The 223400-nt window shown below is 61.7% G+C and carries 217 protein-coding genes, 1 tRNA gene, 1 other RNA gene and 1 pseudogene (1 of these 220 only partly in view); 121 read left to right on the plus strand and 99 right to left on the minus strand.

The window, feature by feature from the left end:
* The first annotated feature begins 735 nt into the window (after positions 1 to 735).
* The 3 genes from AC1D13_RS04145 to AC1D13_RS04155 all read left to right on the plus strand — a co-directional run bounded on the left by AC1D13_RS04145 (position 736) and on the right by AC1D13_RS04155 (position 9321).
* A complete protein-coding gene (locus AC1D13_RS04145; protein ID WP_477688995.1) occupies positions 736 to 1668 on the plus strand; it encodes a hypothetical protein in 933 nt (310 codons plus the stop codon).
* Complete coding sequence (locus AC1D13_RS04150; protein ID WP_477688996.1) at positions 1668 to 8345, plus strand: calcium-binding protein; 6678 nt, start codon at positions 1668 to 1670, stop codon at positions 8343 to 8345. Before AC1D13_RS04145 ends, AC1D13_RS04150 begins: the two co-directional genes overlap by 1 nt.
* A gap of 202 nt (positions 8346 to 8547) precedes the next feature.
* Positions 8548 to 9321 carry an AAA family ATPase gene (locus tag AC1D13_RS04155; RefSeq protein WP_477667252.1) on the plus strand — a complete coding sequence of 258 codons (774 nt, stop codon included), beginning with the start codon at positions 8548 to 8550 and terminating at the stop codon, positions 9319 to 9321.
* Between the two features lie 12 nt (positions 9322 to 9333).
* Here the strand turns inward: AC1D13_RS04155 and AC1D13_RS04160 are convergent, their stop codons facing one another.
* The gene (locus AC1D13_RS04160) at positions 9334 to 11409 is read right to left on the minus strand and encodes an oxidoreductase (RefSeq protein WP_477689143.1); all 2076 of its coding nucleotides are present in this window, start codon (positions 11407 to 11409) and stop codon (positions 9334 to 9336) included.
* Positions 11410 to 11976: 567 nt separating this feature from the next.
* On the opposite strand from AC1D13_RS04160, the gene AC1D13_RS04165 reads away from it, so the two are divergent.
* Both AC1D13_RS04165 and xth read left to right on the plus strand, forming a co-directional pair.
* Complete coding sequence (locus tag AC1D13_RS04165; protein WP_457278734.1) at positions 11977 to 12225, plus strand: hypothetical protein; 249 nt, start codon at positions 11977 to 11979, stop codon at positions 12223 to 12225.
* Between the two features lie 32 nt (positions 12226 to 12257).
* Complete coding sequence (gene xth, locus AC1D13_RS04170) at positions 12258 to 13118, plus strand: exodeoxyribonuclease III (RefSeq protein WP_477688997.1); 861 nt, start codon at positions 12258 to 12260, stop codon at positions 13116 to 13118.
* Positions 13119 to 13185: 67 nt separating this feature from the next.
* Here xth and AC1D13_RS04175 read toward each other — a convergent pair whose 3' ends face one another.
* Complete coding sequence (locus AC1D13_RS04175; protein ID WP_477688998.1) at positions 13186 to 14238, minus strand: quinone-dependent dihydroorotate dehydrogenase; 1053 nt, start codon at positions 14236 to 14238, stop codon at positions 13186 to 13188.
* A 132-nt stretch (positions 14239 to 14370) separates the two neighbouring features.
* Between AC1D13_RS04175 and rpiA the strand changes: the two genes are divergently transcribed.
* Positions 14371 to 15042, plus strand: coding sequence for a ribose-5-phosphate isomerase RpiA (gene rpiA, locus AC1D13_RS04180; RefSeq protein ID WP_477688999.1), 672 nt, complete (start codon positions 14371 to 14373; stop codon positions 15040 to 15042).
* Between the two features lie 67 nt (positions 15043 to 15109).
* On the opposite strand, the gene AC1D13_RS04185 is transcribed toward rpiA, so the two are convergent.
* The 3 genes from AC1D13_RS04185 to AC1D13_RS04195 all read right to left on the minus strand — a co-directional run bounded on the left by AC1D13_RS04185 (position 15110) and on the right by AC1D13_RS04195 (position 18500).
* Positions 15110 to 15784 carry a glutaredoxin family protein gene (locus AC1D13_RS04185; RefSeq protein WP_457278731.1) on the minus strand — a complete coding sequence of 225 codons (675 nt, stop codon included), beginning with the start codon at positions 15782 to 15784 and terminating at the stop codon, positions 15110 to 15112.
* Between the two features lie 52 nt (positions 15785 to 15836).
* On the minus strand, positions 15837 to 17906 hold the full coding sequence (locus tag AC1D13_RS04190) for a M3 family metallopeptidase (RefSeq protein WP_457278730.1): 2070 nt from the start codon (positions 17904 to 17906) through the stop codon (positions 15837 to 15839).
* A 117-nt stretch (positions 17907 to 18023) separates the two neighbouring features.
* Positions 18024 to 18500 (minus strand): YhbY family RNA-binding protein, encoded by a 477-nt coding sequence (locus tag AC1D13_RS04195; protein ID WP_457278729.1) that lies wholly within the window; start codon positions 18498 to 18500, stop codon positions 18024 to 18026.
* 42 nt (positions 18501 to 18542) lie between these two features.
* Between AC1D13_RS04195 and AC1D13_RS04200 the strand changes: the two genes are divergently transcribed.
* The 4 genes from AC1D13_RS04200 to glmM all read left to right on the plus strand — a co-directional run bounded on the left by AC1D13_RS04200 (position 18543) and on the right by glmM (position 23851).
* Positions 18543 to 19301 carry an RlmE family RNA methyltransferase gene (locus AC1D13_RS04200; RefSeq protein WP_457278728.1) on the plus strand — a complete coding sequence of 253 codons (759 nt, stop codon included), beginning with the start codon at positions 18543 to 18545 and terminating at the stop codon, positions 19299 to 19301.
* A 130-nt stretch (positions 19302 to 19431) separates the two neighbouring features.
* Positions 19432 to 21354 (plus strand): ATP-dependent zinc metalloprotease FtsH, encoded by a 1923-nt coding sequence (gene ftsH / locus AC1D13_RS04205; RefSeq protein ID WP_457278727.1) that lies wholly within the window; start codon positions 19432 to 19434, stop codon positions 21352 to 21354.
* A gap of 194 nt (positions 21355 to 21548) precedes the next feature.
* The gene (gene folP, locus AC1D13_RS04210) at positions 21549 to 22406 is read left to right on the plus strand and encodes a dihydropteroate synthase (protein ID WP_477689000.1); all 858 of its coding nucleotides are present in this window, start codon (positions 21549 to 21551) and stop codon (positions 22404 to 22406) included.
* A gap of 113 nt (positions 22407 to 22519) precedes the next feature.
* Entirely contained in the window at positions 22520 to 23851 is a 1332-nt protein-coding gene (glmM, locus tag AC1D13_RS04215) for a phosphoglucosamine mutase (RefSeq protein ID WP_477689001.1), read from the plus strand.
* Positions 23852 to 23936: 85 nt separating this feature from the next.
* Here the strand turns inward: glmM and AC1D13_RS04220 are convergent, their stop codons facing one another.
* The 11 genes from AC1D13_RS04220 to AC1D13_RS04270 form a co-directional block, all read right to left on the minus strand.
* Complete coding sequence (locus tag AC1D13_RS04220; RefSeq protein ID WP_477689002.1) at positions 23937 to 24542, minus strand: DUF6151 family protein; 606 nt, start codon at positions 24540 to 24542, stop codon at positions 23937 to 23939.
* Between the two features lie 29 nt (positions 24543 to 24571).
* Positions 24572 to 25081 carry a hypothetical protein gene (locus tag AC1D13_RS04225; protein ID WP_457278723.1) on the minus strand — a complete coding sequence of 170 codons (510 nt, stop codon included), beginning with the start codon at positions 25079 to 25081 and terminating at the stop codon, positions 24572 to 24574.
* Positions 25074 to 25373 (minus strand): DUF705 domain-containing protein, encoded by a 300-nt coding sequence (locus AC1D13_RS04230; protein ID WP_457278722.1) that lies wholly within the window; start codon positions 25371 to 25373, stop codon positions 25074 to 25076. The genes AC1D13_RS04225 and AC1D13_RS04230 overlap by 8 nt, the downstream gene beginning before the upstream one ends.
* Positions 25370 to 25801 carry a hypothetical protein gene (locus AC1D13_RS04235; protein WP_457278721.1) on the minus strand — a complete coding sequence of 144 codons (432 nt, stop codon included), beginning with the start codon at positions 25799 to 25801 and terminating at the stop codon, positions 25370 to 25372. Before AC1D13_RS04235 ends, AC1D13_RS04230 begins: the two co-directional genes overlap by 4 nt.
* A 107-nt stretch (positions 25802 to 25908) precedes the next feature.
* Entirely contained in the window at positions 25909 to 27360 is a 1452-nt protein-coding gene (locus AC1D13_RS04240; RefSeq protein ID WP_457278720.1) for an aldehyde dehydrogenase family protein, read from the minus strand.
* Positions 27361 to 27379: 19 nt separating this feature from the next.
* Positions 27380 to 28390, minus strand: a complete 1011-nt coding sequence (locus AC1D13_RS04245; RefSeq protein WP_477667187.1) for an amidohydrolase family protein — start codon at positions 28388 to 28390, stop codon at positions 27380 to 27382.
* A 30-nt stretch (positions 28391 to 28420) separates the two neighbouring features.
* Complete coding sequence (locus AC1D13_RS04250; protein ID WP_477689003.1) at positions 28421 to 29365, minus strand: YncE family protein; 945 nt, start codon at positions 29363 to 29365, stop codon at positions 28421 to 28423.
* Positions 29366 to 29448: 83 nt separating this feature from the next.
* Complete coding sequence (locus tag AC1D13_RS04255) at positions 29449 to 30366, minus strand: dihydrodipicolinate synthase family protein (protein ID WP_477689004.1); 918 nt, start codon at positions 30364 to 30366, stop codon at positions 29449 to 29451.
* Between the two features lie 5 nt (positions 30367 to 30371).
* Entirely contained in the window at positions 30372 to 31544 is a 1173-nt protein-coding gene (locus tag AC1D13_RS04260) for an L-rhamnonate dehydratase (protein ID WP_457278716.1), read from the minus strand.
* A gap of 73 nt (positions 31545 to 31617) precedes the next feature.
* Positions 31618 to 32661, minus strand: a complete 1044-nt coding sequence (locus AC1D13_RS04265; protein ID WP_457278715.1) for a 4-hydroxythreonine-4-phosphate dehydrogenase PdxA — start codon at positions 32659 to 32661, stop codon at positions 31618 to 31620.
* 31 nt (positions 32662 to 32692) lie between these two features.
* Positions 32693 to 33670: a Bug family tripartite tricarboxylate transporter substrate binding protein gene (locus AC1D13_RS04270; protein ID WP_457278714.1), complete on the minus strand. Its 978-nt coding sequence runs from the start codon at positions 33668 to 33670 to the stop codon at positions 32693 to 32695.
* A gap of 144 nt (positions 33671 to 33814) precedes the next feature.
* Here AC1D13_RS04270 and AC1D13_RS04275 point away from each other — a divergent pair, with 144 nt between their 5' ends.
* Positions 33815 to 34747, plus strand: coding sequence for a LysR family transcriptional regulator (locus AC1D13_RS04275; protein WP_457278713.1), 933 nt, complete (start codon positions 33815 to 33817; stop codon positions 34745 to 34747).
* Between the two features lie 224 nt (positions 34748 to 34971).
* Positions 34972 to 35457, plus strand: a complete 486-nt coding sequence (locus AC1D13_RS04280; protein WP_457278712.1) for a hemerythrin domain-containing protein — start codon at positions 34972 to 34974, stop codon at positions 35455 to 35457.
* Positions 35458 to 35505: 48 nt separating this feature from the next.
* Here AC1D13_RS04280 and AC1D13_RS04285 read toward each other — a convergent pair whose 3' ends face one another.
* The 11 genes from AC1D13_RS04285 to AC1D13_RS04335 all read right to left on the minus strand — a co-directional run bounded on the left by AC1D13_RS04285 (position 35506) and on the right by AC1D13_RS04335 (position 52063).
* A complete protein-coding gene (locus AC1D13_RS04285) occupies positions 35506 to 36954 on the minus strand; it encodes an efflux transporter outer membrane subunit (RefSeq protein WP_457278711.1) in 1449 nt (482 codons plus the stop codon).
* 11 nt (positions 36955 to 36965) lie between these two features.
* On the minus strand, positions 36966 to 40238 hold the full coding sequence (locus AC1D13_RS04290; RefSeq protein WP_457278710.1) for an efflux RND transporter permease subunit: 3273 nt from the start codon (positions 40236 to 40238) through the stop codon (positions 36966 to 36968).
* 670 nt (positions 40239 to 40908) lie between these two features.
* Positions 40909 to 44013, minus strand: coding sequence for an efflux RND transporter permease subunit (locus tag AC1D13_RS04295; protein WP_477689005.1), 3105 nt, complete (start codon positions 44011 to 44013; stop codon positions 40909 to 40911).
* A 78-nt stretch (positions 44014 to 44091) separates the two neighbouring features.
* Complete coding sequence (locus AC1D13_RS04300) at positions 44092 to 45660, minus strand: efflux RND transporter periplasmic adaptor subunit (RefSeq protein ID WP_477689006.1); 1569 nt, start codon at positions 45658 to 45660, stop codon at positions 44092 to 44094.
* Positions 45661 to 45968: 308 nt separating this feature from the next.
* Positions 45969 to 46892, minus strand: coding sequence for a ribokinase (locus AC1D13_RS04305; protein ID WP_477689007.1), 924 nt, complete (start codon positions 46890 to 46892; stop codon positions 45969 to 45971).
* A 185-nt stretch (positions 46893 to 47077) separates the two neighbouring features.
* Entirely contained in the window at positions 47078 to 48376 is a 1299-nt protein-coding gene (locus AC1D13_RS04310) for a TRAP transporter large permease (protein ID WP_457278706.1), read from the minus strand.
* Positions 48373 to 48852 (minus strand): TRAP transporter small permease, encoded by a 480-nt coding sequence (locus AC1D13_RS04315; RefSeq protein ID WP_477648808.1) that lies wholly within the window; start codon positions 48850 to 48852, stop codon positions 48373 to 48375. Before AC1D13_RS04315 ends, AC1D13_RS04310 begins: the two co-directional genes overlap by 4 nt.
* A 27-nt stretch (positions 48853 to 48879) precedes the next feature.
* Positions 48880 to 49896 (minus strand): sialic acid TRAP transporter substrate-binding protein SiaP, encoded by a 1017-nt coding sequence (locus AC1D13_RS04320; RefSeq protein ID WP_477689008.1) that lies wholly within the window; start codon positions 49894 to 49896, stop codon positions 48880 to 48882.
* Positions 49897 to 49967: 71 nt separating this feature from the next.
* The gene (locus AC1D13_RS04325; protein WP_477689009.1) at positions 49968 to 50900 is read right to left on the minus strand and encodes a dihydrodipicolinate synthase family protein; all 933 of its coding nucleotides are present in this window, start codon (positions 50898 to 50900) and stop codon (positions 49968 to 49970) included.
* Entirely contained in the window at positions 50897 to 51613 is a 717-nt protein-coding gene (locus AC1D13_RS04330; protein WP_457278702.1) for a GntR family transcriptional regulator, read from the minus strand. Before AC1D13_RS04330 ends, AC1D13_RS04325 begins: the two co-directional genes overlap by 4 nt.
* Before the next feature lie 3 nt (positions 51614 to 51616).
* The gene (locus AC1D13_RS04335) at positions 51617 to 52063 is read right to left on the minus strand and encodes an RbsD/FucU family protein (RefSeq protein ID WP_477689010.1); all 447 of its coding nucleotides are present in this window, start codon (positions 52061 to 52063) and stop codon (positions 51617 to 51619) included.
* A gap of 155 nt (positions 52064 to 52218) precedes the next feature.
* Between AC1D13_RS04335 and AC1D13_RS04340 the strand changes: the two genes are divergently transcribed.
* From AC1D13_RS04340 to AC1D13_RS04355, 4 genes are all read left to right on the plus strand, one after another.
* Positions 52219 to 53217, plus strand: a complete 999-nt coding sequence (locus AC1D13_RS04340) for an aldo/keto reductase (RefSeq protein WP_457278700.1) — start codon at positions 52219 to 52221, stop codon at positions 53215 to 53217.
* Complete coding sequence (locus AC1D13_RS04345; protein WP_457278699.1) at positions 53214 to 54050, plus strand: amidohydrolase family protein; 837 nt, start codon at positions 53214 to 53216, stop codon at positions 54048 to 54050. Before AC1D13_RS04340 ends, AC1D13_RS04345 begins: the two co-directional genes overlap by 4 nt.
* 71 nt (positions 54051 to 54121) lie before the next feature.
* Complete coding sequence (locus AC1D13_RS04350; protein WP_477689011.1) at positions 54122 to 54634, plus strand: GNAT family N-acetyltransferase; 513 nt, start codon at positions 54122 to 54124, stop codon at positions 54632 to 54634.
* Positions 54635 to 54701: 67 nt separating this feature from the next.
* Positions 54702 to 55037: a hypothetical protein gene (locus AC1D13_RS04355; protein ID WP_477689012.1), complete on the plus strand. Its 336-nt coding sequence runs from the start codon at positions 54702 to 54704 to the stop codon at positions 55035 to 55037.
* Between the two features lie 57 nt (positions 55038 to 55094).
* Here the strand turns inward: AC1D13_RS04355 and AC1D13_RS04360 are convergent, their stop codons facing one another.
* From AC1D13_RS04360 to AC1D13_RS04380, 5 genes are all read right to left on the minus strand, one after another.
* Positions 55095 to 55529 carry a hypothetical protein gene (locus AC1D13_RS04360; protein ID WP_477689013.1) on the minus strand — a complete coding sequence of 145 codons (435 nt, stop codon included), beginning with the start codon at positions 55527 to 55529 and terminating at the stop codon, positions 55095 to 55097.
* 58 nt (positions 55530 to 55587) lie between these two features.
* Positions 55588 to 56844, minus strand: coding sequence for an MFS transporter (locus AC1D13_RS04365; protein ID WP_477689014.1), 1257 nt, complete (start codon positions 56842 to 56844; stop codon positions 55588 to 55590).
* 51 nt (positions 56845 to 56895) lie between these two features.
* On the minus strand, positions 56896 to 57618 hold the full coding sequence (locus tag AC1D13_RS04370) for an aquaporin (protein ID WP_477689015.1): 723 nt from the start codon (positions 57616 to 57618) through the stop codon (positions 56896 to 56898).
* Positions 57609 to 58061, minus strand: coding sequence for an ArsI/CadI family heavy metal resistance metalloenzyme (locus AC1D13_RS04375; protein ID WP_477667202.1), 453 nt, complete (start codon positions 58059 to 58061; stop codon positions 57609 to 57611). Before AC1D13_RS04375 ends, AC1D13_RS04370 begins: the two co-directional genes overlap by 10 nt.
* A 76-nt stretch (positions 58062 to 58137) precedes the next feature.
* Positions 58138 to 58500: an ArsR/SmtB family transcription factor gene (locus tag AC1D13_RS04380; protein WP_477667203.1), complete on the minus strand. Its 363-nt coding sequence runs from the start codon at positions 58498 to 58500 to the stop codon at positions 58138 to 58140.
* A gap of 61 nt (positions 58501 to 58561) precedes the next feature.
* On the opposite strand from AC1D13_RS04380, the gene arsC reads away from it, so the two are divergent.
* From arsC to AC1D13_RS04395, 3 genes are all read left to right on the plus strand, one after another.
* Positions 58562 to 58996: an arsenate reductase (glutaredoxin) gene (gene arsC / locus AC1D13_RS04385; RefSeq protein WP_477667204.1), complete on the plus strand. Its 435-nt coding sequence runs from the start codon at positions 58562 to 58564 to the stop codon at positions 58994 to 58996.
* Positions 58997 to 59333: 337 nt separating this feature from the next.
* On the plus strand, positions 59334 to 59702 hold the full coding sequence (locus tag AC1D13_RS04390) for an RNA recognition motif domain-containing protein (protein ID WP_457278691.1): 369 nt from the start codon (positions 59334 to 59336) through the stop codon (positions 59700 to 59702).
* A gap of 207 nt (positions 59703 to 59909) precedes the next feature.
* Positions 59910 to 60140: a hypothetical protein gene (locus AC1D13_RS04395; protein ID WP_457278690.1), complete on the plus strand. Its 231-nt coding sequence runs from the start codon at positions 59910 to 59912 to the stop codon at positions 60138 to 60140.
* A 93-nt stretch (positions 60141 to 60233) separates the two neighbouring features.
* Here the strand turns inward: AC1D13_RS04395 and AC1D13_RS04400 are convergent, their stop codons facing one another.
* On the minus strand, positions 60234 to 61109 hold the full coding sequence (locus AC1D13_RS04400) for a LysR family transcriptional regulator (RefSeq protein WP_477689016.1): 876 nt from the start codon (positions 61107 to 61109) through the stop codon (positions 60234 to 60236).
* 114 nt (positions 61110 to 61223) lie between these two features.
* Between AC1D13_RS04400 and AC1D13_RS04405 the strand changes: the two genes are divergently transcribed.
* The 10 genes from AC1D13_RS04405 (at position 61224) to AC1D13_RS04450 (ending at position 68603) form a co-directional block, all read left to right on the plus strand.
* Positions 61224 to 61673: a VOC family protein gene (locus AC1D13_RS04405; RefSeq protein WP_457278688.1), complete on the plus strand. Its 450-nt coding sequence runs from the start codon at positions 61224 to 61226 to the stop codon at positions 61671 to 61673.
* A gap of 7 nt (positions 61674 to 61680) precedes the next feature.
* Positions 61681 to 62595: an amino acid ABC transporter substrate-binding protein gene (locus AC1D13_RS04410; RefSeq protein ID WP_477667206.1), complete on the plus strand. Its 915-nt coding sequence runs from the start codon at positions 61681 to 61683 to the stop codon at positions 62593 to 62595.
* Positions 62596 to 62684: 89 nt separating this feature from the next.
* Entirely contained in the window at positions 62685 to 63275 is a 591-nt protein-coding gene (locus AC1D13_RS04415) for a flavin reductase family protein (RefSeq protein WP_457278687.1), read from the plus strand.
* Positions 63276 to 63361: 86 nt separating this feature from the next.
* Entirely contained in the window at positions 63362 to 63502 is a 141-nt protein-coding gene (locus tag AC1D13_RS04420; protein WP_457278686.1) for a hypothetical protein, read from the plus strand.
* A gap of 41 nt (positions 63503 to 63543) precedes the next feature.
* Positions 63544 to 64389, plus strand: coding sequence for a YhjD/YihY/BrkB family envelope integrity protein (locus tag AC1D13_RS04425; protein WP_457278685.1), 846 nt, complete (start codon positions 63544 to 63546; stop codon positions 64387 to 64389).
* A gap of 37 nt (positions 64390 to 64426) precedes the next feature.
* Positions 64427 to 65647: a helix-turn-helix domain-containing protein gene (locus AC1D13_RS04430; RefSeq protein ID WP_477689017.1), complete on the plus strand. Its 1221-nt coding sequence runs from the start codon at positions 64427 to 64429 to the stop codon at positions 65645 to 65647.
* A gap of 44 nt (positions 65648 to 65691) precedes the next feature.
* Positions 65692 to 66378 (plus strand): Vgb family protein, encoded by a 687-nt coding sequence (locus AC1D13_RS04435; RefSeq protein ID WP_477689018.1) that lies wholly within the window; start codon positions 65692 to 65694, stop codon positions 66376 to 66378.
* 152 nt (positions 66379 to 66530) lie between these two features.
* A complete protein-coding gene (gene gstA / locus AC1D13_RS04440; RefSeq protein WP_477689019.1) occupies positions 66531 to 67142 on the plus strand; it encodes a glutathione transferase GstA in 612 nt (203 codons plus the stop codon).
* 59 nt (positions 67143 to 67201) lie between these two features.
* Positions 67202 to 67990: a DUF899 domain-containing protein gene (locus AC1D13_RS04445; RefSeq protein ID WP_457278681.1), complete on the plus strand. Its 789-nt coding sequence runs from the start codon at positions 67202 to 67204 to the stop codon at positions 67988 to 67990.
* Positions 67991 to 68015: 25 nt separating this feature from the next.
* Positions 68016 to 68603, plus strand: a complete 588-nt coding sequence (locus AC1D13_RS04450; protein ID WP_477689020.1) for a hypothetical protein — start codon at positions 68016 to 68018, stop codon at positions 68601 to 68603.
* A 366-nt stretch (positions 68604 to 68969) separates the two neighbouring features.
* Here AC1D13_RS04450 and AC1D13_RS04455 read toward each other — a convergent pair whose 3' ends face one another.
* Together AC1D13_RS04455 and AC1D13_RS04460 are read right to left on the minus strand one after the other, a co-directional pair.
* Positions 68970 to 69278: a plasmid stabilization protein gene (locus AC1D13_RS04455; RefSeq protein ID WP_477689021.1), complete on the minus strand. Its 309-nt coding sequence runs from the start codon at positions 69276 to 69278 to the stop codon at positions 68970 to 68972.
* 223 nt (positions 69279 to 69501) lie between these two features.
* Positions 69502 to 70401: a LysR substrate-binding domain-containing protein gene (locus AC1D13_RS04460; protein ID WP_457278678.1), complete on the minus strand. Its 900-nt coding sequence runs from the start codon at positions 70399 to 70401 to the stop codon at positions 69502 to 69504.
* Between the two features lie 75 nt (positions 70402 to 70476).
* On the opposite strand from AC1D13_RS04460, the gene AC1D13_RS04465 reads away from it, so the two are divergent.
* From AC1D13_RS04465 to AC1D13_RS04545, 17 genes are all read left to right on the plus strand, one after another.
* The gene (locus AC1D13_RS04465) at positions 70477 to 71604 is read left to right on the plus strand and encodes an MFS transporter (protein ID WP_477689022.1); all 1128 of its coding nucleotides are present in this window, start codon (positions 70477 to 70479) and stop codon (positions 71602 to 71604) included.
* 54 nt (positions 71605 to 71658) lie between these two features.
* Positions 71659 to 72165 (plus strand): hypothetical protein, encoded by a 507-nt coding sequence (locus AC1D13_RS04470; RefSeq protein ID WP_477667212.1) that lies wholly within the window; start codon positions 71659 to 71661, stop codon positions 72163 to 72165.
* Positions 72166 to 72534: 369 nt separating this feature from the next.
* Positions 72535 to 72798, plus strand: coding sequence for a hypothetical protein (locus AC1D13_RS04475; protein ID WP_477667213.1), 264 nt, complete (start codon positions 72535 to 72537; stop codon positions 72796 to 72798).
* Between the two features lie 111 nt (positions 72799 to 72909).
* Positions 72910 to 73776 carry a GNAT family N-acetyltransferase gene (locus AC1D13_RS04480; protein ID WP_477689023.1) on the plus strand — a complete coding sequence of 289 codons (867 nt, stop codon included), beginning with the start codon at positions 72910 to 72912 and terminating at the stop codon, positions 73774 to 73776.
* Positions 73776 to 74645, plus strand: a complete 870-nt coding sequence (locus AC1D13_RS04485) for a UDP-2,3-diacylglucosamine diphosphatase (RefSeq protein WP_477689024.1) — start codon at positions 73776 to 73778, stop codon at positions 74643 to 74645. The genes AC1D13_RS04480 and AC1D13_RS04485 overlap by 1 nt, the downstream gene beginning before the upstream one ends.
* Positions 74642 to 75769: a glycosyltransferase family 4 protein gene (locus AC1D13_RS04490; protein ID WP_477689025.1), complete on the plus strand. Its 1128-nt coding sequence runs from the start codon at positions 74642 to 74644 to the stop codon at positions 75767 to 75769. Before AC1D13_RS04485 ends, AC1D13_RS04490 begins: the two co-directional genes overlap by 4 nt.
* Before the next feature lie 50 nt (positions 75770 to 75819).
* Positions 75820 to 77913 carry a polyphosphate kinase 1 gene (gene ppk1, locus AC1D13_RS04495; RefSeq protein ID WP_477689026.1) on the plus strand — a complete coding sequence of 698 codons (2094 nt, stop codon included), beginning with the start codon at positions 75820 to 75822 and terminating at the stop codon, positions 77911 to 77913.
* A 1-nt stretch (position 77914) separates the two neighbouring features.
* Positions 77915 to 78388 (plus strand): SixA phosphatase family protein, encoded by a 474-nt coding sequence (locus AC1D13_RS04500; protein WP_477670896.1) that lies wholly within the window; start codon positions 77915 to 77917, stop codon positions 78386 to 78388.
* Positions 78389 to 78736: 348 nt separating this feature from the next.
* Positions 78737 to 79066 carry a hypothetical protein gene (locus tag AC1D13_RS04505; protein WP_477689027.1) on the plus strand — a complete coding sequence of 110 codons (330 nt, stop codon included), beginning with the start codon at positions 78737 to 78739 and terminating at the stop codon, positions 79064 to 79066.
* 85 nt (positions 79067 to 79151) lie between these two features.
* Positions 79152 to 79598 (plus strand): hypothetical protein, encoded by a 447-nt coding sequence (locus tag AC1D13_RS04510; protein ID WP_477689028.1) that lies wholly within the window; start codon positions 79152 to 79154, stop codon positions 79596 to 79598.
* Positions 79599 to 79705: 107 nt separating this feature from the next.
* The gene (locus tag AC1D13_RS04515; protein WP_477689029.1) at positions 79706 to 80182 is read left to right on the plus strand and encodes a hypothetical protein; all 477 of its coding nucleotides are present in this window, start codon (positions 79706 to 79708) and stop codon (positions 80180 to 80182) included.
* Positions 80183 to 80233: 51 nt separating this feature from the next.
* Positions 80234 to 80626 carry a LytS family sensor histidine kinase gene (locus tag AC1D13_RS04520; protein WP_477689030.1) on the plus strand — a complete coding sequence of 131 codons (393 nt, stop codon included), beginning with the start codon at positions 80234 to 80236 and terminating at the stop codon, positions 80624 to 80626.
* An 88-nt stretch (positions 80627 to 80714) separates the two neighbouring features.
* Positions 80715 to 81257 carry a DUF2867 domain-containing protein gene (locus tag AC1D13_RS04525; RefSeq protein WP_477689031.1) on the plus strand — a complete coding sequence of 181 codons (543 nt, stop codon included), beginning with the start codon at positions 80715 to 80717 and terminating at the stop codon, positions 81255 to 81257.
* 132 nt (positions 81258 to 81389) lie between these two features.
* Positions 81390 to 81806 (plus strand): hypothetical protein, encoded by a 417-nt coding sequence (locus tag AC1D13_RS04530; protein WP_477667222.1) that lies wholly within the window; start codon positions 81390 to 81392, stop codon positions 81804 to 81806.
* Between the two features lie 65 nt (positions 81807 to 81871).
* A complete protein-coding gene (locus AC1D13_RS04535) occupies positions 81872 to 82615 on the plus strand; it encodes an AAA family ATPase (protein WP_477667223.1) in 744 nt (247 codons plus the stop codon).
* A 79-nt stretch (positions 82616 to 82694) separates the two neighbouring features.
* Complete coding sequence (locus tag AC1D13_RS04540; RefSeq protein ID WP_477667224.1) at positions 82695 to 83219, plus strand: SLOG cluster 4 domain-containing protein; 525 nt, start codon at positions 82695 to 82697, stop codon at positions 83217 to 83219.
* 861 nt (positions 83220 to 84080) lie between these two features.
* A complete protein-coding gene (locus AC1D13_RS04545) occupies positions 84081 to 84545 on the plus strand; it encodes a YcxB family protein (RefSeq protein WP_457278663.1) in 465 nt (154 codons plus the stop codon).
* A 59-nt stretch (positions 84546 to 84604) separates the two neighbouring features.
* Here the strand turns inward: AC1D13_RS04545 and AC1D13_RS04550 are convergent, their stop codons facing one another.
* The 5 genes from AC1D13_RS04550 to AC1D13_RS04570 form a co-directional block, all read right to left on the minus strand.
* The gene (locus AC1D13_RS04550) at positions 84605 to 85072 is read right to left on the minus strand and encodes a hypothetical protein (RefSeq protein WP_477689032.1); all 468 of its coding nucleotides are present in this window, start codon (positions 85070 to 85072) and stop codon (positions 84605 to 84607) included.
* A gap of 126 nt (positions 85073 to 85198) precedes the next feature.
* Positions 85199 to 86698 (minus strand): exopolyphosphatase, encoded by a 1500-nt coding sequence (ppx, locus tag AC1D13_RS04555; protein WP_477689033.1) that lies wholly within the window; start codon positions 86696 to 86698, stop codon positions 85199 to 85201.
* A gap of 324 nt (positions 86699 to 87022) precedes the next feature.
* On the minus strand, positions 87023 to 87193 hold the full coding sequence (locus AC1D13_RS04560; protein ID WP_477689034.1) for a hypothetical protein: 171 nt from the start codon (positions 87191 to 87193) through the stop codon (positions 87023 to 87025).
* A 38-nt stretch (positions 87194 to 87231) separates the two neighbouring features.
* Positions 87232 to 88161, minus strand: coding sequence for an ABC transporter substrate-binding protein (locus AC1D13_RS04565; RefSeq protein WP_477689035.1), 930 nt, complete (start codon positions 88159 to 88161; stop codon positions 87232 to 87234).
* 169 nt (positions 88162 to 88330) lie between these two features.
* Complete coding sequence (locus AC1D13_RS04570) at positions 88331 to 88810, minus strand: fasciclin domain-containing protein (protein ID WP_457278659.1); 480 nt, start codon at positions 88808 to 88810, stop codon at positions 88331 to 88333.
* Between the two features lie 228 nt (positions 88811 to 89038).
* Here AC1D13_RS04570 and pstS point away from each other — a divergent pair, with 228 nt between their 5' ends.
* From pstS to phoR, 7 genes are all read left to right on the plus strand, one after another.
* On the plus strand, positions 89039 to 90082 hold the full coding sequence (pstS, locus tag AC1D13_RS04575) for a phosphate ABC transporter substrate-binding protein PstS (protein ID WP_457278658.1): 1044 nt from the start codon (positions 89039 to 89041) through the stop codon (positions 90080 to 90082).
* A 117-nt stretch (positions 90083 to 90199) separates the two neighbouring features.
* Complete coding sequence (pstC, locus tag AC1D13_RS04580) at positions 90200 to 91165, plus strand: phosphate ABC transporter permease subunit PstC (RefSeq protein WP_477667228.1); 966 nt, start codon at positions 90200 to 90202, stop codon at positions 91163 to 91165.
* The gene (pstA, locus tag AC1D13_RS04585; protein ID WP_457278656.1) at positions 91162 to 92022 is read left to right on the plus strand and encodes a phosphate ABC transporter permease PstA; all 861 of its coding nucleotides are present in this window, start codon (positions 91162 to 91164) and stop codon (positions 92020 to 92022) included. The genes pstC and pstA overlap by 4 nt, the downstream gene beginning before the upstream one ends.
* A gap of 47 nt (positions 92023 to 92069) precedes the next feature.
* Positions 92070 to 92849, plus strand: coding sequence for a phosphate ABC transporter ATP-binding protein PstB (gene pstB, locus AC1D13_RS04590; protein ID WP_457278655.1), 780 nt, complete (start codon positions 92070 to 92072; stop codon positions 92847 to 92849).
* Positions 92850 to 92868: 19 nt separating this feature from the next.
* On the plus strand, positions 92869 to 93570 hold the full coding sequence (phoU, locus tag AC1D13_RS04595; protein WP_411879881.1) for a phosphate signaling complex protein PhoU: 702 nt from the start codon (positions 92869 to 92871) through the stop codon (positions 93568 to 93570).
* Positions 93571 to 93742: 172 nt separating this feature from the next.
* Positions 93743 to 94468, plus strand: a complete 726-nt coding sequence (phoB, locus tag AC1D13_RS04600; protein WP_431096707.1) for a phosphate regulon transcriptional regulator PhoB — start codon at positions 93743 to 93745, stop codon at positions 94466 to 94468.
* Positions 94465 to 95820, plus strand: coding sequence for a phosphate regulon sensor histidine kinase PhoR (gene phoR, locus AC1D13_RS04605; protein WP_477689036.1), 1356 nt, complete (start codon positions 94465 to 94467; stop codon positions 95818 to 95820). Before phoB ends, phoR begins: the two co-directional genes overlap by 4 nt.
* On the opposite strand, the gene AC1D13_RS04610 is transcribed toward phoR, so the two are convergent.
* The 5 genes from AC1D13_RS04610 to trxA all read right to left on the minus strand — a co-directional run bounded on the left by AC1D13_RS04610 (position 95808) and on the right by trxA (position 101519).
* Entirely contained in the window at positions 95808 to 97163 is a 1356-nt protein-coding gene (locus tag AC1D13_RS04610; protein ID WP_477689037.1) for an MATE family efflux transporter, read from the minus strand. The genes phoR and AC1D13_RS04610 overlap by 13 nt on opposite strands.
* Positions 97160 to 98911 (minus strand): hypothetical protein, encoded by a 1752-nt coding sequence (locus AC1D13_RS04615; protein WP_477667231.1) that lies wholly within the window; start codon positions 98909 to 98911, stop codon positions 97160 to 97162. The genes AC1D13_RS04610 and AC1D13_RS04615 overlap by 4 nt, the downstream gene beginning before the upstream one ends.
* A gap of 207 nt (positions 98912 to 99118) precedes the next feature.
* The gene (locus AC1D13_RS04620; RefSeq protein WP_457278651.1) at positions 99119 to 99400 is read right to left on the minus strand and encodes a type B 50S ribosomal protein L31; all 282 of its coding nucleotides are present in this window, start codon (positions 99398 to 99400) and stop codon (positions 99119 to 99121) included.
* Positions 99401 to 99679: 279 nt separating this feature from the next.
* Positions 99680 to 100942 (minus strand): transcription termination factor Rho, encoded by a 1263-nt coding sequence (gene rho, locus AC1D13_RS04625; RefSeq protein ID WP_348050341.1) that lies wholly within the window; start codon positions 100940 to 100942, stop codon positions 99680 to 99682.
* A 244-nt stretch (positions 100943 to 101186) separates the two neighbouring features.
* The gene (gene trxA, locus AC1D13_RS04630; protein ID WP_077594529.1) at positions 101187 to 101519 is read right to left on the minus strand and encodes a thioredoxin TrxA; all 333 of its coding nucleotides are present in this window, start codon (positions 101517 to 101519) and stop codon (positions 101187 to 101189) included.
* 179 nt (positions 101520 to 101698) lie between these two features.
* Here trxA and AC1D13_RS04635 point away from each other — a divergent pair, with 179 nt between their 5' ends.
* From AC1D13_RS04635 to AC1D13_RS04670, 8 genes are all read left to right on the plus strand, one after another.
* On the plus strand, positions 101699 to 104269 hold the full coding sequence (locus AC1D13_RS04635; protein WP_477689038.1) for a PD-(D/E)XK nuclease family protein: 2571 nt from the start codon (positions 101699 to 101701) through the stop codon (positions 104267 to 104269).
* A gap of 129 nt (positions 104270 to 104398) precedes the next feature.
* The gene (locus AC1D13_RS04640; protein ID WP_477689039.1) at positions 104399 to 107683 is read left to right on the plus strand and encodes a UvrD-helicase domain-containing protein; all 3285 of its coding nucleotides are present in this window, start codon (positions 104399 to 104401) and stop codon (positions 107681 to 107683) included.
* 58 nt (positions 107684 to 107741) lie between these two features.
* The gene (locus tag AC1D13_RS04645) at positions 107742 to 108374 is read left to right on the plus strand and encodes a hypothetical protein (RefSeq protein WP_477689040.1); all 633 of its coding nucleotides are present in this window, start codon (positions 107742 to 107744) and stop codon (positions 108372 to 108374) included.
* 287 nt (positions 108375 to 108661) lie between these two features.
* Complete coding sequence (locus AC1D13_RS04650; RefSeq protein WP_477689041.1) at positions 108662 to 110032, plus strand: TIGR03862 family flavoprotein; 1371 nt, start codon at positions 108662 to 108664, stop codon at positions 110030 to 110032.
* An 82-nt stretch (positions 110033 to 110114) separates the two neighbouring features.
* Complete coding sequence (locus AC1D13_RS04655) at positions 110115 to 110396, plus strand: hypothetical protein (protein ID WP_477670879.1); 282 nt, start codon at positions 110115 to 110117, stop codon at positions 110394 to 110396.
* Between the two features lie 161 nt (positions 110397 to 110557).
* Entirely contained in the window at positions 110558 to 111274 is a 717-nt protein-coding gene (locus tag AC1D13_RS04660; protein WP_477670878.1) for a Crp/Fnr family transcriptional regulator, read from the plus strand.
* A gap of 427 nt (positions 111275 to 111701) precedes the next feature.
* Complete coding sequence (locus AC1D13_RS04665; protein WP_477670877.1) at positions 111702 to 112394, plus strand: Crp/Fnr family transcriptional regulator; 693 nt, start codon at positions 111702 to 111704, stop codon at positions 112392 to 112394.
* A gap of 240 nt (positions 112395 to 112634) precedes the next feature.
* On the plus strand, positions 112635 to 113126 hold the full coding sequence (locus tag AC1D13_RS04670) for a hypothetical protein (protein ID WP_477689042.1): 492 nt from the start codon (positions 112635 to 112637) through the stop codon (positions 113124 to 113126).
* A gap of 43 nt (positions 113127 to 113169) precedes the next feature.
* Here the strand turns inward: AC1D13_RS04670 and AC1D13_RS04675 are convergent, their stop codons facing one another.
* Positions 113170 to 113430 (minus strand): hypothetical protein, encoded by a 261-nt coding sequence (locus AC1D13_RS04675; RefSeq protein WP_477689043.1) that lies wholly within the window; start codon positions 113428 to 113430, stop codon positions 113170 to 113172.
* Positions 113431 to 113616: 186 nt separating this feature from the next.
* Here AC1D13_RS04675 and AC1D13_RS04680 point away from each other — a divergent pair, with 186 nt between their 5' ends.
* The 4 genes and pseudogenes from AC1D13_RS04680 to AC1D13_RS04695 form a co-directional block, all read left to right on the plus strand.
* Positions 113617 to 114105, plus strand: coding sequence for a low molecular weight protein-tyrosine-phosphatase (locus tag AC1D13_RS04680; RefSeq protein WP_477689044.1), 489 nt, complete (start codon positions 113617 to 113619; stop codon positions 114103 to 114105).
* Positions 114106 to 114260: 155 nt separating this feature from the next.
* Positions 114261 to 115730 carry an AAA family ATPase gene (locus tag AC1D13_RS04685; protein ID WP_477689045.1) on the plus strand — a complete coding sequence of 490 codons (1470 nt, stop codon included), beginning with the start codon at positions 114261 to 114263 and terminating at the stop codon, positions 115728 to 115730.
* On the plus strand, positions 115723 to 116637 hold the full coding sequence (locus AC1D13_RS04690) for a hypothetical protein (protein ID WP_477689046.1): 915 nt from the start codon (positions 115723 to 115725) through the stop codon (positions 116635 to 116637). Before AC1D13_RS04685 ends, AC1D13_RS04690 begins: the two co-directional genes overlap by 8 nt.
* 257 nt (positions 116638 to 116894) lie before the next feature.
* Positions 116895 to 117082: pseudogene (locus AC1D13_RS04695) on the plus strand (IS21 family transposase); the annotation flags it as partial.
* Between the two features lie 59 nt (positions 117083 to 117141).
* Here the strand turns inward: AC1D13_RS04695 and ffs are convergent.
* Positions 117142 to 117238: signal recognition particle sRNA small type (gene ffs / locus AC1D13_RS04700), an RNA gene on the minus strand.
* Positions 117239 to 117428: 190 nt separating this feature from the next.
* On the opposite strand from ffs, the gene dnaX reads away from it, so the two are divergent.
* The 8 genes from dnaX (at position 117429) to AC1D13_RS04740 (ending at position 124299) form a co-directional block, all read left to right on the plus strand.
* The gene (gene dnaX / locus AC1D13_RS04705; protein ID WP_477689047.1) at positions 117429 to 119288 is read left to right on the plus strand and encodes a DNA polymerase III subunit gamma/tau; all 1860 of its coding nucleotides are present in this window, start codon (positions 117429 to 117431) and stop codon (positions 119286 to 119288) included.
* A 94-nt stretch (positions 119289 to 119382) separates the two neighbouring features.
* Positions 119383 to 119715, plus strand: a complete 333-nt coding sequence (locus tag AC1D13_RS04710; RefSeq protein ID WP_457278639.1) for a YbaB/EbfC family nucleoid-associated protein — start codon at positions 119383 to 119385, stop codon at positions 119713 to 119715.
* A 150-nt stretch (positions 119716 to 119865) separates the two neighbouring features.
* Complete coding sequence (gene recR, locus AC1D13_RS04715; protein ID WP_457278638.1) at positions 119866 to 120492, plus strand: recombination mediator RecR; 627 nt, start codon at positions 119866 to 119868, stop codon at positions 120490 to 120492.
* Between the two features lie 71 nt (positions 120493 to 120563).
* Positions 120564 to 120977 (plus strand): MAPEG family protein, encoded by a 414-nt coding sequence (locus AC1D13_RS04720; protein WP_477667240.1) that lies wholly within the window; start codon positions 120564 to 120566, stop codon positions 120975 to 120977.
* A gap of 134 nt (positions 120978 to 121111) precedes the next feature.
* Positions 121112 to 122161, plus strand: coding sequence for an ABC transporter substrate-binding protein (locus AC1D13_RS04725; RefSeq protein ID WP_477667241.1), 1050 nt, complete (start codon positions 121112 to 121114; stop codon positions 122159 to 122161).
* Between the two features lie 183 nt (positions 122162 to 122344).
* Complete coding sequence (locus AC1D13_RS04730; protein WP_477667242.1) at positions 122345 to 123172, plus strand: ABC transporter ATP-binding protein; 828 nt, start codon at positions 122345 to 122347, stop codon at positions 123170 to 123172.
* A 2-nt stretch (positions 123173 to 123174) separates the two neighbouring features.
* On the plus strand, positions 123175 to 124014 hold the full coding sequence (locus AC1D13_RS04735) for an ABC transporter permease (RefSeq protein WP_477689048.1): 840 nt from the start codon (positions 123175 to 123177) through the stop codon (positions 124012 to 124014).
* Between the two features lie 132 nt (positions 124015 to 124146).
* Positions 124147 to 124299 carry a DUF3096 domain-containing protein gene (locus tag AC1D13_RS04740; RefSeq protein WP_348050368.1) on the plus strand — a complete coding sequence of 51 codons (153 nt, stop codon included), beginning with the start codon at positions 124147 to 124149 and terminating at the stop codon, positions 124297 to 124299.
* Positions 124300 to 124344: 45 nt separating this feature from the next.
* Here AC1D13_RS04740 and AC1D13_RS04745 read toward each other — a convergent pair whose 3' ends face one another.
* Complete coding sequence (locus AC1D13_RS04745) at positions 124345 to 125904, minus strand: transglycosylase SLT domain-containing protein (RefSeq protein WP_457278633.1); 1560 nt, start codon at positions 125902 to 125904, stop codon at positions 124345 to 124347.
* A complete protein-coding gene (gene gloB / locus AC1D13_RS04750) occupies positions 125901 to 126671 on the minus strand; it encodes a hydroxyacylglutathione hydrolase (protein WP_477689049.1) in 771 nt (256 codons plus the stop codon). Before gloB ends, AC1D13_RS04745 begins: the two co-directional genes overlap by 4 nt.
* A 12-nt stretch (positions 126672 to 126683) precedes the next feature.
* On the opposite strand from gloB, the gene AC1D13_RS04755 reads away from it, so the two are divergent.
* The 5 genes from AC1D13_RS04755 (at position 126684) to AC1D13_RS04775 (ending at position 134233) form a co-directional block, all read left to right on the plus strand.
* A complete protein-coding gene (locus AC1D13_RS04755) occupies positions 126684 to 127523 on the plus strand; it encodes a class I SAM-dependent methyltransferase (protein WP_477667244.1) in 840 nt (279 codons plus the stop codon).
* A 53-nt stretch (positions 127524 to 127576) separates the two neighbouring features.
* Complete coding sequence (gene rnhA / locus AC1D13_RS04760; RefSeq protein ID WP_457278630.1) at positions 127577 to 128059, plus strand: ribonuclease HI; 483 nt, start codon at positions 127577 to 127579, stop codon at positions 128057 to 128059.
* 273 nt (positions 128060 to 128332) lie between these two features.
* Positions 128333 to 129721, plus strand: a complete 1389-nt coding sequence (locus AC1D13_RS04765) for an efflux RND transporter periplasmic adaptor subunit (RefSeq protein WP_477689050.1) — start codon at positions 128333 to 128335, stop codon at positions 129719 to 129721.
* 33 nt (positions 129722 to 129754) lie between these two features.
* A complete protein-coding gene (locus AC1D13_RS04770; protein ID WP_477689051.1) occupies positions 129755 to 132934 on the plus strand; it encodes an efflux RND transporter permease subunit in 3180 nt (1059 codons plus the stop codon).
* Between the two features lie 57 nt (positions 132935 to 132991).
* Positions 132992 to 134233 (plus strand): hypothetical protein, encoded by a 1242-nt coding sequence (locus AC1D13_RS04775; RefSeq protein ID WP_457278627.1) that lies wholly within the window; start codon positions 132992 to 132994, stop codon positions 134231 to 134233.
* Positions 134234 to 134262: 29 nt separating this feature from the next.
* Here the strand turns inward: AC1D13_RS04775 and moeA are convergent, their stop codons facing one another.
* The 4 genes from moeA to AC1D13_RS04795 all read right to left on the minus strand — a co-directional run bounded on the left by moeA (position 134263) and on the right by AC1D13_RS04795 (position 138570).
* Positions 134263 to 135636, minus strand: coding sequence for a molybdopterin molybdotransferase MoeA (moeA, locus tag AC1D13_RS04780; protein ID WP_477689052.1), 1374 nt, complete (start codon positions 135634 to 135636; stop codon positions 134263 to 134265).
* Positions 135633 to 136259 (minus strand): molybdenum cofactor guanylyltransferase MobA, encoded by a 627-nt coding sequence (gene mobA, locus AC1D13_RS04785; protein WP_477670863.1) that lies wholly within the window; start codon positions 136257 to 136259, stop codon positions 135633 to 135635. The genes moeA and mobA overlap by 4 nt, the downstream gene beginning before the upstream one ends.
* A 25-nt stretch (positions 136260 to 136284) precedes the next feature.
* Entirely contained in the window at positions 136285 to 137415 is a 1131-nt protein-coding gene (gene moaA / locus AC1D13_RS04790; protein WP_457278624.1) for a GTP 3',8-cyclase MoaA, read from the minus strand.
* Between the two features lie 393 nt (positions 137416 to 137808).
* On the minus strand, positions 137809 to 138570 hold the full coding sequence (locus tag AC1D13_RS04795; RefSeq protein WP_457279763.1) for an SDR family oxidoreductase: 762 nt from the start codon (positions 138568 to 138570) through the stop codon (positions 137809 to 137811).
* Between the two features lie 181 nt (positions 138571 to 138751).
* Between AC1D13_RS04795 and AC1D13_RS04800 the strand changes: the two genes are divergently transcribed.
* The 3 genes from AC1D13_RS04800 to AC1D13_RS04810 all read left to right on the plus strand — a co-directional run bounded on the left by AC1D13_RS04800 (position 138752) and on the right by AC1D13_RS04810 (position 141254).
* On the plus strand, positions 138752 to 139468 hold the full coding sequence (locus tag AC1D13_RS04800; RefSeq protein WP_457278623.1) for a hypothetical protein: 717 nt from the start codon (positions 138752 to 138754) through the stop codon (positions 139466 to 139468).
* 62 nt (positions 139469 to 139530) lie between these two features.
* The gene (locus AC1D13_RS04805; RefSeq protein WP_457278622.1) at positions 139531 to 140667 is read left to right on the plus strand and encodes a M48 family metalloprotease; all 1137 of its coding nucleotides are present in this window, start codon (positions 139531 to 139533) and stop codon (positions 140665 to 140667) included.
* Positions 140664 to 141254 carry a hypothetical protein gene (locus AC1D13_RS04810; protein WP_457278621.1) on the plus strand — a complete coding sequence of 197 codons (591 nt, stop codon included), beginning with the start codon at positions 140664 to 140666 and terminating at the stop codon, positions 141252 to 141254. The genes AC1D13_RS04805 and AC1D13_RS04810 overlap by 4 nt, the downstream gene beginning before the upstream one ends.
* Positions 141255 to 141327: 73 nt before the next feature.
* Here AC1D13_RS04810 and AC1D13_RS04815 read toward each other — a convergent pair whose 3' ends face one another.
* Positions 141328 to 142761, minus strand: a complete 1434-nt coding sequence (locus tag AC1D13_RS04815) for an aldehyde dehydrogenase family protein (protein ID WP_477689053.1) — start codon at positions 142759 to 142761, stop codon at positions 141328 to 141330.
* 320 nt (positions 142762 to 143081) lie between these two features.
* On the opposite strand from AC1D13_RS04815, the gene AC1D13_RS04820 reads away from it, so the two are divergent.
* Positions 143082 to 145226, plus strand: a complete 2145-nt coding sequence (locus AC1D13_RS04820; protein ID WP_477689054.1) for an AAA family ATPase — start codon at positions 143082 to 143084, stop codon at positions 145224 to 145226.
* A gap of 83 nt (positions 145227 to 145309) precedes the next feature.
* Here the strand turns inward: AC1D13_RS04820 and AC1D13_RS04825 are convergent, their stop codons facing one another.
* Positions 145310 to 147532 carry a sodium-translocating pyrophosphatase gene (locus AC1D13_RS04825; protein ID WP_457278618.1) on the minus strand — a complete coding sequence of 741 codons (2223 nt, stop codon included), beginning with the start codon at positions 147530 to 147532 and terminating at the stop codon, positions 145310 to 145312.
* A 307-nt stretch (positions 147533 to 147839) separates the two neighbouring features.
* On the opposite strand from AC1D13_RS04825, the gene ppa reads away from it, so the two are divergent.
* Entirely contained in the window at positions 147840 to 148379 is a 540-nt protein-coding gene (gene ppa, locus AC1D13_RS04830; RefSeq protein WP_457278617.1) for an inorganic diphosphatase, read from the plus strand.
* Between the two features lie 193 nt (positions 148380 to 148572).
* Here the strand turns inward: ppa and AC1D13_RS04835 are convergent, their stop codons facing one another.
* From AC1D13_RS04835 to AC1D13_RS04855, 5 genes are all read right to left on the minus strand, one after another.
* Complete coding sequence (locus AC1D13_RS04835) at positions 148573 to 149412, minus strand: alpha/beta hydrolase (protein WP_477689144.1); 840 nt, start codon at positions 149410 to 149412, stop codon at positions 148573 to 148575.
* Positions 149413 to 149760: 348 nt separating this feature from the next.
* Positions 149761 to 151380: a wax ester/triacylglycerol synthase family O-acyltransferase gene (locus tag AC1D13_RS04840; RefSeq protein WP_477689055.1), complete on the minus strand. Its 1620-nt coding sequence runs from the start codon at positions 151378 to 151380 to the stop codon at positions 149761 to 149763.
* Positions 151381 to 151490: 110 nt separating this feature from the next.
* On the minus strand, positions 151491 to 152276 hold the full coding sequence (locus AC1D13_RS04845) for a hypothetical protein (RefSeq protein WP_477689056.1): 786 nt from the start codon (positions 152274 to 152276) through the stop codon (positions 151491 to 151493).
* Between the two features lie 238 nt (positions 152277 to 152514).
* On the minus strand, positions 152515 to 152847 hold the full coding sequence (locus tag AC1D13_RS04850; protein ID WP_457278614.1) for a hypothetical protein: 333 nt from the start codon (positions 152845 to 152847) through the stop codon (positions 152515 to 152517).
* 201 nt (positions 152848 to 153048) lie between these two features.
* Complete coding sequence (locus tag AC1D13_RS04855; protein WP_477689057.1) at positions 153049 to 154290, minus strand: GNAT family N-acetyltransferase; 1242 nt, start codon at positions 154288 to 154290, stop codon at positions 153049 to 153051.
* A gap of 24 nt (positions 154291 to 154314) precedes the next feature.
* Here AC1D13_RS04855 and AC1D13_RS04860 point away from each other — a divergent pair, with 24 nt between their 5' ends.
* Complete coding sequence (locus AC1D13_RS04860; protein WP_477689058.1) at positions 154315 to 156003, plus strand: NAD+ synthase; 1689 nt, start codon at positions 154315 to 154317, stop codon at positions 156001 to 156003.
* A gap of 148 nt (positions 156004 to 156151) precedes the next feature.
* Positions 156152 to 156490 carry a P-II family nitrogen regulator gene (locus AC1D13_RS04865; RefSeq protein ID WP_007869659.1) on the plus strand — a complete coding sequence of 113 codons (339 nt, stop codon included), beginning with the start codon at positions 156152 to 156154 and terminating at the stop codon, positions 156488 to 156490.
* Between the two features lie 143 nt (positions 156491 to 156633).
* On the opposite strand, the gene AC1D13_RS04870 is transcribed toward AC1D13_RS04865, so the two are convergent.
* From AC1D13_RS04870 to AC1D13_RS04895, 6 genes are all read right to left on the minus strand, one after another.
* On the minus strand, positions 156634 to 157266 hold the full coding sequence (locus AC1D13_RS04870) for an LOG family protein (RefSeq protein WP_477667260.1): 633 nt from the start codon (positions 157264 to 157266) through the stop codon (positions 156634 to 156636).
* Complete coding sequence (locus AC1D13_RS04875) at positions 157263 to 157739, minus strand: diacylglycerol kinase (protein ID WP_477689059.1); 477 nt, start codon at positions 157737 to 157739, stop codon at positions 157263 to 157265. Before AC1D13_RS04875 ends, AC1D13_RS04870 begins: the two co-directional genes overlap by 4 nt.
* Before the next feature lie 36 nt (positions 157740 to 157775).
* Positions 157776 to 158333 (minus strand): RDD family protein, encoded by a 558-nt coding sequence (locus AC1D13_RS04880; RefSeq protein WP_457278609.1) that lies wholly within the window; start codon positions 158331 to 158333, stop codon positions 157776 to 157778.
* Positions 158334 to 158406: 73 nt separating this feature from the next.
* Positions 158407 to 159084 (minus strand): DUF3106 domain-containing protein, encoded by a 678-nt coding sequence (locus AC1D13_RS04885; RefSeq protein ID WP_477667261.1) that lies wholly within the window; start codon positions 159082 to 159084, stop codon positions 158407 to 158409.
* A gap of 47 nt (positions 159085 to 159131) precedes the next feature.
* A complete protein-coding gene (locus AC1D13_RS04890) occupies positions 159132 to 159578 on the minus strand; it encodes a DUF3619 family protein (RefSeq protein ID WP_477689060.1) in 447 nt (148 codons plus the stop codon).
* A complete protein-coding gene (locus AC1D13_RS04895) occupies positions 159575 to 160141 on the minus strand; it encodes an RNA polymerase sigma factor (RefSeq protein WP_457279761.1) in 567 nt (188 codons plus the stop codon). Before AC1D13_RS04895 ends, AC1D13_RS04890 begins: the two co-directional genes overlap by 4 nt.
* 327 nt (positions 160142 to 160468) lie before the next feature.
* Between AC1D13_RS04895 and AC1D13_RS04900 the strand changes: the two genes are divergently transcribed.
* From AC1D13_RS04900 to pbpG, 7 genes are all read left to right on the plus strand, one after another.
* Complete coding sequence (locus AC1D13_RS04900) at positions 160469 to 162247, plus strand: acetolactate synthase 3 catalytic subunit (RefSeq protein ID WP_457278606.1); 1779 nt, start codon at positions 160469 to 160471, stop codon at positions 162245 to 162247.
* A 110-nt stretch (positions 162248 to 162357) separates the two neighbouring features.
* Positions 162358 to 162849 carry an acetolactate synthase small subunit gene (gene ilvN / locus AC1D13_RS04905; RefSeq protein ID WP_011483239.1) on the plus strand — a complete coding sequence of 164 codons (492 nt, stop codon included), beginning with the start codon at positions 162358 to 162360 and terminating at the stop codon, positions 162847 to 162849.
* A gap of 127 nt (positions 162850 to 162976) precedes the next feature.
* Positions 162977 to 163993 carry a ketol-acid reductoisomerase gene (gene ilvC / locus AC1D13_RS04910; protein WP_348050421.1) on the plus strand — a complete coding sequence of 339 codons (1017 nt, stop codon included), beginning with the start codon at positions 162977 to 162979 and terminating at the stop codon, positions 163991 to 163993.
* A 243-nt stretch (positions 163994 to 164236) separates the two neighbouring features.
* The gene (gene pssA, locus AC1D13_RS04915) at positions 164237 to 165049 is read left to right on the plus strand and encodes a CDP-diacylglycerol--serine O-phosphatidyltransferase (RefSeq protein WP_457278605.1); all 813 of its coding nucleotides are present in this window, start codon (positions 164237 to 164239) and stop codon (positions 165047 to 165049) included.
* A gap of 174 nt (positions 165050 to 165223) precedes the next feature.
* Positions 165224 to 166918 (plus strand): 2-isopropylmalate synthase, encoded by a 1695-nt coding sequence (leuA, locus tag AC1D13_RS04920; RefSeq protein WP_477689061.1) that lies wholly within the window; start codon positions 165224 to 165226, stop codon positions 166916 to 166918.
* A 51-nt stretch (positions 166919 to 166969) separates the two neighbouring features.
* Positions 166970 to 168508, plus strand: a complete 1539-nt coding sequence (locus AC1D13_RS04925) for a 2-isopropylmalate synthase (protein WP_457278603.1) — start codon at positions 166970 to 166972, stop codon at positions 168506 to 168508.
* A gap of 203 nt (positions 168509 to 168711) precedes the next feature.
* Positions 168712 to 169776, plus strand: a complete 1065-nt coding sequence (gene pbpG / locus AC1D13_RS04930; RefSeq protein WP_457278602.1) for a D-alanyl-D-alanine endopeptidase — start codon at positions 168712 to 168714, stop codon at positions 169774 to 169776.
* Between the two features lie 75 nt (positions 169777 to 169851).
* Here pbpG and AC1D13_RS04935 read toward each other — a convergent pair whose 3' ends face one another.
* The 3 genes from AC1D13_RS04935 to aat form a co-directional block, all read right to left on the minus strand.
* Positions 169852 to 170631 (minus strand): IclR family transcriptional regulator, encoded by a 780-nt coding sequence (locus AC1D13_RS04935; protein ID WP_457278601.1) that lies wholly within the window; start codon positions 170629 to 170631, stop codon positions 169852 to 169854.
* A gap of 74 nt (positions 170632 to 170705) precedes the next feature.
* Positions 170706 to 171485, minus strand: a complete 780-nt coding sequence (locus tag AC1D13_RS04940) for an arginyltransferase (protein WP_457278600.1) — start codon at positions 171483 to 171485, stop codon at positions 170706 to 170708.
* The gene (gene aat, locus AC1D13_RS04945; protein ID WP_457278599.1) at positions 171482 to 172258 is read right to left on the minus strand and encodes a leucyl/phenylalanyl-tRNA--protein transferase; all 777 of its coding nucleotides are present in this window, start codon (positions 172256 to 172258) and stop codon (positions 171482 to 171484) included. The genes AC1D13_RS04940 and aat overlap by 4 nt, the downstream gene beginning before the upstream one ends.
* A gap of 296 nt (positions 172259 to 172554) precedes the next feature.
* Between aat and AC1D13_RS04950 the strand changes: the two genes are divergently transcribed.
* The 3 genes from AC1D13_RS04950 (at position 172555) to thiD (ending at position 174221) form a co-directional block, all read left to right on the plus strand.
* Positions 172555 to 172630 (plus strand) — tRNA-Asn (locus tag AC1D13_RS04950).
* 128 nt (positions 172631 to 172758) lie between these two features.
* On the plus strand, positions 172759 to 173313 hold the full coding sequence (locus AC1D13_RS04955; protein ID WP_477667265.1) for a DUF4124 domain-containing protein: 555 nt from the start codon (positions 172759 to 172761) through the stop codon (positions 173311 to 173313).
* A gap of 62 nt (positions 173314 to 173375) precedes the next feature.
* Entirely contained in the window at positions 173376 to 174221 is an 846-nt protein-coding gene (gene thiD, locus AC1D13_RS04960; RefSeq protein ID WP_477667266.1) for a bifunctional hydroxymethylpyrimidine kinase/phosphomethylpyrimidine kinase, read from the plus strand.
* Here thiD and AC1D13_RS04965 read toward each other — a convergent pair.
* The 9 genes from AC1D13_RS04965 to AC1D13_RS05005 form a co-directional block, all read right to left on the minus strand.
* Entirely contained in the window at positions 174205 to 175503 is a 1299-nt protein-coding gene (locus AC1D13_RS04965; RefSeq protein ID WP_477667267.1) for a purine-cytosine permease family protein, read from the minus strand. The genes thiD and AC1D13_RS04965 overlap by 17 nt on opposite strands.
* A gap of 287 nt (positions 175504 to 175790) precedes the next feature.
* Positions 175791 to 176894, minus strand: a complete 1104-nt coding sequence (locus AC1D13_RS04970; protein ID WP_457278595.1) for an NAD(P)/FAD-dependent oxidoreductase — start codon at positions 176892 to 176894, stop codon at positions 175791 to 175793.
* A 106-nt stretch (positions 176895 to 177000) separates the two neighbouring features.
* The gene (fdxA, locus tag AC1D13_RS04975; RefSeq protein ID WP_457278594.1) at positions 177001 to 177330 is read right to left on the minus strand and encodes a ferredoxin FdxA; all 330 of its coding nucleotides are present in this window, start codon (positions 177328 to 177330) and stop codon (positions 177001 to 177003) included.
* Between the two features lie 92 nt (positions 177331 to 177422).
* Positions 177423 to 178748, minus strand: coding sequence for a sulfate adenylyltransferase subunit 1 (locus AC1D13_RS04980; RefSeq protein WP_457278593.1), 1326 nt, complete (start codon positions 178746 to 178748; stop codon positions 177423 to 177425).
* 114 nt (positions 178749 to 178862) lie between these two features.
* The gene (gene cysD / locus AC1D13_RS04985) at positions 178863 to 179819 is read right to left on the minus strand and encodes a sulfate adenylyltransferase subunit CysD (protein WP_457278592.1); all 957 of its coding nucleotides are present in this window, start codon (positions 179817 to 179819) and stop codon (positions 178863 to 178865) included.
* 7 nt (positions 179820 to 179826) lie between these two features.
* On the minus strand, positions 179827 to 180447 hold the full coding sequence (locus AC1D13_RS04990) for a phosphoadenosine phosphosulfate reductase domain-containing protein (RefSeq protein WP_457278591.1): 621 nt from the start codon (positions 180445 to 180447) through the stop codon (positions 179827 to 179829).
* A 5-nt stretch (positions 180448 to 180452) separates the two neighbouring features.
* Positions 180453 to 180848 carry a DUF934 domain-containing protein gene (locus AC1D13_RS04995; protein ID WP_457278590.1) on the minus strand — a complete coding sequence of 132 codons (396 nt, stop codon included), beginning with the start codon at positions 180846 to 180848 and terminating at the stop codon, positions 180453 to 180455.
* A gap of 20 nt (positions 180849 to 180868) precedes the next feature.
* Positions 180869 to 182680 carry a nitrite/sulfite reductase gene (locus tag AC1D13_RS05000; RefSeq protein WP_457278589.1) on the minus strand — a complete coding sequence of 604 codons (1812 nt, stop codon included), beginning with the start codon at positions 182678 to 182680 and terminating at the stop codon, positions 180869 to 180871.
* 44 nt (positions 182681 to 182724) lie between these two features.
* Entirely contained in the window at positions 182725 to 183516 is a 792-nt protein-coding gene (locus AC1D13_RS05005; RefSeq protein ID WP_457278588.1) for a sulfite exporter TauE/SafE family protein, read from the minus strand.
* A gap of 266 nt (positions 183517 to 183782) precedes the next feature.
* On the opposite strand from AC1D13_RS05005, the gene AC1D13_RS05010 reads away from it, so the two are divergent.
* Together AC1D13_RS05010 and AC1D13_RS05015 are read left to right on the plus strand one after the other, a co-directional pair.
* The gene (locus tag AC1D13_RS05010) at positions 183783 to 184994 is read left to right on the plus strand and encodes an ABC transporter substrate-binding protein (protein ID WP_457279760.1); all 1212 of its coding nucleotides are present in this window, start codon (positions 183783 to 183785) and stop codon (positions 184992 to 184994) included.
* A 66-nt stretch (positions 184995 to 185060) separates the two neighbouring features.
* Positions 185061 to 185927: a response regulator transcription factor gene (locus AC1D13_RS05015; RefSeq protein ID WP_457278587.1), complete on the plus strand. Its 867-nt coding sequence runs from the start codon at positions 185061 to 185063 to the stop codon at positions 185925 to 185927.
* 88 nt (positions 185928 to 186015) lie between these two features.
* On the opposite strand, the gene mnmC is transcribed toward AC1D13_RS05015, so the two are convergent.
* The gene (gene mnmC, locus AC1D13_RS05020) at positions 186016 to 187929 is read right to left on the minus strand and encodes a bifunctional tRNA (5-methylaminomethyl-2-thiouridine)(34)-methyltransferase MnmC2/FAD-dependent 5-carboxymethylaminomethyl-2-thiouridine(34) oxidoreductase MnmC1 (RefSeq protein WP_457278586.1); all 1914 of its coding nucleotides are present in this window, start codon (positions 187927 to 187929) and stop codon (positions 186016 to 186018) included.
* Between the two features lie 150 nt (positions 187930 to 188079).
* A complete protein-coding gene (locus AC1D13_RS05025; RefSeq protein ID WP_457278585.1) occupies positions 188080 to 188352 on the minus strand; it encodes an oxidative damage protection protein in 273 nt (90 codons plus the stop codon).
* A gap of 145 nt (positions 188353 to 188497) precedes the next feature.
* On the opposite strand from AC1D13_RS05025, the gene AC1D13_RS05030 reads away from it, so the two are divergent.
* The 3 genes from AC1D13_RS05030 to AC1D13_RS05040 all read left to right on the plus strand — a co-directional run bounded on the left by AC1D13_RS05030 (position 188498) and on the right by AC1D13_RS05040 (position 190603).
* Positions 188498 to 189538: a sulfate ABC transporter substrate-binding protein gene (locus AC1D13_RS05030; RefSeq protein ID WP_457278584.1), complete on the plus strand. Its 1041-nt coding sequence runs from the start codon at positions 188498 to 188500 to the stop codon at positions 189536 to 189538.
* Positions 189539 to 189680: 142 nt separating this feature from the next.
* Entirely contained in the window at positions 189681 to 190280 is a 600-nt protein-coding gene (ssuE, locus tag AC1D13_RS05035; RefSeq protein ID WP_457278583.1) for an NADPH-dependent FMN reductase, read from the plus strand.
* 107 nt (positions 190281 to 190387) lie between these two features.
* Positions 190388 to 190603 (plus strand): TOBE domain-containing protein, encoded by a 216-nt coding sequence (locus AC1D13_RS05040; RefSeq protein ID WP_457278582.1) that lies wholly within the window; start codon positions 190388 to 190390, stop codon positions 190601 to 190603.
* A 133-nt stretch (positions 190604 to 190736) separates the two neighbouring features.
* Here AC1D13_RS05040 and AC1D13_RS05045 read toward each other — a convergent pair whose 3' ends face one another.
* Genes AC1D13_RS05045 through AC1D13_RS05055 form a run of 3 tightly spaced genes read right to left on the minus strand, consistent with a single transcriptional unit; the run spans position 190737 to position 194029 of the window.
* Entirely contained in the window at positions 190737 to 191780 is a 1044-nt protein-coding gene (locus AC1D13_RS05045; protein ID WP_457278581.1) for a Bug family tripartite tricarboxylate transporter substrate binding protein, read from the minus strand.
* 58 nt (positions 191781 to 191838) lie between these two features.
* On the minus strand, positions 191839 to 193047 hold the full coding sequence (locus AC1D13_RS05050) for a CaiB/BaiF CoA transferase family protein (protein ID WP_477689062.1): 1209 nt from the start codon (positions 193045 to 193047) through the stop codon (positions 191839 to 191841).
* Between the two features lie 22 nt (positions 193048 to 193069).
* Positions 193070 to 194029 carry a hydroxymethylglutaryl-CoA lyase gene (locus AC1D13_RS05055; protein ID WP_477689063.1) on the minus strand — a complete coding sequence of 320 codons (960 nt, stop codon included), beginning with the start codon at positions 194027 to 194029 and terminating at the stop codon, positions 193070 to 193072.
* Between the two features lie 162 nt (positions 194030 to 194191).
* On the opposite strand from AC1D13_RS05055, the gene AC1D13_RS05060 reads away from it, so the two are divergent.
* The 4 genes from AC1D13_RS05060 (at position 194192) to AC1D13_RS05075 (ending at position 196776) form a co-directional block, all read left to right on the plus strand.
* Positions 194192 to 195103 (plus strand): LysR family transcriptional regulator, encoded by a 912-nt coding sequence (locus AC1D13_RS05060; RefSeq protein ID WP_477689064.1) that lies wholly within the window; start codon positions 194192 to 194194, stop codon positions 195101 to 195103.
* Between the two features lie 355 nt (positions 195104 to 195458).
* The gene (locus AC1D13_RS05065) at positions 195459 to 195824 is read left to right on the plus strand and encodes a hypothetical protein (protein WP_457278577.1); all 366 of its coding nucleotides are present in this window, start codon (positions 195459 to 195461) and stop codon (positions 195822 to 195824) included.
* Complete coding sequence (locus tag AC1D13_RS05070; RefSeq protein WP_436154840.1) at positions 195811 to 196059, plus strand: hypothetical protein; 249 nt, start codon at positions 195811 to 195813, stop codon at positions 196057 to 196059. Before AC1D13_RS05065 ends, AC1D13_RS05070 begins: the two co-directional genes overlap by 14 nt.
* Positions 196060 to 196221: 162 nt before the next feature.
* Positions 196222 to 196776 (plus strand): DsbA family protein, encoded by a 555-nt coding sequence (locus AC1D13_RS05075; protein WP_477689065.1) that lies wholly within the window; start codon positions 196222 to 196224, stop codon positions 196774 to 196776.
* Here the strand turns inward: AC1D13_RS05075 and AC1D13_RS05080 are convergent.
* Positions 196773 to 197294: an N-acetyltransferase family protein gene (locus AC1D13_RS05080; RefSeq protein WP_477689066.1), complete on the minus strand. Its 522-nt coding sequence runs from the start codon at positions 197292 to 197294 to the stop codon at positions 196773 to 196775. The genes AC1D13_RS05075 and AC1D13_RS05080 overlap by 4 nt on opposite strands.
* Positions 197295 to 197440: 146 nt before the next feature.
* On the opposite strand from AC1D13_RS05080, the gene AC1D13_RS05085 reads away from it, so the two are divergent.
* The gene (locus AC1D13_RS05085) at positions 197441 to 198001 is read left to right on the plus strand and encodes a helix-turn-helix domain-containing protein (RefSeq protein ID WP_477689067.1); all 561 of its coding nucleotides are present in this window, start codon (positions 197441 to 197443) and stop codon (positions 197999 to 198001) included.
* A gap of 31 nt (positions 198002 to 198032) precedes the next feature.
* On the opposite strand, the gene AC1D13_RS05090 is transcribed toward AC1D13_RS05085, so the two are convergent.
* Positions 198033 to 198563 (minus strand): hypothetical protein, encoded by a 531-nt coding sequence (locus AC1D13_RS05090; protein ID WP_477689145.1) that lies wholly within the window; start codon positions 198561 to 198563, stop codon positions 198033 to 198035.
* Between the two features lie 200 nt (positions 198564 to 198763).
* Here AC1D13_RS05090 and AC1D13_RS05095 point away from each other — a divergent pair, with 200 nt between their 5' ends.
* The 6 genes from AC1D13_RS05095 (at position 198764) to AC1D13_RS05120 (ending at position 201912) form a co-directional block, all read left to right on the plus strand.
* Complete coding sequence (locus tag AC1D13_RS05095; protein WP_477689068.1) at positions 198764 to 199087, plus strand: DUF6172 family protein; 324 nt, start codon at positions 198764 to 198766, stop codon at positions 199085 to 199087.
* Positions 199088 to 199116: 29 nt separating this feature from the next.
* Positions 199117 to 199593 (plus strand): hypothetical protein, encoded by a 477-nt coding sequence (locus tag AC1D13_RS05100; RefSeq protein WP_477689069.1) that lies wholly within the window; start codon positions 199117 to 199119, stop codon positions 199591 to 199593.
* A 53-nt stretch (positions 199594 to 199646) separates the two neighbouring features.
* Positions 199647 to 200129, plus strand: a complete 483-nt coding sequence (locus AC1D13_RS05105; RefSeq protein ID WP_477689070.1) for an ankyrin repeat domain-containing protein — start codon at positions 199647 to 199649, stop codon at positions 200127 to 200129.
* A gap of 48 nt (positions 200130 to 200177) precedes the next feature.
* Positions 200178 to 200909, plus strand: coding sequence for a hypothetical protein (locus AC1D13_RS05110; RefSeq protein ID WP_477689071.1), 732 nt, complete (start codon positions 200178 to 200180; stop codon positions 200907 to 200909).
* Complete coding sequence (locus AC1D13_RS05115; protein ID WP_477689072.1) at positions 200902 to 201297, plus strand: type II toxin-antitoxin system PemK/MazF family toxin; 396 nt, start codon at positions 200902 to 200904, stop codon at positions 201295 to 201297. Before AC1D13_RS05110 ends, AC1D13_RS05115 begins: the two co-directional genes overlap by 8 nt.
* A gap of 69 nt (positions 201298 to 201366) precedes the next feature.
* Entirely contained in the window at positions 201367 to 201912 is a 546-nt protein-coding gene (locus AC1D13_RS05120; RefSeq protein WP_477689073.1) for a CcdC protein domain-containing protein, read from the plus strand.
* A gap of 138 nt (positions 201913 to 202050) precedes the next feature.
* On the opposite strand, the gene AC1D13_RS05125 is transcribed toward AC1D13_RS05120, so the two are convergent.
* The 3 genes from AC1D13_RS05125 to AC1D13_RS05135 form a co-directional block, all read right to left on the minus strand.
* Positions 202051 to 202755: a hypothetical protein gene (locus tag AC1D13_RS05125; RefSeq protein WP_477689074.1), complete on the minus strand. Its 705-nt coding sequence runs from the start codon at positions 202753 to 202755 to the stop codon at positions 202051 to 202053.
* Between the two features lie 109 nt (positions 202756 to 202864).
* Positions 202865 to 204136 carry a DEAD/DEAH box helicase gene (locus tag AC1D13_RS05130; RefSeq protein WP_477689075.1) on the minus strand — a complete coding sequence of 424 codons (1272 nt, stop codon included), beginning with the start codon at positions 204134 to 204136 and terminating at the stop codon, positions 202865 to 202867.
* 229 nt (positions 204137 to 204365) lie between these two features.
* Positions 204366 to 205841 (minus strand): MFS transporter, encoded by a 1476-nt coding sequence (locus AC1D13_RS05135; protein ID WP_477689076.1) that lies wholly within the window; start codon positions 205839 to 205841, stop codon positions 204366 to 204368.
* A gap of 103 nt (positions 205842 to 205944) precedes the next feature.
* Between AC1D13_RS05135 and AC1D13_RS05140 the strand changes: the two genes are divergently transcribed.
* Together AC1D13_RS05140 and AC1D13_RS05145 are read left to right on the plus strand one after the other, a co-directional pair.
* A complete protein-coding gene (locus tag AC1D13_RS05140; protein ID WP_477689146.1) occupies positions 205945 to 206955 on the plus strand; it encodes an ornithine cyclodeaminase family protein in 1011 nt (336 codons plus the stop codon).
* A gap of 94 nt (positions 206956 to 207049) precedes the next feature.
* Positions 207050 to 208138 (plus strand): DSD1 family PLP-dependent enzyme, encoded by a 1089-nt coding sequence (locus tag AC1D13_RS05145; RefSeq protein ID WP_477689147.1) that lies wholly within the window; start codon positions 207050 to 207052, stop codon positions 208136 to 208138.
* Between the two features lie 102 nt (positions 208139 to 208240).
* Here the strand turns inward: AC1D13_RS05145 and AC1D13_RS05150 are convergent, their stop codons facing one another.
* Positions 208241 to 209035 (minus strand): extensin-like domain-containing protein, encoded by a 795-nt coding sequence (locus AC1D13_RS05150; protein WP_477689077.1) that lies wholly within the window; start codon positions 209033 to 209035, stop codon positions 208241 to 208243.
* Positions 209036 to 209235: 200 nt separating this feature from the next.
* On the opposite strand from AC1D13_RS05150, the gene AC1D13_RS05155 reads away from it, so the two are divergent.
* The 5 genes from AC1D13_RS05155 (at position 209236) to AC1D13_RS05175 (ending at position 213554) form a co-directional block, all read left to right on the plus strand.
* On the plus strand, positions 209236 to 210972 hold the full coding sequence (locus AC1D13_RS05155) for an FAD-dependent oxidoreductase (protein ID WP_477689078.1): 1737 nt from the start codon (positions 209236 to 209238) through the stop codon (positions 210970 to 210972).
* A gap of 12 nt (positions 210973 to 210984) precedes the next feature.
* Positions 210985 to 211245, plus strand: a complete 261-nt coding sequence (locus AC1D13_RS05160; RefSeq protein WP_477689079.1) for a UBP-type zinc finger domain-containing protein — start codon at positions 210985 to 210987, stop codon at positions 211243 to 211245.
* Between the two features lie 352 nt (positions 211246 to 211597).
* Positions 211598 to 211987, plus strand: coding sequence for a hypothetical protein (locus AC1D13_RS05165; protein WP_477689080.1), 390 nt, complete (start codon positions 211598 to 211600; stop codon positions 211985 to 211987).
* Between the two features lie 117 nt (positions 211988 to 212104).
* Positions 212105 to 212833 carry a class I SAM-dependent methyltransferase gene (locus tag AC1D13_RS05170; RefSeq protein WP_477689081.1) on the plus strand — a complete coding sequence of 243 codons (729 nt, stop codon included), beginning with the start codon at positions 212105 to 212107 and terminating at the stop codon, positions 212831 to 212833.
* Positions 212834 to 212921: 88 nt separating this feature from the next.
* Positions 212922 to 213554, plus strand: coding sequence for an HAD-IA family hydrolase (locus AC1D13_RS05175; RefSeq protein WP_477689082.1), 633 nt, complete (start codon positions 212922 to 212924; stop codon positions 213552 to 213554).
* 197 nt (positions 213555 to 213751) lie between these two features.
* Here AC1D13_RS05175 and AC1D13_RS05180 read toward each other — a convergent pair whose 3' ends face one another.
* The 10 genes from AC1D13_RS05180 to AC1D13_RS05225 form a co-directional block, all read right to left on the minus strand.
* On the minus strand, positions 213752 to 214018 hold the full coding sequence (locus tag AC1D13_RS05180) for a hypothetical protein (protein WP_477689083.1): 267 nt from the start codon (positions 214016 to 214018) through the stop codon (positions 213752 to 213754).
* A 59-nt stretch (positions 214019 to 214077) separates the two neighbouring features.
* Entirely contained in the window at positions 214078 to 214575 is a 498-nt protein-coding gene (locus AC1D13_RS05185) for a hypothetical protein (protein ID WP_477667294.1), read from the minus strand.
* 112 nt (positions 214576 to 214687) lie between these two features.
* Positions 214688 to 215308: an HAD family hydrolase gene (locus AC1D13_RS05190; protein ID WP_477689084.1), complete on the minus strand. Its 621-nt coding sequence runs from the start codon at positions 215306 to 215308 to the stop codon at positions 214688 to 214690.
* Positions 215309 to 215345: 37 nt separating this feature from the next.
* Positions 215346 to 215768: a VOC family protein gene (locus AC1D13_RS05195; RefSeq protein ID WP_477689085.1), complete on the minus strand. Its 423-nt coding sequence runs from the start codon at positions 215766 to 215768 to the stop codon at positions 215346 to 215348.
* A gap of 74 nt (positions 215769 to 215842) precedes the next feature.
* A complete protein-coding gene (locus AC1D13_RS05200) occupies positions 215843 to 216487 on the minus strand; it encodes a glutathione S-transferase (protein WP_477689086.1) in 645 nt (214 codons plus the stop codon).
* A gap of 71 nt (positions 216488 to 216558) precedes the next feature.
* Positions 216559 to 216900, minus strand: coding sequence for a membrane protein insertion efficiency factor YidD (gene yidD / locus AC1D13_RS05205; RefSeq protein ID WP_457278554.1), 342 nt, complete (start codon positions 216898 to 216900; stop codon positions 216559 to 216561).
* Positions 216901 to 216964: 64 nt separating this feature from the next.
* Positions 216965 to 217471, minus strand: a complete 507-nt coding sequence (locus tag AC1D13_RS05210; protein WP_477689087.1) for a putative immunity protein — start codon at positions 217469 to 217471, stop codon at positions 216965 to 216967.
* Positions 217472 to 217639: 168 nt separating this feature from the next.
* Positions 217640 to 218734, minus strand: coding sequence for an acyltransferase family protein (locus tag AC1D13_RS05215; protein ID WP_477689088.1), 1095 nt, complete (start codon positions 218732 to 218734; stop codon positions 217640 to 217642).
* 28 nt (positions 218735 to 218762) lie between these two features.
* Positions 218763 to 220094, minus strand: coding sequence for an MATE family efflux transporter (locus AC1D13_RS05220; protein WP_477689148.1), 1332 nt, complete (start codon positions 220092 to 220094; stop codon positions 218763 to 218765).
* 188 nt (positions 220095 to 220282) lie between these two features.
* Positions 220283 to 220882, minus strand: a complete 600-nt coding sequence (locus tag AC1D13_RS05225) for a DUF2239 family protein (protein WP_477689089.1) — start codon at positions 220880 to 220882, stop codon at positions 220283 to 220285.
* Between the two features lie 253 nt (positions 220883 to 221135).
* Here AC1D13_RS05225 and AC1D13_RS05230 point away from each other — a divergent pair, with 253 nt between their 5' ends.
* The 3 genes from AC1D13_RS05230 to AC1D13_RS05240 form a co-directional block, all read left to right on the plus strand.
* A complete protein-coding gene (locus AC1D13_RS05230) occupies positions 221136 to 222203 on the plus strand; it encodes a methionine ABC transporter ATP-binding protein (protein WP_477689090.1) in 1068 nt (355 codons plus the stop codon).
* Entirely contained in the window at positions 222193 to 222858 is a 666-nt protein-coding gene (locus AC1D13_RS05235; RefSeq protein ID WP_457278549.1) for a methionine ABC transporter permease, read from the plus strand. Before AC1D13_RS05230 ends, AC1D13_RS05235 begins: the two co-directional genes overlap by 11 nt.
* 171 nt (positions 222859 to 223029) lie before the next feature.
* Positions 223030 to 223400, plus strand: partial view of a MetQ/NlpA family ABC transporter substrate-binding protein gene (locus AC1D13_RS05240; RefSeq protein ID WP_477689091.1) — the start only. Its footprint extends 424 nt past the window's final position; the window shows 371 of its 795 coding nt (coding positions 1-371); its start codon is at positions 223030 to 223032; its stop codon lies off the right edge, out of view.

Consider the following 223400-nt stretch of genomic DNA (forward strand, 5'->3'; position numbering starts at 1 on the left):
TGTTTACCCGGCCACCCTGTTATATGTGACAGGGGTGTCACTTCAAATTGTCATTTGATTCGCGTAGATTGATTTGCTAATCGCTCGCACTTCTGTGGACGGCTTACAAATTCACAACATCTGGTTCAATCTGTTCGCTTAGTGTCGCCGAGCTAAATAAAAATGAGAAGGGAGGTTATGAGTAGAGGGACGACTGATAAGCCGGGTACGCGACCGAAAAAGATCCGCTTGCCCTGATACAGCTTCCAAAATTTGAATGCTGCGGGTGCCCATTGTTCGAGCCTTGGTTGACCGAGTGACGGTCGATGCGGTCCATGACAAAAAAGCCCGGCACGATTTTTCCCGGTGGTACCGGCCCTGAAGACTAAGCAGATCGACATTGACGGAAAGATGATTCAGCTGGTATCCGGCATAAACATGACTGCGGATATCAAGACCGGGCAGTGACGTGGGATTGAATATTGCTGAACTCGATTCAGCGGGCGGGTAGTGAGAGTTTGAGAGGAAGATAGCGAATTTAAATGACTTGCTCTTGCATCGAATACCGGAAAAATTTTCCTGTGAAAAGGGTCTCGGAAAGATCGTAATTCCTGCGTCCTGAAAACGAATCTCACAGCTATTTCTACTCTGTCGGCGCAAATTGATAGCTACAGAAAACCACAGCGAGTCGCCATTTGTTTAAGTAACCTTTAAGTTTGATCCACCGAAAAGTAGTAAAGATATGAGAAAGACGGCATGAGAGACAACACACCCAAGTATTTTTCAAAGTATTTGATCCGACTGTGCACGATAACTTGCCTTCTATTATTTTTTTCCGCGTGCAACACCACTCGATCTAACTTCCCATATGACGCAAAAATAAGCCCAGATGGTTCAACTCTTGCGCTATTAACGTTTGAGACCGGAATTGCCGCACTAAAAATCAAAAAAAGTGGCACATCAGATTGGACAAAGCTCTCTGTCCCTTCCGGCATCAATTCATATGGTTTCATGGATTCGGAAAATAGCCTGTTGATTACCTACCGCCAAGGTGAGCAAAGCATGCTTGCGAAACTGAGTCTTGACGACGGACAGAAACTAACAGAGCTATACCGTTCCGGTGGCGGGCTGTCATTCCCCAAAGAAATTTCTTTTGGAAAATATCTAGTCCAAGCGGTGGCTAGAACAACACCCGATGGTTACCCGATTCATCATTGGCTGATGATTAAATCTGAAGGAATACCAATAAAAGTGGGGGAAGAGTTTGGCCCGCCATACAGCAACGTGAGCTTGGTCAACGAATCTGGTTTTTTTATCGTCACTGACGCCGCTGGAGATAAAAAAATTCGACTGTTTGAATTTCCCAACGGCGAGAAACCCGATGTAAAGAGATACGTTAAGCCAGACACTACGAGCCTGGTTTGCGATCGTGTTGTTGGAACTTGTTTGCAGCTAAATCGCTACCTGGATAAAGACGGTTATTTTTTTAAAGTGATGCGAGTATCCGGTTCGGAAAGCTGCGAGGTCAACGATCTTCCTCGGTGGGTGGGAAACATTTCTATTACTTCTGATGGAAAAAATGCGCTGATAGTTGGCGCACAAAGTAGTCAAGGCAGGCCGATGTTGGTTTTGCTTGGTCTTGGTAGTGGGATTTGCGCAAATCTTAGTAAACATAAGGAGAACTTGTAATGGGATTTTTCTATGGTAATTGGGGTGGCCGTTATTGGTCGGGCGGTAGGGATATCCAACCCGGGGAGCAGCCGGATTGGTCGTATCCGGCAACGGATCCGCTAGATCAAACCTTTAAAGATCACGATAGAGGATATTGGGAAGCTCAGACTGGTGATCCAGCAGATTACTGGAGGAAAATCACTGAAGTTGATGAAAAGCTGATGGCCGATTTGGAAGGTCTTTTACGAACGCCAATGACGGGCGTTGCAGACCCCATCTCCGCTGAGCACGCGTGGATAGCGTTTTACTTTAAAAGAAAATTTATTGATATTCCAAATCGTGATGGCAGCCCTGTTCCCTTGCCGGACGGTGATCCTTTTACAGGCATGCCGTGGCCAGGGCAGGATGTTGGCTCTGACACCAGTCGACGCTTTAACGACGCCCGCAACTTTGTTCTGCGTCGCGATCCTCTTGTTCTAGATTTAGATGGCGATGGTCTGGAGTTGGCAGGCGCCAGCGGCGCTACCCTTTTTGACCACAACGCCGACGGTATCAAAACCGGCACCGGCTGGGCCAGGCCGGATGACGGTTTCCTGGTTCGCGATCTCAATGGCAACGGCACGATAGACACAGGTCGTGAGCTCTTTGGTGTAGACACCATCAAAAGCAACAGCACATTGGCTGCTGACGGCTTCGATGCGTTGCGTGACCTGGATGCCAACGGCGATGGGTTCATCACCAATGCAGATGCCGCATATGTGGAACTCAAGATATGGCAAGACGCCAATCAAGATGGCATTACCCAAAGTGGAGAGGTCAAGACCCTGTCCGAGCTCAACATCACCAGCATTGGTGTCAACGGCAGCAGCACAGGCCCACAAGCGGGGCAGGTGATCAACAACAACACTGTTGCCCTGAGCACGACGTTCACTCAGAACGGTCAGACGCACACCGTCGGTGCGATCGACCTCGAGACCAATAACTTCTTTACCGAGTTCCCACCCGAAGTGGTGGATGAAGCCGGCAACCCTGTTCCTATCACCGAGCAGGCCCAGGCATTGCCGCAGATGGATGGCTCCGGCATGGTGCGAAATATGCGGGCCGCAGCTAGCCTGGACAGCGACTTCGCCAATGCCCTGCAGACCTTTGCAACTACTCCTACCCGTGATGGCCAGCGCAGCCAGCTTGATAACCTTGTCAATCTGTGGGCTAACACCTCTACCTATTCGCATGGCGTGCTTTACGGCCTCAATGCCAACGTGACCTACAACTTGCCGACCGGCGTGACTGAAGCCGAGTACAAGAACCTTATCTATGTGCTCGAGGCGTTCAATGGCAGCCGTTTTTACGGCGATGAAAATGGTGGGCCTCGCCCAGCGGGGTTTGCCATCAGCAGCAACACCGATCCGAATACTGGAAACGTGGTGTACCACTACATCGTCAGTCCGCCGGCCGCACAGGTAGACCTGTTGCAACAAGCCTATAGCGCGCTCAAGGAAAGTGTTTATGCCGCACTGGTAGTGCAGACGAGGCTCAAGCCCTACCTGGACGGCATTGGATTGTCTATTAGTGAGACTGGAATTTCGTTTAACACGACTGGACTAACTACTGCGCTTACAAACCATAGAGCCGCAGATGAACGCAACGCACTTATCGACCTGGTTGAGCTTCACCACTATACGGCCGGAGCACTATCTGCTGTCGGGTTTGGCGGAATATCAATGTTGCGCAACTGGATTGATGTTTTGGCCGTGGACTCACCGTTAAGGGGGGAGCTCGCATCGTTGGATGTGTATTCGGGGCTGGCAACCAGCGGAAGCAGCCGTTCCGATATTTATTTGGGAGATGCCTCTGCAAATACTTTCAGTGCCGGCGCCGACGGTGACTGGCTGGACGGCGGTGCAGGAAGTGATCTATTGCAGGGTGGATCCGGCGACGACGTGCTCGAAGGGGGCGCCGGCAACGACATCCTGGCCGGTGGCGTGTACGACACCTGGAACGGCAACTACAACGGCGCGGGCAGCGATACCTATCTGTTTGGCCTGGGTGATGGGCAGGACACAATTGTTGACCAGGACGCCACCGCCGGAGCCATCGACACGATTGTTTTCAAGTCAGGAATTTCGCCTGACAGCGTGCTGATCTCCCGCTCTGGCGACAGCCTGGTGCTGAAAATTCAGGGAACCAGCGACCAGATAACAGTTAACGGCTATTTCAGCGGGGATGGCGCTGGAGGTTGGGCGATTGAGCAGATTCAGTTTGTCGACGATCCGGCGACGGTCTGGGATATTGCCACCATGAAGGCGTTTGCCTTGCTTGGAACTGCGGACAACGACACGCTTCAGGGTTATGCCACCGACGACACGATCAATGCCGGAGAAGGCAATGACACCGTGACCGGCAACGATGGCAATGACGTATTGAATGGAGAAGCCGGAGCCGACTCGCTCAGCGGCGGCAACGGCAACGACGTACTGGAGGGCGGCGTCGGTGCTGATTCCCTGATCGGCGGCAATGGCAACGACACACTCAATGGTGGCGCCGACGGGGACATCTTGCAGGGCGGTGCGGGTGACGACGTCCTGGATGGAGGCGCCGGCAACGACGTGTTGGGTGGAGGGGTATACGACACCTGGAACGGCAATTACGACGGTGCGGGCAGCGACACCTATATGTTCGGCCTGGGCGATGGTCAGGACACGATCGTCGACAACGACACCACTGTTGGCGTCGTCGACAAGATCGTTTTCAAAGCAGGCATCCTGCCGGTCAGCGTGTTGATCTCGCGCTCGGGCGACAGCCTTATCCTGGCTATCCAGGGCACCAGTGACCAGGTAACGGTCAACGGCTATTTCAATGGAGACGGTGCGGGCGGTTGGGCCATCGAAGAGATTCGCTTCGCCGATGATCTGAACACGGTTTGGACAGTGACAGACGTCAAGACTATGGCCCTTGTAGGCAGTGCCGGCAATGATGCCCTGACCGGCTACGCCACCGATGACGTGATCGTGGGCAATGACGGCAACGACACCATCAGCGCCCGGGCAGGCAATGACACACTGTATGGCGGCAATGGCGCTGACACTCTCAGCGGTGAAGATGGCAACGACCTGATCCTGGGCGATGCCGGTGCGGATTCCCTGATCGGAGGCAACGGTGTTGACACCCTGTTGGGTGGGGCTGACAACGATACGCTGCAAGGTGGCGCCGGCGACGACGTCCTGGAAGGCGGAGCCGGTAACGACCTGCTGGGCGGCGGGGTGTACGACACCTGGAACGGCAACTACAACGGAGCGGGAAGCGACACCTATATGTTCGGCTTGGGCGACGGCCAGGACACGATCGCCGACAACGACACGACGGCCGGTGCCGTCGACAAGATCGTCTTCAAGGCTGGCATCTTGCCAGGCAGCGTGTTGATCTCGCGCTCGGGTGACAGCCTGGTTCTGAAGATCCAGGGTACCAGCGACCAGGTAACAATCAACGGTTATTTCAATGGAGACGGTACTGGCGGCTGGGCCGTGGAAGAAATCCGTTTTGCGGACGACCTGAATACGGTATGGACGGTTTCCGACGTCAGGACAATGGCCCTTGTCGGCAGTGCCGGCAACGATGCACTGATCGGCTACGGCACAGATGACGTGATCGTGGGCAATGATGGCAACGACACCATCAGCGGCCGGGCTGGCAACGACACGTTGTACGGCGGTAATGGCGCCGACACCCTCAGCGGGGAAGATGGCGACGACCTGCTTCTGGGTGACGCCGGCGGTGATTCCCTGAGCGGTGGCAACGGCAACGATACGCTGAGCGGAGGCGCCGATGGCGACACATTGCAGGGCGGGTCGGGTAACGACATCCTGGAAGGCGGGGCCGGCAATGATCTGCTGGGCGGCGGCGTGTACGACACCTGGAATGGTGTCTACACCGGCACAGGCAGCGACACCTACCTGTTTGGGCGCGGGGACGGGCAGGACACGATCGCCGACAACGACACGACCGCAGGTGTCATTGACAAGATCATTTTCAAAGCCGGAGTTCTCCCGGGGGATGTCCTGGTTTCCCGCTCTGGCGATACCCTGGTGCTCAAAATCATCGGCACCGGCGATCAGATATCGGTGAGCGGCTATTTCAATGGGGATGGCGCCGGCGGCTGGGCCATCGAAGAAATTCGCTTCACTGATGACGTCAATGCGGTCTGGTCTGTGGCCAACGTCAAGAACATGGCGGCGCTTGTGGGCGGCGCTGGCAATGACACGCTGATTGGCTATGCCACCGACGACGTGATGGCGGGCAACGATGGCAATGACACCATGAGTGGTCGTGGCGGCAACGACACGCTGTACGGCGGCAATGGCGCGGACACGCTTAACGGAGAAGACGGCAACGACCTGCTTCTGGGTGAGGCAGGCGGCGACTCCCTGAACGGAGGCAACGGCAACGATATCTTGAACGGCGGTGCCGATGTCGACACACTGCAAGGAGGTGCCGGGAACGACACCCTGGATGGCGGGTCGGGTAACGACATTCTGGCCGGCGGGGTGTACGACACCTGGAATGGTGTTTACACCGGAACCGGCAGCGACACCTATCTGTTCGGGCGAGGTGATGGACAGGACACGATCTCCGACAACGACTCCACTGCTGGCGTCATTGACAAGATCATCTTCAAAGCCGGGGTGCTCCCCGGAGATGTCCTGGTTTCCCGTTCCGGCGATATTCTTGTGCTCAAAATCATCGGCACCAGCGACCAGATATCGGTCAATGGCTATTTCAATGGGGACGGCACCGGCGGCTGGGCGGTGGAAGAGATCCGTTTCGCCGATGATGTCAACACGGTCTGGTCGATTGCCAATGTGAAGGTGATGGCTCTGGTCGGTACGGCCGGTAATGACACCCTGACGGGCTACGCCACCGACGACGTGCTCGTGGGCAATGACGGCAATGACACCATCAGCGCCCGGGCCGGAAACGATACGCTGTACGGCGGTAATGGCGCCGACACCCTCAACGGGGAGGACGGCAACGACGTGCTCCTGGGCGAGGCCGGTGGTGATTCCCTGAGCGGCGGTAACGGCAACGACACGCTCAATGGCGGAGCCGATGTGGACACCTTGCAAGGCGGATCAGGCAATGACACCCTGGAGGGTGGTGCCGGCAATGACATCCTGGCCGGAGGGGTGTACGACACCTGGAACGGCAATTACAACGGCGCGGGCAGCGACACCTACCTGTTCGGCTTGGGCGATGGCCAGGACACGATCTACGACAACGACGGCACCGCTGGCGTTGTCGACAAGATCGTCTTCAAGGCTGGAATCCTGCCCGCCAGCGTGCTGGCTTCGCGATCGGGCGACAGCCTGGTCCTGAAGATTCAAGGCACCGCCGACCAGATTACGGTTAACGGCTATTTCAGCGGGGATGGAGCCGGAGGCTGGGCCGTTGAAGAGATCCGCTTCACTGATGATGTCAACACGGTCTGGTCAGTTGCAAATGTGAAGCTGATGGCGCTGACGGGCGGCTCAGGCAATGACACCCTGACCGGCTATGCCTCCGATGATGTGCTCGTGGGGAATGACGGCAATGACACCATCAGCGCCCGGGCCGGCAACGACACGTTGTACGGCGGCAATGGCGTCGACACCCTCAACGGGGAAGACGGCAACGACATGCTGCTGGGCGAGGCCGGCGGCGACTCCCTGAGTGGAGGCAACGGCAACGACACACTCAATGGTGGTGCCGATGGTGACACCTTGCAAGGCGGCGCCGGTAACGACATTCTGGTGGGCGGATCGGGCAACGACATCCTGGCGGGCGGAATCTATGACACCTGGAACGGCGTCTACACCGGCACGGGCAACGACATCTATCGCTTCGGAGTGGGCGGCGGCCAGGACACCATTTATGACAACGATGGGACCGCGGGAAACATTGATCGGATTGAATTTGACGCGGGTATTACACCTACCGGTATCACGGTAACTCGCAGCGGGAACAATCTCGTTTTGAGAATCACGGGGACGACCGACACCCTGACGGTGAGCAACTACCTGGCCAACAACTCGGTGACACCCTGGTCCGTTGAGGAAATCGCGTTCGGCGATGGCACGGTGTGGAGGCCTGCAGACATCGATGCCATTTTGTTGAACGGGGGCATCCTCGGGACAGCTACGACCGGCGCGGACAGTCTGATTGGCAACAATACCTCGGCAGATACGCTCAATGGGTTGGCCGGCAACGATATTCTCCGCGGCCTGGGGGGCAACGACACCTTGACGGGGGGCACTGGAAATGACCAGCTTTTTGGTGGCTCAGGCGCTGATACCTACCTGTTTGCGCGGGGTGACGGCGCTGACGTCCTCACAGACACAGATGCCACTGCGGGTGTGACCGACACCTTGAGGTTTGACGCCAGCGTTGCTGCCGACCAGCTCTGGTTTCAGCAGGTAGGGCTCAATCTGGAGGTCTCTGTCATAGGCACAACGGACAAAGTGGCTGTCACCAACTGGTACCAGGGCGCCGGCAACCATGTGGAAATATTTGAGCTGGCCAACGGGACTCGTTTGCTGGACAGTCAGGTGCAGAACCTGGTTGATGCAATGGCGGCGTTCTCGCCACCGGCGGCAGGTGAGACCACATTGCCGGCTGGCTATCAAACAAACTTGTCACCGGTCATTGCTGCAAACTGGCAGTAGAAGATGCCTGTTTGAATGCAGGGAGTACTGTCGCCCAGCCGCCGTACGCGGTGGATGATGGCGACAGGCTTCTCTTTGTGTTTGGGCAGCAAATATTCTCGCCACAGGCTTGATGCTTGACGGGGAAGTGCCCCAGACCGGGCGGGTCTTCGTCAGCTATTTTCCAGCGTCGCCGCCACCTTAAACTCCGGTCATGTCATCGATCATCTCCAGCCAGTTTGCCAGCCGCGTCACGCTGGTGCGCGACAAGGTGGAGTCTTTCGCGGCCTACCCGTTTCACCTGCCGGCCATCCGCACGCTGGAGCATATTGACCTGCACCCGAAAGTGACGTTCTTTGTGGGTGAAAACGGCTCGGGAAAGTCGACGCTGCTGGAGGCGATTGCAGTTTCGCTGGGGTTTAACGCAGAAGGCGGTACCAAAAATTTCCGTTTCGGTACGCGCGTTTCCCATTCGGTGCTGAACGAATACATTCGCGTTGCCAAAGGCTTCAAGCGGCCGAAGACCGGCTTTTTTCTGCGTGCAGAGAGCTTCTTCAATGTGGCGACGGAGATCGAGAACCTGGACGCAGAACCTTCCATGGGGCCGCCGGTGATCACTTTCTATGGCTCGCGCTCGTTGCATGAGCAGTCTCACGGCGAGTCATTTCTGTCGCTGCTCAACCACCGGTTCGGCCCGGAAGGGATGTACATCCTTGACGAGCCGGAAGCGGCCCTGTCGCCGCAACGCCAGCTGGCGGTGTTGTCGCGCATGCATGACCTGGTGCTGGAGCGGTCGCAGTTTTTGATCGCGACGCATTCGCCCATCCTGATGGCTTACCCGGACGCCTGGATTTATGCGTGCTCAGAGTCCGGCCTGGAGCGCATTCAGTACGTCGAGACTGAGCACTACCGGGTTACGCGCGATTTTTTGCAAAACCCGGAGCGCATGCTTCGCCTGCTGCTGGAGCGCAAGGACGAACCTGACGCATCTGCGTGAGCGGGGCCTGGATCAAACCATCGCCGCCAGCCGCGTCCCCTGGTTAATCGCGCGTTTGGCGTCGAGTTCGCTGGCTTCATCTGCGCCGCCAATCAGGTGCGTCTTGACGCCTGCCGCGCGCAGCGGCTCCAGCAGTTCGCGGAGGGGTTCCTGCCCGGCGCACAGCACGATGTTGTCGACTGACAGCACGGTGCCGTCCAGCCGCTTTTCGCCGAAGGTGATGAAGAGGCTGAGGCCTGAGCCTCCTTCGTTTTCACCAATGCGTTCATAGTTGACGCCTGAAAGCATTTCGACGTTTTTCATTTTCAGCGCGGCACGGTGGATCCAGCCGGTGGTCTTGCCCAGGCCCGCGCCCAGCTTGCCGGGCTTGCGCTGCAGCAGGGTGACATGGCGCGCCGGCGGCGTGACCTGCGGGCGCACGACGCCGCCGCGCACTTCGCCGGGATCGGCCACACCCCATTCGGCGAGCCAGGCGGGCAGGTCGAGTGCGGTGGAGTGACCGGTGGGTGTGACGAGGAATTCGGCGACGTCAAAGCCGATGCCGCCTGCGCCTATGAGCGCGACGCGCTCGCCCACGGGTTGGCGGCCCAGCAGCACATCGATGTAGCTGAGCACCTTGGGATGGTCTTGCCCGGGAATGCGCGGGTTGCGCGGCGTGACGCCGGTGGCCAGCACGACTTCGTCAAACTTTTGCGCAATGAGGTCGGCCGCCGAGACGCGGGTGTTCAGGTGCAGCTTCACGCCGGTGCCGGTGATGCGCTGGCCGAAGTAGCGCAGGGTTTCTTCGAACTCTTCCTTGCCGGGCACGCGCTTGGCCAGGTTGAACTGGCCGCCGATTTTGTCGGCAGCGTCATACAAATCCACGCTGTGGCCGCGCAGGGCCAAAGTGGTGGCGGCGGCCAGACCCGCGGGGCCTGCGCCTATGACGGCAACGCGTTTTTTGGCGGGGGCGATGCGAATGACAAGTTCGGTTTCATGCCCGGCGCGGGGGTTGACCAGGCAGCTTGCCAGCTTGGCCTGAAAGGCGTGGTCCAGGCAGGCCTGGTTGCAGGCGATGCAGGTGTTGATCTCGTCGCGGCGGCCCTGCGCGGCCTTGTTGACAAACTCGGGGTCTGCCAGGAAGGGGCGGGCCATGCTGACCATGTCGGCGCTGCCGTCGGCCAGAACCTGTTCGGCCACTTCGGGCATGTTCAGGCGGTTGCTGGTGATGACAGGAATCGTGAGGCCGGCGGCACGCAGGTCGCCTCGCAGCTTTTTGGTGACCCAGGTGAAGGCGCCGCGTGGTACTGACGTCGCGATTGTCGGCACACGCGCCTCATGCCAGCCGATGCCGCTGTTGATGAGCGTGGCACCGGCGGCTTCAACGGCTTTGGCCAGCAGCACGACTTCTTCCCAGCTGCTGCCGCCGGGAATCAGGTCGATCATCGAGAGGCGGTAGATGATGATGAAGTCGCGGCCGACGGCTTCGCGCGTGCGGCGCACGATCTCCACGGCCACACGCATGCGGTTGCCATAGCTGCCGCCCCACTCGTCGGTGCGCTGGTTGGTGTGGGTAACGAGGAACTGGTTGATAAAGTAGCCTTCGCTGCCCATGATCTCGACGCCGTCGTAGCCGCCATCGCGGGCCAGCATGGCGCAGCGGATGAAGGCGCGAATCTGCCGCTCGACGCCGCCGGAGCTAAGCTCGCGCGGGGTGAATGGCGAGATCGGGCTCTGGATGCGCGAGGGCGCGACGCACAGCGGGTGGTAGCCGTAGCGGCCGGTGTGCAAAATTTGCAGGGCAATCTTGCCGCCTTCGGTGTGCACGGCGTCGGTGACCTGTTTGTGGCGACGCGCAGCGCCTGAGCTGGCGAGCATGCCGGCGAAAGGTTTGGTCCAGCCGGCGATGTTGGGCGCAAAGCCCCCGGTAACCATGAGGCCCACGCCGCCGCGTGCGCGCTCGGCAAAGTAGGCGGCCATGGCGGGGAAGTGTTTGCGGCCGTCTTCCAGGCCGGTGTGCATGCTGCCCATCAGCACGCGGTTCTTCAGCGTGGTGAAGCCCAGGTCCAGCGGCGCGAGCAGGTGGGGGTAGGGGGAAGCGGGGTCCAGGGAAAAAGAAGAAGACGCAAGGGAAGGGGGCGTCGTCGCCGAAGTGGGGGTCGCGGCCAAGGCAGGTCTCCTGTCAAAACTGCCTGCATGGTAGTCGCTGCAGGGCCAACGGCACAGCGCGCCGGGTACTCTAGGGGACAGGCTCTACGCCGCCTTCGGGCTAACCCGGGCCCCCACGGTCGCTCACTTCGTGTAGCTCCCTGCCCCCCAAGGGGGCCGCTGCGCCTGCGGCCCGGCGAAGCCGGTTCCGCGGCCCCTGCTTGCATGAAGAGTTCAGCGGCGTAACCAGTGGGCGTATTTCACCAGTGGGGGCCGCGGGACTGGCTTTGCCAGACCGCAGGCGCCGCCCCCTCGAGGGGGAACAGGCTACACGCAGTGAGCCTGGACGGGGGTGGCTTATAGATCGCCCGGCGAAGCCGGTTCCGCGGCTCATGCTGGCCTGGCCGGCTCGCTTTGCATCGCCTTTTCTGGTGCCCTCAGGGTATCGGGGCAGCGGCCTTGCGGTGTTGTCCGACACCCGCCCGCAGCCTGTGCTGGTACTTTGAAGCTTCGATTTCTGGAGCACTCATGGCAAAAACCAACACCAGCCCGACACGCGCCAAAACCGGCGAAGGCGCGACGGTGCCGCATCCTCCGCACAGCGAGCCGGACGATGAAGCGGATGGCAACGATGCCAGCACCTTGATTGAAAACCCGGTGAAGCCCGGAAAGGCCGGCAAGCTCAAGCAGCACAGCTTTCCTGACGGCGGGGGCAGTGGCGGCGCCGAGGCTTTCCGGCGCGGGCCGGGCCGGGGGAAGCCTTCGCCCGGCGTTTAACCGGTGTTTGGCCAGCGTTTGATCGGGGTCTGATGAAACTCGCGACCTTTAACGTCAACGGCATCAAGACGCGGCTTCCGCAGTTACTTGACTGGCTGGCCAAAGAATCGCCCGACGCGGTCTGCCTGCAGGAGCTCAAGGCGCTGGACAGTGTGTTTCCCCAGGCCGACCTGCGGGAAGCGGGTTACAGCGCTTTATGGAAAGGCCAGCGTTCATGGAACGGTGTGGCGATTCTGGCCAGGGGTGAGGCGCCGGTTGAAATACGGCGTGAGCTGCCCGGCGATACGTCAGATGACCACAGCCGCTATCTGGAGGCGGCGGTGGACGGCATCGTCGTGGCTTGCCTGTACCTGCCCAACGGCAACCCGCAGCCCGGCCCCAAGTTTGACTACAAGCTGGCCTGGTTTGAGCGGCTGCAGAAGCACGCGGCGGGGCTTTATGCGTCCGGGCACCCGGTGGGGCTGGCGGGTGACTTCAACGTGGTGCCGACGGACTTTGATATCTACAACCCCAAGTCCTGGCGCAAGGACGCCTTGTTGCAGCCCGAAAGCCGGGCGGCCTATGAAAAGCTGTTGGGGCAAGGCTGGGTAGACAGCCTGCGGCATTTGCATCCGGACGAACGCGTCTACACCTTCTGGGATTATTTTCGCCAGCATTGGCAGCGCAACGCGGGCTTGCGCATCGACCACATCCTGCTGAACGCTGAACTGGCGCCGCGCCTGAAAGCTGCCGGGGTAGACAGCTGGGTGCGCGGGCAGGAGCACGCCAGCGACCATGCGCCGGTGTGGGTGGAGCTGGGTGTGGCGCGTAAAGCAGCGGGCGCGGTGAAGAAGAAGGTGGCCAAAGTGGCCAGGCCGCGAGCGGCAGCGATGCCGCGCAAAAAAGCTCCGTAAGCCAATGCCGTGCCTTGCGGATTCGTTGCTATTAATTCAATAGCTGCCTGCGCAAGTCCCTATTGGTCTAGCGGCTGTTTTTGATCGCAGTCGCGGCGTCAGTCACCAGTTCAGGGCCCTTGTAGATGAGGCCGGTATAGATCTGCACGACGTCGGCGCCGGCCTTGATCTTGGAGACGGCGTCCGCACCGCTCATGATGCCGCCCACGCCGATGATGGGAAAGCCTTTGCCGAGTGCCGCGCGCAACTGGCCGATGACGCGGTTGCTGGCCTCCAGCACCGGGGCGCCGCTCAGGCCGCCGGCCTCTTCGGCATGGCGCATGCCTTTCACCGCGTCGCGGCTCAGCGTGGTGTTGGTGGCGACGACGCCGTCCATGGCGTGGCGCTTGAGCGTGGCGGCAATCACATCGACCTGGGCTTCATCGAGGTCGGGTGCGATCTTCACAAAAATCGGCACACGCTTGCCGTGCTGTTTGGCCAGGGTCTCGCGGCGTTCGGCAATGCGGCCGAGCAGGGCGTCCAGGGCTTCGTCGCTTTGCAGGGCGCGCAGGTTTTTGGTGTTGGGGCTGGAGATATTGACGGTGACGTAGTCCGCGTGCGGGTAGACACCGTCCAGGCAGGTCAGGTAATCGTCCACCGCGTTTTCAATCGGCGTGGCGGCGTTTTTGCCGATGTTCAGGCCCAGCAGCAGGCTGTTTGGCGCGCCTTGCTTGCGCACGCTGGATCGCTGCACATTGGCCAGAAAAGCGGCCAGCCCTTCATTGTTAAAGCCCAGGCGGTTGATGAGCGCGTTGGCTTCGGTGAGGCGGAACATGCGCGGCTTGGGGTTGCCCGGTTGGCCCAGAGGGGTGACGGTGCCGACTTCGACAAAACCAAAACCCATGGCGGCCAGGCCGTCGATGCAACGGGCGTTTTTATCGAGCCCGGCGGCCAGACCCACGCGGTTGGCGAATTTCAGGCCGGCCAGCTCGACGGGATCGCTCACGCGGTTGCCGCAGTAGGCCAGCGACAGCGGCGTGCCCTGGGTACGCGCGAGCGAAGCCATGGTCAGCTCGTGGGCGGTTTCGGGGTCAAGCCCAAATAAAAAAGGGCGGGCCAGGGCGTAGGGGAGCAGGGACATTGGATAATTCGGCTGTTGGCGATGAGGCGATGAACCACCCGGGCAGGCCGGGCATGAAGCCTGATTGTCGCAAAACCCGTTTCGCCCCGGCCCGACCCCCAAACACTCTTCAACACTTCCATGACTCAAGCCATGACCCAAGACGAACTCAAAACCCTGGTCGGCCAGGCAGCCCTGCACTATGTCGAGGAAGGTAGCATTGTGGGAGTGGGCACCGGCTCGACTGTGAACAAATTCATTGACGCGCTGGGCACCATGAAGGGGCGCATTGCCGGTGCCGTGTCGAGCTCGGTGGCCTCGACGGAACGCCTGCAGGCGCTAGGCATCAAGGTGTTTGATGCGACGGAGGTGGACGAGCTGGCGGTGTACATCGACGGCGCGGACGAAATCGACAACGCGGGTTATATGGTCAAGGGCGGCGGTGCGGCGCTGACGCGTGAAAAGATCGTGGCAGCCCAGTCGCGCAAGTTTGTCTGCATTGCCGACGAGTCCAAGCTGGTGCAGGCTCTGGGCAACTTTCCGCTGCCCGTTGAGGTGATTCCGATGGCGGCCAGGCGCATCGCGCGGCAGTTTGCGGCCATGGGCGGCACGGCCAACCTGCGGCTCAAGGACGGTAAACCGCTGGTCACCGACAACGGCCAGCACATCCTGGACGTGACCGGCCTGAAGCTGACCGATCCGCTGGGTTTTGAGTCGCAGGTCAACCAGTGGCCGGGCGTGGTGACGGTGGGGGTGTTCGCCCACCAGAAGGCGCATGTCTGCCTGCTGGGTGCGCCGGGCGGGGTGAAGACGCTGGTGTTCTAGGCTGCTCTAGCCCCAGAAAGCAAAACGCCGGGCTGGTACCCGGCGTTTTGCATTTTTCAGAGCCCGCTCAGAATTTGATGCCGGCAGGGTTGTTGGCCGTGGCGGCGGGCGGTGCCGCCGGAGCAGCCTGCTGGGATGGTGCGGCAGGAGCGGCTGGGGCGGTGCCCGCTGCTGGAGATTTGCTCACGGCGACCAGGGGTGTAGGCGCGGGGCGCTGGTAGGTGGCTGGTAATATGGACGCAGCAGGGTAGCCCGCTGCATTCAGGTACTGCGTCCACTCTGCGTCCGAATAGCCTTTGAGTTGCTGGGCGGCTATGGTCAGAAAGGGTAGCGATGCATCGCCGCTCACCCGCTGCAGGGCCGCAATATCTTCATTGGTGCTAACGGTTTTCTCGCTGAAGGGAATGCCACGGCTTATCAGCATGGCACGGGCGGAACCGCAGGGAATACATTTTTCGTTGGTGTACAACGTGACCGGGTATTTGCTGACAACCTGTCGCAATTCGAAAGGAAGACCTCCGGATGCTGCTCCACCACTTGACGCTGCGTTGGCAGCGCTAACCTTGCCGCTACTTGCCGCCGGCGGTGGCTGGTCGGAAAAGGTGACCTTGCCGTCGGGTCCCACGATGCGGTAGACCTGCTGCGCGTGTGACGGCAGCGCCATAAAAATTAAGCTTCCCCCAAGCAGCAGCATGGCCAGCAGGGCGTTAGGAGAGAAGGATCTAACAGCGTTTGATTTCATGGTTTCCCCAGTCAGTCTTGAATTTGAATTGAAGTGGCTTGGCTCAGGTGTTTCAAGCCATACCCTGGTGGCGCATCAGCGCGTCCAGCGTTGGCTCCCGGCCCCGGAAGGCCTTGAATGATTCCATGGCCGGACGGCTGCCCCCTGCTTCCAGGATGGCTTGCCGGTATTTTCGGCCTGTTTCTACATTAACGGTACCCGATCCTGTGCCGGCGTCAGTGTTTGTACCCGGATCGGCTGCAGGATGGGCGGACTCTTCAAACGCGGCATAAGCGTCGGCAGACAGGACTTCGGCCCATTTGTAGCTGTAATACCCGGCCGCATAACCACCGGAAAAAATGTGACTGAATGTATGCGCAGTACGGCTGTAGGCCGGGGCCGCAATGACAGCGACTTCGCGGCGCACCTCGTTCAGGAGATCCATCAGGTCGTCGGCTGGGTTGTGAGAGGTGTGCAGCAGCATGTCGAATAGTGAAAACTCGACCTGGCGCAGCGTCTGCATGCCGCTCTGGAAGTTTTTGGCGGCCAGCATCTTGTCGAACAGCTCGCGCGGCAGGGCAGCGCCGGTGTCCACGTGGGCGGTCATGTGCTTGAGCACGTCCCACTCCCAGCAAAAGTTTTCCATGAACTGGCTGGGAAGCTCGACGGCGTCCCATTCGACGCCGCTGATGCCGGAAACGTCCCGTTCGTTGACCTGGGTGAGCATGTGGTGCAGCCCGTGGCCGAATTCGTGGAACAGCGTGGTCACGTCGTCGTGCGTGAGCAGGGCTGGCTTGCCGCCCACGCCCTCGGCGAAATTGCAGACGAGATGCGCCACCGGGGTTTGTAGCTTGCCGTTGTCGGGGCGCAGCCAGCGGGTGCGCACATCATCCATCCAGGCGCCGCCGCGTTTGCCGTTGCGGGCGGGCTGGTCCAGGTAGAACTGGCCCACGAGCTGGCCGTTGCGCTCGATACGGAAAAACTCTACGCCAGGCTTCCACACGGGTGCCGAGTCCTTGCGGATGGCGACTTCAAACAGTGTTTCCACGATCCTGAAGAGGCCTGCCAGCACTTTGGGGGCAGTGAAGTACTGTTTGACTTCCTGTTCACTGAAGGCGTAGCGCGCTTCCTTGAGTTTTTCGCCGATGTAGGCGTAGTCCCAGGCTTGCAGGTCGGCCAGGCCCAACTGGGTGGTGGCAAAGGCGCGCAGGTCGGTAACATCCTTTTCGGCATAGGGTCGGGCGCGCCGGGCAAGGTCACGCAAAAACGTGATGACCTCGTCGGGGGACTTGGCCATCTTGGCGACCACCGAGACCTCGCCGAAATTACGGTAGCCCAGCAGCTTCGCCTCTTCGAGGCGCAGCGCAAGGATTTCCTTCATGATGGCGCTGTTGTCGAATTTGCTGAACTCGGGTGCGGCCTGGTCGCTGGCGCGGGTGGTGTAGGCCTTGTAAAAGGTTTCGCGCAGTTTGCTGCTTTTGGCAAACTGCATGACAGGCAGGTAGCTTGGCATTTTCAGGCTGAGGCGGTAGCCGGTCTTGCCTTCGGACTGGGCCTGGTTGCGTGCTGTTTCAAGCACGTCTGCAGGAATGCCCTCAACCTCGGCTTCTGTCGCGTAATAGGCAAATGCGTCGGTGGCGTCCAGGGCGTTCTCACTGAATTTCTGGTTCAGCTCGGCCTGGCGTTCCTGGATCTCGGCAAAACGGTCGCGGTCGGCGCCCTTCAGTTCCGCACCCGACAGCACAAAGTTGCGAATGGCGTTTTTATGGGCCTGGCGCTGCTCGGTGTTCAGGGTGGCCACGTCGATGGCTTTGTATTTGGCGTAAAGGCGCTCATCGGCGCCCAGGCGGGTCCAGAACTCAGTCACGCGCGGCAGGGCGGCGTTGTAGGCCGCGCGCAGTTCCGGCGTGTCGGCCACGCTGTTGAGGTGGCTCACGGCGCCCCAAGCGCGGCCCAGGTTCTCGGTGGCCACGTCCAGCACGCCGGCGATACCGCTCCATGAGGCCGGAAAATCCGCTGCCGTGACATGCTCAAGGGCGCTTTCAGCCTTGGCCAGCAGCTCGTCGAGGGCTGGCGCCACATGCTCGGGCTGAATCCGGTCAAACAGGGGAAGGTCGGAGAAGTCGAGAAGGGGATTGGTCATGACGTACAGCTGTGGGCGAAAGTCTCGAATCTAAAGGCCTGGGGCTACCGGGCCAGGAAGAATGTGCCTGTCGGGGCGCTATCGGGGCAATTACCCCGTGCCTTGCGGGCGGGGAACTCAGCCCTGTGCACTCTTCTTGACGCTTTTCAATTGGGGTTTTTTGGCGCGTTTGACGGTGCCGCCGGGCGTGAGGCGCTGGTTGCCGAGCACGCGCAGGGTTTTGACTTCGGGGCGCTGGCCGTAGCGGGAGCTGTTTTTCAGTACCTTGACATCACGGGGGCCGGGCATGCGGTCTTCATTGACCTTCTTTTCCTTTTCCGGCATTGGGCGCCACAGGACCAGCAGCTTGCCGATATGCTGGATGGGGGCGGCGTTGAGTTCATCTGCCAGGTTCTGGAAAATCGCTTCTCGGCCGGCGCGGTCGTCTGATTGAACCCGCACCTTGATGAGGCCGTGCGCGTTCAGGGCCGCGTCGGTTTCTTTCTTGACGGCAGCGGTCAGGCCATCGGAGCCGATCATCACCACTGCGTTCAGGTGATGGGCATCGGCGCGGTGATCCTTGCGCTGGGCGGGGGTAAGTTGTATTTGAGCCATGACCCAATTATCGGGGGAGTCGGGAAGAGGACAATAGACCCCATGAAAGTAAATGCCAAGACCGACTTCAAACCCGGCACCCAGACCGACGCGAAGGCCGCTGCCAAAGCCGTATCGAAAGCCAGTGCGAAAGGGAAAAAGGTCAACAAGGCGTGGTTGCACGACCACATCAACGACCCCTACGTCAAATTGGCCCAAAAAGAGGGCTACCGGGCCAGGGCCGCTTACAAATTGAAGGAAATTGACGAAACCTTCGGCCTGATCCGGCCGGGGGACTGTGTGGTCGACCTGGGTAGCACGCCCGGGGCCTGGAGTCAGTACGTGAGGCGCAAGCTGTCACCCACCGGCGCGGCGGCGGGGGAGCTCAACGGCCGCATCATCGGGCTGGACCTGCTGCCCATGGAGCCGATCGAGGGGGTGACTTTTATCCAGGGCGACTTCCGGGAGGCGGAGGTGCTGCAGAAGCTGGAGCAGGCGCTGGCCTCGTCCGAAGGGCAGATCCGGGTCGATCTTGTGATCTCGGACATGGCGCCCAACCTGTCGGGTATTGAATCGGCCGATGCGGCCCGGATTGCCCACCTCATAGAGCTGGCCGTGGAATTTGCCCAGAACCGGATGAAACCGGATGGCACGCTGGTGGTGAAGCTTTTTCACGGCAGTGGATACGATCAGCTCGTGAAGCTTTTCAAGGACACCTTCAAGACGGTCAAGCCCCTCAAACCCAAGGCCTCGCGCCCCGGGTCGTCGGAGATTTTCCTGATTGGCAGAGGACTTAAAAGGCGCGCTGACGCTGCACAATGAGTGCGATACGGTGGCAAAAATCACCTAAACCCGCTTCAAACATGGGGCTGGCAGGGGATTACGCGGTTTTTGCCCTTGAAACGCCTAAAATCAGGCGCATGTGACTTTTGTTCTTATACCGGAGTAGTCCTTGAACAATCAGTGGTTTTCCAAAATTGCAATCTGGCTGGTTATCGCCATGGTGCTGTTTACCGTATTCAAGCAATTTGATCCACGCGGTAGCGCCGGCTCAAACTACCTGGGTTACTCCGAGTTCCTGGAAGAGGTGCGCGGCAAGCGCATCAAGCAGGCCACCATCGCCGAAGGCCAGGGCGGCACCGAGATTTCCGCAACCACGGTGGATGATCGCAAGGTTCGCACCACCGCAACCTACCTTGACCGCGGCCTCGTCGGCGACCTGATCGCCAACGACGTGAAGTTTGACGTCAAGCCCCGCGAAGAAACCTCCCTGCTCACGTCCCTGCTGATCAGCTGGGGCCCCATGCTGCTGCTGATCGGCGTGTGGATTTATTTCATGCGGCAGATGCAGGGCGGCGGCAAGGGCGGGGCTTTCAGCTTCGGTAAATCCAAGGCGCGCCTGCTCGATGAATCCACCAATCCAGTGACTTTTGCCGACGTGGCGGGCTGCGACGAAGCCAAGGAAGAAGTCAAGGAAGTGGTCGACTTCCTGAAAGACCCCGCCAAATTCCAGAAACTGGGTGGCCGTATTCCGCGTGGCTTGCTGCTGGTTGGCCCTCCGGGCACCGGTAAAACCCTGCTGGCCAAGAGCATTGCCGGCGAAGCAAAAGTTCCGTTTTTCTCGATTTCCGGCTCTGACTTCGTTGAAATGTTCGTCGGTGTGGGTGCGTCGCGTGTGCGCGACATGTTCGACAACGCCAAGAAAAACGCGCCTTGCATCATCTTTATCGATGAAATCGACGCAGTCGGCCGCCAGCGCGGCGCGGGCCTGGGCGGCGGCAATGACGAACGCGAGCAGACCCTGAACCAGATGCTGGTCGAGATGGATGGTTTTGAAACCAATGTCGGCGTGATCGTGGTGGCTGCCACCAACCGTCCCGACATCCTGGACGCCGCCTTGCTTCGTCCCGGCCGTTTTGACCGCCAGGTCTATGTGACGCTGCCCGATATCCGCGGCCGCGAGCAGATCCTGAATGTGCACATGCGCAAGGTTCCGCTCGGCCAGGATGTGAGCCCCGGGGTCATCGCCCGCGGCACGCCCGGCATGTCGGGCGCTGACCTGGCCAACCTGTGCAACGAAGCCGCCCTGATGGCTGCACGCCGCAACGCGCGCACCGTCGAGATGCAGGACTTCGAAAAAGCCAAAGACAAGATACTGATGGGCCCCGAGCGCAAGAGCATGGTCATGCCCGAAGAAGAGCGCCGCAACACGGCCTACCATGAGTCCGGTCACGCGCTGCTCGGCAAGATGCTGCCGAAGTGCGATCCGGTTCACAAGGTCACCATTATTCCGCGCGGCCGTGCACTGGGCGTGACCATGAGCCTGCCGGCGCAAGACCGCTACAGCTATGACCGCGAGTACATGCTGAGCCAGATCAGCATGCTGTTTGGCGGCCGTATCGCCGAAGAAGTCTTCATGAACCAGATGACCACGGGCGCCAGCAACGACTTTGAACGTGCCACAGCGCTGGCCCGCGACATGGTCACCCGTTACGGCATGACCGAGGCCCTGGGCCCCATGGTGTACGCGGAAAATGAAGGCGAAGTGTTTTTGGGCCGTTCAGTCACCAAGACCAACAACATGAGCGAGTCGACCCTGCAAAAGGTGGACGGCGAAGTACGCCGCATCATCGACCAGCAGTACGCCCAGGCGCGCAAGCTGATCGAGGACAACCAGGACAAGATGCATGCCATGGCCAAGGCCTTGCTCGAATGGGAAACCATTGACGGCGACCAGCTGGACGACATCATGGCCGGCAAGGAACCCCGGCCGCCCAAGGACTGGACGCCGCGCAATTCGTCGGTAGGCGGCGGTAGCGGTCCCAGCGGCGGTACACCTGCTGTCAGTACCGATCCGGCACCTACGGTAGCCTGATTCCTCCACAAGCATGAAGACGACTGCCAGGCAGTCATCACAACCGGGGCCAGTCCCCGGTTTTTTCATGGTGGAGAACATGGCTCCTGGGCTTGCCACTTTGTATGGCTTCGGCAACGCACCGTTCGTTGCGCGGTATTGCATTGCTTACCGGCCTGTGGTTTAACCCTTCATTCGTTTCGGGACATCCATCCATGATCTGGCAAACCTCCCGCTTTCAGATTGATCTGTCCAAGCCGCGCGTCATGGGTATCGTCAATGTCACGCCCGACTCATTTTCGGATGGGGGCAGGTATTTCACCCTCGGTGGTGGTTTTTCAGGCGTCTTTGCTCATTGTGAGAAATTGATCCGGGATGGCGCCGACATGCTGGACATTGGCGGTGAATCAAGCCGGCCTGGCGCACCGCCCGTACCACTGGAGGAAGAGCTTGAACGGGTGCTGCCTGTGGTTCGCCATGCGGTCAGCCTCGGTGTGCCGCTGTCGGTTGACACGTACAAACCTGAAGTGATGCAGGCTGTGCTCGACCTGGGCGCCGATGTCATCAACGACATCTGGGCCCTGCGCAAACCGGGTGCGGTGCAGGTGGTGGCGCAGCACCCGAATTGCGGTGTCTGTCTGATGCACATGCATCGCGAACCCCAGACCATGCAGGTTGCCCCCATGGAGGGCGATGTGGTACCGCAGGTGATGGCTTTTCTGGAAAGCGCCGCATCTGGCCTGCAGGCCGCTGGCGTTGATAGATCCCGCATCGTGCTGGATGTGGGTGTGGGCTTTGGTAAAACCGTGGCGCAGAATTTCGCGTTGCTCGCGCGGCAGCAGGAGTTCCTCGCCACCGGTTATCCGTTGCTGGCCGCCTGGTCGCGCAAATCGTCTTTGGCCGCCGTAACCAGCGCCTCGCTCGCGACTGTCGCCCAGCTCGACGTGACCGACCGCATGGTACCCAGCGTAGCGGCCGCCTTGCTGGCGGTGGACCGAGGCGCCCGTATCGTGCGTGTGCATGATGTGCGTGAGACTGTGCAGGCCCTGAAGGTATGGATGGCAGCGCGCTAGCAGTTTTGTCGCTATCCGGCAAAGATGGCGGCTTTGGCCGACAAAGGGCTGTACGGGGCACCTAAAATAGGCCCCTGTTTCAAGAACAACAAGCTCCACAGGGACAAAACTCCATGACCAGAAAATACTTCGGCACCGACGGCATTCGCGGAACGGTGGGCCAGCCGCCCATCACGCCCGACTTCGTCTTACGGCTTGCGCACGCGGTCGGCCGGGTCCTTCGCAAGACCGAATCCCGCCCTACGGTGCTGATCGGCAAGGACACCCGCATTTCCGGCTACATGCTGGAAAGCGCGCTGGAGTCCGGCTTCAACTCCGCCGGCGTCGATGTAGTGCTGCTCGGCCCCTTGCCTACGCCGGGTGTGGCCTACCTCACGCGGGCCCAACGCGCCAGCCTGGGGGTCGTCATCAGTGCGAGCCACAACGCCTACCCTGACAACGGCATCAAGTTTTTCAGCGCGCAGGGCACCAAGCTCGATGATGCGTGGGAACTGGCCGTGGAAGCTGCGCTCGACGAGCCACCCGTCTGGGCCGATTCTGCGACTTTGGGCAAAGCCCGCCGTCTTGATGATGCGGCAGGACGTTATACCGAATTTTGCAAAAGCACCTTTGCCAATGACCTGACGCTTCGCGGCCTGAAGATCGTGGTCGACGGTGCCCACGGTGCGGCTTATCACATCGCCCCCATGGTTTTTCATGAACTGGGCGCTGAAGTCATTGCCATCGGCTGCGCACCCGACGGCCTCAACATCAACCACGAAGTCGGTGCGACGCACCCCGAGGCTCTGATCGCCAAGGTCAAGGCCAGCAAGGCGGACTACGGCATTGCGCTGGACGGCGACGCCGACCGGCTGCAGATCGTGGACGCCGAAGGCCGGCTCTTCAACGGCGACGAGGTGCTGTACCTGATGGTCAACGAGCGGCTGGCGCGCGGTGAGAAAGTACCCGGCACCGTGGGCACCCTGATGACCAATATGGCCGTGGAAGTGGCGTTGAAGGCCAAAGGCGTGGAATTTGTACGCGCCAAGGTTGGCGACCGCTACGTGCTCGAGGAGCTTGAAAAGCGTGGCTGGCTGCTGGGCGGCGAGGGTTCGGGCCACCTGCTGGCGCTCGACAAGCACACCACCGGTGACGGCCTCATCAGCGCGTTGCAGGTGTTGCAGGCCTGTGTGCGCAGCAAGAAAACTCTCGCCCAGCTGCTGAGCGATGTAGTGTTGTTCCCGCAGACACTGGTCAATGTGCGCCTCAAGCCCGACCAGGACTGGCAGAGCAGCAAACCCCTGGCCGACATGACCAAAACGGTGGAAGCCGAGTTGGGCAACACGGGCCGCCTGTTGATTCGTGCCAGCGGCACCGAGCCGCTGCTGCGTGTGATGGTCGAAGCGCGCGATGCGGCCCAGGCCAAAAGCTGCGCCGAGCGGGTGGCGGACACGGTGCGGTCCTGAGTGACTTATTCAGGAAAATAGTGGCTGAAACCCTTTAAGGGCGGGCGCAAGCAGCTATTAAATCGATAGCGATCCGTCGAACAGGCTAGGAAGCCTCTACGGCCTCCATCAAGCGAGCCCGCTCATCCGGCGTGAGCACCTTGGGTGATACGCGTGGCATCCCATCATCCGGGTTAAAGAAGGGCGTGATCTTGTAGCCGCCATTGAGCCTCGTGCGTATCAGTGTCGCCATGAACCGGAGGATGGACACGGTGGTGCTGACCGGCATGGCTTCGGGGTTACCTTTGGCGCTCTTCATGCCGACTTTCATGCGCACAAGGCCGAAGGCGGCGTCGAGACTTGTTGACGGATCTTTCAGGCAGTTGTGCAGCAGGCCGACATGCGAGACCTTGAAGTCACGCGAGGTGTTGCCGATCGGTGTGTTGCAACAGCTGGCATACCAGCGCAACATGCCCTTGTCACTGAGCGACATGCAGGTGAGCGCCTCCTGGCCGTGGGTGAAGGTGACGTGTTGGGGCAGCGTGGCGACCACGTCCGATCCGCCCATTTCATCCAGAATCTCGTCGGCTTTGCCCAGAAAGTGGGCGTAGGCCTGGCAGTCCTTGCAGTAGCAGATACCCCGGCATACCGATTCGGTGTGACTGACATGGCCGCGGAGTGTGCCGCATTGGCAGCGCAAGGGGTGATTCATGTGAGAGCCCTGTTTGATGGGTGAGCCATTTAACACTCAGACGCGCGGAACCCCGAGTTCTTGTCTGGCAGGGCAGTCCGGTCAGTGCGCGTACGGTGTTTCCTGATGCCGATGAGTGCAATAGCTCCCGCGGTCTGCGTCGTAACCATGACCAGTGGATAAAGCAGTCCGATACCGAGTGTCGCCACGATAAAACCGGTGCTGGCGTAAAGCGTGGATTCACGTTTGTATTCTGAGCAAAGCGCCAGGACAAGGCCAAGCCCGGCAAGAATGAACGTAAGGCAGGTCAACCAGATAACAGCGTTGGCGTCATTCAGCGCAAAGACGCTGCTTGGCTGGAGTTCGGCAATATAGCTGCGTTCTTGCCGCACCATGCCCAGCCGGTTCAGCGCGTTCAATAGCTTGCCCCCGAAGAGCACACCGCCGGCGCGATGAACGCACCACAACGCAAGAAACAATGAGAAGGCGACGAGGGCCGAGGCAAACGACAGTTTCCCCAAAGACACTCTTTCGCCGGCACCGAGCAATCGCTTAAGCATTCTCAGCCTGCGAAGGGTAGAGATGTTTGCAGAATCGCCACTCATGCACCGGCTGGTCATCAATGTAGGCTGTAGGCTTTGGCAGATAAGCTTCAAAACACTCGCTGATCCCTAGTTCGATGGCTGTGGTTCGGCAGTATTCAGCACCTCCCGAGCTCCAGAGAAACAAGGTTGCGCCTTCGGATTTCAGCCGCCTGACCTGGGCAATTACCGCAGGCATGGGAATACGCTTCGCACCAACGGACCTGACCATGGTGTCGTCGACATCGATAAAAACGACTTGTGGGGTCATGGGTGTTGAACCTTTGTTTGACCCCGGAATATGTGTGACGCCAGCAGCCACAAGGCTACCGGCAGCAAAAGTGCGGCGGCAAGTACCTCCGAAAGAATTGTGACGTTGGCGATCAGAGGATGAAACTCGATGGGGGCCAACGCATAGTGGCCCAGGCCGTCAAAACCTAACGCCGCGTAAACAGCCATCAGCAGCAGGCCCATAGCCACGAATTTTTTGCGCATGAGCAGCAAGCCAACGGCACCCACCGAAGTGATGGCAGCCCACACCCCATAAACCTGCGCACGTGTTAGCCAGGCCGGCAGGTTCGGATATTCGCAGATGAACTCGGCGTTGTGGCTGAAATGGCCGAGACTGGCGAGGAAGTAGGCTGCTGTCAGGGCGAGCAGCAGTTTGGGAAAGTCGTTGAAGCTGCGAAAGAAACGCATCGTTCAGGCCTGTGGTTAGAGGGGTGGACCCGCAGGCATCTGGCCTGTGGGTTACCAGTCTAACCAACCGGGCAGCCGCGCCGCTCGACGGCCTATTGTTCGCTAACTCAAGCCAGCGTATATGCCGTCTTCACCGTCGTGAAAAACTCCTGCGCATACTTGCCCTGCTCACGCGGGCCGTAGCTGGAGCCCTTGCGGCCGCCAAACGGCACGTGGTAGTCCACACCGGCGGTTGGGAGGTTCACCATGACCATGCCGGCCTGGCTGTGGCGCTTGAAGTGGGTCGCGTATTTGAGGCTGGTGGTGGCGATGCCAGCTGACAGGCCGAATGGCGTGTCATTGGCAGCGGCGAGTGCGGCCTCGTAGTCCTTCACCCGGATGATGCTGGCAACGGGACCGAAAATTTCTTCGCGGTTGATGCGCATGCCGGCGGTGCTTTCGCTGAAAAGCGCTGGTGTCATGAAGTAGCCTTCGGCGCCGCTGCCGGTGTGACAACGTACGCGGTCACCGCCAAATGACAAGGTCGCGCCTTCCTGCTGGCCGATGGCGATGTAGCTTAAGTCCTGCTCCAGCTGGGCTTGTGAAGAAACCGGGCCGATGTCGGTTCCGGCAGTCAGGGCGTCGCCCACCTTGATGCGGGCCATGCGTTCCTGAAGCGCCTTGACGAAAGCAGGGTAAATGCCTTCGGTCACGATGAGGCGGCTTGATGCTGTGCAGCGTTGCCCAGTGGAGTAAAAAGCGCTCTGTGCGCTGAGTTCCACGGCCTGGGTCAGGTCGGCGTCGTCCAGGATGACCTGCGGGTTCTTGCCGCCCATTTCGAGCTGCACCTTCTTGAGGTTTTTCGCGCAAACCTCAGCAATGCGGCTGCCCACGCCGACCGAGCCGGTAAAGCTGATGGCATTGACGCCCGGATGGTTGACCAGCGCATCGCCGATGACGCGGCCGGGCCCCATCACCAGGTTGAACACGCCCGCCGGAATACCTGAGCGCGAGATGATTTCGGCCAGGGCCCAGGCACTGCCTGGAACCAGGTCTGCCGGCTTGAGCACCACGCAATTGCCGAAGGCCAGCGCCGGCGCAATCTTCCAGGCCGGGATGGCGATGGGGAAATTCCACGGCGTGATCAGGCCGACGACGCCCACGGGTTCACGCGTGATTTCCACGCCGATGCCCGGGCGAACCGACGGCATGGTTTCACCGCCCAGGCGCAGGCATTCGCCGGCAAAGAATTTGAAGATGTGGCCAGCGCGGGTGGCTTCGCCAATGCCTTCAGGTTTGGTCTTGCCTTCTTCGCGCGAGAGCAGGGTGCCCAGCTCTTCGCGGCGTGCCAGGATTTCAGTGCCGATCTTGTCGAGCGCATCGGAACGGGCCTGGATGCCCGAGGTAGACCAGGCCGGGAAGGCGGCCTGTGCGGCCTGCACGGCGGCATCCAGCCCTGCGGCGTCGGCCTGTGTGTACTCGCCGATCACGTCGGCGAGATTACTGGGGTTCAGGTTCGGGCTGTAGCTGCTGCCGGCCAGCCATTGGCCGGCGATGAGGTTGTCGTGTTTGGTGGACATGAGGTGGCTCCAGAAGAAATCAGGGTTGATCAGGGGCGAGAGGGCGCGCAGGTTGCGGGAATGCCACAGGCGGCGCCACATCAATCGCGTAGAAACGCAAGGCGTTATCGCACATCATCGCATGTTGCTGGTTTGCCGGCAGGTGGTCCAGCATGCCGGCCACACTGCCAACCAGGTCCGGATAGTTTATGCGCAGGCCCGCCACCGGAAAGTTGCTGGCAAACATGCAGCGCTGCCAGCCGAAAATGGCCACCGTCTCGCGCACGATGCGCGCGTTTTCGTGCCAGTCCCAAGGCTGGCCGCGCAGGCCGAACTCGGAAAGCTTGACGTGTACGTTTTCCTGCCGGGCCAGCGTTTCCATCCAGCCGCGCCAGCGTTTGAGGCCTTCTTCGCTGCGGTCCCAGGCAAAGCCGTGGTGGTTCAGGGCGATGGGCACTTTCGGAAACATCGCTGCCACGGTAGCCGCTTCGGGCAAGTGCCAGGCGGGCACGCGCAGGTCCCACCGCAGGCCGAATTTCTCCAGCAATGAAAAGCCGCGCAGCCAGTTTTCGTGTTGCATGGTGCCTGCCTGCCCTTTGACGCTTTGGTCCGCTGCGGCCGATGTGACAGGTTTGCTGCGGATGCCGCGCACCAGCGGAAACTGCGACTGCGCAAGGAGGCATTCCCCGCTATCAGGCCGGTCAAACCAGGCGTGCGCCACGATGGCATTCGGAAACCCGTGCCTGGCGTTGACCTCATGCAGCCATGCAGTTTCTGCAACCTGCTCAAGGCGGCTGCGCTCGGCTTCCACATGCACGGTTGCCACCACGTCGCAAGGCCCTACAGCGGCCCGGTAGTCCGTTGCGAGGAAATCCCGGCAAATCGGCCGGTAGTCGCCAAGGAAGAAGGCGCCAGGATCGTACGCTTCCTGCAACCAGGGGTAGTGGCCTTTCGACAGGTCCCACAGGTGGTGATGTGCGTCGACGACGGGCCCTGTAAACGCCTTCACAGGTGCGGGCAGTGAGGTGGGCGATGTGCCTGTGCTCTTCATGAACCGGGAGTGGATACAGACCTTGCTGAATCAATGCCGCCAGACGTAGGACGAATCAGGCTCACGCAGCGTCCTGATTTCCTGCTCGAACGCAAAGCTGTCCAGATTGAGGCGGCGCACCGTCTCGTCCTGAAACGAGATGTAGACCGCCCGGTCCACCGGGTGAAACGACAAGGCCAGCGGGTTGCTGGGCAAGGCAAAGCAGCGCTGCTCCTGCAGGTCCAGGCCGAATATCGACAGCGAATGCTCGCCCGAGTTGGTGGTGAGCAGCAGGTCCTGGCCTTGCGCGCCCTGGAAGCGGTAGACCCGGTTGGGGTCGCGCCGTGTCTTGCCTGAGGCTACGACTTTCATGCTGGCTGTGTCGACCGCGACGATGGTGTCGTCTCCGCGGTTGGCCACGTACAGCAGCGACTCGTCAGCCGACAGCACATTGCCCTCGGGCACCGGGCCGGGCATCATGGCGACCGGTGTGAAGGTCGGATCGTTCGGCTTGATTTTGGTGACGGTGTTCGACAGCAGGTTCAGTGCATAAGCTGTCTGTGCATCTTGCGTCAGCGCAAACAGGTGCGTCTTGTAGCCGCCCGAAGACACAGCCAGGTCCGGTACATGCACCTTTGCCGGGTCTGAAAAGCGCAGCAACACGTTGTGCGCCTCAGACATCACAAACAGGCGGCCCTGGCCGTCCACTGTCAAGCCATGCGGCCGGTAATACGGCCAGAGGTTCAGCGTGGCCACATGCTCGCGTTTGTCCAGGTCAATCACAAAGACCGAATGCCCACCTGCGTCTCCCAGATGGCTGGCGGTTTCGATGCCATAGTGGCCTACGTATGCAAGCCGGCGCACCGGGTCTATCGTGAACTCGTGCGGAAAGTTGGGCAAGACGATGTGTTCTTCCGCCAGGCCGGTGGCCAGGTCGTAAAAGCTGAAGGTATGGGCGCATTTCTGCACCAGCAAGAGTGTTTCCCGAAGGGGCATGGGTGTCCTGAAGATGGGGGAGCCTGAAAGGAAACAGAGAGAGAAAAAGAGAGAGAACGCGTGAAGGGGCCAGCCAAAGCCGTTTACCTGCCCCAGCGTAGCACCAGCGGGTCCAGCCGCTGCGCGGTGGCGATCAACCCCTTGCGAACCTCAGGGTGCATGGCGGGAAATGGATGGCGCGGCGCTTCACAGGCGATCACGCTTCCTTCCTTCATCAAGGCCTTGGCCGTCAAGATGCCGCCCTGGCGGTTTTCATAGTTGATCAGCGGCAACCAGCGGGTGTATTCGGTAATGGCTTCATCCCGCTTGCCGGCGACCCATGCATCCATGATCCTGCGAATGCCGTCCGGGTAGCCGCCACCTGTCATTGCACCGGTGGCGCCGGCTTCCAGGTCGGGTAGCAGGGTAATGGCTTCTTCGCCGTCCCACGGGCCTTCAATCGCGTCGCCGCCCAGCCGAATCAACTCGCGCAGCTTGGAGGCCGCACCCGGCGTTTCGATCTTGAAGTAGGCCACATTGCGGATCTCTTTGGCCATGCGTGCCAGGAAGGTTGCCGACAGGGTGGTGCCGCTGACAGGTGCGTCCTGGACCATGATGGGAATGTCAATGGCGGCCGACAGCGTGGCGAAGAACTCATAAGTCTTTTCTTCCGCCACGCGGATGGTGGCACCGTGGTACGGCGGCATCACCATGACCATGGCCGCGCCCAGGTCCTGCGCGCGGCGGCTGCGTTCGGCGCACACCCGGGTGCCGAAATGCGTGGTCGTCACAATCACCGGCACGCGGCCCGCTACGTGCTTGAGGATGGCCGCGGTGAGGACTTCCCGCTCGTCATCGGACAGTACAAACTGTTCCGAGAAATTGGCCAGGATGCACAGGCCCGTCGATCCCGCATCGATCATGAAATCAACACAGCGCTTCTGGCTTTCCAGATCGAGCTCGCCCGCATCAGTGAAAGTGGTGGGAACCACCGGGAACACGCCCGTGTATCTTGCTTTCATGCCGATCATTCGACGATGTTGAAGTCTTTGAGGAACTCGGTCTTCATCGTCAGGCCCAGGCCGGGCTTGTTGTCATCGAGCTGCAGGAAGCCGTTCTCCGCCACCGGTTCTCCGTCAAAGATGTAATAGAACAGCTCGTTGCCAACTTCCACGTCGAACATCGGAAAGTACTCGCTCATGGGCGAGGCGAGGGTGCTCATGGTCAGGTGGTAGTTGTGCATCTGCCCGGCGTGCGGAATCACCGGCACGCTGTACGCCTCGCACAACGCGTTGATCTTGTGCGCCGCCGTGATGCCGCCCACACGGTTGGTGTCGTACTGCACGACCGACACGGCTTTCTTGTCCAGCAGCTGTTTGAAGCCATAAAGGCTGAATTCATGCTCGCCGCCCGAGATCGGGATGCTGGTGAGCTGATTGAGCTCGGCATAACCGTCGATGTCGTCAGCAATGACAGGTTCTTCCACCCAGCGCGGCTGAAATTTTTCCAGCTTGGGCAGCATGCGCTTGGCGTACTCCAGGTTCCAGCCCATGTAGCACTCCATCATCAGGTCGTTGTCGTAACCAATGACTTCGCGGATCGCCTCGACGGCTTTCAGGTTTTCAGCTACGCCCTTGGTGCCGTGCGCCGGGCCGTAGCCAAAGCGCGACTTGAACATGGTGAAACCCTGGTCCAGGTATTTCTGCGCTTCGTCCTGCATGGCCTTGATGTCGGTACGGTAGAGCTTGGAGTAGTAGCAGGGAATCTTTTCCTTGGTGCGGCCGCCCAGCAGCTTGAACACCGGCTTGTTGACCGACTTGCCCAGGATGTCCCAGATCGCCAGGTCCACCGCGGAGATGGCAGCCATGGTCACACCCTTGCGGCCCCAGGCGTGGGTGCTGCGGTACATGCGCTGCCACAGGTATTCGTAGTCCCAGGGGTCCTGGCCCAGCACCAGCGGCGTGAGGTACTGGTCGATGATGGCTTTGGCGATGTGCGGCGCCAGCGCGACGTTGCCCAGGCCGACGATGCCGTCGTCGGTTTCGATCTCGACCACCGTCCACGAATGGAAGCGGAAGGTGCTCATGGACTCTGTCTTTGAGTAGACGAGGTCCATGGCGTTGGAGCAGAAATTGCCTTGCGGTGGAACGGTCTTGCCTTTCCACTCGAATACACGTGCGCGGACTGATTTGATCTTCATTTAAAGGTCCTGTGTGAGATGAATCTTTCGAGCCCTCCCCTGGAAGGGGAGGGTTGGGGTGGGGTGAGCCGTATTACTCCCTTTGGGGAGGCGCCGCCAGGCGTCCTCCCATGCGGCAGGCGATGCGAAAAGCGTTGAGCGTGGCGTTGACATCGGCCACGCCCTGGCCGGCGATGTCATACGCTGTGCCATGCGCCGGCGTGGTGATGGGCACCGGCAGGCCACCCTGCACGGTGACGCCCTTGCTGAAGCCCATGAGCTTGATGGCGATCTGGCCCTGGTCGTGGTACATGGTGACGATGGCCTGGTACTGGCCGGCCTGCGCTTTCAGGAAGATGGTGTCGGCCGGGAAGGGGCCGTCTACCGGCACGCCGCCGGCTCGCAGTTCGGCCACCGCCGGTTCGATGATGTCGATTTCTTCGCGGCCGCAGACACCGCCGTCGCCACCATGTGGGTTGAACGCCGCCACCGCTACTTTTGGGCTGTTGTTGCCGCTGGCCTTGAGCGATGCGTAAATCAAGCGGGTCGCGTCGACGATGCGCTCCTTGCTGAGCATGGCCGCTGCGTCTTTCAGCGGAATGTGCGAAGACACACGCGCGGTCCACAAGTCGCCCAGGGTATTGAACTCGCAGAAGTAGCCGGTCACGCCCAGGTATTCGGCAAAGTGGTGCAGCTCGTCTTCATGCTTCAGGCCGCCCAGCTTCATGGCCTGCTTGTTCAGCGGGGCAAAGCAGATGGCGTCGACTTCGCCGCGTTTGGCGCCGTCCATGCAGAGGTTGAGTACCTGCAGCACTGCGGCGCCGCAGGCGGCTTGCGCCTGGCTGCGCTGTACTTGCGCTGGCTGAATCGTGTCTGTGGCCAGGAAGGCGGGCAGGCTGCTGTCGGCACGGTTGCGCACTTCGGCCAAGCTGCTCACGGCTTGCGTTGCCACCGCCTGTTGGGCCGTGGCCTGGCCTTGTTGCCAGAGCCAGGCGTCGCCCACCAGCACGATGTTGGCGCCCGCCGTGATGCCGGGCTGACTCAGCAGCCGGGCAATCAGCTCGGGGCCTATGCCGGCCGCGTCGCCCAGTGTCAGTGCGACGACAGGCACCGGTTCTGTTGTCTGCTGCTTGCTCATGTCATCTTTTCCTTGTTCAGGATCATCAAAATCAGTCCAGCTTGATGTTTTTCTTGGCGATCAGGTCACCATAGCGCTTGTTCTCGTCATTATGAAATTGCGCGAACTGCGCCTGCGTCATGGGCGTCAGGTCCGCGCCGATCGCACCCAGCCGGGCTTGTGTTTCCGGCATCGCCAGGACCTTGGTGACCTCGGCGTAGACACGTTCCTGCACCGCCTTGGGCGTGGCTGCCGGCATGTAGATGCCGTACCAGGCGCTCATCTCGACACCCTTCACGCCGGCTTCGGCCATGGTGGGCACATTGGGAAGCTGCGGGTTGCGTTTCGCGCTGGCCACCGCCAATGGTTTGATGCGTCCGTTCTTGATCTGGCCGATCACCGAGGGCATGGTGTCAAAGCTCAGCTGCACCTGGCCGCCGACGAGGTCGATCAGCGCCGGGCCGCTGCCGCGATAGGGGATGTGCGTGATGAAAACGCCGGCCTGGTCCTTGAAGAGCTCGGCCGCGATGTGTTGCGTGCTGCCCGAGCCGCTGGTGGCGTAGTTGAGCTGGCCGGGTTTTGATTTGGCCAGCTTGATGAGCGACTGCACCGAATCTACCGGCAGGGCGTTGTTGACCACCAGCACATTGGGCACCGCGCCGACAAACACCACGGGCACCAGGTCCTTGTTGTTGTCATAGCCGAGTTTCAGCAGGTGCGGGGCAATCGCATGCGCGGTCGAAACACCCATCAGCAGGGTATGGCCGTCGGTCGCCTTGGCCGTCAGGTCGGCCGCCAGCGTGTTGGAGGCGCCGGGGCGGTTCTCGACCACCACCGGCTGCTTGAGCAGGGGCCCCAGCCGGTCTGCGACCGCGCGGGCCATGGCGTCGGTGCCGCCGCCGGGGGCCGATCCCACCAGGATGCGTACCGGCTTGCTGGGCCAGTCTTGCGCCAGCGCGGGGAAGGCGGCGGCCATCGCGGCAGCCGCCAGCAGCGCCGGGAGGAATGTAAAGGGTTTCAGGCGGGGCATTGTCTTTGTCTCCGGGTCTTTGTGCGGGAAAGCTTGAACGAATGCCTCGATGGTAGGGATGGCAACACTTAACGTAAATTGAAAATACCTGATTATTTGATAACCTATGGTGATCAATTGAATTGACCCCCTGAAAGACCGCCGATGCCCGACACTTCACCTGGCTCCTCCATTCCCCAGCTGCTCAACCGTCTGCGCATGCGCCAGGTCGCACTCATCCTGGCCGTGGGTGAACACGGTACCTTGCGCAAAGCTTCTGCGGAACTGGGCATGACCCAGCCGGCCGCCACCAAGATGATCCAGGAGCTGGAGTCCGCGCTGGGCCAGCGCCTGTTCGAGCGGGTGGGGCGCGGGCAAAAGCTCACGCCGGCCGGCGCCAGCGCATTGCGCTATTTCCGCGGCATGCGCGGTTCCATCGAGTCCATGACCCGTGAGCTGGCCGAGCTGCAGCTGGGCAGCTCCGGTCGGGTGTCGGTCGGCAGCATCATGGCGCCGTCGCCAAACTTGTTGACACACGCGATCATCGCGCTCAAAAAAGCTTACCCGCTGCTGTCGGTCGATGTCATGCTGGACACCAGCGACCGGCTGTTCGAGCTGCTGCGCGAAGGCGTGCTTGACGTTGCCATCGGGCGCATTCGCGACGAGCACCGGGCTGACTACGCCTTCACCCCGCTTGAAAATGAGGCGCTGGCCGTGGTGGCTGGCGTGCACCATCCGCTGGGGCAAAAAAAGGCGGTGAAGTTTGCCAGCCTGCTGGACTACCCATGGATATTGCAGCCCAAAGGCAGCCCGATGCGTGAGGTGCTGGAGCAGGAGTTCCGCATGTTGCAGGCGCCCACGCCCAAGGGCCTGATCGAAACCGCGTCCATCCTCACGACGACCAACCTGATTGCCGAAACCGACATGGTGGGCGTCATGCCGCAGTCGATTGCCGAGAACTACGCCCGGCATGGCCTGCTCAAGATCCTGCCCTGCTTCATCCAGCACAAGATGGAAGCGTTTGGCTCCATCACCCGCAAGGACAGGCCGATGAGCGACGCGGCACGGTTTTTCCTGGCGGCGCTGCACCAGAAATAGCCGCCGGAGGCCGATGGCAATCCGCTGCGGAGAAATTTCCTGAAAATTGCGGGCCTTGGTCCACGGAGTGAGCGCCGGCCGCTATGAGATATGCGTCAATGCCGGCGAAGAACAGAAATTGAAATCGGCGTGTGTGGTCATGGATGAACACTCCATGACCTGGATCAAGCTTTTGCCCCGTGCCATTGCTTACGCTTGGCGTATTGCCAACATTGGAAGCACACATGCCGAATCTTCAATGGTCAGACGCCCTCGTGCTCGGACTCCCCCTGATGGATGACACTCACCGGGAGTTTGTCGAGTTGCTTGCGCTGGCAGAAAACGCGGCGGACGATGCGTTGCCGGGCCACTGGCGAGCGCTGGTGGACCACACCGATGAGCACTTCAGCCGCGAAGACCGGTGGATGCTGGACACGCGGTTTTCATCCTCCAATTGCCACACTGTGCAGCACAAGGTGGTGCTGCAGGTCATGCGAGAAGGCTTGCTCATGGCCCAGGCCGGGGATTTCACGTCTTTGCGCCATATGGCAAGGGAGCTCGCTCTGTGGTTTCCGCAGCATGCGCAGACCATGGATGCCGCGCTGGCCCTGCATCTGCGCGGTATTGGCTACGACCCGCTAACGGGAGTGGTGAGCATGCCGCAAGCTTTGCCCAGGGACACCATACACGGTTGCGGTGGCCTGAGCTGTTCTGATGGCCAGGCGCTTTAACACACCGCATAAACGCGGCACGCTGTTGGGTCCGCTGGGTCATGCAATTTATTGCCCCGTTTGCCAACCCCCGCCCAGCGACTGAATCAGCGCCACCGCCGTGGTCTGGCGGTCGGCCATGGCTTGCACCAGTGCGCGGCGCGCGCTCAGCGCGGTGGCCTGGGCGGTGATGACTTCGGTGTAGCTCACCTGGCCGCTACGGTAGCGGTTGAGCACCTGCTGCTCGACCTGGTCGGCGGCCTGTGACGCCTGGCGGCGCAGTTCCTGCTGGGTCAGCAGCACGCGTGTAGCCGACAGCTGGTCTTCCACGTCCTGGAAGGCGGCCAGCACGGCCTGGCGGTAGCGCGCCACTGCCTGCTGGTGGGATGCCTCGGCGCCTTCCACGCGTGCGCCGGTGGCTCCCGCATTGAAGAGGACTTGCGCGGCCGAGATGCCGATGGACCAGACGCTGCTGGAAGCCTTGAAGAGGTCCGCCACCCGGCTGGCGCCCTGGCCGGCCGATGCGCTCAGCGACAGGCTGGGGTAATAAGCACTCTTGGCGATGCCGATCTGTTCATTGGCAGAGGCCACGCGGCGTTCGGCGGCGGCAATGTCGGGGCGGCGCTGCAGCAGCTCGGACGGTATGCCGACCGGCACGTCAGGCACTGAAGGGTTCCAGGCCACAGGGGCAATCGAAAAATTGCCAGGTGCTTCGCCGACCAGCACCGCGATGGCGTGCTCCAGCTGGGCGCGCTGGCGCACCAGGCCGGCGTCGTCGGCCTGCGCGTTGGCCAGCTGTGTTTGCGCCTGCAGCACATCGGTTTTGGCGGCAATGCCGGCGTTGTAGCGGTTCTGCGTGATGTCCAGCGCGCGCTTGTAGCCGTCAATCGTGTCCTTGAGCAGCGCCTTTTGTGCGTCTGTCTGGCGCAAGGACAAATAATTGGTCGCCAGTTCACCCTGCGCCGACAGTTTGGCCGAAGCCAGGTCGGCGGCGCTTGCCTGTTCGCTGGCTTTCGCGCCGTCCACGGTGCGGCCCAGGCGGCCCCATACATCGGGTTCCCAGCTGCCGCCAATGCTGAGCTGGTAGTTGTTGCCCACGCGGCCACCGACATTGTTGCCCGTCGTGCTGCTGCTACTGCTGCCCGAGCGGCTGGCGCTGCCATCCAGCGAAACCGTCGGGAACAGCGATGCCCGTTGCTCGCGCACCAGGGCGCGCGCCTGCGCGTAGGCGGCAACAGCCACCGCCACGTTCTGGTTGGACACTTCCACACGCGATGCCAGCTGGTCCAGTACCGGGTCCTTGAAGAGTGACCACCACGGGCCGCGCTCCAACGTATCGGCGGGCATTGCCGCGACCCAGCCTTGCGCTTCCTTGTAGGTGCTCACGTCGACCGTGGCCGGGCGCTGGTAGTCGGGGCCGACCGCGCAGCCGCCAACGGCAAGCACCAGCGCAGCGCACAGCAGGCGAAGCTGAAAGCGTGAACGGTATGCGGGGTGAGTGTCGGAAAAGTGTTTCATGGCGTTGTCAGTCATTGCAGTTGGAGCGGGGCGCCGGGCGGCGGCGCATCGGACTCGTCCGGGTGACGGCTGAGTTGGCGCTCGGAAGGACTGCGCCGGCGCAGCTTGTCCATCAGCACATAGACCACCGGTGTGGTGAGCAATGTCAGCAGCTGGCTGGCGATCAGGCCGCCGATGATGGCGATGCCCAGCGGTCGGCGCAGCTCGGCGCCTTCGCCGAAGCCGATGGCCAGCGGCAGCGCGCCCAGAATGGCGGCCAGCGTGGTCATCAGGATGGGGCGAAAGCGCAGCAGGCAGGCTTCGCGCACAGCCTCAATCGCGGAAAGGCCACGAGCCCGCTCGGCTTCCAGGGCGAAGTCGATGATCAGGATGGCGTTCTTCTTGACGATGCCGATCAGCAGGAACAGCCCGATCAGCGCGATGATGGAAAAATCCAGCTTGAACAGCAGCAAGGCCAGCACAGCGCCCACACCGGCCGAGGGCAGGGTGGACAACACCGTGATGGGGTGCACCAGGCTTTCGTACAGGATGCCCAGCACAATGTAGATCACCACCAGCGCCGCGAGGATCAGGAGGGGCTGCTCGTTTTGCGATTGCTGCGCATTGAGCGCCGTGCCGGAAAAACTGCCGCGCACGTTGTTGGGCAGCCGGATGTCGGCTTCCGCCTGGTGCACCGCGGCCTGGCCGTCGCTCAGCGTGCTGCCATCGGCGAGGTTGTAGGAAACCGTAGTGGAAAGCTCGCCGTCTTCGTGGCTGACCGAAGCGGCGGTGGGGTTTTCGCTGAAGGTGGCGATGGCCGACAGGGGCACCATCGTGCTGGCCGAGGCGCTCAGGACCTGGCCCGACGAAGAGTCACGCAGGGATGGATTGGCCACAGAGGTGGCGGTGGCCACCGTGGTTGCAGCCTGGGTGCCGGTGCTGTTGGCTGTGCTGCCTCCAGCCCCCTTGGCCGGTACGTAAATATCTTTCAGCGACTCGGGGCTGCGGGTGTAGCGCGGCGCCACTTCCATGATCACGTGGTACTGGTTGAGCTCGGCGTATATCGTGGCCACCTGGCGCTGGCCGAAGCCGTCATAGAGTGCGTTGTCCACATCGCGTGAGCTGATGCCCAGGCGTGCCGCGCTTTCCTTGTCCACGGTGACCATGGTTTCCACGCCGTTTTCCTGCTGGTCGGTGTCCACGTCGGTCAGGGCGGGCTGCAGTTTCATCTGGTCTGCCAGGCGTGTGGCCCATACGCGCAAGTCGGCCGCGTTGTCGCTTTTGAGCGTGTACTGGTAGGTCGAGTTGGTCTGGCGGCCACCTCCGCGCAGGTCCTGCACGGGGTTCAGGAAAAGGCTGACCCCGGTCACCCGTGCCAGCTGCGGGCGCAGCCTCGCAATCACGGCCTGGCCGGCTACGTCGCGTTGCCCCACCGGCTTGAGGTTGATGAACATGAAGCCTCCGCCCGCACGGGAACCACCGGTAAAGCCCACCACCGTGTCCACGGCCGGGTCGGCGCGGATGATGTCGACCAGCTGCTTGAGCTTGCCCTGCAGCGCCTGGAACGAAATGCTGCGGTCGGCGCGCAGGCCGCCGTTGATCTGCCCGGTGTCCTGTTGCGGAAAGAAGCCCTTGGGCGCTTTGACGAAGAGAAACCCGTTGAGCCCGACCACCGCCAGCAAAATCAGCATCACCAGCAGTTTGCTGTGCAGGGCCCAGTCCAGACTCACTTCGTAGCTGCGGTGCACGCGGTTGAAGGCACGCTCGAACCAGCGCGCCATAAAAGCAAAACGTCCGGTCTTCTTCTCGTGCGCGTCGGGCCTCAGAAGCCAGGCGCACATCATGGGTGTGGTGGTCAGCGAGATGACCAGCGAAATCATCACCGCAGCAGACAGCGTGACTGCGAATTCGCGGAACAGCCGGCCTACCTGCCCGCCCATGAAGAGCAGCGGGATAAAGACGGCCACCAGCGACAGGCTGATCGACAGCACGGTGAAGCCGACCTCGCGCGCACCCAGCAACGCGGCCTTGAAGCGGTCCATGCCGGCCTCGATGTGTCGGCTGGTGTTTTCCAGAACCACGATGGCGTCGTCCACCACGAAGCCGGTGGCCACGGTGAGTGCCATCAGGCTCAGGTTGTTGAGTGAAAAGCCCAGCAGGTACATCACGCCGAAGGTGCCCAGCAAGGAGACGACAGTGGCCACGGCCGGGATGATGGTGGCACGGGCGCTGCGCAGGAATGCACTGACCACCAGCACCACCAGCACGATGGAAATCAGCAGCGTGACTTCGATCTCGTGCAGCGAGGCACGGATGGAGTTGGTGCTATCGGATGCCACCTGCAACTGCACGTCCTGCGGCAGGGCGGCCTGCAGCTCGGGAATCAGGGCGCGCACGCCGTCGACAGTGGCAATCACATTGGCATCGGGCTGGCGCGTGACCAGCACGATCACCGCCGGCTCGCCGTTGAAAAGGCCGAGCGTGTTGATGTTTTCCACGCCGTCCTGTACCTCGGCCACGTCCTGCAGCCGGATGGCGGCGTTGTTGCGCCAGGCTACGACGAGATTGCGGTAGTCGGCGGCCTTGAGCCCGCCGCTGGCGGTGTTGGAGCCTGAGTAAATCTGGAAGCGCTGGCCGTTGCCTTCGATCGCACCCTTGGGCCGGTTGGCGTTCGATGCCTGCAGGGCTGCACGCACGTCTTCCATGGCGACACCATAGCGGTTGAGTGCAAACGGCAGCAGTTCCACGCGCACCGCCGGCAACGAGCCGCCGCCAAGCTCCACGTCGCCGACCCCGGGTACCTGGGCGATTTTTTGCTGCACGAGGTTGGAGACCTCGTCATAGATCTGGCCCGGTGAGCGAGTCTTTGACGTGAGCGCCAGGATGATGACCGGCGCCGAAGCCGGGTTGGCTTTGCGGTAGGTCGGGTTGCTGCGCAGTGTGGCAGGGAGGTCGGCGCGCGAGGCGTTGATGGCGGCCTGCACCTCGCGCGCTGCCGCGTCGATCTTGCGGTTCAGGTCAAACTGCAGGCTGACACGGGTTGAGCCGTTGCTGCTGTTGGACGTCATCTCATTGACGCCCGCGATCACGCCGAGGCGCCGCTCCAGCGGCGTCGCCACACTGCTGGCCATGGTGGAGGGACTGGCCCCCGGCAACGAGGCGCTGACCGAGATCACCGGGAAATCGACTTGCGGCAGCGGTGAGACCGGCAAGACGAAGAATGCGGCGATGCCCGCCAAGGCCAGGCCTATGGTGAGGAGGACTGTGGCTACCGGGCGGCGGACGAACGGTTCGGAGAGGTTCATGGCGTGGCTCCCACGCTGGCCGTGACGAAGGTGACTTTTGTTCGAACGGCGGGAATTTTTGCTGAGGGTAGCTGGCCGGGGGTAGCCCGGCGGCTACTCACTTTTCTTTTGCTTCGCCAAAAGAAAAGTAAGCAAAAGAAAAGGCGACCCTGCTGTCTGCGTCCCTCCGCTTCGCTACGGGCAACCTGCGGTGCTCGGTCCAGGCGGGGTCTCGCTCGAACTCGCCTTCGGCTCAGACAATCGCGATCCCTGATCCGCCTGACCCTGCGCTCCTCGGCGCATACAGAAGGGGCGATCGGGAACGGGGACCGAAGACAAATACCAACAAGGACACGCCATGGCGTGTCCTTGTTTCTTCTGGTGTTCGGATTCCGGCATTCGGCAGTGGGCTGTTCGGTATTTCTGTTTCCACCCCCTTGTGGATGCGCCGAGGAGCGCAGGGCCAGACGGATCAGGGCAAAAACTTGTTTGAGCCGAAGGCGAGTTGTTTTTGACCCCGGCTGGACCGAGTACCGCAGGTTGCCCCGGAGCGAAGCGCAGGGGACGCAGGAACCAGGGTCGCCTTTTCTTTGCTTACTTTCTTTTGGCGAAGCAAAAGAAAGTGAGTTGCCGCCGGCAACCCCGGCCCCGGGACAAAGCACACCCCGAAAGAACGAAAGAGCAACAGGCCTCACGCGGAAACCTCCTTCTCTTTCCCTTTCCCCCGAAACCTCCGCCCCAACCGGTCAAACGCCAAATAAATCACCGGCGTCGTAAACAGCGTGAGCACCTGACTCACAATCAGCCCGCCAAAAATCGCCAACCCCAGAGGCCTCCGCAATTCAGCGCCTTCGCCGAAGCCCAGCATCAAGGGCACGGCAGCAAACAGCGCCGCCAGCGTCGTCATCAGGATGGGCCGAAAGCGCAGCAGCGCGGCCTGGTGGATGGCGTCCTGCGGTGACTTGTCCTGGTTGCGTTCGGCGTCGATCGCGAAGTCAATCATCATGATGGCGTTCTTCTTCACGATGCCGATCAGCAGGATGATGCCGATGATGCCGATCACCCCGAGGCCTGACCCGCTGATCATCAGCGCCAGCAGCGCGCCCACGCCGGCGGAGGGCAGGGTCGAGAGGATCGTCAGCGGGTGGATGTAGCTTTCATACAGCACACCCAGCACGATGTAGACGCAGATCACGGCCGCCAGGATGAGCCAGAGCTGGTTGGACAGCGAGGCCTGGTAGGCGCCCGCCGCGCCCAGAAAGGTCATGGTCACGCTGGCTGGCATGGCGATGTCTTTGGCGGCCTCCCGGATCTCGTCGACCGCCTTGCCCAGCGAGACGCCGGGCGCCGTGTCAAAACCCAGTGTGGTGGCCGGGTACTGGGCCACGCGGGTAACCTGCAGCGGGGCCGCTTGCTCCGTGATGGTGGCAATGGCCGACAGCGGTGTTGGCGTGCCGGAGCCGGTTTTGAGTTGCAGGCTGCCCAGCGATGCGGGCGTGCGCAAGGAGTCGGGCATGGCTTCGAGGATCACGCGGTACTGGTTGGTCTCGGTGAAGATGGTCGAGACAATGCGCTGGCCGAATGCGCTGTAAAGCGCGTCGTCAATGGACGAGGTCGTGACGGCCAGGCGCGACGCGGTATCGCGGTCTACCGTGATGTAGGCCCCTGCGCCGCTGGAGCCTGCATCGGACGACACGTTGCGCAGGCTTTCGAGCTGCCGCATGCGCTGCGTGAGTTTGTTGGCCCATTCCACTACGGTGGCGTTGTTCGAGCCTTCGAGCGATACGCGGAACTGCGTGGGCCCGGTTTCAGCGTCGATGGTCAGGTCTTGCGTGGGTTGAAGGTACAGAGTAACCCCGGCTACCGCGGCGGCTCGCCGCTGCAGCCGGTCCATGGTTTCCTGCTGGCTGCCGGTGCGCTCTTTTTTCAGGTTGATCAGCATGCGGCCGGTATGCAGCATGGTGTTGTTGGCCGCATCCACACCAATGAAGGAGCTCAGCGTCTCGACGTCGGGGTCTTCCAGGATGGCCTTGGCCGTGGCCTGCTGCAGCGCGGCCATGCGGTCGTAGGACACCGACTGTGCGGTTTCCACGCGAGCCTGCAGCTGGCCGGTGTCCTGCGTCGGGAACAGGCCCTTGGGGATCAGTACATACAGCAACACCGTGAGCAGCAGGGTGGCCAGCGCCACCAGCAGCGTGGCGCCCTGGCGTTTGAGCACCCAGGTGAGCCACACGTCGTAGCGTGCGATCACGTCGTCAAAAAAAAGCTGGAGCCGCGCGCCCGCCTGGGCCATGCGGCCTTCGCCCGCCGTTTCCGGCACGTGCTTGAGCCATCTCGCCGACATCATGGGAACGAGGGTGAGCGACACCACGGCCGAGATCAGGATGGTGATGGCCAGCGTCACGGCAAACTCGCGGAACAGCCGGCCGACCACGTCACCCATGAACAGCAGCGGAATCAAAACCGCGATCAGCGACACCGTCAGCGAAATGATGGTGAACCCGATCTGCGTTGCGCCCTTGAGGGCTGCAGCCATCGGCTCTTCACCTTCCTCGATGTAGCGCGAGATGTTTTCGATCATCACGATTGCGTCGTCCACCACAAAGCCGGTGGCGATCGTCAGCGCCATCAGGCTCAGGTTGTTGAGGCTGTAGCCCAGCAGGTACATCAGGCCGCAGGTGCCGACGAGTGAAATCGGCACGGCCAGACTGGCGATCACGGTGGCGCGCAGGCTGTGCAGGAAAGCAAAGATCACCAGCACGACCAGCAGCACGGCCAGCAGCAGTTCAATTTCCACATGCATCACCGAAGCGCGTATGCCGGTCGTGCGATCGCTCAGAACATCGACCCTGAGGGAGGTGGGCAGGCCGGCCTGCAGTTCGGGCAGGCGTGCCTTGATGGCATCCACCGTGGCAATGACGTTGGCGCCGGGCTGGCGCTGCACATTGAGGATGATGGCTGGTTTCAGACCAGACCATGCGCCCAGCTTGATGTTCTCGGCGCTGTCCACCACCTGTGCCACGTCGGACACGCGTACCGCCGCGCCGTTGCGAAAGGCAATGATGAGGTTTTTGTAGTCGGCCGCGGCGACCAGCTGGTCGTTGGAATTGATCGAATAGGACCGTGTGGGGCCGTCGATGCTGCCCTTGGCGCCGTTGGCATTGGCTGCGGAGATCGCAGTGCGCAGTGAATCAAGCCCGAGGCCGTAGGAAGCCAGCGCCCGCGTGTCGGCCTGGATGCGCACTGCGGGACGCTGCCCGCTGCTGAGCGACACCAGCCCCACGCCATTGACCTGGCTGATCTTCAGGGCCAGCCGGGTGTTGACGATGTTCTGCACCTCCGTCAGCGGCATGGTGTCGGACGTGATGGCCAGTGTCAGCACCGGGGCATCGGCCGGGTTGACCTTGGCATAGACGGGCGGGGCGGGCAGGTCAGCCGGCAACAAGGAACCGCCGGCGTTGATGGCGGCCTGCACCTGCTGCTCGGCGACGTCCAGCGCCAGGCCCAGGCCGAACTGCAGCGTGACGATGGAGACACCGGCGGCGCTGGTGGAGCTCATGCGCGAGAGGCCGGCCATCTGGCCGAACTGGCGTTCCAGCGGCGCTGTCACGGTCTGCGCCATCACTTCCGGGCTCGCGCCGGGATACAGCGTCTGCACCTGGATGGTGGGGTAGTCGACCTGCGGCAACGCCGACAGCGGCAAAAATTTGAAACCCACCAGGCCGGCCAGCACGATGGCCACCATCAGCAGCGAAGTGGCTACCGGGCGCAGGATAAAGGGGCGTGAGGGGCTCATTCAATAACCTTCGTGCTTCGCACTGCGATGCTATTTGCCTTGGGAACGGCCCGGCGGCTCATGCGTGAGAGTCCCGTGTCATTGCACCGGCCGTTCGCCCTGGCGGCGGTCCTTCATGCCTTGCCAGCGCGCCAGGGCTTCCGGGTCGCCCTTGTCGATCTGCTCCAGGAAGCGCTTGCGGCGTTCCAGCGCGACCGGGTCGTCCTTGACCTGGTCGAGCATGCGCTGGCGCTGCTCGGCCGTGGGGCCGGCGATGGAAGGCGGCGCAGCGCCGGGCTGCAGTGCTGCTGCCGGCGGCGTGGAAGGTGCCGCTACCGGCGCGCTGCCGGCGGTGTCGGATGCGGGGCGCTGGCGCCCGGCCGCGGAAGCGCCGCCGCCCGGTGCACTGGCGCCGCGGCGTTTGCCGCTCATGCCGGCGCCGGGTGCGTCGCCCGGCAGCACCACACTGGCGCCGTCTTTCAGGCGGTCGGCGCCTTCGGTGATCACGCGCTCGCCGGCCTTTAGCCCGGAGGTGATCACGATTTTTTCGGCTGTGGCCTGGCCGCGCTGCACCGGCCGCAGGGACACCGTACGGTCGGCGGCGTTCAGCACATATACGTAGTCGCCGGTGCTGCCCAGGCGTACGGCGGTGACGGGCACCACCACCGCGTCTTCCAGTGTCTTGACCTGCAGCTGCACGTTCACGAACTGGCTGGGGAACAGCGTGAGCTTGCTGTTGGCAAAGCGCGCTTTGGCCCGGACGGTGCCGGTGGTGGTGTCCACCTGGTTATCGAGCGAGGCAAAAACGCCGGTATCGAGTGTGGCGGTGCGCGTGCGGTCCAGCGCAACGACTTTCATGGCAGTGCTGCCGCCGGCGTTCTGTTGCAGCTCGCCCGCCCGGTCTTGCGGGACGGAGAAGACCACGTCAATTGGGCTGACCTGGGTAATCAGCGCAATGCCGTTGGCGTCGCTGTTGCTCACGACATTGCCGACATCCACCGTGCGCAGGCCTACACGCCCGCTGACGGGTGCCACCACGCGGGTGTAGCCGAGGTTGAGCCGTGCCGTGCCTTCATTGGCCTTGTCGATGACGACTGTGCCTTCCAGCTGCTTGACCAGTGCAGCCTGCGTGTCGACTTCCTGCCGTGCAATCGAGTCCTGCTCGAGCAGGGTCTTGAAGCGCTGCAGGGTGACGCGGGCGCTGTCAAGCTGTGCCTCGTCGCGCTGGCGCTGGCCCACGGCCTGCATCAGAGCCATCTCAAACTGGCGCGGGTCGATGGTGGCCAGCAGTTCACCGGCCTTGACCATCTGGCCTTCCTTGAACAAAACCTTTTCCATCACGCCGGAAACCTGGGGCCTGACCCTGACCGTAGCCTGGGGAGTGACGGTGCCCAGGGCTTCCAGAACAATCGGGATGCTGGCCTTCTCGGCGGTGGCGACACCCACCGTGGTGGCCGGTGCACCGCGCCTGAAGGCTCCGCCGGGACCGCCTGGGCCGCCGCCCGTCGGGGTGTCTGTGGAAGGATGGGTCAGGTGCCAGGCCAGCCAGCCGGTGCCGGCCAGTGCCAGCACGGCGATCACGCTGCCGATGATGGACGCGCGGCGGCTTAGTCTTCTACGGGATGGGGTAGGGGCGCCGCTTTCCGGCGTCTCGGCTTTCGGGTCCATCAGCTGTCCTTGGTGCCCGCTACGCCAGACGGGCCGGCGCAGCATTTTTTTGTGTTTGATGGTGATTCATGCGCCGGCAGCCAAAGCCCTCGGGTCCACCTGACGGCGCACAATAATTATCACTGCAAGCCCTGGGGGCGCAGATAAAGCGCCTGAAAGAGGCGCGTAAATATCCGGTAAAGCGGCGATTGGCCTACACGGTTGCGGGCAACAACAGGAAGTCGAGCTGAATTGGCCGGTCGCTATTGTTTTAATAGCTGCTTGCGCCCGTTTTCATTGGGCTACAGCCATTTTTTTAATAACAACGACTACGCAAGCAACGCCGCGGTTTCTGCGGAGGACGGCATGCCGTCGATGGCGCCGTGCCGCGTAACGGACAACGCGGCAGCCGCGTTGCCCCACTGCATGGCAACAGACAGCGGTTCTCCGCGCGCCAGCGCAGCGGCCAGCGCGCCGGTGAAGGTATCGCCCGCGCCTATGGTGTCGCGCACTGCCATGGGGCGGCCCGGCAGTGAAACGGGCGGCTTGCCAGCCTGGAAGAGCCGGCAGCCGTCAGCGCCCAGCGTGACGAGCACGGCGCGTGTACCGCGGTTGAGCAACCGCAGGGCAGCGTCGTCCACCGAACCGGCAGGCGCTGCACCGGCCAGCAGGTAGAGTTCATGTTCATTGGGCGTGAGCACATCGACCAGCGCCAGAAGCTCGTCTGACAGGGGGCGAGCAGGTGCGGGGTTCAGTATGGTGATGGCGCCTGCCCCGCGGGCCAGGCGAAACGCCTCCAGCGTGGCGTCTGCAGGCACCTCGCACGAAGCCATCACGACGCGGCAAGCGCCCAGCACCTGCTGCGCGGCCTGCGCATGCCGCGCGGCCAGGCCTTTGCCGGCACCGGGATACACCGCAATGCTGTTGTCGCCGTCCTCGTAGACGAGGACTTGCGCAACACCGCTGCGCTCACCGGCTACTTGCTCGACGTGTGTGGTGGCTATGCCTTCGTCCTGCCAAAGCTTCATCCCCATGCGCCCGAAGTCGTCGTTCCCGATGCGTGCGATCAGTGCCACGCGCGCGCCCTGTCGGGCAGCGGCCACTGCCGCATTGCTGCCCTTGCCGCCCGGGCTGATGCTGAAATCGGTGGCCATCAGCGTTTCACCGCGTGCGATGGGCCGCTCCACACGGGAGATCAGGTCGGCGTTCCAGCTGGCAACGCAAACGACCTCGGCATTCAATTCGTCATTCATATTGCAATATCAGAGGTGAAGAGAATCCCAAAAACCGAGAGACGCCGCGGAACCGGCTTTGCCGGGCCGCTAGCGTCGCCCCTCGAGGGGAAGGCGCCGCAGGTGCCTCGGGGGGAGTCATTTTCTCCGGGCCGCTGGCGTCGCCCCCTTGAGGGTGGAGGCGCCGCAGGCGCTTCGGGGGTGGATCATTTTCCGCCATAGCCCATGGTTTGTGGCAGCCAGAGAACGATCTGCGGGAAGCAAGTCATGGCCAGCAACAGCAACAACAGCATGACGAGGAAAGGCCAGCCTTCCTTCATCATTTCGCCGATGGGAATGCCGGTAAGGGCTTTCGTCACGAACAGCAGCATGCCGAAAGGCGGGTGGATCAGGCCGATCATCATGTTGAGCACCACCAGCACGCCGAAGTGCACCAGGTCCACGCCCAGCAGCTTGGCCGCGGGCAGCAGCATGGGCACAAACACCAGTAGCAGCACCGAAACATCGAGGAAGCAGCCCAGCACCAGGAACATGACGTTCACCATCAGCAAAAAGCCGATCTGTGAAAAATGCATGCTGTCGACCCACGCGGCCATGGCCTGCGGCACGCCTTCGGCGGTGAAGGCGTAGTTGAGCATGAAGGAGCCGGCCAGGATCATAGTGATCACCGCGCTGGCGCGTGTGGATTCCATGACCACGACCCAGAAGCTGCGCCACGTCAATGCGCGGAACACCAGCGCCGCCAGGATCAATGCATGCAGCGCGGCCACGGCGGCGGCTTCGGTCGGCGTGAAGATGCCGGAGTAAATGCCGCCCAGCAGCACGATGGGCATGGACAACGGCAGCGCACCACGGAAGATCAGGCCGGCCCATTCCGAGCGTGGCACAGGTTCGTCGCGTGGCATGTTGCGCTTTTTCGCGATGACCGCGACCACGCCCATCATCAGCCCGGCCATCAGGAAGCCCGGCACCACGCCGCCCAGGAAGAGCGCGCCGACCGAAGCGCCCGACACCAGCGCGTAAATCACCATGGGGATCGACGGCGGGATGATGGGGCCCAGCGTGGCGCTGGCCACCACCACCGCGCCGGCAAAGCCGCGCGTGTATTCCGGCTTTTTCAGCATCTGGCGAATCGTGACCAGGCCGGGACCGGCCGCGTCGGCGATTGCACTGCCGCTCATGCCCGAGAAAATCACGCTGACCAAAATGTCCACCTGCGCCAGGCCGCCGCGAAAGCGGCCCACCAGGATGCGGCAGAAGTCAAAAATCCGTTCACTGACCGTGCCCGCGTTCATGATGTTGGCGGCGAACACAAAAAGCGGCACCGCCAGCAGCACGTAGCTGTTGTAAAGGCCGTTGCCGATCTGCTCGGCCACCAGGCCGATGTCCTGTCCCTTGACCACGAGGTAGCCGATGCCCGCCGCGATCATCGAAAAACCGATGGGCATGCGCAGCAGCATGCCGCCCGCCAGTACCCCAACCAATACCCAGATAGCGCTTGTCATATCCGCAGCTCCGCTTCAAGACCCTTGCCCCGGATCGCGTTCCAGATCGCCCAGGCCGAGCGCACCGCCAGAGCAGCAAGCAGCAGCACAAAAGGCATGAAAACCCATTGGAAAGACACGCCCAGCACGGGCGTTCCTTCGCGGGCCATGAAGTGCACATAGTCCCAGCAGCCCGGAATGCCCCAAGCCGCCAGGCCACCCACCAGCAGGTTGCCGGTAATCGCCATGGCCTGTCGGCCACGGTAGGGCATGTTGTTCCAGACCAGGTCGAACACCACGTGCTCGCGCTCGGGTACCACCACGGCGGCCGCCCACAGGATGACCCAGACATAGAGGATCACGGCTGCCTCATCCGTCCAGGCCAGCGGCTTGTTGAAGAAAAACCGCGCCGTGATCTGGATCACGAACACGATGAACAGGGTCAGGAAGAGTCCGCCGCCAATCAGATTGGCGGTTTTTTGGAGCCAGCTTTTCATGGTTGTTTTCAGGGAACTCTGCAGGAATTACTTCGTGCTGTTGATGCGCTCAAGCAGGCCTTTGGGCCACGCCTTGGCGTACTCGGAGTTCTGGTAAGTCGTCTGCACCGTCTTGCGGAAAGCGTCCACATCGGGTGTCGTAACGGTCAGGCCTTCCTTCTTGAAGAATTCGACGAGCTGGCCTTCTTCCTTGATGCGGTTTTCATTGTTGTAGGCGGAAGCAGCCTGTGCAGCGGCCTTGACCTTGGTTTTTTGCGTCGCGTTCATGGCGTTGTAAGCCTTGTTCGAAATCGCAATGAAGATGCCGTCCACCAGGTGGCTGGTCAGCACGATCTGCTTGGTCACTTCATAGAATTTCGCCGCGCGCACGGAGGGCAGGGGGTTGTCCTGGCCGTCGATGGTGCCGGTCTTCAGGCCCAGGTAAACCTCGCCAAAGGCCAGCGGCGTGGGCGTGGCGCCCAGTGCCTCACCCAGGAACAGCCATTCCTTGGAGCCTGGCATGCGCAGCTTCACGCCTTTGAGGTCAGCCGGAACCTTGACGTTGCGAGTTTCGCGCAGGTTGACCTGGCGTGTGCCGAGGTACACGGTGGACAGCGGCGTCACTTCCATTTTTTCGGAGACCAGCTTGAACATCTCGGTGCCGATGGGGCCGTTGAACACCTTTTGCTGGTGGTCCGGGTCGCGCACGATATAACCGGCTGTGAAGATCGAGAACTCGGGAATCAGCTTGGCGATGTCAAAAGCGGAAATCGACGACAGCTCAAGGTTGCCGCGCGCCATGGCGGCTGGCTCTGTGCCCTGCTTGAAGAGCGATGCATTCAGGTTGATCTGCACGTCGAACTCGCCGGGCGCGCTTTTTTCAAGGTTCTCCTTGAAGACCGTCCACATCTTGGCGTGCCAGTCATCCGGCACGGCCGGCGTGGAAACGCGCAGCACGACCTTGTTCTGTGCCTGTGCGGCGGGCAGCAGGGCGCCCATCAGCAGCACGGCGGAAGCGGTGCCCAGCAGGCTGCGGCGGAAAATACCTTTGAGGGAAGCTGTCATGTTGTCTCCTTACTTTGTCGTTAAGTCGCGTGAAATTATTGAAACCGTACCGGGACCAGCCCGGCGTGGCGTCACTCGGATTTTGTATTAATCCCGAAGGCGCTGATGGTTTTTTCCAGTGCCGTGTATTCATCGGGTGTCAAAGCTACCAGCGGTGCGCGCACGCGCAGCCAGGTCTTGTCGCCGCTCAGCATGGCCATGATCCCTTTGAGCGCGGGCATCAGTGAATAGGGTCCCAGCATGCCGATGAGCTCGACAACGCGTTCGCGTTCAGCGGGGGTAGTGGGGGCGTCGGGCTCCGTGACCAGCCGCTTGACCAGGCGCGGCATGAAATTGGCCAGGCCGCTGATGGCGCCGGTGCTGCCGCGGCGGCCCATCTCCGGCAGGTCGGGCTCGAACCCGACATACACCGTCATCTCCTTCATGAACGCATCGGCCAGGCCGACCGAATGTGCGGTGGTGCAGGCGCTGTCCTTGATGCCCACGATGGTGTCCGGGTACTGCTTCTTGAGCGTGCTGATCACATGGTGCGACAGCGGAACGCCCGTGACCTGGGGGATGTGATACAGGTATAGCTTGAAGGGTGTGCCGGCCATGCCGTCGATCACAAAGCGGTAGCTGTCGATGATGCCCTGGTCGGACACGCCCTTGAGGAAAAACGGCGGCAGCATCAGGCAGCCGTGCACCCCCGCCTTGACGGCGTGGCGCGTCAGCTCCAGCGTTTCGGGCAGGGCGGCGCAGCTGGTTGACACCATGATCTGCGCGGCCGGGATGCCGTTCTTGATGAGCTGGTCAATGGCTTCCTTGCGCTCTGCCAGGGAAAAAGACGGTCCTTCGCCAGTGGTGCCGAAAGCGGTCACACCGGGGCAACCGCTGGCGATCAGCGCCTTGCAATGGGCTGCGAATTTTGCGTGGTCAATGTTCAGGTCGGCCGTGAGTGGCGTCAGCAGGGCGGGCCAGATACCGCGAAACGATTTTTCGGCGGCGGGGAAAGAACTCGTCATTCAGGGGTCTCCAAAGACCACGGCATATCGGGCCGTGGCAGTCCTAGCACACGTCGGTGCGCGCTTTCAATGTGGTGGCTCAGGCGTTCGATCACGGCAGGCGCGTCGCGCCGCTTGAGGGCGTCGATAAACCAGAGGTGCTCTTCCATCGCTGGAATCAGCACGTCGGGTGAAAGGGTCGAGCCTTCGAGCTTGATCAGGCGCACACGCAAGCTGTTGATGCGGTAGACCTCGGAGATCAGCTCGTTGCCCAGTGCGTCGATCATCAGGTCGTGCAGGCCCCAATCCACCGCGGTGGCGTCCTTGAGCAGGCTGTCGTCAATGGCTTTTTTCCGCGCACGCTTGACGATGTTCAGGTGCGCCTGCTCGATGGCTGCGAGGTCTGCGTCCGACACGGTGGTGACAAAGCGGGTGGCGGCCTCGCGCTCCAGCAGGCGGCGCAGCTGAAAGGCGTTGTTGATCAGTTTGAGGTCCACGTGGGCGACCTGCAGGCCGCGCTGCGGCACGGTCTTGAGCAGGCCCTCGGCCTCCAGGCGGGGAATCAGCTCACGCACGGCACCCAGCGGCATACCCAGCAGCTGCATCAGTTCGCGCTGCGAAACAAACTGCCCGGGGCGAATGTTGGCATCGACGATCTGCTGCTGAAAGCTCTCATAGGCCTGCGCACGCAGGCTGATGGGCGGGGCGTGAGGCGCTTGCGCCGTACTGCTCATGGGTCAGCCCGCGTCGCTGGATATGACGCCCTTGCGCAGCAGGATGTTGCCGTATTTGCGCTGCTCGCCCGTCTGCAGGATCAGGAAGGCCGCTTCGGTGCGCGCATAAAACTCAAACCGTTCCAGCGTGGCGGCTGGCCGCTCGGCCGCCTGGGCCAGCAGCGCGGAAAATTCGGCGACAGGGGCGGGCACAGCGCCGGCATCACCCACCACCTGCATCGTCCAGGCAACGTCGCGCACGTAGCTGTCCAGCGGCAGAAGTTGCAGCACGGCCTGCAGCGCCTGCGGCGACGTGACACCCGCCAGCTGCACCAGCCGGGCGCCGCCCCGGGCCGCCACGGCAGCGGCTGGAAAGTTGGCGTCCACGATGGCGACGTCATCCCCATGGCCCATGCTGCAGAGTCCATGCAGTGCGTCAGGGATCAACAGTGGCGGAATATTCTTGAGCATGCGTTGGGGGCGAGGTAGTGATAGGCAATAGCCCAGATCCGCCCGGCTTTTCAGGCTGCGGGTTTCTCCGGGTTGGATGACTGACATGTTAGCTATAACATTGCTGAACTTTTATTGGTGTTTACCCGGAACTGCGGTTTTGCCGGCATGTTGAAATGACTTCCACCTTTTCCAGTCTCACATCCCTTCGGCTCGGGCTCGGCGGCGCGCCGCTGGGGAACCTGTTTTCGGCCGTCAGCAACGAAGAGGCGAAGGCATTGGTGGATGCCGCCTGGGCCGGCGGCTGCCGCAGTTTTGACACGGCACCGCACTACGGCCATGGGCTGTCGGAGCGGCGGATGGGCGACGCACTGCGCTCGCGGCCACGGGACAGCTTCACCCTGTCCAGCAAGGTCGGCCGCATCCTGACACCTGACGGGCGTGCCGCGACCGCCCAGCACGGCTATGTCGACATCCTGCCTTTTAACCAGCATTGGGACTTCAGCGCTGGGGGCACGCGCCGCAGCGTGGAAGACAGCCTCCAGCGGCTGGGCATGTCCCGGCTCGACAGCGTCTACATTCACGACCCGGATGCACAGACCCATGGCACCAATGCGAATGCTGTGCTGCGTCAGCTGATTGACGAAACGTTGCCGGCACTGCAGCAACTGAAACGCGAAGGCCTAGTACGCGCCATCGGGCTGGGCACCAATGATGTCGGCGTCGTACTGGACGTATTGCGCGAAGCCGAGCTGGATGTGCTGATGCTGGCCGGCCGCTACAGCCTGCTGGACCACAGTGCGCTGCCCGTTTTGCTGCCGCAGTGCCTGGCGCGCGGCGTGCGCATCGCACTGGGTGGTGCATTTAACTCGGGCATTCTTGCTACCGGGACGCGCGGCGGTGCTGCAACTTTCAACTACGCGCCGGCCGCGCACGAATGGCTGGAGCGGACCGCGAAAATTGAAGGGGTTTGTGAAGCGCACGGTGTTCCACTGCGCGCCGCTGCGCTGCAGTTTCCGCTGGCACACCCGGCCGTGCACAGCCTCATGCTGGGTGCCCGCAAAGCCGGCGAATGGACGGACGCCGTGGCCATGATGGCGCACCCCATCCCGCCGGAGTTCTGGACAGCGCTGCGCACGCAGTGCCTGCTGCCCGCCGAGGTGCTGACGCCATGACATCGTTTCCGGTGATTGACGCGCACTTTCATTGCTGGCAGCTGGCGCGTGATGACTACGGCTGGCTGACACCGGAGCTGGCGCCGATCTACCGCGATGTGGCCGTGAAGGACTGGCAGGCGCAGTCTGCGCCATTGGGTGTGCGGGGCGGCGTGCTGGTGCAGGCCGCAGCCACTGAAGCCGAAACACATTTTTTGCTGACGCAGGCCGATGCGAGCCCCGGTGTGCTGGGTGTGGTCGGCTGGGTGGACATGCTGGCGCCCGACGCACCTGCCCGCATAGCGGCGCTGGCCCGCCACCCCCGGCTCAAGGGACTGCGCCCGATGCTGCAGGACATTGCCGATGCGCAATGGATACTGCAGCCAGCGCTGGCGCCGGCCCTGCATGCGATGGTGGAATGCGGCCTGGTGTTCGATGCGCTGGTCAAGCCTGTGCACCTGCCGCATATCGTGACACTGGCGCGCCGGCACCCGGATTTGCGCATGGTGATAGACCATGCCGCCAAACCTGACATCGCTGCGGGCCAGTGGCAGCCCTGGGCCGACGACATGCTGCGCGTTGCCGGCGAGACACAGGCCTATTGCAAACTGTCGGGCCTGATGACCGAGGCCGGGCCGAAGCCGGCTGCCGGCGCTGTCACGCGCTGGGGCAAGCGCGTGCTCAAAAGTTTTGGTGAGCAGCGTGTGGTGTGGGGCAGTGACTGGCCCGTGCTGGAACTGGCCGGCAGCTACGCGCAGTGGTGGGGCGAGACGCAACAATTGCTTGCGCCGCTCGACGTAGCGAGCCAGGCGGCCGTCATGGGTGGCAACGCCAGAGAGTTGTACTGGCTTTAAATCCCGGTTTGCGCTCTGCTTTGCGCGCCGTCTTTAGAATCATCCGATTGTCTGCACTGAAAGCGCATCGCGTGACCGAATCCTCCAACCCTTCCGAAAGCCCGCTGCAGGTTTGCCGCGCCGACTATGGCAATCCCGTGCATGCAGCCGCTGTCGTGCAATTGCTCGATGCCTATGCGCAAGACCCGGCCGGCGGCGGCAAGCCGCTCAGCGATTTTGCAAAGAAACATCTCGTTAGGGAACTCGCCGCACGCCCGCATGCCTTCAGCGTGCTGGCCTTTAGCGGCGACAAGGCTGTCGGCCTCGTCAATTGCATTGAAGGTTTTTCCACCTTCGCCTGCCGCCCGCTCGTCAACATCCATGACGTGGCCGTGCTGCCCGGCCACCGTGGCCAGCGTATCGGCGAGAGAATGCTTGCGCTGGTGGACGAGATTTCACGCGAACACGGCGCCTGCAAACTGACGCTCGAAGTGCTGCAGGGCAACCGCAGCGCCATCAAGCTTTATGAACGCATCGGCTTTGCCGGCTACCAGCTGGATCCGGCCATGGGCCAGGCGCAGTTTTTCCAGAAGTGGCTGGAGTGAGTGCGTCTCAAAACACGATCACGATCTCTTGGTTCAATAAAATGTCCTCTATCGACCAGAAGCAGACATGAGCATGAACCTTCTAGTTGCGTTTTGCGGATTTCTTCTAGTTCCTGTTCTTATCTACACACTCGGACGCACAAAGCTTGCATCGAAGCGAACTACCGATGTGCTCGTCGGTTGGTGCTTGATCGCAGCCGGACTGCTCTTTCTCGTTGTCGGAATGGTTGTGCTCATGAAGTCCGGACATCTGCTGAATCCGTCCAAGCGTGGACCGGTCACTGTGGCAGTCGATGACACCGACTGGCTCGGGCTGTTCATGGCTCTCGCGATGTGTGTGTTCTGCGCCGGAGTAGCCTTTTGGAGCGGCCTTTCACTACTCCGGGAAAGACAATCGCCTTGATCAACTGACCGGCGGCGATGTCTGCTTTGCGCCAGAGCGGACATTCGCGAATAGGCGTTAGTGCCGGTCTAGCTTCAAAGTACCTCGCCACAAGATTAGCCCGGAATCGCCTTCGGGTTCACCAGGCTTTACCTGTTCCGTGACTTTCCATTGCAGAACATTTCCAATGCGGGTCGCCTTGCCGCGCACGACCTCTCCGTTTCTGCCACTCGTCACGGTGAGGTCGGCACTGTTACCGCGTGCGGTGCCTTCAACAGTATTCTCGCCGCCCTCATTCAGCCTGCCGCAGCCGACGGTAGCCATCTGATGGTCGCCGGTCACCCGTTTCCCGTCTTGCTTCAGCACAAACGTCGCGATGCCGCACTCGGCCTTCGAGCTCTTCTCTGCCGGGGAACGCAGATCAATCGTCCATGTACCGTCGAACGGTGCAGCATGAACTACACCAAACGTCGAGGCCATGATGCCAAAGGCGATGAAATTGAGGGGTTTCATTGAGAACTATTAGGACTTGCTTCTATGCCTGCTTCTGGTCGATAGCGGACATCCTAGTTCAATCTGTGTGCCGGGCTGTCGTGGACGACGGATCACGCAGCAACATCAATGCCGCAAAGGCCACCAGGCCCAGCGCTGCTGAAAACCACAGCGCGCCGCTGCCAAAACGGTCAATCGCCAGGCCAAACAGCCACGGCGCAGTTGCCTGCGCAAAGCGCGCTGGCACCATCAACAATCCCTGGCGCGCCCCGTAATCCCGCACGCCAAACAGCACCAGCGGCAGCGTGCCCTTGGCAATCGTCAGCACGCCATTGCCGGCGCCGTGCAGCACGGTGAACACCGCCCCTGCCGGGATGCCAAAAAACAGGAACACCACTGCGCCCAGCGTGTGCAGGCAGCTGGCCACCCGTGCCGACACCAGCGGGTGGATGTTGCGCAACAGGCCGTATTCGAGCAGGCGGCCGGCCACCTGCGCGGGGCCGACAAGTCCGGCAAATATCAGTGCCGTGGCCAGTGGCACGCCGTGCGCCTGCAACAGCCGCGGCAGGTGTGCGGCCATGGCTGTGCTGATGAACCAGGTGACGGCAAACACCAGCGCCAGCAGGACTGCGGTGCGGGCCGTGTTGGAGGCGAAAGAGGAGCTGGAAGACGTGGGAGAACTGGAGGGGGCGGACGGTGTGGATGCCGCAGAGTGCGCTGGCACTTCGGGTTGATCTGCATCGGGGTGAGGCCCGGCAGCAATGCCTGACGCGGGCGAAGCTGGAAGCCGCCAGTTCAGCGGCAGCCCCACCAGCAAATGCAGCGCAGCCCAGGCCAGGCAGGTCGCGCGCCAGCCCCACTCAAGCTCCAGCCAGGTCGACAAGGGCCAGCCCACGGTGCTGGCAAAGCCGGCAAACAGCGTGATGCCGGTGATGGCGCCGCGCGCGTCTTTCCCGTACAGGTGAACCAGCGCGGCAAAGGCCGCTTCGTACAGGCCCGCAGCCATGGCCACGCCCAGAATCACCCAGCCGGCAAACAGGCCCACCGGCCCTTGTGCCAGGGCCAGCACCAGCAGGCCAGCGGCAAAAATCAGGCTGTTAGCGGCCAGCACCGGCCTTCCGCCGTGCCGGTCAATGGCTTTGCCCGCAGCCGGGCCCAGCAATGCGGAGACCACCAGCGCGGCAGAAAAAGCGGCAAACACGGTGGGCGTGCCGACGCCGAGGTCGCGCGCCATGGGCACCGCCAGAATTGCCGGCAGGTAGTAGCTGGAGGCCCACGCCAGCGTTTGTGCGATGCCCAGCTGGACGACGGTGGCAGAACGGCTTTTCGGTGTCACAGCCACAAGGGTACCAAGTACGGACGCGGTGCCTTGATTCGCCGCCTGCGTTTAGCCTTGGCTCACGGCCTGCTGCCGGCCCAGCGCATGGTGCAGGGCGACGCCCACCAACGCACCGGCAGCCTGGGCAGCCACAAAGCCTGCCGCGCTGGCGGGTGCGATGCCGGCAAAACTGTCTGACAACATGCGTCCCAGCACGGCGGCCGGGTTGGCAAACGAGGTGCTGGCGGTGAACCAGTACGCTGCGCCGATGTAGCAGGCGACCAGCGCCGGCGCCTTGGCCGCAGGGGCGCGCAGCACGACAAAAATCAACCCGCCCGTGGCGACCGCTTCGGCTAGCCACTGACCCCAGCTGCTGCGCAGTTTGGTACTGAACTGCAGCACGCTCATGTCAAACATGGCATGGGCCAGCCAGGCTCCGGCTACAGCGCCCAGTAGCTGGAATGCTATAAAAAGAATAGCTGCTTGCGCCCGTCTCTTATGGGTTGCAGGGCCTTTTGACCACATAACAAGGGTGACCAGCGGGTTGAAGTGCGCGCCACTGACGGGCCCGAGCAGCTCGATCAGCACGTACAGCGCCCACACGGTGGCCAGTGTGTTGGCCAGCAGGGCCACACCCATGTTGCCGCCGCTCAGGCGTTCGGCCATGATGCCCGAGCCGATGACGGCGCAGAGCAGGGCGGCGGTGCCGATGAATTCCGCCAGTGCCTGACGCGCGAGCGAGGGCGCGTCAGGGGGGCGCGGTGCCTCCGCTACGGCAGGGCTTAACAGCACGCCGCTTTTGTGCTGGAAGCTGCGCCAGCGGGCGCGGCGCAGCAGGCCTTGCCGGCGGCGGGCTTGGCTTCGCTGAACACTGGAATGCTGTCCAGCGTATGGAACTGCTCCCAGGCGATGCCTTGCGGGTCAGTCAGCCAGTATTTGTCGCTGCGGGCGTAGCAGCAGGTGGTGGGGCCTTCGTCCAGCAGCGTCATGTCGGCGCGGGTGGCACTGGCTTTCAGGGCCTGCAGCTCTTCGGGCCTGTCGACCTGAATGCCCAGATGGTCCACGCCGGGCGCACTTCCCCGGGTAGAGATGGCAAAGTTGACCGGCGGGTCGCTGAGCATCCACTTGGCATAGTCGGCCTCGGTGCGGGCAGGCTGCTGGTCAAACATGGCCGAGTAAAAGGCGATGTTCTGCTCGAGATCTTTCACGTGGACGTGGACATGGAAGCGTTTCATGGGGCTCTCCTTGGGTGGTTGTGTTGGCTTGGATCTATGCGTGATGGAGGTGGTGGCGTGCAATCGCGTAGGGTGTTCAGCAGTTGCTGCAATCGGCCTTGGTGGCTACTTCACAAGTGCCGCCTTCGCAGCAGTGCTCTGTCAGGTAGCCCAGCAGCGCATTCATTTGCCCGAAGTTGGCGCGGTAGATCAGGTTGCGCCCGCGTGCCTCGCTGTTGACGAGGCCGGCGTGTGAGAGCTCTTTGAGATGGAAAGACAGGGCACTCGGTGCGACGCCCAGTTGTTCGGCCATCGCGCCCGGCGTCAATCCCTCAGGCCCGGCGACGACGAGGGCGCGGAACGCGCGCAGGCGCTGGGCTTGCGCCAGCGCTGCCAGGGCCTTCACGGCAGAACCTTCCTCAAGCGGGGGAAAATCAAGGTTTGGGATTAATGCTTTCATAATTCAAATATAATTGAAATATTGAATCGATGCAACCAATCCCTTTTTCAGGAGTGAACTTATGCCTTCCGCCGTCACGATTTACCACAACCCCCAATGCGGCACGTCGCGCAATGTGCTGGCGCTGATCCGCAATGCCGGCATCGAACCCGAGGTCATCGAATACCTGAAAACACCACCCACACGGGAAAAGTTGCTGGAGCTGGTCGCGCAGATGGCGGTGCCGGTGCGGGAGGTGGTCCGGCAAAAGGAGGCCGTCTACAAGGATCTGGGCCTGGACGACGCCACGCTGGCCGACGAAGCCCTGATCGACGCGATGCTGGCCCATCCCATCCTGATAAACCGGCCCATCGTCGTCACGCCGTTGGGCACGCGCCTGTGCAGGCCTTCGGAAGCCGTGCTGGACATCCTGCCCATGCCGCAGCGGGGTGCGTTCAGCAAGGAAGACGGTGAACAGGTCGTCAATGACAAAGGGGAGCGTGTGGCGGGCCGCTGAGCTTCCCAGCCTCAACGCAATGCAGTCCGGGCCGTTCGACTGCCCGGCCGGTAGCACGGTCTGTCCATGGTCATGCATAGGCGGCAATGTCGTCTTTTCGGTCATTTCCGCTGTTTAACCGGGGGAATGGGCACCTGATTTGACAAATGCTGTGCTTATAGGCCCAAGAATGCTGGTGCCCCCGCGTTTCCTCACGCATAATCGGGAGGTGCGGCTGCCATTGCATTCGCACAGGTTAGGTGATCGGTCAGTTTCGCGCGCTACGGCGGTACTTTTTAGGTTTGTTGTGCTTTCGGGACCCCATCGCTTTTGTTTTATGTATTTTTGAGGAGTCCCCATGGGCAATAAACTTTACGTCGGCAATCTGCCATACACGGTCCGCGACGAAGACCTGCAACAATCTTTCGGCCAATACGGCTCTGTCTCCAGCGCCAAAGTCATGATGGAACGTGACACCGGCCGCTCCAAAGGTTTCGGCTTTGTCGAAATGGGCAACGATGCCGAAGCACAAGCTGCAATTTCCGGCATGAACGGCCAGTCGCTCGGCGGCCGCAGCATCACCGTGAATGAAGCCCGTCCAATGGAAGCACGTCCTCCACGTAGCGGCGGCTTCGGCGGCGGCGGTGGTGGCGGCTACGGTGGTGGCGATCGTTCCGGCGGTGGCGGCTACGGCGGCGGCGGCGGTGGTGGTCGCGGCGGCTACTAAGCCCTGCAAACCCCGTCAACGGCAGAGATGCCGTTGCCAACCCGCTCTCTCGGCGTTACGTTGAGAACAGCATAAAAGGCTTCAGAACTTCGGTTTTGAGGCCTTTTTTCTTTGGGGCTGGGTAATATTTACCTGCGGGCACTTTGCCGGGCGGTCACAACGTTTGCACTTCAGTGTGCAGGGTGTTTCGTGGCCTAATGCCCCTCTATGAAGGTTCACAAGGTGCACGACGCGACCATCCTCATGCTTGGTGACAGTCCTCCACCGGGCGACTTCGATCTATGCATCTATGAGGCAGAAGACGGCGACGGATGGCAAGGCTTTGTTGCCGGGCGCGCCGGGTCAGCCAGTGCCGAATTTCGGCTTGCAAGTGCCTCGGCTACCTATGAAGCCGCACTGGCCAGCTGGATGGAGTCCAACCGGGGTCATGGCCGATGACCATCTGGACGGCATCTGGCACGACGGTGATGAGCCTCCGGCAGCATCTCCCGGCGCCACAAGCGCTGCCGATCTTGATGGCAAAAAACTTTATCAAACAGGCGGCGACAGGGCCTCGCGAAGACATCTTTCCAGGGCCTGCGTGACGCGCCGGCGGGAACTCATGCCTTTGCGCAGGATGCCGATCTCGCGGTAAAAAGTCTTTTCACCCAGGGAGATTGCGCGCACACCCGGTGGCATGGGCAGGTAGGCCTCCACCATCGGCACCAGCGCAACTCCCAGGCCTTCGGCGACAAGGTTCATCAGACCCGTGATCTCGTCAAGCTCGATGGAGTCCTGCACCGCCAGTTTGTTCTCGCGCAGGAACCGGGTCACCAGACGCCCACCGAAAGACGTGCGTTCGTAGCGCAAAAAAGGCTGCGACTGGAGCAATGCGCGCCAGTCCCGCCCTTTGATTTCCTTGCGCACGAGCAACTTGAAGGGTTCGTACATCAAGGTTTGCCAGGTCATTTCCGGCAGGATGCCGAACGGAGGCCGGATCATCACCGCCGCGTCGATCTCAGCACTGTCGAGCTGGTCCATCAGCTTCATGGACACGCCGGGGGCGATATGGACGGGCAGTTTCGGGTTTTCCTTCCTCAGTGCCGCCAGCGCACGGGGAAGCACCGAAGACTGAACAGATGCAATGGCGCCGATCCGCAAGGTGCTGGCAAGCTCGTCATCGGTGCCCGCATCGCCCAGCTTTGAGAACAGCAGAACAATCTCTTCGGCACGCGCGAGCACCCTGGCACCCTCTTCGTTGAGCACTGCGGAACGCCGTGTCCGGTCAAAGAGCGCCAGCCCGAGGGATTCTTCCAGCCGCTGGATCTGGCTGCTCACGGCGGACTGGGTCAGTCCAATCTGGCCGCCGGCGGCAGAAAAGCCTCCGTAACGCACCACCGCGATCAAGGTTTTCAATTCGGTAATCACACGGGTTTCTCGTTAATTCATCGAAATTATTGATTCTCAGATTGAATATATATCGTTTTGCAAAGTGCATCAATCGACCTAAAGTGCGGCTTCCACGACTCAAAGAGGCTTTCGATGACCCCGCAAAACGCAACCACTCCCGCCAAAGCGCTCCCGCCGTTTCATCTGGCATTCCCTGTCCACGACCTCGCCGTCGCACGCCGGTTTTACGGTGAATTACTGGGCTGCCCCGAAGGCCGCAGCTCCAGCGAATGGGTCGACTTCAACTTCTACGGCCACCAGATCGTGGCGCACCTGGCGCCCGACGAATGCGGCCACCGCCAGACCAGCGCCGTTGACGGCCACAATGTTCCCGTTCGCCACTTCGGCGCGATCCTGTCCCTCCCCGAGTGGGATGTCCTGGCGGCCCGATTGAAAGCGGCGGGCACGCAGTTCGTCATCGAACCCTACGTCCGCTTCAAGGGTGAGCCCGGTGAACAGGCCACCATGTTCTTCCTCGACCCGTCCGGAAACGCAATCGAGTTCAAAGCCTTCGCCACGCTCGACAGCCTGTTTGCCAAGTGAAGGAGGCATGATGATGAAATTGGTAGCCTGTTCGGGCATTGCCGCAGCGTTCACCCTGGCGGGAGCTGCGGCCACCGCGCAGCCAATCGACACGCTCAAGAAGATCAAGGAGACGGCAGCCGTCACCATGGGCGTCCGTGAAGCCTCCGGCGCCATGTCCTATACGCTGGGGGCCGGCGAATACACAGGGTTTCATGTGGACATCTGCAAAAGGGTGATCGCGGATATCCAGAAACAGCTGGGCCTGGCGAAGCTGGACGTGCGCTTTCAGTCTGTCACCGCGCAAAACCGGATCCCTCTGGTTCAAAACGGTACGGTAGACCTGGAGTGCGGGACAACGACGAACAACGCCGCACGCCAAAAGGATGTTGCCTTCGCACCGACGCTCTATATTGAAGAAGTCCGGGTCGCCACCAAAACCAGGACCGGAATCACCAGCCTGTCCCAGCTTGCCAACAGGACTGTGTCGGCCACATCTGGCGCCACGGCCGTTCAGCTTATCCGCAAGCACGAACGCGCGGCGGGCGTCGACTTCAAGGAGGTTTATGGCAAGGACAACAGCGAAGGTTTCCTGCTTCTTGAAAATGACCGGGCCGAAGCGTTCGTGGCGGACGGCCAGATCCTGGCCACCATGATTTCCCAGTCAAAACAGCCGAAAAACTATGTGGTGCTGAAAGAAGTCCTGAGCGTCGAGCCGATTGCCATCATGCTGCCCAAAGGGGATGCATCCTTTAAACAGGCGGTGGACGCCAGCATCGCCAGAATGGCGAAAAGCGGGGAGGTGGCGAAGCTCTATGAAAAATGGTTTGTCCAGCCGATACCGCCGAACAACACGCAGGTAGGCATGCCCGCATCGGAGCTGACCAGGGCGGCATGGGCCAACCTGAGCGACAAGCCGCTGGAAGACTACACGAAGAAGTAGTGAGGAAGAGGGCGAGGGGAGCAGCCCGCCCTGAAACGCATCGGCCCCAACATAATCGGCAGCATCGAAACGCACCGGGAAGAAATGACATGACACACTTCAAGGAAGTCGCCCTCGCACACGCCAGCCGCCTGATCAATCACGGCCCAACGGTTTTGGTGACGAGCGCGCACGGCACGGCGCGCAACGTGATGGCCGCCGCCTGGTCGATGCCCGTGGAGTTCACGCCGCCTCGCATTGCCATCGTGATCGACAAGAAAACCTATACGCGTGAACTCATCACCGCCAGCGGCGGCTTCGGCATATGCCTTCCATGCACGGCCCTGGCCGGCTTGACGCATGCGGTCGGCAGTCAGTCCGGCCGCACGGGCGACAAGTTTGCGCAATACGGCTTGAAGGCCCGCACGGGGCCGGTGCTCGGCATGCCCTTGCTGGAGGAGGGCTGCGCGGCATGGCTGGAGTGCCGCCTGATCCGCGAGCCGCATACCGAAGACGCGTACGACACCTGCTTTGCGGAGGTGGTCGCTGCCGCTGCCGATGAGCGTGTGTTCCAGCAGGGGCACTGGCGCTTCGGCGATGACAACCTCGATCTGCAGACGATTCATCATCTGGGGGGCGGGAATTTCGTCAGACCGGCGGGAATGTTTCGTGCCGGTGACGTGGCGACAAAAATACCCTGAGGCCATCGTCAATCAGGAGTTGGTTTCGCCCCACAACCTTCCTCGCACGGCATCCTGGGCCAGGCGAAGGCTTTACCATTGCGGGCATGAAAACAACCTACATCCTCGGCGCCATCCTGGCTTGCAGCATCATCGGCGCATTGGTCGGTGCCCGTTCGGTGAAAACCGGACTTCTGGTGACATCGGGACTTCTCTCTCTCTATGGCTTGTTTCGCCTGCTGGGCTGAGCGAGCCGGCACTTCCTGACCGGCGCGAGCCCATCGATTCCATGGCGACCACAAGCCGAAACCAGGGCAACCTGATCACTCGCCTCTTGCAGCGTGGCCGGGAAGAACGCATCGCCCAGGCGGCGGGCGGCCTCACGTTCACGATGGTGATGTCCATGGTGCCGATGCTGGCGGTGAGCTTCGCGCTGTTCGCGCGCACGCCAGCCTTGCACGCCACCGGTGACGCGATTCGCGAGCACCTGCTGCGCGGCCTGTTGCCGGAGGGCATCGCCAAGACGGTGCTGAAGCACCTGGCGCAGTTTGCGGGCAATGCCAATGGCCTCACGCTGGTGGGCTTTGCGCTGCTGCTGGTGTCGGCCCTGACGCTGCTGCTGAGCATGGAAAACACGCTGAACCGCATATGGCAGGTGAAGAAGTCACGCCCCGTGCTGCGCCGACTGGCTTTGTACGCAGGCATGCTGCTCACGGGGCCGGTGCTCATCGGCGCCAGCCTGTGGGCTGCGTCTTATCTGGTGGCGGCTTCCAGCGGGCTGGTGGGGGCGCGGCCCGCCTGGGTGCCGCATGCCATTAACCTGGGGCCCGCCATTCTGAGCGCCATCGGTTTCACCTGCCTGTTCCGCTTTGTACCGAACACCGTCGTGCGGTGGAGTCATGCGATCGCTGGCGGCCTGCTCGCGGGTATTGCCTTTGAGCTGGGCAAGTACGGCTTCGCGATTTACCTGGCCAACGTGCCCACCTACCGCACGATCTACGGTGCCTTTGCGCCGCTGCTGGCTTTTCTGGTGTGGGTGTATTACTCGTGGCTCGTCACGCTGGCCGCGGCGCTGGTCAGCGCCAGCCTGCCGCGTGCCGGGGCGCAACCGGCGCGTCGGTTGTCACGGGCCTGATCTGGCTTGCGTCGGCCAGGCCGTGTAGCCTCTTGCCATGGATTCTCTGATTGCCGCCTCCGCCCGTGCACTTGCCGCCGGCGATGCGCTCGGTGCCCTCAAACGCGTTGCCCTGCGCGACGACCCGCCGGCGCTGGCTCTGCGCGGCATCGCCATGGCCCAGTTGGGCGAGCACCCGCGTGCCCGCGAACTCCTTCGCCGCGCGGCCCGCGGTTTCGGTGCCCATGAAGAACTGGCGCGTGCACGCTGCGTTGTTGCGGAAGCCGAGGTGGCGATGGCCATGCGCGACTTCGCCGGCTCACCACGCGCACTTGCGGCTGCGGCAGCCACGCTGGAGGCGCACGCCGATACGGCCAACGCGCTGCAGGCGTGGCTCATCACGGCACGGCGGCTGTTGCTGCTAGGCCGGCTTGATGAGGCCGCAGCGGCGCTGGCGAAGCTGGATGCGCGCGGCCTGCCGCCTTCGCTGCGGGCCGTGGCCGAACTCACATCCGCCGAGCTGGCATTGCGATCGCTCCGCGTCGGTGAGGCGCGCATGGCGCTGGCGCGCGCGCACGCGGCGGCAGAGCGGGCGCAGGTTCCCGCGCTGATGGCCGAAGTCACTGAAGCGCGCACTGCACTTGACAGGCCCGCCGCCCGGCGCCTCACCGCCGGGGGCGAGCAGGCGCTGCGCCTCGACGAGGTCTCGGCGCTCCTGGCCTCGGACGCGCTGGTGGTCGACGCCTGCCGCCGCGGGCTGGGCGCGGGAGACCAGTGGCGGCCGCTGGCGCGCCGGCCGGTGTTGTTCTCCCTGGCGCGTTCACTCGCCGAAGCATGGCCTGGTGATGTGAGCCGCGAAGCGCTGATCGAATTCGCCTTTCGCACCAGGCGCCCCGACGAGACGCACAGGGCGCGCCTGCGGGTGGAGATCAGCCGCCTGCGCGCGCTCGTCAAAACACTCGCAAGCATCGAGGCTACCGAGCGGGGGTTCATCCTGAAGCCGCTGGCGGGGCGCGACGTGGCTGTGCTGGCACCGCCCATTGACGGCGAGCAGGCCTCGCTGGTGGCGCTGCTGTCGGACGGCGCGGCCTGGTCCACCTCGGCCCTGGCGCTGGCCGTGGGGGCAAGCCAGCGCACCGTGCAGCGGGCGCTGGCTGATCTGGAAGCCGGCGGGCGGGTGCGTTCCATCGGGCGGGCACGGGCACAGCGCTGGCTGGCGCCGCCGCTGGCGGGATTCACGACGATCTTGTTACTCCCTGCTTCGCTGCCGATTGGATAGAGTTGACTCCATGGCGCTGATTGATGGCGCGACAAGGAGCAACGATGACCCGCAAGACCCTCACCGCAAAACCCGAACCCAAGGCGCGCCCCGCCGAAATCGTGCGCGAGTACAGCTTCCCCGGTGTCAACGACGTCGCCGGCGTCACGCATGACGGCCAGCGTGTCTGGGCCGCCACCGGCGCCAGGATCGTCGCCTTCGACCCCGCCAGCGGTGAGCAGACGCGCACGCTGGAGTGCGCCGGTGACGCCGGTACCGCCTTCGACGGCAAACACCTCTACCAGATTGCTGAGACGCGTATCGACAAGATTGACCCCGCCACCGGCAAGGTGGTGGCGTCCATACCGGCGCCCGGCAGCGGCAGCGACTCGGGCCTGACCTGGGCCGAAGGCAGCCTGTGGGTGGGCCAGTACCGCGACCGCAAGATCCACCAGGTTGACCCGAAGACAGGCGCCATCCAGCGCACGATTGAATCGAACCGCTTCGTCACCGGCGTGACCTGGGTGGACGGCGAGCTCTGGCACGGCACCTGGGAGGGCGACGACAGCGAGATCCGCCGCATCGACCCGAAAAGCGGCGCCGTGATCGAACGGCTGGAAATGCCGAAAGGCACCGGCGTCAGCGGCCTGGAGTCTGACGGCGCGGACCTCTTTTATGCGGGCGGCGGCAAGAGCGGAAAAGTCCGCGCTGTGCGGCGGCCTAAAGCGGCCAGATCGGCCAAAGCCGCATAGAACCCGGCGCAAGGCATAGCCCCTTGCGCTGACAACCCAATTCGGTCATTGAACCGATAACGAGCGCACCTGTTACCAGCAAGGGTCGGGCAGCGCATTGACCCACGCAACACAAACCCAAGCAAACGGCTCACCGAGCCAAGGAGAAAACCATGAAGCTTTACTACAGCCCGTCCGCCTGTTCTTTGTCGCCGCACATCGTGGCCAATGAGTTGGGCCTTGCCATCGAACTCGTGAAGGTCGACGTGGTCGCGAAACGCACCGAGCACGGCGAAGACTTTCTCGCCATCAACCCCAAAGGTCTGGTGCCTGTTCTCCAGCTGGACGACGGCAGCCTGCTGACGGAAGGCCCCGCCGTTGTGCAATACCTTGCCGACCTGAAGCCTGAGGCGAAGCTGGCGCCCGCCAGCGGCAGCATGGCGCGCTATCGCCTGCAGGAGATGCTGGGGTACATCAATTCAGAGCTGCACCAAGGCTACATGCCGCTGTTCAACCCGGCTTGCAGCGATGAGGTTCGCAGCGCACGCATGGCCCATCTGCACAAACACTACCGTCTGCTGGAAGCCGCGCTGGGCCGCACGCCGTTCCTGTTGGGCGACCGTTTCACGGTGACCGATGCCTATTTGTTTGTGGTCACGCGCTGGGCGGAGTTCGTCAAGCTGGACCTGTCGGCCTTCCCGAACCTGCTGGCGTTCCAGGCACGCATCGCGGCCCGGCCTGCCGTGCAGACGGCGATGCGCCGTGAACAACCGGCCGTTGCCTGATCCCGACCACCTGCCTTTCATTCACTGAATCACCCACTCGTTTAACCCAGGAGAACACCATGAATACCACCGTGACCGAAACATCCCCCATGAAGCACTCCGTCGTGTCCAGAGACAAATGGCTGGCCGAGCGCAAGACGCTGCTGGCGCAGGAGAAGGAACTGACACGCCTGCGCGACCGGATCGCCGGCGAGCGCCGTGCGCTCCCCTGGGTCCGCGTCGAAAAAAACTACGTCTTCGACACGCCCGAAGGCAAACGCTCGCTCGCCGACCTGTTTGAAGGGCGCCGCCAGCTGATGGTGCAGCACTTCATGTTCGGGCCGGGCTGGGAGCAGGGCTGCCCGAGCTGCTCTTACATGGCCGACCACACTGAAGGCATGAAGATCCACCTGGCGCACCGCGACGTGAGTTTTGTGGCCGTCTCGCGCGCAACGCTGCCCGAGATCGAGCGTTTTCGCCGCCGCATGGGCTGGGCCTTCAAGTGGGTCTCTTCAAACAGCAGCGACTTCAACTACGACTTCCACGTGAGCTTCAAGCCCGAGGAAAGGGTCAACGGCACGGTCAACTACAACTACGGCATGACCGAATTCCCGGCCGAAGAAGCGCCCGGCATCAGCCTGTTCTACAAGGACGACGCGGGCGAAGTCTTCCACACCTACTCGACCTACGGTCGCGGTGTGGAAGTGATGATGGGCACCTACAACATGCTGGACCTCACGCCCAAGGGCCGGGACGAGCATGACGGGTTTTACAAGATGGACTGGGTGCGCCACCACGACCGCTACGAAACCGCGTCCGCATTCACGCCCGCGCCCGAAGCCGATTCGTGCTGCAGCACGAAGGCCTGAGCAGTCCGCGAACGGTGCGCCCATCATGTCAAGCCTTTGGCCGTGGCTTGTGGTGGCAGGGGTCGGCGCCCTTCATGGGCTGAACCCCGCCACCGGCTGGGCGCTCGCCGCCGCGTGGGGCGTGCGCGCACGCGACCGGTCGCAGGCGCTGTGGGCGCTGCTGCCGATTGCGGCCGGGCACACCGCTTCGGTCGCGCTGGTGGCCGGCGCGGTGGCAGGGGGCCTGACGCTGGATCGCTTCACGCTGCAGGTCCTGGCAGGCGGCCTGCTGGCCGCCTTCGCCGTGGTTCACCTGTCGGGCCGCGCACCCAGGGCGGCGCGCGCACCAGCGGGGCACGCCGGGCTGGCGCTCTGGTCGTTCATGATGTCCACCGCGCACGGCGCCGGCCTGATGCTGGTGCCGGCTCTGATCCCGTTGTGCGCAGGGGAGGCGCGGGCTGCGGAGCTGGCAGGGTCAGGACCGCTGGCGCTGGCCCTCGCGGCGGTAGGCGTTCATACCGCCGCGATGCTTGCCGTCACCGGCTTGGTTGCCACCGGGGTTTGCCGTGGTCTGGATGCCGGTGCCCGTGTGATCAACGCTCGCAAGCGGGTACGGCCTCCGGCGCAGCGCTGATGGTGATGTAGCTGCGCGAAGCGCTGGCCAGGCTCCGCAGGCTGCCATGGCCGAGGTAGTTGCTGCTTCCACTGTCTGGGTGCTGTTTGATTTGCTATCTTTTCTATAGCTGCTTGCGCAGATCCCTATTGGGCTTGAGCGCGATTTGATGCCCGAAACAGGCAAAAAAACGGCAGTTTTTGAGCATTTCGATGTTTTTTCCTCTGCCTAAGCGCCTTTTTGGGTGCCTTGAGGGCCCGTTTTTAGGGGCAATTTAGCCCTTCGAGGCAATATGGATGGGCGCGAGCAGCTATCAAAACAATAGCGATTTCGCCGCGCCGTGCGTAGCCATTTCGACCGCCTGCAGCTGGAACACACCCGGCGGGGCTATTTCCTGGCCGCATTCCGCTTGCGGGTGGCGGCGGCTTTTTTGGCGGAGGCTGACCGCTCTTGCGCCGTGCGGGAAGCTGCGGCTGCGCCGCGAAGGCGCCCACCCTTGCGGGACGGCGCATGGTTTTCTGCCTTGCCGCGGCCCGATCCGGACTTCTTGCCGCCGCCGGTTTCCTTGTTGACGGTGGCCCAGGCGCGGCGCTCGGCTTCTTCCTTGCCGACGCCGCGGTCTTCGTAGCCTTCTTCAATGTGTTCAGCCTGGCGCTTTTGCTTGTCGGTGTAGGCAGATTTGTCGCCTCTGGGCATGTCGGTTCTCCTTGGCTGGATTTTCTTCGCCGTGATCGCTGTGATGGCCGCTGTGATGGCGAGAGCTTGAAAATACTGCGCCGGGGCAGGGCGCTCCGCGCGCGACATTCCCGAAAAAAGGTCGGTGATCTCCTACGTCGCGACGTTGCCGCAGGCGCTTCGCCGCCACGCGCATCGCAACCCCGAGTTCCATGGCGGCAGGGGGCTGCCGCCGCGGCCGATCTCAATCTTCCGCCGAAGGCGTGGCGTTCAGTTCATCCATCAGCCACTGCACAAACTGCTGCGTCTCCGGGGCGGCATTGGGCGCAAGGCCAAAATAGTGGCGACCCAGCGCCATCCGCAATTCCGGCAAAGGGCTCATCAACCGCCCCGCCGCCATGTCATGGGTAATTTGCGATACCGGCGCCAAGGCAAAACCCAGCCCGTCGACGGCGGCCTGAAGCACAAAGTGCAAATGGTCAAATTGCAGGCAACTGGCTGGATTGAGCTCTGGTGCGTTCACCTGCTTTTTCCAGTTTTCCCAATCATGGTTGCGCGATTTGGATAGCAGCAGGACATGGGATGCCAAAGAGTGCGGGCCGGTGACGGGGCGGCTGGCAAACAGTGCAGGCGACCCCACAACAAGAACTTCGTCTTCCAGAAATGGATGAATCTGCATCGCCGGCGGCCACCCCTTGGTGCTCCGCCGGATGGCCAGATCGAATTCATCCACCGCTTTGTCCGGCGGCAAGGTGCTGGTCATCACCTGCGGTTCGATGTCCGGGTGCTTTGCCACGAACGCTGACAACCTGGGAATCAGCCAGCGCACCGCGAACGTGGGCCGGACGTTGATCTTGACGGCGCGCAATGGTGTACCACCCCTGAGTGATTCGGCGGCTGCGCCAATCTGCCCGAGTGCGGGCCCCACCTGCGTATGGAACTGATGGCCGGCTGCCGTCAGAAGAACTTGCCGGGTTTTCCGCTCGAACAGGTCCACGCCAAGATAGGTTTCCAGCGCCTTGATCTGGCGGCTGATGGCACCGTGCGTCACATGTAATTCCAGGGCGGCCCGGCTAAAACTCTGATGGCGCGCCGCCGCAGCGAAAGCGCGGACCGCGTTCAACGGAGGCAGGCGAGGCAACATGTGTGCAATTTTCTCACACGTGCCGCGCACTAATATCGTTTGTCGGGAGAGGCGGCCCTGCGCACCATACAAGCCATGCAACAGATCACGGCTTCTACTTCCGACCGCAACTCGCGCCAAGCCGCCATGGTGCTCGGGCTGTCACTTCCGGGGGACACGGTGCTCTACCTGCTCCTGCCGATGTTCGCTCCTGCGTTTGGCGTCACCTTGCCCGAAGCGGGCATTCTCCTGGCCGCTAACCGCCTGGTGCGCATTGCGGGCTACGGAGCAGTGGCAAGGTTTTACGCCCGCAACGGTGAACGGCTCACCTGCTCACTGGCGGCGCTAGCGGCCGCGGTGTGCGCGCTGGGTTACGCGATGCTGACCGGGTTCGTCGCCCTGTTGTTCTTGCGGCTCTTGTGGGGCCTGGCCTTCGCAGCCCTGAACCTGGCCACCCAGGCATTGGCCACCGCCGAACCGGCGGGCGCTGCGCGTCGGGCAGGGCGATCCCGCGCATTCACGGCACTGGGGCCCATGCTTGCCCTTCCTTTGGGCGGCGTGTGTGCGCTTTGGTTTGGCCCTAAAGTTATTTTTTTCCTGTTCGCGGCTGTTGCGTTGAGTGCCTTGCTGGTCGCACGGCAGCTGCCAACCGCCGCACATGCCGAGCCGGCACCACGAAAAACAGGAATCAGGCTCCCGGGCGGGCTGGACATCTTTTCCTTCACGGAAGGCCTGGTGCTGGACGGCCTGTTCATCATCGGCCTCTCTTATCTGGGCCGTGACCTGTTGCCCGGCAACCCGGTCATCGTGGCGGGGCTTCTGCTGTCGGTCCGTTACCTGGCGGAAATTGTCTTGAGTTCTGCCGGCGGATACATGGCTGAAAAGCATGGCGTCGAAGTTCTTATGGTGACCTTCTCCGTGCTCACTTCTGTTGCCCTGGTGGGCTTTGGTTTCGGCTGGCTGTGGACTTGCGCACTTGCCATCGTGGTTTTACGTGCCTTGCTGTTGCCGCTGCTGCCGCCGCTGGTTGCACTGCGCACGCCGGGACCCGGACGCATACAAGCCCTCGCCACACGCTCGGTCTGGCGCGACATGGGCGCCGGCGCAGGTCCGGTGCTGGCCGGCCTGTTGTTGCCCATCGTGCCCTCCGCATGGATTTACGGCGTTGCTGCACTTCTTCTTTCGGCCACCGCCATGGCCTGCCTGAGGCAGCGCAGCGACTGAGCGCGAATCCGATGCCACTCTCTTCATTCTCTCGTTTCTTTTGGAGATTTTCACTTGGACATTCACCACACACTCATCAATTGCGCCGGGGGCACGGTCGCGTTACCCGTCAGCCCGATGAACCATCGAAGCGATGGCGGACATTTGCTGGTCAATCCGCCCCGGCCGGTGTGGGAAAGAAGTGAATTGACGCCCAATGAACTGGCGCTATGGGGCTGCCTGGTCGCAGCCACCGCAAGAGCCATGCTGGAAACACTGCCCCAACTCGCCGGAGGGTGCCTGAACTACTGGGAGGCAGGTAACAACGCGCTCAACGAACTGGCGCATCCACCCGGACCGAAAACCCCTCAACTTCACCGGAAAATGCATCTCCACATTTTTGGGAGAAGCCCGACAGCGAGTCACCCCGATTGGCAATGGGGCGAACCTCCGCAGTTTCCAAAATTTGCTTCATCCAAAGCCTGGGCAGCTCAGTTCAGCCGTCTGGAGGCGGACGAATGCGAGGCCATAACAAAGAGGCTCGAAGTGCTGTTGGCAACGAGGTACGCGACAGGCTCCTAACTGCGTTGCGCAGGCGGCCGTCCACCCGGTCGATTTACCGCTGTTTGGATCGATTGCCGATGGCAACTACTCGTCGCTTTACAGGGACGACGATTTCTGTTTTAGCCAATCCAGGGATGTCCGATTTGTCATCTCTGGCATGTCCGTTCTCTTTTGCCGTTTGTCCGTGCTCATGCGCCGGCACGGTGGTGAGGTTGCAAGGCCAAGGCAGGGCTGCGCCTTGCCGTGGAGGGATTGCCGAAAAAACGGTCTCCTGAGCCGTCGAGGCGGCCGATGCGTGCCCGCCACACGACGCGAATTTCTTCCCGTGTCACACAACTGCCATTGAACTGACACGAACGCGTCACCCCCGGCTCCCAGAATCACGCCATGACCAGCATGACGGAGCACCCGATGAATGACGGACAGGCGCAGGGCCCCAGCCGCACCTTGAGCAGCGGCATCCAGGATTTCAACAAGCAGTGCCTGCGCATCCTGCGCTGCACCGCACAAGCCCTGGCGAACAGCCCGGGCGGCCTGCGCTTCAAGGCGGGCACCCGGCCCTGGCTTGAGGGTCTTTCGAATGCGCGGCCGATGCTGGCCGCCGGTTTGGGGCGACGTGACAAGGTGGTTTCGCTGACCGCCGGTGATTGAGAGTCAAAGCCCCTTTTTTGGGGCTTTTTTACAGCGCGATTTGAAGTTGCTGAATTGTCGAGTTGATGAGTTGCCGAAGTTGTTGAGACACCAGGAAACAAGGAGTTAGCCATGAAAGAACTGCCCAATCCCACCTTTGCATTGTCGCCAGTCGCAATGCCACGGGGGTCACTTCATCAAAGCGGTCATGCTGTCATTCCCGCCGTTGTTCAAAGGCCTGCCGTGGGGAAAATCACGGTCAGCTGGGCCCGGCACCAGGACGAGGTCCGGCAGGCACAGCGCCTGAGGTACCAGGTTTTTGCGCTCGAGATGGGTGCCAATCTTTCCAAGGTGCTGCCCGGCCACGACGTCGACCTGTTTGACGACTATTGCGAACACCTGCTGGTGCGTGATGCCGACAGCCAGGAAGTCATAGGTACCTATCGCGTGTTGACGCCGACCCAGGCCAGGCGCGTGGGAAGTACCTACAGCGACACCGAATTCGACCTGACCCGCCTGCGCTCCCTGCGTGAACGCATGGTTGAGCTGGGCCGCAGCTGCGTGCATGCCGACCACCGCCACGGCGGCGTCATCCTGGCGCTGTGGGGTGCGCTGGCTGAATTCATGGCGCGCAACCAGCTGGATACGATGATTGGCTGCGCCAGCATTCCGATGCAGCACAACGGCGTTTCCAGCGGGCACGCGGCCGCCAGCATCTGGCGCCAGGTGCGCGAAACGCATCTGGCACCCATTGAATACCGCGTGACGCCGCGTCTGGCGCTGCCGGTGGAGCGACTGGACGACACGCTGGACGTGGAACCGCCCGCGCTGATCAAGGGCTATTTGCGCCTGGGTGCCAAGGTGCTGGGCGCACCCGCCTGGGACCCGGACTTCAATTCGGCCGACCTGCCCATGATGATGCGCATCGCCGACCTGCCGCCGCGCTACCTCAAGCATTTCTCCGGCAAGCCTGTGTCGGGCAGCCCTTCGGAGGCCTGATGCGCAGCATGTTTGACGCCATGGGCGCGCTGGGCAATGGCTTAGTCGCGAACAACGACGATCGTGATGGCGATGACGACGACTCGCTGCGCAAGCGCTATCGCACCATCTTTATTTCCGACATCCACCTGGGCACGCCCGGCTGCCAGGCGGCCGCGCTGCTGGATTTTCTGAAGGCCCACCCGAGCGACAACCTGTACCTCGTGGGTGACATCGTCGATGGCTGGCAGCTGCGCCGCCGCTGGTACTGGCCGCAGTCGCACAACGACGTGGTGCAAAAACTGCTGCGTCGCGCCCGAAAAGGCTGCCGCGTGGTTTATGTGCCGGGCAACCATGATGAGTTTGCGCGTGAATTTATTGGTAACCAGTTCGGCGGCATCGAGGTGATCGATGAAGCCGTGCACACCACCGCCGACGGTCGCCAGTTGTGGATCATCCACGGCGACTACTTCGACGCGGTGGTGCAGTGCGCCAAGTGGCTGGCCTATGTGGGCGACAACCTCTATGAATTCACACTCAAACTCAACCGCCACCTCAACAGCCTGCGCGCCCGCCTGGGCCTGCCGTACTGGTCGCTGTCGGCCTACTTGAAGCAAAAGGTCAAGAGCGCGCTCAATTACGTCACCGACTTTGAAGAGGCCGTGGCCAATGAAGCCCGCCGCCGCGGCCACCAGGGCGTGGTTTGCGGGCACATCCACCGGGCCGAGATGCGCGACATCAACGGCGTGCTGTACTGCAACGACGGCGACTGGGTGGAAAGCCGCACTGCGCTGGTGGAAAACTTCGACGGCTCGCTCGAACTGGTGCACTGGGCACCGGCGCACGAAACACAAGGCCGTGGCCACATGGCTTCCACGGTGACAGCATGAGAGTCGCTCTGGTCACGGATGCTTGGCAACCGCAGGTCAATGGTGTCGTCACGACCCTGGTAGAACTGGTGCGCGAGCTTCAGGAATTGGGCCACCAGGTGGAAGTGATCCAGCCTGGCCTTTTCAAGACGCGGCCTTGCCCGGGTTATGCCGGCATTGACCTGGCGGTGCGCCCAAAGCGTGGTTTGACCGAAAAGCTCGATGCCTTTGCGCCCGAGGCCATTCACATTGCCACCGAAGGCCCGCTGGGCTGGGCTGCGCGCAGCTACTGCCTCAAGCGCGGCCTGAAGTTCACCACCGCGTTTCACACCAAGTTCCCTGAGATCCTTCATGCGGCATTGAAGATTCCGCTGTCATGGGGTTACGCGCTGTTCCGCCATTTTCACAGGCCTTCGTCGGGCGTGATGGTGCCTACCCATGGCGTGTTGCGCATGCTGGAGAAGCGGGGCTTTCAGAACCTGCGCAGCTGGACGCACGGCGTGGACACGGAGCTTTTCGGCTTTGAGCCGCAAGCGCGCTTGTACCCGCCCATGGGGACCGTAGTGCGGCCGGTGTCGCTGTTTGTGGGCCGGGTGTCGTATGAGAAAAACATCGAGGCTTTCCTCAAGCTGGACATTCCGGGGACCAAGGTGGTCTGCGGGGTAGGGCCCCTGGAGGCGACACTCAAGGAGCGTTATCCGCAGGTCCGCTGGATGGGCGTTCTGCCCCGAGATGAGCTGGCCAAGGTTTATGCCGCCGCCGATGTGTTCGCCTTTCCCAGCCGGTCAGAAACTTTTGGTCTGGTGATGCTCGAAGCCATGGCAGTCGGCACACCGGTGGCGGCCTACCCGGTCGATGGCCCGCTGGAAGTGCTTGGAAAGCCCGATGGAAGTTGTCACGGCGGTGTCATGCATGAAGATTTGCAACAGGCCTGTTACAGCGCTTTGGCTGTGCCGCGCCATGAAGCCCGTTTGCGTGCGCTGGACTTCAGCTGGGCCCATGCGGCGCAGCTTTTCGAGTCTTTCCTCGTAACTGCCGGGAAGAACAGCGCTCAGGCCAACCCCGGCAATAACAGGGGCAGTGCTTGCGTACCCCTTCAGGCGGGTGCACCATCAGTCAAAAGTACTGTCACGCCATTGTCATGAAACACGTCAACACTGTGACTTGTTGTTAATGACAAAGACCACTCTTGTTGATGCCCACTTCACCCGCCTCGGTGGCCGCCGCCGCGCCACCCGTCCAGTTCCTGGACCGCGACCACAGCATTCTTGCCTTCAATGAGCGGGTGCTGGACTGGGCGAAGCGCGCGGACGTGCCGCTGCTGGAACGGCTGAGGTTTCTCTGCATTGTCTCGTCCAACCTGGACGAGTTCTTTGAAGTCCGGACCGCGCCCCATCTGACAGCGGCGCAGGCCAATGAACAAAAAGCACTGTATTCGGTGCAGTCTTTCGCCGCACTTTCTGCGGCGGCCCACGACATGGTGGCGCGCCAGTATTCGCTCTACAACGACGACCTGCTGCCGGCCTTTGAGCGGCAGGGCATACGCATCGTTTCGCACGGCGAACGCAACACGGCTCAGCGGCGCTGGGTGAAAGAGTATTTCGAAAGGGAAGTGCGGCCGTTGTTGATCCCGGTCGGGCTGGATCCTTCGCACCCGTTCCCGCAGGTGGCGAACAAGTCGCTCAACTTCATCGTGCGGCTGGGCGGGCACGACGCGTTCGGGCGCGAAAACGACATTGCCATCGTCAAGGTGCCGCGTGTGCTGCCGCGGCTGATTCATATGCCGTCCCACGGCAAGGACAAGAGCCGGCTGTTCGTGTCGCTCTCCAGCGTGATCCGTGCCCACCTGGCCGAGTTGTTTGCCGGCCGCGAAGTGGGGCAGTTTTCGCAGTTCCGCGTCACCCGGCATTCTGACCTGGCCGTGGATGAAGACGACGTCAAGAACCTGCGCACGGCCTTGCGCCAGGGCCTGGAGCAACGCCATTACGGGCAGGCTGTTCGGCTGGAGGTTTCGGCAGGGTGTTCGGAATACCTGGCCAGCTTCCTGCTCAGGCAATTCAACCTGCCGACGCCGTCCCTGTACCGTGTTCACGGCCCCGTCAATCTGGTGCGGCTGACGCAGCTGGTGGACCTGGTCAATGACCCCAAACTGCTCTTCCCCGGCTACAGCGCGTGTTACCCCACCCAGTTGCAGCCCGGCCAGTCGTTCTTTGAGCGGCTCAAGGAAGGCGACGTTTCCATTCACCAGCCTTTTGAAAGTTTTGACGGCGTGCTCGCCTTCCTGCGCGAAGCGGTTAACGACCCGCAGGTGCTGGCGATCAAGCAGACCATTTACCGCACCGGTACCGACTCGGAGCTGATGGTGCTGCTGCGCGAAGCCGTGCGCCGCGGCAAGGAAGTGACAGTGGTGGTGGAGCTCAAGGCGCGCTTCGATGAAGAGGCCAACATCAACTGGGCGGAAATGCTGGAGTCGATAGGTGCGCAGGTGGTGTACGGTGTGGTGGGCCTCAAAACCCACGCCAAGATGTTGCTGGTGACGCGGCGCGAAGGCAAACACCTGGTGCGCTATGCCCACTTGTCTACCGGCAACTACAACCCGCGTACGGCCCGCCTATATACCGACCTGAGCTACCTGACGGCCGACCCCTTGACGACGGCCGACATTGACAATGTGTTTGTGCACCTGGCCAGCCAGAGTCGCCTGCCCAAGCTGCACCATTTGCTGCTGGCGCCGTTCCAGCTGCACCGCAAGCTGATCGAAAAAGTCGATGCGCTGGGCGATGCCGCCCTGCAAGGCAAAGACACGCGCATCGTGGCCAAGATGAACGCGCTGACCGACGAAGACCTGATGCTGGCACTGGTAAGGGCAGGGCAGCGCGGCGTGAAGATAGACCTGATTGTGCGCGGCGCCTGCATGCTGCCGGCGCAGGTGCCCGGTGTGACGGACAACATCCGCGTGCGCTCCATCATCGGCCGCTTCCTCGAGCACTCTCGGGTGTTTTACTTCCGCTGTGCGGAAGAAGAAACCTTGTTGCTTTCCAGCGCCGACTGGATGAACCGGAACATGCTGCGCCGGGTGGAGCTGGCCTGGCCTGTGACCGACCCGGTGCTGCGCCAGCGCATCATCGACGAGTGCCTGGTGGCCTACCTGCATGACGGGCGAGACGCCTGGGATTTGCAGCCCGACGGCACCTACGTGCGCGTGAACCCGCAGGGCGATGCCCCGCGTCACGGTGCGCAGGCTGCCTTGATGGCGCGCTATTCGGCCCCCCATCACCAGGAAAAATGACATGGACCTCATCCTGTGGCGTCATGCAGAGGCAGAAGACTGGCCCGAGGGTGACCCGCAGGGCGGCAGCGATCTTGAGCGTTCGTTGACGTCAAGGGGCGAGAAGCAGGCGGCCCGCATGGCCAACTGGCTGGACCGTCAGTTGCCCGAAGGCGCACGCATTTTCGTCAGCCCGGCACGGCGCTGCGAGCAGACGGCGCTGGCGCTGGGACGCAAATACAAAATCCGCAGTGAGTTGGCGCCCGACGCCACAGTTGAACAGTTGCTGGAACTGGTGCAATGGCCGTCGGCCAGGTCGCCGATTCTGGTGGTGGGCCACCAGCCCAACCTGGGGCAGGCCATCGCGCAGCTGCTCAGCTTGCAGGAAAGCGAATGCCCGGTCAAGAAGGGTGCACTCTGGTGGCTTCGCAGCCGGGACCGCGACGGCCTTAACCAGACTGTTGTGGTCACTGTGCAGTCGCCTGAAGTTCTCTGAAACAGCAGCACACTCAAAGCCTGCCCGCGGACAAAAAAACGGACCCAATACAGGTAAGTTTTGCCGGTGCCAAGGCTATAGTGCAAATACCGAACCCGCTCCCGGGCCTGGTCAAGCAGGCGGGCAGACTGCAATGGAGGATTGCGGGGTTTCATAGAATTTTTATAACTGTATAAATTTACAGAACATTGTCTTGAAATCCAAAATGCAAGCGGCTTACAGGAGTTTCTGATGTCCAGATTAGATTGCAAGCGCCAGGTTATATGGCAGGTTTTGCGGCATACATTACGTTAGGGCGCAATGCATCTGCTCCGTCTAAAACGAGGCACCCATACAGAGCCCCTTGATGTGGCGGCGCTGCAGGTCACGCCCATCGGTCCTGCGACGGTGAACTACTTGGCCGACGAAGATCTTCGTACACCAACCTTCACCGCGGACTCTTTTCTCTTTTCCGTGCCGAACGGTGGGCGTTTCGAAGGAATGGGCTTTCGGTACGTGCTACTGTCGCCTCAGAATTTCATCAACAACCCACAGTGGGGATTCGACGAAATGCTGAATGGATCAGGGCCGGTCAACGCACTGCTTCTATCTCCTGATTTCAGCCCGACCGATGGAGTGCCCATTGAGAACGGCTTCCTCCAGAATGGGGTGGAAGGGTATTTGAGATATGCGCCCTAACAGGTCAATCGACACGGACGTTCTCGGTGCGGGCTTTGCCCGCCTATCGCCCGCCGGTCATTTCCAACGTTAGGCCTCAAGGCGCATGAACCAACACACACTAACATCCGTCGCTGAGTTTCTCGACGACGCAGGTTGGAACTACAGCGTCTTCCTACGCAGCTACACCACGCCCCCGACAGAAGGAGCGTCATCTGAGCAACTCATCCGCTCCGCCCTGGGCAGTACCGCAGTCATCGGTCGCATAGAGGCGGTCACGCCAGTCGAAGTGGTATCAGAGGTCAGGACATCAATCAGCTACGCCGGCGATAGTGGAGCTGGACCCGATCCGAAAGCCATGCAATCGGACCGCTTCTCGGAACTACTCGCCGCTCTCTTACAAGAGACTGAGGCGGCAGCACGTAGCGCCGTTCGAGTAGAGCAGTTCTGGCTCGGCGCCGGGCATCCTGCGTATCCTGTATTCTGGGACTTCGCGTTTCTGTTCACTGGAACCAATGAAGCTGTTGTCCTCGTTGGCTCAAGTTCTGACTGAGGTCATGCTTATGCAGCGGCCTAACCCTTCCTTCAAGCGGACCCGCCTACGGCGGTCCGCTTAAGTCAAACGTTAGGCCGCTCAATCATCTTTTAGGAGAGCTCTACATGCACAACACAACCCTAGTTCTTCCAATCGCCATTCTCCTCTCCGCATGCGCGACGCCACAACCCGGCGTGCCTTCTGCGGCATCAGCCGCGCCCAAGGTGAAGCTCGAAGCGAGCGATGCAACCGATGGCTGCTCCGTATATGTATATCGAAACAAGACCTCGTTTCATCGCTTCAATCCCGAAAAGCCGTTCGTCTATGTGGACGAAGAAAGAGTTGGAAAACTTGGGGTTGGTGACTCCATCTGCCTAAAAATGGCCGCTGGCAAGTACACCGTCTCAATCAAAGCTCCCATAGCGTTCATGCCGACCTACACGGTTGGCAAGGTTGACATCGAGGTGCTCGCTGACACCCCCATCTATGTCCGATACTCGAAAGACTTCAGTGGAGTTGTCGTTTCAGGGGCCACCGCGACCGCAACCGGAAGCAGCACCATGCAGGTCGTCACTGAAACACATTGGCGAGATCGGTTGTGAGTGAGCAGCGGCCTAACCCTTCCTCTCATGTCAAACGTTAGGCATGTTCGTATGAAACGTGTTTCCGTGACTGCGGCCATTGCTCTCGGAACGTTGTGGGTCAACATTCCGGTGATTCCACTTATGTTCACGCCCATTGCGTTGTTCGTCTTCCTGTCGGCGGGCAAGGCCAACCAGCAACCCGTTGCATCCGACCTCCTTCCCTCGCTTGGGCTGTTTGTCCTTGGCTTCGTGCTTGCATGGTCGTGGTGGTCGATCATGGTTCCTCGCTGGCGCCTATGGGCGTGGTCGCATGTTGAAGCGCTGGTCGAGCTAAAGCGGCGCGCCGTCCGAGCGGGGCTCATTTGGCCCGATGGCCACCTGTTTGAGAAGACAGAGTTCCGTACCAAGGCCACTCAGGCAAGACTGCGAGAACTTGAATCTCAAATGCGTCCACATGCCTAACCCTTCGCTCCAGCCGACCTGCTACGACTGGCTTCGCCAGCCTGCGCAGGCGGCTGGGCTCAAACGTTAAGCCTCAGAAAGTCCATCCATGCCAAGCAAATTCACGCCAGTAAAGCAGGTTGCCCTCCCGTCGCAGTCTGCGGTCGCGACTGCGTTCAAGTCGGTGAATCTCGCAGATGCGTTTTCGATTCAACTTCCTGCTGACGCCTCCATGAATCCAGATGTCCTGGCCCGATTCATCTTCTCGGTGCAGCCATCCTGGATCGGAGCGCTCACCAACCTCCGGGATGCAATCGTTGCGGGACTTGGTCTGAAGACCGCCAAACACCTCGCAACCCTCTCCAGTGACGCCGCGACCCCTCGCATCAGCATCTTCAGGGTCTTCGGCACCAGCGAAACAGAGGTCGTCTTGGGCGAGAACGACAATCATCTTGACTTCCGGTTGTCAATTCTCTGTACGCCAGGCTCGCCGCCAAATACCGGTAACCAACTGATCCTGTCAACCGTCGTTCACTGCCACAACCTTTTGGGCCGGACCTACTTGTCGGTCATCGCTCCCTTCCATCGCCAGGTTGTGAAAGCCAGTCTTCGTCGCGCGGCAAACGTTGGGTGGCCCAAGGCCAGTGCGTAGGGGAATGCCATGTGTTGTCCGCTGAGGCCCAACCCTTCCTTCAAGCGGACCCGCCAGCGGCGGCCGGCATAAGTACCTCGCCCACGAAAGACACTAACCCATCATGTCAAACCTTACGCCGCAAGGAATTCCATGCCGTTGCTCAAGCCGCTTGTTGCCTGGCTGGTCATACTTGCCCTGGCCGTTGCCAACGGAGCGCTTCGCGAGATTGTTCTGATTCCTGTTCTTGGCAAGACCACTGGTCTGGTCATGAGCGGGGCGCTACTTTCCCTTTTTGTGATGCTTGTGTCTTTCGCCCTTGTTCGTCTCAGCCACGGCATCACAATCTTGCAAGGTCTTTGCGTTGGCGCTTCCTGGTTGTGTCTCACACTGGTCTTCGAGTTCAGCTTTGGCCGTTACGTTCAGCACAAGGCCTGGTCTGAGCTACTCGAAGCGTATGCATTCAAAGACGGTAATATCTGGCCTGTTGTGCTTCTCGTCATTCTTCTGGCGCCGCCGGCCGCAGTCCTCCTTCAGGCAAGATCTCAGCATGCAAACGGCAGCGCCTGACCCATCCTTGAAGCGAACGCGCCTTCGGCACGCCGCACAAGTCAAACGTTAGGTGTCCAGCTCGCATGACCAAGCGCACCAAGCCCTACCTGCTTCACGCGGCAATTCGTCCAGACGCGGTTGTTGACTACGAGTCCTATCCGTTCAGCATTCCCGCTGTACGCGAGATTGCCAACATCGACTTCCATCCAAACGTGACCTTCTTTGTCGGAGAGAACGGGTCGGGGAAGTCGACCGTCATGGAAGGCATCGCAGTTGCTCTTGGCTTCGGAGCTGAAGGCGGCACAAAGAATGTGCGCTTTCACTCTGCAGGCTCACTATCCGCACTTCACGACTGCTTGCGTCTGGCTCGCGGTGTTCCAAAACCTCGTGATGAGTATTTCCTTCGCGCCGAAAGCTTCTTCAATGTCGCGAGCTATATGGATGAAACTGGTTACCTGGAAGGCTACGGCGGCAAGTCCTTGCACACGCAGTCTCACGGTGAATCCTTCATGGCGGTGCTTTTGAACAAGCTACGCGGCAACGGCATCTACCTCCTGGATGAGCCAGAAGCGGCTCTGTCGCCCAGCCGCCAACTCGCCGCACTCAGTGCCATTCACCAGCTTGTAGAGGATCACTCGCAGTTCATCATTGCAACGCACTCTCCGATACTTCTTTCCTATCCAAACGCGAAGATCATTCAGTTCGACGGGTCGGGAGTCAGTGAGGTCTCGTTCGAAGACACAGAGCACTTTGCTGTCACCCGGGACTTTCTCAACAACTATCCAAGGCGTCTCGAGCAACTGCTTCAAAATGACGTAGACACCTGACCATTCCGTCGAGCTGCGTGCACTGGCAAGCCTGGCACGTGGTTCCTGTTAAACGTGAGATCGTAAACTCGCCCCTGCCATGATCGTTTCTCATCGAAAGCCCCAAGTCTGTTTACTCGGCAGCGCTGAGCCGGGTTCTCGCGCCTACGAGCTTGCCGGGCAAGCTGGTGAAGCGCTCGCTAAACTGGGCATTACCGTTGTAAGCGGGTGCGGCAGTCCCGCAACCCGAGTTGCTGCGGAGCGCGCAATTCAGGCTAACGGCCTGGTGCTCAGCATAGTGCCGCCAGACCAGATGCCCGAGCCGGATTGGCCCGCCACGGTGGTGCTCCCCTGTGGCATGGGAGATGCACGCAATCTCTTGATGGCGCTTGCCGGCGATGCCTGCATCGTCATCGGTGGTCGCGCAGGCACCAAATCCGAGGTTCACCTGGCCTGGCTGCACAAGCGGCCTTTGCTTCCCCTGGTCGGCTGCGGCGGGTGGTCTGATGAACTGCCGTCCAACCCTCCAGACGATCGGGCGAACTCCCGGATCCTGCCGTGGAGCACCATCGCCGAGCTGGAGGCAAATCTCCGCAGTCTTGGGTTGGTCAAAAATGAGGATTGACTTGGGGAACTGGTTCGACAAGCGGGAGGGCAGATTGCAAGGGAGAACTGCGCGGTTTCATGGCGTTTTTATAACTGCATGAATTTGCAGTATTCTTCCTTGAAACCCGGAATGCGAGCGGACTGCAGGAGTTTTGAATGTATAGACCAGATCGCAAGCGCCAGGTTATACCGCAGGTTTTGCGGCATACATTACGTTAGGCCTCTGTGCGCGATTTTCTGAAATTCGTATTCGTTAACTGGCCTTCGCTAGTACTAGGCGCCGGTGCAATCTGGATCACATCACTTGCAGTTCAGAAGTCTGAACCGTCAACAAATAGGCTGCTTGCCAAAGTTGTCGGTCGCCTTGGTCTTTCAGTCTTGATAACACTCTCCTTTTGGGGGCCGCCAGGCATGTTCCTCGGCCTTGTAGGAGGCGGTGTTGCCCCCTTCCTAGTCGGCCTATTGGTTGCTCCAGTCCTGGTTTACTGGGCTCTCTATCCACTTTTCGGCCCTGCACTAGAAAGGTATCTATCTGCAGATGCCCGTGTACCACCACGAAGTTCAAAAGAGGACCCTGACGACCAAGAGACCTAGCAGCCGTCGATTGCGAGAAACCATCGCATCCTTACCTTGCCATTCAAAGAGCTTGAGCAGCTACTAGAGAGCCACCTGATCTGGAAGTAGCGCCCTCCCCCAAGTTCTCAGTCGGCGCCAATCGAGGAAAAGCAATGAAAGTCAGTTCTGTCTTCATGCCGAGGCCTAACCCTTCCATCGAGAGGGGCGTCCAAGAGCTATCGCTCTTGGACGCCCCTCATGTCAAACGTTAGGCGCTCCAGAAATGCATTCCGTCCACACGAATCTTGCGAAGAGGGACATCACCATGGCCGTTTTTGCACGTTTGACGCGTCGAGGTCCTTTGCTGAAGGCTTGGGTGCTCTGGACGGTTGTTGTGGGTGGCGTCATGGTGGTTGCGAAAGGCCTTCCGCAAGAGCCAGTCGAAGTGCTCGTACTTGCGATCTCTGCATCCCTGGGCTCGTTACTCTCAGTTGCTGTCTCTATCGTCTTCACGCTACTGCGCATTCGGAATGGATTAAAGGACGGCGATGGTGTGCTTGGCGAGCACGAATATGCGCTGACGGCAGACGGGCTGACGGAGAGGACTGCGGTCAATGAAACCTTGGCAAGATGGAGCGGAATACGAGGGGCGAACAAAACAAGAGCCTTCGCGTTCATCGAGATGCGAAGCGGGTCGTTTCACATCATCCCTCGTCGCTGTTTCAGGTCTCCGGCCCATGAGGCCGAGTTTTTATCCGAGCTTCAGCGCGGTGCGACAAGTAGTGCCTAGCCGGACACAAGCGCAAAACTCCGCGCTCTTGCGAGCGCGGGAAGATTCCTCGGTATAGCTTAAGAGCCGAGCGTGGGCCGGCCGGTCTTGATGGCGGGAACCTGCTCGAGCGCGGTCAGGAAAGCCGCATCGGAAATGCTGGCTAGCAACTTGATGCCTGCGCGCAGCAGTTCGCTTTTCTTGGCGGGGCGGGTGAGCTTGGCGGCGCGCTGCTTGAGGTCGTCCAACACCACGTATTCGGCTTTCGGAATGGTGAAGCTGTCGCGCACCAATTTTGGCTTTTTGGTCTTTTCCAGCTTTGCGGCTTTGGCGGGCTTGGCAGGCTTAGCGGTGGCCTGCGGTTTGGCCGCAGGCTTTTTGGCGCCGGCCTTTTTCACGATGGCTTTCTTGACCGTGCCTTTGCCGGTCGGGGCCTTGGCGGGGGACGCCTTTTTCGGGGTGGGCTTGGCGGCGGTTTTCACGGGTGCCTTGGGCGCGGTAGGTGCCGGTGCGGCGGGTTTTGCAGTTGCTTTTTTGCTGGTAGCCATGGATTGATCCTTTTTTGGGGTGCGGTCAAATAAACCGTATATACAGTTTATACGGTTTCATCAAAAATGGTCAAGCCACAACCCGGCGATGGCCGTGCTCATGCGAAGCGGGGCGAAAGGAACGGCTCAGGGGCCGGGCACAACCAGCGTCCACGGCGTTTTTTGCCACGCCAGAACTTCTTCCTGCAGCAGATGGGCCGATTGCGGGAAGGCCTGCGCCCAGCCGGGGCGGCAGTTCAGTACAAAAATCTTTCCGGGTTCAGCGCTGCTCTCAAGCTGAAGGCCTTTCAGGTCAGGGTCGCGCCGGGCATGGCAGAGGATGACGGCCAGGCGCAGGCACAGCAGTTGCTGGATGAACACGCGGTCTTCGAAATTGACTTCAAGCTTGCGCAGCTTGCCGCGGTGGCCCAGCACCAGAAGGCTCAGGCGATGCAGTTCGGGCAGGGCAAAACCCGGCGCGTCGGCGTTGTCCAGGATGTAGGCGCCATGCTTGTGATAGTCGCTGTGCGAGATCTGGCTGCCGATCTCGTGCAGCTCTGCGGCCCATTCCAGCTTGCGCTGGAAGCGCTCCGACTCTGCGCGAGGCATGCCGGCACTGGCCATTGCGAACAACTGCCTGGCGACTTTGCTGACGCGCTGGGCCTGTGCGTTGTCGGTATTGAATTTGCTGGCCAGGCGCTGCACGGTGGTGGAGCGCAAATCGGTCAAATCCTGCTCACGGTCCACCAGGTCATAGAGCACACCGTGGCGCAAGGCGCCTTGTGCGGCTTCCATTTGCGCGATGCCCAGCAGGTCGAACACGGCCCTCAGCACGCTCACACCGCCGCCTATGACGGCGCGACGGTCGTCCTTCATGCCGTCGAGCTTGAGCCGGTCGGCGCTTTGCGCCTTGAGCAGCCGGTCCAGCAACCAGTCGAGGCCTTCTTGCGTGACCATACCCGCGGGCCAGCCCGAAGCTGTCAGTACGTCGCTGACGGCGCCAATCGTGCCGGAAGACCCATAGGCGGTGTCCCACGCATCGGCGCGGTAGATGTTGACGGCTTCGTCGAGAACTGCCTTGGCGGCGACCTCCGCTGTCTGGAAAGCACGTGGGGTGAACTGCCCGTCGGGGAAATACTTCATGGACCATGCCACGCTGCCGACACGGTAGGACTCCATGGTGCGCGCGTCCAGCCCCTTGCCGAGGATCATTTCGGTGGAGCGCCCGCCTATGTCCACCACCAGCCGGCGTTCATCGGACTGCGGCAGGAGGTGAGCAACGCCCTGGTAAATGAGGCGGGCTTCTTCACGGCCCGGGATGACGTCGATGGCAAAACCGAGGATCTTGTGGGCGCGCGCCAGGAATTCCTCGCGGTTGCGCGCTTCGCGCAGGGTCTGCGTGGCGACGGCGCGGACCTGGTACTTCTTGAAACCGGCCAGCCGTTCGCCGAAGCGCGCCAGGCAGTCCCAGCCTCGCTGCATGGCTTCCGGGGTCAGGTTGCGGTCGGCATCCAGCCCGTTGCCCTGGCGAACGGTTTCCTTGAGGTATTCGGTGCGGTGAATCTGGCCGGCATCAAAGCGGCCGATTTCCAGTCGAAAGCTGTTGGACCCGAGGTCTACAGCGGCGAGCAGCGTTCCATTTTGCATACCTGAGTTTAAGGGCTTGCCATAGCATTCGCGCGGGACTCGCATCAGCATTTCTGGGCCTGTGAACATTGTGTTTGCAAGATGCGTTGCGAGTCAAAAAAGGCCATGAGCAAGGCGTAAAACGCAGGCGGGGTGAACCCCGTCAAGGCTTTGCAACGCCGCGCAGGGCCTTTTTGATCGCAACCCGGAGGGAATGGGGTCAAAACGGCGCCAATCAAGGCGCGTGACGAATCCCAGACCGGGAGTCTGGGTGAGGAGTGCAACGCGGAGTGGCGCCGTTTTCACCCCATCCGTATTTGCAAACACAGTGTTCACAGGCCCTGCCTAGCCGATCAATCGGCCATCGACCGTCATCATGCTTTGCGTGACGTAGGTGCCGCTTCTGCGCTGGGGGTTGAAGCTGATGCTGAATCCGCCGACGTCGAACTTTGTGCGGCGCTGGAAGGCGGCAAGAACGCTCTGGCGGTTCAAGGGGCCATCGACGTCATTGAGCACTTCGTAGGTGTAGCGTGCTGCAATGAATCCTGCCAGGCTCAGCGGCGTGGGCGGCTCGTCGAAGAGGCGCGAAAGCGTTCACGGTAGCTTCTGACCACCGGAAGGCTGGCGTTGACCAGGGGCACCGGCTGGGTGGCGATGACCGGCGTGTTGCGCGCCGCGCCCATCTGCAGCATGGTTTGCAGGTTCACATCGGCCAATGCCACGACATAGCGCTGGCGAGCCTGCTTTTCCAGGCCCTGGGTGAATTCGGCGAGCTCCGGCGTTCCGCCCACAAAAAGCAGCACGGCGGGTGTACGGGGCGTGAGTTTCTGACCCAGTGCACGCAGGTCGTCTGTTGCCTTGAAGGGCTGCAGCTTCAGTTGCATGTCCAGGGCGATGCGCTCGACGTCCGTGTGATAGGCGGCATGGTCCTGTGCTGTGGCGTAAATCGCACCCAGCTCCTTGAGGCCCATGGTCGAAAGGCTCTTGAGCGCATAGGCAATCTGTTCCTGGCGCGCGGCGAAGATGGGAAAGGTCTTGTCGTCGATTTCGAGGCTGGAGTTTTGCAGCCACGGGGCGGCGTGGGGGATGCCCAGCCCGCCCTGGCGGGACAGCGCCACGATCTGGCTGGCAACCTGGTCGCCGACACTGCCGGAAAGCACCATGCAGAGGGGGTTGTCCTTGACCGAGTCCAGTGCCGTGCGCAGGCTTGCGGGGGTGCCGTCCGTTTCCAGCGCCAGGTGCTGGACCTGCCTGCCGCGGACGCCGCCGCGCAAGTTGATGTCCTGCCAGGCGGCGCGTGAGCCGATCAGGAAGTCCTTGGACACATCCTGCTGCGCCTGGGAAAAATCAACCGGCTGGGCCACGACAACGCTGCGCGATGAGGCGCCCTTGCCGGGCTGAGCCCAGGCCGGGCTTGTAATTGCTGCGGCGACCAGGCCGGCGCGACGCAGCAGCCGGCGGCGACTGACTAAAGGTAAAGGCATTTGAGCTGGCATGGATGTTCCCCGGTGCGAGGTGGCTCGCGGTGCATGGATTGCTATTAAAACAATAGCTGCTTGCGCTGGCTCCATAAGGGATGGAACACGAAATTGCACAAATTCAATAAAAAACGGGTCAAACCTTCCGGCTTGACCCGTTCCAGCACCCGTGGGCTTACTTGGCGGGTGGGATCAGCACGCTGTCCACAATGTGAACGACGCCATTGGTGGCGGAAATGTCGGCGGTCTGGACCATGGCGTCCTCGATGGTGACGAATTCTCCGGCCTTGGAGAGCGCCACATTGGCGCCATTGACGGTTTTGGCGTTGCCGTTTTTGACGTCGGCAGCCATTACCTTGCCGGGAATGAGGTGGTAGGCCAGAACCGCCTTGAGCTTGGCCGGGTCTTTGGCGAGCTCGTCCATGGTTTTGGCTGGCACTTTGGCGAAGGCCGCGTTGGTGGGCGCGAACACGGTGTAGGGGCCGGTGCCCTTGAGTGTGTCGGTCAGCCCGGCTTTGGCTACCAGGCCATTGAGGGTGCTGAGCTGCGATTGGGTGGCAATCGTGTCTGCCACGGACACCGGGGTGGAGGTGGTGGCGCAGCCGGCGAGGGCGGCAACGGCGGTGGCGAGGACCAGAAAGCGGCGGTTCAACATGAAAGATTCTCCTGATTAATCCTGATTAAGACGAGGCCAAGGGTAGGAGAACCCGGTGACAGATTCGTGACGGTAATTTGAAGGTTTTGTGACGCTATAGAGGGACGGCAGCCCGCCGGGAGGCTGTCATATTTGTCACATCCTTGTCACACAAGATTCCTACAGTCGACGCATCTTTCCGATCAATCCCAACCAGTTTCGACCAATCCCAACCCAAGAGGTGTTCTGATGAACCTGACTTTCAAAGCTTCCCTGACTACTGTGATGGGCGTTGCCCTCGCGTCGTTCGCCACGCTGGCTGCAGCCCAGGACGTGACAGGCGCCGGCGCCAGCTTCCCCGCCCCCCTGTATTCCAAGTGGGCCGCTGATTACAACAAGGCTACCAGCGTCAAGATCAATTACCAGTCGGTGGGTTCCGGCGCCGGTTTGCGCCAGATTGAAGCCAAAACCGTCGATTTCGGCGCTTCCGATGCGCCCCTGAAAGACGAAGAACTGGCCAAAAAAGGCCTGATGCAATTCCCCACGGTGATCGGCGGCGTCATTCCTGTGGTCAATATCAAGGGCATCACCCCCGGTCAGCTCAAGCTGAGCGGCCAGGTGCTGGGCGACATCTACCTCGGCAAGATCACCAAGTGGACCGATCCGGCCATCAAGGCCCTGAACCCCACGCTGCCCCTGCCTGACGCCGCCATCGCACCGGTTCGCCGTGCCGACGGCTCCGGCACCAGCTTTATCTTCACCAATTACCTGAGCAAGGTGAATGCCGAGTGGAAGTCCAAAGTGGGCGAGGGCACCGCAGTGAACTGGCCAGTGGGCGCAGGCGGCAAGGGCAATGAAGGTGTGGCGGCATTCGTCGGTCGTCTGCCCAACTCGATCGGCTACGTGGAATACGCTTACGTCAAGCAGAACAAGATGACCTTTGCCCAGCTGAAGAATGCGGCCGGCAATTTCGTGTCGCCGGAAGATGGCGCCTTCAAGGCTGCTGCAGCGGGTGCCGAATGGTCCAAGAGCTTCTACCAGATCCTGACCGAGCAGCCCGGCAAGGATTCGTGGCCCATCACCGGCGCCACTTTCATCCTGATGCAGAAAGTCCAGGACAAGCCTGCCCAGGCCGCCGCTTCGCTCAAGTTCTTTGAGTGGGCTTACAAAAACGGCGACAAAACCGCCGACGACCTGGACTACGTGCCCATGCCAGCCGCTGTGAAGACCATCATCGAAAAAGCCTGGGGCGACATCAAGGACGCATCGGGCAAGACGGTTGCCTACAAGTAAGCACAGCCAGCTGATTTTTCCCAGTCGTTACACACCATAGGGGTTTCTCACGTGTCCTCTACACTTCCGGCTAGCCGGGCCGCTTTTGACCACCCGGCAAAAGCGACCGGACGCGCTATGACCAATCCTCCTCCTGGCAGCACTGTGCGCAGAAGCCCCCTGGCAGACCGGCTTTTCGGCTGGGCTGCGCAGGGCGCGGCCTGGCTGACACTGGCCCTGCTGGCCGGTATCCTGGTTTCCCTCGTCATCGGGGCATGGCCGGCGATCAGCAAATACGGCCTCGGCTTCCTGACGAGCAGCGTCTGGGACCCTGTCAAGGGCGAGTACGGCGGGCTGGTCATGATTTACGGCACCATTGCCACGTCACTGATCGCACTGCTCATCGCGGTGCCGGTGAGCTTCGGCATTGCGCTGTTCCTGACCGAGTTGTCGCCCGCATGGCTCAAAAGGCCGCTGGGCACCGCCATCGAGCTGCTCGCCGCCGTGCCGTCCATCGTCTACGGCATGTGGGGCCTGCTGGTGTTCGGCCCCATCCTGGCCACCTACGTGCAGCAGCCGCTGCAAAGCATGCTGAGCGGCGTGCCTTACCTGGGCGCGCTGGTGTCTGGCCCTCCTGTGGGCATCGGTATTTTGTCGGCCGGCATCATCCTGGCGATCATGATCATTCCTTTCATCGCCTCGGTGATGCGGGACGTGTTCGAGGTCACGCCGGTGCTGCTCAAGGAGTCCGCCTATGGGCTGGGCTCCACCACCTGGGAAGTTGTCTCCAAGGTCGTGCTTCCCTACACCAAAGCCGGTGTGGTGGGCGGCATCATGCTGGGCCTGGGCCGTGCACTGGGCGAAACCATGGCGGTGACCTTCGTCATCGGCAATTTCAACCAGCTCGATTCGCTGAGCCTCTTTCAGGCCGCCAACAGCATCACGTCGGCACTGGCCAACGAGTTCGCTGAAGCCGGCGAGGGCCTGCACCAGGCGGCGCTGATCTACCTGGGCCTGGTGCTGTTCTTCATCACGTTTGTCGTGCTGTCGCTGTCCAAGCTGCTGCTGGCCCAACTGCGAAAGAGTGAAGGGGTGAAAACATGAGTACCGCGGCACACGACGCGCGCCTGGCCAAGTTCGCCAGCCGCAAGCGGGTCAACCGGATCGCGTTGGTCCTCTCCCTGGCGGCCATGTCCTTCGGCCTGTTCTGGCTGGCATGGATTTTGTGGGAAACCATACGCCTGGGCGTGGGCGGGCTTTCGCTGGCCACGCTGACGCAGATGACGCCGGCACCCAATGAAGAGGGCGGTATCGCCAACGCGATTTACGGCTCCTTCCTCATGGTGCTGCTGGCCACGTTTGTGGGCACGCCGATCGGCATCATGGCGGGCATCTACCTGGCCGAGTACAACACCAAGGGCATGCTGGCGTCTGTGACGCGCTTTGTCAACGACATCCTGCTGTCCGCGCCGTCCATCGTGATCGGCTTGTTTGTCTACACGGTCGTCGTGTCGCAGTTCAAGTCCTATTCGGGCTGGGCCGGTGTCCTGGCGCTGGCGCTGATCGTTATTCCCGTGGTGATTCGCACGACGGAAAACATGCTGCAGCTGGTGCCGCCGGGCCTGCGTGAAGCGGCTTACGCCCTGGGTGCGCCGAAGTGGAAGGTGATCACCAGCATCACGCTGCGCGCCGCACGCGCCGGCGTGACGACCGGCATTCTGCTGGCCGTGGCGCGGATTGCCGGTGAAACAGCGCCGTTGCTCTTCACCGCGCTGAACAACCAGTTCTGGACGTCTGACCTGAGCCAGCCCATGGCCAGCCTGCCCGTGACGATCTTCAAGTTTGCGCTGAGCCCTTATGAGAACTGGCAGCAGCTGGCATGGGCAGGCGTGTTCCTGATCACCATGGCCGTGCTTGGCCTGAACATCCTGGCGCGCGTGCTGACACGCGCCAAAAACTGACAGGCTGACGCCTTTCCTTTAGACCACACAACACAACAAGGTCACAGATGGATACCCCTACTGCATCACGCGAACAATCGAAAATTTCGGTCAAGAACCTCGACTTCTATTACGGCAAGTTCCACGCCCTCAAAAGCATCAACCTGGAAATTCCCGAGAAGAAGGTCACTGCTTTCATCGGCCCCTCGGGCTGCGGCAAGTCCACGCTTCTGCGCATTTTCAACCGCATGTATGAGCTCTATCCCGAGCAGCGCGCCGAAGGTGAAATCATGTTCGACGGCGAGAACCTGCTGACGTCCAAAAAAGACGTGGCATTGATCCGCTCCAAGGTCGGCATGGTATTCCAGAAGCCGACGCCGTTCCCGATGTCGATCTACGACAACATCGCCTTCGGCGTGAAGTTGTTCGAAAGCCTGAACGCCTCGGATATGGATGAACGCGTTGAATGGGCCCTGCGCAAGGCCGCGCTGTGGACGGAAGTCAAGGACAAGCTGAACCAGAGCGGCTCCAGCCTCTCGGGCGGCCAGCAGCAACGCCTGTGCATTGCCCGCGGCATCGCCATCAAGCCTGAAGTATTGCTGCTGGACGAGCCCTGTTCCGCGCTGGACCCTATTTCCACCGCCAAGGTGGAAGAACTGATTGCCGAGCTCAAGAACGAATACACGGTGGTCATCGTGACGCACAACATGCAGCAGGCTGCCCGCTGCAGTGATTACACCGCCTATATGTACCTGGGCGACCTGGTTGAGTTTGGCGCAACCGAAGACTTGTTCTTCAAGCCAAAACGTAAAGAAACCGAAGACTACATCACCGGCCGTTTCGGCTGATACGGATTAGGGAGCACACATGCCTGATAAACACCTATCGACCCAGTTTGACAGCGAACTCAATGGCGTGTCCTCGCGCGTCATGGAGCTCGGCGGCCTGGTCGAATCGCAGATTCGCCTGGCTATCTATGCGCTGTCCCAGTTCAGCGCCGAAAGCGCCAACCAGGTGATCGAAACCGAATCGCGCGTCAACGCGATGGAGATCGACATCGACCGCGAGCTGTCGTCCATCATTGCACGGCGCCAGCCCACGGCTCGCGACCTGCGCCTGCTGATTGCGATTTCCAAGACCACGGCCAACCTTGAGCGTGCCGGTGACGAGGCCGAGAAGATTGCCCGCATGGTCAAGTCCATCATCGAAAGCGGTTCGGCCCGGGCCCTGCCTTCGTCCGACCTGCGCATCGCGGCGGAGCTCGCCTCCGGCCTGCTGCGCAAGGCACTGGACGCTTTTGCCCGGCTGGACACCGCGGTCGCGGTTTCCATCCTCAAGGAAGACGACCAGATCGACCAGGAATTCGACGGTTTTGTACGCAAGCTCATCACCTACATGATGGAAGACCCCCGCACGATTTCGCCGAGCCTGGATTTGCTGTTTGTGGCCAAGGCCATCGAGCGCGTGGGCGACCATGCCAAGAACATCGCAGAATTCATCATCTACATCGTCAAGGGCGCCGACGTGCGGCACACTCCTATGGAACAAATCGAATCCGCCGTGAAATGAGCCCCCACGCTCGTCACTTCGTGTACTTCGCTGCCCCCCCCGAGGGGGCCGCTGCGCCTGCGGTCTGGCGAAGCCAGTCCCGCGGCCCCTGCTGGTATGAAGAGCTTGCAACTGTCGGGGGGATTTTCCGCATGGGCGCTTCGGTGTCTTTGCCTTTGAACGAATATTCATCATGAAACACCTGCCACGCATATTGATTGTTGAAGACGAGCCGGCCATTGCCGAGCTGATTGCCGTCAACCTGCGGCATGGCGGCTTTGACCCCGTGGTGGCGGAAGACAGTGTGTCGGCCCAGCGCGAACTCGACGCTGTGTTGCCCGATGCCATCCTGCTCGACTGGATGCTGCCGGGGCAAAGCGGCCTGGCGCTGGCCCGCCACTGGCGCAAGCAGGCGCGTACCAAGAGCATTCCCATACTCATGTTGACGGCACGCGGTGACGAACCCGACAAGGTGGCCGGACTGGATGCCGGCGCCGACGACTACATCACCAAGCCGTTTTCTACCCAGGAACTTCTGGCGCGCATACGCGCCGTGCTGCGCCGCCGCGCGCCCGAATCGGTGAACGACAGCGTGACGGTGGGCGGGCTGGTCCTGGACGCCGCCACGCACCGCATCTCTTACCTGGGCCAGGAGCTCAAGCTGGGCCCGACCGAGTTCAAGCTGCTGCATTACCTGATGAAACACGCCGAACGCGTGCACAGCCGCAGTTCCCTGCTCGACAAGGTGTGGGGCGACCACGTGTTCATTGAAGAGCGCACCGTTGACGTCCACGTCAAGCGCCTGCGTGAGGCCTTGGGCGCAGCGGGCACCATGGTGGAAACCGTGCGCGGCGCCGGTTACCGGCTGACGGCGATGGCCGCCAACAACCCGGTTGCTGCGGCACAATCCAGCGCATGATCAACCGCTGGATTATTTTCGCTGCCTGCATGCTTGCCGGCGGCGGTTTGGGCTTTTGGGCGCGCACCGCAAACGGCTTGACCTTCGGACTGGGCATAGGCTTGGCTGTGGGGGCGATGCTCTGGTTGGTGATCGACAGCGTCTATATCGGCCGCCTGTTGGGCTGGCTGCGTACCGAACAGAACAACGACGCGCCAGCCGTGATGGCAGGCAGCGCCCCCAGCCTTCCCGGTGTATGGGGCGAGGTCGTGGACCGGACCCGCCGGCTGCTCAAGAATCGCGATCAACAGTTGCAGGAAAGCCAGGCGCGCCTCGATGAATTCCTGGCGGCCATGCAAGCCTCGCCGAGCGGCGTGGTGCTGCTCGACGCGCAAGGCCGTATCGAGTGGTGCAACCAGATGGCCAGCCAGCACTTCGGCTTTGACGCCCAGCGCGACGTGCTGCAGCACATCGCCAACCTGGTGCGTGACCCGGCCTTCAAAGCTTATATGGCAGCGGGTGATTTCTCGCACGACGTGGTGATCCCCGGCAACTTCAGCACGCCGGCCCGTCCGGTGAAGCTGTCGGTGCATGTACATTCCTATGGCAAAAACCGCAAGCTGCTGCTGTCGCGGGACATCACCGCCGTGGAGCTGGCAGAAGCCATGCGTCGCGATTTCGTGGCCAATGTGTCGCATGAGATCCGCACGCCGCTGACGGTCTTGTCGGGTTTTATCGAAACCCTGCAGACGCTGCCGCTCAAGGAGCCGGAGCGGGCCCGCTACCTGGCGCTGATGTCGCAGCAGTCGCAGCGCATGCAAACGCTGGTGAATGACCTGCTGACCCTGTCGCGGCTGGAAGGCAGCCCGTTTCCGGGTGCCAATGACTGGATGACCGTCAGTGCGCTGATGGCCCAATCAGAGCAGGAGGCAAGGGCCTTGTCGTTGGTGATTGCGCCGCAGGGCCACCAGCTGGAATTTGACCAGGGGCCAGGCACCGAAATTGCCGGGGTTCAGACCGAGCTTTATAGCGCGATGTCCAATCTGGTGACCAATGCTGTGCGCTACACGCCCGAGGGAGGTCTGGTCCGCGTCAGCTGGACGCTGCTGGCGGACGGGCGTGGTGAGTTCAAGGTCAAGGACAGCGGGCCGGGTATCGCGCCTGAGCACCTGCCGCGCCTGACGGAACGTTTTTATCGCATCGACCGCAGCCGATCGCGTGAAACCGGGGGCACCGGCCTCGGCCTCGCTATCGTCAAACATGTCGCCCAGCGTCACGGTGCCGAACTCAACATTCAAAGTGAACCGGGGCACGGCTCCTGCTTTTCCATCATTTTTCCCGTCGTGCGGGTTCGCCGGACTCAAACCGGTTGAGTCACCTTCAGGCTACGCCTGACCGCATGCCACAACAGGGCCAGAAAACATGCCGCAACGAGGCCAATGGCGAGCGTGCTGGCCGCCCAGAAACTGCTGGCGGACTGCGTCGCGGCCTGGCTTGCAATGCCGTCGTAAGCCAGACGATAACCCCCCAGAAGCCCAAGTCCCCAGAGCAGCACGCCATAAAGGGCCAGCGGCGCAATGGTGATGCGGTAGCAGCGAAGCAAAAAGGCCGTCAGGGCCTGTGTTGCATCGGCGACGTGATAGAACGCAACCCACACCAGCAAAGCGGAGGCCAGCGCGACAATTTCCGGGTTGCCGGAGTACCAGCTTGCCAGCACGGGGCCGGCCATTGAAACCAAGGCCGCGAGTGTCAGCGCCGCAAGCCCTGTGAGCTTCAGCCCCAGCAGCACCACGCGTTTTGCGTAATCCGGGCGTCCTGCGCCTATCCAGAACGAGACACGGGCACTGCACGCGATGGCCATGGACAGCGGCATCATGTAGAGAACCGCAGCCACGCTGGATGCAATCTGGTGGCTTGCGGAGGCCACGGTGCCGAGGCGGGCGATGAAGAGTGCCATCAGCGTGAACGACGTCACTTCCACCAGATAAGCCAGGCCGCCGGGAACGCCGAGCCTGGCGAAGTGACCTATTTGCAGCCAGTCCGGCCGTTCCATGCGTTGCCAGATGCGATAGGGCTGGTACAGCGTCTGTGTGCGCAGCATCAGGATGGCCAGCGCCAGCAGGAGGTAGTTCACAATCAGCGTGGCCCATGCGCAGCCGACAGCGCCCATGGGTTCTACGCCGGCACCGCCGGCCACCAGCCAGATAGACAGGGGGATCTTGACCAGCAGGGCGCCGACCTGCAGCCAGGTGACCAACAGCGGCTTGCCCAGTGCCTGGTTGAAGGTGCTGTAGATGCGAAACAGCAGGGATGGTGCGAACGCAAAGGCCAGCACCGCCAGGTAATGCTGCACCTCGTCGCGCATCAGTTCAGGCACTTGTGCCCAGCGCAGCAGGGGGCCGGGGAAGAGCATGGCTGCCATGCCCGCCACCACGATAAAACCGCACAGGTACATGCTTTGGCGCAGCGAAGCACCTACCGCCTCATGGCGGCGCGCGCCCATCATTTCGGCCCAGATGGGCAGTAGCGCCTGAACAATGCCGATCAGGCCGACGTAAACACTGATGTAAAGCGCCGACCCTACCGACAGCGCGGCCAGGGCCTCGTCGCTGTAGCGGCCTGCAATCACCGTGTCGGCCACACCGAAGGCCATGACGGCCAGTTGCCCGACGAGCACGGTGCCCGCGTGCTGGCTGATGATCTTGAGTTCGCTCAAGGGCTGGTTCTTGAATTCGGGCGGGGAAGCCCCACTCGCTTGAACAGCAGGACGTTTTCAGTCTTGTCCGTGGGGCGGCGCACTGTCGCCTGGAAGGCCCAATCGGGCAAATTAACGACGCGGCTGAGCGTTGGCTGCGCCTCGACATCCACAATCAGGTAGGGGCAGCTTGCCTGCGTTCCGGCTTGCCGGAGCTCGAGCCCGCCGTGGTACTGCAGCGCGGCGGCCTGCGCACTGCCTACGCCGTAAATCTCAACGCAGGCGCTTTTGTCGACGAGATTTGCGATCTGGCGCGACAGGGGCGCAAGGCTGCGGGCGTAGTCGAGCAGCGGTAGCCAGAGTGTCATCAGCAGCAGCCAGCACAGGGTGGCGCCGCCGGCAGGCAGTACCAGCGATTTCCAGATGGCCGCACGCTGCGCGCCGGCGCGCCATTTGACGAGCCAGGCCCAGGCCAAGGTGGCCAGCAGTGCGGCCAGGAATGCCAGCCACGAGAAGCTGGGTTCAAACCCCGGTGCGAGTTTGGCGACGTTGGCTGCGGGTTGACGCGGAACGCCGGTCTGCATGGCAATCCAGACCACCCAGATGATGATGCCGCAGCCGGTGAAAAACAGCAGTGTGAACCAGTCAATCAACGAGGCCACGCTGCGTTTGAGTGTGGGGAGCGCGAAGGCTGCCAGCGCTGCCAGCGGCGGCAGGCTCAGCAGCAGGCTGCGGTCCGAGGCTGTGGTCGTCAGCGTGGCGGCCACGGCCATCGCGGCGAACCACAATGGCAAGGCGACATGGCGGCTGGCCAGTTGCCTGCGCCAGCGGTAAAGTGTCCACATCGCCAGCGGCCAGGCCGGCCAGGTAAACCACAGCAGCAGGCGTCCCAGGCTGCGCCAGTCTTTCAAGGCCGATTGACCGTCCGCACCGGGCAGGTGAATCCTCCAGCGCCACAGGTTCAGCCCATAGGCCAACAGCGCTACCAGCAGCGTGATGCCGGTGATCAGCAGCACCCAGTGCCATGACTGCTGCCTGGCCGCAGGGTCGGACTGGCCGGTGCCCCAGCGCATGTGGGTCCATTCCACCAACGCTCCGCCCATGCCAATCAGAAGTGCCAGTGTGGGCGCGCCGCTCAGGGCCAGCCCTGCAAGCCCGACCAGCAGGCCGAATGCCGGCCCCAGGATCTTGGTGGCCGGGCGGTAGGGGCTTGCCGCCATGGCGTAAAAGGCCAGCGCCGTGAAGCCGAGCTGGGCCAGGGCCGGCGTGGTTTCATGGGAGAGCTGCGCCAGGCCAAGACTGGCGATCAGCGCCAGCAGGGCGGTATCGGCGATAGCCCGGGCATAGTCGACCGGACTGGCCTCGCCGCCGAAAGCAAAGGCGACGGGCTGGGCTTGCGGGCTACGCGCCAGGTAGTAAACGGCGTACCACGTCGCCAGCATAGTCAGCACCAGCAGCGCCACAAATGGAATGCGCACAGCCCATGCCGGATCCAGAAAAGGGAAAACCTTGATGGCGATGGCACCCAGCCAATACGGTGCCAGTGCATCGAACTCCGTGACCTGGCCCAGCAGCTGTGGACGCAGCCAGTTGCCCGCCATGGAGGCGAGTTCACGCATCACGCCAAACGCAGCAATGTCTTCGTTTTTCCAGGGGCCGCGCCCCAGAAAACCCGGCAGCGCATAGGCTGCGCAAAACAGGAGCAATGCGAGTCGCGGCAGGCGGCGCACAGCGGACTGGGCAATGATGGCAGGAGACGGTTTGTTCAAAACGTAGGGGATCGGATAGATAGATCTGAGGGATCGAAAGGGGGCGGCTGCTGTCGGGTCGTTCAGCCTTGGCTACGGGTGATTCTGCGTCAAACCAGGCTGAGGTACATCGCGTGACCTGGCAAATTTTGCCGAAAAAAAAGCAGCCTGAAATTCAGGCTGCTTTTTTGCAGGCTGGCGAAAGTTTTTCGCAGCTTATCCGGCAGCTTACTTCGCAGCTTCGGGCGCGGCCTCTTTGGCTGCGGTCTTGCCGAAACGGTTGCGGAATTTCTCGACGCGGCCACCCATGTTGTCCACGGATTTTTGCGTGCCGGTGTAGAAAGGGTGCGATTCGCTGGACGTATCGAGCTTGTACAGGGGCAGTTCGCGACCGTCGTCCATCTTCACCATTTCTTTGGTGTTCACGCAGGAGCGGGTGACGAACTTGAAGTTGTTGGACAGGTCCAGGAAACAAACTTCGCGGTAATTGGGGTGAATGCCTTCTTTCATGATCTTTCCTTATTCGTTGCGGGAGCCACACCAAGCCAGTCCTGGGCACTTTCCGCTAAGCCACACATTATGGCATGAAATCAAGTACTTAGCGCACTTTTGGCCTTCTGAGAGGCGATTTTGTGTCCAAGACAGAGCTAAGAGGAGGTAAGGAACTGGTCTTAACCCAGCCGGGGCCGCAGAACCGGCTTTGCCAGGCCGCAGGCGCAGCGGCCCCCTCGGGGGGCAGGAAGCTACACGAAGTGAGCGACCGTGGGGGCAACAATTGGCGTGGCGGCTTTAGCCGCCGCGCCGCATCATGTCGAAGAACTCGTGGTTGTTCTTCGTGGCTTTCATGTTCTTGAGCATCAGCTCCATGGACTCGATTTCATCCATGTTGTACATGAATTGACGCAAAATTCGCGATTTTTGGAGGATTTCGGGTGCAAGTAACAGCTCTTCCTTGCGGGTACCGCTGCGGTTGAGGTGAATTGCCGGGAACACGCGCTTTTCGTACAGGCGGCGGTCCAGGTGGATTTCGCAGTTGCCGGTGCCCTTGAATTCTTCAAAGATCACTTCGTCCATGCGGCTGCCGGTGTCGACCAGCGCGGTGCCGATGATGGTCAGGCTGCCGCCTTCCTCAATGTTGCGGGCCGCACCGAAGAAGCGCTTGGGGCGCTGCAGTGCGTTGGCGTCCACACCACCGGTCAGCACTTTGCCCGATGAAGGCAACACGTTGTTGTAGGCGCGGGCCAGGCGGGTGATGGAGTCCAGCAAAATGACCACGTCCTTGCCGAGTTCGACCAGGCGCTTGGCGCGTTCGATCACCATTTCGGCCACATGCACGTGGCGCGCGGCGGGTTCGTCAAAAGTGGAGGAGATCACTTCGCCGCGCACGCTGCGCTGCATTTCGGTCACTTCTTCAGGGCGCTCGTCCACCAGCAGCACCATCATGACCACTTCAGGGTAGTTGGCGGTGATGGCATGGGCGATGTTCTGCATCATCACGGTCTTGCCGGACTTGGGCGGCGCGACCAGCAGGGCGCGCTGGCCCTTGCCGATAGGCGCGACGATGTCGATGATGCGGCTGGTCAGGTTCTCTTCGCCCTTGATGTCGCGTTCGAGCTTGAACTGCTCGCGCGGGAACAACGGCGTCAAGTTCTCGAACATGACCTTGTGCTTGTTGTCTTCGGGCAGGCCGTCGTTGACCTTGTCCAGCTTGTTCAGGGCAAAGTAGCGCTCGCCATCCTTGGGGGTGCGCACTTCGCCTTCAATCATGTCGCCGGTGTGCAGGTTGAAGCGGCGAATCTGGCTGGGGCTGATGTAGATGTCGTCGGTGCTGGCCGTGTAGCTTGAATCCGGAGCACGGAGGAAACCGAAACCGTCGGGCAGCACTTCCAGCACGCCGTCGGCCACGATGGTCTCGCCGGTTTTTGCACGTTTTTTGATGATGGCGAACATCAGCTCCTGCTTGCGCATACGGCCAACGTTTTCGATCTCAAGGGCTTCGGCCTGCTTGAGGACTTCAGACACGTGCAGTGCCTTGAGTTCGTTTAAGTGCATGGAGTTACTCCTTGCGGAGTTCATTGATGGAAATGGGGGAGGTTTGAAAAGAAGCCGCAGAAGATGGCTTACAAACCGGGAACTCGAACCAGGCGGCGAGTGCCGTCTGGTGAATTAAGCACATTATGACAGGAAATTCATGCAGGAAATCAGGGTATTTTTCCTGCGTCCGGCCAGCGGCCGGGAGACCTGCGCCGGCCGGGAAGTGGCGGTGCGCCGTGCTTCCCTTCCAGCGCGAAAAACCTCAGGCCAGTTGCTGGTCGATGAAGGCGGTCAGCTGGGCCTTGCTCATGGCGCCGACCTTGGTGGCGGCAAGCTGGCCATCCTTGAACAGCATCAGGGTGGGGATGCCGCGGATGCCGAATTTGGCAGGGATGTCGCGATTTTCGTCGACGTTCATCTTGGCGATCTGCAGACGGCCGTCGTAACCCGTGGCCACTTCGTCCAGAATCGGCGCGATCATCTTGCACGGACCGCACCATTCAGCCCAGTAGTCCACCAGCACGGGTTTGGAGGCTTGCAGCACGTCGGCTTCGAAGGTGGCATCGGTGGTATGTTTGATCAGTTCGCTCGCCATGGCGGCTCCTTTGTCTGGTTAGGATGGTTACGATACGGTACGGCTAAAGTTGTAGTCATTGTGGCAGAAAGCAAGTGGCCGGGTCGGGCGCGCGGGGGCTATGGCCCCGATAGAGATTATTCAATTTGCGGCTTCCGGCCTCATTTCTTTCTTGCCAACCTCTTTTCCCCAACCTCTGTATGCCACCCGTCCCAACCTCTGATGCCGCATGGTCTGCGCCTGATGCGCTGTGCTGGCATCAGGCCATGGGCCGGCTTGCAGAAGCAATGCAGGCGCGCGGCGTCCATCCCGCAGAAGCCGTGGTGCTGCTGCCCTATGCCCAGCTGATCCAGCAGGCGCGCCGTGCCTGGGCTGCGCAGGCGGGCGAGACGTTTTTTGTTCCTCGCTTTGAAACCACCATGAACTGGGCTAGCGGCCTGGGCGGCACGTTGGGCCTTTATGTGCCCTCGGGCGACGATTTGCGCATGGATGTGGCGGTCGACATGCTGACGGCCGCGTCACTGCTGGGCCGCGCCGGCTTGGGCGCCCAGCAGGATGCGCTGGCCGGCAGGCTGGTTGAAGCGGCCTGGAGCCTGGCCGGTGTGGCCGCAGCCGTCGTGCCGGCCGCGCGCCGCGCCTGGAGCGAGCGGCTGGCGCTGACGCTGGGTGCCGGCCTGGACTCGCCGGTGCTGGCCCTCGAAGCTGCTGTGGGGCGCATCGCGCTGGCCTGGGCGGCGGCGTCCGCCTATCCCACAGACCGCCTTTTCCAGGCGAAACCGCAGCTGTTCGCCGTGCTGGAAGGCTTTCAGGCCGACCCGCTTACCGAAGCCCTCAAGGCGCACTTCGGCGACCGGTCGGTTTCCATCCCGCTGTGCATCTCACTCGAAGGGCCATCGGCACCACCCGCGCTGCACATTGCGCAAGACGCTGAAGACGAAGCCGGCCGTGCCGCCGCCTGCGTGCTGGCGCACTTGGCGCAGGGCCGCAGCCCGGTCGCGCTGATTGCGCAGGACCGGCAGCTCACACGGCGTGTCGGCGCCATGCTGGCTGAGCGCGGCATCGCCATGCGCGATGAAACCGGCTGGAAGCTTTCGACCACACGCGCCGCTGCCGCCCTGATGAGCCTGCTGCGCGCCATGCCTTGGGATGCATCGACGGATGCCGTGCTGGACTGGCTGAAAAACGCACCCGCGTTTGACGCCGTGCTGGTCACCGCCGCCGAGACCGAACTGCGCAAGACCGGCGTGCGCGCCTGGCGCGACCTGCCGGACTTTGCGGAAGAAGCCATCTTGCCGCCCGCGTTTGCCGCAACAGGGCCGTTGGCGCGCGAAGTGAACGCATTGCGCAGCCCTTTCGGCCGGGCCCGCCCGCTGGCGATGTGGCTGCGCGACCTGCGTGCCCTTTTGCAATCGGCCGGGCAGTGGGACGCGCTGGCGCAGGACGAAGCGGGGCAAACGGTGCTGGACGTGCTGCGCCTGCATGAAGGCGCAGAGACCGAATTCGAGGCATCGCCAGTGATGCGGCTGCATGACTTCACGCAGTGGGCCAACCAGGCGCTGGAGGGCGGCAAGTTTTCCCCCGTGCATCCGCCGGCAGAACAGGTGGTCATCTTGCCGCTGCCGCAGCTGCTGGGCCGGCCCATGCAGGCCGTGGTGTTGCCCGGTTGCGATGAAATCCGCTTGCCCGTGTCACCAGAACCTGCCGGCCCCTGGACGCCCGGCCAGCGCGAGCTGCTGGGCCTGCCGCCCCGGGAAGTGCTGGCCGCCGCCCAACGCCAGGCCTGGCACTATGCCCTGCAAATGCCGCATCTCGACGTGCTCTGGCGCACCAGTGAATCGGGCGAGCACCTGATTCCCAGCGGCTTTGTGCAGGAGTTGCTGCTGGACCACGATGAAGACGCGGCGCAGAGCATGGCCATTGACCCGCGCAGCCAGCGCGCCGTGGCCACCCAGCCGACGCCGCATCCTTTTCCGACCGGTGAGGCCTTGCCCGTCACCCGTCTTTCGGCCAGCGCGTATGAAGATCTGCGGCGTTGCCCCTACCGCTTTTTTGCGCTGCGTCAGCTTAGGCTTCAGGAGCCCGAAGAACTCGAAAGCGAGCTGGGCAAGCGCGACTTCGGCAACTGGCTGCACAGCCTGTTGCGGCATTTTCATGAAGCCCTCAAAGCGGCGCCAACCCCCGATTTACCAGCGCGGGTAGCTATGCTAAACATGGCAGCCGAGCGCGCCACGCAAGAGCTGGCGCTCAGCGACAGCGAGTTTTTGCCCTTTGCCGCGGCCTGGCCCGGCGTGCGCGAGGGCTACCTGAAATGGCTGGCCGACCACGAAGCCACGGGCGCAGTATTCGACGAAGCCGAAGTCTGGCGCGAAGTGCCTGTCGGCACGCTCACGCTGCTCGGCCAGCTGGACCGCGTGGACCGTCAGCCCGACGGACACGCCCTGGTGATCGACTACAAGACCGAGCCGCGCACGACCACGGCCGAACGCATCAAGAACGGCCAGGAAGACACGCAACTGGCGTTTTATGCCGCCCTGATGAGCGACGACACGCTGGCCGCGGCCTACGTCAACCTCGGCGAAAAAGAGCCGACCAAAACCTATGAACAACCCGACATCGTCGGCCTGCGCGACGAGCTCATCGACAGCATCCTGACCGACATGGCGCGTATCTCGCGCGGTGCGGTGCTGCCGGCGTTGGGGGAGGGCAAGGCTTGCGATTACTGTTCAGCCAGAGGGTTGTGCCGCAAAGACTTCTGGAATCTAGATGAATAGAGCCCCCACGCTCCCCACCGCGTGTGGTTCGCTGCCCCCCGGGGGGGCCGCTGCGCCTGCGGCCCGGCAAAGCCGGTTCCGCGGCCCCTGCTGGTATGGGATACCTGCGCTCGTTGAGAGGGGCGTGCTATGAAGATTGCTCACTCCGCCGCCTACGAATGCAACGGCGAGCCGCTCTCCGCCGATGCGTTCTACGCCATCGCCTGCGACCCGCGCCGCAGCGTGGCGGTGGAAGCCTGCGCCGGCGCCGGCAAGACCTGGATGCTGGTGTCGCGTATCGTTCGGGCTTTGCTTGACGGGGCCACAGCCGCACCCGGGCAGCAAGTGCTGCCGCATGAGATCCTGGCGATCACCTTCACCAAAAAAGCCGCCGGTGAAATGCGCGAGCGCCTGGACGACTGGCTCAAGGCCTTTGCCCACGCCGACGATGAGACCCTGCAGCGCGAACTGGAAATGCGCGGCGTCAGGGTCGATTTTTCAAGCCAAAAAGGCTTGCAGTCCGCACAGGTCGTGCGCGGGCAGCTATCAAATTTATACCGCTCCATCCTGGCCAGTGGCCGCTCGGTGCAGATCCGCACCTTCCACAGCTGGTTTGCAGCCCTGCTGCGCAGCGCACCGGTGGCGGTGCTGCAGCGCCTGGAACTGCCGGTGAACTATGAGCTGCTGGAAGACGACGCGCCAGCGCGCGCGCTGGTGTGGCGGCGGTTTTACGCGGCCGTCGCGGCTGATGCGTCGCTCAAGGCCGACTTTGAGGCTGTGGTGCTGGCGTATGGCCGCTTCCAGGCCGACAAAGCCTTGCAGGCCGCGCTCGATAAGCGCACCGAGTTCACACTGGCCGACGAAAAAGGGGTGATCGACGCCTCGGTACAAGCCTTCAGCGCTCAGTTCACTGAATTTGGCGGCCTGGATGAACCCGAAGAGCTGCTCAGCACCAACCGTTTTCACCGGCAAACCTTAAGGGACGCCGCCATCGCGCTGGGCCGTGCGAGCGCGCCGACTTTCTCGGCCAAAGGCGTGGAACTGGAGCAGGCGCTGACGGCCGGCGACTTCCCGGCGGCTATCGCGGCCCTGCTGACCGAGAAGGGCACGCCGCGCAAGTTCGGCGAAAAAATCGTCGGCATCGAACAGGTGCGCATTGCCCAGGACCTGGTGTTGCGCGTGGTGGCGGCCAGCCAGCAGCACGATGCCTGGCTGTACCAGCAGCGCATGGCGCGCCTGACGCGCGTGTTGATCGCCCAGTTCACCGCCTTGAAGCGCGACCGCGGCTGGGTCGACATGAATGACGTCGAACGCGCTGCGCTGCTGATGCTGGCCGACCCGGTGTTGTCGGGCTGGGTGCAGGAGCGGCTGGACGCGCGCATCCGCCACCTGATGATTGACGAATTCCAGGACACCAACCCGCTGCAGTGGCAGGCCCTGTATGCCTGGCTCATCGGATACTCGGGTGCGGGTACGGCGCCCAGCGTGTTCCTGGTGGGTGACCCGAAGCAAAGCATTTACCGCTTCCGCCGTGCCGAGCCGCAGGTGTTCCGCGCTGCGCAGGCTTTTGTGGTGCACGGCCTGGGCGGTGACTTGCTCAGCTGCGACCATACGCGGCGCAACGCTGAAGCCGTGATCGACACCGTCAACTCGGCCATGGCCATGGCACGGGAGGCCGACGGCTATGACGGTTTTCGCGAACACACCACGGCTTCAGGCCTCGCCGGCGCCGTGGGCCGGCTTCCGCCCATTGCACGCAACAAGGACGAAGAAGAGGTCTCGCCGCTGGCCGCCGGCTGGCGCGACAGCCTGACCACGCCGCGCGAACTGCCCGAGGAGACCCTGCGCACGCGCGAGGCGCGCCAGGCCGCTGCCTGGATTTCAGAACAGGTAGCCGCCGGACTGCGTCCCCAGGACGTGATGGTTCTCTCGCGCAAACGCGCAGGCCTGCTGCCGCTGCAGGACGAGCTGCGCGCGCTGCACATTCCTGCGCAGGTGGGCGAGAAAACCGAGCTGATTGACTGCTGCGAAGTGCAGGACATGGTGGCGCTGCTCGACGTGCTGGTGTCGCCGCAGCATGACCTTTCCTTGGCACGCGCGCTGCGCTCGCCGCTGTTCGGGCTGGCTGACGATTGCCTGGTGCAGCTGGCGCTGCTGCAGCGCGAGCACCACCAGCCGTGGTACGGCCTGCTACAAAAAGAGGAGCTGCTTGCGCCCGATTTGAAAGGGCTGGGGCCCATTTTGACCAAATGGAAAAGCTGGCTGGACCGTTTGCCGCCGCACGATGCGCTGCAGGGCATTTACGACGACGGCGACGTGCTGGCGCGCTTTGGCGCTGCCGCCCCGGCGGCCCAGCGCAGCGCGGTGCTGGCCAACCTGCGCGCGCTGCTCGGTGTGTCGCTGGCACTCGACGGCGGGCGTTACGCCACGCCTTATGGTTTTGTGCGCGCTCTCAAGGCCGGCGGCACCCAGGCGCCGGCAGCTGTCAGCAGCGAGGCGGTCCGGCTGCTGACCATCCACGGCGCCAAGGGGCTTGAAGCCGAAGCCGTTCTGCTGCTGGACACCGACACCGTCGAGCGCAATGCCGACAGCATGGGCGTGCTGGTCGACTGGCCCGGCGAAGCGACCGAGCCGCGCAAGTTTGTCTTCCTGGTCAGTGAAAGCCGCCCGCCCGCGTGCGCCGCCGAAACGCTGGCCGCCGAGCAGGCGGCCCGCAAGCGCGAAGAGCTCAACGCCTTGTATGTGGCGCTGACGCGTGCCCGCCATACGCTGGTGATTTCCTCCATCGAGCCGCACCGTGGGACGACTGAGAGCTGGTGGCAGCGCCTGCACGCACTGGTGGGCGAGCTGCCTGCGCCGGTCGCGGATGAGTCTGCAGCCGCCCATCTCGATGCGGCCGACGCGGGCGTGTTCTACCTGCCCGAGTTGCCTGAACTGCCCGAGGTCATGACGATTTCCGAGCCTGCTGCGGTGCGCGTTGATGAAGATTCGCTCAAGGCACGCATCGGCAAGGCCATGCACCGCTTGCTGGAATGGGGCGGTGCGCTGTCGGCGGAACAGCTGAAGGCCGCGGCGCGCGAGTTTCGCCTGAGCCCGGCACAAGCCGCCGAGGCCGCCGGCCTGGCCGGGCGCATTCTGGCGGGTGAGGGCGCCTGGGCCTGGAGCCCGCAAGCCGTGGCCTGGCAAGGCAACGAAGTCGGCCTTGTCTACGCCGGGAAAGACTTGCGGCTGGACCGCCTGGTGCAGCGCAAGGACGCCGGCCACGAAGGACACTGGTGGGTGCTCGACTACAAATCCGCCGTGGCGCCGGAGCTGCAGCCCGCGCTGGTGGCGCAGCTGCAGGACTACCGTGCGGCGGTGCAGCTGATTTACCCCGGCGCGCCGGTGAAAGCAGCTTTCCTGACGGGGCGGGGAACTGTTGTCGAGCTGGATTGATCTCACACAGCCCGCGCTCTACCCCATGTTATTCGCCGACCTGAAGAAAGAGACAACCATGTTCAAGCAACTTGCCGCCTCGCTAACCTTCCTGGCCGTCCTGCCACTGGCATGGGCCCAAACCCCGGCACCGACTAACCCCACGGTGCGCCTGCGCGCGACGATTGAAAAAGTCGATGCGACCAGCCTCACCATCAGGGAACGCAGCGGCGAAGTGATCACGCTGGTGCGCCCGGCCGAGATGGACGTGTCCGAGGTGTACCCGCTGTCGCTCGCCGACATCAAGCCCGGCAGCTACGTCGGCACCGCCGGCATGCCGCAGCCCGACGGCAGCCAGCTGGCGCTGGAGGTGCTGGTGTTCCCCGAAGCCGCGCGCGGCGCCGGTGAAGGCCACCGCCCCTGGGACTTGCGGCCCGACAGCACCATGACCAACGCCACCGTGGCCGACCTGGCCGCGGCGCCAACGTCGGTACCCGGCGGCCAGAAGCTCACGCTGCGTTACAAGGACGGCGAGAAAACCGTGATCGTTCCGCCGGATGTGCCGGTGGTGTCCTTCAAGCCCGGCAAGGCCGATGAAAACGCCTTGCTGGTGCCGGGTGCCAAGGTGATGATCACTGCGCAGGAAAAAGCCGGCAAGCCGACCGCGCTGCGTGTCATCGTCGGCCGCGATGGTTTTGCGCCGCCCATGTAGTGCAATGCGCCGCGCGGGCTGGCAAGTGCGGCCTGTGATAATTGGCGCATGCCGCCAATCGGCGCCAAACCTGTACCTGGCCCCTGTTTTCAAGCGATTTAGCCCTGCAGGCCAATAGGATCGGGCGCAAGCAGCTATCAAAAACAGAGCAAACACATTCGCCTGCGAAGCGCTACCTTTGATGCCTTTCAGGAAAGCGGCTGCTGTTTGGCCTTGATTTCTCCCATCTCACCATACCTCGCCTCCGCGAGCAGACGGAACACCTTTTGAACGATTCAGCCTCTCCCGTGAAACCGCCGCCTGCCGGCCCCCTGCGTGTTGCCGTCATAGGCGGCGGACCCGCCGGCCTGATGGCCGCCGAGGTGCTGGCCGCTGCCGGTGCGGCCGTGAAGGTCGAGGTGTATGACGCCATGCCTTCGGTGGGGCGCAAGTTTTTGCTGGCCGGCAAGGGCGGGCTCAACCTCACGCATTCCGAAGCACCCGAGGCCTTTCTGAGCCGCTATGGCGAGCGCGCTCCACAGCTGCAGCCGTTGCTGGCCGCGTTTGGCCCGGCGGAGCTGCGTGCCTGGGCTGAAGCGCTGGGCGTGGAAACCTTTATCGGCAGTTCGGGCCGCGTGTTCCCCAAAGACATGAAAGCCGCGCCGCTGCTGCGCGCGTGGTTGCACCGCCTTCGCCAGGCCGGCGTGCAGTTTTCCATGCGGCACCGCTGGCTGGGATGGGCCGATGACGGCGCGCTGAAGTTTTCAACGCCCACCGGCGAGGTGCTGGCGCAAGCCGACGCCGTGGTGCTGGCTTTGGGCGGCGGCAGCTGGGCGCGGCTGGGCTCTGATGGCGCCTGGGTGCCGCTGCTGGCTGCGCGCGGCGTGGCCGTGGCGCCGCTGCTGCCGTCCAACTGCGGCTTCGACGTGGCGGCGCGGCCCGACAGCCCGGCGCAGCTTGAAGAGGCGGCAGCCGACGCCGGCGAGACCCGCCGCGAATTCCTGCAGGAGCTCATCGGAAAAAGTCCCTTGACCAAGGCCGGCTGGACTGAACACTTCGCCAGCCGTTTTGCCGGCCAGCCTTTCAAGTCCGTCGCCATCAGCTTTACCGATTCACGCGGCCGAGCTTTTAGCCGCAAGGGCGAGTTCATTGCCACCGCCACCGGTGTGGAAGGCAGCCTGGTGTATGCCGCCTCCAGCTTGTTGCGCGACGAGATTGCGAAACACGGCAGCGCCACCTTCCTGCTCGATTTGCTGCCCGCCAAGACCGCCGAGCAGGTGCTGGTGGAAGTGCGCCACCCGCGCGGCTCACGCTCGCTGTCCAGTCACCTCAAGAGCCGCCTGAACCTCGACGGCATCAAGGCCGCGATGTTGTACGAACTGCTGGGCAAGGACGCCATCGCCGATCCGGTGCGCCTGGCCGCCGGCATCAAGGCGCTGCCGGTGCGCGTTACTGCGGCCAGGCCGATGGATGAAGCCATCAGCACCGCGGGCGGCGTGATGTTTGAGGGCCTGAGTGCACAGCTACAGCTGGGTGCTGCGGCTGCAGTGCCCCAGCCCGTGTTCTGCGCCGGTGAAATGCTGGACTGGGAAGCCCCCACGGGCGGCTATCTGCTCACGGCCTGCTTTGCTGGCGGGCGCGTTGCCGGGCAGGGCGTTTTGAGTCATTTTGGCCTTTAGCCCAATAGGGTTGTGCGCAAGCAGCTATTGATTTTGTAGCAAAATTTTTTGAACCATTCGCAGTTGTGCGAGAGGAGCCGCCATGATCGTCCGTTTTAACATCGACTCTTTTGACAAGACCCAGTACGAATACCGCGTGACCTACGAAGGTGAAGACCTGTTCGGCGACGCCGGGTTGGGCGGCATTGAAGAATGCATCATCGCCGCCACCGAAGGCCTGGGCCAGGACGCCGTGGCCGCGGAAGTCGCCTTCCGGGGCATCATCAGCGGCACCTATCCGCTGGCCTCACTGGCGCTCATGTCGGCACAAATCGCCATTCATGCATTGCAGACCACCGAGGCGGTTGAAGAAGTGAGCCGGTAGTACCGAGGCCCACAAAAGCCCTGGAGGTAGACTTTGCCGGGGAACTTTCGTTTGTGCGGTAGCGCACATACCGGGGGGCCGTTAGTGCCTATACTTCGAAGACGGTGCGAGATCTCTGCCAGAGGCCCAACTCGAAGCCAGATCCGCCCCGGAGTGTCTCGATGGCCCATTCTTCCAACCCCAAAGACAACGAGCTGCTTGCCGCATTGCCGGAAGCAGAGTGGCAGCGCTGGCTGCCGCAACTGGAATGGGTCGACATGCCGCTGGGTCAGGTGCTTTATGAGTCGGGCACCACGCTGGACCATGTGTACTTTCCCACCACGGCCATCGTCTCGCTGCTTTATGTGATGGAAAACGGCTCTTCGGCCGAGATTGCCGTGGTCGGCCATGAAGGTGTCGTGGGCATCTCCCTCTTCATGGGCGGGGAATCCACACCCAGCCGCGCCGTCGTGCAAAGCGCCGGCCAGGGTTTTCGCCTCAAGGCACAGGCGATCAAGGACGAGTTCAAGCGCGCGCCGGTGCTGCACCTGCTGCTGCGCTACACCCAGGCGCTGATCACGCAGATGGCGCAAACGGCCGTCTGCAACCGTCACCATTCGCTCGACCAGCAGCTGTGCCGCTGGCTGCTCCTCAGCCTTGACCGGTTGCAGAGCAATGAGCTGGTGATGACGCAGGAGCTGATCGCCAACATGCTGGGCGTGCGCCGCGAAGGCGTGACCGAAGGCGCGACCAAGCTGCAAAACCTTGGCTTGATCCGCTATTCGCGCGGCCGCATCACGGTGCTGGACCGCCCGGGCCTGGAGCAGCGCACCTGCGAGTGTTATGCCGTGGTCAAGAAAGAATACGACCGCTTGCTTCCCGAAAAACTCGCCTCCTAGCATCCCGGTGTGCGGCCTGTTGTGCGCTGTGTGCGCTGGCACACGGTGGCTTTGGCAGCACCTCATGCATACTGGGGCACCGAATTGAACTGACGACAGTAGCGCGGCCTTGTCCATGACCCGGCACTCCCCGGGGGCCATAGAACCTATTCACGATCTAAACGGAGCCGCGTTGGGGTGCAATCGGGATGAGTGGGCCGCGCAGGACCGCCGCATGGGCTAATGCCCATGCAAGGGTCTGGGTGGCTCAATCGCCCGATTTCACCCCAACCCGGAGGGCAAGCGCCTTCTCGGGCGATCTGCGGCGTTGCGGCGCTTGCCCATAGCTGCACTATGGGCAGCGCACCGCGCCTTGCATCCCATCCCGAGAAGGTGCTTGCGCGGCCCCGTTTAGATCGTGAACAGGTTCTTACACCGGAGAGCCATTTTGGCCCCTGTCGAAAACCACCTCATTGAGCTTCTCCCTCGCAAGGACCGCCTGCGCCTGCTCGCCGTCTGCGAGCCCGTCGAGTTGTCGCTGGCCGAGGTGCTGTGTGAACCCGGCAAACCCACACGTTACGTCTATTTCCCGGTCGAAAGCTTCATTTCCCTCGTGGCCCTTGTTGAGGGCAGCCCGGGTGTAGAGGTTGGCATGGTGGGCCGCGAAGGCATGCTGGGCGCGCAACTGGTGCTGGGCGTTGTCACCGCGCCGGTGCATGCGGTGGTGCAGGGCGCGGGGGCATCCTGGCGGATCAGCACCGCCGTGTTCCGGCGCGAGCTGGCGCGTAGCGCTTCGTTGCAACGCGGCCTGAACCGCTACCTTTATGTCTTGATGGCGCAGCAGTCCGCATCAGCCGCCTGCCTTCGTTTTCACCTGACGAGCCAGCGCCTGGCCCGATGGCTGCTGATGAGTCAGGACCGCGCGCATTCCGACAATTTTCATGTGACGCACGAATTTCTGGCCTACATGCTGGGCATGCGCCGCGTCGGCATCACGTCGGCCGCCAGCGCGTTGCAGCGCGGTGGATTGATCGAATACCACCGTGGTGAATTGAAGGTTCTTGACCGCGGCGGCCTGGAAGCCGCGGCATGCAGCTGTTACGCGGCTGACCGGAAAACCTATACCCAATTGCTGCACTGAGGGGCGGCTTTGGGATGGCGGGGGCCTGCCTGTCAGGCAAAAGCATCGGTTTGCCTGTTTCAGCTCAATGGCAGCCCGCGACACGACCTGAAAACCTTTTGCGGTTGATGTGTGCTACCGCACGGACGGATCGCCTTGGGCCGCCTAAAAAGGGGCGTACGGCGATATTGCGAACCTTTGAAGACGCAGCGCCCGACCGCTGTTGCAGCGCAATGCAACTCCTTTAGCGAGGGTTCTGAAATGATCCGGCTTGCTTCCTCACCCCCTCCCAATATCAGGCTGCTGGCGCGCTCGGCGCTGACCATGCTGAGCTCTCCCGAGCTCATGAAGGAGTCCCGATGCGAGCTGCCCGCCACCAGTGCCGCTGCGCTGGATGTTCTGCGCGACTGGGCCAAAGGAGGCGGCGAGGGCGCTGACGACGCCCATCTCGCATCGCTTCCCGAGCGGCAGCTCGAAGCGCTCACACCCGACCACCCGCTGGACATCGCGATCGCCGACTGGGACGCGCTGTTTGGCGCCGTCAAAGCCAGGCTCATGCACAGCGTCGGTGAAAAACTCGCGGCCGCACCCAACTCGCAGGCCGGCGAGGCCGCGGAACTGGTCCAGTCCACCGTGCTGGAGTGTGTGGGCGCCTTGCACCAGCTTCATCTGGCACTGACGCAGGAGCGCGGGCAGCGCGCTCACCCGACAGCTCCAGGCGCGCAGGCCACCCAGCCTATGGCGCCAGGTTAGCGCCGGGTTAACTTCTCTGCCTGCTTTCCGGGATGTGGAGCCCTCAGGCCGGCTTTGACGCAACCGGCACGGGCTGAAAACTTTCCAGGTGGGCAATGATCAGATCGGTCACCTCCATCCCGCTCAACGAACTCAACGCAAAAAAGGCCACAGAGTCGGCATGGCCGGCCCGCGGGTCGTAGTACTGCGAAGGAACCTGCCGCAAATAACGCACGCGCGGCCTGCTGCCCTGCACGTCATACACCAGGGCATCGTCGGCAATTCCTACTTGCAGCCCGTGAAGCGGGCCTCCTATGCAGGTCATCAGCATTGCATGGTTGTCTCCGTCAATGGACTGTATACGGATGGGGTGGCTGTGGCTATGGGCCGTCTGGCCTAGTGGTGGCTTTGTCAGCTGGATGGGCAGCGTCAAACCTAAAATGGTTCTGGTAGCCCAAGGCCGCATGTCCTTTGGGCCTTCCAAGGCGAATCCCGGCCCAACCTTCAACCCATGAAACCCTATTCAATTCTCTTTGTTTGCATGGGCAATATCTGCCGCAGCCCGACGGCCCACGGCGTGTTCCAACAAAAGGTCAAAGATCGCGGCTTGGCTCATCAAATCCAGGTCGACTCCGCCGGCACCCACAACTACCACCCCGGCAACCCACCCGACGAGCGCTCCCAGGCGCATGCATCCAGGCGCGGCTATGACCTCTCAGACTTGAGGGCTCGGCAGATTTCAGATTCGGATTTCGAGCAGCACGATTTGATTTTGGCGATGGACTGGGACAACCTGGCTTTGATCCAGGAGGAATGTCCCGCCGAACATCTCGGCAAAGTGCGCAGGCTGACGGAGTTTTGCTTGAAGCATGACAGCCCGGTTGTGCCTGATCCTTATTACGGCGGCAAGGATGGGTTTGAGCATGTGCTCGACCTGGTGGAGGATGCCTGCGAGGGGCTGCTTCGGTATGTTGAGCAGCGGTTGACACCGGCGCATTGATCGGCAGCGGCTTCCCGCTATGTCCATAGCCGGTCGATTTCGTACTATCAGGGTTGCACCTGAGAATAATCCAGCTAGGGCATTTCAATTTATGCCACACTTCACCCAGCTTGCGACTGACAGTCCAGTTCAAGGCGTCAGCAGGGAGGATTTCAATGGAAGCTAACCGTACAAAGGCGGCTGTATTGACCGCGCAGCGGCCAGTCTCGGCAACGATTAGAAGTGTTCGCCTGCGAGGGCTCTTCGGCCTATACGACTACGACATACCGAGCGCGAACGGGTTGCTGGGGAAGCTCGCAATACTCTATGGAGAGAACGGCCTCGGAAAGACTAATGTTCTCAAGATCATTTTTCACCTGCTGTCTCCAGCCAATAATCGGGGTCACCGTACGGCGGTTGGGAAGATCAAGTTTCAGTCAATTGAAATTGAACTCTCTTCGGACATTTTGGTTACGGCTAAGCGCCCACCAGAAACCGTATCAGGGCCGTTTAGAGCAGAAATTAGGCAAAACGTAGGAGCCGCAAGTACGCTACTTGGTGGATGGGAATGGGCGCCAGAGGGTCAGCCGCGTGAGGTTCCCACAAAATTTCCCTCTCAGGACTCAATCAACAGAATTCTCAGCGATCCCTCTTTAAAGGTTCGAGATAGGAACCGTTTAGTGCAGACCGCGCTCTTCGAGTTTTTCCAACGAGAAGCTAGTCCGCTTGAAGGTGAAGAGGCGTTCCTCAAGGCGCTAGCGCAACATGTCCCACCTCTGTTTTATTTAAGCGCAGACCGAATTTTTAGTGCCGATCAGATTGATGCCTCGCCGGTTTATGACGCAGAGTTAAGGGCAGGTAGCAGCCTACGTACAGAGGTGTTGCTTACGAAAGGAAGGGAGAGAGCTCTCAACGACGCTATTAATAGCGCTTCGAGACAGCTCTCAAGAATGGCCGTGGGACGTAGCCGTCAGAGTTCCACTTCCATGCATGCGATTTATCAAGGACTGATCCGAAGATTGGCGTCGAAGGCGGTCAGCACAGCGACTGTACGGAGTCGGTCGATTGCAAGCCTTAAACAAGATTTAGAAGCATTGGCGGCTGAATACGCAAAGTTTGAGCAGTACGGCCTGACTGCGGAACTCAATTTCGCAGCATTGGTTGTGCAGCTGGAAAAAGTGAGGAAGCACGAACGATCGATGGCTTCTGAGGTGCTTACGCCGTATGTCGAAAGTCTCACGGAACAAGCCAATACGCTGCGACCGGCCTATCTAGTTATCGATGGACTGATCAGTACGATTAATCAATTCTTGTACGATAAAACGGCTAGCTTCAACCTCGGCGAGGGAATTCTTGTTAAGAATCGCGCCGGGGAGCTACTTGAACCGAAAGACTTATCATCTGGCGAGCAGCAACTGTTACTGCTGTTTTGCAACATCGTCATGGTCTATGAGTCGGGTGGTGTCTTTATCGTGGACGAGCCGGAGATCTCGTTAAACATCAAATGGCAGCGGACGCTGGTCGACGGTCTTTTGCGGCTTGACCGGGCTGGCACCCTCCAATTTTTGTTAGCCTCGCATTCGATGGAGTTGATTACCACTCATCGTGACAGCGTTGTTCCGCTGCGAGACAAGACGAATGGCTGAAATCCCTCGGCGGAAGGTCGCCGAATTGGCGACGCGTTGGGATCTCGAGAAGATTCCGCATGTGATTGTGGAGGGCCCTCGAGATGCTAGATTCTTACGATTACTGCAGCGGGAAGACCATTGCGATGGTCCTCTCAGAACGCTGGATGTAATTCCAGTTGATGCCATTGAACTGCCAGCGGCGTTATTAGAGGCGCATGGCTTGTTGACCACAGGTGCGCGGCAGCGAGTCATCGCGTGTATTCGTGAGGTAGAAACTCAACATGTGCAAGACGGGTTTCGAGGCATCATTGACGCCGATATTGACGTTCTCAAGGGCTGCAATTTCAGCACTGACTACATCTGGTATACCGACTACGGATGCATGGATGGATATTGTTGGTCACCACAGGTCCTAAAACGATTAGCTATCCAGGCAAGATGTGACGAAAGCCTTAGGACCGCTGCCCAAGCTACTGCTCTCTTCAAAAGCATAAACGTTGTCTGTGCGGTGCTGGCATCAATTAGATATGCGGCTTTCGCTAACGAAACCTGGAACTTAAAAATCCACCGATCAACCAAGTCGCTGAGCATAAATGGCGGGGTGGTTTCATTAAATCCGGATAGCTATCTCGATCAGTGCGGGTTAGGAAAAGCTCAAACGCAAGAAGCTAAAGATGCTGTGGCCAAGTATTGCGCCGACTTCAAAGTCATCGACCCGAAGCTGACGTTAAACGGTCATGATCTTGTGTGGGTCCTTGAGTTTGCCCTTCGGTCGTTAACTGCTGGACCAAAGGGCAAGGTCACTGAAGAAATCATCAAGGAGGCCCTCGTCGCGCATGGTGTTGCTGCACCCGAATTGTGCAGTGAACGGATGTTTGTTGCGCTTGGAGATTGGGCCACAGCGTTGAACGCCCCATCGGCTTGAGCCTCTGTTCGTTACCTCACTTCTATCCAAATTGCCAATACGAGGTTCCGGCGTTCGAAAAGATCTCCACAAAACACGCGTCTGTTGAATTCCGTCGAAATCTGACCCACTTAGCGCAGTAATTTCCATCCAAAACTGACCCACGTAGGCACTACCCTGCTTGTTTTAAAAGCAGGGGGAATTTAGGAGTGATTGACGTGGCGACATTGAATGTCATCAGGCGTTGGGCACTGCGCGATCAGATGTCCATCCGCTAAATTTCCAGGCGCACAGGCCTGGCTCGCAACACAGTAAAGAAGCATCTGCGGTCGGAAGAGAGCGAGCCCAAGTATCCGTGGCGGCCAGCTCAAGCAAGCTCGATCCCTATGCCGAGAAGCTGGCTACCTGGCTAGTAATCGAGGCAACAAAATCGCGGAAACAGCGGCGCACTTTGAGGCAGATCCACACAGTGGAAAGCCGCTTTACGCGAGAAACCCGCAAGAAACGCGGATTTGAGATGAATAAGGTGACGAGCCTTGACCCCGGCACTGACTCCACAGTTAGGGCTGCTTGGTTCCCCACCTGACCCGGTTGGCCGCTTTACCATGCGGGAAGGCCCGTCACCCTCGATTGTAAGTGACTTGGGAATGACCCCTCCGCAATAGTCCCCATTCGGGCTGCGGGCTATTTAACCCAGCATGAGCCGCGGGACTGGCTTTGCCAGACCGCAGGCGGGCGGCCCCCTTCGGGGGGCAGGGAGTTACGCGAAGCGAACGACCGTGGGGGCCACATGCTTCTTCTAGAATGGGCGGATGTCCTATCTCGTTCTTGCCCGCAAATACCGTCCCAAAAATTTCTCGGAAATGGTGGGGCAGTCGCATGTGGTGCAGGCACTGGGCAATGCCCTTGCAACTCAGCGTTTGCACCATGCCTACCTTTTTACCGGCACGCGGGGCGTGGGCAAGACGACGATTTCGCGGATTCTGGCCAAGTCGCTCAATTGCGTGGGCCCGGACGGGCAGGGCGGCATCACGGCCACGCCGTGTGGTGTGTGCCAGGCCTGTACCGACATCGACAGCGGTCGTTTTGTCGACTACACCGAGCTGGACGCGGCGTCCAACCGCGGCGTGGATGAAATCGCACAACTGCTCGAGCAGGCCGTTTACAAACCTGTCGTCGGCCGCTTCAAGGTCTTCATGATCGACGAGGTGCACATGCTCACGAACACGGCGTTCAACGCCATGCTCAAGACGCTGGAAGAACCCCCCGAATACCTGAAGTTTGTACTGGCCACGACTGACCCGCAAAAAGTACCGGCTACCGTGCTGTCGCGCTGCCTGCAGTTCAACCTGCGGCCCATGGCGCCCGAAACGGTGCTGGAGCATTTGACGCAAGTGCTGGGCGTTGAAAACGTTCCGGCCGAGCAACAGGCGCTGCGCCTGCTGGCCCGCGCGGCGCGCGGCTCCATGCGTGACGCCCTGTCGCTGACGGACCAGGCCATTGCCTTTGGCTCCGGCAAGCTCGAAGAAGCCAGCGTGCGCACCATGCTGGGCAGCGTGGACCGCAGCTATGTCTACCGCCTGCTTGATGCCCTGGCGCGCGGCGACGGCAAAACCGTGGTCGAAACCTCCGAAGCGTTGCGGCTGAACGGCTTGAGCGCGGCTTCCACCCTGGAAGAAATGACGACGGTGCTGCAACGCATGGCGGTGTTGCAGGCCGTACCCGAGATGGGGGCGGGTGACGACGGGGCCGACCCGGACATAGCGGAGACGGCCCGGCTGGCCCAGGCGCTGCCCGCTGATGAAACGCAGCTGCTTTACAGCCTGTGCCTGCATGGCCGCGGTGAATTGGGCCTGGCGCCCGACGAATACGCGGGCCTGACCATGGTGCTGCTGCGCTTGCTAGCCTTCAAACCGTCGGCTTCGGCTACCACCCATGCGGGGGGTGCCGCCGAGCCTGGAAAAAAGCCCCAGCCTGAGGTGGCGCGGGCCCATGCGCCCGTGGCTTTGCCTGAACGGCGCGCGGCGCCGGCGCCTGCCGCTGCACGCGAACCTACCCATGATGAGCCGGTGCCTGCTGCGCCGCGTGTTCCGCAAGAAACACCCACTTCTCAGGATTTTGAGAAAAAACAGCCCGCAGCCCAAGCGGAACGTGCGCAAGCAGCTATCAATTCAGTAGCGGCTCCTGTGGTGATGCCGGAGCGCCCAGTGCCGCAGCAGCGCCCGCAGCCGGGCGCGCCAGCAGCTGCCGTTGCGCCTCTGGTGCCTGTTCCGCACGGCGAAGACTGGAGCCAGACTGTCAACCAGCTGGTGGCCGCCGAAGCCGTGGCGGCGCTGACGCGTGAGCTGGGCCTGCAGTCGGAGCTGCGCAGCCAGGCCGATGGGCTGTGGACGCTTCGGGTAGAACGCGAGTCGCTGAACCAGGCGGCAGCGCGTGAAAAGCTGCAAACCGCACTGCAGGCGCATCTCGGCGATGCGGCCTTGCGGCTCGCGGTGGAAGTGGGGCCTGTCACCGACACCCCGGCCCGCCGCAATGCGGCAGCACAGGCCGAGCGGCAGCGCGCTGCCGAAGAAATGATCCAGAACGACCCGTTTGTGCAGGACATGATTCGCGACTGGGGCGCCAAAATTGTCCCCGGCAGCATCCGGCCGCTGGCCGCGAAGTCGATATGATCAAAGGCAGGTTTTAAAACCAATTTCTGCCCCCAATTTCGACGCAATTTCAGACGCAAAGCACACCTCGATTTCAAGTTTTAAAGGAACTACCATGTTTAACAAAGGACAACTCGCGGGCCTCATGAAGCAGGCGCAGGCGATGCAGGACAACCTCAAGAAAGCCCAGGAAGAACTGGCATTTGTGGAAGTCACCGCTGAGGCCGGCGCCGGCCTGGTGAAGGTCACCATGACCTGCAAGCACGATGTCAAACGCGTCGAAATTGACCCCAGCCTGCTGACCGACGACAAGGACATGCTGGAAGACCTGGTAGCCGCTGCGTTCAACGCCGCCGTGCGCAAGGCCGAGGAAGTGAGCAACGAGAAAATGGGCAAGCTCACGGCCGGGATGCCCGGTCTCCCTGGCGGGATGAAACTCCCGTTTTAGTTGTGAGCCCCCACGGTCGCTCACTGCGAGCCTGCGGCGGCTCCCTGCCCCTTGCACGAGAAAAGGGGCCGCTGCGCCTGCGGCCCGGCAAAGCCGGTTCCGCGGCCCCTGCTTGCGAAAGCGGGTACAACGCTCGGTCGCTGCTGCCACATGGCTGATTCGAATGCTCTCGAAGGCTTGACCCAGGCGCTGCGCAAGCTGCCGGGCGTGGGCGCCAAGTCGGCCGCGCGCATGGCGTTCCATCTCCTGCAGCACGACAAGCCCGGCGCGCTGCAGATTGCCCGTGCGCTGGAGCACGCCGTCAACAGCGTGCGGCATTGCACCCTGTGCAACACGCTGACCGAGCAGGAGGTTTGCACTACCTGCGCCAACCCGCAGCGTGACCGCAGCAAGCTGTGCGTGGTTGAAACACCGGCCGACCAGGCTGCCCTTGAACGCACGCTGGCCTACAAGGGCCTTTATTTTGTGCTCATGGGCAAGCTGAGCCCGCTTGACGGCATAGGCCCCAACGACATCGGCTTGCAAAAACTGTTTGACCGCGTGGTGCCCAAGAACGAGCGCGGCGAGGCGTTGCCGCCTGCATCGCGCGAAGTGCAGGAAGTCATCCTGGCGACCAATTTCACGGCCGAAGGCGAAGCCACTGCGCACGTGATTGCACAAGCGCTGAAAAGCCGCGGCGTCCAGGTGACGCGCCTGGCGCGCGGAGTGCCGGTGGGAAGCGAACTTGAATACGTAGATTTGGGCACCATTGCCCACGCGTTGGTGGACCGCAGGTGAGGGCGGTGTTTTTAGTTTTATCTTGACAGCTTCATGCCCGCAGCGGGCGACCATAACGAAAGGAACCCACCATGACATTCGCACGCTTCACCATCGCCTATTGGTGTGTTCTGATTGCGGCCCTGTTGCCCATTGTGTGTGCCGCCATTGCCAAATACGGCACGATGAGCACCCCGCGGCGCGATGGTGGATATGACAACCACAACCCGCGAGGCTGGCTGGCGCAGCAAACCGATTGGCGTGCCCGGGCCAACGCCGCACAAGCCAACACATTTGAGGCACTGCCCTTTTTCTTTGCCGCAGTGATCATTGCGCACATCCTGCAGGCGGGGCAGACACGGCTGGACATCCTGGCATTGCTCTTTGTCGTGCTGCGCATTGCCTACATCATGATGTACATCGCAGACCTGGCCAAAGCCCGCTCGGCCATCTGGGCGTGTGCACTTTTTATCAATATCGTCATTCTTTTTTCCGGCTTTCGTTGACACATGCGTCGCGAGTGTGAAAGTTACCTCTGGTAACGCGATCACCTTCGGTAAAAACCCGCACGGGATCACCCCGATGCGGGTTTTTTTATGCCTCGATAAGCTTGTGACATCAAAAAAAGAGAGAGGCTTGCATGAATCGCCAACCCCTGATTTCCCGCCGGGCTTTTGCCGGTGGCACCGCACTGGCAGCAGCAACGCTGGCATTGCCGGTGCTTCGCGCGCAGCCCAGGCTCGAGAAAACAAAAATTGCGCTGGCGGTCGGCGGCAAGGCTGCGTTCTATTACCTGCCTCTCACCATTTCCGAGCAACTGGGGTATTTCAAGGCCGAAGGCCTGGACATTGAAATCAGCGACTTCGCCGGTGGCGCACGCGCGCTGCAGGCCGTGGTGGGCGGCTCTGCCGACGTCTGCTCGGGTGCTTTCGAGCACACCATCAACCTTCAGTCCAAAAACCAGATGTTCCAGGCTTTTGTGCTGCAGGGCAGGGCGCCGCAAATCGCTTTTGGCGTCTCGACCAAAAACATGCCCAACTACAAAACGGTCGCGGACCTGAAGGGCAAGAGAATCGGTGTGTCTGCGCCGGGGTCGTCCACCAACATGATGGCCAACCTGGTACTTTCGCGCGCAGGCCTCAAACCCGGCGACGTGAGTTTTATCGGAGTCGGCACTGCGGCGGGCGCACTGACCGCGATGCGTTCGGGGCAGATCGATGCCATGAGCAATACCGACCCGGTCATGACCATGCTCGAGCAAAAGGGCGAGGTAAAGATCATCAGCGATACGCGCACCCTCAAGGGCACGATCGAAGTTTTTGGCGGTTCCATGCCGGCGGCCTGCCTGTACGCCCCGATAGAGTTCGTCCAGAAAAATCCCAACACTTGCCAGGCACTGGCCAATGCGATCGTGCATGGGCTCAAATGGCTGCAGACGGCAGGCCCCGGTGACATCATCAAGACCGTGCCCGAGAGCTACCTGCTGGGTGACCGGGCGCTGTACCTTGCGTCATTCAACAAGGTGCGTGAGTCGATCTCGCTTGACGGCATCATTCCTGATGATGGCGCGCGCACGGCGCTCAAGGCACTGGCAAGCTTTGACCCCAGCATCAAGGCCGACAAGATCGACATCGCCAAGACCTATACCAACGAGTTTGCGCGCAAGGCCAAGGACCGATTCAAAGCTTGAGCCCCCACGCTCCCCACTGCGTGTGGTTCGCTGCCCCCCGAGGGGGCGCTGCGCCTGCGGCCCGGCAAAGCCGGTTCCGCGGCCCCTGCTGGTGAAGACGGATGCCCGCGTTGATCGTTCGGTGCTCTCCAATCCCTCCTCTTTGACCTGCCTCGTGCAAGCACCTTGCTGTAAGCTCCCGCCATGCCAGAACCCGACGACGCCTACGCCCTGGAGTTGATCAACATCAGCTGTACCTTTCACTCGCGCGACGATGCGGGCCAGCGTTATACGGCGGTGAGCGACACTACCTTGCGCATACGGGCCGGTGAATTCGTTTCGGTTGTCGGGCCTACAGGGTGCGGTAAATCCACGTTGCTCAATATTGGTGCCGGTTTGCTGGAGCCGTCTTCCGGCGAGGTTCGGGTGTTTGGCCAGCCGCTGGGCGGCATCAACACCCGCGCCGGCTACATGTTCCAGACCGAAGCTTTGATGCCATGGCGCAGCGCCATCGCCAATGTGATGATGGGATTGCAATACCGGGGCATTCCCGACGATGAAGCCCGCCGCCAGGCGCAGGCCTGGCTGGAACGTGTGGGCCTGGGCGAGTTCGGTGACCGCTATCCGCACCAGCTTTCGGGCGGCATGCGCAAACGCACCGCACTGGCCCAGGTGCTGGCACTGGACCCCGACATCATCCTGATGGACGAGCCGTTCAGTGCGCTGGATATTCAGACACGCCAGCTCATGGAAAACGAAGTGCTGGACCTGTGGGCTGCCAAGAAAAAGGCGGTGCTGTTCATCACGCACGATCTGGACGAAGCCATTGCCATGAGCGACAGGGTGGTGGTGCTGTCGGCTGGCCCCGGCACGCATCCCATCGGCGAATTCGCGATTGACCTGCCGCGCCCGCGTGACGTGGCGGAGGTGCGCAGCCAGCCGCGTTTTGTGGAGCTGCACAAACAGATCTGGGACGTGCTGCGCGATGAAGTGCTTAAAGGCTATGCACAGCAACTCAAGAAGGCAGCCTGATCATGTGGCGCCATCTCAAGCCCTCTGAAAGCAATCTCCGCGCATGGCAAGTCGGTTTGCTGGTATTCATTCTGATCGGCTGGCACCTGGCGTCGCGCGACCAGAAAATTGCTTTTTTCCTGGGCGAGCCGATCAAGGTGGCCGGCAAGATATGGAGCTGGTTCATGCCCTTTGGCTTCGGGCCGAGCGGCCTGTTCCCCGATGGACTGGCAGGCAACGCCGACATCTACCTTCATCTGGGCACCACCCTGCTGGAAACTGTGTTGGCCTTCGGCATAGGCACGGCGCTGGGCCTGGCCTGCGGGCTGTGGCTGGCCTTGGCCCCTACGGCCAGCGCGATCCTGGACCCTTACATCAAAGCCGCCAACTCGATGCCGCGGGTGATTCTGGCGCCGATCTTCTCGCTGTGGCTTGGCCTTGGCATCTGGAGCAAGGTAGCGCTGGCGGTCACGCTGGTATTTTTCATCGTGTTTTTCAATGTTTACCAGGGTGTGAAAGAGGTCAGCCCGGTGGTGCTGGCGAATGCCCGCATGCTGGGCGCCAACCAGCGCCAGCTGTTGCGCACGGTGTACCTGCCAAGCGCGACCAGCTGGGTGTTTTCCAGCCTGCATACCTCTGTGGGCCTGGCGTTTGTCGGAGCCGTCGTGGGTGAATACCTGGGGTCGGCGCGCGGAGTGGGCTACCTGATTTTGCAGGCCGAGGGCACGTTTGACGTGAACACGGTGTTTGCCGGCATCGTGGTGCTGACGGCGTTCGCCCTCGTGCTGGACGGCATTGTTGGCAAGCTGGAGAAGCGGCTCATGAAATGGCAGCCGCGCACCGGTGAGACAGAAAAACTCTGACGTTTTCCCTGTACCGCAACTCTTCCTGTCGTCCTACAGCCTGTGGCCGGGCGGCTCCTTAAAGTCGTGGCTGCCTGCACCGCTTCTGCCATGCGCAGCAGCGGCGAGCCGGCTTCACTCCAAGGACACACCATGAATCTTTCACTCAGCATCGGCCCCATCGTGTCGCTCATCGCGGGGATCCTTATCCTGCTGATACCGCGCCTGCTCAATTACATCGTGGCGATTTACCTGATCGTCATCGGCCTGATCGGGCTGTTCGGCAGCGGTTCGTTCAAGCTGTAGCAGCAGCCCGCAGTTGGTGACTGCTGAAGTGCGTGCTCCGGAGCGTCAACGTTTTTTGGACTTGACGACCGTCTTGGTATTGCTGCGTTTGGTCACTTTCGCGGAACTGCCGCGACTGCGGCTGGAGGCTGAGGCCTGGCTTTTGGAGGCGTGGCTTTTGACCGGAAGAAAAACCACCACCTGATGGCCCAGTTTGAAAGCGCTGGAAGTGCTGACATTGTTCCATTCGGCAACGCTGGCAGCGCTCAGGCCGTAGCGCTTGGCAATGGTCGCGACCGATTCGCCCTTGCGGGCCTTGACGGTGGTGCGGCGCGTCACGACTTCAGGAGCGAACGAGACCTGCGCGGTATCCGCAACGTGGCTGGTAACGTCGTTTTCAACCTTGGCTGAACGCGGCACCAGCAAGGTCGAACCGGCCTTGATGAGCATGCGCGGCGGTATGTTGTTGACGCTGCGCAGATCGGCTTCACTCATGCCGGTACGCCGCGCCGCTTCGGCCGGGTTCATGGTGCTGGGGGCTGACCAGGCGGTCCAGCTGGCGTATTGCCCCTGGGTGTAGGCCTCGAAATTACGTTGGAACACCGTAGCGTTATCCCAGGGAAGCAGGATCTGGGGCGTCCCCGCCGCAATGATGACGGGGCGGTGCGCCGAAGGGTTCAGTGCCTTGAAGTCTTCAATCTTGACGTCGGCAAGGCGTGCGGCCAGGGCCACATCAATGTCGCGTGTGATCAGCACCTGCTGAAAATAAGGGTGGTTTTCGATCAACGGCAGCTCGGTGCGAAATGCCTGGGGATTGGCCACAATGTTCTTGACGGCCTGCAGCTTGGGCACATAGAGCCGGGTTTCTGCCGGCATGTTCAGGTCGGTGTAGCTGGTGCCCAGTCCCGCTCTCTGGTTTTTGGCAATGGCGCGGCCCACACTGCCTTCACCCCAGTTATAGGCCGCCAGCGCCAGATGCCAGTCGCCAAACATGCCATGCAGCTTTTGCAGGTAGTCCAGCGCTGCTCGGGTGGAAGCCAGTACGTCGCGCCGGTCGTCACGGAAAGCATTTTGCTTCAGGTCGAAATATTTACCGGTGGCCGGCATGAACTGCCACATGCCGGCGGCTTTGGCGCTGGAAACGGCTTGCGGGTTAAAAGCGCTTTCGATGAACGGCAGCAGGGCCAGTTCCGTCGGCATCTGGCGGCGCTCGAGTTCTTCAACGATATGAAAAAGGTATTTGCTGGAGCGCTCGGTCATGCGCAGGATATAGTCCGGCCGGCTGGCATACCACTGCTCGCGATCCGTCACCAGCTCATTTTGCAGGTCGGGCATGGCGAAGCCGCGGCGAATACGGTCCCATAGTTCCTTGGGAGGTTCCGTGGAGGCGATCTGGTAAGAGCCGATCTGACCTGGTGTGATGGCTTGAAGCGGGCCGCCCGGCACTTGCGGTTTGGCGGTGGGGCTTGTTCCTGTTGTGAGGACCGGGTCACCCGGCATGCCGGGTGGCTGTGTGGCGCAGCCCGCTAGCAGCGTCGCCACAAGCAGAAACGCCAGCGGAACAATACGGAAATTGATGAGTTTGGGAAGAGGAGCGGCTGCAGTGGTTCGGTCGTGTGGCGTCATTTGAATTGGTTTTTCCACTGCCGGATGGCGGCAAATACGGTGTTGTCGTCTCGGGCCGACGCATCAAAGTGCCGGGCAGCAGCCATGATAGTGGGTTGGCGGGTCCGCAAGAAGGGGTTGATCAGCAATTCCTGGGCCACAGAGGTCGGCAAGGTCGGCTTTTCCTGGGTGCGAAGCGCAACGCATTGCGCCTGATACGCCGCCAGGTCGATGTTTTCCGGCTCGACCGCCATGGCAAAGCGCAGATTGCTGAGTGTGTATTCATGGGTACAACAGACGACGGTGTTGCCGGGCAACGCAGCCAGCTTGTCGAGCGAGGTCAGCATTTGCGCCGGTGTACCCTCAAACAAACGTCCGCAGCCTCCCGAGAACAGCGTGTCGCCGCAAAACAGCAGCGGCCTGCCGTTCACCTCGGGCGTGTAGAAAGCAATGTGGCCTGCGGTATGGCCAGGTACATCAATCACCTGAAAATTAAGACCAAGGGCTTTCGCTGTGTCGCCACCGCTGAGGGGCGTGTATGGCCGCGGAATGTGTTCGGTGGCCGGGCCCCAGACCTGAGCACCTGTTGCCTCGCGAAGGGCATCTACGCCGCCTGTATGGTCTGCATGGTGATGCGTGACTAGAATCGACTCCAGTTGCAACGCATGCTGCTCCAGGGTGCGCTGCACCGGCCCGGCATCTCCCGGGTCCACGACCAGGGCGCGCCTGCCGTCATGCAACAACCAGAGGTAGTTGTCGTCAAAGGCAGGAATGGGAATCAAATACATACAGTGGTCTCAATGAGCTCTGAAATTATAGGTTTGACGGACTGGCTGAAGACCCCTCCCGGTGGCTATCTTCTGGACTGGGAGCGCGCGCATTTTGACCAGGCCGTCGGTGACGTTTTTGGTTACCACGCCCTGCAACTGGGCCTGCCGGAGCTCGACGCCCTGCAAGCCAATCGCATGCCGCACAAATGGCTGGCGCTGGATTCATTGCCGCCGCCATCTGAACCCGGAAAGTCCCCGGCTACAGATACGAGCGGCCGCACGGCCGCAAGTTCCCGGCGCGCGGCGCTCCTGACCGATGCGGGAGCACTTCCATTCCCGGAGAACAGCCTGGACCTGGTGGTATTGCCGCACACGCTCGAACTTAGCAGCGACCCGCATGCCAGCCTGCGCGAGGTGAGCCGGGTACTTGTTCCGGAAGGGCGGGTGGTCATCAGCGGCTTCAACCCGACCAGCTTGTGGGGGCTGCGCCAGCGCCGCGGCCACATCTACCAGCGTTGGGGGTATGACAACCTGTTTCTTCCCAAAACAGGCGAGTTCATCGGCTACTGGCGCCTTCGCGACTGGCTGAGGCTGCTGGACTTTGAGGTAGAGTCGGGGCGCTTCGGCTGCTACCGGCCGGCGCTCACAAGTCAGGCCTGGCTGGACCGGTTCGAGTGGATGGATGCGGCGGGGGAACGCTGGTGGCCAATTTTTGGCGCTGTTTATTTCCTCGCGGCGGTCAAGCGTGTACGGGGAGTCCGCTTGCTTGAGCCCGCCTGGAAGGCGCGAAGGGCGCCGGCGACGGCACCCGCCGCGATAGCCAACAAGGAGCCGCTCACCCGATCATCCCGCTCTCAGCCGCCTGCCTGATTTTCTTTAACCACCGGCTGCTCTTTGGAGCTTCCCGGGAGCATTTGTAACGCATGACCGACACACCAACAGGCACAACGCCACAACCACAACACGTCGTGATCTATACCGACGGCGCATGCAAGGGAAACCCCGGCCCCGGAGGTTGGGGGGCGCTGCTGGCAATGGGCGGCACCGAAAAAGAGCTATTTGGCGGCGAACTTGGCACTACCAACAACCGCATGGAAATGACTGCCGTCATCGAGGCGCTGGCGGCGCTGAAGCGGCCCTGCAGCGTGACGCTTTACCTGGACAGCGAATACGTACGCAAGGGCATTACCGAGTGGATTCACGGCTGGAAAGCCCGGGGCTGGCGTACAGCGGCCAAGGCGCCGGTCAAGAATGTGGATCTCTGGCAGCGCCTGGACGCCCTTGTCGTCTCCAGCGGCCACAAAATCGACTGGCGTTGGGTCAAGGGCCATGCCGGTGACCCCGGCAACGAGCGTGCCGACGCACTGGCCAACAAAGGCGTGGAACGCGCGCTCGGCCGCTTGTAACAAAGACCTGTCAGGGAGTCTGAAGCCGGGGTGGGAACATGTGCGCAAAACACGCACCAAACAGCCTTGGCCCACACAAAAAAACTGCGCCTTCCGGAACGCACCATAAGCGTACATAGCATCCGCACCGTTTTGCTCGCCCGCGCCGTTTGGTAAAGCCGTTGTAAAGCTACCGCGCTCACCCTGCGCAGAGGCCAGAAAAAGGCTGCGCGCGCCATGGTGTCCTGCTACATTGGAAGTTTGTATCTCTTTGTATAACAAGTTTTCCTCCCCATGGCATCAAAAGCAATTTACACAGCGGTCGCGGTAGCGGGCATAGCGGTCGCCTCGGGTGCTGCCTGGTGGCTGCAAAAACCCAAGGCGCAGGGCGGTGCGGCCGAGTCTTCTCCGGTTGCCTCGACGGGCCAGGGCGCCGGCAATGGCACCAACGGCGCCGCCGCTGGAAAACCGGTGACCGTGGAAGCCGCGAAGGTGGAACTCGCCAGACTGTCGGATGACACCTCGGCCGTGGGCAGTTTGCGTTCGCGCCGCGGCGTGGTCTTGCGCCCCGAGGTCAGCGGGCGCATCACCCAGCTCAATTTCACCGATGGCCAGCGTGTGCGCAAAGGCCAGGTTCTGGTGCAGTTCGACGACCAGTTGCCGTTGGCGCAGGTGCAGCAAAGCCAGGCCGAACTGTCGATCGCGCGGGCCAACCAGAAGCGCAACCAGGAACTGGTGGCGCAAAACTTCATCAGCCAGCGCTCGCTCGATGAAAGCGCCGCCAACCTGCAGGTGGCCGAGGCCAAGCTGTCGCTGGCCAAGGCCACGGCCGCGCGGCTGAAGATCGTCGCGCCATTTGACGGCATCGCCGGTATCCGGCTCGTGAACGTGGGCGACTACCTGAAAGACGGCGCGGACATCGTCAACATCGAGGACATCGAGGCCATCTTTGTCGATTTCCGGCTGCCCGAACGCTTCCAGAACAAGGTCAGGCGCGGCCAGACAGCTGTCCTCGACATCGACGCCTTGCCAGGGCGCAAATACAACGCGCAAATCCAGGCCATCGACCCGCTGATCGACGCCAATGGCCGCTCCATTGGCATCCGCGGCTGCATCGACAACCGCCAGCTGCAGCTGCGGCCCGGCATGTTCGCCCGGGTCAACACGGTGTTCGGCGTGCGCGAGAACGCGCGCGTGGTGCCCGAGGAAGCGATTGTCCCGCAGGGCGGCCGGCAGTTCGTCATCAAGCTGCTGGAAGGCCCGAACGAGCAGACCCGCACGACCAAGCGCGTGGAAGTCAAGGTCGGCCTGCGCAGCCCCGGCAAGGTCGAGATCCTCGAAGGCCTGGAGTCCGGCGACGTGGTGGTTGCGACCGGCCAGCAGCGCGTGCAGCGTGACGGCACCGTGGTGGCCGTGGTGGATCTGGCCGCAAATGCTTCTGCCCGCGCGGGCAACGCAAAAGCTGCCGCTGCCGGTACTGCGCCCGCGGCAGCTGCCGCAACGGCCCCTGCGGCTGCGGCCACGCCGGCCAAAGCTGTGGCCGCCGCACCGCAAGCGCCGCCGGCAGGCCCCAACCCTTGTGGCGTGGTGGTGTCGGAGGCCCCAGGAGCCCTGGTGCCGGTGCGTAGCGTGGCCCCAGCCGAACGCCGCCCGGCCGGCCCGCCAGCGCGCGACCCCGCTTGAGCGGCCGCCGCGCCATAGCCCCCACAGGCCCTTATGCAACTCGCTGAAGTTTCCATACGCCGCCCGGTCTTTGCCACCGTGCTGTCCCTCCTCATCGTGCTGGTTGGCGCGGTGAGCTTCAACCGCCTTTCGGTGCGTGAGTATCCCAAGATCGATGAACCCGTTGTGACCGTGAGCGTGCGCTATGCAGGCGCATCCGCGGAGGTCATAGAAACGCAGGTGACCAAGCCGCTGGAAGATTCCATCGCAGGCATTGATGCTGTCGACGTCATCACCTCCATCAGCCGTGCCGACCAGGCGCAGATCAGCGTGCGTTTCAGGCTCGAAAAAGACGCTGACTCGGCTGCCGCTGAAGTACGCGACCGTACGTCGCGGGTGCGCAACCGGCTGCCTCAGGCGATTGAAGAGCCTGTGATCGCCAAGGTTGAGGCCGATGCCTTTCCGGTCATCCAGGTGGCTTTTTCCAGCGATTCACTGACGCCGCTGCAGATCAACGACCTGGTCAACCGCATCGTCAAGCCGCGCCTGCAGACCGTGACCGGCGTGGCCGACGTGCGCGTCTTTGGCGAGCGCAAGTACGCCATGCGCGTCTGGCTGGATACCGACAAGCTTGCCTCCTACAAGCTGACCACGCAGGACGTGGAAGACGCCATCAGCCGCAGCAACCTCGAGCTGCCGGCCGGCCGCATCGAGTCCCAGCAGCGCGAATTCAGCGTGACCTCGCAGACTGACCTCGTCAGGCCCGCGCAGTTCCGCGAGATCGTCATCAAGAATGTGAACGGCTTTTCCGTCAAGGTGCGTGACGTCGCGCGCGTGGAGGAGGGCGCGGCCGACGAGCGCACGGCGGTCAGGCTCAACGGCCGCTCCGCTGTGGCAGTCGGCGTCATCCGCCAGGCAACGGCCAACCCGCTGGACCTGTCCAGGGGTGTGCGGGAGGCCTTCCCCAAGCTGAAGGCCGACCTGCCGTCCGACATGCTGATTGACGTCGCCAACGACAACTCGGTGTTCATCGACCGTTCCGTGAACAACGTGTACCACACCATCGCCGAGGCGATTGTGCTGGTGGCCCTGGTGATCTTTGTGTTCCTGCGCACCCTGCGTGCCTCCATCATCCCCATCGTCACCATCCCGGTGAGCCTGATCGGCACCTTCGGCATGATGGCGCTGGCGGGCTTCACCATCAACACGCTGACCCTGCTGGCGCTGGTTCTGGCTATCGGCCTGGTGGTGGACGATGCCATCGTGATGCTGGAAAACATCTTCCGGCACATTGAGGAGGGCATGGACCCGTTCTCGGCCGGCATCAAGGGCGCGCGTGAGATCGGCTTTGCCGTGGTCACCATGACGGCCACGCTGGTAGCCGTGTATGCGCCGCTGGCGTTTACGCCGGGCCGCACCGGGCGGCTCTTCGTGGAGTTTGCCCTGGCGCTTGCCGGTGCGGTGGTGGTGTCGGGCTTTGTGGCGCTGACGCTGACGCCCATGATGTGCACCCAACTGCTCAAGCACAATCCCAAGCCCAATCGTTTTGACCGGTTCATGGAGCGGGCGTTGACGTCGATTTCCGACCGTTACGGCTCGGTGCTGCGCTGGGTCGTCACCACACGTTACGTACCCGCGGCGGAGGAAGGCGCTGCCGGCCGGCCCTCGCTTGCCCAGCGGCTCAAGGGCATGGCCTTGCAGGCCCGCTGGCTTGTCATCGGCGTGATGGTGCTCAGTGCCCTGGCCATCGCGCTGGTGTTCCCGAGCATGAAGCAGGAGCTTTCGCCCATTGAAGACCGCGGGGTAATTCTGGCCAACGTCAATGCCCCTGACGGCGCCACGCTGGACTACACCAACCGCTATGCCAGGGCGCTGGAAAAAATGGGTGAACCCTTTCCCGAGTTCGACCGTATTTTTGCCAACGTGGGCAACCCGACGGTGGCGCAGGCCAGCGTGGTGTACCGCACAGTCGACTGGGACAAGCGTACGCGCTCCACCATCGACATGGCACGCGAGCTGCAGCCCAAATTCAACGCACTGCCCGGTGTTACCGCCTTTCCGATCACACCGCCGTCCCTCGGGCAGGGCTTTCGCGAACGGCCGCTCAATTTTGTGATCCAGACCTCCGACAGTTACCAGAACCTGAACACCGTGGTGCGCCAGATGCTGGAAGAGATCGCCAAAAACCCCGGCATCGTCTCGCCCGACGTAGACCTGCGGCTGAACAAGCCAGAGCTGCGCATTGAGGTGGAGCGGGACAAGGCGGCCGACCTCGGCGTCAGCATCCAGGTTGTCGCGAAGGCCATCGAGACCCTGCTGGGCGGGCGCAACGTGACGCGCTACAAGCGCGATGCCGAGCAGTACGACGTGATCGTGCAGACCGAAGCCAGCGGCCGCACCACGCCTGAAGACATCGACCGCATTTATGTGCGGGGCCGCAACGACGCGATGATTCCGCTGTCGGCACTGGTGAAGGTGCGTGAAAGCGTGTCACCTCGCGAGTTGAACCATTTCGGCCAGCGTCGCTCGGTGTCCATCACGGCCAGCCTTGCGGGCGACTATTCGCTGGGCGAAGCGCTCAAGTTCATGGACCAGACCGCCGCCAAGGTGCTCAAGACCGGCTACAGCACCGACCTGAACGGCACCTCGCGCGAGTTCAGAAACTCGCAGGGCGCCCTGGCCATTGTGTTTGTATTGGCACTGGTGTTTATTTTCCTGGTGCTGGCCGCACAGTTTGAAAGTTTTATCGATCCGCTGGTCATCATGCTGTCGGTGCCGCTGTCCATGATCGGGGCCTTGCTGGCACTCAAATGGTCGGGCGGCTCTCTCAATGTGTATTCCCAAATTGGTCTGATCACGCTGGTTGGCCTGATCACCAAGCACGGCATCCTGATTGTGGAGTTCACCAACCAGTTGCGCGGGCAGGGCATGGAAATGATCGACGCGCTGGTCAAGGCGTCATCGCAGCGCCTTCGCCCCATCATGATGACGACTGGTGCCATGGTGCTGGGAGCCTTGCCGCTGGCCCTGGCCAAGGGCGCGGGTGCCGAAAGCCGCACGCAGATCGGCTGGGTTATCGTGGGGGGCATGTCGCTGGGCACTTTGCTCACTGTGTTTGTGGTGCCCACCATGTACACGCTGTTTGCCCGCAAGGCGGTCCCAGGGGCCAACAAGGCCATTGCCAGGGAGCAACCCGATGAACACCTTGAACACCCGGAGTACGTGGCGAAATGATCATGAGGAACCGCGTGCCCCAGGCCGGGTCCCTGGCATGCTGATGAGAAAACCGGTTTGACCGCAAACCCAGCGGGCCGAATCCGTACAGTTGCTTCTTTTCTCCTGATTCCGTTCCTGCTTGCGCTGGCCCATACGGCTTCTGCGCAAGCCCAGGAAGCGCCTGGAACGGGCGCATATGGCGTGCAGTTCTTCTGTTCACCGTCCCAGCTGGAGCGGCTCGGCCCCCACATGTTCCGATATCTCCAGCAGCTCGGCATTCCAGCCCGCCTGGTTCAGGAAACTGTCGACAAGCCGCGGGGCACCATGACGTATTCCCTGCTGGGCTCAGGCGCGGCCGTGAGCACCCTGTTTTTGGCGCAACGCCCGGAGCTGGCGATCAAGGACGAGGTAGTGCTGGTGCCGGTGAGAAACAACAAGACACGCAAGCTCAAGACGGTTTCCAAAAAAGAAATCCTGTTGGCCCTTTTGCACCCGGGCCGATTGACCGAATTCAGGGGAAAGGCTTGCGATGTGCAGGCATTGGCCGACCATGTCGGGATTCGCCAGAACACCGTGATCTGGGCAGAGGTGCTGGAATGGGGCTGGCCAGAGGGTGGCCCTGCCAAGTGGAATGCCCGCTATTGGATCAATGGAACGCCCAAGCTTCGTACCCCTTTGCACAAAGCCCTCAATGACATGTTTTTTGAGCAGGGGAAATACGAGATAGGCTGCTACGCCGCGACCAAGGTGGTATTCGCCCAGGGTGCACTGGATTACTTCCGCCGCGTCAAGAAGGACGTGGGCAGGGCGCAAGGCGTGGAGCGGCGATTACTGGCCGATGGTGAGCCGCTGGTTGACCTGGAACCCGGCCGTATGTGGAGTTTTGAAACGGATTTTGATCCGCTGGAGCTTGAACGGCCAGGCAAGGTCTTGCGCATGGTGGGCGGTGTTGCCGCCGGCAACTTTGTCCCGGGCGATTGGGCTTATTTTCTGAACACCGACCAGCGCACCAGCCAGAAAACGGGGTATGAAGGCTCCAATGCCATCTATCTGGGCGGCAACCGGTTTGACGACTATTACAACGACAACGACCACCACTACACCTACGAGGAAAAACTCAGTGAGGTCTATCAGTGGCGTCATGATGTTTTCAGCCGGCAGCGCGATGCCGCAAAAATACAGCACCTGGCCGCGCATGACTACGAACGCCTGAACGCAACGCCGGAAAACGGCGGCTTGCTGATGAGCTTTCGGGTTGTGCCCTATTTTTTCGGCTACGAAGACCTACCCCCGTTAACGGGCACCCGGAACGACTAGGGTCTGCCAGCGCCGTGCATTCAAGGGATTTACAGGGCGCCCTCAAACATGAGGACGTCAACCGGGTCCCCTGCAGCGACATTGCCCTGCGCATGGTGAAGCACCATCAGGCCGTTGGCCTCGGCCATGGAGCGCAAGACGCCCGAGCCCTGGCTGCCGGTGGTCCGGACCTCCAGGGAGCCGTCGGGCGCGGTGGATACCCAGCCGCGCTGGTATTCGGTACGCCCCGGTTTCTTGCGAATGGGCTCCAGGCTGCGTGCCTTGAGCAACGGCGCCGGCGCGGCGCTGGCGCCCATCATCTGGAGCAGGGCGGGGCGCACAAAGGCCAGGAACGTCACCATCACCGCAACGGGATTGCCGGGCAAGCCAAAAAGGATGGCGCCGTTGGGGTTGGGATTTGGGTATGAGTGTGGGGTGCTATCTTTTTCATAGCTGCTTGCGCCTGTAACTATTGGGTTAGAGGTCGATTTCTCTATTGAAATCCGTCCCACGGCCATGGGCCGGCCTGGCCGCATCGCAATGCGCCAGAAAGCCACGTCGCCCAGCTTCTTCATCATGGCCTTGGTGAAGTCTGCTTCGCCCACGCTGACACCGCCGGAGGTGATGACAGCGTCGGCCTCGGTTGCCGCGCGTTTGAATGCGGCCTCCAGAAGCGCCGGCTCGTCACGCACCACGCCCATGTCGATGACCTCGCAGCCCAGCCGGCTGAGCATGCCGAAGACGGTGTAGCGGTTGCTGTCATACACCGCGCCTTCGCGCGGTGCTTCGCCCAGCGACAAAATCTCATCGCCAGTGGAGAAGTAGGCCACCCGCAGCGGCCGCCAGGTGGCCAGTGTTTTAAGGCCCAAAGAGGCTGCAAGCCCAAGGCGGGCGGGCGTAATACGCTCACCTTTTAATAGCGCCGGCCGGCCTTGCATGAGGTCCTCGCCGCGCAGCCGGCGGTTGTCGCCGGGCCGGAGCAAACCCGACGGGATGCTGATGCGCGAGCCCTGGCCATCCTGGTGCAGGGTGACAAACTCCTGCGGCACCACGGTGTCCAGGCCGGAGGGCATGATGGCGCCGGTCATGATCTTGACGCACTGGCCTGGCCCGGCGCTGCCTTGCCAGGCTTTGCCCGCCAGCGCTGTTCCGTCGGCCACCTGCAGCTCGAGCGCCTTGCCTGCAGCCAACTGCCCACCATCGAAGGCATAACCGTCCATAGCAGAGTTGTCGTGCGGCGGCACGTCAAACGGCGAAACCACATCCTGGGCCAGCACCCGCCCGAAAGCCTCCATCAAGGGCAACTCGAGCTGCTCCTGCACCGGCATAACCAGCCGCGACAGGAAGTCCAATACCTGGTCGGCAGACAGGGCCTGGGGGTCGTAGCCTTGCAGCTCCGCGGCAATCTGGTCGAGTGTTTTCACGGCTGGCGGGATTCCAGCTGGTGCAGCTCGGCCAGTGTGTTGGCGTTGAAGAAGCTGCGGCTGTCGTCGCCGGGTTTGTCAAACGGCACGATGGCTGTTTTGTGCTGCGCCGTCCAGGCGTCTATCTTGCGGCCGCCACTGTGGGTGAAGCGCACCAGGCTTTCCAGCATGTGGGTACCCATGAGGCAAAACACCGGTTGGGGCCTGAGCTGCCCATCTTCTTCGGGCGCCGCCGCCACGGCAAAGTCAGCACCGTCCTGCGCAAGTGCTTCGGCAAGCCGTGCCACCAGGTCGTCGGGAAACAGCGGGGTGTCGCAGGGCACAGTCAACAGGTAAGGGGTTTCACAACGCTCCAGGCCCGTCAGGAATCCTGCCAGCGGCCCGGCAAACTCGCCCAGCCCGGTACTGTCGGGCCACACCGGAACGCCGAATGATTCATAAGCGGACAGGTTGCGGTTGGCATTGATCATCACGTCACCGACCTGGGGCGACAGCCGCATCAGCGTGTGCAGGGCGAGAGGAACGCCGTTGAAGTTCTGCAGGCCTTTGTCGACCCCGCCCATGCGCGAACCACGGCCACCGGCGAGGATCACGCCGGTGATGGCTTCGGCGTGGATGGGCATGGTGTTGTGGTCGTGGGTTGTCAAATCAGCCGCCTATGTAGCTCATCTCAACGCGCTTGGCGTTGTTTGAATCGGGTGTGCTGGTGTCAGCGGGCATCGCAGCGCGCAACTCCGAATAGCGGTCATCGCGCCCTTGCCAGATATGGGCCACAGCCGCCGCGATCTGGTCGTCGCCGTAGCCGCCGCGCAGCAGGGCGCGCAAGTCCTGGCCCTGGCTGGCAAACAGGCATAAAAACAGCTTGCCCTCGGTCGATAGCCTTGCCCGGTTGCAGTCGCTGCAAAAAGCCTGGGTCACGCTGCTGATCACGCCAATCTCGCCAGCGCCATCGGCATAACGCCAGCGCTCGGCGGTCTCACCAGCGTAGTTGGGGTCTATGGCTACCAAGGGAAATTCGGCGTTGAGGCGTTCCACCACCTGGGCTGAAGGCAGGACCTCGTCCATGCGCCAGCCGTTGGTGGCGCCCACGTCCATGTATTCGATGAAGCGCAACACCGCCCCGCTGTGGCGGAAATGCCGGGCCATGGGTACGATCTCGGCGTCGTTGGTGCCGCGTTTGACCACCATGTTGACCTTGAGCGGCGCCAGGCCAACCTTTTGCGCCACTTCGATGCCCTTGAGCACGTCGGCTACCGGAAAGTCCACATCGTTCATGCGACGGAAGATGGTGTCGTCCAGCGCATCAAGGCTCACGGTGACGCGCTGCAGTCCAGCATCCTTGAGGGATTGGGCTTTTTTGGCGAGCAGCGAGGCGTTGGTGGTCAGCGTGATGTCCAGCGGCTTGCCCTGCGGCGTTTGCAGCTTCGCCAGCATTTCGATCAGTATCTCCAGGTGCTTGCGCAGCAGCGGCTCGCCGCCCGTCAGCCGGATTTTCTCGACCCCATGAGCCACAAAAATCTTCGCCAGGCGCGTGATTTCCTCAAAACTCAGCAGCGAGGTTTGCGGCAGGAAAGCGTAGTCCTTGTCGAATACCTCGCGCGGCATGCAGTAGCTGCAGCGGAAATTGCAGCGATCCGTCACGCTGATGCGCAAATCCCGCAGCGGCCGGCCCAGCGTGTCGCTCAGCAGGCCCGTCGGGGCAGACAACCGGGCAGGGATATGCGGTACGCGGCTTGCGTAGCGAATATCTGCCAGCGGAATGATTTTGTCGGTCGTCATCGTGAGGAGCCCAAAGGGAGAATTTACCCCATTGGCCCGGCTGGGGCACTAAAACCAGGCCTTATCCCCAAAGAGGGATTGGCTCACCCCCGTCCAGGCTCACTTCGTGTAGCCCGTTCCCCCCTCAAGGGGGCGGCGCCTGGGGCCGGCGAAGCCGAAAAATTGGCACACCCCTATCGGGCTCACTTCGTGTAGCCCTTTTCCCCTTGCAGGGGACGGTGCCTGCGGCCCGGCAAAGCCGGTTCCGCGGCACCCATTGGTGAAATACCTCGCACTGGTTACGCACAGAACTCTTAAACCCAGCATGAGCCGCGGGACTGGCTTTGCCGGGCCGCAGGCGGGCGGCCCCCTCGGGGGGCAGGGAGCTACACGAAGTGAGCGACCGTGGGGGCTCTACACACACCGGGCGCCGTCTACTTCCAGGCATACACCGCTGATGAAGTCCGCTTCGTCGCTGGCCAGGTAAAGCGCGGCATTGGCCACATCCAGCGCGGTCGAAAAACGTCCCAGCGGAATGCTCGCGCGAAACTTCGCCTTGCGTTCTTCATCCAGCGGGCCACCCGCGAATTCGGCCGAGAGGCCTGTGTCGGGGTTGAATACCGGGTTGATGCAATTAACCCGGATGTTATCGGGGCCGAGCTCGGCCGCCAGCGACTTGGAGGTCGTGATGACGGCCCCCTTGGAGCCGTTGTACCAGGTCAGGCCAGGACGGGGGCGTACCCCCGCCGTCGACGCAATGTTGATGAAACTGCCCCCGCCTTGCTCGCGAAATACCGGCGTGGCGTGGATGGTAGCCAGGTAAATGCTCTTGACGTTGATGGCGTAGCACTTGTCGAAATCGTCTTCGCTGACATCAAGTGCTGGCTGGTTGCGGTGCGTCCAGCCGGCGTTGCTGACCATCACGTCGAGCCGGCCGTAGCGCTGCACAGCGGCAGCCACCAGCGCCTTGACCTCGGCGGACTTTGTGACGTCGGCGGCAAAGAACGAAGCTGTGCCGCCGGCCTTGACGATGGCAGCGACGACTTTCTCGCCCAGCGCCACATTGATGTCGTTGACGATGACCCTGGCGCCCTCGGCCGCCAGCCGCCGCGCGATGCCTTCCCCGATACCGCCTCCGGAGCCGGTCACGATGATGGATTTGTCCTTGACCCGCATGATTTTGTCTTTCTCGTAAAGGTTGCTGCCGGCGCACGCTGCCGTACGGTGGCGTGCGGCTTCCATTGCTTATTGTTGCTGATCACGGTGGTGCGGGTTTTCCCTCTGTCTCTCTCGCTTGACGGGATTCGTGAAACATGAAGTTACATCTACAATGCGCTTTATAAAAGGGAGGGATTTCATGAGTTATCAATTTGCCCGCACCGGTGCGGGTGCAGCCTTGTGTGCGCTGGTGCTTTTCGCGGGGACAGCGCACGCGCAACAATCCAGCAAGAACCTGGCACCCGGATTCTCGGAACGCGCAGCGGCCTCGAAGCTGGTTGTCGTGCCCGCAGACCTCGAGCTCTTTTCCATCGGTGCCGGCGGCGTGCAGGAGCCCAGGGCCGACTGGACCATGGCTGCCCAGAAAAACGTCAAGTCCGGTCTGGCTTCGAGCAAGCTCAAGTTGGGTTCTGACGTGATCGGGCTTGAAGAAAAAGACATGGACGAACTCGCGGACATCAACTCCCTGCACGGAGCTGTCGCGCAATCTGTTTTTCTGCACCACATGATTGGTGGTGTACTCAAGCTGCCCACCAAGAACGATGCCCTGAACTGGTCACTCGGAGATGCCGTCAAGCCTCTCAAGGACAAGACGGGGGCTGATTACGCCCTGTTCATCTGGATGCGCGACAGCTATGCCAGCAGCGAGCGCAAGGCCGCGATGATCGCCATGGCTGTGCTGGGCGTTGGGATTGCCGGGGGCGCGCAGATTGGCTATGCCTCGCTGGTCGATTTGAATAACGGGCGGATTGTCTGGTTCAATGATTTGCGCCGGGCCTCAGGTGACCTGAGGGAACCTGAGCCAGCCAAAGAAACCATCGAAGCCCTTCTCAAGGGCTTTCCGGTCGCCAGATGATGGGCATGCCGGCTGGCGGGCGCCGCGCTTTTTTGCGGTCGGCCTGCAAGCACTGCGTGGGCATGGGCGCCCTGTTGCCAGGCCTGTCAGCCTTTGGCCAGGAGAACCCTGCGGCTGCCTCCATCCCGCCTTTGCCCGCAGAGCGCTTTGCCCGCCCCGCGCTGGAAACGGATGAGGGCGGCCTGTGGGGAATGATGGACCGCGAGGAAACGCGCCTGCGGCGCAGTCCATTTACCGTACGTGACCCGCAACTGAGCCAATATCTGCAAGACTTGGTATGCCGTCTTGCGGGAGACCACTGCCCCGATATTCGTGTGCATGTGGTGCGTACGCCGCTCTTCAATGCCAGCATGGCGCCGAACGGCATGATGCAGGTCTGGACCGGCTTGCTGCTGCGCGCGGAGAATGAGGCGCAACTCGCTGCGGTACTGGGCCATGAAATCGGCCACTACATCGAACGGCACACGCTGGAGCGCCTGCGGGACCTGAGAAGCCGGGCCGCCTTTGCCCAGTTCATCGGCATGTTCGGCCTTGTCGGCGCCATTGGCCAGCTTGGTGCGCTGGCCGGCGCTTTCGCTTTTTCCCGGGACCACGAGACGCGGGCTGATCGTCTGGGCATGCGCCTCATGACCCGGGCGGGTTACGACGGCAGGCAGGCTGCGCAAGTGTGGGACAACCTGCTGGGCGAACTCAAGATCACGGGCGGTGAAGACGTTGGCAAACGCAGTCCCATGATGGCGACGCATCCCCCGCTGGAGACGCGCCGTGATGATCTGCTCCGCCTGGCAGGCGACGGCGGCGGTAAAACGGGTGCAGCGGAATATCAGCAGGTTATGTCCCGGCACCGCTTCGGGTGGCTGCAGGATGAAATCCGGCGTGGCCAGTTTGAAGAAAGCCTGGTGCTGTTCAATCGCCTGCTGTCGCGCAATCCCGAAGATGGCCAGGCGCTGTATGCGCGGGGTGAGGTGTATCGGTTGCGGGCAGGCAAGGAAGATCTTCAGGAGTCCCTGAACGACCTGACACGCGTGACCGCTCTTGAACAGGCTCCGGCCGAGGCTTTCAGGGCGCTCGGCCTGGTGCAAAAGCAGCGGACCGACACCGCCTCGGCCGTACAGGCCTTCGAAAAATACCTCACCGTCGCGCCTGAGGCAGCGGATGCGGGTCTTATTAAAAATTACATTGCGGAACTTAAACCATGAAAAAACTCCTGATCCTTCTTGCCTTCGCTTTCCTGTCGGGCTGCATGTCCATCACCAAGGTTGAAGGTGAGCAACTGGTCAATAACCGGCTGGCCGTCAAGGTGACCGACGCCTGGAACAAGGTTTCCCCTCCCGGCACCAAGCAGCCTTTTGACATGTGGACCCAGGAGGGGCTGACGCTTGACCATTTGCGCCTGTGGGCGGCCATCAAGCCAGGCCAGGCACTGCTGGTCAGGCCTGCAGGCAGTGTGCCGGCCGGGCAGAAGGCCGCCCGTGTTCCAACCTATCAGGCAGGTATGCCACTTGACCAACTGGTCAATCTTTTCGAAATCATGTATTCGGCCGACGGTTCCATCGTCAGCATGACCAAGGTTGAGCCCTCGGTATTTGCAGGTGAAAAAGGTGCGCGGTTTGAATTCGCCGTGACGAGAAAGGGTGATGACGTGCAGCTCAACGGTGTCGGCTGGATCAGCCAGCGAAACGGTGAATTATTTGCCGCCACTTTCCTCGCCCCCAAGCTTTCATTCTTCCCGCGGCTTTTGCCAAAAGCTGAAAGCGTTGTGAAGACGGCGCAAATCAAAGGCTGACAGCGCAGAGCCGCCATGGTGGCGGCTTGCAGGTGGGTCGTGAACCTGGCTGGGTGCCGCGGCTCAGCTCAGGTTAACCATGCCGTATGGCCACTGTTTTCAGCGTGGTGAAGCCATGCAAGGCCTCAAAGCCTTTTTCACGGCCGTAGCCCGATGACTTCACGCCGCCGAAAGGTAATTCCACACCACCGCCGGCGCCGTAGTTGTTGATGAACACCTGGCCGCTTTTGACTCGTTTGGCCATGCGGAACTGGCGTGCCCCATCGCGCGTCCAGATGCCGGCGACCAGGCCGAACTGCGTGGCATTGGCAAGTTCCACTGCGTGATCCTCGTTTTTGAAGCTCATCGCGCACAGCACCGGGCCAAACACTTCCTCCTGCGCCAGCCGGTGCATCACCGGCACGTCGCGCAGCAGGGTGGGGGCCTGGTAAAACCCGGTGTCGGGCGCCTCGTCGACGATCTGGCCCTGAGCCACCATGGGAATGTTGGCAACCTGCGCATCGCTTAAAAAGTCCCACACGCGCTGCTGCTGGTTTTGCCGGATCAACGGGCCGACGTCCAGGTCCATGGCGGCGGGGCCGACGCGCAGGTTTTCAAAGGCTTCGCCCAAGCGCAGCAGCAGGGGTTCGTAAATCGCCTGCTCCACCAGCAGACGCGAACCGGCCGAGCAGGTTTGCCCGGCGTTTTGCACGATGGCGTTGATGATGGCCGGGATGGCGGCATCCAGGTCGGCATCGGCAAACACGATTTGCGGACTTTTACCGCCCAGCTCCAGCGTAACGGGGCAATGGCGCTCGGCCGCCACCTGCTGGATCAGCGTGCCCACCGTGGGGCTGCCGGTAAAGCTGATGTGGTCTATGCCCTTGTGGCGGGCCAGCGCGTTGCCGACCTCATGGCCGTAGCCGGTCACGATGTTGATGGCGCCGGCCGGAAAACCCACTTCGGCCGCGAGTTGCGCCACGCGAATCAATGACAGACAGGCATCCTCTGCCGGCTTGACCACGCAGACGTTGCCTGCGGCCAGCGCGCCGCCCACGCTGCGGCCGAAGATCTGCATCGGGTAATTCCACGGAATCACATGGCCGGTGACGCCGTGTGGCTCGCGCCAGGTCATCACGCTGTAGCCGTCCAGGTAGGGAATGGTGTCGCCGTGCAGCTTGTCGCAGGCGCCGGCGTAAAACTCGAAATAGCGCACCAGGGCCGCCGCGTCGGCGCGTGCCTGTTTGGTGGGCTTGCCGCAGTCGCGCTGCTCGATCATGGCCAGTTCTTCGGCATGCTCGGCTACCTTGGCGGAAAGCCGCATCAGCAGCCGCCCGCGCTCGGCGGCGCTGAAGCGGCCCCACACCAGTTCCAGACATTCCCGGGCGCTCTTCACGGCAGTGTCAATGTCGTGCGCGTTGCTGCGCTGGATCTCGTCAAACACCTGCCCGTCGGACGGGTCGATCATCGGGATGGTTTTGCCTGAAGAAGATGCGACGGAGGTGTTGGCGATGTAGTTGAGCTGCATGGCGCTATTGTGCTGAATTTGCCCCTGGCCGGAGGTTACCTCCTCCCACGGGCAGAAATGGGCCATGAGGGCAGGCCGGTCCGCGAGGTAACGCTCCCCAAAACCGTGCGTTTGTCACAGCCTCAGCGTTGTGTCCCGGCCAATTTACAAATCCTTTGCTGCGCCAGGATTGGCATTTATGTAGGATTGAACCTACACATGCACCTTGCCAATTCCTGCAGGGAACGGTGCTCATGTTACGCAGCGGCCCGGCCGTATTGGCGTGACGACAGCGGCAGGCAGCCGGCAACTGCGGGTCCACATTTTTGACGCATACCGCGATGACTGATCCCACCAAAAGCCCAGCCGATGTCCCACCCGGCGACGACGCGCCCACCACCAGCCTGCTGGCCTGGTTCAAAGCCTTTGTGGCCCGTTTGCGCGACTGGTTGTCGATCCAGGCCTTTGGCATGAAGTTCGCCGTTCTGGCCGTGGCATTGATGATTCCGGCAAGTGCTTATTACGCCTGGTCGACCCTGGAGCGGCAGGAAAAAATGGCGCTGGAAGTCAAGGCCATGGCCGCGTCGGGGCCGGGAGTTGAAGCGGCCTGGACTTACAACACCGCATTGCCGGTCGTCTTCGGAAGCGGGTCGGTCCTGAGCTTCCTCGAAGCCCATCCGGTCACGCGCATCACCATCATTTACCGGCCAATTTTGTGGACCGTTTCCGAGCGTTTTGTGCTGATTGAATCGGAGGGCAGGCAGTACGCCTATTACCCCTCGGACTTGGAAACCAAGATACTGGCCGACAAAGCCGTCACAGCGCCCTGGGGCGGCAAGCTCACCTTCGTGCCCCGGGGCGCGCTTGATGATGCGAGCAAGGACATGCTGGCGCGCCTTGAGCAACGTTTCGGTGACGCACGTCCGCAATCCGAACAGGATGCCTGGAAAGGCGGTGCCAGCGCGCTGGTATCAGCGACCTTGACGCTGGGGCTCATCGCCTTCCTCTGGTACCAGACAGGCGGGCAGCGCAAATCCCTCAAGTTCATTTCCCCGGGGCAGATCAGCGGCGACTTGGCGGACCTCGTCGGCATGGACGACATCAAGGCCGAGGTTGCGCAAATCCGCGACCAATATGAGCGCCGCCTCGAGTACGCCGCTTATGGCGTGAACAAGCCTTTCAACGTGATGTTCAGCGGCCCTGCGGGTACCGGCAAAACCAAGCTGGCCAGCTACCTCGCCAAAGAGCTGAACCTGCCGATTCTTTTCCATTCAGCTGCCAACCTTGAAACTGGCTATGTGGCCGGCGGCTCGAACACCTTGTCGCGCATCCTGGCGCTGGCCAAGCGGCGTAAACGCTGCATCGTCTTTCTTGATGAAGCGCAGGACCTTTTCATGCGGCGCGGCGGCAACCGCAAATATGACGACGATACGCAGAACATGTTGCTGGCCATCCTGGACGGTGTGCGGACCAAATCGGATACTGAAATCATCTGGATCGTGGCGTCCAACTTTAATTCGGCCAACCTGCAGATGGACGAGGCCATGCTGCGCCGCTTCCAGATGAAGGTCGACTTCCGCATGCCCAACCAGCAGGAGCGCCTGGCCATCACTGGCCACTACCTGCGCCAGCGTGCCGACAAGGTGCTGCCCGACATGGACCTGCGCCATTTTGTCGAACTGACGGAAGGCTGCAGCCCGGCAGACCTCGAAACCATGGTCAACCAGGCCGGCATCATCGCGGTGCAGGCGGGCCAGATGATAGGCGCGCATACCCTGATGCAGGCCGCCGAGCGTGTGCTGGTGGGCAATGTCAACGACAACACCACCAAAGAGCGCGAGCGTGACCGGCGCATCATCGCCGTGCATGAGTGGGGCCACTTCCTGATGGATTTCCAGCACCGGCGCAAGCTGGCCGGCGACAACTGGAACGCGCTGCTGGCCGACATGACCACCATCAAAATTTCATTGAAGGCCAACCCCCGCAACAATGCCCTCGGCTTTGTACTGCACAAGCAGGACAGCAACCTGCTGCAGACCAAGGGTGACATGGAGCATGAGGTGAGGGTGCTGCTGGGCGGCATGGCGAACGAGGAGATCTTCTTCGGCGAAGACGGAACCACGGGCGGCGCCCACAATGACATCACCCGCGTCACGCGGCTGCTGCACCATGCGGTGGCTGAAATGGGTATGTACCGCAAGACCCGGCTGAATTACGCCGCGCTCCTCAAGGACGGCGGCACGGCACCGCCGGACGAGGAAACCCGCAGCATCATGGAAGCCCAGAGCGAGCGGCTTTACAGTGAAACCAAGGCCACGCTGGCGCAGTACACCGCCTTGACGGAGTATCTGACCGGCTGCCTGATGAATGCCGGAGAGATGACACTGAGCGAAGCACTCCGCGAAATCAGGTACTTTGAAAGCCTGACTGCCGCACCGGATCTGGCGCTGTCTGGGCCGGGTTCCAGCCAGTGGATGCCAGCCTGAGTCAACGAACCTTTGCAGCTTCGTCCTCACCGCCCAAAGAAAAAGCCCTGCAATGCAGGGCTTTTTGCATGGGCCGGAGCGGTCTAGCGTGACGCTGGTGCGGCCGGCGTTGGGGTAGCCGCTGCATTGGGCGCCTGCGTGGGCGCGGGGGCCGGCATGGCGGGTGCAGTCGGTGTGGCGGCCGGTGCACTCATGGCAGCGGGCGCGGCCATGGGTGCTGCCGGGGCCGCCGCGGCTTCACCGCCGTGGAACTTCATCACCAGCGGCACGATCAGCAGCGCCACGATGTTGATGATCTTGATCAGCGGGTTCACGGCCGGGCCGGCTGTGTCCTTGTAGGGGTCGCCCACGGTGTCGCCGGTCACTGCGGCCTTGTGTGCCTCGGAACCCTTGCCGCCGTGATGGCCGTCTTCAATGTACTTCTTGGCGTTGTCCCAGGCGCCGCCGCCGGTGCACATCGAGATGGCAACGAAGAGGCCGGTGACGATGGTTCCCATCAGCAGACCACCCAGTGCCTGGGGACCGAGCGCCAGGCCGACCACGATGGGTACGACCACGGGCAGCAGCGAGGGGATCATCATTTCCTTGATGGCGGCTGTGGTCAGCATGTCCACGGCGGTGTCGTACTCGGGCTTGCCCGTGCCGTCCATGATGCCCTTGATGTCGCGGAACTGGCGGCGCACTTCAACTACCACGGCGCCGGCTGCGCGGCCCACGGCTTCCATCGCCATGGCGCCGAACAGGTAGGGAATCAGGCCACCGATAAAGAGGCCGACGATGACCTTGGGATTGCTCAAGTCGAAGCTGATCACGTTGCCGTAGGCTTCCAGCTTGTGTGTGTAGTCGGCAAACAGCACCAGCGCGGCCAGGCCGGCGGAGCCGATGGCATAGCCCTTGGTCACGGCCTTGGTGGTGTTTCCCACGGCGTCCAGCGGGTCGGTAACGGCCCGCACCTCGGGGGGCATGTCGGCCATCTCGGCGATGCCGCCGGCGTTGTCGGTGATGGGGCCGTAGGCGTCCAGTGCGACCACGATGCCCGCCATGCTCAGCATGGAGGTGGCGGCAATCGCAATGCCGTACAGGCCCGCCAGCGAATACGCCGTCAGGATGGCGATACAGACAAAAATCACCGGCCATGCGGTCGAGCGCATGGAGACGCCCAGGCCGGCAATGATGTTGGTGCCGTGGCCGGTGGTGGAGGCCTGTGCAATGTGCTGCACCGGCTTGTACTGCGTGCCGGTGTAGTACTCGGTAACCCAGCACAGCGCACCGGTCAGGATCAGGCCGACCGCGCAGGCACCGAAGAGGCGTATCTGCGTGCCGCTTGCCGTGACGGCGTTGTCGGGCATCAACCACATCGTGACGAAGTAGAAAGCGATCAGCGACAGTACGCCAGCAATCGCCAGACCCTTGTACAGGGCCGGCATCACGTTCTTCATGCCGGGAGAGGCCTTGACGAAGAAGCAGCCGATGATGGAGGCGATGATGGACACGCCGCCCAGCGCCAGCGGGTAGACCGCGGCAGTGGCGCCCGCGCCTGAGAGCAGCAGGGCGCCCAGCACCATGGTGGCGATCAGCGTGACCGCGTAGGTTTCAAACAGGTCGGCGGCCATGCCGGCGCAGTCACCCACGTTGTCGCCCACGTTGTCGGCAATCACGGCGGGGTTGCGCGGGTCGTCTTCGGGAATACCTGCTTCGACCTTGCCCACCAGGTCGGCACCGACGTCGGCGCCCTTGGTGAAGATGCCGCCGCCCAGCCGGGCGAAGATGGAAATCAGCGACGAGCCGAAAGCAAAACCAATCAGCGGATTGAGCAGGTTGGCCAGCTTGAGGTCGGGTGTGTAGTTGCCATTGCCCACCAGGAACCAGTAAAAGCCGGTCACGCCCAGAAGGCCCAGGCCCACGACCAGCATGCCCGTGATGGCGCCGCCGCGAAAGGCGACGTCAAGCGCGGGGCCAATGCCTTTGGTGGCGGCTTGGGCGGTGCGCACATTGGCGCGAACCGACACGTTCATGCCGATAAAGCCGCAAGCGCCTGACAGCACTGCGCCGACGACGAAGCCGATGGCGGTTTTTCCGTCAAGGAAAAAGCCGATCAGTACGGTGAGGACGACGCCCACCATGGCGATGGTTTTGTATTGCCGTGCCAGGTAGGCGGCGGCGCCGGTCTGGATGGCGGCTGCAATTTCCTGCATGCGGGCATTGCCGGCATCCTGGGAAAGAATCCAGCTGCGAGCCCAGATGCCGTAACCCACGGCGACCAGCCCGCAGACGAGCGCAAGAATAAGCGCTGAGTTGCCTGTCATAGAAATCTCCTACGTTGTTTTTCGCTTGGAGGGGGTTTCAACGCTAGCAAATGGTGTCTTGACCCCCGCTGCGTTGCTTCCTCGTTGCTTGGTCTACGTAGAGACAAGACGATTGGCCAACTCGCGCAATTTACAGTGAAAACATGACAACTTTAAGAACCGTAAGGTGTGAATCAGTAAAATGAGGGTAAATACCGAGCAGTTGGCCTGTGCCACGGCTGCGCAGGTAGCCCATGTGTTTTAAGAATCTTCTTTTCTCCTTTCTTCCCTTCCTTTCTTCTTCCTTCCATAAAGAACTCAAGCGACCATGTCCCTCGATAAAGTTTCCCCCGGCAAAAACGTTCCCGAATCCTTCAACGTCATCATCGAGATCCCGATGAATGCCGACCCGGTGAAATACGAGGTGGACAAGGAGTCCGGCGCGATTTTTGTGGACCGCTTCATGAGCACGTCCATGCACTACCCGACCAATTACGGTTACGTGCCCAAGACCATCAGCGGCGACGGCGACCCGGTCGACGTGCTGGTGATCACCCCGGTGCCCCTGATTCCCGGGGTGGTGGTGACCTGCCGCGCCATCGGCATCCTGAAGATGACCGACGAAGCCGGTGAAGACGGCAAGGTGCTGGCGGTGCCCATCGACAAGAAATGCTCGCTCTACACCCAGTGGCAAAAACCTGAAGACATGAACCCGCTGCGCCTGAAGACGATTGCGCACTTCTTCGAGCACTACAAAGACCTGGAAGAAGGCAAATGGGTCAAGGTGCTGGGCTGGGAAGGCCCGGACGCGGCCAAAAAAGAGATCACGGATGGCATTGCCAACTATGCAAAGGCCGGCAAGGCTTGAGACCCGGGCGCCAAGCCTGAAAATTTAAGCGTTTTAGTGCTGTAACTAGCACACGCCGTGCGCAAGCAGCTATAAAAAGTATAGCGGTGGCGATGAGGGAAACGTAAAAAGGCGCGTGCAGCGTGGTCTGCAGGCGCTTTTTTTATGCTTGGGTGAGACGGTGTGCGCCGCCGCCCGGCGCCACGTTGAAGCCTTACGCTTTTCGCGCAGGGTCCGGGAACACCAGGCCGTGCAGCTTGCCCTTGTCCTCGCGCGAAAACGGCTTCCATTGGCCTTCCGGCTGTGCCAGGCGGTCGGCCACGGCCCACCAGGCGCTGGGGTTCACGCCCATGCCGATATGGCTGGCCAGCACTTCGATGTTTTCGGTCTGCGGATGAGTGGCACTGGCTGCCTGGATGCTGGCCTGCCAGGCGACCACGCCGTCGCTGCGCGAATAAATGCTGGTGGTCGGCACAGGCGGGGCGGCCGGCAGATCGTAGCTTTCGGATTCGCGCTCGACGTTGCGGCCGCTGGTGAGTTCATAGATGCGCCAGGCGTTGGTGGCCTTGTGCGAGCCCGCGAAGGGCGTGCCCAGCGTGATCACGCCGCGCACCATGTGCGGCAGCTCCTTGGCCAGTTCGCGCGCATACACGCCGCCCAGGCTCCAGCCGATCAGGCTGACCTTGCGGCCTGTGGCGTCGAAGGTGCGAGCGAGGCTGTCGCGGGCTTCTTCCAGCACGCCGGCGCGCGGGCCGAAGTTAAAGCCCTGTTCCCAGCCCCAGGGCCTGTAATTGAGCGACTGCAGGTATTGGCGCAGCGGCACCGTGGTGGCGTCATTGGCCGACAGGCCCGGAAACACCATCACCGCATGGCCGTCGCCACGTGGCGCGCGGGCCAGCAAGGGCCAGGCGGGAAGCAATGCGCCGAATTCCCAGAATGCACGCAACTCAAGCGCCAGCAACCACGCGCTGGGCGGAACATCGTGCGGGGACGTTTCTGCTTGATCTTGAGGGGAGGATGAAGACGGATTTCGCCTGGATGACGGGCTTGCCATGGCTTGAAGCATTGATTGTCTTGTTGGAGTTCTGACTAGGGTCTGATAGCGCTGTTTTTGCAAGATGCGTTGCGAGTCAAAAAGGCCATGAGCAAGGCGCAAAACGCAGGCGGGGTGAACCCCGTCAAGGCTTTGCAACGCCGCGCAGGGCCTTTTTGATCGCAACCCGTAGGGAACGGGGTAAAAAAGGCGCCACTCGGCGTTGCGCTCCTAGCTCAGACGCCCGGTCTGAGCGTCGTCGCGCGCCTTGATTGGCGCCTTTTTTACCCCGTTCGCATTTGCAAAAACAGCGCTATTAGACCCTAAGAGTATGGAGGCGCTTACAGGTTTTTACAGAGGGAGGCACCTCTAACTTGAGCGCTTCGCCGTGGTTTTCGTCGCGTTCGTGACAGCGGCTTTGCGGGTTTTTACCGGGGCGGCCTTCACTGCGGTTTTAACTGAGACCTTTTTTGCCCCCTTTTTCGGCGCGGGCGCCGTGGCGGCGGGTGCAACAGGCGCCGTGCTCACCATCAAGGCTTGGGCCTGAGTGAAGGCCTCCTCGATTGCTTTCGCCAAATCCTTCGCATGCGGCAGCGCCTTCTTGTCGGCAACGATGCCGAAATCCACATGGCCGGCGTAAGTCTGGATGGTGATGTTGAGCGCCAGCCCATGCATGACGATGGACAGCGGGTGGAAGGTCAGGAACTTCGCGCCGGCCAGGTACAGCGGCACCGGCGGGCCCGGCACGTTGGAAATCGCCAGGTTGGCTACCATGGGCAGGCGGCTGGCGATGCCGCTTTTGCCGTAGGCGTTCAGCGCCATTTTGGCCGCGCCGCCCACCAGCCACGGCGCCAGCAGCGAAGGGTAGTCGGTCGGCAGCAGGCCCTTCAGGCTTTGCATCGATGTTTTTACCTTGGCGGTCGATGCCATGATGGCGTTCATGCGCTTGAGCGGGTGCGCCAGCTGCGTGCCCAGCTCCACCAGGCTCATGCTCACCTGGTTGCCCAGGTTGCTGGCGTCGGTGGCGCCGGCTTCGCGCAGTGACACCGGCATGGCCGCCACCAGCGATTTTTTCGGCAGGCTGTGGTGCTGCGTGAGGTAGCTGCGCAGCGCTGTTGAGCAGATCCACAACACCACGTCATTGAATGAGCCGCCCACCGCCTTGCCCATGGCCTTGCATTCAGCCAGCGGCAGGGTGGCCGTCACAAAGACACGATCCGTGGTGATGCCGGTATTGAATGGTGTTTGTGGCGCCAGCTTCATCGGCATTTTGGGCTTGATGCCCGTGGCCGAACTGGTGGTGGATTGTTTTGCCAGCGTGCTGCCAAAAGTGCTGGCCGCGGACGGCAGTGCCTTGGCGAGCTTGGCCAATTGGCCCAGCGAACTCGAAAACACCGAACCGATCATCTTGCCCAGCTTCAGGTCGGCCTCGGTTTTGCGGCGGCGGGCAGGGTCGGGCGGTGGCACCTCGCGCGGTACCGGGCTGAAGTCGAGCAGGGCATTGGCCAGCATCACGCCGCCCTTGCCGTCCAGCGCCGCATGGTGAATCTTCGAGAAAAACCCAGCCACCACCTTGCCGCCTTGCGATGCGGGCAGCTGGATGCGGTCAAAAATATAAAACTCCCAGAGCGGGAAATTGCGGTCAATGACCTCGCTGTGCAGTTGCGCGCACAGCTTGTGCACCTCGGCCAGCGTCATGGGCGTCGCCCGTTTTTTGGCGGAGTCCGCGCGGCGGATGTGAAAGTCGATATCCACCTCGTCGGCATCCACCCACAGCGGGTGGCCCAGATCCAGCGGCATGAACACCAGCTTGCGGCTGAATACCGGCGCCAGGTGCATGCGTTTGGCGATGTGCGCTTTGACCGCCTTGTGAAAGCTGCCCTTGAAGCCCTGCGGCAGTTCGCACAGGTTGAGCGAGCCCACATGCATGGGCATCTCGGGGGTTTCAAGGTAAAGAAAGGTCGCGTCCAGGCCGGTGAGGGATTTCATTGTTGTTGTCTCCGTGAGGGAGACATTAACCGAGCAGGACGGGTTGCGGCACTAGGGTTTGCCGTAGCCGCCGCTGTCACGCCAAGCTCAGCGCGCGGCCGTGATTGCGTTCAAGCTTCGCAGTCGCCGAGCATTCCCTGTTCGTCGTCGTTGAGCCCGGCTACCGGCGTCGCCTTGGCCAGCGCCATCCATACGCCCAGCGGCAGCTGCTGGCGCGTGCGCCGCGGCGCGGCCCTGGCAACGGCCAGGCGCGCGTTGTCCAGCACCATCACACCGCATTCCAGCGGCACCTCGCTGGCATCGCCGATCGGCCGGCCCTTGGCGTCGCAACCGAGCACATACCAGCACTCGCCGCCCAGGTCGAGGTAGGCGGCGCGTTTTTCGGGGCGGCGCAGGTCGCCCAGCAGGTCGGAGCGGTGCACCTTGATCTCGTGCACGATCGGTTCGACATATTCCTGCACGGTGGTGTTGCGGATGGAAAACACGTCGGGCCGGGCGATGCACCAGCGAGCCTTGCCGCCTTCTTCTTCGGGCGGCAGCTGGGCACGCAAACCCAGGCCGCGCCAGGTGATGCGGCCGGCACGCACCATTTCGCAGGCCACCTGTTCGACCAGTGCCTCGTGCTTTGAAAGCGCCGAGCGGTTGCGCACGAGCACGGTGGCCAGGTAGGCCACGCCGGCATCGGTCACGCGCAGGGTTTCGTGGCCTGCAGGGCCGGCCACGCGCTGCAGCATGCCGGTGGCCAGCAGTTCGATCTCCAGCAGGTCCTGGCAGGGCCAGCCGGCGGAGCGGTAGACCTCACGCAGGCGCCGGGCATGCGGACGGCCCAGCAGGGGCGCAGGGTCGGCAGTCTGCGTTTCGGGGTTTTCGGGTGTAGCAGTCACGAGAGCATTCATGGGGAAATAGCGGTTTGAGCCGGCGGCAAGGTGGCCGCCGGCGCCTTGAAAACCGTTCGAAAACAGGCGTGAAAGACAGAGCTTAAATCAAGCTGTGGCTTAAGGGAAATGAACCGTTGGCGCAATACTGGCGGACGCAAGCAGCTATCAATACGATAGCGTTACGGCGTTTCCGCGTTCACCGCAGGCGGCGGTGGTTGCCCTGCGAAGCGGGCCGCCGGCCAAGCGGCCCAGGGGGTCAAAGCGGGAGGATCTCGAAGCGCGCGTTGTCCAGGTTGTCGCCCAGCGGCCGCATCGCCGCCAGAATCGCGTCGGTCTCGGCGTGTTGCCAGAGCGCGATGACCTGTTCTTCCGCCTCTGAGGCGTTCTCCAGCGGCAGGCCTTCGTGCAGCGTTTGCGTCAGCATGTAGGCCTGAAGCGAAGGCAGTACATATTCGGGGCCGCCCAAGGCGAATTCAAGTGCCATGCGAAAACGCAGTTCGGCCGCTGCGCGCTCGTCGGCGGTCAGGGTTGGGCATTCGACGAGGTTGACGGTGTACGTACGTTCGTTGGCGCGGTTTTTGTTGCTCATGGAAATTCCTTTGAACGGGCTTTATAGCAAATAACGCTTGCCCGTGTGATGACAGGTATGACGGGGTTGCAGGTATGGGTGGGAGCGCGGCCAGTGCGTGTTTTGCACAGAATATTTATGGAAAAAGTCCATGAAACCCAATATGGGTAAGCGCAAGCAGCTATGAAAAACGTAGCGCCTGCGGCTAATGCAAGCCAGTGCCTAAGCCGAAGTGCGTGGCGCAGCTTGCCTGAAAGGGCTGCGGCGTTCCAGGTCTTCCATGTAGTTGTCGATGCCGGCGCCTTCGCGCGCCAGGAAGCGCTCGACCGCATCGGCAAACGAAGGATGCGCCAGCCAGTGAGCGCTGGTGGTTTTGACGGGCAGCAGGGCGCGGGCCATTTTGTGCTCGCCCTGCGCGCCGCCTTCGAAACGGTGGTAGCCGTGCTCAATGCACCACTGCAGCGGCTGGTAGTAGCAGGCTTCAAAGTGCAGGCAGTCGACGCGGGCGAGGGCGCCCCAGTAACGGCCGTACGCAACCAGGGACTGGTTTTCGGCACTTTCGTCGCCGTGATCCCTTTCAGGACGGGCACTGACGGCGATCAGGCTTGTCGCGACGGGCCGCCGCTGGCCGTCGGCGTTGTGCTCCGCCACAAACAGCAGCCAGTTCTCCGGCATGGTGTCCTGCATGCGCTGGAAGAAGTCGCGGCTCAGGTAAGGCGCGTTGCCGTGCTCGTAATAAGTACGCTCGTAGCAGCGGTAGAAAAAATCCCAGTCGGCGTTGCTGATGCCCTTGCCCAGCGACCAGCGGAAAGTGATGCCCGCCTCGGCGACCTTGCGGCGCTCCTGGCGGATCTTTTTGCGTTTTTCCTGGCTGAGCGACATCAGGAAGTCGTCGAAGTTGCGGTAGCTGGAAGGTGGTCCAGTCCAGTGGAATTGGACTGTGTGGCGGAGCATTAAACCAGCTTCTTCACACGCCACCACGTCTTCATCGGTCGTGAACAGCAGGTGCAGGGATGAAAGGTCTTCTTCGGTGCACCAGGCCACCAGGGCCTTGATCAGCAAGCTGCGTTCTTCGGCCGTGCGGGCCAGCAGGCGGGCGCCGGGTACGGGTGTGAAGGGCACGGCGACCAGTGCCTTGGGATAGTACTCAAGCCCATGCTGCTGGTAGGCATTCGCCCAGGCGTGGTCGAACACGTATTCACCGTAGGAATGCTCCTTGAGGTAAAGCGCGCAGGCGCCTGCAAGCACCTTGCCCTGCCAGAGGGTGACAAAACGCGGTGTCCAGCCGGTTTCGGGCGTGGCGCTGCCGCTTTCGTGCAGCGCGGCCAGGTATTCATGGCGCATGAAGGGGTTTGCGGGCCCGCCCGGGCTTTGCGCCGCCAGCAGGGCGTTCCACTCGGCCGCATTCACCTCCAGCGGTGAATTCAGCACGCGAATGACATAATCGTTTGAGTTCTTTTTCACGTGTTTTCGGGGTTCTACTTCAACATGCCACTCAAAATCTGCGTTGCCCAATTGAACTATTGCGTCGGCGATATGCCGGGTAATGCGCAAAAGATCATCGACGCTGCCCGCACGGCCTATGAGGGCGGTGCCCGGCTGCTGCTGACGCCCGAGCTGGCCATTTGCGGCTATGCGGCAGAAGACCTGTTCTTGCGCCCATCGTTCATCCAGGCCTGTGATGATGCCGTGAATCTGGTGGCCCGCGAGCTGGCCGGGTTAAAAGGCCTGACAGTGGTGGTGGGCACGCCCACCCACGGCGACAACGGCAAGGGCCTGCGCACCAAAAGTGTGGAAGTGCAGCAGCGCCACAATGCGGCCAGGGTGCTGCGCGAGGGCCGCGTCGTCGACACCTATGCCAAGCGCGAACTGCCGAATTACCAGGTGTTTGACGAACGCCGCTATTTCACGCCGGGGCAGGGCACTTGCGTCTTCCAGGCCGGGGAAGGTGATGACGCCGTCAGCGTCGGGCTGCTGATTTGCGAAGACGCCTGGTTTGAAGAGCCGGCACGCCTGGCCAGGGAAGCGGGTGCCGAACTGCTGGCGGTCATCAATGCCTCGCCGTTTCACGTCGGCAAAGGCGGCGAACGTGAGCAGATGATGCAGGTCCGGGCCCAAGCCACCGGGTTGCCGCTGATTTATGCGCACCTGGTGGGGGGGCAGGACGAAATCGTTTTTGAAGGGGCGTCTTTTGCGCTGCAGGCCGATGGCGCCCTGGCCGGAAGGGCTGAAAGTTTCAAGGAAAATCTGTTTGTAATTCAGGCGGGACGAGCGCAAGCAGCTATTAAATTAATAGCAAGCACGGTGCCTGAACGCAGCCACGAGGCGGACTTGTGGGACGCGCTGGTGCTGGGCGTGCGCGACTACCTCGGTAAAAACGGTTTTCCCGGTGCCATCCTGGGGCTGTCGGGCGGCATTGATTCGGCCCTGGTCTTGGCGATCGCGGTGGATGCGCTGGGCGCCGACAAGGTGCGCGCGGTGATGATGCCTTCGCCCTATACGGCAGACATCTCCTGGATTGATGCGCGCGAAATGGCTGAGCGCGTGAAGGTGCGCTACGACGAGATTTCCATCGTGCCGGAGTTCGAAGCCTTCAAGGCGTCGCTGGCTGGTGAGTTCAAGGGTCTGAAGGAAGACACCACCGAGGAAAACATCCAGGCGCGTATCCGCGGCGTGTTTTTGATGGCGCTGTCGAACAAGTTCGGCTCCATCGTGCTGACCACCGGCAACAAAAGCGAAATGGCGACCGGTTATTGCACGCTCTACGGCGACATGGCCGGCGGCTTTGCGGTCATCAAGGACCTGCTGAAGACCACGGTGTTTCGCCTGGCGCGCTGGCGCAACGAAAACGACCCGTACGGCACGGGCAGCAACCCGATTCCCGAGCGCATCATCACGCGGCCGCCCAGCGCCGAGCTGCGGCCCGACCAGACCGACCAGGACAGCCTGCCGCCCTACGAGGTGCTGGACGCCATCCTGGAGCGCTACATGGAGAACGATCAGGGCGTGGACGCCATCGCCGCTGCCGGGTTTGACCGCGCGCTGGTCGTGCGCGTGGCCCAGCTGATCAGGATCAACGAGTACAAACGCCGCCAGGCGCCCGTGGGTATCAGGGTCACCCACAGGAGCTTTGGCAAGGATTGGCGCTATCCTATTACCAGCAAATTTCGGCAATAGGGCCCCCACGCTCCCCACTGCGTGTGGTTCGCTGCCCCCCGAGGGGGCCGCTGCGCCTGCGGCCCGGCAAAGCCGGTTCCGCGGCCCCTGCTGGGTTTGGGAGAGGATGCCCTATGCTGACGATATTTAGAACGAATGGAGATATTCAGTGAAACAAATTACCGCCGTCCTCAAGCCCTTCAAACTCGAAGAAGTCCGTGAGGCCCTCGCAGAATGCGGTGTTACCGGCCTGACCGTCACTGAAGTCAAGGGCTTTGGCCGCCAGAAGGGCCACACCGAGCTGTACCGTGGCGCCGAATATGTCGTCGATTTCCTGCCGAAGGTCAAGGTCGAGGTCGTGGTGAAAACCGAAGACGTGGAACGCTGCGTGGATGCCATCGTGCGTGCTGCGCGCACCGGCAAGATCGGCGACGGCAAGATTTTCATCACCAGCGTCGAGCGGGTGGTGCGCATCCGCACGGGCGAAGAAGACGAAGCGGCGGTCTAGATAGGCCCCCACGCTTAAATAGGCCCCCACGGTCGCTCACTGCGTGTAGCTTCCTGCCCCCCGAGGGGGCCGCTGCGCCTGCGGTCTGGCGAAGCCAGTCCCGCGGCCCCGGCTGGTATGGGGAGGGGACCCCGGGGGTGTTCTCAGATTTGGTCGAGGCGGGTGTTGCCTGGCGTCATGCCGGCTGCCTGTACCAGCGTTTCAAGCAGTGATTCCGCGTCGCTGCTGGTGCGGATCAGGTCCATCAGCCAGTCATTCATGAAGCCGGTTTTCACCGAAGAGGCCAGGAACGCCAGCAGGGCGTCGTAGTAGCCGTTCATGTTGAGCAGGCCGACCGGTTTGTCGTGGTAGCCAAGCTGGCGCCAGGTCCATACCTCAAAAAACTCCTCCAGCGTACCGATGCCGCCAGGCAATGCCAGGAACGCATCGGCATGCTCGGCCATCAGGTATTTGCGCTCATGCATGTTTTCCACGATGTGCAGCTCGGTGCATCCGGTGTGGGCCCATTCTTTCTCTACCAGTGCCTTGGGGATGATTCCCACAACACGCCCGCCGGCCGCCAGCGCAGCGTCGGCCATGATGCCCATCAGGCCGTTGCGGCCGCCGCCGTAGACCAGTTGCCCGCCGCGCTTGCCTATCCAGGTGCCGACGAAGGCGGCAATGGCGGCGAATTCGGGCTGGTTGCCGGGACGGGATCCGCAATAAACGCAGATGGAAAAAGCAGGTTTGGAGGCGGGTTTGGAGATATCGGTCACTTTGTTGATGCTTGCATTCATGCGGCAAATCGCTGGAACAGCGCCAGGGCCCATGTACCGGCGCACAACAGCAGGCTGAGCAGGACGGCGGCGCTGCCCATGTCCTTCGCGCGCTTGGAAAGGTCATGCCATTCGGGGCCGATGCGGTCGATGGCGGTTTCAATGCCCGTGTTGAGAAGTTCCACGATCATGATGAGGATGACCGTGCCGGCCAGGAGCACCGTTTCGACCCAACTGCGGCCCAGCCAGAAAGCGGCGGGGATCAGCACAATCGATGCGATCGCTTCCTGGCGAAAAGCGGTTTCGTGCCAGCCTGCGCGCAGGCCGGCAACGGAATAGCCCGTGGCGTGCCAGACGCGGCTCAGGCCCTTGCGGTGTTTTTGGGGGTTGACGGGCTCATTGGAGCCCAGTCGGGAGGTGGCGCCAGCAGGAGCGACATCAGCATCAGATGGCGGCGCTGGCACAGACATGGGAAACGGAACTTGTTCTGACATGGTGCCATTGTCGCGCAGCTTTATGGCACATTGATGTTAGGGCTGATGGGGCGCAGTACTGGCGATACCGGCCTTGTTTTTGGCCTTGCGCCCGGGTTTTTCGGGTGCGACCCAGGTGATGAGCCGCGTGCCTGCCCAGGCGTCGTGCCAAAACTGTTTTTGCGGATGAAAGCGCGCCAGGATGGCCCAGATGGCGACCCATCCCAGCGTCAGTACAGCGCCTTCCCGTCCTGGCAGCGCCATTGCCCAGCTCACGGCCAGGGGTGGCAGAAACCAGAGCCAGCTCAGCGCATAACGCAGCAGGGCGCGTTTCTGGGTGACGGGTTCACCGTTGACGTCGACTACGCGGATGTTCCAGGTTTTCATGGCCAGGGTCTGGCCTTTGGCCCAGAACCAGACGAAGTAAATACCGAAAATCACAAACACGAACGCCTGCAGGGCATGGCGATTGTCCAGGGCATTTCGGGTCTGGCTCAATGTGCTGAAAAGGTAACCGGCCAGAAAAACCACGCCGAACATCAGCATGCCTTCGTACATCCAGCAGGCCATGCGGCGGGGAATGGACGGAATGGGGAGGGTGTCTGTGACTGTCAAAGATGTCGCGATAAAGGTTGGCCACAGTGAACGGCAGCAGGCATGGGCCAAGCCCAGCCGCTGCGGGTAGCGTTTAGCGTTGGGGCGTAGCGCTTGTTGCGGCACCGCTTGCGGACGGCGCGGCGGGCGTAGCAGCTGAGGCAGGTTGCAAAGCCGTGATTTTAGGGCCAGGTTTGCTGGCTGCCTTGACCGGATGCGGTGTCACGGGCGCCAGCTTTTGCGGCGCCACTGGTTTCACCGCTGTTGCCGCTCCGGTAGGCTTTGGACTGGCCTTGGCGGCCAGCTTCTGCTTTTCTTCGGGGCTGAGGGCCTGGTAGGTCTCCCACTTGGCTTTTTTCTCTTCAGGCGTGAGCTGCTTGGAGAGTTCTTTGGTCTTGCCGAAGTTCAGCCGGGCTTGCGCACGCTGCTGGGGGCTCAAGGTGACCCATTCATTCATGCGGCTGTGCAGGTTAGCCTGCCCTTCCGGTGCGAGTGAGGGGTAATTTTTGGAGATTTCCAGCCATTTGCGCTTTTGCGCCTCGCTGACGGTATCCCAGCTTGAAGCCAGCGGTTTGAGCGCCTGCTGCTGCATGGGCGTGAGTTCGGCCCAGGTCGGTTTGGCCACGACGGGCTTGGCAGGAACGGCAGGCGGCTTCACAGCTGCGCTGGCTGGGGCTACGGGTTTAGGCGCCTGTGCAAGGCCCAGAATGGGCCAGGCCAGCAGGGTAGCCGTCACAAGCCCGAACGACAGCCATTGCAGCCTCAACCGCATTGAGCGGCCATCGACCGATGGGGCGCGTCGGGAGATTGCGCGCGGGATCATTGGGCCGTGGGGACTTGGCGTGTGGTTTTGAGGTACTGGACAAAACCCGGATCGGCAAAAGCAGCGGGCGGGAGTTCGTCCGTAAGCAACGCCACATCGACTTCTGCCAGTTCCTGGGCGCGGTTATCGTTCTGGATCGAATTGATGGCCAGCAGGCCGACAACCAGTGCAACAAGGGGAAGGACCGAACCAATCCGTGCCCACCAGCTCAGGCCGTCATCAGATCCCCATGACAGGGCGGCACTTGTGCCAACGCCGACGACGCTGGTGGCGGTTTGTGTTTTGGCGGCTTTACGTTTTGAAACAGCTTGGGCGCGTGCGGCGCGCAGGCGCTCGGAAATGTCGTAAGGCAGGTCTGCAGCTCCTGCGGACAGGTAGGACGCGGTCTTCAGGCCAAAGCGGTCCTGCAGGATTTCGGCTCTTTTTTGTAGTGAGTTAGTCATAGTTTTATACCTTTGGCACTCAGGGCTTTGCTGAGGGCGTGAACTGCACGGGAACAATGTGTTTTGACACTGCCCTCCGAACAGCCCATGGCGGCTGCTGTTTCAGCGACATCCATTTCCTCCCAGTAACGCATCAGAAAGGCTTCCCGTTGACGGCCCGGCAATTCCTTTACCTGCAGTTCGATCTCATGCAATATTTGCGCCCGCTCAGTAGCATCCTGGGCGCTCTCTGTACCCTCTGAGTTGGTAAGGCTCTCTAAAGTTTCCAGAAGATCGAAATCTCCGTCTTCTCCCTGCGATTCAAAGTCGCTCATGTTGGAGAAAAGCGCGTTCCGGGTCTTGCGGCGGCGGAACCAGTCCAGCGTGGTGTTGGCCAGGATGCGCTGGAACAGCATGGGTAGCTCGGCCGCAGGCTTGTCGCCGTAGTGCTGGGCCAGCTTCATCATGCTGTCCTGAACGATGTCAAGGGCCGCTTCTTCATCCCGCACGTGGTAGATGCTGCGCTTGAAAGCCCGTTTTTCAACGCTTTTCAGGAAATCCGAGAGTTCTTGTTCAGTTGCCAACGGTGTGGGGTTCCGGTTCGTCCAGCGCTGCACAGGGTGGTGGTCTGCGGGTACTCGCAGGGCCGATGCCGATAAGGCATGTGTCCAAGGATACAGCTGGAAAATTATCGCATCCCGGCCGGTCCCGGCTGCGATTTTTCACCGCGTGCAGCCATTGCGCAACGCGAAATGTCATAATACGGCCTGCAATTCAAAAGGCAAACGGGTCATGACTCGGCGGTTTATGTTTCCGCTCATGGTTTTGGCCTCAAGTCTCGACGCTGCTTCACAAGAGTGGGCGAAGAGGCACCCAAGGTATTTCGTTAGAGAAATTCACAAAGGTTCATCATGGAAATCTCCAAAGCGGAAATCGCTTCCGCGGCAGCTGCGTCTGCACAAACAAATTCTCAAGAACTCCGCGGCGCGGAAATCCTCATGAAGTCCCTTCAGGCTGAAGGCGTCAAATACATGTGGGGTTATCCGGGCGGTGCAGTCCTGCATATCTACGACGCCGTCTACAAACAGGACTCGATCCAGCATATCCTGGTGCGTCATGAGCAGGCCGCTGTGCACGCAGCCGACGGCTATGCTCGCGCCACAGGCGAGGTGGGCGTGGCGCTGGTCACTTCCGGCCCGGGCGTGACCAACGCCGTGACCGGCATTGCCACCGCCTACATGGACAGCATCCCGATGGTCATCATCACGGGACAGGTTCCTACCCACGCCATCGGGCTGGATGCCTTCCAGGAATGCGACACCGTCGGTATCACCCGGCCCATCGTGAAGCACAACTTCCTGGTCAAGGATGCGCGGCACATGGCCGAAACCCTGAAAAAGGCGTTTCATATCGCCCGCAGCGGCCGGCCCGGCCCTGTGGTCGTTGATATCCCCAAGGACGTGTCCTTCAACAAGGTGCCTTACAACGGCTATCCGCAAACCGTTGAGATGCGCTCTTACAACCCGGTGCGCAAAGGCCATGGCGGGCAGATCCGCAAGGCCCTGCAATTGCTGCTGGCGGCCAAACGGCCCTATATCTACACCGGCGGCGGCGTGTTGCTCAGCAATGCCTCGCAAGAACTGCGCACGCTGGTCGACATGCTGGGCTACCCCTGCACCAACACCTTGATGGGCTTGGGCGCCTATCCGGCCAGCGACAAAAAATTCCTCGGCATGCTGGGTATGCATGGCACCATAGAAGCCAACAACGCGATGCAGCATTGCGACGTGTTGCTGGCGGTAGGTGCGCGTTTTGATGACCGCGTGATTGGCAACCCCAAGCATTTCGCGCAGAACGAACGCAAGATCATCCACATCGACATCGATCCTTCCAGCATTTCGAAGCGCGTGAAGGTCGACATTCCAATCGTGGGCGACGTGAAGGATGTACTGACCGAACTGATTGCCATGATCAAGGAATCCGGCCTCAAGCCTGACGCGAACGCGCTGGGCGGTTGGTGGGACACGATTGAAGGCTGGCGCAAACGCGACTGCATGAAGTACAGCATGGGCAAAGGCGACGTCATCAAGCCCCAGCATGTAGTCGAAACGCTCTGGAAGCTGACCAAAGACGCGGATACCTACATCACGTCGGACGTGGGGCAGCACCAGATGTGGGCCGCGCAGTACTACAAGTTCGACGAGCCGCGCCGCTGGATCAATTCAGGCGGCCTGGGCACCATGGGCGTCGGTATTCCCTATGCCATGGGCATCAAGCTGGCCAAGCCCGACTCGGAAGTGTTCTGCATCACGGGCGAAGGCTCGGTGCAGATGTGCATCCAGGAGCTTTCCACCTGCCTGCAGTACAACACCCCGATCAAGATTGTCTCGCTCAACAACCGTTACCTGGGCATGGTGCGCCAGTGGCAGGAAATTGACTATGAAGGCCGCTACAGCAGCAGCTACATGGACGCGCTGCCCAATTTCGTGAAGCTGGCCGAAGCCTATGGTCACGTCGGCATGCTGATCGAAAAACCGCAGGACGTGGAGCCGGCGCTTCGCGAAGCCCGCAAGCTCAAGGACCGCACGGTGTTCATGGACTTCCGCACGGACCCGACCGAAAACGTGTTCCCGATGGTACAGGCCGGCAAGGGCATTACCGAAATGCTGCTGGGGTCGGAAGACCTCTAGGCCCCACGCCAACCACACCCATTCATTCACCGTCACCTGACGAATCTATTGTCTGCCGAGCCTGCGCATTACCGTGCGCAGGGGAGGGCAGCGAAAAGAGGAATCTTCTTATGAAACACATCATTGCAGTTTTGCTGGAAAACGAGCCGGGCGCTCTTTCCCGCGTGGTCGGCCTGTTCTCGGCGCGCGGCTACAACATCGAAAGCCTGACCGTCGCCCCGACGGAGGACCCGAGCCTGTCGCGCATGACGATACAGACCACCGGTTCCGACGACGTCATCGAACAAATCACCAAGCACCTGAATCGCCTGATCGAAGTGGTCAAGGTTGTCGACCTGACCGAAGGCTCCTACACCGAGCGTGAACTCATGATGGTCAAGGTGCGCGCGGTCGGCAAGGAGCGCGAAGAGATGAAGCGCATGGCTGATATATTCCGCGGGCGAATCATCGACGTGACGGAGAAAAGCTACACCATCGAGCTGACTGGGGACCAGTCCAAGAACGATGCGTTTCTGGAAGCCATAGACCGCAGCGCGATCCTTGAGACGGTGCGAACCGGCTCCAGCGGCATCGGCCGTGGAGAGCGGATTTTGCGGGTTTGATTTAAGTCGTCCGTGCGCGCGTTTCGACAGGCTCAACGCGAACGGATTTTGAGTGGCGATATGCGTTTACCGTTCGCCCTGAGCCTGTCGAAGGGCATTTTCGCCAATACCTATTCTGGAGAGAAACATGAAAGTTTTTTACGACAAAGATTGTGATTTGAGCCTGATCAAGGGCAAAACAGTCGCCATCATCGGCTACGGTAGCCAGGGCCACGCGCACGCGCAAAACCTGAACGACAGCGGCGTGAAAGTGGTCGTCGGCCTGCGCAAGGGCGGCGCTTCTTGGCCCAAGGTCGAAAAGGCCGGCCTGAAGGTCGCTGAAGTCGCGGACGCGGTCAAGGCCGCTGACGTGGTCATGATCCTGCTGCCCGATGAACAGATCGGCGCGGTTTACAAGAACGACGTGGCTCCCCACATCAAGCAGGGTGCTTCCCTGGTGTTTGCCCACGGCTTCAACGTGCACTACGGCGCCGTGATTCCGCGCGCCGACCTTGACGTCTGGATGGTCGCCCCCAAGGCACCCGGCCACACGGTGCGCAATACCTACGCCCAGGGTGGCGGTGTGCCTCACCTGGTCGCAGTGCACCAGGACAAGTCCGGCAAGGCCCGCGACCTGGCCCTGAGCTATGCCATGGCCAATGGCGGCGGCAAAGCCGGCATCATTGAAACCAACTTCCGCGAAGAAACCGAAACCGACCTGTTCGGCGAACAGGCCGTTCTGTGCGGCGGCACCGTTGAGCTGATCAAGGCCGGCTTCGAAACACTGGTGGAAGCCGGCTACGCCCCCGAAATGGCCTACTTCGAATGCCTGCACGAGCTCAAGTTGATCGTTGACCTGATCTATGAAGGCGGCATCGCCAACATGAACTACTCGATCTCGAACAACGCAGAATATGGCGAATACGTGACAGGCCCGAACATCGTGACCTCGGCCACGAAAGACGCGATGCGCAAGTGCCTGAAAGACATCCAGACGGGTGAATATGCCAAGAGCTTCCTGCTGGAAAACCAGGCCGGCGCGCCAACCCTGCTGAGCCGCCGCCGCCTGAATTCCGAGCACCAGATCGAAATCGTGGGCGAAAAGCTGCGCGCCATGATGCCTTGGATCGCGAAAAACAAGCTGGTCGACCAGACCCGCAACTGATCCAAGCCCGTCAGGGCTTTGTCCTGCAAAAAGCCGCGCAAAGGTCCTGCGCGGCTTTTTTTCTGACCAGGGCAGACTGGATGGGATGAGGTGAAGGTTTCTGCCGGGGCCGATCTTGGTATCCTTGGCGGCTTGAGTCGACGGCTTATTCCTTCAAGGAGGCCCGGCTTCTGGATGGCATCTACAGATGCTATGAATTTGATAGCTGTTTGCGCGCACCAGTTGTGCCTCAGGAGTGTTTTTATGCATGATGGTGAAGATTCGGCGTTCCCTACCGAAGCGGTGGTGATACGCAAGCGACGCAAGGGCATTTACATATTGCCCAATTTATTCACGCTGGCCGCCCTGTTTGGCGGCTTTTACGCCATCGTCATGGCTATGAACGGGCGCTTCGACCAGGCCGCCATCGGTGTGTTTTGCGCCATGATTCTCGACAGCCTGGACGGCCGCGTCGCCCGGATGACCAACACGCAAAGCGCTTTCGGCGAGCAGATGGATTCGCTCTCGGACATGGTGTCTTTCGGCGCCGCACCGGCGTTGATCGCCTACGTCTGGGCCTTGACCAGCCTGGGGCGCTGGGGCTGGATAGGCGCCTTTGTTTACTGCGCCTGCGCGGCGTTGCGTCTGGCTCGCTTCAATGTGAACACGGCCGTGGTTGACAAACGTTTCTTCCAGGGTCTGCCGTCGCCCGCCGCGGCGGCATTGGTGGCCGGCTTTATCTGGCTGATGACCGATGCGGGAGTCAGTGGACTGGAAGTGCGCTGGGTGACCTTCGGCCTCACGCTCTATGCGGGCCTCACTATGGTCACGAATGTGCCGTTCTACAGCTTCAAGGACGTGCAAATGAAGCGCAGCGTGCCTTTCGCGGCCATTGTGTTGATTGCGCTTGGGATCGCCGTTATCAATATCCATCCACCGACCGTGATGTTCGGCCTGTTTGTGCTGTACGGTTTTTCGGGCTACGTGCTGTACGGCTGGCGTAAGGCCAAGGGCCAGCAGACCAGCGTGATCTCGACGTCCACCGACGAACCCGACGAGCGCGGCCTTCACAAATAATTGTGGTACATTGACCGTATGAAACAAATTTCGCTAGCACTACTGCTATCTGCCAACGGGCGGAGACGGTAGCGCACGCGTACACCTGATTCAACGGCCCGTTTGCACCAGCAACGGGCCGTTTTTCTTTGGGTTGCTGGTTTTTTTGTAATCTTTGGGGTTGACGAGATGACCATGTTGAAAACACCTTCCAGCAAATACCAATCCTTCGCGCCAGTTCGACTGGCCGACCGCACTTGGCCCGACGCCGTGCTGACGCAAGCGCCCATCTGGTGCAGCGTGGACCTGCGGGATGGCAACCAGGCGTTGATCGAGCCAATGGATATTTCCCGCAAGCTCAGGATGTTCCACACCCTGGTGAAAATCGGCTTCAAGGAAATCGAGGTGGGCTTTCCATCCGCGTCCCAGATTGAATTCGACTTTCTCCGTCAGCTCATCGACGGTAATTTGATTCCCGATGATGTCACCATCCAGGTGCTGACCCAGGCGCGCGAGCCGTTGATCCGCCGCACTTTCGAGTCGCTCAAGGGCGCCAAAAAAGCCATCGTCCACCTCTACAACGCCACCGCGCCGGTCATGCGCCGCGTGGTGCTGGGCATGAATGAGGACGAGATTGTCCAGCTCGCGACCGACAATGCGCGGCTCTTCCAGCAACTGGCTGCGGCGCAGCCTGAAACGCAATGGACGTTCCAGTACTCACCCGAGATGTGGTCGGGCACCGAGCTGGCGTTTTCCAAGCGCGTTGTCGATGCCGTGACCGAGGTCTGGCAGCCGACGCCCGAGCGCAAATGCATCATCAACCTGCCGTCCACGGTGGAGCATTCCACGCCGAATATTTTTGCCGACATGATGGAGTGGATGCACCGCAACCTGGCTCGGCGCGACGCCATCGTGATCTCGGTTCATCCCCACAACGATCGCGGCACAGGCACCGCGGCCGGCGAGCTGGCCTTGATGGCGGGCGCCGACCGGATTGAAGGCTGTCTCTTCGGCAACGGCGAGCGCACCGGCAATGTGGACCTGGTGAATATCGCGCTCAATCTCTACACCCAAGGCGTGTCGCCCGGACTGGATTTCTCTGAAATCGACGAGATACGCCGCACAGTGGAGCACTGCAACCAGTTGCCCGTGCATCCCCGCCATCCTTATGCAGGCGATCTGGTCTACACCTCTTTCTCGGGCTCCCACCAGGACGCCATCAAGAAAGCCTTTGCCGCACGCAAAGAAGGCGATATATGGGACATGCCCTACCTGCCCATCGATCCCAAGGACCTGGGCCGCAGCTACGAGGCCGTGATCCGCGTCAACAGTCAGTCAGGCAAGGGCGGCATCGCCTACCTGCTGGAAAGCGAGTTCGGCCTCGAGCTCCCGCGCCGATTGCAGATCGAGTTCAGCCAGGTGGTGCAATCGGTGATGGATGCGACCGGCAAGGAGTTGACCGGCAAAGACATCTTTGCGCTGTTTGAGAAGGAATACGGCGTACAGACCGTAGCCGCACCGCAGCGTCTGGTGATTGAGGAAACCGGAAAAGCCGGCGGCGAGTCCTTCCACATCAAGGCCGAGGTTCAGCTTTGCGGCAGACGTCACGCCGTTGAGGGCACAGGCACCGGGCCCATTGATGCCTTCGTGGCCGGACTGGCTGCGGCGACAGGCCACACGGTTCGCGTGCTGGACTACCACGAGCACGCCATCGGGGCGGGGGCGAGCGCGCAGGCCGTGGCCTACCTGGAACTGCGGATCAACGACCAGACGCTGTTCGGCGTCGGTATGGATGGCAACATCATCTCCGCATCGCTCAAGGCCATAGTCTCGGGCCTGCAGCGCAGCAAGGCCAGCCAGCCTGCATGCGTTGCTACCATTACGGGTTAACCGCTCAGATCCCTCAAAACACAGAGCGCCCAACGCATCAGGAATCCCACCATGACTGACAAACTCATTATTTTCGACACCACTCTGCGCGACGGCGAGCAGTCGCCCGGCGCCTCCATGACCAAGGACGAAAAACTGCGGATTGCCCGCCAGCTGGAGCGCCTGAAGGTTGATGTGATCGAGGCCGGGTTTGCCGCCAGTTCCAATGGTGATTTCGAATGCGTGAAGGCTATTGCGGAGGTGGTGAGGGACTCCACCATCTGCTCGCTGGCACGCGCCAACGACAGGGATATTTCACGCGCCGCCGAGGCCCTGAAGCCCGCGGCCTCGGGACGTTTGCACCTGTTTCTGGCGACCAGCGCCCTGCACATGGAGAAAAAGCTGCGCATGACACCCGATCAGGTATTCGAGCAGGCCAAGCTCTCCGTGCGCTTTGCCAAAAACCTGATGGGTGATATCGAGTTCAGTCCTGAGGACGGTTATCGTTCAGATCCGGACTTCCTGTGCCGTGTGCTGGAGGCCGTGATCAAGGAAGGCGCGACCACTATCAACGTGCCGGACACCGTGGGCTACGCCATCCCCGAGCTCTACGGCAATTTCATCAAAAATTTGCGCGAACGCATACCCAACAGCGACAAGGCTGTCTGGTCCGTGCACTGTCATAACGACCTGGGCATGGCCGTGGCCAACTCTCTGGCCGGTGTGAAGATTGGCGGCGCGCGGCAGGTGGAATGCACCATCAACGGACTCGGTGAGCGTGCCGGAAATTGCTCGCTCGAAGAAGTGGTCATGGCTGTGAAGACCCGCAAAGATTACTTTGGCCTCGAACTCGGTATAGACACGCAGCACATCCTGGCCGCCAGCCGCATGGTGAGCCAAACCACGGGCTTCGTGGTGCAACCAAACAAGGCCGTGGTCGGCGCCAATGCGTTTGCGCATGCCTCGGGCATCCACCAGGACGGCGTGCTCAAGGCGCGCGACACCTATGAAATCATGCGCGCCGAAGACGTGGGCTGGAGCGCCAACAAGATCGTGCTGGGCAAGCTGAGTGGACGCAATGCGTTCAAACAGCGCCTGCTGGAGTTGGGCGTGGCCATGGAAAGCGAAGCGGACATCAACAATGCCTTCGCAAAATTCAAGGAGCTCGCAGACCGCAAGAGCGAGATCTTTGACGAAGACATCCTGGCGCTGGCGAGCGATGAAAGCGCTTCCCACGACAACGAGCAGTACGGCTTTGTGTCCCTGTCGCAACACAGCGAAACCGGCGAACGTCCCCAGGCCAGCGTCGTTTTCACTGTGGCCGGCAAGGAAGTCAAAGGCGAATCCGACGGCAACGGCCCTGTTGATGCCTCCCTCAAAGCCATCGAGTCACACGTCAAAAGCGGTGCGGAAATGGTGCTTTACTCCGTGAACGCCATCAGCGGGTCGACGGAAAGCCAGGGAGAAGTCACGGTGCGCTTGCAGAACAGCGGGCGGGTGGTGAATGGTGTGGGCGCCGACCCCGACATTGTGGTGGCATCGGCAAAAGCCTATTTGAGCGCGTTGAACAAGCTCCAAAGCAAAGCTGACCGCGTGGCGGCACAGGGATGATGTAACAATTCGGAAAATAAAATCCTTTGTATTCAATGACTTAGCGTTGAATCTGGGTGCAGATGGGGCTTCAGGCGTTAAAAACGTCACAAAGTGATTGTATTTTTAGGAAAGTCGCGCAAGTTTTTGATATTGCGTGACTTTTTCTATTTGTATACACTCCAGCCATCCCATTCATTGCAATCCACGCAGGCAAGACCATCATGTCTCATCAGATTTTCAATCGCGCATTAAAAATCGTTGGATTCATGGCCCTGATCGCCGCCTTTGCAGTGCCAGCCGCGAATGCGGCAACCGCCAAAAAAACCATTGTCAAAAAGCAGCACGCCTCGTCCAAGGCGTCGGCTTCCCAAAAAGTTATTTCCACACGCAAGAGCGTACGTTTTGTTGCAGGTACAAAACGCAGAAGCATCATCCGCGTGTCCATTCCGGCCAAACCATCCTTCGGTCAGATTGCCGGTTTGCACGGCTCGCAAGATCCCCTTGAACTGAAGTCCAGCGTTGCGCTGGTGATCGACCAGGACACACGTGAAGTGCTGTTCAGCAAGAACGATCATGCTGTGTTGCCGATCGCATCCCTCACCAAATTGATGACCGGCGTCATCGTCAGCGGCGCCAAGCTGCCCATGGATGAGCTCATCACGATCACGCAGGACGACGTTGACACCGAAAAGGGAAGCAGTTCACGCCTGAAGGTCGGCACCACGCTCACGCGTGGTGAACTGCTCCACCTGGCCCTGATGTCCAGCGAGAACCGCGCTGCGCACGCCTTGGGCCGTACCTATCCCGGTGGCATGGGCACGTTTGTCAGCCTGATGAACGCCAAGGCCAAAATGCTGGGCATGACGGACACCAGCTATGTAGAACCCACCGGCCTTTCCAGCCGCAATCAGTCCAGTGCGCAGGATCTGGCGACGCTGGTCAACGCTGCACATGGCGACCCGATGCTGCGCGAGCTCTCCACGTCGACGGGTTATCAAGTCGCTGTCGGCACCCGCACGCTGCAATACAACAATACAAATCGCCTGGTGAAGAATCCCGACTGGGATATCGGCCTGCAAAAAACCGGCTACATCTCTGAGGCCGGCCAGTGCCTGGTCATGCAGACCAAAATCGCGGGCCGCAAACTGATCATGGTGTTTCTGGATTCCGCCGGCAAGCTGAGCCGCTTGGGTGATGCCGAACGTGTACGCCGCTGGGTGGAGTCGAATCCGGTGGCCGAACCCAAGGTGAATGTCAGCACTTCCATCAAGCAGGTGAACGGCTGAGCATTCCCGAGGTGCGCAGCCTGCTATTGTATTGATAGCTGCTTGCGACCGACCTGATTGGGCTGCAGCCTATTTTTACTTGGGTTTGTAGCCCAGTGCGGCTGAAATCTCATTCGCAGTCGCCTGCAGCTTGGGCAGCCAGTGTTCGTCCAGCCGGTCGGCCGGGGCCGAAATCGACAAGCCCGCTACCAGCTGGTTCTGGTCATCGTAAATACCTGCAGCCATGCAGCGCACTCCCAACTCCAGTTCTTCGTTGTCGCGTGCGATGCCGTATTGGCGCGCTTTGGAAAGCTCGCGTTCCAGAATTGGCAGCTGCGTGATGCTGTTGCGTGTCTGCCCCGGCAGGCCGGTGCGCGTCGCGTAGGTCCGCAGGCGCTGCGGGTCGTCAAACGCGAGGAACAGTTTGCCCACAGACGTCAAATGCAGCGGCGCACGACCCCCGATGGCCCGTACCACCTGCATGCCGGAGCGTTCACTGTAGGCTCGCTCCACGTACACGATTTCATCGCCCTGGCGCATGCTCAGGTTGACCGGTTGCTGTGTGAGCTTGTGCAACTCGCGCATGGGCAGCAGCGCAGCGTCGCGGACGTCCAGACGGGCCTTGACGAGGTTGCCCAGCTCCAGCAGTCGCATGCCCAGCCGGTAGCTGCCCGCTGCGGGGCGATCCACAAAACGGCCCGTGGCCAGATCGTTCAGGATGCGATGTGCGGTAGAGGGGTGGAGCCCCGACTTCTCGCTGATTTCCTTGAGCGAAAGCGCTTCCTCGCGGTTCGCCAGGATTTCGAGCAGCGTGAACATCCTTTCAATGACCTGAACGGTCGGCGTGGCGGGAAGGGCTGAGTCGGGCTTTTTCATTTGCAGGCTTTCTGCTGCAAATTTTACCCTGTGAAATCCCGATGCGCTGGATGGGGTGCCTGGTTGGCCTATGCCTATGCCTGGTCGGATGACCTGCCTGTATTTTCCACCGCAGGCTCTGCGGAAAGCACCCACTGCCCGTCGATCAGCACTTCGTTGGGCCTGAATCCGGCCTTGTAATTCATTTTTGGGCTTTCCGCGATCCAGTAGCCCAGGTACACATAGGGTAAATCGAGGCGCCGGGCCTGCTCGATCTGCCACAGCACGCTGTAGTTGCCGTAGCTTGCGCGGCCATCCGGCTCATAAAACGTATAGACCGCGGAAATGCCGTCTTCCAGCACATCAAGGATGGACACCATCTTCAGGGCGCCCGGTTCGCCGTCAGGCAGGCTTTCACGAAACTCAACCAGGCGCGAATTCACGCGGCTTTGCAGGAGAAACTGTGTGTACTGGTCAATGCTGTCATGGTCCATGCCGCCGCCTGCGTGGCGGCCGTTCTGGTAACGCAGGTAGAGCTGGTAGTGCTCCGGCATGAAGCAGAGCTTGAGGATGCGGGCCTGCAGCGTCTGGTGCCGCTTCCAGGCGCGGCGCTGGCTGCTGTTCGGGCTGAAGCTGCCAACAGGCACCCGTAGCGGGACGCAGGCCTGGCACCCATCACAGTAGGGGCGGTAGGTGAACATGCCGCTGCGCCGGAAGCCGTTGGTCACCAGGTCCGAATAAGCGTCGTTGTGGATGAGGTGGCTGGGTGTGGCAACCTGCGAGCGGGCCTGCTTGCCCGGCAGATAGCTGCACGGGTAGGGCGCCGTTGCGTAGAACTGCAAGGTTTGCAGTGGCAGGTCTTTGAGATGTGTCACGGTAGGTCCAGGGTTCCCTTCGTTCCCGTCGTCAGTATCTGATTCCAGTATACGGGCTCAAAGCGCCAGCCGGGTCCCGTTTTACCCACGCTTTGCCCGAGGTGGGCAACAAATTCCGCCCGGCTGATTTCCCCCGCGCCCAGGGACGCCAGGTGATGGGTATTTTGCTGGCAATCAATCATGGTGATGTGATGTTCACGGCAAAAAGCCACCAGTGCCGCCAGCGCGATTTTGGATGCATCGGTCTGGTGCGCAAACATCGATTCGCCAAACACCATGCGGCCCAGATTCACACAATACAGGCCACCCGCCAGCTCGCCGTCGATCCAGGTCTCCACGCTGTGCGCATGGCCTGCCTCATGAAGAGCGGTATAGGCCTGCACCATGTCAGGAACAATCCAGGTACCGGGTTGGCCGGAACGCGGCTTGCTGGCGCAGGCGTCGATGACGCGCTCAAAGGCGCTGTCGAACCTGATTTCGCAGCGAGGCTGTTCCTGAAAACGAACTACCGTTTTGCGCAGCGACCGGTGCAGCTTGAAGTGGCGAGTCTGCAGCACCATGCGAGGGTCAGGGCTCCACCAGAGCACGGGCTGGCCGAGGCTGTACCAGGGGAAAATGCCCTGCGAATACGCATGGACCAGGGTCGGCACATCCAGCGCTGCACCAGCCGCCAGCAAACCGGGTGCCGGGTCATGAGGTCCCCACGCGGTATCCAGCGAGGGAAAGTTTTCGCCGGCGGCAAGCCAGGGCACGGGGCGCGGGAGTTTACCCATGGTTTAAAAATGGACAGTCATAAAGCCATTAAAACAGTGGGCCGTGAAGGACATGCGCAAATGGTAGCCGAGCAGGCTACCGCGACATGGCCAACGCGTTGCCGAGATCAGTGATTCATAGAGATGCTATTGATTTGATAGCTGCTTGCGCATATCAAACAAGGGTCAGGGGCCAATAGGGCTTTGTGCTTTTTGCCCGTGCGGGGCCGGCCGCTCGCCATTCAGCAGAAACGGCATTGGCAGAATGCCGCGAGCTCAAAAAGCCAGAAAATTGACGCTATAATCTAAGGCTGTATTCCTCAATAGCTCAGTTGGTAGAGCGCCGGACTGTTAATCCGTAGGTCCCTGGTTCGAGCCCAGGTTGAGGAGCCAATAAATTCAAGGGCCTGCACGCAAGTGCGGGCCTTTTGTCTTTTCAGGCGTTGCGAATGTAATTTCCAGCCTCGTGTTCTGCCGCGGAGTGATCAATCGCCGGGTAGGTACCTAGTACCATCGTGATCATGAAAATCTTCGGACACGCAAGCCAACGAGCAGGACCGGATCAACTATATCCGCCTGTCCAGTTCAAAGTTGATCACTTCCGGACCATGGACAACATGCAAAGCTCCAACATCAAGCAGCGGATATTCGGCGCCTTCCTGGTGCCTTTGCTATTTGTGTCAGCCAGTCATGCGCAAGTCTATAAGTGGGTAGATGCGAAGGGGCAAACGCATTATTCTTCGCGAAAGGATGATGCCGGCGCGGCCAGGGCAGATGAAGTGAAGCTGCCGCCTCAGCCAGCACCCTCTCCAATAGCCAAACCTTCAGCCGAATACTTGCGTGGGCAAAACAAGCAAACGCCACCACGCCTGGTGCCGGAGAAGGAGGCTGACAGCCCGCCCACGCCAAAACCGCCCAAATCGCTCTCCGGGGGAAAAGAAGATGGCACCGATGCGTCACGCTGTGCGCTGGCTCGGGACGTCCTTAGCGGCGCTGTAAGGCACCGCAATGGGCAACCCACGGACAAATATGATCGTGACGTTGCCCAAAATGATGTCCGGGCATTTTGCCGCTAGTGGCACCGCTGCTTAAATTTGCGCGTGTTCCTGAAGGCCACGGAAAACGAATGACCGCATCCATGACTGAAACCGTTTTCGACCACGAATACCCCCGCGTGCTGAGCATTGCAGGTTCCGACAGCGGCGGCGGGGCCGGCATCCAGGCTGACCTCAAGACCTTTGCCGCGCTGGGTTGCTACGGCATGACGGCCATCACCGCGCTGACGGCCCAGAACACGCGCGGCGTTCGCGCCATCCATGGCGTGCCGCCGCAGATGCTGCGCGACCAGATCGACGCTGTCATCGAAGACATAGGTACGGATGCGGTGAAGATCGGCATGCTGCACGCGCCCGACATCGTACAGACCGTGGCCGAGGCGATCGATCGGCATGCGTTGCAGAATGTGGTGCTGGACCCTGTCATGGTCGCCACCAGCGGCGCGGTGCTGATCGACAACCCGGCCATTGCGGTACTGGTGCGGGAGCTGTTTCCGCGTGCCATGGTGGTCACCCCAAATCTCGACGAAGCTTCGCTGTTGGTGGGCCGCCCGCTGGGCGATGAGCAGGCCATGCAGGCCGCCGCACAGGAGTTGCTGACGCAGGGCGCCCGCGCCGTGCTGCTCAAGGGCGGGCATTTGCCCGGCGATGTGGTCAGCGATTTACTGGCCACGCAAAGTGGCGAACTGCACTGGATGCGCGGGCCTCGCATTCCCAGCCCCAATACCCACGGCACCGGTTGCACGCTGTCGTCTGCGATTGCCGCGCACCTGGCGTTGGGGCACCCACTGCTGCAGGCCGTGCAGCTCGCACGTGCCTATGTGCGCGCGGCGCTGGAGGCCGGTGCGCGGGTGCGTACAGGTGCCGGTGGCGGACCGCTGAACCACGGCCACGCGCCCATCGCGATGCGGCTTAAGCTGCTGCGCTAGGGCTTGGATTTCCGGCGCGAGTGAGGCGTGCCAGCACAAAGGTCAGCACCAGTGTTGGCAAAGCCGCTCCCCAATCCGGCGCGAACTTGGCGCACAGGTGATAGCAGGCAATGCCCAGCACCCAGATCGCGACGGCGCTGGGGTTCACCTTGCGTTCGGCTACCAGCGAAGCGATATCGGCCGTGCCGGCCAGCCGTGCCAGGATCACGCCATACAAAGGTACAAACACCGAACTGAGCATCAGCAAAAAAGGCTCCAGGCTGTGCATGGGCAGCACCAGTGCCAGCGCGGTGCACAGCAGTGCCAGCCCCACGCCCCAGCGCCGCACGCTCCAGGCAGGTTTCAGGCTGTGGCCGGCTACCGAGCCCGAATAGAGATCGCCATACGCGTTGTCGACCTCGTCGATCAGGATCAGCCCCAGCGCGATCAGGCCGCCTTGCGCCAGCAGCAATGCGGCGACCAGGTCGGTGCTGGGTGCGGTGATGGCGACCAGCACGCCCAGCGCATAGCACCAGATATTGGCGACGGCGTAGCCCATCCAGGTGCCGCGCAGCGCGGCTTTGCCATCGCGTCCATGGCGCGCGAAATCGGCCACGAGGGGTAACCACGACACCGGCATTGCGATCACCAGGTCGAGTGCGGACAGCGTGCTCATGCCGTCTTCGCCTGGCCGCATCCACAGCGCGCTCAGGCCCTGGGCATTGGCCTTGGCCAGGAATTGCCAGCTCAGCCACAGCAACGAGGCGATGACCAGTGGCAAGCCGTAGCGGCCTATGAATTTGCGCACCAGCTTGACCATGGAGCCCGACAGCAGCGCCAGCAGCACCGCGCCCCACAGCAAAGTGGCCAGAAGCGGCCAGAAGGCACCTGCAAAGTTGCCGGACTGGCGCGCAATAGCCACTGTTCCGTCGCGCATCACCACAAGCTCAAACGTGGTCCAGCCGATGAGCTGCACAATGTTGAGCAGCACCGGCAGGCGCGCAAAGCTGCTGCCGTAGGTGGCATGCATCAGCCCGGCGCTGGAAAGCCCACTGTCGCAGCCGATCCTGGCCGTCCAGGCCAGCAAGCCGGCGCCAAGTACCGAGCCGCAGACGATTACCGTCAAGGCTGTCTGGGTGCCAACGGCCGGTACCAGGTAGGCGCCGATCTGCATGACCAGCAGGCCCACCCCGAGGCTGAGCCACAGTGCGGCATGGTCGCTCCAGCCGAACAGGCGGTCGCTGGAGGGCAACGGCGCAAGCGCGGTGTTGCCGGCGGCAGCAGAAGTAGAAGTCGTGGTCATCAGCAGTTCCGATCATCGATGCCAGGTCGGCCTGCTTGAAGCCCGCAAGAACAGCGGGCATCCGGAACATGCTTCCCTGCGCGAGGATTACCTCAAATCAGGTTCAAAGGGACTTTCTCAGCCGCCGCAACTCGCACGACGAATTGCAGCAACACCCCCAGCGAAAGCGCCTGTGTAGACGCCAGCCAAATTGTAGGGCGATTCCGGGCGGGCCTATTGCGTAAGCCGTACAGGCAACAAAAAGCCCGCACGCGGCGGGCTTTCAGGTGGAAGCGAGCCAGCTCGGCTCAGTCGTCAAACACCGGAGATTCAACGCCCAGCACCTTGTGCAGTTTCGGGCTGGTCGTGGTGTATTGGAGGTGGATCTTCTTGTCCGGGAAGATCAAGGGAGCCGCGCCAAAGGCTGCCAGCGCGCACTCATGGAAGCCGCTCAGAATCAGCTTCTTCTTGCCGGGATAGGTGTTGATGTCGCCCACGGCAAAGATACCCGGAACATTGGTGGAAAACTTCTCGGTATCCACCTTGAGCTGTTTGCGCTCGATGTCCAGGCCCCAGTTGGCGATCGGCCCCAGCTTGGGTGACAGGCCGAAGAACACCAGCAGCACGTCCAGCGGCACCACGCGCGTGACGCCGTCGGAACCCGTGACCTTGGCACCGGTCAACTTGCCTTCTTTTTCTTCGTAGCCGGTGATCTGGCCCACGATGAACTGCATTTCGTAGGCATCGCAAAGCTCGCGCATTTTGGCCACGCTGGCAGGCGCCGCCTGGAAGCCGTCGCGGCGGTGAATCAGGATCACGCTCTCGGCCTTGTTCGGGCCTTCGGCGACAAAGTTCAGCGTCCAGTCAAGCGCCGAATCACCGCCGCCCACAATCACCAGGTTTTTTCCGGCAAAGTCGGCCGGGCTTTTCACGCGGTAGAACAGCTGGCTGTCGTCGAACTTCTCCAGGCCTTCGACGCGCAGCAGCTTGGGCTGGAAGGCACCCACACCTGCCGCGATAAAAATCGTTTTGGTCAGAAAGCGCGTGCCTTTGGAGGTCTCGACGAAGAAGCGGCCGTCCTGCTGCTTTTCAACCACGCTGACTTCCTGGCCGAAATGAAAGGTCGCACCAAAGGGCTCGATCTGCTTGAGCAGGTTGTCGGTGAGCTCTTTGCCGGTGCAGACGGGCACGGCCGGAATGTCGTAAATCGGCTTGTCGGGGTAAAGCTCAATGCATTGGCCGCCCGGGTAGGCCAGCGAGTCGATCACATGGGCCTTGATCTCAAGCAGCCCCAACTCAAACACCTGGAACAGGCCGACAGGCCCGGCGCCCACAATCACCGCATCGGTTTCGATGGGACCGTCGTGCTGCGCTGCGGTATTGATCACTTCTTGGTTCAGTTGGGGTTCCATGGTTCCTGGGGCGCTTTGCAAAGCGCGTGGCGGCCCGGGGAGGGCGAGATGCCGGTGGCTTCAGGCCGGATAAGCCGAATAGCCGGATGAACCGGCTTAGTAGGGCTTAGCGGACCAATTCGGACAGTTTGCCCGTCTTGTCTTTCCATTCCTCGGCGTCGGGCAGGGCATCCTTGCGCTTGGTGATGCTTTTCCAGCCCGCGGCACGGCTCAATTCCACATTGAGCTGGATGAATGCCACCTGGTCGGCCGGCACGTCTTCCTCGGCGTAGATGGCATTGACCGGGCATTCGGGGATGCAGACGGCGCAGTCGATGCATTCGTCCGGATCGATCACCAGCATGTTGGGGCCTTCCCGGAAGCAATCCACGGGGCAGACATCCACACAGTCGGTGTATTTGCAGCGGATGCACGATTCGGAGACGATGTGAGTCATGTTATTTGGGGCTAATCGGTGGAAACCCTCAATTTTAAGAGGATTCCGTGAGCAGGGTTAAGTCGTTGAAGGGCGCGGGGCTTGGATCCCGGTCAAAGGACCAGCACGGCACCTGAAGTCTTGTTTGAGGCGGTGTCCACCAGGACCAGCGAGCCCAGCATGCGCGAACGGGCATAGGGCAGGGTGGCCAGCGGTTCCTGCAGGCTCAGCTCGATGTGGCCGATGGCATTGGGCGGCAGCTCGCTGGCGTCTTCTTCGGCGAGGGTGTTGACATCGAGCTTGTGAACGATGCGTTTGACCTTGGCCTTGACCCAGCGGTGGCCGTGCAGCGCCCAGTAGATGCGCCCGGCGACCAGCGGCTCATCGTCCATCCAGGCCACGGTGGCCGAGATATCCCGTGAGGGCTCAAAGGTATCCGTGGCCAGCAGCCAGTCGCCGCGCGACACATCGACTTCCCGGTCCAGCACGATGCCTGCACTGTGGCCGGCCAGGATGGCCTTGGGCTGGCGGGCATGGTCCAGCACCTGGGCCACCACGGCCGTCTTGCCGCTGGGGAGTATGGTCACGCTCTGGCCCGGCTGTACGCCGCCCGAGGCAACGCGGCCCCAGAAGACACGCCGGCCCTGGGAGGTATCGGATGAGGACGAAAACTTTTCAACCCATTGCACCGGGAAGGCAAAGGCTTCGGTGGTCTCGGCCGGCGTGACGGGCAGGTGTTCCAGCAACTGCAGCAGCGACAAGCCTTCATAACCGCACCAGCCGGGCTGGGCGTCCACCACGTTAAAGCCCTTGAGGGCAGACACGGGAACGGTCGCTTTCACCGGGATTTTCGCGGCCCGGGCGAATGTTGCCAGCGCTGCTTGAATGTTCCTGAAAGCCAGCGTTGGGTCTTCCACGGCGTCGAGCTTGTTCACGGCGAACACGATGGACGGCACGCGCAGCAGGTTGACCAGCAGCGAATGGCGGCGGGTTTGCTGCAGCAGCTCCAGCGCGGGGTTTTTCCAGTCGAGCTTGGTCGCATCCACCAGCACGACGGCGGCGTCGGCACTGGAGGCGGCCGTCACCATGTTGCGGGTGTATTGCTCATGCCCAGGGGCATCGCCGATGATGAATTTGCGGCTTTCAGTGGCGAAATAGCGGTAGGCCACGTCAATGGTGATGCCCTGCTCGCGCTCGGCCGAAAGGCCGTCCGTCAGCAATGCCAGGTCGGTTTCACCCTGGCGCTGCACGCCGGCCAGGTGGTCCTGCAGCACGGCCTTGCTGTCCACCAGCAGGCGGCCGATCAGAGTGCTTTTGCCGTCGTCGACCGAACCGCAGGTGATGAATTTCAACGCAGGTTTCAGGTCATTTTGGCCTGCAACCGTTTCTGGCTGTGCGCCGTCAGCTATCAAATCAGTAGTGTGGGTACTTGTGGTCATCTCAGTCTCAAAAATGGTGGCAAGGTCTTTATCAGTGGGGGCCGCGGGTCCGGCTGTGCCGGTCCGCAGGCGCCGCCCCCTGGGGGGAGCAGGCGAAGCCTGTCCGGGGGAGAACTAAAAATACCCGTCTTTCTTGCGCTTTTCCATCGAAGCGTCGGAGGTCTTGTCGTCCATGCGCGTTGCGCCGCGCTCGCTCACGTCGGCGGCCAGCGTTTCGATCACGATCTCGGCGGCCGTGGCGGCCGGGCTGTCGACCGGGCAGGTGCAGGTGATGTCGCCGACGGTGCGGAAACGCACGGTCTTTTCAACGATCTGCTCCCCGTCGCGTGCCGGGGTGAGGTCCGTCACCGGTACCAGCAGGCCCTTGCGTTCGACCACCTTGCGCTGGTGCGCGTAGTAGAGCGAAGGCAGTGCGATTTGCTCCCGTTCGATGTACTGCCACACGTCGAGTTCGGTCCAGTTGGAGATCGGGAACACCCGGAAGTGCTCGCCGGGCTGCAGCCGGGTGTTGAACAGCGTCCAGAGCTCAGGGCGCTGGGCCTTGGGTTGCCATTGGCCGAAGCTGTCGCGGTGCGAAAAGATGCGCTCCTTGGCGCGGGCTTTTTCCTCGTCGCGGCGCGCGCCGCCAATCAGGGCGTCAAAGCGGAATTCGTCAATCGCCTCAAGCAGCGTGACCGACTGGTGCACATTGCGCGATTCGCCTGGGTGGGCCAGGCGCACCGTGCCGCGTTTCATCGAGTCTTCGACATTGCGCACGATCAGCTCGGCGCCCAGTTCTTTTGCGCGGAAGTCACGGAAGTCGGTCACTTCGTGGAAGTTGTGGCCGGTGTCGATCATCAGGAGCGGGTAGGGGATGCGGCCCACGCCGAAGGCCTTTTCCGCGCACTTGAGCATCACCAGCGAATCCTTGCCGCCCGAAAACAGCAGGGCCGGGCGCTCAAAGGCGGCGGCTACTTCGCGCAGGATGAAGATGGTTTCCTCTTCCAGCGCATCGAGATGGGAGTTGGACAGCCGCGCGATGGAGATCGCCGGGTCGGCTGGCAGCAGGTGGGATGGTGTGCGGGCGTTCATAGGTCAGTCAGTGCGCAAGGTGCAGGCCGCATTCGCGGTTGTCTTCGCCCTTGGTGGGGTCCACATAGTCAAAATTGTTGGGCAGGCCGTTGATCTCACAGTACTGGTAAAGGTCCTTGGACGACCAGTGCAGGAGCGGCGCGACCTTGATCAGTCCGTCGGGGTTGACGCTGACCGGGTCCATCTGGGCGCGTACCGCGGTGTCGGTGGCGCGCAAGGCCGTGAACCAGACCTGGGGCGCGGTTTCACGCAGGGCGCGGGCAAATGGCTCGAGTTTGACTTCTTCGGTGAAGGCAGCATGGCGTGGATCGTCCAGCGCCGGGGTCAGGCCTTCCACCGCCTCGCGGTGCGCACGGGAGCGGCGCGGCAGGTAAATATGCAGGTCCAGCTTGAGCAGCTTGGTCACTTCGTCGGCGAACTGGTAAGTGGCCTCGGTGTTGTAGCCGTTGTCCATCCAGACCACGGGAACGCGGGGATTGGCGCGCGTCACCATGTGCAGTATCACCGCCTCGAAGGGGCGGAAATTGGTGGTGACGATGGCAGGCCGGCCCAGTCCCACGGCCCAGCCCACCAGGCCCTGTGCGTTGTGGCCGAGTTCTGCGTTGATTTTTGCAAGGTCGAGGCTCATGGTGTTCAGGCGGCAGCCGCCTCCTTGAAGTGGGGTTGCACGTCTACCGCATCGCCCTGGTATTTGCCTGCTTTGTAGCCGGGGTAGCTGCTCAACACACGTTGGGCAACGGCCATGTCCTGGTCAGCACGCAGCACGGCAGTGTCAAAGCCGCTGCGCTCCATCTGGGCGAGCTGGTCCACCAGTACGTCGCCGGTGGCGCGGATTTCACCCTTGAACTCGCGGCGGCGGCGCAGCAGGAAGGCCTGGCTGTAGGCGCGGCCATCGGTGAACTTCGGGAAGTGCAGGTCAATGCGCGCGATGCCGTCGAGTGTGATCTCGAATGGATCGGCATCGTTCGCAAGGACCAGGGTACCGGGTTGTTCGGCGCCGCTTTGTTCGCTGAAAGGCAGTAATTTCATCGTGATTTCCTTTCCAGTGTTCAGTGCGCGACGGTGTTGGGGGCAAAGCGCGCATTCTTGGCGGCGGCCTTGTAGGGTTCGATGCCGACGCGGCGGAAAGTCGCAATGAACGTTTCGCCGTCTTCGCGCAGCTGGCGATAGGTGTCGAGCACTGCTTCAATGACTTCCGGCACTTCGGCGCCGGTGAACGAAGGGCCCACCACCTTGCCAGGCACCGAGGCGCCGCTCAGCGTGGAACCATCGGAGCCGCCCAACGACACCTGGTACCACTCAAGGCCGTCCTTGTCTACGCCCAGGATGCCGATATGGCCGCTGTGGTGGTGGCCGCAGGAGTTGATGCAGCCGCTGATGTGCAGGTCGATCTCGCCCAGGTCGTGCAGCTCGTCCATGTCCTGGTAGCGCTCGGTGATGGCTTCGGCAATCGGGATGGAGCGCGCATTGGCCAGCGAGCAGAAATCACCGCCGGGGCAGGCGATCATGTCGGTCAGCAGGTGGATATTGGGCTTGGCAAAACCGGCCTTGCGGGCGGCGCGCCAGAGTTCGGGCAGCTCGTCGCAACGCACCCAGGGCAGCAGCAGGTTCTGGTCGTGCGTGACGCGCACTTCACCGGCGCTGAACTGGTCGGCCAGATCGGCGGCGATGTCGAGCTGGTCGGCCGTCGCGTCGCCGGGCGCCTGGCCCAGGCGCTTGAACGACAGCGTCACGGCGCGCAGGTCGGGGTTCTGGTGCGGGGCCACATTGCGCTGCAGCCAGCGGCCGAACTCCACGTCGTCTTCGGCGGCGGCGCGCAGGATGTTGGCAATTTTTGTATCGGCGCTCTTGCGGTCGCAATTGAGCGCAGGCGGCACAAAGCAGGCTGTCACGCGGTCGAGTTCTTCCTGCGTGATGGTGTGCGGCGCGCCATCGTGTTCCAGGATCTGCTTGTATTCGGCCTCGACGTCGTCAATGTAGCGCTGGCCTTCGGCTTTCACCAGAATCTTGATGCGGGCTTTGTAGATGTTGTCGCGGCGGCCATAGCGGTTGTACACGCGCACCACGGCTTCCAGGTAATTCATGATCTGGTTCCAGGGCAGGAACTCGCGGATCACCGTGCCGATCACCGGCGTGCGGCCCATGCCGCCGCCCACCAGCACCTTGAAGCCCAGCTCGCCTTCGGCGTTGCGGATCAGATGCAGGCCGACGTCGTGCCAGGCGGTGGCGGCGCGGTCTTCGCGGGCGCCGCTGATGGCGATCTTGAACTTGCGCGGCAGGAAGGCGAACTCGGGGTGCAGCGTGCTCCACTGGCGCAAGATTTCGCCGAAGGGACGCGGGTCGGCAATTTCGTCGACGGCGATGCCCGCGCGCTCGTCGCTGGTGATGTTGCGGATGCAATTGCCGCTGGTCTGGATGCCGTGCATGCTGACACTGGCCAGCAGGTCCATTACCTCGGCGGATTTGTCGAGCGGGATCCAGTTGTACTGAATGTTCTGGCGCGTCGTGAAGTGGGCGTAGCCGGTGGTCAGCTTGGAGCTGACCGACAGGCCGTTTTTCAGGTTCACGGGGCCGAGCTTGTCCTGTTTGGACTGGGCTTCGTTGAACAGCGCGGCGTTGGGCTGGTCGTACTCGCGGGCGATTTTGGCCAGCACGCGCACTTGCGCGCTGGAGAGCTCGCCATAAGGCACCGCCACGCGCAGCATGGGCGCATAGCGCTGTACATACCAGCCGTTTTGCAGGCGCAAGGGGCGAAATTCGTCTTCAGGCAACTGGCCTGCCTGCCAGCGGGTCAGCTGGTCACGGTACTGGTTGGCGCGGGCCTTGACAAACTCGCGGTCAAATTCTGTGTATTGGTACATGGCTGTCGGGATTCAAACGTCGTGGGATTTTTATAAGGAGAGGGTCAGATCGAAATCAGTTTCACGCCGGCATAGGCCAGCAGCACGGACAACAGCGAGCGGATCACGCGGTCTGGCGTTTTGTGCACCAGGTGCGAACCGAGCCAGATGCCGGGCAGGGAGCCTGCCAGCAGCTTGATGAGCAAAGGCCAGTCTACCGAACCGATGGAGGCATGGCCCAGGCCGGCCACCAGCGTCAGGGGCACGGCATGGGCGATGTCGGCCGCCACGATGCGCGGCAGCGGCAGGGTGGGGTAGAGCAGCATCAGCACGATCACGCCGATGGCGCCCGCGCCGACTGACGTCAAAGTGACCAGCGTGCCGATGACCGCACCAAACAGCAGCGGCAGCGACCAGTGGCGCGCACGCGTGGCCTGGCCTATGAGTTCGGGCGCGATGGTGGTCGGGGCGGCCTTGCCGCGCAGCACCTTGTAGGCCGTGGCGCCGGCCGTCAGCAGTAACGCCAGGCCGAGGGTGGTGGTCATGATGGCTTGCGTAGCCGGGTTGGCGGGGCCCATGCGCTGCAACATATACAAGGTCGCCAAGGCAGCCGGAATGCTGCCGGCTGCAGTTTGCCCGACGATTTTCCAGTCGACCACACGGGCGCGGGCCAGGCTGACGGTGCCGCCCATCTTGGTAAAGGCGGCAAACAGCAAGTCGGTACCGATGGCCAGGTGCGGTTTGACGCCGAAAAAGAAGATCAGCAGCGGCGTCATCAGCGAGCCGCCGCCCACCCCTGTCAAACCGACGACGAGGCCGACGGCAAAACCAGCAAATACAAAGGCAAATTCATGCATAGCGGGAGAATGTAAGTGCGCGACTTATAAAAACAAACTACACATTTGTTCTGCCGTTATGCAGATAAGCTTATTCGCCAATAAATATGCGGGTTTCGAACGGTTTTTTCGTGTTGGCGGCATAAGGCTTGCATTCAGGTTGGCCGTTCACCAGCCGACCCGTCACAAAGCGCTGGTACAGTCCCTGCTCTTTCGGATGAGCTGCCCGGTTTTGGGCTTGCCGCACGAACCGAATTGCCCATTTTTGGAGAAAACCCGTGAAATTGATGAAGTCCGCCCTGATGGGCGGTTTGTTTCTGGCCTGCGCCACGGCGGTGACGCTCGCCCAGGGCAGCCCGAAGCCTCCCATCAAGATCGGCGAAATCAACAGCTACTCCGCCATTCCCCAGTTCGCCCAGCCTTACCGGCAAGGCTGGCAGCTTGCGGTCGAGGAAATCAATGTGGCTGGTGGTCTGCTGGGGCGCAAGATCGAAGTCATCTCGCGCGATGACGCCGGCAAACCCGAAGAAGCCCTGCGCCAGGCCGTCGAGCTGACCTCAAAGGAAAGGGTGGATGTGCTGGCGGGAGGGTTTTACTCTAGCGTCGGGCTGGCGCTGGCCGGCCATGCCCAGGCCAGCCGGCGGGTGTTTATCGCCAGCGAATCGCTGGCCGACGCCATTGTCTGGGAGCAAGGCAACCGCTACACCTTCCGCCTGCGGCCTAGTACTTATATGCAGGCGGCCATGCTGGTCGAAGAGGCAGCCAGGTTGCCGGCCAAACGCTGGGCCACGATTGCCCCCAATTACGAATACGGCCAGAGCGCAGTCACTGTATTCAAGGAGTTGCTGAAAGCCAGGCGCCCGGACGTCGAGTTTGTGAGTTACCAGTGGCCGGCCCTGGGCAAGATAGAAGCCGGCCCGACGCTGCAGGCGGCCATGCAGGCAAAACCCGAGGCGATCTTCAACGCGACTTTCGGCGCCGACCTGGCCAGGCTGGTTCGTGAGGGCAACCAGCGCGGCATTTTTTCCCGTATGCCGGTGGTGTCGATGCTTTCGGGGGAACCCGAGTACCTGGATGCGCTGAAAGACGATACGCCGAAAGGCTGGATCGTCACCGGCTATCCGTGGGACCAGATCGACTCCCGCGAGCATGCCAGCTTTGCCGCCAACTACTATCGCCGCTTCAATGAATATCCCAAAGTCGGTTCGGCGGTGGGCTACGCCACCATGCAGGCGATTTTTGCCGCCATCCGCAGGGCCAATTCCACCGACAACGAAAAGCTGGTGGTGGCGCTGCGTGGCCTGAAATTCTCCACGCCTTTCGGCCCCGCCGAATTCCGCGCCATTGACCACCAGTCCACCATGGGCGCCTATGTGGGCAGGCTGGACCTGCGCGGCCACAAGGGCACCATGGTGCAATGGCGCTATGCCGACGGCAAGGCCTATTTGCCAAGCGATGCGTATGTCAAGGCCCGCAGGCCCGCCGCGGCCATGAAGTGACGTTTTGACAACGCAGGCGCTGAATTCCTTGAAGCCTCCCCGGCGATCCCCCCATAATCGGGCGCAATGACGAATACGGGTGGTGAGGCTGTCAAGCGGGTTTTTGTAAAAGTGTTCGGGTTTGATGACGTTGAGCGTCATGCCCTGAACGCGGTGTTTCGCATTTCCGAAACACGACCTATCGCCTACACCCCCTGGACGCCCGACGCGCCCGAAGAGGCCTTGATGGCGCTGATTGACGGCGACAGCTGGGAAGCTGCGCTGGAGCTGGCCAACCCCGCGAATGACGACTTCACTCTGATCTGGATCGGCGACAACCCGCCGGCCAGGGCGCGCCTGGTGATTCCACGCCCGCTGCAGTGGACCGCCGTGATTGACGGCATGGACGAATTGCTGGCCGCTGAACGGCGGCAGGCCGCGCAGGCTCTGCCGCCGGGCAAAACGCGTGGTGAGAAGGACCTGGATCTCGACCTGCTGTCCGAATCCACCGCGCTGCTGGACCTCGATCTCGACTTTGATTCGCAGGCGCCTACCGCGCCGGCGCCGCTGGAAGCCCCGGAGCCCCTGCCGGAGCGCCCTCAAGTGTTGGTGGTGGATGCTGATCGCGACGCGCGTCTTTACCTGCGTGCCAGGCTGGCCATGGCCGGTTTCGTGAAGATAGACGAGGCGACCACCGGCACCGAAGCGCTCAAGCTGATTGACACGCATCTTTACAAGCTGGTGATTCTCGACATGGAGCTCCCCGACATTGAGCCCTGGGAAATGGTCAAGCGGGTGGAGGCATCGCGCCCTGCCATCGCCTATCTGATTTTGACCGGCAACCGTCTCTCCCCGCTGGACACCGTGCGCGGATGGTTCGGCGGCGCGCGCGGCAGCCTGCGCAAACCCCTGCACCCCGGAAAGCTCAAACGCCTGCTGCGCAGCGTGGAGTGAAGGCGCTCATTACGCCCTGAATGCTATCTATTTGATAGCTGCTTGCGCCCGTTCCCCCTTGGTTTCAGCCCTGTTTGGCTTAAAAATCTCAAATATTGACGATCAGCGCGGGCAGGGCATGCTGCGGCATCAGCGCCTCCGCCAGCCGCTGTTCAATCGGCAAAGGTTCGGCGTGCAGCTTCGCCGCCAGCAATTCCCCGCAAAGCGCGGCAAACGTCAGCCCGCGCGAGCCCATGCCGCTGCACACCCACAGGCCCGGGCTTTCTTCCAGCGGGCCCAGTGCGGGCAAGCGGCTGGGCGTGGCACAGCGCACACCCGCCCAGGACTGAACCTTCCCGGGCTCAAACTGTGCGGCCAGTGCACGGGCGGTTTGCGGCAGCAGGGTTTGCAGCCGGCTGAAATTGTGCTGGTCGTCCTGGGGCCGCGTTTCGGCCTGGGTGTTGTCGCGTTCAAAGCTGGAGCCCATGACCCAGGCCAGGCCGCCGGCCTTGCTGGGCAGGGGCACCGCGGGCACCAGGCTGCCATGGCCGTTCACGGGAAAGGGCGGCAGTGCGCTGGCCGCGCCGGGCTCATGCAGGCCCCAGCTCACTTGGCCCCGGATGGCCTGCAGTGCAAGGTCACCAGCCTTGTTCGTTGCGGCGCCGGCAGCCAGTTCGAGGCTGGCATAACCGGCCGCCAGCACCACGAGTTCGGCGCGGGCCAACTCCCGGCCCTGCGCATCCAGAACCTGCCACTGGCCCGAGGCCTGGTTCAGGCGGCTCACCACTGATCGGCCGTGCGATTGCACACCCGGCCCAGCCAGCCAGGCGTCGACCAGGGCGGCCGGCCGGATCCAGCCCGCCCGCGCATGCCACAACGCGGGCGTATCCGGCGGCAGGCCGCATTGCCTGAGCTGGGCAGCGTCGGCTGGCCCTGTCCAGTCCCCAGCGGCGTCGGCCCAGTCCGTTTGCCAGGCCTCGGGCTGTTTGCGCGGGTGCTCCACCGCATGCTCCAGTACGCCGGTGCGGCCCCAGTCGCCGGCCTGCAGCATTGCCTCGGCCTGCTGCAGCGTGGCGCGAATGCCATGGCGCGACAGGCGCGAGAGCGGGTTGTCGTCGGGCGAGACATGCGGCGCCAGCAAGCCGGCGGGCAGGCCGGACGCCCCGGTGGCGGGCTCTTCGGCTGCGTCCAGCACCACGACCTGCCAGCCGCGACGCGCCAGGCTGGCCGCCACAGCCGCGCCGGCCAGGCCGGCGCCAATCACCACGCAGCGCCCGGGCAGCCGGCGAGCGGGCGAGGGCTGCGCTTTTTTAGGTTCCCACGCCGGGTTGAACTCACCCTGCAGGTTGTCGCGTTTGGGCGGAATGCCCGGCACCTTGTTGACCACAAATCCGCATTGCGCCAAGGCGTCGCGCACGCTGCGTGCAATCGTCCAGGTGGCGATTCGCGTGCCGCGCCGGCAGCAGCGGGCCACCGCCTTGAAGGTGTGCACGTCCCAGATGTCCGGATTGCGCTGCGGGCTGAAACCGTCCAGGTAGACCGAATCTGCCTCAAACGATTGTTCGCGCAGCATGGCCTTGGCGTCGCCGATGCACAGCGTCAGCAAGACTTGGCCGCCTTCAAACACCAGCCGGTGAAAGCCCGGCAGCAGGCCCCACAGCTGGCGCTGCAGCTGTTCGGCGAAGGGAAGTAGTTCAGGGTGGGTTCGGGCGCTGCGCAATACGTCTTCGGCGCTGGCCGGAAAGGCTTCCGTCGAGACGAAATGCAGCAGGCCAGGGCGCTGTGGGTCGGCCTTCCAGGCGGCCCAAGTCACGAGGAAATTCAGGCCCAGGCCGAAGCCGGTTTCAAGAACAGTCCATTGTGGCTGGCCAGCCCAGGCTTCGGGCAGGCCGCAGCCCTTGAGGAAGACTTCTTTAGCCTGGTCCAGGCCGCCCAGCTCGCTGCGGTAGCGGTCGCCAAAGCGCGGGCTGTAGGGGCTGCCGCCGGCTGTGCCGTCGTCCAGCCACTCGATCACCTCAGCCATGGCCGACCAATGCAAGTTTCATTGTTAGTGACAGGCGTGTGGTCCCCGGTTTCAGGCCAGCCGGGGCCGCGGAACCGGCTTTGCCGGGCCGCAGGCGCAGCGGCCCCCTCGGGGGGCAGCGCAGTACGCGAAGCGACAAGCGTGGGGGCCTTATTGAGTCGGGGGAACGTAGCCTTGGACGGCATCGGCGCCGTCGCCGAAGAAGTGTTTTTCCATCTGGCGCGCCAGGTACTGGCGGGCGCGGGCATCGGCCAGGTTCAGGCGGTTTTCGTTGACCAGCATGGTTTGCTGCTTCATCCACTCCGCCCAGGCTTCCTTGCTGACTTCTTCCCAAAGGCGCTTGCCCAGCGGGCCGGGATAGGGCGGAAAGTCCAGGCCTTCGGCTTCTTTACCGAGTTTGATGCATTTGACGAGGCGTGCCATGGGGTAGTTCTTTCGTAGGGCTAAGGTGTCTAAGGATGTTTGTGGAATAAAGAACTGATTTTTTATTCGTTCCAGTTTCTAAGGTCTGCTTCCAGAATCCATTTTGTTCGCATTTACACGCAATTTTTTGGAAAAGAGAGCAACCATGACTTCACGCCGCAACTTTATCAATGTTTCCGCCCGCACTGCCGTGGCGGCCGGTTTGGGTTTGACGCTGGCAGGGTCACTGCTGACCGCCCAGGCCCAGCAAGCGCCCGTCACGCTGCTCAACGTCTCGTATGACCCAACCCGTGAGCTTTACGTCGAATACAACGCGGCCTTCAGCAAATACTGGAAAGCCAAGACCGGCCAGGATGTGACGATCAAGCAGTCGCACGGCGGCTCCGGCAAGCAGGCCCGCTCCATCATTGACGGCCTGGACGCCGACGTGGCCACCCTGGCCCTGGCCGGCGACACCGACGCGTTGGTCAAAAACGGCGGCTGGTTGTCGGCCGACTGGCAAAAGAAACTCCCGCACAACTCGTCGCCCTACACCTCGACCATCGTGCTGGCCGTGCGCCAGGGCAACCCCAAAGGCATCAAGGACTGGGACGACCTGATCAAGCCCGGCATCACCGTGATCACGCCCAACCCCAAGACCTCGGGCGGCGCCCGCTGGAACTACCTGGCCGCCTGGGAATTCGCCAAGCGCAAATACGGCAGCGATGCCAAGGCCAAAGAGTTCGTTGCCAAGCTGTACGGCAATGTCTCCGTGCTGGACACCGGAGCGCGCGGCTCCACCATCACCTTTGCCCAGCGTGCCCAGGGCGACGTGCTGATCGCCTGGGAAAACGAAGCCTACCTGCTCGAAAAAGAATTCGGCGCCAAGTTCGACGTGGTCGTGCCGTCGCTGAGCATCCTGGCCGAGCCCGCCGTCGCCGTGGTCGACAAAAACGTCGACAAGAAGGGCACCCGCGCCGTGGCCGAGGAATACCTGAAGTACCTCTACTCTGAAGAAGGCCAGGACATCGCCGGCAAGAACTTCTACCGCCCCGCTGTTTCGCAGAAAGCCATTGCCAAGTACGCCAAGCAGTTTCCCAAGCTGAACCTGTTCACCATCGACCAGGCCTTCGGCGGCTGGGCCAAGGCTGATAAAGAGCATTTCGCAGACGGCGGCTCGTTCGATCAGATCTATACAAGGAAGTAACCCCCCGAAGCGGCCTGCGGCCGCCTCCCCCCGAGGGGGCGCCCGCTGCGGCCCGGCGAAGCCGGTTCCGCGCCGGCACTGGAATGAGATAACTGGCACACGCCGCTTGGCACTTAAGGCAAATCAGGAAGAACTTTAAATAATGTCCGTACAACAATCCGTGCTGCTTATTGCCGGCAGCCCTTCCGAACAGTCCCGCTCCGCCGCACTGCTCGACTCCGTCAGCGACAGGCTGGCCCTGCGGGGTGGCCTGGTGGTCGATCGGCTGAACATCCGTGAGCTGCCGGCTCAGGCTTTGCTGCTGGCTGAGTGGGGTCATCCGGCGATCGTCAAGGCGATTGACCAGATTGCCCGTGCGCGCGCCATCGTGGTGGCCACGCCGGTGTACAAGGCGGCTTACAGCGGCCTGCTCAAGGTGCTGCTGGATTTGCTGCCGCAAACGGCGCTGAAGGAAAAAACCGTGCTGCCGCTGGCCACCGGCGGCAGCCCGCACCACATGCTGGCGCTGGACTACGCCTTGCGCCCGGTGCTGCAGGCGCTGGCGGCCCGCCACATCCTGCCCGGTGTGTATGCCACCGATTCGCAGGTGCCGCAGTCGGCCGACAAGCGCTACGAAGTCGGCCCCGAGATCACCGTGCGTCTGGACGATGCGGTGCTGACCCTGCTGGCCGAAAGCTTCCGCATGGCGGCCACGACAGGCTTTGAGCCGGTGCATTTTTCGCGGGTGCGATGTAGCGTCTGACGCCCGTCCCGGTGCGCGGGGTTTGCAGGCCGCTGTGTAAGGCCTGCGCCATTGAATTCGCTGAATTTCAGCGCAACGAGTTTTAAACCAGTTTCAGGAAAATTTTTATGTCCATCCAAGCCATCAATGTCCGCAACCAGTTCCGCGGAAAAATCAAGGAAATCATCCGCGGTGACGTGGTGTCTGAACTCGACGTTGAAACCCCATGGGGCATCGTCACGTCGGTCATCACCACGCGGTCGGTCGACCAGCTCGAACTGGCTGTCGGCAGTGAAGTGGTGGCACTGGTCAAGTCGACCGAGGTGTCCATTGCCAAGCTGTAGGCCGTCCCGGGCGGGTTGATTGCCAAATTGCTGCCTGGCGCTTTATTGACGGGCGCAAGCAGCTATTAAAACCATAGCAATCCAGGGCCGTCCCGTTGTGATGAACAGCAGGGCGGCCGCCCGTGCGTGTGCCTTACTGCAGTTCGACGCCCGCCTTTTTCACCAGCTGCGCGTACTTCACCAGTTCGCTGCGAAAGTACTGCGCGGCGGCTTCCGGGCTGCCGGGGTTGATGGTGTTGCCCTGCTTGAGCATGGCTTCCTTCACTTCGGGCGTGGCATAGGCGGCAACCACCGCGTCGTGGATGCGTTTGACGTCGGCCGCCGGCAGCTTCGCGGGGCCTATCACCGCGAACCAGCCTTCCATGTTGTAGTTGGGCAGGCCTTGTTCCGCAATGGTCGGAATGTCGGGCGCCGCGGGTGAACGGGCGCTGCCGCCCACACCGATGGCGCGCAAGGCGCCGCTCTTCAGGTGCGCCTGCACGGCAGGGAGCGCCAGCACGCCCATGTCCACCTGCCCGCCGATCATGTCGGCAACCATGGGGCCCACGCCCTTGTAGGGAATGTGTTTGGCCTTGACCTGTGCTTCGTCCAGAAACATCTGCGCAGCCAGGTGCAGGATGGTGCCGTTGCCCGACGACGCATAGTTGTAGGCGTCGGGTTTGGCCTTGAGCAGGGCGACCAGCTCTTTCACGTTGGTGGCCGGCAGTTTGGCGGGGTTCACCACCAGCACCATCGGCGTGGTGCCAATGACGGTGATGGGCGTGATGTCGGCCACCGGGTCGAACGGCAGCGACTTGTAGACGCTGGGGTAGATCACGTGGTTGTTGGACACCACGCTCAGCGTCATGCCGTCGGGGGCAGCCTTCACAAGCGCGGACGTGCCGACAATGCCGCCTGCGCCGGGCTGGTTTTCAATCACCACCGGGTTGCCCAGCGCCTTGCCCAGCGCAACACTGGCCGCTCGCACGATGGTGTCCACGCCCGAACCGGCGCCCACCGGCAGGATGAAGCGCACCACCTTGTCGGTGGTCTGGGCCATCAATCTGCGCGGCGAAGCCAGGAAGGCGCCACCGGCAAAAAGGGCGCCCAGTCCCCAGAGGGCCTGGCGCCGGGTTGCGGGTTTGTTGCTCAAGGCTGAGGTATCGGTACTGCGGATCATCTTCATCTTCGGGGTCATTTTGTCTCCTTCATTGTCGTGAGTCGCGCAAATCGGCTGGCAGGTTCAACTCACTGCCTCAACTGACGGCCGCTTGCCGGTGCAGGTCATCCATTTCACCCGTGCTGTAACCCAGGCCTGCCAGCAACTCGCGGGTGTGTTCGCCCAGCGTGGGCGGGTGCAGGCGAACCCCCAGGCGCTCCCCCTGCATGGTGATGGGGAATAGGGTGGTTTTTACCATCTGGCCGGCCTTGGGGCCATCGGGCAGGCGCACATCGGCCAGGCCGCCGGTGGCCAGCAAATGTTCGTCGTCGAACAGGTCTTCGGGCCTGCGGATGGGGGCAAACGGCAAGCCGGCTTTTTCCATCACGGCTGAAAGCTCGGTAGCGCTGCGCGGGGCCAGCCGCGTCGCCAGATCCTTGAGCAACGCGGGGCGCACCGCCACGCGCTGGTTGTTGGTGGCCAGCGCCGGGTCGGCCTTGAGGTCGGGAAAGCCCAGCACGGTGCAAAAGATCTGCCACTGCGCGTCGCTCACGGCCGCCAGGAAGATCTGTTCACCGTCCCTGACCGTGAACACGTCGTACACCGCCCAGGGGTTGTCGCGCGCGGGCATGGGGGCCGGGTGTTTGCCTGTCATGGCGTACTGCAGCATGTGCTGGCCCATCAGGAAGACATTGTTTTCATACAGTGCCGACTGCACTTCCATGCCCTTGCCGCTAATGCCTCGCTGGATCAGCGCGCCCAGCGCCCCGATGGCACCGAAGAGCCCGCCCATGATGTCGTTCACGCTGGTGCCGGCGCGCAGCGGGTCGCCGGGCCGGCCCGTCATGTAGGCCAGGCCCCCCATCATCTGCACCACCTCGTCAAGCGCGGTGCGGTGGTCATAGGGGCCGGGCAAAAAGCCTTTGTGGCTGATGTAGATGATGCGCGGGTTGACGGCGCTGAGCGCGGTGTAGTCCAGGCCGTACTTGGCCATGGTGCCGGGCTTGAAGTTTTCGGCCACCACGTCGGCGCTGGCGCAGAGCTTGCGCGCCACTTCGGCGCCCACCGGGTCGTGCAGGTCAATGCCGATGCTTTTCTTGTTGCGATTGAAGAGCGGAAAGAAACCCGAGCCGGCACCCAGCAGGCGGCGGGTCCGGTCGCCGTCGATGGGCTCGACCTTGATGACTTCGGCGCCCATGTCCGCCAGCACCATGCCGCAGGTGGGGCCCATGACCATGTGGGTGAACTCCACCACGCGCAGGCCGGCCAGCGGCTGTGGGGTGGCGGCTTCGGGGATAGTTTGCATGCAGGTGTTCCGGGGGAAAAGTTCAAGCTGCAGCGGGGGCAGCAGATGCGCGCATGGTTTTGGGCAGGCCCGCGCGCCACAGCGTGCCGTGCAGCGTTTCGCCTTCAAGCCAGCCCGCCACCCGGGTGCGCAGCGCCATCAATTTGTCAAAGTCAATGCCAGTTTCGATACCCATGCTGGCCAGCATATAGGCAAGGTCTTCAGTGGCCACGTTGCCGCTGGCGCCGGGCGCATGCGGGCAGCCGCCTATGCCGGCCAGGCAAGCGTCAAAGCGCGTCACGCCGGTTTGCAGCGCGGCATACACGTTGGCCATGCCAAGGCCGCGGGTGTCATGAAAGTGGCCGCAGTTGAGTCGCTCACCGGCCACCTCAAAAGCCTGCTCAAACAGCAGGCGAACCATTTCCGGGTCGGCGTAGCCCACGGTGTCTGCCAGGCCCACGCGGTCGGCACCGGCGTCCAGCACGGCGCGCAGCAGCCGCAGCACCTCGGACGGCTCGACCCGGCCCTGCAGCGTGCAACCAAAGGCGGTGCTCATGCCGACTTCAATCACGATGGGCGAGCCCGATGCATCACGCAGGTCGCGGATGCGGGCGATTTCTTCGACCACCTCATCGGGCGTCTTGCGCAGGTTGGCCAGGCTGTGGGCGTGGCTGGCCGAAATCGGCAGCAGCATCAGGTCGGCGCCGGATTCGATGGCGCGTTCGGCACCCTTGAGGTTGGGCACCAGCACCGACGTGACCAGGCCGGGCAGTGTTTTGGCAAAGGCCACCAGCTCGGCGGTGTCGGCCAGCTGCGGCAGCAGGCGCGCCGGCACAAACGAGCCAACCTCGATTTCGCGCTGGCCGGCGTCGTAGGCCGACTGGATCCACTCCAGCTTGTGCGCGGTCGGCATCACGGCGGCAATGCTTTGCAGGCCGTCACGCGGGCCGACTTCACGAATCGTTGCCTGCCGGGGGAGGGCAGGCCTTGAAGGCAGGTTCACTGTGGTCTCCGTTGTCGTCTGTTCATTTTCGGGGTGCAGCTGCAGTTTAGAATTTCCCAAAGGGTTTGATTGGTCAATTTTGGAAGCACTGACGTTCCGCTTGGGAATATCAAATCTGCGCCGCTTTTCCAGGCGAGTTGTACGTGTACCCAGGAGCCGCCCATGAGAGACCTCGACATGACCACGCTGCGGCTGTTCGCGGCAGTGTGTGATGCGCGCAGCATTGCCCGCGCGGCCGAGCAGGCCAACATCGTCGGCTCGGCCATCAGCAAGCGGCTGGCCCAGCTCGAAGACACCGTCGGCACGCCGCTGCTGGTGCGGCGCCGCCGCGGTGTGGAGCCCACACCTGCTGGCGAAAGCCTGCTGGAGCACGCGCGCACCATGCTGGCCAGCGCCGAGCGCATTGAACGCGACATGGCCGCCTATGCCCAGGGCGTGCGCGGCCAGGTGCGCATCCTGGCCACGGCTTCTGTCATGGCCGAGTCCCTGGCCGACGATGTGGCGGCTTTTTTGCAGGAGCCGGCGCACCACGACATCCAGGTCGACATGGAAGAGCGCGTCAGCCCCGATGTGATTCGCGGCATCAAGGAGGGCGTGGCCTCGGTCGGCATCTGCTGGGACGCCGCCGACCTGAGCGGCCTGCAGTCGCGCAGCTACCGCACCGATCACCTGGCCATCGTGACCCACCCGTCGCACCCGCTGGCAGGCGAGAAAACCCTGCACTTTGAGCAGACGCTCGACTTCGAGCATGTCAGCCTTCCCGCGCACAGCGCTGTGCAGGTGCTGCTCTTGCGGGCTGCGGCGCTCAAGGGCAAGGTCGTTGTTCACCGCGTCATCGTGTCCAACTTCGAGGCCGCCTTGCGTGTGGTCCGCGCCAACCTGGCCATCAGCGTGGTGCCGCGCGAGGTGGCTGAGCCTTATGCCGCCACCTATGGCCTGCGTGTGATGCCGCTCGCCGACCCCTGGGCCCAGCGGCGCTTTGCCATCTGCTTTCGGGATGAGGCGGGTTTGTCGGCGGCGGCAAAGCTGCTGGTGGCCCATCTGGCGGCAAAAGGGTTGCCCGATGGAGGGTGAAAAGTACCGTAGACGCTCTGCGCGATATTTCGGGTGCTATCAAATCAGGAGCTACTTGCGCTTACCAGCATTGGTCTGCAGCTACTTTTCATCCATTAAACAGCGTTCAAAAGACGTTTGGTAACACCTGCAGGCACGCCAAATGGCCTCTGGAAGCCCGGGGAAAGCTTCCGGGCCTGCCGTTTAGAGGTAAAATAGGCCTCCAACCCACAGCAGACAAGCGCGAGCAGCTATAAAAAATATAGCGCGCAGGGCTGATCCAGGCTAGCCCGAAAGGGGGCCAGCAATCGCCGCAAGGCGGTTACCTGGTCCGCAAAGTGCTTGATTTAGGGGAAGGAAGCCCCAAATTCACTGCATGAACGCCACCCAACCCCATCCCCACAAAACCGACCTCACGGTCACCCACGTACTGGCCGAGCTGCTGGAACGGCTTGAGCACAGCGCGGTGCCGGTGGGTGCCGAGCAGTACCGCTCCGTGGTGCTGCACCTGGTCAACGAACTGGGCGATGTGGAACCCGGCATGGCGCTGGGCGCGCTGCTCGACACGCACCCGGCTGCGGCAGAGCTGTATGAAAACGTCAATTACCAGTATGCGGGCCTGTGCCGGTCTGCGCTGGACGCCTCGCTCGCTGCCGAGCTGAAGGCCAAAGAGGCCATTGAAAAGGCCATGAAACCCATCAACCCCCAACTGAAGGAAGACCCCAACCATGGCAAGAGCTGACGCCAAAACCGCCGTACTCGCTGACGGCCTGCGCTACAAGTCCAAGGTGTCGGGCTCACCGTTTGCTGCCACCACGTCATTTGGCGCTGCCACGATGTCGTGTTTCATGTGCGGCAAGCACCGCGCCCGCTCCCTGATGGGCACCCGTAAAGTGCTGGGCAAGTCCCAGGCCGTGTGCTCGCCCTCGTGCAAGGCACTCGACGAAGCCCTCGAAAACGCCGCCAACCAGGCCTGAAGCTGAACCACGGGCCGGCAACCGCCGGCCTCTACCTGGCTATTCACGGCTACCCACAACGCCGATGGGGCCGTACGGCTCCTTGATCACTGCGCACACCCGGGCGCATACTGTGCTGAAGACATTTTTCAATGTCTGAACACACAGCTAAAGGTGATTTTCATGGCCGCCTCGTCCCAACCCGACCCGTTTCTCGAACCCGACGATGCCATCGACCATATCCATGGCCCGGCGTCGGCCCCGGTCACTGTCGTGGAATACGGCGACTTCGAATGCCCGTCCTGCTTTCAGGCCTATGGCGCCCTAAAGGTGATGCTGCCGCACTTCGGGCGCCAGCTGCGTTTTGTCTTCCGGCACTTTCCGCTGCGCGAAGTGCACCCCCATGCCGAGCTGGCCGCCGAAGCGGCAGAAGCCGCCGGCGCGCAACACAAGTTCTGGCCCATGTACGAGTTGCTGTTTACCAACCAGCACCACCTCAAAGACAAGCACCTGCTCGACTATGCCGCTCAGGCCGGCCTGGACATGGCCCGCTACCAGAACGAAATGAACGATCACGTCTACCTGCAGCGCGTGCAGGAGCACATGCAAAGCGGCCGCCACCTGGGCGTGCGCTCAACGCCGGCGTTTTATGTCAACGGCGTGTTTTGTGATGTGTCGTTTGGGCTGCAGCATTTGCATGAGGCTATCGACAAGGTGTTGACCAGCCAGCAGACTTAACCGTCAACAGGCTGAAGCGGCGTCACCAACGTCTTCTGCAAAAACGCCAGGTCCAGCCAGCGGCCAAACTTGAAAGCCGCCTGTTTGATCGTGCCGCTGTGCTCAAAGCCCAGGCGCTTGTGAAGTGCAATGCTCACAGCGTTGTCCAGGTCAATCGCGCCCACCAGCAGGTGCATGCCTTGCGCTTCAGCCCTGGCCACAATCGCCTCCAGCAGCTTGCGCCCCAGGCCCAGGCCACGGCTGTCTTTCTCCACATAAACCGAATGCTCGACCGTGTACTTGTACGCCGGAAACGCGCGGAAGGTGCCGTAGCTCGCAAAACCCAGCAGCTTGCCGCTGCCGTCTTCCATCCCGATCACAGGAAAGCCGTTGGCACGCTTGGTAGCAAACCAGGTCACCATGCTTTCAGGTGCGCGTGGTTTGTAGTCATACAGCGCCGTCGAGTTGACGATCGCCTCGTTGAAGATGGCCAGGATCTGGCCGGCATGGCGTTCTTCATTGCATTCGACGAGATGCATGGGAAGTCCTTTCGCAGGGGTGTTCGTGTTGGGGGCCGTGTGGGGTCAATGTGGCGCAAATAGATCGTCTACTATAAGAGATTATTTATCCCCTATGATAGACGAATGTATTTCCCGTATTTGTCGTATTTCCCGGAAGGCACCCCATGACGATTGACGCCCTGATCGCGTCGCGGCTGCTGGCATTGCGCCAGGCCCGGAGCCTGAGCCTGGCGCAACTGGCCGAGGTGTCGGGCGTCAGCAAAGCCATGATCTCAAAGGTGGAGCGCGTCGAAAGCAGCCCGACCGCTGTGATCCTTGGCCGCCTCGCGGCCGGCCTGGGTGTGCCGCTGGCGCAGCTGCTCACCGAAGACAAGGAAGAAGAAACCGGCCGCAGGCTGCGGAAGAAGGCGGGGCAGTCCGTGTGGCGCGACCCGGAAGCCGGCTACCTGCGGCGCCAGGTGGCAGAGCGCGGGCCCGACCACGGCGTCGAGATGGTGGAGGTCGAGTTGCCGCGGTCGGCCAGGGTGGCTTACCCGCGATGGAGCGGCCAGCCCTACCGGCAGCGCCTCTGGCTGGTTGAAGGCGGCTTGCGCGTTGAATACGGCGACGAAATTTTCAAGCTCGAGCCCGGCGACTGCCTGGACTTCGGCGTTGACCGCCCCGTGGCTTTTAAAACCCTGGGGCGCAGCGCCTGCCGCTATTTGCTGGTCGTCTGGCCCGGCTGAATTTGTCGCCCCTTACCCATTAACTGGCCCATTAACCGGCGGCAGCAGACCCCGGCACAGCCGCGACGTCAAGCGCCGCATGGCGCGCACGTATGCGCCGCACCTGCAGCGCCGCCCCAATGATGTAAAGAAGCAAAAGCACGCCCGTGGCGGCTTTGAGCGCGGGCGCATCGGCGTTGGGCAACAGTGGCGCACCCAAGGGCAGGCGCGTTGATGTCTCTGTGATGGCCGGGATCATGTGGAACAAAAAGGTGATCGAATAGCCCAGCGTTTGAACATACGGCGAGGCACGGCCCAGCACCTTGGTGGTGCCCGCCACCCAGGCAATGCCCAGCACCAGCAAGGTGATGATGCCTAGCGCATGCGGCTTGCCGAAGCCGCCGTGCTGGAAGATGCCAAAGCCGGTGAGGCAGGTGAGCACGGTGGTCCAGATATACACCTTGCCCAGTGTGGACGCGGCGATGATTTCCTTGTCGCGAAAGAAGGCAATCACGGCAGCCGCAACGGCCACCAGGCTGATGGCGGTGTGGATCACACCCAAGTACGTCAAACCATAGATCATCGGAATCTCCTTGTGCCCCTGCCAGGTGAGGGACGTGGGGTTGAACAAGCTGACATGGGTACCCATGCAAACGCCATGCCGCGCAGATTGTTGCTGGTGACGCCGCTTTTGCCTATGACTTTTCGGCTTGCCCGGCCACGGCCCGATAATCGGTAGTACACCGTGGCCGCAGCGCGCCACTTTTTAGATCAGAAGTACTCATGAAAAAAACCTACCAGCTCAACATCGAAGGCAAAAATCGCGACCGCCTGCTCGATGCCGCCAAACACGACATCCGCAAATACCTCAAGCGCGAACGCGCCAAAGCCCTGCCCAAGGGCTTGGACTACTGGGACTTTGACTGCAAGTCTGGCGCGAGTGACGCCGCTGCTTCGGAGGTACCGGTGGCAGACCTCATCAAGTCGATTGACGAGATTGTGAAAGACGGTGCACCGCAGTTCTATGTGGAAGTGGTGGCCAAGGGCGGCGTCAAGGTGCCCCGTGCGCGCAATGAGGGTGATGACGACTTCGCTGACGTCGAATAAGCATGCGCAGACTCTTTGCACTCTTGCTGATGGCCGCAGTTGCCACCTCAGCGTATGCAGACCCGAATCTTGTCGGCCAGTGGAAGTCTGACTCCGAGATCAGCATGCGCTTCAATAACGAGCGCGCAAAGCTTGACAGCAAGACGGCCCTGTTTCTTTCGCAGCTCATGGGTCATATGACCCTGACCTTTACGGCAGATGCCATGACTTCCGAGCTGCCGGACCTGGAGACGAAAACGCAGGAGGGCCGAAAGAGGCCACTGACAGGTTTTCGCGAAACCCATCCGTACCGTGTCCTGGGCGTTGCTTCGGATTCGGTTGCAATCAAAACCGTTGCGCCAGTGACCGGCAGGGACACCATCGTTGTCTATAACTTCATAAGCCCAGACATGCTGTGGGTGTACGCAGGCGGCGAAGACAACTCGGAGAGTCTTCATCTTCGTGAATATTATGTGCGGGTGAAGGAAGTGCCCAAGCCCGATGTGCCGAAAAGCGCTCAACCCTAGAGAAGCCGCTCCCGCAAGAGGGCCCATTCAAGATTGATTCCCGAAAGCAGAAAATGTTGACCAGATGGAGCGGTAGTCAAAAGCGCCTGCAGCGATTCGTGTTTTTTCTGTTCGGCCTGTTTTTCGCATCCGTGGTTGCTGCAGCCGACAACTACGATTTAATGATGCGAGCCATTGAGCGCAACAATGTAGTGCAAGTCAAAGCGCTGATTGCCGGCAAGATTGATCCCAACCTGCTCAAGGACAGCCGGGCATCCCCAACGTTTATGACATTCGCCGCCTATCACGGCCGGACGGAAATACTGCAACTTCTTCTGGGTGCAGGCGGCGACGTGAACAACCGGGATGGAGACATGCAGACCCCTCTGATGCAGGCAAGCAGCCGTGGCCACATTCGTGCCGTGAAACTTCTTGTCAAAGCGGGTGCGAGTCTCAATGAAGTTTCGAAGTGGGGCGACACCGCTTTGGCCCAGGCGCGTCAAGCCGGTCATGGCAAGATATCAAAACTATTGATCGATGCAGGAGCGACCCCTTGACCTCTAACCGCTTATTGCCGGCGTGGGGCTGTGCATTGAATCCTTCCCATGCCTAGTCGCATAGTTCAGCGCCCTGCGACCGAGGCTGAGAAAACCTTCCTGCGGGAGACGCTTGCGAAGGCACCCACAGCGGCACGTCGCTGGAAGGAGGGTATCGAGAATGCGCTGGTGATGTGGGCCTCGAGCTTGCTAGCCGCCGTCGTCATCTGGTTGGGCTTCGCCTGGCTTGCACGCAAACTGTTCGATGCTGATTTCGGCATGCACAGCCCTGCCGCAATCTGGATTTGGGGAATCGCAATATTGCTCACCGCCGTCTTTGCGGTTGTCTCCAGCGTTCGATGGATTTCCGGTTGGAAGGACTATCGTCCGGAGTTGCAGGCCGATATCGATGCAGCGCTGGTTGCCGAGGAGCACTATGTCTTCATCGAAGCCAAGCGGTTCCAGGAGCAGGAACACGGTGGATTCATCTATTTCCTGCGTACCGTAGACAACAAGGTTTTCACGCTCTTTGACCACGAGAGCCAGGACCTGGCGCTTCAGGGGGACGCACCTCTGAAAAGCCGCTTTGTGCCCAGGTCCTCACTGGTCATGGTCAAGGCGCCCAGGGCAGACTGGGTCATCAGCAAGAATTTCTCCGGCGAGGTGCTGGAAGCTGGCGAGACGATAGACCTTGACCTGGATCCAAAGGACTGGCCGGAGTCCGAAAGCTATTGCAATATTCCCTGGGCTGAACTGGAGGCCAGGGCGGGAGGGAGTGGAAGCTCGGCTGTCCATGGATAGAAGCCCAGAAGCCCCACAAGGCCCTTTCCCCGAAACCATCAGGCAGGGCGATGTGTTCTGGATAGAAGCTGATCCCTCACGTGGCTCCATCCCCGGCTCCCCGCATCCCCATGTCGTTGTGCAAGACGACCTGTTCAACCGCTCCCGCATCAGCACCGTTGTTGTCTGTGCGCTGACCTCCAACCTGAACCGCGCGACCGAGCCAGGTAATGTCTTGCTGGAGCCCGGTGAGGGGAGTCTGGAGAAGCAAAGCGTGGTGGTTGTGTCTCAGGTGTCTTCCGTGTACAAAACACATCTGGGTGCGCATATCGGGACGCTGTCGGGTGAGAGGGTTCAGCAGATACTGGCGGGTATGCGGTTTCTCCAAACCTCGTTTCTCCATCGATAGTTCCGAAAGCACCGTGTCAGGCAATTTCTGCCGCCTGTGCCCATTGTTCGCTACCTGAAGACCCACACCATGCAAGCGCCGAGCCCTTCCACCATCACATTGCTTGTGCTTCTTCCTCTGATCGCGTGGCGCGTCTATGCGCGCTTTCGCCGCATGGTCGGGCGGCAACGCCTGTCGAGGATCCGCCCCTGGATCACTCTGGCCATCTTTCCCGTCCTGCTTGTTTTGCTTGGCTTCGCCGCGCATGAACACCCCGAACGGCTTGGGTGGCTGGCCGGTGGCCTGGGCCTAGGCGCATTGCTCGGTGTTTTCGGATTGAGCAAGACGCGCTTTGAACCAACACCCCAGGGCCTGTTCTACACGCCCAACGCTCACCTGGGCATCGCGCTTTCGTTACTGTTCGTCGGGCGCATCGCCTATCGCTTGTTTGAGATCTACACCGCAGAACCGACAGTGCAACACGGAATGGGCGACTTCGCACGCAGTTCGCTTACGCTCGCTGTTTTTGGGCTGCTGGCGGGTTACTACATCAGCTACGCGATTGGTCTTGTGCGCTGGCGATTCCGTGTTCTGCGGGCTAAGAGGGAGCGTGAGGCGCTGAGACCAGATGCTTAGTGTTCCATGAGGGTGTCAGAACCTAAAGGCCTCTTCAAATCGCGCTGCGAAACCTAACTAACGTGGCGGCCCAGTATTACTATCGAGCGGCTAGCAGTTCCAAACGGCCTCGTAATATTTCTTAAAACGCGTGCTTGGTTATCGTGTCTGAATCCCGACTGGCGGGGGTACTGAAGTGGATGACGGAAAAACAACTATTGGAGTTGAAGAAATGGGCTGAGCCGAAGACGCGCCGCTTATAACTGCCGTCCCGAGGGACGGTTTGCTTGTCCCGATTTTGAAAATTAGCGCTGCGGTAATTAATACAAGCGAGACTGCAAACCACTTTGCAGCACGGTACGCTAACTCACCTTTTTTAACTCGTTCCCATTCGGTTTTTAGCACCTCCCGCGCTTGAGTTGCGGTGCAATCAATCCCCTCCAAAACCGCATTCACGTCTTGCGAACTACCGTTAAAGTATTGACTTACCAAAGTGGTGCTCGATGTCATGAGCCGCTCTAGCTCTATATGGGGCTGCTTTTTTTGATTTAACCGAAGCCTGATTCGGTATGAGCATTCGGCTGCCTGGTGCCGCAGTTTTGTTGTCGTGGATTCGTCGATAGGAAGTGGATTCTTCTCTTCCTTGCTCCAGCTAAATCGAATTTCTTGAACAGCGCGAGTGCAAGTTCTACTGGCTGACAAGAAATTTGCCAAGTCTTCGCGTAGCCCATCAATCCAAGCTTGTCGAAATTCCGATATCTTGTTTTCTTTGTTAACGATTAAGGTTAGCCCGGCTATCGCCCCCGCCAGTAGTGCGGCAATAAGCGTCACCATGGGCACTAACGCTGTGACATCAATTTCCATATTCTTCTCAGTTGTAGCAATCTCGGAGCCGATTCAGATCACCGGCGATATACAAGCTCGCATAGTAAGAGGTTTGTACAAGTCGTCTCTCCTCCAAACAGACTAGACCTCACTCACCCTTGGCAGAGCCAGCCGCAGCCCGCAACTTGTCCTTCTTGCTAGGCCGCTTCCCCTTGATCCCACCGGTCCCCGCAGGATCGGCTGGATTCATCACCGCAACTTCCACCCGCTCAAACCCCACGACTTGCTCACGCGCCACCTTGATGCCCAGGCGCTTTTCGATCAGCTTGAAATGCGCCTCAGTCGCTGCACTCACAAAACTCACGGCAATACCCGATTCACCGGCGCGGCCGGTGCGGCCTATGCGGTGGGTGTAGTCGGTCACTGAGCGCGGCAAGTCGTAGTTCACCACTACCGGCATTTGCGCAATGTCGATGCCGCGTGCGGCGACATCTGTGGCGACCACCACCTGCACGGCCTTGATCTTGAAGTCCTGCAGCACCTGGGTGCGTTTGCCCTGGCTGAGTTCGCCGTGGAAGGGTTCGGCTTCGATGTCTACTTTGCGCAGCTTGTCGGCCACGATTTCGGCGGCGTGTTTGGTGGCAACGAAGACCAGCACGCGTTCCCACTTTTCGGTCTGCACCAGGTGGCGCAGCAGTTGGGTGCGGCGGGGGGCGTCGACTTCGATGGCGCGCTGGGTGATGTCGGGCACGGCCTGCACCACGGCCTCCACCTCAATGCGCCGCGGGTTGCGCAGCAGGCTGGCTGCCAGCGCTTCTATGGCGGGCGGGAAGGTGGCTGAGAAAAATAGCGTTTGGCGTTTGGCTGGCAGCAGCGCCAGGATGCGGTTGAGTTCTTCGCCAAAGCCCAGGTCCAGCAGGCGGTCCGCTTCGTCGAGCACCAGGGTGCCGGTGTTGCCCAGTGTCAATGCGTTGTGGTCAATCAGGTCCAGCAGGCGGCCCGGCGTGGCGACCACGATGTCGGCGCCGCCGCGCAGGTTCATCATCTGCGGGTTGATCGACACGCCGCCAAACACGATGGCGACCTTGATCCGCTTCGGCAGGTATTTGGCAAAACTGACGATGGCCTCACCGACCTGCGCGGCGAGTTCGCGTGTGGGTACAAGAATCAGCGCGCGCACGGGCCGGTGCTGACCGGTGTTAGTGGCTTGTGAATTGACCAGCTGTTGCAGCAGCGGCAGCGAAAAAGCCGCCGTCTTGCCGGAGCCCGTCTGGGCAGAGCCGAGCACGTCGCGCCCTTCAAGAATGGCCGGAATGGCGGCGGACTGGATGGGGGTGGGCGCGGTGTAGCCTTTTTCCTCCAGGGCGCGCAGCAGCAGCGGCAAAAGCGAGGGCGTAAAACCGAGTGAGCTAAAGGGCATGGGGAAAGTGTGAAGGAGAGAAGAGGGGGAGGGCCGCGCGCAGGGCGCGTGCGGTGAGGCGGTGCGCTGCCGTCTGAAGCCCCAAGTTTAAGCCTCGGGCCTTCTTCAAGGCTGTATTTGGGTGGTGGGTGTTAGCCGCATTGCCTTCCGCACCTGCCTGGCCCAAGAGGCTGCTATGAAAAATATAGCTGCTCGGGCAAGTTCCTATTGGGCTACAGCCACTATTTGCTCAAGAATTTGGCCCTGGTTGCTGCACAGGCGCCAGAAACAGCAGCGCACAGGCCGATGCCCCCAGCGCGCACAGCACGCAGCCCAGCACCACCCAACGAAACGCGGCCACCAGCACCTCAGGTGAAGCGGCCTGCAGCGGCCCGCCCAGGCTGGCGGCAAACACCACGCCCAGCACCGCCACTGCCAGCAGGCCGGCCACGCGCGCCACGGCGTTGTTGATGCCGGAGGCGATGCCTGCGTGGGTAGAAGGCACGGCGTTCATCACCGTGGTGGTGAGGGGCGCCACGGCAATCGTCATGCCCAGGCCCATCACCACCATGGCCGGAAAGAAACCCGCCCAGTAAGACCAGCCCACGCCGGGCAGGGCCAGCAGTGCAAAGCCCGCAGCCGCCACGGCCGGGCCGGCCATCAGCATGCGCCGTGCGCCGAAGCGCTCTGTGAATTTAGCGGTGGCAGGTGACAAAAAGCCCAGCAGCAACGACAGCGGCAGCAGCGTGGCGCCCGCAGCGGTGGTGGAATATTTAAAAGCGCCAATCAGCACAAAGGGCAAAAAGAACAGCGCACCGCTGAGCGCAAAGTACAAGAGCAGCGTCAGCAAATTCGTGCCGACAAAGTCGCGCGACTTGAAAAGGCCCAGCGGCATCATGGGTGCACGCGTGCGCGCCTGCGCGTAGACAAACGCCACCAGCAGAACCACGCCCGCTGCAAACGGGCCCAGCACGCTGAGGGCCTGCCAGCCGCGCTCGGGCGCCAGCGTGAGGCCGTAAGTCAGCGCGCCCAGGCCGCCGGCCACCAGCAGCACGCCCAGCCAGTCGAGCTGCTGCGGTGCCTCGGGGTCGCGGCTGTCGGGCACGGCGTACAGCGCCAGCCACACGGTGGCCACCGCCATGGGCACGTTCAAAAAGAAGATGGACCGCCACGACACGGCATCGACCAGCCAGCCGCCCAGCACCGGCCCTGCCGCACCGGTAATCGCGGCCCAGGCGGCCCAGGTGCCAATCGCCTTGCCGCGCGCTTCGCCCTCAAACACATTGCCGATGATGGCCAGGCTGGCCGGCACCAGCAGCGCCGCGCCCACGCCCTGCACGGCGCGCGCGGCAATCAACGCCAGCGGGCCAGGCGCAAAACCGCAGGCCACTGAGGCAGCCGTAAAAATGGCGATGCCCAGGATGAAGATCTTGCGGCGGCCAAACCTGTCGCCCAGCGAGCCGCCCACCAGCACCAGAGAGCCCAGCGCCAGCAGGTAAGCGTTGATGACCCACTGCATCGCGGCCAGCCCGCTGGCCGAGTCACCGGCCAGGTCACGCTGGATGGCGGGCAGGGCGATGTTGACGACCGAGCCGTCGATAAACGCCATGGAAGAGCCCAGCACCGTGGCCGCCAGCGCCAGCTTGGGGTGCGCCGTTTTGCCGCAGTCGCCACCCTGGGCGCGGATGATGCCTTCGTCACAAGGGGCGTGCGGGTTGGCGGGCATGGGGTCTCCTGCAATAACTGATGGGGAGGTGAATCGTTGATTTGACAAATTGTCTGACAATAGATAATATTTCCAGATGACGACACACCTCGCGCAGCCACCCATGCCCCATCCTGCCAGTTCCCTGCCGTCAAAGGCAAGCAGGCCGGCTGATGCCCAACTCCTGCTGCTGGACAAACACGCGGTCGAATCCCTGCTGCTGCCCGCCGATGTCCTTGCGGCCACGCGCGAAGCCTTTGTGCTCCACAGCCAGGAGGAGGGCCGCGTGTTCTCCCTGGTGCGTGAAAGGCTGGCCACCGGTGGCGTGTTCGGCATCAAGTCGGGTGACGTGGGTGCGCAGTCGCTGCTGGGCTTTAAGGCGGCCGGTTTCTGGCCTGGCAACCTCGCGCGGGGTGCCGACGCCCACCAGGCCACCATCATGCTGATTGACCCCGCCACCGGCCGGCCGACCTGCCTGATCGATGGCAACGCCGTCACCACCGAGCGCACCGGCGCCGCGGGTGGCCTGGGCCTGGAACTGGCGCGGCCAGACAGCCGCACGGTGTGCGTCTTCGGCACCGGCGTGCAGGCGCAGGCGCAACTGCGCTTTGCCCTTCGCCAGCTGCCCGGGCTGCGCCAGGTGTTTTACGCCACGGCCAGTGGTGGCCCGAAGGCCGCGTTTGAAGCGATGTTTGCGGGTGGCCCATGCGACATCTCGCATGCGGCAGACGTGAATGCCGCCGTGGCCCAAAGCGATGTGGTGATCACGGCCACCACCGGCAAGGGCCCGCTGTTCGAGCTGGCTGCTCTTCAGCCCGGCACCCACATCAATGCCGTGGGCAGCGACACCAAAGGCAAACGCGAGCTGCCCGAAGGTTTGCTCGCCACGGCGCGCGTGTTTGTGGACGATGCCGCCCAGTCGCGCAGCATCGGCGAACTGCAATGGGCGCCCGAAACCGCCTGCACTGAAATCGGCGATGTGCTGTCGGGCAAGGCTTCCTTTGTGCGCGGCCCCGGCGATATCACCTTGTTCGACATGACCGGCATCGCCTTGCAAGACCTCACGGTCGCCCGCCTGCTGGAGCAGCGCGCGCGCCTTGCCGGCAAGGGCCAAAGCATTGCCTGGCCCTGGTGAATTGTTTGACGCCTTTACCGTTCTGGAGATTCCCTTGACCACCAACCAGCCCAACCCCCTGGCCACACTCGACACGCCCGCCGCGTTGATTGATATGCCGCGCATGCAGCGCAACATCGCGCGCATGCAGCAGCGCATGGACGCGCTAAGCGTGCGTTTCCGGCCCCACGTCAAAACCAGCAAGTGCACACCCGTCGCGCGTGCGCAGGTGGCCGCGGGTGCGCAGGGCATTACCGTCTCCACACTCAAGGAAGCCGCGCAGTTTTATGCCGACGGTTTCACCGACATCCTCTATGCCGTCGGCATGGTCGTTACCAAGCTGCCGCAGGTGCTGGCCCTGCGGCGCCAGGGCTGCGATTTGAAAATCATCACCGACAGCGTGGCGTCGGCCGCCGCCATTGCCGCGTTCGGCCGTGAGCACAGTGAAAAGTTTGAAGTCTGGATAGAAATCGACAGCGACGGCCACCGCTCCGGCATCAAGCCCGGCGAGGCCGCTTTGCTGGACGTTGCCCGCACGTTGCACGAAGGCGGCATGCAGCTGGGCGGCGTGATGACGCATGCAGGTTCGAGCTACGACCTCAACACCCCCGAAGCGCTGGTGGCCATGGCCGAGCAGGAGCGCGCCGCCTGTGTGGAAGCTGCCGAACGCGTACGCGCCGCGGGCTTTCCGTGCGCGGTTGTCAGCGTGGGCTCCACGCCGACGGCGCTGTCAGCTGCGCAGCTCCAGGGCGTCACGGAAGTGCGCGCCGGTGTGTATGTGTTTTTTGACCTGGTGATGCACAACATCGGCGTGTGCGGGGCAGACGACATCGCGCTCAGCGTGCTGACCACCGTGATCGGCCACCAGCCCGAAAAAGGCTGGGCAATTGTGGACGCCGGCTGGATGGCCATGAGCCGCGACCGCGGCACGCAAAAGCAGCAGCATGACTTTGGCTACGGCCAGGTTTGCAGCACGGATGGCACGGTGCTGCCGGGATATGTCCTCAGCGGTGCCAACCAGGAGCACGGCATCCTGTCTCGCGAAGGCGCGCCGGACACGGACATTGCCGCGCGCTTTCCCATTGGCACACAGCTGCGCATCTTGCCCAACCACGCCTGCGCTACTGGCGCGCAGTATCCGGAATACCATGCGCTAGCTGAAAGCGGTGAGCTGGCAACCTGGAGCCGTTTGCACGGCTGGTGAGTCACGGTTTGCGTGCGGCCAAGTGCTATTAAAAACATAGCTGCTTGCGCCCGACCTTATTGGTCTGCAGGCCTTTTTTTCTTGAAAGTTCTTTGAGGCAAATCACTTGCACATGGTGTAGCCGCCGGTCTCCAGGTGGAAATGGTCCTTGTGCGCGGCGTTGTAGTCAGGGCCCAGCACGCCCTTGAAGTATTTGCAGGCCCCTTTGTGGGCGTCGCGCAGCAGCAGTGCCTCGGGCCCGGGCGGTGTGGTGTCGTCTTCGTCGGGCCAGTGTTTCAGCACCGTGACGCGCTTGCCGCTGGCCAGTGTGAAGGCGGAAATGTCCAGCGCATTGGCAGTGGCATGGCGGCTGCGGGAACGGGCCGGTGCATTGGGCGGCGCGCCTTCGCCGCTGTTGATGTTGCGGCAGGCATAACTGCCCAGGTGGTCAATGCCCGCCACGCGCTGGCCAAAATGCAGCTGCGCCGCCGGCTGCAGCGCATTTCTTTCCCACATGAAGAACGACAGCGCCATGGGGCAACTGAGCGGCAGGGCCGCGCCTATGCGCACGGGCGCCGAGCGCAGCCGCACCGCATTGCTGAAACCGCAGCCGTCGCCCGTGCTGCGGTCGGGCAATTCGTCGTACTGCATGCCGGTGCTTGCCAGCGCGGCCAGGCAGCGCGCCGGGTCGTTGCGGGCGCGTGACAGTTTGTAAAAGGTCAGCATGTTGGGCGGTGCCGTCACTTCCAGTGGCGCCCACGGATTGATGTGCGTGGGAATCTGCAGGGCGCCGCTGTAAACGCCATACGCCGCCGTGACAAGGCCACTCCACAGGGCCAGCCATACCCAGCGGCCCCAGCGCAGCTGCCTGGCTGGCGCTGCGTCGGGCGGAAGGCCGGAGTCTGGGGGAAGGGGCATGGTGTTCGTTGATAAGCGAGGGGTGCAGCCATGAGCGTACAGGCCTGCTAGCCCAAGATGGCCGGATTTGTTCTCTTGCGCCGAAATTCCGACTGCTGCAGGAGGATTCGACATCCAATTCGTCGTTTAATGGCATCGTCTGACTGATGCCAAAACCCGCGCGCACAAGCCGCAGGCAACAGGCTTAACGGAGTATTTTGATGGCCGACAACGCAACCCACACCCCAGCCCAATCCCCGCTGGCTGCCGACACCAGCCGGCACCACCAGATGTTTCCGGTGCTCAGCGCCGCTGAAATTGCACGCATCCAGCGCTTCGGCAAGGTGTTGCAGTTCAAGAAAGGCGAGAGGCTGTTTGCCGCCGGTGAGCCCGGCCCCGGCATGTTTGTGATGCTCAAGGGTTCGGTCACCATCACCCAGCGCGACGGCCTCGGCCATGTGGTGCCCATCGTCAACCAGGGGCCGGGCCAGTTTCTGGCCGAGGTTGGCCAGCTGTCTGGCCAGAACGCGCTGGTCGACGGCCATGCCGAGGAAGATGTCGAAGCCCTGCTGGTGCCACCCGGCCAGCTGCGCGCGCTCATCATTGCCGAAGCCGACCTGGGCGAGCGGCTGGTGCGCGCGCTCATTCTGCGGCGTGTGGCCTTGATCGAAGCCGGCGCCAGCGGCCCGGTGCTGATCGGCCAGCCCAACTCTGCCGGTGTGGTGCGTCTGCAAAGCTTTTTGAACCGCAATGGCGAACCCAACCATGTGGTGGACATCGCCCAGGACGCGGGCGCCGCCGCGCTGATGGAGCAATACGGCGTGGCTGCTGGTGACGTGCTGGCGGTGTGCCCGGATGGCTCGGTGCTGGTGAACCCCGACGAGAACCAGCTCGCGCGCTGCATCGGCATGGTCGACACGGAAGAACACGACGAGCTGTTTGACGTGATCGTGGTCGGCGCCGGGCCCGCCGGGCTGGCCACGGCGGTGTACGCCGCCTCGGAAGGCCTGCATGTGCTGGTGCTCGACTGCCGTGCTTACGGCGGGCAGGCCGGCGCCAGTGCGCGCATTGAAAACTACCTGGGTTTTCCTACCGGCATTTCGGGCCAGGCGCTGGCCGGCCGTGCGTATGTGCAGGCGCAAAAGTTTGGTGTGGAAATGCTGATCCCCGCGCAGGCCCAGTCGCTGGACTGCGCCCACAAGGCCATCAAGGGCGAGTTGCAGGTGAAGCTGACTGACGGCCGCAAGCTGCGCGCCAAGACCGTGGTGGTGGCGAGCGGTGCCCGCTACCGCCGGCCCGAAGTCCCGCGCCTGGAAGAATTTGAAGGCCGCGGTGTCTGGTATTGGGCTTCTGCGCTGGAAGCAAAAATGTGCAGCCAGACCGATGTGGTGCTGGTGGGCGGCGGCAATTCGGCCGGCCAGGCGGCGGTGTTTTTGTCGCAGCATGCGGCCAAGGTCAACATGCTGGTGCGCGGCCCCAGCCTGGCCGCCAGCATGTCGCGCTACCTCATAGACCGCATTGAAGCCGCGCCCAACATCGAGCTGCTGCCGCACACCGAGGTGGTGAAGCTGCACGGCGATGATGATGGCGACGGCAATGGCGGAACAGGCCTTTCCGGTGTGACCTGGCGCAACCGCAAGAGCGGCACCGAACACGCGGCGGATGTGCGCAACGTGTTCCTGTTTGTCGGTGCCGATCCGGAAACCAGCTGGCTGACAAGTTGCGGCGCAGCCATTGATGCACACGGCTTTGTCCGCACCGGGGAGGCCGTCACCTGCAAGCATTCCGACTACAAACCCGCGCCGCTGGAAACGAATATTCCGGGCCTTTTTGCCATTGGCGATGTGCGCAGCGGCTCTGTCAAACGCGTGGGCGGCGCAATAGGCGAGGGCGCTGCAGTGGTAGCCATGATCCACCAGCACCTGGCGGCGATGGAGCGCACGGCGGTTGCTGCCTGACTGGAGCTTTGTATGCGTATCAAACCCTGCACCCACGTTCCTGCCGAGATGCATTCACCCAATTCAAGTGGCTGCGAAGAGTGCCTGGCGATGGGCGACACCTGGATGCATTTGAGAATGTGCGTGCACTGCGGCCATATCGGCTGCTGTGACGACTCAAAAAACAAACACGCCAGTAAACACCATGCGGCGACCGGGCACGCGGTGATCCAGTCCTTCGAGCCCGGCGAGAGCTGGATGTGGTGTTATGAGCACCAACTGCAGGTGGGCTAGGGCGCAGCTATTTCGTGTAACTAAAGTCGTAAACAAGAGTTCTAATGAGCGCTGCGACAGATAGTCGCATCCGCGGAAAATGGCTGCTACCGTCTTCCAGAGAAGATGATTTTTTAGCTGATCGACCTAATTGCATTGACGTGAACGGGTGGAAATCTGGCATTGGTCAGTCATGATGGCGCCGGGTTTGTCGCTATATTTAATGGAGCAGGAAAGTCATATGGAGCGGGCAATGGAAGCAGGTTTTGTGGGTGGAGTTGCCACGTTATATCGCACCCATATGCGGTATAAATTGCGTTATGCGTCATGATCAAACATATGGGTCAGATGAATCACCTTGGAGGCATCTGCTATGAAACGCCTAATGGCTATCGCTGCAACATTGTTGCTTTTCGCGTCCCATGTGCTTGCGCAGGAAGTCCGCCTTGAACCAACGCAAAACCCGGACGCGCCTTACCGGTTGTTCGGCACCAAAAATGTATTCACTCTCTTGAAGCTGGACACGCGCGACGGGAGAATCTGGCAAGTGCAATGGGGAGATAAGGATCACAGATTCATTGAGCCGCTGAATCCTGACCCACTTGCCTCTGTCGGAAAGGCCGGGCGTTTCACTCTGTACCCTACGAGCAATATCTACACCTTCATTCTTCTCGATCAGGAAGCGGGCAATACTTGGCATGTTCAGTGGGGTAAAGCGGCCGATCGATTCACACTGCCCATCAAAGACATAGGCAAGGAATGACAACGCAATTCCTCAAGCATCGGCTCGCACACTGCGCGATGACGCATAACCCGTCATTGCAGCGGACTGCCTCCGGCAGCCGCTGAACTCCAACGTTAAACGCTGTCAACTGACCGCATGACCACCATCGCCGAACACTACGCAAACCACCTCAGCCCAATCTACGTTTGGATGGCTGGCGGTTCTGAGGCAGCGCTGCAGGCTGGTACCGCCGAGATTGAAGCGTTGAACCTACCGCTCACCCACGGGGCCGTCGTTCTCGATCTTGGTGCAGGCTTTGGCATGCATTCCATCCCACTCGCGCAAAGAGGCGCGCGAGTAACGTCAATCGACACTTCGGCTGAACTTCTGCGTTCGCTTGCGGAACTTGGTGGCAACCTGCCTATTCAGGCGGTCAACGATGACTTGCTGGCATTTCAAAGCCACATTACAGAAGCGCCGTCCGCGATCCTGTGCATGGGAGACACGATCACCCATTTGCCTGAACTCAGTGCCGTCGAGAGCCTCATTGAAAGGGCTTCCGTCGAACTGTCGCCCGGTGGCATGTTCGTAGTCTCGTTCCGAGACTACTCGCTTCCTCTCATCGGAGACCAGCGCTTCATCCACGTAAGGAGCGACGACACTCGCATCCTTACCTGCTTCCTTGAGTATGAGCCCGAGACTGTCATAGTCCACGACATTCTTCACCAGCGCACACCGGAAGGTTGGCAAGCTCGGGTCAGTAACTACCGAAAGCTCCGGTTGTCACCTGAGCACTTAGTCGCTAGCCTCCAGTCAAACGGGTTCAACGTCCGTCGCGAGGCTGGAATGAGAGGCATGGTTCGCCTTGTCGCACAAAGCGTCTAACCCTTCCTTCAAGCGGGCGTGCCTACGGCGCACCGCTTAAGTCAAACGTTGAGCGTCTCCCCGTTCTGCAGCATCTGCGAGTTCTCCAATGGCCATAGAAAACATTCTCTTCGATGCCGACGGCGTTCTCCAGTACCCGACGAGAGGCTGGCACGCTGCCCTCAAGTCCCTGCTTGAACTCGAAAATGAGATGCAAGCTGAAGCACTTGTGAACGACATACTGGAAGCCGAAACCGAGGTTCTCGAATCAACAACGGGCTTCGTGGAACGACTTGAAGAGAAACTAGCCAAGTGGAAACGCGCTGCCATGGTTTCGGAAACACTGAATGCACTTCACGCTATCGAAGTGCACGCCGATGTCATGCAAACAGTTCAAGCTCTGCGCCGCGCCGGCTTTGGGTGCCACGTGGCAAGCAACCAGCAATCCCTTCGCGCGAAGCACATGTCTGAAACTCTGGACTACCAGTCCTTGTTCGACGGTGAGTTCTACTCGTGCTTCCTGGGTGCAGCCAAGCCGAAGCCTGAATTCTTTGAGAAAACGATTGCAAAACTTGGCTGCCATGCAAGCAACGTGTTGTTTCTGGACGATCGAGCCGAAAATGTTGAAGCTGCGAAACGCGCGGGCCTGAATGCTGTGGTTTTCTTCGGAATAGACGGCGCACTTTCGCTTCAGCGTCAATTAGCTGGCTTCGGCGTGTTCGTAGATCATGGATCCCAGTGATCCAGACGTCCAACCCTTCAATCGAGAGGATATGCTCCGGCAAGCCGGGTCACGCCTCTCATCGCAAACGTTGAGGCCGTAAAAAAACCTCTCTGTCTGCCAATTTCCGCCAGCCGCAGCGTGACCAGTCCTAACCGGCTGCTGGTGTCTTTGCTTCGCGTGCACCAAGCCGCGCGCAGATCGGTATGTTTACGACTTTAATTGCTCGGAATAGCAGCGGGCGGTGGCGCCGCCTTGGTGGTCTTGGTGAACTCCGTCGTGGCCACCATCACCGGGCTGGATTTCGGGCTGCGCTGCCAATGCTCGTCGGCTGCTTTTTCCACCGCGTCCTTGTCGTAGACGCCTTTTGAGAGGTCGGCCCAGACGTGCACGTAGGTCCGGCACCAGGCGTCGTGTGCCTCGTTGACCTTTTCTTCGGAAAGCTCCGGGGTGGGGCCTGGAGCTGGCTCGGGTTCTGTGACCATGCAGCCATCCTAGCGGCCTACGGCCGGCGAGTCCACTGCCGACGAGCGGCCCTAACTGCCTATTTTTTGACGATTTTCTCAGTGACAGGAAGCTGGGTGTCGGCGTCTTCAATCCATACCGAAGAGGACTCTTTCTTGAGCTCACCTTTCACCACGTACTTTCCATTGGGCTGCGGCGTGAAATCCACCACGCCTTCAACCGAAAAGAAGGTTCCCGCCATCTGGCTCGCGATGGCTTGTATGGGTGCTGCCGTGGTGTGGCTGGCGCGCAGGGAGACTTTCATTGGTTTTGCCGGAACTTGCCTTTCGACGATTGACGTGGTCAATGCGAAGCCCCGTCCGTGGCTGGCGCTGGCGCTTGCCCCGAAGCTGTTTGCAATGCGGTTGCCATCCACGCCATCAAGCACGAAAAGCTGCGCCTTGCTGCCGTCTTCTGCAAAGCCGCTGTCAGCGACGGTTGCGACGGGGCCGGTATAGCCTTCCGGGACAGGCTTGTAATTAGCGCATCCGGAAAGTACGACAAGGAGAAGGGCAGGTGCGATGAGTTTAAGTTTCATGCTATGAATTTTAATGGTGCGCGGACTACGCTTGATTCTAGTTGCCGTGATTCGCGTCGCGGTGCAAACGGAGCGGATTAAAAGCCGCTCGTTGTTTGCCTTGGAAAAATACCTATTTCACACAACCTATGGTTTGAAGCGCAGCCCTGACATCCGCCGGCCCCCGCACATGGACCGCCTGCAGCCCGGCGGCCCTTGCGCCTTCGACGTTGTCGGGATGGTCGTCAAAGAACAGGATGGCGTTCAGGGGGACGCCCATCGCGTCAGCGACGTATTCAAAGGCCCGGCGCTCGGGCTTGCGATAACCTATTTCAGACGACACAAAAATTCGCTCGAATGACTGCGCCAGGCGGGGGTAGAGCGCTGTCCACGCCACCTGGTGCGCGGCGTTCGTGTTGGAAAAAACGTAGCACGGAAGATGGGCACGGGCTTCCTGCACCAGGCTGAAAGTCTCGGTGATTTCGCCGCCGAAAATGGCGTTCCATCCTTCGGCGATGCGCACCGGATCATCCTGCAACTCCAGGTTCGCGGCCAGGTGCGCGAAGTATTGCGCTGCCGTGATTTCACCGCGTTCATGCTGCTGATAAGGCAGATCGGCGCTGAAGGTGGCTTTCAGTTCTTCAAGGGACAAGCGGGAAATCGGCTGCCAGTGCTCAAGCACGCGGTTGAAATCGACATCGATCAGCACGCCGCCGAGATCAAACAGCAGGGCCTGGATTTTGTGTGTAGTCATGGGATGGATGATTTGTATTTTTGGTATGCGCTACGCTTCAATCGCCGGCTGACCACTGGGGGTTCCATACCGCCTCCCACAGATGCCGGTCTGGATCCTGAAAGTAGCCAGCGTAGCCGCCCCAGGCGGTGTCATGTGCTTCCTGGGTGATTACGGCGCCCGCTTTTTTGGCTTGCGCCATGACGGCATCAACTTCTGCCTTTGAAGAGACGTTATGGCCCAGTGTGAATTCGGTTACGCTGGCATTCTCCAGCGGAACACCCGAATCATGGGAAATGCTTTTGCGCGGCCAGAGGGCGAGCTTCAGGCCCGCCTGCAAGTCGAAGAATGCCACGGCGCCATGTTCGAGCTCGGCACCAATAATGCCTTCTGTCTGAAGGCCAAGGCCATCGCGGTAGAAGCGAAGCGATCTTTCCAGATCATCAACGCCGACAGTGATGACCGTAATCCGTGGCTTCATGGGAACTCCTTATATTGGGTTGATGTGTCTCAAACATGCGCCCCTGATATCAAGGCTTGCCAGGCGTATGAAGTCTATTCCTGGCGATAAATACTGTCCCCGTGCGGTGCTGCCATGAACTCAGGCAGTTGCTCAGCCCGGGCAGAGAATTCACACAGGGCCGGGTAGTCGGCGGCGTTCACTACCTCCGGAATCATGGCTTGCGTGAAGTGCCAGGTAATGCCCACGGTCACACCGTCTTGACCCATGGTGCCGCTGGTCGCAGTCAGCGGTTTGCGCTGGAGTTCTGATTCCAGCTCGCCATAGGCCGCCAGCAACTGGCCCGTCACGCGTGATACCCAGGGCTGGTGCAACTTTTCAGCGGGGCGCAGGTTGCGTTCATAGATGATTTGCACGCTTTTTTCACAGGCGGCCATGGCCAGGCCAATCACGCGCAGCGCCTGCTGGCGTTCGGCGATGGCCGCCGGCATCAGGCTTTTGGGTGGCGCCTGCTGGGCGGCCAGCGCCTCGGCGTAGTCGATGATCAAGGTGGAGTCCATCAGCACCGTGCCGTCGTCACACACAAGAGAGGGCGCTTTGACAACCGGGTTGATCTGCCGGAATTTTTCGAAGGTGCTGAACACCGAGATCGACTGGTGTTCAAAGCGCAGGCCGAGGAGTTGCAGGGAAATGGCTACGCGGCGAACGTAGGGCGAGTCGAGCATTCCGATAAGTTGCATGGGGGCTCCGGCAGAACTGGTGGTAATGGGAGCCGCTATGTTAAAGCCATGGAGCCGGCGTCGCTGATGCGTCAAAAATCGCAGCTACCGCAGTCCAGGTCAATGCAGTCGGTCGGACTGCAAGAGTCGCCGCATGAATTCTCGTCCTTCTTTTTTTTCGGGTCTTGTTCCGGGGCTGCCGCTGCGGCGATCGCAGCGGCCAGCAGGACTGCATAGGCATTGCGGCACCGTTGCAGTTGGCGGGGCAGCGCGCGAAACAAGGCAATCACGCCATACCGCAGCACGATCTTGCGGGCAAACTCGGAGCACGAGGAATGCCCCGTATGTGCGCGATGGGCGCAGCAATAGCCTTTGTGGGGCGAGACATACCGCTGGTAACCACTGATGGAACCGGCTGCGATGTAGCGAAGCATGACGTCCTCCCGGGGCGGCATTGTCGTGGACCATGCCAAACTTTTTTTGTATGAGCGGCCCATCTCAGGGAGACAGGTTGCGAGCCGATTCTATGAAATGCGGATCCTGCGCGCAATGCGCCGTGAAGGTGTGGGCGAGGCTCTTGAATTTTTCAACCTGCCAGGCGAACTCCCCTTCAAAAGCCGATGGGTCAGTGACTGCATAGCCGCCATAACCATAGACAGCCGCATATGCCGCGTAGCCTGCAGCTTGCAGGGCACGGCCGGCAAGGGCATTGGCCACGGCATAGGTGGCCGAAACCGCTGCGTGGGCCGAGCCATCAATGGAGTTGGAGCCCCTGTGGCTATTGGCAACCGCTGCAATTTCCTGTGCCGCCTGCGCCAGGGCGGGGCGGTCTGATTTTCCTTCGACGAAAGACCGAAGGACCGCCAGGCAACGGATGGCTTCCGGGTTTTCGAGCAGGTGTTCTGCGCGTTGTGCGCAGGCCAGCCCAAAGGCAAGGCGAAGCGGTTCATGCTGCGGTTCGCTAACGTTGATCGCAGCTGCCAGACGTGAAAGTTCCTCGTTCATGAAACATCTCCCGGGAGAAGCTATCGTAGCGCCTCCCGCAGGCCTGGCGGTGAAAGGCTATGGAAAGTCGCAGCCGGTGGCCGACAACGCCACTGAAGAAGGGCGTGCGCGTAAACGCCGGGTGGACGTGGTGATCACACTCAAGGGCAAGCAGCCCGGGTCACGTGGTTATGGCGACCTGGTTGCGGCCGCTTGCTGGACTGGGGGCCCGAACTTGCGCGGCAGCAACCATGCGGCCAGGTACCGCTGGCGTTTCGCAATTTCCAGCACGAGCAGCGGCAACGCGATGCCCGCAGCCAGGCTTGCCGCTCCAACCAGATAGTCGTTGTGGCTGAAGCGGGAAAGCAGCAGGAAGGCCCGCCCCTGCGCGACGGGATGAAACACCAGGATGAGCAGGCTGCCGGAGCCTATGTAGGTCAATGGGCGCTGCAGCCGCGGATACCGCGCCAGCAGTGCAGAGATGCAAAGCACCATGTAAATGCCCAGCGCAGCCTGCAGTGTCGCAATGAGCGGCTCGCCGTAGATGCGCAGGTTCAGGTCCATGGTCTCGTTGAAGTGGTAATGCAACGCCGCAAAGGCAATGGCCGCGGCAAGCAGCCTGATGGCGTTGAAATTCACGGCCATGACCTGTTCGCGCAGCAGAAACCCGAACAGCAGGCAGGCTGAGCTGATGAAGGTCAAATCGAGGCTCCAGGGCAGCCCTGGCAAGCGGGCGAGGCCCATGAAATGCAGGCTGGCCGTGTCGATTTGCCAGAAGCTCCCAATCCAGCGGATGCCCGCGGCCAGCAGCATCGAGGCGGCCAGAAAAACCCAGCGTGCGCGGTGTTCAACGGCCCTGGTGGCGCGCAGGATGGCCATGGCCACCACCGACGCGACAAAGAGGTGCGGCAAAAACCAGAGCGGCGCCCACGCAATGGTGGGTGCGGTGGCATACAACACGCCGAAAAAATAATCAGAGGCGCTTGTGTCGGCGGTGGGAACCATGTCGGAATCAAGCGCCATCAGGATGCCCACCAGCCCCAGCACCACAAAGTAGGGCTTGAGAAGCGCATCGGCCCGCGACAGCGCAAACTTGCGCAAGGAATCGGAATCTTTCAGGAACAGGCCGGAGAGGAAAAAGAACAGCGGCAGGTGAAACGCGTAAATCACCCGGAAAAGCTCGCCCTTGTTTTCCAGTACCAGGCTGTTGTGCCCGAGCACCACCAGGATGATTCCGATGCCCCTGGCGATGTCGACGGTGGCGTTGCGGTGTGTGTGTGTCATGGTGTGGATCAATCAGGAAATGACGGGCTCAGACCAGGCGCCTGATCGACTTCTTCTTCCAGACCAGCCGGTAATAAGCCGTTTGCAGACCCAGCATGGCGATGAAGGTGACCGGGTAGGCCACCCAGATGCCGTTGATGCCGATGCGGTGGCTCATGAGCCAGGCGACGGGCACCTCCACCAGCGCGATGCAGGAGATGGCGATTCCCGTGGGCACCAGCACCGACCCGCTGGCGCGCATGATGCCCGAGAGCACCGAGGCCATGCCGAAAATGACGCTGCTCCACAGCATGATGTGCAGCAGCGTCTGCGCCACCTCAATCACCGGTTCGCTGGTGATGAAAAAGCCCATCAGGTGGCGCGAGAACAAATAGCCCAGCAGCACGAGTGAGCCGGTCAGCACCAGGTTCATCAGCAAACCGGTGCGCACGATGGTGCCCAGCTTGTCGGTGCGGCCCGCGCCGATCGCCTGCGCACCCAGGATCGAAGCGGTGATGGCAATCGAAATCGCCGGGAACTGCACATACGCCACCACCTGGTTGACGGCGCCGTAGGCCGCTGTGGCGTTGGATCCATAGCTGTTGACCAGCGAGAGCAGGGCGACTTCAGCCAGCGCAATGACAATCATCTGCACGCCGGTGGGCACGCCGATCTTGAGCACGGTCTTGAGGATGCTGCCGTTGATGCGCATGTGGCGTACAAATTCCGCATCAGGTGCCAAGGGACTGTGGATGCGCCGCAGCCTGAAGGCCAGCCAGGCCGTGGCCGTCACCATCGACAGCACCGAAGCCACTGCACCGCTGGCCACCCCCAGCTGCGGCAGGCCGAACCATCCGCGGATCAGCGCCGGTGTAACGGCGAGGCCCACCAGGGTCGAGATGCCCAGCGTGTAGAGCGGATTGACCGTATCGCCCACGCCGCGCAGCATGGCGGTGGCCAGCAGGTAGACGAAGAGGCCGGGCCCTGCAATCATCATGATGCGGGCATAGAGCGTGGCGTCCGGCAGGATGTCGGCCGGTGTGCCCAGTGCCCTGAGCAAGGGCCCGGTAAAGATACCGCCGAACAGCGCGACGAGCAAACCAAAAATCAGGCCGACGCTGAGGGTGGTGCCCGCAATCGCCTTGACCTTGCCGGTGTCGCGCGCTCCCCAGGCCTGGCCAATCAGCACGGAGGCGCCAGCGCCCAGGCCGATGGTGAAGGCAATGAAGAAAAACAGGATGGGGAAGAAACTGGACACCGCCGCCAGTGCGCCGACGCCGATCATCTGGCCGACATACACGTTGTTCAGCGTGCCCGACAGCGACTGCAGGATGTTGCTGAGCAGCATGGGGCCGAGGAAGGCGGCAAAGGTCTTCCACATCGGCACCCCGTCGCTCAATGCGGGGCGGCCGTGCGAAGCGGGTTTCGCCGCCGCGGGCTGTGTTGCCAGCGGCGGGACCGGATCTGCTACGGAAATCGGTGGCGCCGCGATTTCGCCCGCCGTGCGCACGTCGCCCTCACGCACTTCGGTTTCAAGCCGGTGATCAAGGGCGGAAAGATCCGGCGGCTTCATGCGGCGCTCCAACTGGCTGCGGCCAGTGCCGCCAGGTAGGTTCGCACGTCCTCAGGCCAGGGCTCGACCAGGGTAGCAAAACGCAGTCGGTCGCCGGCAAACAGGGCGCGGGTGGCTTCTTCGAAGCCGGGCAGGTCGCCTGCGATTTCCGCCATGAAGCGGTAAGCGGCTTCGCGGGAGACCCGTACCGCGTCGCGTGCCTCGTTGGCCTTGCTCGCCTCTTCCACCAGCTTGCGCAGCGCAACCGAAGCACCGCCGGATTGGCGGCTCAGCCATTCCCAGTGCCGCGGCAGCAAGGTGACTTCACGCGCAACCACCCCCAGCCGGGGGCGCCCCACAGGACGCGTTACCGGTGCTTCGTGTTCGGCGGCGGGAGGGTCGAGCGGCGTGTCGTCGGGCGCGTCCACGGCGTCGGGCCGCAGGTCAAGGTCCAGGCGTTCCCCGTTGGCATCGTTGAATATGCGAAGCAGGATGTCGGCTGGCTGGGGCGTAGCGCGCAACTGCACGAGCAGCTCGCGGCGCGGGCCTGAGGCAATGCGCTGGAAACCGGCGAAGGCCGTCAGGCTGCGGGACGTGGCGATCATGGTAGAGGTCATAAAGTCATTTACGGTTAATTTTGTCCGGGTCAAATGAGGAGTTTATATCATCCGGGTATAAATGATCAAGTTTTGGCTGAAAAATGCGTAAATGCCTGTAAATCGGGTTCTATAGCTAATTAATGATCTAACTAGTCTATTTAATATTCTTTTGAGTTTGGGGAAAGCTCGGCTAAATTCGCGTCCTGTTCAAAAAAGAGCCTCACACGTTTTCACAAGAACCGTGAGGGGCGACAAGGTTTAGCGAATTTTCATGATCGAGCTCAAAGGTATTTTTCAAACCTACAAGGGCCCCAGCGGCCCGGTCGAAGCACTGCGGGGCGTCGACCTTCACATCAACCAGGGCGAGGTCTACGGCATCATCGGCCGCAGCGGTGCGGGCAAAAGCTCGCTGGTGCGCGTGGTCAACCTGCTGAACCGGCCGACGGCCGGCCAGGTCTTGGTGGGCGGCCGGGAACTGACTTCGCTGAACGGCGAAGCACTGCGTGTAGCCCGGCGCGACATCGGCATCATCTTTCAGCACTTCAACTTGCTGTCGTCGCGCACCGTGTACGGCAACGTGGCCTTACCGCTGGAGATTGCGGGTTTGTCGGCAGCGGACATCAAGGCGCGTGTTGAGCCCTTGCTGGACCTGGTCGGCCTGAGCGCCCTGGCAGACCGCTACCCGGCACAGATCAGCGGCGGGCAAAAGCAGCGTGTGGGCATTGCGCGCGCGCTGGCCAACCGGCCCAAGGTGTTGCTGTCGGATGAAGCTACTTCGGCGCTGGACCCGGAAACCACGCGCTCCATCCTCGGCCTGCTGCGCCAGATCAACAAGGAATTCGGCCTCACCATCGTGTTGATCACGCACCAGATGCAGGTGATCAAGCAGGTGGCCGACCGCGTGGCGGTGATCGACGCCGGCCGCATTGTCGAAAGCGGCCCGGTGATCGATGTTTTCACGCGCCCCCAACACGAAACCACGCGCAGCCTGATCGCCGAGATCGTGCCGCAGGATTTGCCCGACAGCGTGCTGGCGCGCATACGCACATTGATGAGCGCCGAGCACCCCGAAGAAGGGCAGCTGCTCCGGCTGGCCTTTGCGGGCGACGAATCGGATCGTCCGCTGTTGTCGGACGTGATTCGCCGCTTCGGCATAGATCTCTCCATCGTGCACGGGCAGGTCGATGAGATTCAGGGCAAGCCCTTCGGCTCGCTGGCAGTGTTTGCGCGCGGCGCACGCGAGCAGCTCAACGCGGCGGTGGCGCATTTGCGCGGCGCCGGTGTGCATGTAGACCAGGTCGGCGCGGATTTACCAGGAGGCCTGGCTCATGTTCAGTAACTTCTCACAAGCCCTGCTCGAGCTCTTTGTCAGCTCGTTGTGGGAGACCATCGTCATGGTCGGCATCTCGGGTGCGGTCGGCGCGCTTATCGGTATTCCGCTCGGGGTGTTTTTGCGCCTGACGGACGAGGGCGGCGTGCTGCAGAACGCTGGTGTGAACCGCGTCGTCGGCGGCCTTGTCAATGCGGTGCGTTCCACGCCCTTCATCATTTTGCTGGTGGCCATCATTCCGCTGACGCGTTTCATCACCGGTTCTTCCATCGGCACGGCAGCGGCCGTGGTGCCGCTCACCATCGCGGCCGCGCCGTTCATTGCGCGGCTGGTGGAAACCTCGCTGCGCGAAGTCGACCACGGGCTGATCGAAGCCGCGCTGGCCATGGGCGCGACCACACGGCAGATCGTCTTCAAGGTGCTACTGCCCGAGGCGCTGCCCGGCATCGTCGCGGGCCTGACCATCACCTTCGTGAGCCTCACGGGTTATTCGGCCATGGCCGGCGCCATTGGCGGCGGCGGGCTGGGCGACCTGGGCATACGTTACGGCTACCAGCGCTTTTTGCCCGAGGTGATGCTGGCCGTGGTGCTCGTGCTCATCCTGTTTGTACAGGCGGTGCAAAGCCTGGGCGATTGGGCTGTGCGCAGGTTGAGCCACAGATGACCCCTTCCATCCACGACAGCCATGCGCGGCGATGTTGATTGCTACGGTTTTGATAGCTGCTAACGCACGACCCCATTGGGCTGGAGCCCGATTTACTTCTTAAAAATGGCCCTGAAATTGACCTTCAGGGCAAAAAAACAAATTCATTCATCTTCAAAAAAAGGAAACACCATGAAAAAACGCATCTTCATCCAGTCCGCCGTCGCACTCGCGCTGGCCGCCTCGTTCACCGGCGCCGTGCTGGCGCAAGACAAGCCGCTGAAGATCGGCGTCACCGCCGGTCCGCACGCGCAGATTTTTGAGCAGGTCAAAAAGATCGCTGAAAAAGACGGCCTGAAGATCCAGATCGTCGAGTTCAGCGACTACATCCAGCCCAACGCCGCGCTGGCCGCCGGCGACCTGGATGGCAACAGCTACCAGCACAAGCCTTTCCTCGACCAGCAGGTCAAGGACCGCGGCTACAAGATCGTCAACGTCGGCTACACCGTCAACTTCCCGATCGGCCTCTATTCAAAAAAGGTCAAAAGCCTGACCGAGTTGAA

It is taken from the genome of Polaromonas sp. P1_E12 (assembly GCF_056405975.1).

What these genes read in the sequence shown, in the direction of transcription:
- AC1D13_RS04845 (WP_477689056.1), bottom strand. Translation starts at nt 152,276, where the DNA reads ATGAATGCTCTCGTGACTGCTACACCCGAAAACCCCGAAACGCAGACT.
- AC1D13_RS04150 (WP_477688996.1), top strand. Translation starts at nt 1,668, where the DNA reads ATGGGATTTTTCTATGGTAATTGGGGTGGCCGTTATTGGTCGGGCGGT.
- AC1D13_RS04200 (WP_457278728.1), top strand. Translation starts at nt 18,543, where the DNA reads ATGAAAGTAAATGCCAAGACCGACTTCAAACCCGGCACCCAGACCGAC.
- AC1D13_RS04820 (WP_477689054.1), top strand. Translation starts at nt 143,082, where the DNA reads ATGACTGATCCCACCAAAAGCCCAGCCGATGTCCCACCCGGCGACGAC.
- phoU (WP_411879881.1), top strand. Translation starts at nt 92,869, where the DNA reads ATGCCTGATAAACACCTATCGACCCAGTTTGACAGCGAACTCAATGGC.
- AC1D13_RS04535 (WP_477667223.1), top strand. Translation starts at nt 81,872, where the DNA reads ATGACCAAGCGCACCAAGCCCTACCTGCTTCACGCGGCAATTCGTCCA.
- AC1D13_RS05070 (WP_436154840.1), top strand. Translation starts at nt 195,811, where the DNA reads ATGGCAAGAGCTGACGCCAAAACCGCCGTACTCGCTGACGGCCTGCGC.
- AC1D13_RS05140 (WP_477689146.1), top strand. Translation starts at nt 205,945, where the DNA reads ATGCCCCATCCTGCCAGTTCCCTGCCGTCAAAGGCAAGCAGGCCGGCT.
- AC1D13_RS04670 (WP_477689042.1), top strand. Translation starts at nt 112,635, where the DNA reads ATGATCCGGCTTGCTTCCTCACCCCCTCCCAATATCAGGCTGCTGGCG.
- AC1D13_RS05185 (WP_477667294.1), bottom strand. Translation starts at nt 214,575, where the DNA reads ATGAAACTTAAACTCATCGCACCTGCCCTTCTCCTTGTCGTACTTTCC.
- AC1D13_RS05120 (WP_477689073.1), top strand. Translation starts at nt 201,367, where the DNA reads ATGCAAGCGCCGAGCCCTTCCACCATCACATTGCTTGTGCTTCTTCCT.
- AC1D13_RS04465 (WP_477689022.1), top strand. Translation starts at nt 70,477, where the DNA reads ATGCAACAGATCACGGCTTCTACTTCCGACCGCAACTCGCGCCAAGCC.
- AC1D13_RS04725 (WP_477667241.1), top strand. Translation starts at nt 121,112, where the DNA reads ATGAATCGCCAACCCCTGATTTCCCGCCGGGCTTTTGCCGGTGGCACC.
- AC1D13_RS04620 (WP_457278651.1), bottom strand. Translation starts at nt 99,400, where the DNA reads ATGAAAGAAGGCATTCACCCCAATTACCGCGAAGTTTGTTTCCTGGAC.
- AC1D13_RS05095 (WP_477689068.1), top strand. Translation starts at nt 198,764, where the DNA reads ATGAAAAAAACCTACCAGCTCAACATCGAAGGCAAAAATCGCGACCGC.
- AC1D13_RS04815 (WP_477689053.1), bottom strand. Translation starts at nt 142,761, where the DNA reads ATGCAGCTCAACTACATCGCCAACACCTCCGTCGCATCTTCTTCAGGC.
- AC1D13_RS05160 (WP_477689079.1), top strand. Translation starts at nt 210,985, where the DNA reads ATGCGTATCAAACCCTGCACCCACGTTCCTGCCGAGATGCATTCACCC.
- AC1D13_RS04995 (WP_457278590.1), bottom strand. Translation starts at nt 180,848, where the DNA reads ATGAAATTACTGCCTTTCAGCGAACAAAGCGGCGCCGAACAACCCGGT.
- mnmC (WP_457278586.1), bottom strand. Translation starts at nt 187,929, where the DNA reads ATGGCTGAGGTGATCGAGTGGCTGGACGACGGCACAGCCGGCGGCAGC.
- AC1D13_RS04280 (WP_457278712.1), top strand. Translation starts at nt 34,972, where the DNA reads ATGCCGAATCTTCAATGGTCAGACGCCCTCGTGCTCGGACTCCCCCTG.
- ppk1 (WP_477689026.1), top strand. Translation starts at nt 75,820, where the DNA reads ATGCCCACTTCACCCGCCTCGGTGGCCGCCGCCGCGCCACCCGTCCAG.
- AC1D13_RS04165 (WP_457278734.1), top strand. Translation starts at nt 11,977, where the DNA reads ATGGCAAAAACCAACACCAGCCCGACACGCGCCAAAACCGGCGAAGGC.
- AC1D13_RS05100 (WP_477689069.1), top strand. Translation starts at nt 199,117, where the DNA reads ATGGCCGCAGTTGCCACCTCAGCGTATGCAGACCCGAATCTTGTCGGC.
- AC1D13_RS04360 (WP_477689013.1), bottom strand. Translation starts at nt 55,529, where the DNA reads ATGAAACCCCTCAATTTCATCGCCTTTGGCATCATGGCCTCGACGTTT.
- AC1D13_RS04685 (WP_477689045.1), top strand. Translation starts at nt 114,261, where the DNA reads ATGGAAGCTAACCGTACAAAGGCGGCTGTATTGACCGCGCAGCGGCCA.
- AC1D13_RS04690 (WP_477689046.1), top strand. Translation starts at nt 115,723, where the DNA reads ATGGCTGAAATCCCTCGGCGGAAGGTCGCCGAATTGGCGACGCGTTGG.
- AC1D13_RS04230 (WP_457278722.1), bottom strand. Translation starts at nt 25,373, where the DNA reads ATGACCCCACAAGTCGTTTTTATCGATGTCGACGACACCATGGTCAGG.
- AC1D13_RS05190 (WP_477689084.1), bottom strand. Translation starts at nt 215,308, where the DNA reads ATGACTACACACAAAATCCAGGCCCTGCTGTTTGATCTCGGCGGCGTG.
- AC1D13_RS04525 (WP_477689031.1), top strand. Translation starts at nt 80,715, where the DNA reads ATGCCAAGCAAATTCACGCCAGTAAAGCAGGTTGCCCTCCCGTCGCAG.
- AC1D13_RS04935 (WP_457278601.1), bottom strand. Translation starts at nt 170,631, where the DNA reads ATGAAAAAGCCCGACTCAGCCCTTCCCGCCACGCCGACCGTTCAGGTC.
- rnhA (WP_457278630.1), top strand. Translation starts at nt 127,577, where the DNA reads ATGACCGACACACCAACAGGCACAACGCCACAACCACAACACGTCGTG.
- glmM (WP_477689001.1), top strand. Translation starts at nt 22,520, where the DNA reads ATGACCAGAAAATACTTCGGCACCGACGGCATTCGCGGAACGGTGGGC.
- AC1D13_RS04220 (WP_477689002.1), bottom strand. Translation starts at nt 24,542, where the DNA reads ATGAATCACCCCTTGCGCTGCCAATGCGGCACACTCCGCGGCCATGTC.
- AC1D13_RS04900 (WP_457278606.1), top strand. Translation starts at nt 160,469, where the DNA reads ATGGAAATCTCCAAAGCGGAAATCGCTTCCGCGGCAGCTGCGTCTGCA.
- AC1D13_RS05090 (WP_477689145.1), bottom strand. Translation starts at nt 198,563, where the DNA reads ATGATCTATGGTTTGACGTACTTGGGTGTGATCCACACCGCCATCAGC.
- AC1D13_RS04295 (WP_477689005.1), bottom strand. Translation starts at nt 44,013, where the DNA reads ATGAGCCCCTCACGCCCCTTTATCCTGCGCCCGGTAGCCACTTCGCTG.
- folP (WP_477689000.1), top strand. Translation starts at nt 21,549, where the DNA reads ATGATCTGGCAAACCTCCCGCTTTCAGATTGATCTGTCCAAGCCGCGC.
- AC1D13_RS04410 (WP_477667206.1), top strand. Translation starts at nt 61,681, where the DNA reads ATGATGATGAAATTGGTAGCCTGTTCGGGCATTGCCGCAGCGTTCACC.
- AC1D13_RS04875 (WP_477689059.1), bottom strand. Translation starts at nt 157,739, where the DNA reads ATGTCAGAACAAGTTCCGTTTCCCATGTCTGTGCCAGCGCCGCCATCT.
- AC1D13_RS04745 (WP_457278633.1), bottom strand. Translation starts at nt 125,904, where the DNA reads ATGACGCCACACGACCGAACCACTGCAGCCGCTCCTCTTCCCAAACTC.
- AC1D13_RS04660 (WP_477670878.1), top strand. Translation starts at nt 110,558, where the DNA reads ATGGCCCATTCTTCCAACCCCAAAGACAACGAGCTGCTTGCCGCATTG.
- AC1D13_RS05030 (WP_457278584.1), top strand. Translation starts at nt 188,498, where the DNA reads ATGACTTCACGCCGCAACTTTATCAATGTTTCCGCCCGCACTGCCGTG.
- AC1D13_RS04380 (WP_477667203.1), bottom strand. Translation starts at nt 58,500, where the DNA reads ATGAAAGCATTAATCCCAAACCTTGATTTTCCCCCGCTTGAGGAAGGT.
- AC1D13_RS04990 (WP_457278591.1), bottom strand. Translation starts at nt 180,447, where the DNA reads ATGAGCCTCGACCTTGCAAAAATCAACGCAGAACTCGGCCACAACGCA.
- AC1D13_RS04335 (WP_477689010.1), bottom strand. Translation starts at nt 52,063, where the DNA reads ATGCTCAAGAATATTCCGCCACTGTTGATCCCTGACGCACTGCATGGA.
- AC1D13_RS04770 (WP_477689051.1), top strand. Translation starts at nt 129,755, where the DNA reads ATGCAACTCGCTGAAGTTTCCATACGCCGCCCGGTCTTTGCCACCGTG.
- AC1D13_RS04870 (WP_477667260.1), bottom strand. Translation starts at nt 157,266, where the DNA reads ATGAATGCAAGCATCAACAAAGTGACCGATATCTCCAAACCCGCCTCC.
- AC1D13_RS05015 (WP_457278587.1), top strand. Translation starts at nt 185,061, where the DNA reads ATGACGAATACGGGTGGTGAGGCTGTCAAGCGGGTTTTTGTAAAAGTG.
- AC1D13_RS04675 (WP_477689043.1), bottom strand. Translation starts at nt 113,430, where the DNA reads ATGACCTGCATAGGAGGCCCGCTTCACGGGCTGCAAGTAGGAATTGCC.
- AC1D13_RS04965 (WP_477667267.1), bottom strand. Translation starts at nt 175,503, where the DNA reads ATGACCACGACTTCTACTTCTGCTGCCGCCGGCAACACCGCGCTTGCG.
- AC1D13_RS04850 (WP_457278614.1), bottom strand. Translation starts at nt 152,847, where the DNA reads ATGAGCAACAAAAACCGCGCCAACGAACGTACGTACACCGTCAACCTC.
- AC1D13_RS04485 (WP_477689024.1), top strand. Translation starts at nt 73,776, where the DNA reads ATGCGCAGCATGTTTGACGCCATGGGCGCGCTGGGCAATGGCTTAGTC.
- arsC (WP_477667204.1), top strand. Translation starts at nt 58,562, where the DNA reads ATGCCTTCCGCCGTCACGATTTACCACAACCCCCAATGCGGCACGTCG.
- AC1D13_RS05145 (WP_477689147.1), top strand. Translation starts at nt 207,050, where the DNA reads ATGCCGCGCATGCAGCGCAACATCGCGCGCATGCAGCAGCGCATGGAC.
- ppx (WP_477689033.1), bottom strand. Translation starts at nt 86,698, where the DNA reads ATGCAAAATGGAACGCTGCTCGCCGCTGTAGACCTCGGGTCCAACAGC.
- pbpG (WP_457278602.1), top strand. Translation starts at nt 168,712, where the DNA reads ATGTCTCATCAGATTTTCAATCGCGCATTAAAAATCGTTGGATTCATG.
- AC1D13_RS04240 (WP_457278720.1), bottom strand. Translation starts at nt 27,360, where the DNA reads ATGTCCACCAAACACGACAACCTCATCGCCGGCCAATGGCTGGCCGGC.
- trxA (WP_077594529.1), bottom strand. Translation starts at nt 101,519, where the DNA reads ATGGCGAGCGAACTGATCAAACATACCACCGATGCCACCTTCGAAGCC.
- AC1D13_RS05215 (WP_477689088.1), bottom strand. Translation starts at nt 218,734, where the DNA reads ATGACACACACACACCGCAACGCCACCGTCGACATCGCCAGGGGCATC.
- pssA (WP_457278605.1), top strand. Translation starts at nt 164,237, where the DNA reads ATGCATGATGGTGAAGATTCGGCGTTCCCTACCGAAGCGGTGGTGATA.
- AC1D13_RS04195 (WP_457278729.1), bottom strand. Translation starts at nt 18,500, where the DNA reads ATGGCTCAAATACAACTTACCCCCGCCCAGCGCAAGGATCACCGCGCC.
- AC1D13_RS04510 (WP_477689028.1), top strand. Translation starts at nt 79,152, where the DNA reads ATGAACCAACACACACTAACATCCGTCGCTGAGTTTCTCGACGACGCA.
- AC1D13_RS04435 (WP_477689018.1), top strand. Translation starts at nt 65,692, where the DNA reads ATGACCCGCAAGACCCTCACCGCAAAACCCGAACCCAAGGCGCGCCCC.
- AC1D13_RS05130 (WP_477689075.1), bottom strand. Translation starts at nt 204,136, where the DNA reads ATGCCCTTTAGCTCACTCGGTTTTACGCCCTCGCTTTTGCCGCTGCTG.
- pstA (WP_457278656.1), top strand. Translation starts at nt 91,162, where the DNA reads ATGAGTACCGCGGCACACGACGCGCGCCTGGCCAAGTTCGCCAGCCGC.
- AC1D13_RS04425 (WP_457278685.1), top strand. Translation starts at nt 63,544, where the DNA reads ATGGCGACCACAAGCCGAAACCAGGGCAACCTGATCACTCGCCTCTTG.
- AC1D13_RS04145 (WP_477688995.1), top strand. Translation starts at nt 736, where the DNA reads ATGAGAGACAACACACCCAAGTATTTTTCAAAGTATTTGATCCGACTG.
- AC1D13_RS04300 (WP_477689006.1), bottom strand. Translation starts at nt 45,660, where the DNA reads ATGGACCCGAAAGCCGAGACGCCGGAAAGCGGCGCCCCTACCCCATCC.
- AC1D13_RS04655 (WP_477670879.1), top strand. Translation starts at nt 110,115, where the DNA reads ATGATCGTCCGTTTTAACATCGACTCTTTTGACAAGACCCAGTACGAA.
- AC1D13_RS04310 (WP_457278706.1), bottom strand. Translation starts at nt 48,376, where the DNA reads ATGACAAGCGCTATCTGGGTATTGGTTGGGGTACTGGCGGGCGGCATG.
- AC1D13_RS04245 (WP_477667187.1), bottom strand. Translation starts at nt 28,390, where the DNA reads ATGAAGAGCACAGGCACATCGCCCACCTCACTGCCCGCACCTGTGAAG.
- AC1D13_RS04840 (WP_477689055.1), bottom strand. Translation starts at nt 151,380, where the DNA reads ATGAAATCCCTCACCGGCCTGGACGCGACCTTTCTTTACCTTGAAACC.
- AC1D13_RS04355 (WP_477689012.1), top strand. Translation starts at nt 54,702, where the DNA reads ATGAGCATGAACCTTCTAGTTGCGTTTTGCGGATTTCTTCTAGTTCCT.
- AC1D13_RS05230 (WP_477689090.1), top strand. Translation starts at nt 221,136, where the DNA reads ATGATCGAGCTCAAAGGTATTTTTCAAACCTACAAGGGCCCCAGCGGC.
- AC1D13_RS04235 (WP_457278721.1), bottom strand. Translation starts at nt 25,801, where the DNA reads ATGCGTTTCTTTCGCAGCTTCAACGACTTTCCCAAACTGCTGCTCGCC.
- AC1D13_RS05080 (WP_477689066.1), bottom strand. Translation starts at nt 197,294, where the DNA reads ATGCATCTCGTCGAATGCAATGAAGAACGCCATGCCGGCCAGATCCTG.
- AC1D13_RS05045 (WP_457278581.1), bottom strand. Translation starts at nt 191,780, where the DNA reads ATGACCCCGAAGATGAAGATGATCCGCAGTACCGATACCTCAGCCTTG.
- AC1D13_RS04345 (WP_457278699.1), top strand. Translation starts at nt 53,214, where the DNA reads ATGACATCGTTTCCGGTGATTGACGCGCACTTTCATTGCTGGCAGCTG.
- AC1D13_RS04405 (WP_457278688.1), top strand. Translation starts at nt 61,224, where the DNA reads ATGACCCCGCAAAACGCAACCACTCCCGCCAAAGCGCTCCCGCCGTTT.
- AC1D13_RS04570 (WP_457278659.1), bottom strand. Translation starts at nt 88,810, where the DNA reads ATGTTGAACCGCCGCTTTCTGGTCCTCGCCACCGCCGTTGCCGCCCTC.
- AC1D13_RS04285 (WP_457278711.1), bottom strand. Translation starts at nt 36,954, where the DNA reads ATGAAACACTTTTCCGACACTCACCCCGCATACCGTTCACGCTTTCAG.
- AC1D13_RS04225 (WP_457278723.1), bottom strand. Translation starts at nt 25,081, where the DNA reads ATGCTTAAGCGATTGCTCGGTGCCGGCGAAAGAGTGTCTTTGGGGAAA.
- AC1D13_RS04265 (WP_457278715.1), bottom strand. Translation starts at nt 32,661, where the DNA reads ATGAGCAAGCAGCAGACAACAGAACCGGTGCCTGTCGTCGCACTGACA.
- AC1D13_RS05135 (WP_477689076.1), bottom strand. Translation starts at nt 205,841, where the DNA reads ATGCCCGCCAACCCGCACGCCCCTTGTGACGAAGGCATCATCCGCGCC.
- AC1D13_RS04390 (WP_457278691.1), top strand. Translation starts at nt 59,334, where the DNA reads ATGGGCAATAAACTTTACGTCGGCAATCTGCCATACACGGTCCGCGAC.
- ilvC (WP_348050421.1), top strand. Translation starts at nt 162,977, where the DNA reads ATGAAAGTTTTTTACGACAAAGATTGTGATTTGAGCCTGATCAAGGGC.
- AC1D13_RS04325 (WP_477689009.1), bottom strand. Translation starts at nt 50,900, where the DNA reads ATGACGAGTTCTTTCCCCGCCGCCGAAAAATCGTTTCGCGGTATCTGG.
- AC1D13_RS05150 (WP_477689077.1), bottom strand. Translation starts at nt 209,035, where the DNA reads ATGCCCCTTCCCCCAGACTCCGGCCTTCCGCCCGACGCAGCGCCAGCC.
- AC1D13_RS04520 (WP_477689030.1), top strand. Translation starts at nt 80,234, where the DNA reads ATGAAACGTGTTTCCGTGACTGCGGCCATTGCTCTCGGAACGTTGTGG.
- AC1D13_RS05180 (WP_477689083.1), bottom strand. Translation starts at nt 214,018, where the DNA reads ATGGTCACAGAACCCGAGCCAGCTCCAGGCCCCACCCCGGAGCTTTCC.
- AC1D13_RS05220 (WP_477689148.1), bottom strand. Translation starts at nt 220,094, where the DNA reads ATGTGGAAGACCTTTGCCGCCTTCCTCGGCCCCATGCTGCTCAGCAAC.
- AC1D13_RS05105 (WP_477689070.1), top strand. Translation starts at nt 199,647, where the DNA reads ATGTTGACCAGATGGAGCGGTAGTCAAAAGCGCCTGCAGCGATTCGTG.
- AC1D13_RS04955 (WP_477667265.1), top strand. Translation starts at nt 172,759, where the DNA reads ATGAAAATCTTCGGACACGCAAGCCAACGAGCAGGACCGGATCAACTA.
- AC1D13_RS04175 (WP_477688998.1), bottom strand. Translation starts at nt 14,238, where the DNA reads ATGTCCCTGCTCCCCTACGCCCTGGCCCGCCCTTTTTTATTTGGGCTT.
- AC1D13_RS04755 (WP_477667244.1), top strand. Translation starts at nt 126,684, where the DNA reads ATGAGCTCTGAAATTATAGGTTTGACGGACTGGCTGAAGACCCCTCCC.
- AC1D13_RS04980 (WP_457278593.1), bottom strand. Translation starts at nt 178,748, where the DNA reads ATGACCACAAGTACCCACACTACTGATTTGATAGCTGACGGCGCACAG.
- AC1D13_RS04480 (WP_477689023.1), top strand. Translation starts at nt 72,910, where the DNA reads ATGAAAGAACTGCCCAATCCCACCTTTGCATTGTCGCCAGTCGCAATG.
- AC1D13_RS05000 (WP_457278589.1), bottom strand. Translation starts at nt 182,680, where the DNA reads ATGTACCAATACACAGAATTTGACCGCGAGTTTGTCAAGGCCCGCGCC.
- AC1D13_RS05210 (WP_477689087.1), bottom strand. Translation starts at nt 217,471, where the DNA reads ATGAACGAGGAACTTTCACGTCTGGCAGCTGCGATCAACGTTAGCGAA.
- AC1D13_RS05115 (WP_477689072.1), top strand. Translation starts at nt 200,902, where the DNA reads ATGGATAGAAGCCCAGAAGCCCCACAAGGCCCTTTCCCCGAAACCATC.
- AC1D13_RS04740 (WP_348050368.1), top strand. Translation starts at nt 124,147, where the DNA reads ATGAATCTTTCACTCAGCATCGGCCCCATCGTGTCGCTCATCGCGGGG.
- AC1D13_RS04395 (WP_457278690.1), top strand. Translation starts at nt 59,910, where the DNA reads ATGAAGGTTCACAAGGTGCACGACGCGACCATCCTCATGCTTGGTGAC.
- cysD (WP_457278592.1), bottom strand. Translation starts at nt 179,819, where the DNA reads ATGAACGCCCGCACACCATCCCACCTGCTGCCAGCCGACCCGGCGATC.
- AC1D13_RS04290 (WP_457278710.1), bottom strand. Translation starts at nt 40,238, where the DNA reads ATGAACCTCTCCGAACCGTTCGTCCGCCGCCCGGTAGCCACAGTCCTC.
- AC1D13_RS05165 (WP_477689080.1), top strand. Translation starts at nt 211,598, where the DNA reads ATGAAACGCCTAATGGCTATCGCTGCAACATTGTTGCTTTTCGCGTCC.
- AC1D13_RS04420 (WP_457278686.1), top strand. Translation starts at nt 63,362, where the DNA reads ATGAAAACAACCTACATCCTCGGCGCCATCCTGGCTTGCAGCATCATC.
- AC1D13_RS04460 (WP_457278678.1), bottom strand. Translation starts at nt 70,401, where the DNA reads ATGTTGCCTCGCCTGCCTCCGTTGAACGCGGTCCGCGCTTTCGCTGCG.
- leuA (WP_477689061.1), top strand. Translation starts at nt 165,224, where the DNA reads ATGTTGAAAACACCTTCCAGCAAATACCAATCCTTCGCGCCAGTTCGA.
- AC1D13_RS04765 (WP_477689050.1), top strand. Translation starts at nt 128,333, where the DNA reads ATGGCATCAAAAGCAATTTACACAGCGGTCGCGGTAGCGGGCATAGCG.
- AC1D13_RS04255 (WP_477689004.1), bottom strand. Translation starts at nt 30,366, where the DNA reads ATGAAAGCAAGATACACGGGCGTGTTCCCGGTGGTTCCCACCACTTTC.
- AC1D13_RS05060 (WP_477689064.1), top strand. Translation starts at nt 194,192, where the DNA reads ATGAGAGACCTCGACATGACCACGCTGCGGCTGTTCGCGGCAGTGTGT.
- AC1D13_RS04330 (WP_457278702.1), bottom strand. Translation starts at nt 51,613, where the DNA reads ATGAGCAGTACGGCGCAAGCGCCTCACGCCCCGCCCATCAGCCTGCGT.
- AC1D13_RS04805 (WP_457278622.1), top strand. Translation starts at nt 139,531, where the DNA reads ATGGGCGCCCTGTTGCCAGGCCTGTCAGCCTTTGGCCAGGAGAACCCT.
- AC1D13_RS04735 (WP_477689048.1), top strand. Translation starts at nt 123,175, where the DNA reads ATGTGGCGCCATCTCAAGCCCTCTGAAAGCAATCTCCGCGCATGGCAA.
- AC1D13_RS05040 (WP_457278582.1), top strand. Translation starts at nt 190,388, where the DNA reads ATGTCCATCCAAGCCATCAATGTCCGCAACCAGTTCCGCGGAAAAATC.
- thiD (WP_477667266.1), top strand. Translation starts at nt 173,376, where the DNA reads ATGACTGAAACCGTTTTCGACCACGAATACCCCCGCGTGCTGAGCATT.
- aat (WP_457278599.1), bottom strand. Translation starts at nt 172,258, where the DNA reads ATGGGTAAACTCCCGCGCCCCGTGCCCTGGCTTGCCGCCGGCGAAAAC.
- xth (WP_477688997.1), top strand. Translation starts at nt 12,258, where the DNA reads ATGAAACTCGCGACCTTTAACGTCAACGGCATCAAGACGCGGCTTCCG.
- AC1D13_RS04680 (WP_477689044.1), top strand. Translation starts at nt 113,617, where the DNA reads ATGAAACCCTATTCAATTCTCTTTGTTTGCATGGGCAATATCTGCCGC.
- AC1D13_RS05195 (WP_477689085.1), bottom strand. Translation starts at nt 215,768, where the DNA reads ATGAAGCCACGGATTACGGTCATCACTGTCGGCGTTGATGATCTGGAA.
- AC1D13_RS05170 (WP_477689081.1), top strand. Translation starts at nt 212,105, where the DNA reads ATGACCACCATCGCCGAACACTACGCAAACCACCTCAGCCCAATCTAC.
- AC1D13_RS04475 (WP_477667213.1), top strand. Translation starts at nt 72,535, where the DNA reads ATGACCAGCATGACGGAGCACCCGATGAATGACGGACAGGCGCAGGGC.
- AC1D13_RS04550 (WP_477689032.1), bottom strand. Translation starts at nt 85,072, where the DNA reads ATGGCTACCAGCAAAAAAGCAACTGCAAAACCCGCCGCACCGGCACCT.
- AC1D13_RS04545 (WP_457278663.1), top strand. Translation starts at nt 84,081, where the DNA reads ATGGCCGTTTTTGCACGTTTGACGCGTCGAGGTCCTTTGCTGAAGGCT.
- AC1D13_RS04885 (WP_477667261.1), bottom strand. Translation starts at nt 159,084, where the DNA reads ATGCGGTTGAGGCTGCAATGGCTGTCGTTCGGGCTTGTGACGGCTACC.
- moaA (WP_457278624.1), bottom strand. Translation starts at nt 137,415, where the DNA reads ATGACGACCGACAAAATCATTCCGCTGGCAGATATTCGCTACGCAAGC.
- AC1D13_RS04445 (WP_457278681.1), top strand. Translation starts at nt 67,202, where the DNA reads ATGAATACCACCGTGACCGAAACATCCCCCATGAAGCACTCCGTCGTG.
- AC1D13_RS04450 (WP_477689020.1), top strand. Translation starts at nt 68,016, where the DNA reads ATGTCAAGCCTTTGGCCGTGGCTTGTGGTGGCAGGGGTCGGCGCCCTT.
- pstS (WP_457278658.1), top strand. Translation starts at nt 89,039, where the DNA reads ATGAACCTGACTTTCAAAGCTTCCCTGACTACTGTGATGGGCGTTGCC.
- ilvN (WP_011483239.1), top strand. Translation starts at nt 162,358, where the DNA reads ATGAAACACATCATTGCAGTTTTGCTGGAAAACGAGCCGGGCGCTCTT.
- AC1D13_RS04320 (WP_477689008.1), bottom strand. Translation starts at nt 49,896, where the DNA reads ATGACAGCTTCCCTCAAAGGTATTTTCCGCCGCAGCCTGCTGGGCACC.
- AC1D13_RS05200 (WP_477689086.1), bottom strand. Translation starts at nt 216,487, where the DNA reads ATGCAACTTATCGGAATGCTCGACTCGCCCTACGTTCGCCGCGTAGCC.
- AC1D13_RS04340 (WP_457278700.1), top strand. Translation starts at nt 52,219, where the DNA reads ATGACTTCCACCTTTTCCAGTCTCACATCCCTTCGGCTCGGGCTCGGC.
- phoB (WP_431096707.1), top strand. Translation starts at nt 93,743, where the DNA reads ATGAAACACCTGCCACGCATATTGATTGTTGAAGACGAGCCGGCCATT.
- AC1D13_RS04455 (WP_477689021.1), bottom strand. Translation starts at nt 69,278, where the DNA reads ATGCCCAGAGGCGACAAATCTGCCTACACCGACAAGCAAAAGCGCCAG.
- AC1D13_RS05110 (WP_477689071.1), top strand. Translation starts at nt 200,178, where the DNA reads ATGCCTAGTCGCATAGTTCAGCGCCCTGCGACCGAGGCTGAGAAAACC.
- AC1D13_RS04565 (WP_477689035.1), bottom strand. Translation starts at nt 88,161, where the DNA reads ATGCCTTTACCTTTAGTCAGTCGCCGCCGGCTGCTGCGTCGCGCCGGC.
- AC1D13_RS04860 (WP_477689058.1), top strand. Translation starts at nt 154,315, where the DNA reads ATGCCACTCAAAATCTGCGTTGCCCAATTGAACTATTGCGTCGGCGAT.
- ssuE (WP_457278583.1), top strand. Translation starts at nt 189,681, where the DNA reads ATGTCCGTACAACAATCCGTGCTGCTTATTGCCGGCAGCCCTTCCGAA.
- AC1D13_RS04270 (WP_457278714.1), bottom strand. Translation starts at nt 33,670, where the DNA reads ATGCCCCGCCTGAAACCCTTTACATTCCTCCCGGCGCTGCTGGCGGCT.
- pstB (WP_457278655.1), top strand. Translation starts at nt 92,070, where the DNA reads ATGGATACCCCTACTGCATCACGCGAACAATCGAAAATTTCGGTCAAG.
- AC1D13_RS04530 (WP_477667222.1), top strand. Translation starts at nt 81,390, where the DNA reads ATGCCGTTGCTCAAGCCGCTTGTTGCCTGGCTGGTCATACTTGCCCTG.
- AC1D13_RS05085 (WP_477689067.1), top strand. Translation starts at nt 197,441, where the DNA reads ATGACGATTGACGCCCTGATCGCGTCGCGGCTGCTGGCATTGCGCCAG.
- AC1D13_RS05010 (WP_457279760.1), top strand. Translation starts at nt 183,783, where the DNA reads ATGAAGTCCGCCCTGATGGGCGGTTTGTTTCTGGCCTGCGCCACGGCG.
- AC1D13_RS04190 (WP_457278730.1), bottom strand. Translation starts at nt 17,906, where the DNA reads ATGACCAATCCCCTTCTCGACTTCTCCGACCTTCCCCTGTTTGACCGG.
- recR (WP_457278638.1), top strand. Translation starts at nt 119,866, where the DNA reads ATGGCTGATTCGAATGCTCTCGAAGGCTTGACCCAGGCGCTGCGCAAG.
- AC1D13_RS04800 (WP_457278623.1), top strand. Translation starts at nt 138,752, where the DNA reads ATGAGTTATCAATTTGCCCGCACCGGTGCGGGTGCAGCCTTGTGTGCG.
- AC1D13_RS05225 (WP_477689089.1), bottom strand. Translation starts at nt 220,882, where the DNA reads ATGACCTCTACCATGATCGCCACGTCCCGCAGCCTGACGGCCTTCGCC.
- gloB (WP_477689049.1), bottom strand. Translation starts at nt 126,671, where the DNA reads ATGTATTTGATTCCCATTCCTGCCTTTGACGACAACTACCTCTGGTTG.
- AC1D13_RS04710 (WP_457278639.1), top strand. Translation starts at nt 119,383, where the DNA reads ATGTTTAACAAAGGACAACTCGCGGGCCTCATGAAGCAGGCGCAGGCG.
- AC1D13_RS04315 (WP_477648808.1), bottom strand. Translation starts at nt 48,852, where the DNA reads ATGAAAAGCTGGCTCCAAAAAACCGCCAATCTGATTGGCGGCGGACTC.
- AC1D13_RS04260 (WP_457278716.1), bottom strand. Translation starts at nt 31,544, where the DNA reads ATGAAGATCAAATCAGTCCGCGCACGTGTATTCGAGTGGAAAGGCAAG.
- AC1D13_RS04795 (WP_457279763.1), bottom strand. Translation starts at nt 138,570, where the DNA reads ATGCGGGTCAAGGACAAATCCATCATCGTGACCGGCTCCGGAGGCGGT.
- AC1D13_RS05175 (WP_477689082.1), top strand. Translation starts at nt 212,922, where the DNA reads ATGGCCATAGAAAACATTCTCTTCGATGCCGACGGCGTTCTCCAGTAC.
- AC1D13_RS04825 (WP_457278618.1), bottom strand. Translation starts at nt 147,532, where the DNA reads ATGACAGGCAACTCAGCGCTTATTCTTGCGCTCGTCTGCGGGCTGGTC.
- AC1D13_RS04430 (WP_477689017.1), top strand. Translation starts at nt 64,427, where the DNA reads ATGGATTCTCTGATTGCCGCCTCCGCCCGTGCACTTGCCGCCGGCGAT.
- rho (WP_348050341.1), bottom strand. Translation starts at nt 100,942, where the DNA reads ATGCACTTAAACGAACTCAAGGCACTGCACGTGTCTGAAGTCCTCAAG.
- AC1D13_RS04500 (WP_477670896.1), top strand. Translation starts at nt 77,915, where the DNA reads ATGGACCTCATCCTGTGGCGTCATGCAGAGGCAGAAGACTGGCCCGAG.
- AC1D13_RS04415 (WP_457278687.1), top strand. Translation starts at nt 62,685, where the DNA reads ATGACACACTTCAAGGAAGTCGCCCTCGCACACGCCAGCCGCCTGATC.
- AC1D13_RS04640 (WP_477689039.1), top strand. Translation starts at nt 104,399, where the DNA reads ATGAAGATTGCTCACTCCGCCGCCTACGAATGCAACGGCGAGCCGCTC.
- AC1D13_RS05025 (WP_457278585.1), bottom strand. Translation starts at nt 188,352, where the DNA reads ATGGCACGCCTCGTCAAATGCATCAAACTCGGTAAAGAAGCCGAAGGC.
- AC1D13_RS05125 (WP_477689074.1), bottom strand. Translation starts at nt 202,755, where the DNA reads ATGGAAATTGATGTCACAGCGTTAGTGCCCATGGTGACGCTTATTGCC.
- AC1D13_RS04730 (WP_477667242.1), top strand. Translation starts at nt 122,345, where the DNA reads ATGCCAGAACCCGACGACGCCTACGCCCTGGAGTTGATCAACATCAGC.
- AC1D13_RS04970 (WP_457278595.1), bottom strand. Translation starts at nt 176,894, where the DNA reads ATGGAACCCCAACTGAACCAAGAAGTGATCAATACCGCAGCGCAGCAC.
- rpiA (WP_477688999.1), top strand. Translation starts at nt 14,371, where the DNA reads ATGACCCAAGACGAACTCAAAACCCTGGTCGGCCAGGCAGCCCTGCAC.
- phoR (WP_477689036.1), top strand. Translation starts at nt 94,465, where the DNA reads ATGATCAACCGCTGGATTATTTTCGCTGCCTGCATGCTTGCCGGCGGC.
- AC1D13_RS05065 (WP_457278577.1), top strand. Translation starts at nt 195,459, where the DNA reads ATGAACGCCACCCAACCCCATCCCCACAAAACCGACCTCACGGTCACC.
- AC1D13_RS04890 (WP_477689060.1), bottom strand. Translation starts at nt 159,578, where the DNA reads ATGACTAACTCACTACAAAAAAGAGCCGAAATCCTGCAGGACCGCTTT.
- AC1D13_RS04645 (WP_477689040.1), top strand. Translation starts at nt 107,742, where the DNA reads ATGTTCAAGCAACTTGCCGCCTCGCTAACCTTCCTGGCCGTCCTGCCA.
- AC1D13_RS04810 (WP_457278621.1), top strand. Translation starts at nt 140,664, where the DNA reads ATGAAAAAACTCCTGATCCTTCTTGCCTTCGCTTTCCTGTCGGGCTGC.
- AC1D13_RS05155 (WP_477689078.1), top strand. Translation starts at nt 209,236, where the DNA reads ATGGCCGACAACGCAACCCACACCCCAGCCCAATCCCCGCTGGCTGCC.
- AC1D13_RS05050 (WP_477689062.1), bottom strand. Translation starts at nt 193,047, where the DNA reads ATGCAAACTATCCCCGAAGCCGCCACCCCACAGCCGCTGGCCGGCCTG.
- AC1D13_RS04635 (WP_477689038.1), top strand. Translation starts at nt 101,699, where the DNA reads ATGCCACCCGTCCCAACCTCTGATGCCGCATGGTCTGCGCCTGATGCG.
- AC1D13_RS04305 (WP_477689007.1), bottom strand. Translation starts at nt 46,892, where the DNA reads ATGAATGACGAATTGAATGCCGAGGTCGTTTGCGTTGCCAGCTGGAAC.
- AC1D13_RS04375 (WP_477667202.1), bottom strand. Translation starts at nt 58,061, where the DNA reads ATGAAACGCTTCCATGTCCACGTCCACGTGAAAGATCTCGAGCAGAAC.
- fdxA (WP_457278594.1), bottom strand. Translation starts at nt 177,330, where the DNA reads ATGACTCACATCGTCTCCGAATCGTGCATCCGCTGCAAATACACCGAC.
- AC1D13_RS04540 (WP_477667224.1), top strand. Translation starts at nt 82,695, where the DNA reads ATGATCGTTTCTCATCGAAAGCCCCAAGTCTGTTTACTCGGCAGCGCT.
- AC1D13_RS05075 (WP_477689065.1), top strand. Translation starts at nt 196,222, where the DNA reads ATGGCCGCCTCGTCCCAACCCGACCCGTTTCTCGAACCCGACGATGCC.
- AC1D13_RS04250 (WP_477689003.1), bottom strand. Translation starts at nt 29,365, where the DNA reads ATGCCCCTTCGGGAAACACTCTTGCTGGTGCAGAAATGCGCCCATACC.
- yidD (WP_457278554.1), bottom strand. Translation starts at nt 216,900, where the DNA reads ATGCTTCGCTACATCGCAGCCGGTTCCATCAGTGGTTACCAGCGGTAT.
- AC1D13_RS04720 (WP_477667240.1), top strand. Translation starts at nt 120,564, where the DNA reads ATGACATTCGCACGCTTCACCATCGCCTATTGGTGTGTTCTGATTGCG.
- AC1D13_RS04185 (WP_457278731.1), bottom strand. Translation starts at nt 15,784, where the DNA reads ATGAAATCAAACGCTGTTAGATCCTTCTCTCCTAACGCCCTGCTGGCC.
- AC1D13_RS04925 (WP_457278603.1), top strand. Translation starts at nt 166,970, where the DNA reads ATGACTGACAAACTCATTATTTTCGACACCACTCTGCGCGACGGCGAG.
- AC1D13_RS04835 (WP_477689144.1), bottom strand. Translation starts at nt 149,412, where the DNA reads ATGGCAAGCCCGTCATCCAGGCGAAATCCGTCTTCATCCTCCCCTCAA.
- AC1D13_RS05005 (WP_457278588.1), bottom strand. Translation starts at nt 183,516, where the DNA reads ATGCATGAATTTGCCTTTGTATTTGCTGGTTTTGCCGTCGGCCTCGTC.
- pstC (WP_477667228.1), top strand. Translation starts at nt 90,200, where the DNA reads ATGACCAATCCTCCTCCTGGCAGCACTGTGCGCAGAAGCCCCCTGGCA.
- mobA (WP_477670863.1), bottom strand. Translation starts at nt 136,259, where the DNA reads ATGCCCATCCACGCCGAAGCCATCACCGGCGTGATCCTCGCCGGTGGC.
- gstA (WP_477689019.1), top strand. Translation starts at nt 66,531, where the DNA reads ATGAAGCTTTACTACAGCCCGTCCGCCTGTTCTTTGTCGCCGCACATC.
- AC1D13_RS04490 (WP_477689025.1), top strand. Translation starts at nt 74,642, where the DNA reads ATGAGAGTCGCTCTGGTCACGGATGCTTGGCAACCGCAGGTCAATGGT.
- AC1D13_RS04515 (WP_477689029.1), top strand. Translation starts at nt 79,706, where the DNA reads ATGCACAACACAACCCTAGTTCTTCCAATCGCCATTCTCCTCTCCGCA.
- AC1D13_RS05235 (WP_457278549.1), top strand. Translation starts at nt 222,193, where the DNA reads ATGTTCAGTAACTTCTCACAAGCCCTGCTCGAGCTCTTTGTCAGCTCG.
- AC1D13_RS04275 (WP_457278713.1), top strand. Translation starts at nt 33,815, where the DNA reads ATGCCCGACACTTCACCTGGCTCCTCCATTCCCCAGCTGCTCAACCGT.
- ppa (WP_457278617.1), top strand. Translation starts at nt 147,840, where the DNA reads ATGTCCCTCGATAAAGTTTCCCCCGGCAAAAACGTTCCCGAATCCTTC.
- dnaX (WP_477689047.1), top strand. Translation starts at nt 117,429, where the DNA reads ATGTCCTATCTCGTTCTTGCCCGCAAATACCGTCCCAAAAATTTCTCG.